Consider the following 230,686-nt stretch of genomic DNA (forward strand, 5'->3'; position numbering starts at 1 on the left):
AACGTGCACCCATCGAAGTCTTTTACAACCAATCAGGAATTGCTTCCCGACCAGTTCGCAAGAACCTCGCCGTCCACGTTTCTCTTTCTTCAATTCTTCACAATGTCAAAGAGCTGACCCAATGTCCGCGAGGACTAAAGCGTCGGTGAGAGTTTTCACTCCCTATAATTCCGTCAGGGAACAGCATTTCCTGTCCGGCGAACCGGCAGATCGTCTGCCCTTTGAGGATCGTTGTCAGTGGAAGCGCCGGAGGCACTTGCGTCGTCAACGAGCGGGGTTATAGGGGAGCCCTATCTGGGCGTCAACACCCCTCGTGAAAGAAAGATGACATTTCTTATGCGGGCTGCGCGGGCCTTGTGCATAAGTGAATCCAAGCCCCAGCATTTGCGGGACTTTTTGCACTTCGGCGTTCGTTCTGCATTGCATTGAGTTGTCATTGCAGCCGGTCCTAGCGCCGGTCCGGCCAGCATCTGTCAGCTCGCCGTTCAGTGCTCGGTCCGAACTGCAGGTCATGGGCAGCCAGGAGTGCACAGTGGGAGACGGCAAGACCGTCCCCCCTTATGAGGATCACCGCACCAGTGCGATGGTATCTGGATCGAAGAACTTGACACTCGAATGGCCCTCATCGTCGACCACGGTAGCAACGATCAGCTCACCCCATTCTTCCCCGCCGGTCACGTTGAAACCCTGGGCGGCGATGTCCTGCTGCACATAGGCCCCGGAGTGATCAAAGATGGTGTCGGTCGCGGCAAAGGCCGGGGCGCCGGCCGCAAGAGTGAAGACAGCCAGGGTGGCGACGATGGCGAACTTGTTCATGGAAGGATCTCCTTGGTTGAAAGAACAAGGGCACCATGCCTGGCCCCACATCGCCCCATAATGGCCGCGAGATGAACGCGCGGAAAAGTACCAAGGCGCAATCAATTCAGAAGGTTAAGTCGAAGATGGGGGCAGCATTGCCCAAGCTGGACCACGATGCTGCCTGCCTCTGCATTCTTGGGAGAATTTGGCGTCGGCTGTACTGAGCGGGAAAAATTCATGGCTTTGGGGGTTCGGCCCCCTTGCGACGTGCGCGAATTTGTTCCGAATACCGCCAGCAACAGGTCGATGGGAAGCAAGATGAACGTTCGCGCAGAAAAGGTTCGCAAGGAGTTCGACCGGTTTCCGGCGCTGCACGATGTGTCGCTGGATATCCATTCGGGCGAGTTGATCGCGCTGCTCGGTCCATCCGGATCGGGCAAGACCACCCTGTTGCGCCTGATCGCTGGCCTGGAACGGCCGACCAGTGGGCGCATCCTGTTCGGCGACGAGGACGCGTCGGACAAGAGCGTGCAGGAACGCAATATCGGCTTTGTGTTCCAGCACTACGCCTTGTTCCGGCATATGAACATTCTGGAGAACGTGTCTTTCGGCCTCAAGGTGCGGCCCCGGGCGAAGCGCCCCGCCGCTGCCGAAATCCGCCGCCGGGCGATGGAATTGCTCGATCTGGTGCAGCTATCCGGCCTTGAGAAGCGCTTTCCCAGCCAGCTTTCGGGCGGGCAGCGCCAGCGGGTGGCCCTGGCCCGCGCCCTGGCCATTGAGCCGCGCGTGCTGCTGCTCGATGAGCCTTTCGGCGCGCTCGACGCGCAGGTGCGGCGCGAATTGCGCAAATGGCTGCGCGAAATCCACGACCGGACCGGGCACACCACCGTGTTTGTAACGCATGACCAGGAAGAAGCTCTGGAACTGGCCGACAGGCTATGCGTGATGAGCCAGGGCCGGATCGAACAGGTGGGCACGCCTGATGCGGTTTACGACACGCCGGCCTCTCCCTTTGTCTTCGGCTTTATAGGGGAGTCGAGCCGGTTGCCTGTCACCGTTGAGAATGGCGGCGTCCAACTCGCGGGACAGAAGCTGGACCTTGCCGCGCCCGACGCCACAGGAGCAGGTCAATTGTTCTTCCGTCCTCACGATGTGGAGCTGGTAGAAGGAAATACGGCCCTGGGTGGCGCGGTCGTCGCCAGCCGCCGGGTTGGCGGGACGCGGCGGCTGGAAATCGAGCTATCGCACTCGTCGCACCGGGTCGAGATCGACCTGCCCTTCGATCACCCGGCCGCAGAGCGATCCCGGATCGGCTTTCGTCCCCGGCGCTGGCGATTGTATCCCGCCAGTTGAGTCCGAACGTAGTGTCCACCTTGAGCTGGACTTTTGGCTTCGCCTTCGGGCCCGGCGCTCGCCTCATGTGGAGACTTGAACCAATAGAATGGCCGCTGGACAAATTCACGCAGGGCCAGCACCGTGGCGAGGGCAATTAGCGCCCAATAGGCTGGCACCAGCAGCTGCCATTTCATCATGCCGATTTGTCCGCTGCGGGCCAAGCCCACCAGATTGGTCGCAATCGCCACCGCGCTGCCCAATACGAGTACCGCTATGCAAGCCAGAGCCCAAGCGTGCATCGCTGGTCCGCCCAACCGGCCGGCGAAGAACAGAATGGGCAACGTGACCAGGAAACCGGCGTGTAGCAGCGGGGTCAGCACCATGCCTGTCAGAACCAATTGCAGGCCGGCGGTGCCGCGCCAGCCCAGGTCGGCAAATAGTGCTGCTGGATAACGATGGTGCACAGCGTATGTCTGCATCCATCCCTTCATCCACCGGGTCCGCTGACCGAGCCATGGTGACAGGCGCACTGGCGCTGCCTCGTAAGTTCGCGCCGGGCTCGTGGCACAGCGCAGCTTTCGGCGGGCCAACCGAACCCCCAGATCCGCGTCCTCCGTAACATTGAACGCATCCCAACCGCCCAGATTGTGCAGTGTTTCAGTCCGAAAGTGGTTTGAGGTTCCGCCCAGCGGCATAACCAGGCCCCAGCGGGCCAAGGCCGGCAGCAGCACCGAGAAAAGCCCCGCATACTCACCGGAAAAAACTGCAGGCAGCCAGCCTTGCCGGCCGTTGTCGATAATCAGTTGCGCCTGAATGCACTCCAATCCCGGTTGGCGGCGGAACTGGTTAACGATGCGTCGAAGCTGATCAGGCTCTGGTCGGTCCTCGGCATCGTAGACAACGATGAACTCGCCGCGGCACAATGGCAGGGCAAAATCGAGGGCCTTAGGTTTGGTGCGAGGAAGCGCATCGGGTACGATGCGGAGGGAGTATCTTGGGTCGCGCAAATACGGTTGCAGTGCTCTGACGGTCTTGGGCGAGCGGCTTTCGACTACAAAGACAATGTCGAGTTTTTCCGCAGGGTAGTCGAGGCCATCCAATGTCCGGCAAAGCTGGGGCACCATATTGGCTTCATCCCTGAGCGGCACCAGTACGGAATAGACCGGCATGTCAGTATCTTCAATCCGGCGCATATATCTGCGATCGCGCCGCAGCGGCGTCACCAACGCCATCATTCGAAGCGCGGTCGGCAGCATAACCAGTACGAACCATGCCGGCGCCAAGATCTCAGGTCCGTAAAGGGGGGCGGTCGAGATCGCCAGGGTCGCTAGCACCAGAATTGCAGCGAACACATATCGGACCGGACCTGTCAGTTCCAGCTGTGCAGCTGCGCGAGGCCAATAGCGAGACATATTCTGCCGCGCCGCATCGATCAGGGCGGGACCTGCCCGGTCAACCAGAAAGCTCCTCAGCGCTTTCTCGGGCACTAGATAGATGTTACGGCACAGATCTGGACGCGCGGACCTCAGCCGCGCCAGGCGCAGCACGCCAAAGAAATCGGGCGCGGCAAACGCAACATCACGTCCGCCAACACGCGACCAGTACAAGCGCACTTCCCCCAACGCCTGAACTCGTCCAGGGTCAACGCTGGCGCTCTCCTGGCGCGGCACCGCGTCGACGAAGGCCAAACCGGCCCAGCCTGCGGCCCGAGCCATGGTTTCGGCTTCGGAGAGACCTTGATGAATGGCGTACCAACGAATGGGGTCGACTTCGGAAGCCAGTGCTCTGTCGAGCGAGATACGGGCCAACTCGGCCGATGCGTTGGGTCCAAGTATTGCCTGAACAAGTGCAATTGCCTGGGACATGCTGAGCGGTCCGGTCAGGCCAATTGCGGTCCATCGGGCCAGACAACCGGCGGTGGGCCATGCACCGGGGCGAGCGGCCTGCTTATCCCGGTGCGACGCCGTACATTCTGCAGAGCCTGTTCGGACACTTCGATCCAGGCCGCTACGATGGGTTTGCCGTCACTGATCGCCGGTGTCCCCAGCGGCGTGATGCGCCACCCCACCGCAGTGCCGTGCTCGAGCATTGAGATAGAGGACACGAAGGTAATGAAGCTGTAGCCCTGCAAGAGGGCATATTCCATTACTGCGCAGAAAAGGGCTGCAGACTCGGGCGCGCGCCGCCGCCCTTCGCGTCGATCGGGATGCACGTAAAAACGCGTCCAATCGGCCCCAAGCGAAGGGTGGGCGGGGAGTTTTCCTTGCACTAACCCGTTAAAGACAGTCTGCAGCAAGTTCGGTCGATTCAATGGCGTCAGGCGGGATCCACCCACCACCACGCCTGAATCGGAAATTAGCAAATGCGTTGCATCATCATTGTCGAAGTCATCCACATCGCGCGCATCCGCGCGACGCAGGGAGTTCCAGCCAGCCAATTCGACAAAAATTCTGTGGCGCAGACGAAAATTCTGCTCCAGCAATTCACGATCGTGCCGGTCCGCAGGACTGCGGATGATGTGCAATTTCATCGATCTGCCCCCAGCAACCGGCATTGACCGGCGTATTAGGCATGGACGCAAAGCGAAACGAAATTGGTAAAAATCACAGTGTTACGCAAAAATCTCCGAGCCAATAGGGACAGACCGACGGTCGCTTGTCAGTTCGACGGAGAATCCCTTGTAGCGATTAGACCCAAGTTAGAGCGTAATCAGCTTGTGCCGGATCGCTTCTACCACGGTGTGCAGGCGATTGCTGGTACCCATGCGCTTCTGAGCATTTTCACAATGCTGATTTATGGTGCGCGGGGTCAGCCCGGTGATTTCAGCGATTTCGGAGGCCGTCTTGCCCGCTGCCGCCCACTTAAGGATCTCCGCCTCACGTGGGGTAATAACACGACGCCCTGGTGGGCGGATGGCAGGACCAGTTAGATAGCGCAGCCGTCCGTGGGCATAGAGCGACAGCATGTGCAATTCCAGCCGCTGCTTTTCGTCGAGGTGCTGCGTCTCACCGACCAGGGAAACGACACCCTGCATGCCTCCCTCCATGTGCACGGGAACGCAGAATCCGTCGTCCATTCCGAAGTCGCGCGCTTCGTCCATCACCCGACGGGCCGGACCATCATTTTCTCGATCAAATGGGGCTTGCGACCAGTCGAATGGAAGCGTTGTAGAGTAACAGTGCCGCGCCACAGGATCGATGTGCACGTAGCCCTGTCTTGTGTAGCGTTCATACCATTCAGAGTCCCAGCCCGAAAGCAGCACAAAGGGCCGCACATCCATGCCTGGATCCGGAAGGCCTGAAACAATAAAACGCTCGAAGCCGCAACTTTCAAGGGCCCGAAGCATGACGTTCAGAACGGCGTTGGTTGTGGTCTGGTGCTGGATGTCCTCGATCGTGGACATCAAATCGGCATTCCCCCTTCAGCCGCTCGAATACCGGAACATTGGCCCTGTTCTTTTTGGAAGGCAAGTAGAATGCGGTTGGCATATCAGGGAAAATGCCAACCTGACAATGCCTTAACTTTCCGAATGGAAGTGGTGGGGATTGAACCGGTAGGCAGTCGAGCAGAATTCGCACACCACTTCGATTTCGCCATCCACGGCCATGTCCCGCCGCTCCTCGTCAGAGAAACTATTGGCCAGCATGTCTTCTATGCGATCGGCAGAACAGGTGCAGCGTTCCTCAAGCTCCTGAGGCGGAAATACCCGAACACCCGTCTCATGATAGAGGCGGAACAGCAGGCGCTCTGGCGACAGGTCCGGGTCGCACAATTCGAGATCACCAACCGTGCCCAAAAGGGCCTTGGCCTCGGACCAGCCGTCGGCCTCGACAAAATCGGGGTCGACCATGTCGGGGTTGTCAAAATCGCCATCGCCCGGCAGATCGGCCATGGCCGACAGACCGCTGGGCGGCAGATGCTGGATCAGCATGCCGCCAGCGCGCCAACGCGGACGATGGTCGCCCCGCGTCGACATCTGGGCCACGGCCAGCCGGACCTGGGTTGGGATCTGCTCGGACTGCATGAAGTAAGTGTGTGCCACCTCTTCAAGCGAGTTGCCATCAAGTGCCACGATACCCTGATAGCGCTCGGTGTGCTGGCCCTGATCGATGGTCATGGCCAGATGCCCCTTGCCCAGCAGGTCGGCAGGACTGGTCTTGCCGGCCTCGGCAGCCTTGAGCAAAGCGTCCTGGTCAAAGCGCGCATAGCCACGCATGCCATCGGGCGCATCAAAGTCGACCACGATAAGGTTGACCGGCCCATCGGTCTGGGTCTGCAGAATGAAGCGGCCTTCGAATTTCAGCGAAGAGCCGATCAGCGACGAGAGCACCACGGCCTCACCCAATAGCCGGGCGACCGGCAGGGGATAATCGTGGCGGCTGAGGATGGTATCGAGCGCGGCGCCAAGGCGCACCACGCGACCGCGGGTGTCGAGCTTGTCGAGGGTAAAGGGCACCACGGCGTCGTCACCGGTCTCGGGGCGATCAAGGCCCAGGCTGGAGAGCAGGTTGTCTGTCATGGTCGGTTCCGTGGTCATTATTCACTTGTCTTTCCAAAGGCTACGCCTTGAAGGCAAAACGCGCTACCCAACCACCGGCATGGCAGGAAGACGCCGGCGCGCGCCCTGCCCGCTCAAACAGACGCCCCCGCTTGCGCGGGGGTGAAAGCTTAGATGGTTCAGCATGGACGGACGAAAGCCCGTCTAGTTCGTTTCGACCCCGAAGGCCCAGCACAAAACGGCTTTCTGGGCATGGAGGCGGTTTTCGGCCTCGTCAAACACCACCGACTGGGGACCATCGATCACCTCGTCGGTCACCTCGTCGCCGCGATGGGCGGGCAGGCAGTGCATGAACAGGGCGTCCTTGTTCGCCAAGGCCATTAGATTGGTATTGACCTGGTAGGGTTTCAAGATGCGGCGGCGCTCGGCGGCATCGGTGTCGCCCATCGATACCCACGTGTCCGTGATGACCAGATCCGCCCCTTCGACGGCTTCGCGCGGGTCCTCCACCATGCGCACCGCAGATCCGGCCCGCTTGATGTCCTCCTTGAGGTCCTTTTCAGGGCTGTATTCCTCGGGCACCGAAATGGTCAGTTCGCAGCCAAACAGTTCGGCCGCGTTGACCCAGGAATGGAGTACGTTATTGCTGTCGCCCACCCAGGTCACCTTGGCGCCCTTGATATCGCCGCGATGCTCTTCAAAGGTCAGCAGGTCCGCCATGATCTGGCACGGATGCGCCCGGCGCGTCAGGCCATTGATGACCGGAACAGTGGCGGCCTCAGCCAGCTCAAGCAGATCGGCATGGCTGAGGATACGGATCATGATCGCATCGACATAGCGGCTCATCACCTGGGCGGTATCGGCCAGAGTTTCCTCGCGGGAGAGCTGCATTTCCTGGCCCGAAAGCATGATCGTCTGGCCACCGAGCTGGCGCATGCCGACATCGAAGCTGACCCGGGTGCGGGTGGACTGGCGTTCAAAAATCATGGCCAGCACCTTGTCCTTGAGGAGCTGGGGCCGATCGCCATCCTTGAGACGCGCCTTGAGCGCACCGGCCTGGTTGAGCATGCCGCGCAGCTCGGCATGGGAAAAATCGTCGATGGAGAGAAAATGTCTTGGGGTACCGGTCGAGTTCATGGGCCGGGGTCCTTTTGTGACGCTTGAATGGAATTGGACGAAAAGCGGTCCGAAGCGGGCGAAAGGCCCGGCGGCCAGGGGTCAGGAACCGCCTCGGCGTCGTCCGAAATGATAGAATATCAGCATGACGTTCAGCTCGCCGCCGCCGTGGACGCGGTTTCGGCCTCAATGGCGTCGAAAGCTGCGCCAATCCGGCCCATGGCGTCCTCAATATCGGCCTCGGTGACGATGAGCGGCGGCAAGAGACGCAGCACATTGTCGCCGGCGCCAATGGCCAGGAGCTGATGATCATCACGCAGGCGCGCTACGAAATCGCGGACCGGCGGGGCGATCTTGATGCCGGCGAGCAAGCCCTTGCCGCGCAACTCAAGCACGTAATCGGGATATTTCTGCGCGAGCTGCTGCAGATGCCAGGCCAGGCGCTGGCCCATCTGCGCAACGTGATCCATGAAACCGGGCGCCTGAATGCGATCAAGCACGGCGTTACCCATGGCGCAGCCCAGCGGATTGCCGCCATAGGTGGAGCCATGTGTGCCTGGGACCATGGAAGCCGAAGCCGCCTCGGTGGCAAGGCACGCGCCCAACGGGAAACCGCCTCCAATGGCCTTGGCCACAGCCACGATGTCAGGCGTGATACCAGCCCATTCGAAAGCGAAGAAGCGGCCGGTCCGGCCGAAACCGCACTGCACTTCATCAAGGATCAGCAGCAGGCCGTTGTCGTCACAGATCTGGCGCAAGCCCTGAAGGAACTCGCTGCTCATGGCGGTGACGCCGCCTTCTCCTTGCACCGGCTCGATCAGAATGGCGCAGGTCTGCGGGCCAACCAGCGCCTTGACGGCATCGAGATCGCCGGGGGCTGCATGTTTGAAGCCGGGCATTGGCGGGCCGAAGCCTTCGAGATAGCTGGGATTGCCTCCGGCAGCGATGGTGCCCAGGGTCCGGCCATGGAAGGAGCCGGTAAAGGCAATCACTTCATAACGGTCCGGCTCGCCCTTGGAATAGAAATAGTGCCGGGCCGTTTTGATGGCGCATTCGAGCGCCTCGGCGCCAGAATTGGTGAAAAAGACCTTGTCGGCAAATGTGCTGTCGACCAGCCTCTGACCCAGCCGCTCCTGCTCGGGAATGGTGAATACATTGGAGGTATGCCAGACCTTGTCGGCCGCGGTTTTGAGTGCGGCGACCAGATGCGGATCGCCATGACCAAGTGCATTGACGGCGATGCCGGAATGGAAGTCGAGAAACTCGCGTCCGTGCTGATCATACAGGCGCATGCCCTCGCCCCGCTCAAAGGCGAGATCGGACCGGGCATAGGTGCCGTAGAGCGCAGACATGATGAATTTCCCTTTTCGCTGAAGACCGGCTGGCGACAAGCGTGGCAAAGCTGCCACACAAACCAAAAACGCGCCCTCTCGGCCGCGCGTCTGGGCCCGAGAATTAGGCGAAACGGGGCCACAAAGTCAATCTGCAACCCGCCAAGTGCCTGATTTGACTCAAGGATCGTTAGGGCAATTTTAACCAATGAATAAACGGGGAAAATCGGGGCCGACTCTTGATCCTGATTCCGCCGATGGCGTAATCTCCATGGCGTTGGGGACACGATATCTCGTGTGGCGGACCCGCTCAACATACGAGCTGTAGAGTCGATATGGCAGCCAGTGCCACTCTGGCCGCACAATGAAGGATTCTGTTTTGACAATGGTTTCAGGAGCGCAACCGATGGGCTGGACGGACGAGCGCGTCGAACTTTTGAAAAAGCTTTGGATGGAAGGGCTCAGTGCCAGCCAGATTGCGGCTGAACTGGGCGAAGGGGTTACCCGCAATGCCGTGATCGGCAAGGTCCATCGTCTCAAGCTTTCGGCCCGGGCCAAGCCCACCAATACCGCACCGCGTTCGCGTCCGGCAGCACGCCCCTCGGCGCCGCGCCGACCCTCGACCAGTTCGTCGAGCACCAGCACGATGAGCTCCAAGCCGCGCGTGTCGATGTCCCGTCCGCAGGTCATGGGTGCTACGGCGCTGGCCGCCAGCCCGGAAATGGACACAGAGGTCTATGTGGCACCAGCCGCCGCGGAACTCTTCATTCCCGAGGACAAGCGCATCAATTTGTTGCAGTTGAGCGAGAGCACCTGCAAATGGCCGATCGGCGATCCGCTGACCAAGGATTTCTACTTTTGCGGTCAGCACAGCCTGGAGACGGGTCCTTATTGCGAGTTCCATTCGCGCCGGGCCTATCACCAGCTCGACAAGAAAAAGCGCTGAGGCGCTAACAGGCCTGCACAAGAAGGCGCCGCGGGGCGCCTCTTTTGTGTGCCACTGAAGACGGACATTGCCGGTTCACCGCTGAATTCTCACTGCCATAACCTAGCATCTGTCCACACCTGCGGGGACAAGAAGGGCCGAGCAGTTGGTATCAGGGCAGCAGAACCTCGACGCGCAGACCCTCGCCGGGCTTGGAGCGGATGCTCATCTGGCCGCGATGACGCTGGATGATGTGCTTGACGATGGCCAGGCCCAGTCCTGTACCCTTCTTTTTCCGGCTCGCTTCGGCATCGATGCGGTAGAAGCGCTCTGTCATGCGCGGCACGTGTTCAGGCTCAACGCCGGGACCATGGTCAGTGACGCTGACCATATGCTTAAGGCCTGAGCGGTCAATATCGATCAGCTCGACTTCGACCGTCTTGCCGTCGGCGCCATATTTGATCGCGTTGTCGATCAGGTTCTCGAACACTTCATAGAGCTGGCTGCGATCCCCGGATACGGTGACCGGCGCCTTGGGCATGGTCAGGATCACATCGATCTGGGCGGCCTTGGCCTGGGTCTGCAGGCCCTCGCGCACTTCGCGCAACAAGGCTGTCAGATCCACGGAACCGGTGGGGCGCACATGCTGATGCATTTCAATGCGCGAAAGGCTGAGGAGATCATCGATCAGCCGGCTCATGCGCTCGGCCTGGCTGCGCATGATGCCAAGAAATTTTTCACGCGCCGCCGCGTCGCGCGCAGCGGGGCCGAGCAGGGTGTCGATAAAGCCGACCAATGAGGCGAGCGGGGTGCGCATCTCGTGGCTGGCATTGGCGATGAAATCGGTACGCAGCGCGTCAACGCGCTTGAGTTCGGTCAGGCTCTGGAAAGTGACCAGCAATTGCCGGTTTTCATCGGCAAACCAATCCCGGTCCGGGCGGCGGATCGGCGCGACCACGACCCGGTCCCAGGTTTCCGAGGGCACAGTTTCATGCAGCTCGAAGCTGCGGGGCTCGCCGGTTCGCTGCGAGCCCTCGATGGCCGCAACCAGATCGGGATTGCGCATGACCAGCGTCATCACACGGCCCAGCTGCAGGCTGGGATATTGCCGGGCTGCTGCGCCATTGCGATGGAGGACCGCGCCACGGCCATCGAGCACCAGGCCGGGGTCGCCCAGGGCCTCAACAAAGGCGGGCAGCATGTCCTGCTCAATGACGGGCTGGACCGGCGCCGGAACCGGCACTTCCATGGTGCGCGTGACTGTGACAACCGGTTGGGGCAGCATGGCGACGAAACCGACAAGAACAAGATAGCCGATCAGAGCCAGATCGATGCGCAACCCGCCAAGGACCACAAACGCAATTACCAGACCCGCCGAACCGAGCAGCAACGGCACCTGTCCGGCAAGGCGCACCAACGCGTTGGCCGGCCTGCGTGTCAGATGTGTGGTTCTCAGATCGTCCATGTCGGGAGGTCGAATCAATGCAATGGGCCCGCCTCTTGCGCGGGAAGCGGGTTCATAGCACGGTCTATGTGACAACGGAGAGACAGCGTGACCGATCCCATCGACGGCTTTGATATCAACGACCCGGACCTGCCCAAATCCATCAAGAAGGCGGCGTTCGGATCGGGTGCCTATCCGCATGAGGATAAGCTCGACAAGGATGATTATGGCACGCAGTTCTACAAGCTGCAAAAGCAGTTGGTGCTGCATCAGGCGCATATGGCCAAGGCCGGCACGCGCACGATCATTGTCTTCGAAGGCCGGGACGCCGCTGGCAAGGGCGGCACGATCAAGCGGTTCCTGGAAAACCTCAATCCGCGCTACAACATCATCGCGGCCCTGCCCAAGCCCAATGACCGGGAGCGCACGCAATGGTATTTCCAGCGCTATGTCGACTGGCTGCCGGCGGCCGGGGAAATGGTGCTGTTCGACCGCTCCTGGTACAATCGGGCGGTGGTCGAACCGGTAATGGGGTTCTGTACGCCGGAGGAAACGACGCGCTTTCTCGAAGAGGCGCCGGACTTCGAAAAGCAGCTGACCCGGGACGGGATAAAGATCTTCAAGCTGTGGCTCTCCATTGGCCGGGAAATGCAGTTGAAGCGTTTCCATGACCGGGCGCATGACCCGCTCAAGACCTGGAAGCTCTCACCGGTCGATCTTAAGGCGCTGACGAAGTGGGAGGATTACTCGGTAGCCCGGGACAGGATGTTGCGCGAAACCGACAGCGCGCATGCGCCATGGACGGTGATCCGGGGCAATGACAAGAAGCGCCTACGCCTGAATGCCATCCGCACCGTGCTGCATGGGCTGGACTATGAGGGCAAGGACGAAAAGGAAATTGGCGAAATCGACCGCAAGCTGGTGCTGAGCGCCGAGGACTTTCTGGAGTTGAAGGGGGAATAGGAAGCCCTCACCCCCACCAAGCTCTGCTACGGCCCTGCCGGCCGAGCGGCGCTACCTCCCCCTTTTTAGGGGGAGGTGAGATCTTGGGGCGCAATCAGAACGCCCATTCGCCCTTGCGCATGACGGGCTCGGTCGTGCCGTCGGCGTGGACGCCGTCGATATCGACCTTATCGGAGCCGATCATCCAGTCGATGTGGATCAGCGACCTGTTGCCGCCCTGGGCGAAGATCTGGTCCGAGGTCAAATCCTTACCGCCTTCGAAGCAATCGGCATAGCACTGGCCCATGGCGATATGGCAGCTCGCGTTCTCGTCGTAGAGCGTGTTGTAGAACAGGATCCCGGAGGCCGAGATCGGCGATGAATGCGGCACCAAGGCCACTTCGCCAAGGCGCCGGGCGCCTTCATCGGTGTCGAGCACCTTGTTGAAGACGTTCTCGCCCTTGGTGGCCTTGAGCTCGACCATGCGGCCTTCTTCAAAGCGCGCCTGGATGTTCTCGATCAGCGTGCCATTGAGCGAGAGCGGCTTGGTGGCCGACACCGTGCCCTCGACCCGCAGCCGGTGCGGGGTGGTAAAGACTTCCTCGGTAGGAATATTGGGGTTGCAGGTGACCCCGTTCTTGGCTTCGGAGGCACCGCCCTTCCAGCGATGGCCATCGGCGAGACCGACGGTGAGGTCGGTGCCCGGACCGGTATATTTCAGCGCGGAGAACTTCTTGCCATTGAGCCAGGTCCAGCGGGCCTGAAGGTTAGCATTGTGCGCCTTCCAGGCGGCGATGGGATCATCCTGATCGACACGGGAGGCCTTGAAGATGGCGTCGGCCAATTTGGCAATGGCCACGTCCTCCGGGTCGTTGGGGAAGACCAGCTTGGCCCAGTTGGGCGTGGGGTAGGAAACGATGTTCCAGTTGATATCGAAGCCGGTGATCAGCTCCAGCGCCGGGCGATAGGCGGCGGAATTGGCGCGATTGGCGCGGGAGACCTTTTCGGGGTCTTCATTGGCCAGCATCATGGGGTTGTCGCCGGAGATGGCGAGGCGGGCCGCATTGTTCTTGTAGGCCTCGGCCATGCCGGCATAGAGCCAGCCGGCGGCGCGATCAAAGCTGGCATCCTTGGCATGGCGGAAGCGGTACAGGGTCGCTTCTTCGTCGGAATAAATGGTGGTCACCAGGCCCGCACCAGCCTTGTAGGCATGTTCGGTGATGCGACGCACCAAGGGTGCGGCCGTCATCGGGGCAGTGATGATCAGGTCCTGGCCTTCGGCCAGTTGCAGGCCGACCTTGATGGCCACTTCGCCGAGCTTGTCGAGCTTGACCGGATCGATGGGGGAAGTACTGGAATTACTCACAGGGCTGATGCCTTCTTGCTCTTGAATCGATTGGCGCGAGCCTATCGTTCCGCCGCGCGCCGCGCCACCCCGGGGACATCCCGGCGCAAAAAGACATGTCGAAGCCTCGCATGACGCGCGGCGCCTGCGATTGCTGCGGTCTGGGGCGAGCTTCGCCTCGGTGCCGGTCGTCCGGCGAAAATAGAAGGTGAGGAAAACCTCGCCCCAGACTCCGGAGGCTCGTCGACGGATTGAATGGCGGACTTGCGTCCTCGTCTCCGCCCATGTGGACTGCGTCGTCTTCGCCCTGCTGGCGACGTGGCAGTTGCCGAACCGGTGCAGCCGGAACGGCTCGACATGGAACCTGCGGAGTGAAACAGGTTCATTCAGTGGCCCGCCGGCGGAAGACGGGCGACCCCATCTCCATCCGGACCTCCGCACCGACCGTTCGTGGCGCCCGCGCAGCTTGTGCGGAGGTGGGGCCATTGTGCAGCAGGTTTCTTTGGCGGGCATAAGTCGCCCCTGTGACCTTGCTGCATCACCAAAGGCGTCGATCACATTTATGGCATTGGCAAGGGCGAACGGTTTGGCTACAAAACGTTCGCCGCTTCAATTTCGAACCTCAGGGAGGCGTTGCATGACAGCAGTGATGTACTCTCCCCTCGCGGGCAAGCGCCGAGCTTAGGTCCTTGTTCCCCGTGGTCCGCCCTTCCGGCCTGACCACTCGCGGTTTTTCCGTACTTCCCAGCAGTTGAGCCCGCCTTTAGGCGTCATTCGTCCAGGCCCAATCTGCGCTCTTTTTTCCCTTTTTTGAGGAACCGGACGCCGGAAAACGGCACCGGACACACCAAATGAGTCGCAAGAAGCTCGATTTCCGTGCCGACGCCTTTCGCAACGTGCTCGGCTTTACTTTCAAGCATTGGCAGGGTCAGCCCTGGCGCGTGGCTGTCATTGCCCTTCTGGTGCTGCTGGCCACCCTGGCCGAGGCCCTGAGCCCGCTTTTTGCCGGCCAGCTGGTCGACGCAATTGCCGGCGGAAACAATGACGCGCTGACAGCCGCGCTGACCGCCTTCATCACCATGTCGGTGCTGTATCTGGCTTCGGTGGTGCTGCGCCAGTTCGTGTTCCTCAACATCATCACGCTGACGCTCAAGATGATGGGGGAAATTGCTGCCAGCGCCTTTCACCGGGTACAGCGGTTTTCGACCGACTGGCACGCCAATGCCTTTGCCGGTTCGACCGTGCGCAAGATCACGCGCGGCATGTGGGCGCTCGACCTGCTGAACGATACCCTGCTGGTGGCGCTGCTGCCTTCGACCATCATGCTGGTCGGAGCAACGCTGATCCTGGGGTCTTATTGGCCCGTGATGGGCCTGTTGGTGGGCGTCGGCTCGGTGGTCTATATCGGGGTGACCGTGGCACTTTCGACCGGCTATGTGGCGCCAGCCGCCACGTTGGCCAATGCCTGGGACACCCGGATGGGTGGGGCACTGGCCGATGCGGTGAGCTGCAACAATGTGGTCAAGGCCTTTGGCGCCGAGACGCGCGAAGAACAGCGCCTGCATCAGGTGATCGGCAAATGGGACCATCGGACGCGCCGCACCTGGAAACGCGGCACGCTGGCCGGCGGTGTGCAAGGCGTCATGATGGCCAGCATGCAGACCGCCATTCTGGGGCTGGTGCTGTGGCTGTGGACGCAGGGCCAGGCAACGCCGGGCGACATCGCCTTCGTCCTGACCATGTTCTTCCTGCTTTCGGGTCATCTGCGCGATGTGGGCATGCATATCCGCAACCTGCAGCGCTCGGTGAACGATATGGAAGAACTGGTGGCGCTCTATGCCCATCCGCTGGGGATCGATGACAAGGCCGGGGCCACGCCGATTGCCATTGGCGAAGGCGGGATCAAGTTCGACCGCGTTACTTTCCAGTATGGCGCGCATCCGACCCCGCTTTATCGCGACTTCTCGGTCGAGATAAAGCCAGGCGAGCGGGTCGGGCTGGTGGGACATTCCGGCTCGGGCAAAACGACCTTCGTCAAGCTGATCCAGCGGCTCTATGACGTCAATGACGGGGCGATCACCATTGATGGCCAGAATATTGCCGAGGTGCAGCAAAGCTCGTTGCGCGGCCAGCTCGCCATTGTGCAGCAGGAGCCGATCCTGTTTCACCGGACGCTGGCGGAGAATATCTCCTATGGCCGGCCGGGCGCCAGTCGGAGCGAGATCATCGCGGCGGCCAAACAGGCCAATGCGCATGACTTCATCATGGGGTTGCCCAAGGCCTATGAAACTTTGGTGGGTGAGCGCGGCGTGAAACTGTCGGGTGGCGAGCGGCAGCGCGTTGCCATTGCCAGGGCGTTCCTGGCCGATGCACCGATCCTGATCCTGGACGAGGCGACCTCAAGTCTCGACAGCGAGAGCGAGGTGATGATCCAGCAGGCCATGGAACGGCTGATGGAAGGCCGCACCACGCTGGTGATTGCACACCGTCTGTCCACGGTTCGGGCGCTCGACAGGTTGCTCGTCTTCGACAAGGGCAAAATTGTCGAGGAGGGCAATCACGAACAGCTCATCCGGCTCAATGGCGGCATCTACCGCCGGCTGTTCGAGCGGCAGGCGCTGGAGCTAACCAAAGGTCTGGTCGCGTAGGCAAAAGAAGGGGCGCCACGGCGCCCCTTTCTCAATCCGGCGGGTTCTTGTCCTGCTCTTCGTAGCCGCGCCTGGTTTCCACCTCGGTGGTGATCTTTTCGGACAGGGTACGATCTCGATTGCGGCGCATGCCATAGGCCATGGCGCCACCAAGCACGATGACGCCAACAGTCAAGACAACGAGCCATAGGGCGGGTCCGGTGACGAAATCCATGAGGTCTCTCCTTTAGAAAGACCAACGCAAGGCATTCGGATGCGTTGCACCCTGCCGAGGGTTAGAAAACCCGGTCGCCCTGTTCGTCCATATAGGCCATTTCCTCGGCCGTGCTGTCCCGCCCCAGCGCCTTGTTGCGGAAAGGAAAGCGGCCAAAGCGGGCGATGGTCTCGCGGTGCTTGACCATGTAGCCGAGCGCATCTTCGTTGCCGAAGTTCTCGAACAGCCGAACGCCCTCGTCCTGCATGGCCAGAGATTCAGCGTGCATGAATGGCATGTAGATGAAATAGGCCCAATCATGCGGAAGCGCCATGTCATGACCACCGGAGATGGCTTCCTGCGCCAGGACAAGTGCCATCTTGTCCTGCGCGAACGCTTCGGCGCTGCCGCGATGCAGCTGGCGGGAGAACTGATCGAGCACCACGATCTCGGCGAGGCGCCCTTCGGGCGTTTCGCGCCAGGCCCAGGCCTCGCCCCGCGCGACCTGGGGATGGAGATCGGCGAAGCGATCCGCGAGGGCGGCGTCGAATTCCGGCTTGCCGCCGAACCAATCGTCCCGCCCGTGTTCGACGAACCAGAAATCGATGACGTCCTGATAAGATTGCATGCGGCGCTCCTGTGGTCTGTTGGATGACACATCACCCTGGCCTTGGATCGCAGGGGCAGCACCCCCGGGTCAAGTCCGGGGGCGCTTTGGCATTGCGCGCCCTCAGGATCAGGCCGCCAGTTCGAGCCGGATGCGATTGCCGGAGGGGTCGCGGGTTTCGACATCGTTGCCGATGACGTCGAGCGGTGCCCCTGCCCGCTCCAACCGCTCCTTGAGAGCCGCCAGGCTCTCGGCGTCGGGCAGCACAATGGTGAACCAGCGCAGGCCCGCGCTGCCGGCCGGGGGCAGGCCGGCATTGGGGCCGGACCAGACATTGAAGGCCAGGGTATGGGGCATGTAGTCGAGCCCCACATCGCCCATGCCGAAGGACTGGATCAAGAGGAACCCGGCAAAGCCGAGCACGTCGCGATAAAATTCCATTGCCACGTTGAGGTCATTCACGTGCACATGGACATGGCCGATGCGGGTACCCGCCGGCATGCGTGACGCCAAGACCGGGTTCTCACCGAGTTCGCCCAGCAGGCCATCGAGATCGATGGGATCGCGGCCCGAATGGGGTTTTCCCTCGGTGGTGACCGCATAGGTTTGCCCCTTGTCAGGATCGCCCAGGGTGCCGCGCCAGGGGGTTTCGAAGGTGATCTCGATGCCGTTGCCGTCCAGATCCCAAAGGTAGATGGCTTCGGAGACCAGATGGTCGGTCGGCGAAATGCGGACATTGCGCTGCAAGGCGCGCACCGCCACCTGTGCCAGATCAGCGCGCGTGGGCACGTGGATGGCGACGTGGTAAAGGCCGATGGTGCGCGGGGTCACCGGGCGGGTGGCGCCGGTTTCGAGCACGATCAGCACCTTGCCGCCGGCACCCATGGACAGGGCGTTGCCGTCTTCGGAGATGAGGTCGAGCCCAACGACATCCTGCCAGATGGTCAGCGCTTTTTGCCGCTCGGTGACAGCGATGTGGACCGGCCCGAGCGTCGTGCTGAGCGGCAGGATGGGTTTGGAGCGAACATTGGTCTGGATGGATGTGTCGATCATTTCGACCTCCTGAATACTCTGTGACCCCAGAGATAGCGCGCGGAGACGTTCCGACAAAGAGAACCACACCGAAGGCATTGTTCGTCAAACCGTGCCAATGGGCTGGTCTTGGCGGCAGGGCAGTCGCGTGGTCTAAGTCCGGTATTGCAAGGAGGCGAGGCGGCAGAGGCCATGCTGGAAAAAAGCTTCTTTGACCGGCCGGTGCTGGAAGTGGCGCGGGAGATCATCGGCGCGACACTGCTGTTCGACGGCGTTGGCGGGTCTGTTGTCGAGGTGGAAGCCTATGACGAGACGGACCCGGCCTCGCATAGTTTTCGCGGGCCGACGCTGCGCAATAGAGTGATGTTCGGGCCGCCGGGGCATGCCTATGTCTACAAGATCTACGGCATTCACTATTGCCTCAATTTCGTCTGCCGGCCGGGCAGCGCGATCCTGATCCGGGCGCTTGAGCCGGTTCGGGGTCTCGAAACCATGCGCGCGCGGCGCGGTGGGTTGGCGGACCGGCAATTGTGCTCGGGGCCGGGCAAGCTGGCCCAGGCGCTGGGGATCGATCTAAGACATGACGGGCTGGGGCTGGATGTACCGCCGTTTGGGTTAAGAGCCGCTGACGCGGCGCATCCCATTGCGACCGGTCCACGCATCGGGACCACCAAGGGCGCGGAGACGCCGTGGCGCTTTGTGCTGGCCGGTTCGCGCTATCTCAGCCGGCCCCTGCCCAAGGTGCAGCCCGATTTGTGATCGGCGCCGGGGCAACCGCTTCCCAACGGCCTCGTTTTGGGTGCAGGCCGGCGCGCGTCAACCGGACACGGCGATAAAGGGCCTTTGGTGCGGTTTTTCCGGTTTCCCGCATCAGTCAGTTCAAGCTGACACAGGCCTTTGTCCCGCCCGCGCCGGCCAGCGAACACAAACGCAGGAGGGGATCATGCCCCGCGGTGACAAGAGCGCCTATACCGACAAGCAAAAGCGCAAGGCCGAGCATATCGAAGAAAGCTACGAAGACCGCGGCGTCTCCCACGAGGAAGCCGAGCGGCGGGCCTGGGCGACTGTGAACAAGGACGATGGAGGCGGCAACAAGTCCGGCTCGGGCCGCGGCACGCATACTGACAATCCGGCCGCGCACAAGGGCGGCAAGAAAGGTGGCGAGGCGTCAGCCAACCGCCCAGCATCGGAGCGATCCGCATCGGCCAAGAAGGCCGCGGAAACCCGCAAGCGCCACCAAGAGCAGAACGCGCGTCACTAGGAGAACGATCATGGCCGGATCAACCGCCGAGACGATAAACCCGCCCCAGATGCAGGATCATCAGCCGGGGCGGGAAACCGAGATGCATCCCAAGCCCGAATACATGCCCAAGTTTCCCGGCAATGGGCGGCTAAAGGACAAGGTTGCCATCATCACCGGCGGCGACAGCGGCATCGGTCGGGCCTGTGCGGTGCTGTTCGCCCGCGAAGGCGCGGAAGTGGCGCTGGTCTATCTCGAGGAAACCGAGGACGCGACGATCACGGCGGAAGCGGTGAAGGCGGAGGGCAAGGAAGCCCTGCTGCTGCGCGGCGATGTGGGCAAAAAGGCCTTTTGCGAAACAGTCGTGAGGCAGGTCGTCGAGACGTTCGGCAAGCTCGATGTGCTGGTCAACAATGCTGCCGAGCAGCATATGGAGACCGCGCTTGAAGAGATCTCCGAGGAGCAGATGCGGCGGACCTTCGAAACGAATTTCTTCGGCTATATGTTCATGGCACAGGCCGCCCTGCCCCATCTCAAAGAAGGTTCGGCCATCGTCAACACCACCTCGATCACCGCCTATCGGGGCTCACCGAGCCTTATGGATTATGCCTCGACCAAAGGGGCCATCGTGGCCTTTACCCGATCGCTTTCGGGCAGCCTTGCCAAGAAGGGTATTCGGGTGAACGCCGTGGCGCCAGGACCGATCTGGACGCCTCTGATCCCGGCGAGCTTTCCGGCCGACAAGGTCGCCAGGTTCGGTGCCAATCAGCCGCTGGGCCGGCCGGGACAGCCCAATGAGGTGGCGACCAGCCATCTGTTCCTGGCCTCGGACGAGAGCTCGTACATGACCGGGCAGGTACTGCACCCCAATGGCGGGGAGATCATCGGGGGGTAGTTCTGAAATCCAGCGGCTCGCCGGTTGCCCTGCCCGCGACTGCGTGATTCAAGAGACGCGTGGAAGCCATTGAGTCTATCGACCTGTTCTCGCCCCAGCGCCATGAGCGGCCCAGCCCGCTTGCGGTGCTGCGCGATATATTCGGGCACAAGGCATTGCGCGGGCAGCAGGCCGATGTGATCGAACATGTGGCCGAGGGCGGCGACGCAGTCGTGCTGTTTCCGACCGGCGCCGGCAAGTCGATGTGCTACCAGATCCCGGCCATTTGCCGGCCCGGCGTCGGTATCGTTATTTCGCCGCTGATTGCCTTGATGCGCGACCAGGTGGAGGCGCTGAAGCAGGCCGGCGTGGCCGCAGCGGCGCTCAATTCCTCGTTGAGCCAGGAGGAGGCAAGCGAAGTTCGCCGGCAATTGCGGCGCGGCGAACTGGATCTGCTCTATGTGGCGCCCGAGCGGGTGGCGACGCCAGGTTTCGCCAATATGCTGGCCGATACGCAGATCGCGCTGTTCGCCATTGATGAGGCCCATTGCGTGAGCCAGTGGGGGCATGATTTCCGGCCCGAATATCGCGAACTGATCCACCTGGTGGAACTGTTTCCCGGGGTGCCGCGCATTGCGCTGACCGCCACCGCCGACCCCACAACGCGGGAAGACATTGTCGAGCGGCTGGGGCTGGAACAGGCCGAGGTGTTCACCACCAGTTTCGACCGGCCCAATATTTCCTATTCCATTGTCGAGCGGGAAAAGCCGCGCGAGCAGCTTTTGGACTTCCTGGCCGGGCACAAGGGTTCGAGCGGCATTGTCTATTGTCTGAGCCGCGCCAAGGTGGAGGACATTGCCGACTGGTTGAGCAATAAGGGCATCCGCGCCCTGCCCTATCACGCCGGGATGAGTGCCGATCTGCGATCGGCCAACCAGGATGCGTTCCTCAAGGACGAAGGGCTGTGCCTGGTGGCGACGGTGGCCTTCGGCATGGGGATCGACAAGCCCGATGTGCGTTATGTGGCACATATGGATCTGCCGGCCTCCATTGAAGCCTATTACCAGGAGACCGGCCGCGCCGGACGAGACGGGCAGCCCGCCGATGCCTGGATGAGCTATGGCATGGCCGATGTGGTGCAGCGCCGGCGCATGATCGATGAGGGCAATGCGCCCGACGAGGTCAAACGGGTCGAGCATGGCAAGCTCAATGCTTTACTCGGAGTCTGCGAGACTGCCTCGTGCCGGCGGCAGGCCATTCTGGCACATTTCGGAGAAACCTATCCGCAGGCTTGTGGCAATTGCGATACCTGCCGCTCACCGGTGGAGAGCTGGGACGGCACCGACGCGGCGATCAAGGCGATGGCTGCCATCTACCGCACCGGCATGCGCTTTGGCGCCGCCCATGTGATCGATGTACTGGTGGGCAAGGAGACCGAGAAGGTTACCCGTTTCGGTCATCAGCACCAGAAGGTCTTCGGGCAGGGCAAGGAGTTGGACGCGCGGGCCTGGCAATCGGTGTTGCGGCAATTAACGGCGATGGGGCTGATCGTGGTTGACCACGCCAATCATGGCGCGCTGACGCTGAGCGAAGCGGCACATTCGGTGTTCAAGCGCGAACGCAATGTGACCCTGCGCAAGGACCGGCCGAAAAAGTCGGTCGAAGTGCGCCGCTCGCTGGCACGGTCGGTGGATGTGCCCGAGCATGCCAAGCCGCTATTCGAAGCGTTGCGGGAGGCGCGTTTGCGGCTGGCCAAGGCACAGGGCGTGCCGCCCTATGTGATCTTCCATGACGCGACGCTGAAAGCCATGGCGCTGGCGCAACCCCAACACCCGCATGATCTGCTGAACCTGCCGGGCGTCGGACAGGGGAAGCTGGACAGGTATGGCGAGGAGTTTTTGGCTGTGGTGCGGGGATTTGAGGGGTAAGATTGTTTGGGCAACGCGCTTACCATCCGGGCGCAGCCCTCAAGGCCTTCTCTTCTCAGATTGCTCTACTGGAGCAACCTGCTCTTCGGGCTGGCTTTACGCCCCCTCATTCGGCGCTGCGCGCCACCTTCTCCCCGAGAGGGAGAAGAACAAGAGCGTACACGATGCTGTTTCCTCTCCCTCTCGGGGAGAGGTGGCCGAAGCGAAGCGTAGGTCGGTGAGGGGGATGAGTTGAGCGATACATTCACTGTGAAACGCCCCCGCCTGCCGGTCATCGACATCGCCCGCGGCGTCGCGATCATCGCGATGGTGTTTTACCATTTGTGCTGGGATCTGGCGTTCTACCGCTTCATACCCGTCGATGTCGGGTTCGACCCCGGCTGGGTGTTCTTTGCGCGCACGATCCTGTTTGCCTTCATGTTTCTGGTCGGTGTCGGCCTGGTGCTGGGGCACGGGGATGGCGTGCGTTGGCGCAGCTTCTGGCGACGCTGGTTGTTTGTGGTGGGCGGCGCAGCGTTGATCACCATCGGCACCTGGTTCGCCTTCCCCGACAGCTTTGTTTATTTCGGTGTGTTGCACGCCATTGCGCTGACCAGTGTTCTGGCCCTGCCCTTTCTGTTCACCCCGCTCTGGCTGACTGGGCTTGTCGCCACCGCAGTGATCGGGCTGCATTTTGGCTTTGCCGATCCGCTCTACAACCAGAAAGTGTTTTCCTGGATCGGGTTCTGGGTGGTGCCGCCGCCGACCAATGATCTGGTGCCGGTATTTCCCTGGTTCGGGGTGGTGCTTCTGGGTGTGCTGACCATGCGGCTGGTGCGGGGTAGCGCCGTTGAACTTTGGATGGCGGCGATCCAGCCGCGCCATGGGGCGGCGCGGGTGCTTGGCTGGATGGGGCGATGGAGCCTGGTGATTTATCTGGTGCACCAGCCGCTGCTGCTGGCGGTCATCATGCCGCTCTCCTTTGTCATGGGGACGCAGGAGGCCAGTCGGGACATGGAGTTTCTCAATTCCTGCCAGATGAGCTGCGAGGAGAGTGGCACGACAGCGGCGCTCTGCGCCATTTATTGCCAATGCGGGCTTGAAGGCGTGAAGCGGGATGATCTCTGGGAGCCGGTGTTCAGCGGACTGGTGTCGGCCGAGGATCAGGCCAAGCTCGATGCCAATAACCGGCAGTGCTCGGCGCTGATCTATCCGGAACTGGAGGCCGAGTAGCCGGCTCAGGGCAGCTCTTGGCCGAGAACACCCCTCCCCAACCTCCCCGTCAAGGGGAGGGTGTTGCACCACGTGCCTTGTGAGGCCGGCGGTTAGTCTTAGGTGCTCGATTCTCTGGCGTTGGCCCCGGCGACCATTTCGTCGGGAATGTCGTCGAAGCTGGCGTAGTTCATGTTGTAGAGCTTTGAATAGAGCCCGCCCAGTTCCATGAGCTGGTCGTGATTGCCCTCTTCGATCTTCTCGCCATTTTGCAGCACGATGATACGGTCGGCCCCGCGAATGGTGGCCAGGCGGTGGGCGATGACCATGCCGGTGCGGCCCTTGAGGAGAATTTCCAGCGCCTTCTGGATCTGCCGCTCGGTATAGCTGTCGATATTGGCAGTGGCCTCGTCGAGCACCAGGATCTTGGCGTCGGCAACTAGGGCGCGGGCGAAGCTGAGAAGCTGGCGCTGGCCGAGCGAAAGATTGGAACCGCGCTGCTCGAGCATGGTGTCATAGCCATTGGCGAAACGATCGATGAAATCGTGCGCGCCCACGGCCTTGGCAGCGGCAATGACGTCCTCGCGGGTGGCTGAGGCCTTGTTGTAGCGGATGTTCTCAAAGATGGTGCCGGTGAACAGGAACGGCTCCTGGAGGACCATGGCCACCTGTTCGCCCAGGCTCTCCTGCGTGACATCGCGCACATCGTGACCGCCGACGATGACCGCGCCGTCCTGGACTTCATAGAAGCGGTGAACCAACGCCATTGCCGATGTCTTGCCCGAACCGGTGGGGCCGATGACCGCGACGGTCTCGCCGGGATTGACCTTGAAGGAGACGTTCTTGAGCACCGGGCGCTTCGGATCGTAGCCGAAAACGACGTTCCTGAACTCGACCGAACCATCCATCTCGCCGGTCAGCACCTTGGCGTCCGGCTTGTCCTCGATCACCGTGGGCAGATCGAGCACTTCGGTGATGCGGCGGCCCGAGGTCATGGCGCGCTGCATGATGGAATATTGCATGGTGAGCGAACGGATCGGGTCGAAGAAGCGCTGCACATAAAACAGGAACGCCACGACGACGCCCACCTGCAGCGCGCCGTTGAGCACCATGGCGCCGCCGACCACGACAACCGTCGCCATGGAAATGCCGGTGAGCGTATCGACGATGGGCACCATGACCTGGGCGAATTTGGAGCCGGTGAGCTGGGTGCGCAGGTTCTGGTAGGCCTTGTCGTCATAGAGATCGAAATTGACCTTCTGGCGATCCAGGTTCTGCACCGTGCGCACGCCATTGATACCTTCGGCCATGGCGCCGGCGGTCAATGAATTGGTTTCGTGCGCGGCCCAGAAGGCGCGCTTGGCCGGGGGCAGCCAGAAGATGCGGATGATGAACAGCACCGGCATGGTGATGAGGGTCACCAGCCCGAGCCAGGGATCGAGGCTGAGCAGCACGGCGACGATGCCGAACAACAGGACCAGGTCGCCGACGGAAATGACCGAGGTTTCGAGAAATTCCTGCATGGCACTGACATCGCCCTGCAGACGGCTCATCAGACGGCCGACTTCGGTGCGGTCCATATAGCTGAGAGACACGCGCTGGAGCTGGGCGAACATGGCCCGGCGCATGTCGAACAGCACATGTTCGGCGACCTGCCCAACCTGGGTTTCCTGCACCCAGGAGGCGCCGAAATTGAACAGTACCGCGATGGCGAAGGCGCCCACGGCCCAGAGCAGATTGTTCGGATCGCCGCCGGCAACGAGCGCGGTGTCGATGGCATTGCCGATGATGAGCGGAATGGCCAATTGCGTGCCGGTGAAAATCAGCACGGCAGCGACGGCGAGGTAGATCTTGAGGCGGTAGGGCTTCACATAGGCCCAGATACGCCGGACCGTCTTGGGGTCATAGGCCTTGCCGAAAACCTCTTCCTCGATGCGGTGACTGCCCACCGAGGCGCGGGGCGGACGCTGGCCGGGGAAGGCGGCGACTTCGCTTTCGTCATCAACGACGCTCATTGGGCTGCCTCCAAATCGTCAGTTGGTCGCGTTTGCAGGTCATAAAGCGCGCGATAGCGGCCGCCTTGCGCGAGCAGCTCTTCATGAGTGCCGCGTTCGACGATCCTGCCGTCTTCGAGGAACAGGATCAGGTCGGCATGCATGAGCGAAGAGAGGCGATGGGCGATGATCATGGTGATCCGATCGCTGGCAAAGCGGCGAATGGCGCTTCGGATGCGATGCTCGGTTCCGGCATCGATGGCGGCGGTCGAGTCATCAAACACCATGACTGCGGGCTTGAGCACGAGGGACCGCGCAATGGAGAGACGCTGGCGCTGACCACCGGAGAGCGAGACGCCGCGTTCGCCCACCACGGTGTCGTAATCGGCCGGCAGGCCCATAATGTAATTGTGCAATTGAGCGCTTTCCGCGGCGCGCTCGATCTTGCGTTCCTTGGCCCAAGGATCGCCATAGGCGATGTTGTTTTCGATGGTGGTAGTGAACAGGAACGTGTCCTGCTGCACCACGGCAACGGAGCGTCTGAGGCTTTGCAGGGTGACGTCACGCACATCCTGGTCGTCGAGCGTAATGCGGCCGGCGGTGATGTCATAAAAGCGCGGAATGAGGTGGGCGAGCGTGGATTTGCCGCTGCCCGGGGCGCCGACGATACCAACAGTCTGGCCGGCCTTTGCCTCGAAGCTCACGCCATTGAGGGTCGGCACGGTGGAGCCGGGATAGGTAAAATGAACATCCTCGAAGCGCAGCACGCCATTGCTGATCTCGAGCGGGGTGGCGCCGGGCTTGTCTTCGATTTCAACCGGAGCATCGAGGAATGCATAGAAGCGCTCGCCGCAGGTGGAGGCGCGGGCATAGGAATTGACCATCAGGCCGAGCTGACGCACTGGCATCTGCAGGATGGTCATGAAGGTGAGAAAGCTGGCCAGCGTACCTACGGTCATCTCCTCGGCGATGACCTTGTTGCCGCCCACCCAGAGCACCAGGCCCATGGCGGCGAAGAAGGAAAAGGTCATCATCGAGGTGTTCTTGACGCGCACCCGGACGCGGCGATGCGCCAGCTCCAGCGCGTCCTTTGAGGCGGTGTCGAACTTGTTCAGCTCATGCTTCTGGCCCGAGAAGGCGCGCACGACACGGATGCCGCCGAGATTTTCTTCCATGACGCGGGTCAGCACGGAGAGCTTTTGTTGCAGGATCAGCCAGGTGGCGCGCAGGGTGAGTTGGGCTACTGAAGAGCGCCAGGCCACGAAGGGAACGAAGCTGAGGGCCAGAAAGCCGAGCAGCACGTCGGTCGAGAGCAGCATCCAGGCGCCCACACCGATCAGCACCACCAACAGGATGGTGCGGACCAGACCGGTGGAGAAGAACATGCGCAGCCCGTCCAGATCGAGCAGGCCGATGGTGATCAGATCGCCTGAATGCACCCGGTCGTGATAGGAATAGGACAGGCGCTGGACCTTGTCATAAAAGGCCAGACGCAGTTCGTAGCCCACATGGTGGCCGACGCTTTCAGCAAAATAGTTCTGCACCAAGGTAAACAGACCGCGCGCGACCGACGCGGCCAGCAGTGTCAATGCTGTCCAGAGCAGCGCTTCCTGGGCGCCTTCGCCGGCAACACTGAGCACGTTGTGCGCCTGGTCGATGGCCTGGCCGAGCAGGCGCGGAATGGTCAGTTGCAGGGTTGCTGCAATGATGGTTGCCCCAACCGCCAGGCTCGCCTGAAACGGGTGCCGGAGGGAAAACAGGGTAATGCGCGTCAATGGCGCCATGCCCTTGCCGGCATGGGCTGCAGCAACATGGTCCCGAGCATCGCCGCGCGAACGCTCGCGGCCAGCCTTGAGGGTTATCAAGGAAGTATCCAGACGTCAGTTAGGTGGGACCCGAAAGGGAGAGGCGGAGGTACCGTCGACCGGCAATCGGGCAAATCAAAAAACTCGCCTGCCTATAAAAAGCGCATTGCGTCTTCCATTCAAGGTGCAATTTGCGCAAAAAATGCAACGATGCAGCGAAAATGACATCGGCATGACCCCTTGCCCAGTCCGGGGCTGGCAAACAGACCTCCGTCGGGTGCATGAGCCAGGAAAAGGACGCATGCCCATGACACCCCTGATCTCGGCCATTTTGGTCGGTGTGGTTTTTCTGACCTCTACCCTATCTGGCATTTTTGGCATGGCTGGCGGCATGTTGCTGCTGGCAGGGCTGCTGACGATCTTGCCGGTGGCCACAGCGATCGCCCTGCAAGGCGCCATCCAGATCGTTGCCAATGGATCGCGGGCCTGGTTCTCGCGTCACTTCATCGACTGGCGCATCATGTCCACAATGGTGGCCGGAATTGTTGTGGCTGCTGTCTTGCTGTTCCTCGTGCGCTACCAGCCTGACCTGGCAACCGTATGCATCGCGGTGGGACTGATGCCGATCCTGGTGTGGTTGCCCAAAAGCTGGTTGCAACTCGATGCCAGTCGGCCTCTGCACGGGTTCTCCTGCGGCTTAATCAGTGGCGGATTGAACCTGGCGGTGGGCGTAGCCGGTCCCAGCATCGATATCTTCTTTATTCGCACCCAGATGGACCGGCGCAAGGTGATCGCCACCAAATCCTGCATGCAGGTGATTTCGCATGGTGCAAAGGTGGTCTTCTACAGCGCGACAACCGCAGCCATGGCCACCGGCGATTGGATCCTGGTGGCCATTGCCGCGCCCTTTGCCATTGCCGGGACCAATCTGGGCTATCGTATTCTGCAGCGTCTGTCCGATAACGGGTTCCGGCGCTGGACGCGCTGGATCGTCACTATGCTGGGCATATTCTATCTCATGCGTGGCATTTTGTTGCTCGCAGGTTCCTAATCGCTATGTTGCGTGCGGGAGACGACATGGCACCATTCGATAGTGTAACCGCACGCCTTATTCTACTTTTGGCCGAAACCGGTTCAATCGGCCGCGCGGCGGAACGGGAGGGCATCGCCTCCTCGGCAGTCAGCCGGCGGGTATCGGACCTCGAAGGACGGCTGGGCGTGGTCCTGTTCGACCGTTCGGCCCATGGCGTCAAGCTCACCAAGGCGGGCGAAGCCTATGCCGAGGGATGCCGCACCGTACTGCGATCCATCGCCGATCTCGATGCCATCATGGATGATTTCAGCTCCGGACAGCGGGGGAGCCTGAGGCTGGCCTGCACCAGTTCGGCGCTGACCGGGCGCCTGCCGGAGCTTTTGGCCAAGTTCGCAGCCAAATATCCCGGCATCGAGATTGCCATTTCCGAGATGGGCGCGGCCAAGGCGCTGCTCTCGCTCGATGAGGGCCAGGCCGACATCGCCATCGTCTCGGACAATTACGATTTCAAACGCTTCGAAATCCGGCCCTTTGAGGACGAACGGGTGTGGGTTCTGGTGCCGCCCGAGCATGAATTGGCCGCCAGCATCGAGCCGCGCAAATCGGTCAGTTTCGATACGGTCATTCCGCATTCCATCGTCGGCATCCATCATGCCGGTTCGCTCGACAGGCTGCTTGGCGAAGCGGCCGAAAAGCTGGGGCATCCGCTGAAAGAAGCGCTGCGCGTCGAGAGCTTTCCGGCGCTGGTGCGCATGGTGGAGGCCGGGTTCGGCATCGGCTTTCTGCGCTCGACCAGCCTGCATCTGCTGGCCGGCACGGATCTGGTCTGCGCGCCGCTTTCGGAGCCCTGGGCGATGCGCAAATTGCTGGTGGCGCGGCGCAAGTCGAGCCCGCTATCGGCCGCCATGAAGAGTTTCGTCTCGCTGGCCGCCGAGACCTATCTTCCCTCCGCGTGACAAAATTTCCTGATAAAAAATATCAGCTTTATTTTGACACCGTCCAGACTCGCCGATATTGAAGTGGACTAGCGCAGTCAAGTTTGCGCAGAGCGTTAACCATTTCAAATCGGAAGTACCGAGATGACCTTCAGCCGTACCGCCACCGCGCTTTTCGCCGGTCTCGTTGCCATCGCCACACCCGCACTGGCGCAGGAGTTCACCGTGACGCACGCCCAGGGCGAAACCACCCTGCCCGGCGTACCGCAGAAAGTCGTCAGCTTCGACTTTGCGGCCATCGAAACCCTTGAAGCGATCGGCGTTAATATTGCTGGCCTGCCCGGCTCGAACCTGCCAGCTCATCTCGAAAAATATGCCAGCGATGATTATGCCAAGGTCGGCTCGCTGTTCGAGCCTGACTACGAGGCGCTGGCTGCGCTGGAACCCGACCTGATCATTGTCGCGGGCCGCTCCTCCAGGGCTTATCCGGAACTTGCCAATCTGGCACCCACGGTCGATCTGTCCAACGAGTGGACGAACTTTTACGGCTCGATCAAGGCCAATGCCGAAATCATTGGCGAGATCTTTGACAAGGAAGCCGAGGTTGCGGCGCTGATCGCCGAGACCGAAGCCAAGGTCGAGGCCAGCCGGTCTGCAGCGGCAGATGCCGGCAAGGGTTTGGTGGTACTCACCAGCGGTGCCGAGGTGACCGCCTACGGCCCCGGTTCGCGGTTCGGATTTATCCATGAAACCCTCGGTGTCACCCCGGTCATCGAAGACGTCGAAGCTGCCACCCACGGCGATTCCATCTCCTTCGAGTTTATCCTCGAAACCAATCCCGACCTGTTGTTCGTGATCGATCGCGATGCCGCCACAGGCCAGGGCGCTGCCGCTGCCATTCTCGACAATGAGCTGGTGGCCGAAACCACCGCCTGGAAGAATGGCGATGTGGTCTATATCGATCCGGTCCGCGCCTACATCGTCAATGGCGGCCTTGTCTCGTTCGGCATCATGGCCGACCAGGTCACCGAAGCGCTGAACCAGTAAGCGACAACATTCTTTTCGCCCTCGCCCGTTCGGGCGGGGGCATGTTTGTATTTCAGGCATTTCGGCCCCATGCCCAAGCTGATATTCGGCGTTCTCGCCATTCTCGTCCTGGCCGTCATCAGCCTCTTCATCGGCGTGAGCGATGTGACGCCGATGAGCCTGTTTTCGTCATCGCCGGAAGACCGGCCGATGCAGGTGCTGCTGATCAGCCGCATCCCGCGCACCCTGGCGCTGATCCTGTCCGGCTCTGCCCTTGCTGTCGCCGGGTTGCTCATGCAGATGCTGGCGCGCAACCGCTTTGTCGAACCGGGAACTGCCGGGACGGTGGAAAGCGCCATCTTTGGCATTTTGCTCATCACCATCCTTTGGCCTGCCAGTCCGCTCCTCGCCAAAATGCTCGCCGCTACGGTGACGGCACTGATCGGAACCGCCCTGTTCATGCAGATCTTGCGCCGCATCCCCCTGCGCTCGACGCTGATGGTACCATTGGTCGGCATCATGCTGGGAGGCGTGATTGCCTCGGTCACGGACTTCTTTGCCTATCGCCTGGACCTGTTGCAGACCTTGGGCACCTGGCAACTTGGGGATTTCTCGGCCGTGCTGCGCGGCCGCTATGAATTGCTCTGGATCGGCGCGCTGCTGGTTGGCATCGCCTGGTATGCTGCCGACCGGTTCACCGTGGCCGGCCTGGGGCAGGATTTCACCACCAATCTGGGCCTGAACTACCGTCGCGTCCTCACGCTCGGGCTTTCCATCGTCGCCATGGTCACCGCGACCGTTGTGGTTTCAGTCGGCACCATTCCGTTTCTTGGGCTGATCGTGCCCAATCTGGTCGCCATGGCCGTGGGCGACAATGCGCGGCGGGCCATTCCCTGGATCGTGCTGCTTGGCGCCGGCTTCGTGCTGATTTGCGACATCATCGGCCGCGTGATCCGCTTTCCCTACGAGATTCCCATCGGCACGGTCTTTGGGGTCATCGGTTCGGCGCTGTTCCTTTATCTGCTGTTGCGGAGGCGCCCTGCCGATGCCTGAGCGATCCACTTCACCCGGCCTGTCGCCACGGCAGGTGCTGATCACTCTGGCCGCCTTGGCCGCAGTTTCGATAACCGCGTTCATGGTGATCGGCGCCAAGGGCAGCTGGGGCTTCGTCCTGCCGTTCCGGGGGACGAAAGTCTGGGGCATCGCCATGGTGGGCGGCGCCATTGCCGTAGCGACCGTGCTATTCCAGACCATAACAGCCAACCGCATCCTGACCCCGGCGATCATGGGCTACGATGCCCTGTTCCGGCTGGTCCGAACGGTGCAGATTTTCTTTTTGGGCGGTCTCTCATACGCCACGCTCAACGCCCAGCTGCAATTTGCCTTCGAAACCGTGCTCATGGTGGGGCTGTCCACCCTGCTGTTCCGCTGGCTGTTCAATCGTGCGGCCCGGGATCTCTATCTGCTGGTGCTGGTCGGCATCGTGTTTGGCGTGTTGTTCCGCTCCCTTGCCGGACTGATGCAGCGCCTGATCAATCCCAATGACTACGCCGTGTTGCAGGACGTCATGTTCGCTGGCTTCAACACCATCGACAAAAGCCTGCTAACGGTGTCAACGCTCGCCATCCTGGGCTCCGGGGTCTGGGTGTGGCGATTGCTTCCGGCGCTCGACGTGCTCAATCTGGGCCGGGACAATGCGATCAATCTCGGCGTGGCCTATCGCAGCGTGGTCTCCCAGGTCCTGATCATCATCGCCATACTGGTTTCTGTCTCCACGGCGCTGGTCGGGCCGGTGACCTTCTTCGGGCTGCTGGTTTCCAACCTTGCCTATATGCTCATCCGCAGTCACAAACATGCCCTGATCCTGCCCGCTGCGGTGCTGCTGGCCATCATCGCCCTGATTGGCGGCCAGGTGATCCTGGAGCGGGTATTCGGCTTTGACTCGGCGCTGGCCATCATCATCGAGTTCGTGGGCGGCGTCGTTTTCATCGCCATGCTGTTGAAAGGAAACCGCAAATGATCCGGACCCAGGCGGTCTCCCGCGCCTATGGCGACGCGCTGGTCGTTGACAATGTCACGCTCGACATTCCCGCCGGCGGCGTCACCTCGATCATCGGGCCCAATGGGGCGGGCAAGTCCACCTTGCTCTCCATGGTCAGCCGGCTGCTCGACATGAGCGCGGGGACAGTGACAGTGGATGGGCTCGATGTCACCAGGACACCAAGCGATGTTCTCGCCCGGCGCCTCTCGATCCTGCGGCAGGACAATCACGTTTCCGCCCGCATCACCGTGCGCGATCTGGTGGCCTTCGGCCGCTATCCCCATTCCAAGGGGCGATTGACAGCCCAGGATCGCCACCAGATCGATCAGGCCATTGCCTATCTCGATCTGGGGGCGCTGGCGAACAGGTTTCTCGACGAGCTTTCCGGCGGCCAGCGGCAACGGGCTTTTGTCGCCATGGTGCTGGCGCAGGACACCGATTATGTGCTGCTCGACGAACCGCTCAACAATCTCGACATGAAGCATGCCATGGGCATGATGAAGCTGATGCGGCAGGCTGCGTCCGAACTGGGCAAGACCGTAGTGCTGGTGCTGCACGACATCAATTTCGCCTCCTGGTATTCGGACTATATCGTCGCCATGAAGCATGGGAAGGTCGCCGCGCAGGGGGCCGGCCCGGAGATGATCCGGCCCGAGGTGCTTTCCGAGATCTACGAAATGGACATCAAGGTGCACGAAATCGGCGGGCAGTTGATTTCGGTTTATTACGGCTAGCTGGCTGCCATATCGGGGTAGGCTACGACACAGCCCCTGCCCTGGGCCTTGGCGGCGTAGCAGGCCGCGTCGGCCTCTCCCATGAAGCCCAATGGTGAAGCGGACCGAGCACCGATGATGGTCACGCCGGCGCTGGCGCCGATGGAATAATCGCGACCAGCCCAGGAAAAGGCCAATGCGCCGATGGCGCGCACGATCTTTTCGGCGACTGCCCGGCCGTGGGCGATGGGGCAGTCCTCAAGAATGATGGCAAATTCGTCGCCACCGATGCGGGCGGCCAGATCGTGACTGCGGCAAACACCTCTGATGTTCTGCGCCACCTGCTTGAGCAGAGCGTCCCCGGCGGCGTGGCCGGCCGTATCGTTGACTGGCTTGAAGCGATCCAGATCGAGATAGACCAAGCTATGCTGGCGCGGGCCATTGCGGGCGCTGACGATAGCCGCTGACAGGCCGCGCTCGAAGCTGGCCCGATTGGGCAGGCCGGTGAGGTCATCGTGAGACGCCGAATGGGCCAGTTGGCGTTGCAGGGCCCGGCTCTGGGTGACATCCTGAAACACCAATACGGCGCCGGAGAGGGCCCCCGCGGCATCAAAGACCGGGGAGGCAGTCGCGCGGATGTCGCGCCGGGGCCCGTCAAGCGCGCAGAGCACGCTGTCGTCATCAATGCGGATCTGGGTTGATTGTGCGAGGCAGGCCAGCACCGGACAGGGCAGTTTTTCTTCACCGTGTTCGCTGCGCAGATGGAAGATGTCCCTGACACTTTGGCCAACCGTCGTGGCAGCGTTGCTGCCGGTCAGCAGTTCGGCAGCCGGATTCATGAAGATGATGCGGCCGTCCAGATCGGTGGAGATCATGCCGTCGGCCACCGCCTCCAGCGTGATCCGCAGCCGTTCCTTTTCGGCGGCCAGTTCCTGTTCCATCTTCTTTATGCGGGTGATGTCGGTATCGGTGCCGATGGTTCGGGTGGGGTTGCCCTGGGCATCCCATTCCACCGGGCGGCCCCGGCTGAGGATCCAGATATAATCGCCGTCGCGTGTCCGCTCGCGATATTCCAAGGTGTCGAAATCGCTTTCGCCCCGGTCCTGCCGGTGCACATTGGCCACGATCCGGGGCCGATCGTCGGGATGAACGCGTTCGAGCCATTTTGCCTGATCGCCGTCCACCTCTTCATTGGCCGGAATGCCGCGCATCAGGCGCCACATGCGGGAGTAGAACATGGTGTCGGTGCGGATATCGTGGTCCCAGACCCCCTGGCGGGCGCTTTCCAGCGCGAAATTCCAGCGGCTTTCGGAGGCGGCCAGGGCCTCCTCGGCGCGCTTCTGCAATTCGATGCTGTTCATCTGCACCAGGATCAGCGGCGGCGTATCGCCTTCAGCCGGAAGGATTGTGGCCCCGACCATGGCCCAGACGGGGTAGCCATCGACGTGACGCAATTGGTGCTCACCACGGCTGACCGACACTTCGCCGCGCAGCAAGCGCTCGAAGTGGAGGCGCGTGATGGCATTGGTTTCATCCGAAACCAAATCAGCAAACTGGAATACATGGCCCGGCTCGGGCCGATGCCCCAACAACTCGCTGAAGGCGGGATTGGCATAGACCACCATGCCGTCAAGGGTTGAGACCAGCATGCCCAATGGCGCGGCGTCGAGCAGACGCATAAAAGTTTGCGCCGAATGCAGGGCATCGGCGGCAAACACGTCCTGGGATTTCGCACCTTGTGTCACCATACCGTCATATTCGACGCGCGGACCTTAACAACTGGCTTCGCTGGCGACACATTTCATGCCTTCGCCGAACTTATTCGAGCCGGGAGAGAATGAAATCCCGTTCCTCGGCCAGTCCCGCCCATTCGCCCGGGTGGTCGGCGTCGAAGATCAAGGTGTAGGGACCGGCATAGCCGGCTTCTTCGGCCACTTGCACACAAAGCCCATAATCGACCTCATCCATCTTGCCGCCGTCGAAGCCAGCCTTGGCGTGGCACAATTGGGCGCGCGGAAAGATGGACTTGAGACCTTCATATTTGTCGGGCCCGGTCCAGTTGCCGAAATCGGCCAGAAGGCCGACCTCGCCCTCCAGGCGATCAAGCAGTTCGTGTACCGCTTCCGGGGTCGAGAGCAGGTCGAACCAGTTTTCGGTGACGAGCCGCAGGGGCGAACCGGCATTGGCGGCCAGCAGCTCCTTGAAGCCGGCAACCGAGCGGGCCATGGTTTCGGGGGTCGGTTTCTGCTTGCCCGCGATGATACGGGCGTTTTGTGCGCCCAGCATATTGGCGACGTCGACCCAGCCAGCAATCCAGCGTGTGTCGCGTGCGCCATGTTCAGGATGCGTTATGTCGCCCGCATCAATCAGCAAGGTCTGCAGCGTCACACCCGAGACGTTGAGCTGGTCGCGCAATTCGCCCAGATAGACCGGATCACGACTGCGCAGGTGGAAGGAGACGATCTCGAGCCGATGATAGCCGTGATTGGCCAGGACCGAAGGCAGCCCCAGCAGCGATTCCTCGCCTTCCCCATAGGTTTCCTGCATCTCCCCGACGGCATCGGAGGTCAGATCATGCGGGAAGGTGGTGCCCAGCAAACGGTGCAACGACCAGGTGGAAACGGCAATGCGGTTGGTCGGGTCGGCCAATTGGAATCTCCTCTTTTTGCCGCAAGAGTTTCATGGCCTCTGCAGGTGCGCAAGCGGCAGAGCGTAGAGGTGCAGACCAGCAACGCTTTACATTTACAGTAATACAAATTATTGTAACTGTATTGAGGTTACAATGTCCAAATACGAACCTTTGAGGAAGTACCTCGCGCAGCGACAGGGAAACGCTCCAATGTCCTTTGCGGAGATAGAGGAGATTTTGGGTTTTTCGCTGCCAAGGTCGGCCTATTTATACCCGGCATGGTGGAGCAATAGCGGCGGCACGCATGTGCAGTCGGCTGCCTGGCAATCGGCTGGATTCGAAACGCGGCACGTCGATCTGGCGCGGCACACTGTTCAATTTGAGCCCTCGGAGAGGGCGGGGTTCGAAGAAATGACGCAGCCCAGTCTTTCAGACAGCGAAAATGCCTCAGAGACAAAGCATCCGCTCTTCGGCTGCATGAAGGGCACGAGCATTGTCATGCCCGGCGTGGACCTGACCGAGCCAGCAGACCCGGACTGGGGCAAGGTCTATGACGATGACTATGAGGACGCGAACTTTCCAGCCAAGGGTGCATAATCCGAGTGACCCCGTTGCTGCTTGATACGTGCGCCCTCATCTGGATTGCCGAGGATGCAGACCTGGCGCCAGAGGCGGTGGCTGCCATGAATGCGGCCTTCAAGGCCAATCAACCGGTCAGCGTGTCGCCAATATCGGCGTGGGAACGGGGCCTGCTAATCGCCAAAGGGCGAATGAACTCCCCGATCCCCCCGAAGGTCTGGTTTGACCGGGTCATGAGGGTTGGCTCTCTCAGGCTGGCGAACCTTTCACCGGACATTTTGGCTGATGCCTCATTTTTGCCAGGCGCCATTCACAAAGACCCTGCCGATCGCATCATCATTGCGACCGCGCGCGCCCTAGACCTGACCGTCGTGACGAGGGACGCGCATATCCTGCGCTATGCTGCACAGGGCCATGTTCGAGCTCTGGCCTGCTGATCAGTTCACCCTGCCCCGCGCCGCGACGTCCATGGTCTGAATCAATTGGTCATTGCGGATCAGGTGGACCTGGTCGAACAGATTGGTCACCGGGCAGCAGTGATTGGGGATGATGCGGACAAGATCGCCGATATTGGGTTTGCTGGCGCAGGCCGAAATGTCGAGCGTACCGTGCTCCTCGCTGAGGCCGACGATCCTGGCGTCGGGAAATTCAACGATATGCCCATGCCCGACAAGGCCCAACAGATCGCTTGTGAGCGCCTTGGAGCCAGCGTCGATGATGGCGCGGGTTTCGGTGGGGCGGGACACGACTGTTGCCAGAACGGTCAGGGCACAGTCTTCGAGGCTGGCAGCGCCGGCGGCGACCTGGGAGCGGTCCATGTAGATATAAGTGCCGGGGCGGTATTCGGTCGCGACATTGGCGGCTTCATCCATGTGCCAGATGTCCGGGGTGCCTCCGGTGGTGATGGCAGGGAGATCGACCCCCTGGTTGGAAAAGACATCGCGTGCGGCGGCGAGCCATTGCGCGGCTTCCCGGTATTTTCCGGCGGCGGGATAGGTCATCAGCCCGGCGAAGTCGAGCCCCGGCGCGGCGATGATCTGGCGGGCGAGGTCCAATGCTGCGGCGGGTGATTGCACGCCGCAGCGGCCCATGCCGGTGTCGCATTCGACAAAGACGCCGAGGCGGTGTTCGGCATTGGTGAAGGCCTGTTCCAGCCCCGCCACGCAAGCGGCGCTGTCGGCAACGGTGCGGATGGTGACGCGGTCATGCAGCGCCTGCAGGCGTTTGAGCTTGGCGGCGCCGATGATGTTGAAGGTCAGCAACAGGTCGGTGAGACCGGCATCGGCCATGACTTCGGCCTCGCCCAGTTTCTGAACGGTGATGCCCACTGCCCCCAGCTCGACCTGCTTTTTGGCGAAGAATGGCAGTTTGTGGGTTTTGATATGCGGACGCAAGGCAATGCCGGCCTTGTCGGCTGCGTCCTGCGCCTTTTTCAAATTGGACTCGGCCCGGTCAAGATCGATGAGCACAGCGGGAGTGTCGAGTTCAGAATAGTGGGTCATTGCGCCCTCAGGACTTCGTTTACAAAGCGCAGATTGCCGGCTGTGAGGCCAGCATCGACGGGGATGGTCACGCCGGTAATTCCCGAAGCGGCCTCGGATGCCAGGAACAGGGCGGCATTGGCGACCTCCTGTGGAGACACCATGCGGCCCAGGGGATAATGCGGCAGCACCTTATCGAGTAGCCCTGGATCGGCCTCCAGCCGGTGATCCCAGGCGGGCGTGCGAACGGAACCGGGCGCCACGACATTGGCCCGCACGCCCTCGCCGCCACGTTCGACGGCAATCGCCTTGGCATAGGCAATCAACCCGGCCTTGGCTGCAGAATAGGCAGGGTTGCCGAAATGCTGGATAGCATTGACCGAGGAGATGAACACCACATTGCCCGTGCCGCGCGCGGCCATGGCATGGGTGATCGGGTCGACCAGGGCATAGGCGCCATTGAGGTTGATGGCCATCTCGCTGGCCCAGACCTCGTCATCGAGATGACCAAGATGTTCGGCGCGGGTGAAGCCGGCATTGGCAATGACTGCGTCCACCACGCCATGGGCGGCGATGTCGTCTTGGACAGCGGCGCGCGTGGATTTCGCATCGGCCTGGTCGAAGAGGATGCTGCGCGCCAGCGGCAGACCTTCGAGCATCGAAGCTTCACGGTCGGCACCGATGACAGTGGCGCCGGCCGCATGGAAGGTTTCGACCAGGGTGCGACCAATGCCGCCACCGGCGCCGGTGATGAGAACGGTCTTGCCATCGAGACGGAAGGGACTGGTTGTCATTCGTCGTTCCTCTTGGGGGGTACCCCCACCTAGCCTCCCCCTGATAGGGGGAGGGACATATCGCGTTCGCGGCACAATCCGGTTCAGTTCTCCGGACTAACCCCTCCCTCTCGGAGGGTAGACCATCACGGCCCCTTATAGGCCACGCAGTCGATCTCGACCTTGCAGTCGACCATCATGGTGGACTGCACGCAGGCGCGGGCGGGGGGATGTTCGCCGAAATAGGACTTATAAACCGCGTTGAAGCTCCAGAAATCGCGCGGATCATCGAGCCAGACGCCACAGCGCACCACATGTTCGAGCCCGTAGCCAGCCTCTTCGAGAATGGCGATGACGTTCTTAATCGTCAGGTGGGTCTGTTCGATGATGCCGGTGCCGACAATCTCGCCGTCCTTCATAGGCACCTGGCCCGAGACATAGAGCCAGCCACCGGCCTCGACGGCGCGGGCGAAGGGCAGGTTCTGTCCACCGGCGCCGGATTTGTCTGCACCATAGCGTTTGATCGGCATGGGAATGTCCTTTCCGTGCATTTTTGAAACTCAGTTTCGCTTGATACCAGTTTTATAGCCATATTCAGCAGGAAGATGCGAGAGGCAGGACAAGAAATGTAAATTTCTTACGTGAATCGTTTCGCCGCATGGTGTAGCGTGGCTGCATAGCCTCTTCAGCATTGACGCCATCCTCATCTCACGAGCTTCCCTTGCGCCTTTTCACCGCAGCCCTGGCCACCGAGACCAATACGTTCTCCCCAATTGCCATCGACAAGCGCGCCTTCGAGGCATCGCTGCATGCCAAGCCGGGCCAGCACCCACCGACCCCGACGCTGTGTACTGCGCCGATCACGGTGGGCCGCGAAGTCTGCGCACGGGAAGGATGGACGCTGATCGAGGGCACGGCAAGCTGGGCGGACCCTGCCGGCCTTGTGGCCCAGGCGACCTATGAGGAATTGCGCGACGAAATCATCGGCCAGTTGCACGCCGCCATGCCAGTGGATGGCGTGGTACTGGGGCTGCATGGCGCCATGGTGGCCCAGGGCTATGACGACCCCGAGGGCGATCTGCTGGCGCGCATCCGAGCCATTGTGGGCCCCGATGTGCTGGTCTGCGCCGAGCTTGACCCGCATAGCCATCTGACCGCCAAGCGGGCAGAAGCGGCTGACTTCTTTGTCTATTTCAAGGAGTTCCCGCATACCGATTTCGTCGAGCGCGCGCGCGATCTCTGGGACATTGCGGTGCGGACGCTCAAAAAAGAAATCAAGCCGGTGATGAGCGTCTTCGATTGCCGGATGATCGACGTCTTCCCGACATCCAAACAGCCCATGCGTGGCTTTGTCGATTCTTTGCTGGCGCTGGAAAAGTCCGAACCGGGCCTGCTTTCGCTCTCGGTCGTGCATGGATTCATGGCAGGCGACGTGCCCGAAATGGGCACCAAGCTGGTGGCTGTTACCGACAGCCGGGCCGACATGGGCGCGGCATTGGCCGAAAAGCTCGGACGTGAGCTTTACGCCATGCGCGGCACGTTCATGGTCGCCCAGGTGGACGAAAAGACCGCCGTGGACACCGCACTGGCTGCGCCGCGTGGCCCAGTGGTGATTGCCGATGTGTGGGACAATCCGGGCGGCGGCACGGCGGGCGATGCAACGGTCATCCTGGCCGAGATGATTGCCCGCGGCGTTACCGATGTGGCTGTGGGCACGATCTGGGATCCGATTGCGGTGCAGATCTGTTTTGCGGCGGGGGAAGGCGCGGTCATTCCGCTGCGCTTCGGGGCCAAATCGGCGCCCTTCACCGGACAGCCGATCGATGCGCAGGTGAGCGTCCGGCGGCTGGTGCGCAATGCCGAAATGAAATTCGGTGACAGCTTTGCCCCGTTCGGTGATGCGGCTTGGGTGCATTTTGACGGGATCGATGTGATCCTCAACTCGACCCGGGCGCAGAGCTTTGATCCGAGCCTGTTTTCGGCGCTGGGCGTTGACCCAACATCGCGCAAAATCCTGCTGATCAAGTCGACCAACCACTTTTACGACTCGTTCTCCAGGATCGCCTCGGAAATCGTTTATTGCTCGGCCGGCAAGCCCTATCCCAATCGGCCTGCGGAGACGGACTACCGCAAAGCGCGCAAGGATATCTGGCCGATGGTGGACGATCCTTGGCTTTGAGCCGGGCCAGAGGCAAATTCGCTCCGGTGGAGCGAATCTAGGCGAAAAGGCCATGAGAGCTGTGCTCGAATAGCGGCGTTAGCAGATAACCCCACCCTAGCTCTGCTACGGACCTGACGGTCCGAGCGACGCTACCCTCCCCCAAGGGGAGGGAGGGTAGCGGGGTTCATGCTCCCCCCTCCAGCGCCTATGCGCGGTCTTCCTCCCCCGCGAGCGGGGGAAGAAGCAGTGCGGTGCGCCTACTCCGCAGACCAGTGGCCATACATGATCGGCATCAGGCCAACCATTGACTTGAAGCGCTCCCAGCTCTTGCGTTCGGGCAGGGTCCAGCCGGCTTCGGCAATGGCCGAGATGCGCGGGAAGACCAGCCGGTCGAAGATGGCGCGGTCGGCCATGCTCTCGGACCAGATGCAGCTCTGGACGCCGATGAGGTGTTTGAGGCCCTCCTCGGAGAAGCCCTCGCGGGCTTCGAACTCGTAGGTTTCCTGCGGGCCGGACCAGCCGGCCCAGCCGGCACCTGGTTCGGCCCAGCTCACGCCATTGGCCATGTCGAGATAATAGCGCTGGCCCGGCGAAACGACGATATCGTAGCCGCGTTCGGCCAGTTCGGCGTTAATCTCCACATTGCGCCAGCCGATGACATAAGACTTGTCCTTGGCCACCGCATCGCCATGGGCCGCCTCTTCCCAGCCGCCGGTGATGGCGCCCTTTCCGGCGATATATCTGTGCACGCGCTTGATGAACTCGGCCTGAATGATCGCGGTGGGCGAGCCTTCGATCTCATCGGCGCCATGGGCATTGCCGAGCTGGTTGAACTGGGCTTCGTGCTTCTTGCGCATTGCCGGACCCGCCATCTGCTCGATCATGTCGAGGGCCAGGGGCGAGCCGGACCAGGCGGCCAGCGGCACTTCGTCGGCCCCGAGATGGAAGACGCCGGCGGGGAACAGCTCAAGCACTTCATCGACGATGGTTTCAACGAAGCGATAAACCGGCTCATGGGCGGGATTGAGGCTGTTATTGGGGAAACCCTGCACCGACTGGTACTCGCCCTTTTCATTGGGGTCGCGCAGTTCGGGCAGCGCCTGCAGGGCGGCGTAGAAATGGCCCGGCATGTCGATCTCGGGGATGACATCCATGGCCAGGTCATCGGCCAGGGCGACAATCTCGCGCACAGTCTTTTTGGAGTAGTAGCCGCCGGTCGGCTGCGGACCCGAGCCAAGCAAAGGCGGCAGCGCCTTGCCGTGACCGCGCCAGGCGGCAATCTCGGTCAGTTGCGGATAGGCATCGATTTCAAGCCGCCAGGCTTCGTCCTCGGTCAGGTGCCAATGGAACTTGTTCATCTTGTTCCAGGCCATGAGGCGGATGAGGCGGCTGACTTCGGCGGCGGTATAGAACTGACGCGCCACATCGAGATGGCTGCCGCGGAAGGCAAAGCCGGGTTCATCGGCGATGGTGCCTTGGGTGGGGAAGCTGAAGGTGGCCGGATATTGTTTGGCACCACGCAGTATGTGGCCCAAGGTCACCAAGCCATAGAACATGCCCTGACGCGTGGTTGCGGACACCGTGGCGCTGTTGTCGGCAAAGGCGATTTCATAGGCCTCGGCACCGAGGCCGGGTTTTTCAACGATATGAACAGGCATGCCGGCTTCGGCGGCGGGGCGCACAATGGCTTCCACCGGGAACAATTCGGCGGTGAGGTCGGCAAAAGCCGCAGCGGCGCGGCTGGCCAGATCGCCAACGGGCTTCAGATCATAGCCCGGCGGCGCGATGCGATTGCCGGTGGCGGCAACGTGTTTGGGCCAGGGAATGATCGAGAACGGCGCCGGGGCCTTGGCCGGAACAGGGAATTTCATCGCGCCCTTGAGCAGCGGCGAATTGTGGCCCTTGCCCTGGGTCGGGGCGGTGGGGATGGCGACGACCTCGCCGCCCTCAAGCACCAGATAGGCCGAATTGGCGCCATCGCTCCAATGGCGCAGACCGTAGGACAGGCCCCGTGCCGTCGAGGTCCAGGTGGCGCCGGGCTCGAGCACATAGCCATCGGGCGGAGCGATCAGGGTGTGATTGGAGAGGCGCTTCAAAAGCTTGCCGTTCTCCAAAGTGGCATACGGGTCAATGCGGGCGGGGCCGGAAAAGCCGAGCTGGAAATTGCTGATCGGCGTATCGCCATTATTGGTCAGCTCGATGCCATAGCCCAGCGGTTCGCTGTCGGTGGCAGGCGTCCAGGTGGTAACGAGGGAAAAAGACATGGTGGGGTCCAGTATTGTGGAGTGGTGGTCGAGTTACCCCCACCTAGCCTCTCCCTGCAGGAGGGGGAGGGATTGATCGAGTGCTGGGCGGGATTGCCGGCGCCAACATCAAGACCGTCCCTCCCCCTGGACAGGGGGAGGCTAGGTGGGGGTGGCTTGCGTTGGTGCGCGCGGAAGCATCAATCCCCCAAAGGCTGGGCGTCGTCGCCGTCGCGGTTGACGACCAGCTGATGCTTGATGCGGCGCATGGAGGCGACGGCCGGTGGGCCCAACCTGGCCGCGATGGTCTGGGAGAGGATGTCGACAGTGGCGAGAAATGCGTAGCGGCCCGGGGTGGGACGCAGGATGTCCTGGTTTTCGCGCCAGTGCACGGGCAGCAGAATGTCTGCCTGCTCGGCCATGATCGAACCGGGCCGCGAGACGACGATGCGGGTCAGGCCATATTCGCCGGCGACCGAAAGCGCCTTGACCAGCGGGACATTGTTCCCCGAGAGCGAGTAGGCAATGACCACGGCGCCAAGAGGGGCGGAGGCGGCGCGCATCATCTGCACCTGATGATCGATAGAGGCGGCAACCTTGAGGCCGAGCCGGAACAGGCGGGCCTCGGTTTCCACCGCCATCATCGAGGAAGCGCCGCCCGAGCCGAAGCTGAGGATGAAACTGGATTTGACGATGGATTCGGCGGCCCGCTCGATGGCGTCGAAATCGAGCGTATCGAAAGTGTCGTAGATGGTGGACTGAATGCCGTTGACAATGCCCTGGGCGATCTCGTGAACACTCAGGGGACCCGATGCGGGGGCGAAATAGCGCTGACCGACGAAGCGGGACTGAGCCAGCCGTACCTTGAAATCGGCATAGCTGTCGCAGCCAAGCCGCCGGCAAAAGCGGGTGACGGTGGGCGGGGACACATCGGCCTCGGCCGCCAGATCGACAATGCTCATCTTGAGCACGCTGTCGACATCGGCCAGGACGATCTCGGTCAGGGCGCGTTCCGAGCGCGTGAAAGCGTCCTTCTCGGTCTGCAGCAGCCCCACTATGTCCAGCATCGTGCGTCCCCTCTTGCCGGCCGATACCGCCCTAGTAGATGGCCAGCCCCTTGGCGTCGAACAGATGGGCCTGCGCAATGTCGAACCCGACGTTCATAGGCTTGCCATCTTCAAGGTCTGGATTGCCCTCGAACAGGCCAATGAAGTTCTCGCCCCCCGGCAGGGTGGCATAACCAATCGTGTGGATGCCCAGATGCTCGACGATATTGGGGGTGGTTTCGATGACAAATTCACCACTGCCCAGGGTCAGGTGCTCGGGACGAATACCAAGGGTCACTTCCTGGCCGGCCACTTCGGTGCTGGAGCGGGGCAGCTCTATAGTGCCCAGCTTGCCCAGGTCGACGGTGACGGTGGTGCCATTGGCGGCACGCACGCGGCCATTGATGAAGTTCATCTTGGGCGAGCCGATGAAACCGGCAACGAACAGGTTGTCGGGCTTGTGGTAGAGCTCGAGCGGCGAGCCGATCTGGGCGATTTCGCCGGAGTTGAGCACCACGATCTTGTCGGCCATGGTCATGGCTTCAATCTGGTCGTGGGTCACATAGATCATGGTCGAGCCCAGGCGCTTGTGCAGCTCCATCAGCTCGATGCGCATTTCCGAACGCAAGGCTGCGTCCAGGTTCGACAACGGTTCGTCGAAGAGGAAGATCTTGGGCTGGCGCACAATGGCGCGGCCAATGGCGACGCGCTGGCGCTGGCCGCCAGAGAGCTGGCCGGGGCGGTGCTGCAAACGGCTTTCAAGCTGGAGCACCTTGGCAGCGGCCTGGACGCGATTGTCGACCTCGGCCTGCGGCAGCTTTTCCACGCGCAGCGGAAAGGCAATATTTTCGTAGACGGTCATATGCGGGTAGAGCGCATAGGACTGGAACACCATGGCGATGCCGCGCTGTACGGGCGGCAGATCGTTGACGATATTGCCGCCAATCTCGATCTCGCCTGCGCTGACATCTTCAAGACCGGCAATCATGCGCAGCAAGGTGGACTTGCCGCAGCCCGACGGGCCGACGAAAACCACGAACTCGCCTTCGCTCACATCGAGATCGATGCCCTTGATGATGCGGGCTTCGTTGAAGGACTTTTCGAGGCGCTTGAGGCTCAGTTGCGACATGGTTCGCGTCTCCGGACACGGGAATTTCTTGGATGGAGCGCCGCCACCAAAGGCGGCGGCGCCAGGTCAGTTGATGCCATTCGAGCTAGCTCTCATGGCCTTCTCGCCTCAGATCGATCCACCGGATCGATCTGCCCTTAGGGACGGCTTTGCCATTCGAGCATAGCTCTCATGGCCTTCTCGCCTCAGATCGATCCACCGGATCGATCTGCCCTTAGGACGGCTCGAAGTTACTTGTAGAGCTCGAGCTCGCCAGCGGCCTTGGTCAGGGCGTCAGCAGGCTCGGCAGCGCCGGTCACAACCGACTGCACCATTTCGATCATAGTGTTCTGCAGACCGATATAGTCGGTGAACAGCGGCTCGGGACCACCAAACTCGATACCGTCCAGGAACGGCTTCCAGTAGGGCTTTTCGGCAACCAGGTCCGAGGTCTGCGGCTCAAGCGGACGCAGCGGGGTCAGGCCCTGGGCCATTTCGGCAGCCCACTGACGCTCGGGAGCAGTGATGAACTTGGCCAGGCTGATGGCCTGCTCTTCAACACCGGTGCCCTTGAAGACGGCCAGCGAGTCGGTGATCAGCAGCGTACCGGGACCCTTGGCGTCCGGACCCAGCGGAAGCGGAGCAACACCCCAGTTCATGCCGGCTTCTTCCGCGCGGAGGGCCGCACCGACCGAGGCTTCGATCATGGCAACGCCACCATCAAGCCAGATGGCGCGGACTTCGTTCTGCTCGTAAGCGGTCGGGCCTTCTTCGGAATAGGGGATGATGTCATCCAGGGCGGTCAGGGCCGCCAGAACCTGCGGCGAGTCGGCAACGATGTTGCCATCGGCATCGATGATCAGGCCGTCATTGGTGTAAACCCAATGCAGGAACTGGTGCATGGTGTTGTCAAAGGTCTTGGCAACGGCACCATAGCCGGCAGCATCGGTGTTCTCGGTGATCTGCTTGGCGAAAGCGATCTTTTCTTCCCAGGTCTTGGGCGGCGTTTCAGGATCAAGACCGGCCTCTTCGAACAGATCCTTGTTCCAGAACAGGGCCTTGGTCGAGAAGGCAACCGGAACGCCCCACTGGGTGCCGTCGAAGGTGACGGTATCGGGCACGTAGTTGTAATAGGACGCCTTTTCCTCGTCCGTCATCGGCACGGGAACGATCAGGTCGTTGATGGCGAACTGCTTGAGCGTACGCGAGCCGACATAGGCCAGCGCGACCGGGGTGCCGGCAGCGGCGAGCGTGGTGACCTTGTCCTGGCACTGGCCCCAGCCCACGATCTCAGGGACGACCTTGAAACCGGGGTTTTCGGCTTCCCACTCGGCGAAGTAGTCGGCATAGCCAGCGGTCAGTTCGTCACCGCAGTTGATAAAGGCGATTTCCTGATCCTGGGCATAGGCCGCCGGGGCGGCACCGGCCAGAGCCAGCATGGACACGGTTACCAAACCGATTGTCTTTTTCACTTGGTAGTCTCCCTTGATTGCGGGCCCCTCGGCCCTCTCGGAGCCGTTCAACATTGGCTGTTGAACGATCTCCAAACCTTGATTGGTGCAGCACCGGCCCGGACCAGATCCGGATTGGCGCCGCGCCAGTTACTGCTTCACGGCACCGGCGGTGAGACCGGCGACGAGATAGCGCTGCAGGAACACGATGACGATCATGACCGGCAGGATTCCGACGAAGGACGCCGCCATCAGCTCGTTCCAGATCACTTCCTGCTTGCCGAAGAAGGCGAAGAGCCCGACCGGCAGCGGCATGAATTCTGTCTTGGAGTTGAAGGTCAGCGCGAAGATGAACTGCTGGGCGTAGGCACCGATGAAGGTCATGATGGCGACCACGACGACGCCCGGCATGGCCAGCGGCAGAATGACCCGGCGCAGGGTGTAGAGACGGCTGGCGCCATCGACCCAGGCGGCTTCGTCCAGCTCGCGCGGGATGCGCATCATATAGGTGCGCAACAGCCAGACGGAGGACGGAATGAGGAAGGCTGCGCCCGGCACGATCATGGCCCAGTAGGTATTGAGCAGGCCGAGGGTGCGCATCAGGCGGAACAGCGGGATCAGCAGCACCGCGCCCGAGAACATGTTGACCGCCAGGAACCCCGCCAGGAGCAGGCCAGCACCGGTGAAGTTGAAGCGGGCAAAGGCATAGGCGGCGGGCACCACGATGGCGACCACGATGGCCGTGACCACGGTGGAGATGAAGAAGGAATTGAAGATGTGCATGCCCAGGGCAGGCACGGATTCCCACATGGAGAAATAGGCCGCAAAGGAGCCGTTTTTGGGAATGAAGCTGTAGGGTGTCGAGAAGAGCTGGGCCAGTGGCTTCAATGACACCAGGAACCCTTCAATGAACGGGGCCAAAACGAAGAACAGGAACAGCGCGATGCCGGCATAGAGCCCAATCACTTCGAGCAGGCTATAGCGGTCGATCATCGGTCGGCTGGCCGACCAGAGGCCGCGACGGGCCTTGGCCTTGGGCTGAGGCTGGACGCTGGCCTTGGAATCGGCGGCCGCGACTTCGGTGGAACGGGCAACGTCGCTCATTTGGCTTCTCCCTGCTGGAGCTTGCGGACGGCGCGGAAGTAAACAATGCAGAAGGCGGTTACGAAGAGCGAGATGACCACGGCACGCGCCGCGCCCTCGCCATATCGGCGCGATCCCATGGCGGTCTTGTAGGTGTCGATGATCATCGTGGTGGTCGAGCCGGACGGACCGCCCTGGGTCAGGATCCAGATGATGTCGAAGGAATTGAAGGTGGCGATGAGCGAAAGCAGGCTCATGGTGATGATGGCGGGCACCATCAGCGGCACGGTGATGCGGCGGAAGCGATAGAAGCGGCCGGCGCCATCGGTCCAGGCGGCTTCATGCAGATCGCGCGGGATCGACTGCATGGCGGCCAGGAAATAGATGGTGACCATGGGGACACCAATCCACACGTCGGTGATGATCGTAGCCCAGAAGGCGGTCTCGCCATAAGCCAGCCAGGCGATCGGGCCATCGGTGATGCCGAAATTCTGCAAGAGCCCGGAAATCATGCCGAACTGGCCATTGTACATCCAGCCCCACATGAAGATGCCAATGGCCATGGGAACGATCCAGGGCGGCATGGTGAGAATGCGGAACACAATCTGACCTGGAATTGCTGCGTTGAGCAGCACGGCACCCAGCATGCCGATGACCATTTTCAGGCTGACCGAGAAGAAGGTCCAGATAAAGGTGCGGACAATGACTTCGGTGAAGTTGCCGGCGCCGAAAATGCGCTCGTAATTGGCCCAGCCAATGAAATCATACCCGGGGCGCAGCGAGGCGTTGGTAAAGCTGAGAATGATCGTATCGACCAGCGGGTAGGCCACGATGGTCAGGATATAGAGCAATGCCGGAGCCAGCAGGGCGAGGGCGAAGAGGGTGGCGCTTCTTGTGCTGGTCATCGGCTTTCTCCTCAGTTCCCTTTGCCCAGAGCAGCGTCGAAGCGCTGCCAGATGGGGGCCATGTCGACTACAGACTTGTTGCGCATCGCTTCATCCATGGACAGCGCCAGAAGCCCGGCTTCAAGCGCGTCGGTGACCGAGACAGGCAGGGGCACACCGTCGATCATATGCTTTAGGATATCCTCGGCCATCTGCTCGTCGGCACCGTAATGCTGGCTCAGTTCGGAGGTCTGGTAGGTCTTGTCCTCAAGCCGCTCGGAGGTGCGGCTGTCGGTGACCTTGAAGTAGTTACGAATGAAGTCGCCTTCCGCCATGCCCTTGGCACCGATCACCGCGAAACGGCGGAAATCGTCGGGCACGTTCATATTGGTGTGGAAGGTCAGAGCCGCGCCGTTTTCATACTGCACGATGGCGGTCTGGAAGTCGATGATGTCGCCATCACTATCGAACACCTTGTCCGAGCCCTGCCAACCCGACGGCTTGCGGTGATAGACGTTGAGATCGTTGACGCCGGCATCCTGGGGCGCATTTTCAGGCGTAAAGCTCTTGCGCCCGCCAAAGCTGGCCACATAGCGCGGACGGCAACCCATCACGCCGTTGTAAAGATCAAGGTCGTGGCAGCATTTCTCGAGCATGAAACTGCCCGAATATTGCTGGTAACGCCGCCAGTCGCGCATGAAAAAGGCGCCGTGATAGGGCGGAATGGTTTCAGATGCCTCAATGGAGGTGACATCGCCCAGCTTGCCCTCGGCCTGCGCCTTGCGCAGGTCGACATAGAGCGGTGCATAGCGCAGCACCAGGCCCACCATGACATTGTCCGAGCCGTACTGTCCGATCAATTCGGCCAGCGCCATGGTATCCTCAACCGAGGTCACCACCGGCTTTTCGGCAAACAGCTTCATGCCACGCTCAAGGCCGATGCGAATGTGCTCAAGATGCATATGATTGGGCGAGCCGACCATGAGCAGATCGAGATTGGCTTCGTCGATCAACTGCTCAAGGCTGTCATATTGCTGACCAACGGAGACACCATGCTCCTGGGTATAGGGCAGACCGGCCGGTGCCGGATCGACATAACCGACAATCTCGAAATCGCCCCGCGCAGCGGAAAACACCCGCGCCAGATAACCCAGACGATAGCCGAGACCGATAATGCCTACCCGCATACCTTGCCGTTCCCTGTTTTGTTCCATCCCCGACCTCTTGCGGATCGGTGTCGTTTGTGTAAACGATTTTCAAGACTAGGCGCCTTGCCAACACAATGTCAACACAGATTCGACGCCAATACAATACCAATTTAAGCCACCATGGAAGCTTGCGCAAATGCGCGCCGTTTTGCTGATTTTATGGGCATATTGGAGGAGTTTGGCAGGATACAGGGTGTGGACAAATGTCCTTTCTCGGCGCACCATGTCGCAATTGGTATCCATGTGGCCTCTTTCACGAGGCAACAAACACATGACACATGTGAAAATTTGAAACAGAATTGGTGAACGTGCCTCAGCGCGTCACCACGCAGGCAAGAGACGCGAAATGAGCCTATCGACCAATCCCTTCCCCAATGATGCAGACCGTTCGGCGATCTGGACCATGCTGGTGCCACGCGACATCAAGGCCTTCGTGGATGCCGACTGGTCGATGGTGGAGGACGATTTCATTGCTGATGACTTCATGGGCATAAATGGCAACAAAAACGACAATCCCGATGGCTGGACCATCAGCTATCCCACGCTGGCGCAATATCGCGACGAGTGGCTGCGCCAGGCCCATGAGGGCCAGCAGGTGGTTTATGCCGAGGACCAGGAAGCCGGTATTCACCGGGCGACCAGCCTGACCGAAATCGAAATCACCGGCGACCGGGCCATCGCCCACAAGAAATTCAACGGCGAAATCGCCCTGGCGGATGGCGGCAAGGATGTCCTGAACTGGCAGACCCTCTATTTCTGCCGCAAGGTGGACGGGCAATGGAAGCTGACCGGATTTGTGGGCTATTTGCCCTATCCGATGCCGAAACAGGGCTGATCAATCATCGATCGTCGCGCGGCGCGCGGCCCTGATAACGAAGGGCATGCGCAGGGCGGTAGCGACAAAGTCCCTCCGGGGACGGAAAAAGCAACGGCAGCGCCGAACACCCCAGGTCATTGAGGCCATTTGCATGTCTTTCCTCACGCCCCAGCGCCTTGTCATGCTGGTGTTCTTTCTCCAGCCCATCGCCTTTGGCTCGTGGCTGCCGCGTATTCCCGAGATCCAGTCGGCCATGGGGCTGGGTTCGGCGGCCCTGGCCATTGCACTGCTCGGCATGCCGGTGGGCACGCTCTTGACCCTGCCCTTTGCCGGGCCGCTGGTGGGCAGGATCGGCGCCCGCATGGCGATTCTGATCGGCTTTGTGTTCTATTCGATTGCCACCTGCCTGCCGGTGCTGGCGCCGGACCCGATCCTGCTGTTCATCGCGCTAATGCTGGCGGGTTCCTCCATCTCGTTTGTCGAGCTGGGGCTGAATGTCGAGGCCGATTTGGTGGAGAAATCCACCGGCAAGCTGATCATGAACACCTCGCATGGCTGCTGGTCGCTGGGCATCATGGTGGGCAGCCTGATCGGCTCGGGCTTTGTCGCCGCTAACGTTGCGCCGGGCATCGCGCTGCCCCTGCTGGCTTTTGCCGTACTTCCCGTCGCCTTGCTGGCCGGGTGGGCCCTGCCTGCTCTGAAGGACAGGACCGAAAACGAGACCGGCGAGCCGCAGCGCTCTGCCTGGTCCCTGCCCAGTCCGGCGCTAGTGGGGGTGTGCCTGTTCGTCTTCGGCATCACCATGACAGAAGGCGCAATGGCCGACTGGTCGGCCATATTCCTGCGCGATGCGCTCAATGCCGAGGGCGGGCTGGTGGGCCTGGGCTATTCGGTCTTCGCCTTCATGGTGGCTGCCGGCCGGTTTGGCGGCGACTTCCTCAAGCGACGGCTGGGCAGCGTCAATACGGCCCGGTTGTGTGGCACGCTGGCGGTGCTCGGCGCAGCACTGCTGTTTCTGGCGCCGAGCGTCGAGATCGCGCTGATCGGCTTTGGCACCATCGGCATTGGCGTGTCGGTCGGTTTCCCGCTGGCCGTTACGGCGGCTGCCGGCATTGGCGACCGCGCCGCCTCGGCCAATGTGGCCGTGTTGTCCTTTGTGGCACTGACCGGCTTTCTTATCGGCCCGCCGCTGATCGGCTTTGTGGCCGAGCACAGCGATATCCGGTTCGGCGTCGCCTGCGTCATCCCCATGCTGGTGGTGAGCCTGTTCCTCACCGGGCGACTGACGCCGCGCCCGGTCCGCACCAAACACAATCTCGAATCTGAAGTTCCTGGAGTTCTCTAGTGAAAATTGCCGTTGCCGGCCTGCACACTGAATGCAGCACCTATAACCCAGTCCTGGCGCGTGAGGCCGATTTTCGCGTGCTGCGCGGCCCTTCCATGCTCAAGGATCAATATTTCGATTTCCTGACGCATTTCCCGGCCGAGTTCATCACCATCCTGCACGCCCGAGCCATTGCCGGCGGACCGGTGGAACGGGCGCTCTATGATCGCTGGAAAGCTGAGATTCTCGATGGCCTGAAAGCCGCCATGCCGCTCGATGGGGTCTATCTCGCCATGCACGGCGCCATGCATGTCGAAGGCATGTTCGATGCCGAGGGCGACTTTATCAGCGCAGTGCGCGACGTTGTGGGGCCCGATGTGCTGATCGCGGCGTCTTATGATCTGCACGGCAATATCAGCCAACGCATCATCGACGGGCTGGACATGTTTTCGACCTATCGCACCGCGCCGCATATCGACGTGCAGGACACGATGCGCCGCGCCGTGACCATGCTGGTGCGAGCGCTCAAGACCGGCGTAAAGCCGGTAATTGCCTGGGCTCCGGTGCCGGTGCTGCTGCCGGGTGAACGCACCTCGACCCAGGACGAGCCGGCGCGCACGTTCTACACGCAGATCCACCAGGTCGAGGAGCCGAGCGGGATCTGGGATGCCTCCTTCCAGGTGGGCTATGTCTGGGCCGACGAGCCGCGCACCACCGCCTGCGCCGTGGTCACCGGCACCGACCGGTCGGCCATCGAACGGGCTGCGAACCATCTGGCGCAGAATTATTGGGATATCCGCGAGGGCTTTGTCTTCGGCATGGAGACCGGCTCCATTGAAGAATGCGTGGACCGGGCGGTGAGCAGCCCGACCCATCCGGTGGTGCTGGCCGAATCGGGAGACAATCCGACCGGCGGCGGCGTGGGCGACCGGGCCGAAGTGCTGGCGGCCCTGATGGCCAAGGACGCACAGGGCGTGATTTTTGCCGGCATTGCCGACAAGGCAGCGACCGACGCGGCCTATGCCGCGGGTGTGGGCGCCAGGCTGCCGCTCCATATCGGGGCGAGCCTTGATCCCTCAAGCACGCCGGTCGATACCGAAGCCGAGGTGGTGTTCCTGGCCCAGGCCGAGAGCGCCCATCTGCGCGAAGCGGTGGTTCGCATTGGCGGCATCGATCTTGTGCTGACCGCACGCCGCCGGCCGTTCCACAATATTGCGGACTTCACCCGGCTCGGGCTTGATCCGCACGGAGCCAACATCATCGCGGTGAAATCGGGCTATCTATCGCCAGAGCTGGGACCCATTGCCAATCCGGGCATCATGGCGCTCTCGCCGGGTGTGGTGGACCAGTTCGTCGAGCGCACCGAGCGGAAGCATACGCCGCGCCCGAGCTATCCGTTTGACCGGGATTTTGCGTTCATGCCGGAAGTGAAGTGGTCGAAGCGGGCTCGGTAAACTCTACACCTTGTCCCTCCCCATAAAGGGGAGGGAATGAGGGTGGGGTGACTTCTCCGCCACCACACCTTCCCCCTTCGCTCCCTTTCGTTTAATCACAAAACGAAAAGGAGTGCGCCACGATGACCCCATCAATGCGACAGGCGAAAATCGTCGAGCTGGCGCGCCAGCAGGGCGAGGTGAGTGTCGAGGAACTGGTTGCCGCGTTCGATGTGACGCCGCAGACGATCCGCAAGGATCTCAATGTCCTGTGCGACCGGGGTGCGCTGAAACGCACCCATGGCGGAGCGATGCACCCCTCCGGGGTCGAGAATGTCGAATATGAAGCGCGGCGGCAGATTGCGCCGGCAGAGAAGCGCGCCATCGGCAAGGCGGCTGCGGCGCTGATCCCCGACCACGCGTCGCTCTTCATCAATATCGGCACCACCACCGAAGCGGTCGGCCAGGCGCTGAGCGAGCATCGCGGACTGATGGTGATCACCAATAATATCAATGTGGCCAACCACCTGCGTGTCGTGCCCAGCACGGAAGTGGTGATTGCCGGCGGGGTGGTGCGGCCCAGCGATGGCGGCATTGTGGGCGAGGCGGCAGTGGATTTCATCCGCCAGTTCAAGGTGGATTTCGCCGTCATCGGCGTCTCCGCCATCGACCCGGACGGAGCGCTGCTGGATTTCGACTTTCGCGAGGTGAAAGTGGCCCAGGCGATCATCGCCAATGCGCGCCATGTGATCGTGGTGGCCGACCAGACCAAATTCACCCGCACCGCTCCGGTGCGGATCGGGCATCTGAGCCAGGCGCATAGTTTCATTACGGACATCTGCCGAGTGGACTCTATCCGCGAGGTCTGTGCAGATGCCGGCATCGCATTGATTGAAACAGGCGCTGCCTGACCTTTCCGGAATATACAGATCCATGAAGTCCATTGCTGAACTCGCCGCCGCCCTTATTTCTGCGCATGAGGGCGGCCCGCTGCTCGACCGCGTTCCAGAGCATTTGCTGCCCGCTGACCTCGACGCGGTCTATGCACTGCAGGACGAGGTGATTGCTCAAATCGGGCCAGTGGGTGGCTGGAAGGTGGCTGCGGGCCTTGGCGATCCGCCGCTCTGCTCGCCTATCCCGGCCAATCGTTTCCTGGGGACAGCGGACCTGATCGATGGCGAAAAGCGCCGCATCTTCCTGGCCGAAATCGAGGTGGCGGTGCAGTTGGGTGAAGACCTGCCGGGGGGAGCTCCGCCCGAGGCTGTTGAAGCAGCCATCGCCAGCCTGCATCCGGCGATCGAATTGATCGGCAATCCATTCGTTGATCGGGATGCGACCCCGCGCAATCTGCAGCTTGGCGACCTGCAATCGAACGGGGCGGTGATAGTCGGCAAGGCGATGGACCGCGCTCTGGTGGACGCGCTTGCGTCGCTGCCAGTCACCCTGGAACTCGATGGCAGGCCCGCGCATGCGGTCGGCAAAGGCGCCGGCTGGGATGATATTGTTGGCGCTATCGCCTGGCTGGCCGGTCATGCCGAGCAGCGGGGGTACGGTCTCAAGGCCGGACAGGTGATCATCACCGGCGCTCGCGCTTTGGCGCCGCTCAATGGCGCGAAGATGATCGAAGGCGTGCTAGGCGACTGGGGTCGCGTGACTTGCGGGGTTTGATCCGCAAGTCGCGCTGTCCACTCACCCCGTGAATCCATTCTGCGCGATCGAGGCCGGTTTCATCTCGATGGAAAAGCCGGGGCGCTCCGGCGGCATATAGGCCGCGCCCTTGATGACGCAGGGATCGAGGAAATGCTCGTGCAGGTGGTCGACATATTCGATCACCCTGCCCTGCTTCTTGCCCGAGACGGCCAGATAGTCGATCATGGAGAGGTGCTGGACATACTCGCAGAGGCCCACGCCACCGGCATGCGGCCAGACCGGCTTGCCGAACTTGGCGGCCATCAGCAGCACCGAGAGCACCTCATTGAGACCCCCGATGCGGCAGGCATCGATCTGGACGATGTCGATGGCGTCGCGGGTGATGAACTGCTTGAACAGGATCCGGTTCTGGCACATTTCGCCTGTGGCAACCTTCACCGGCCCGATGGCTTCGCGGATCTTGCGGTGGCCTTCCACATCGTCAGGACTGGTCGGCTCCTCGATGAAATAGGGCTCGAACCGCTTGAGTTGGTTCACCCATTCGATGGCCTGGTCGACTTCCCAGACCTGGTTGGCGTCGATCATCAGATAGCGGTCCGGGCCCATGATCTGGCGCACGATTTCAAGGCGCCGGATATCGTCATCGAGGTCGCGCCCGACCTTCATCTTGATATGGGTGAACCCGGCTTCGACCGCCTCGGTGGCCAGACGTGTCAGCTTCTCGTTCGAATAACCCAGCCATCCCGCCGAGGTTGTGTAGCAGGGATAGCCTTCATCGCGCAGCCGGTCGATGCGTTCGGCCTTGCCCGGTTCGGCGGCGCGGAAAATCTCCAGCGCTTCCTCGGGGGTGATGGCGTCGGTCAGATAGCGGAAGTCGATGATGGAGACGAGCTGTTCGGGGCTCATTTCGCTGACATAGAGCCAGACCGGCTTGTTGGCACGCTTGGCCAGCAGGTCCCAGACGGCGTTGACCACGGCACCCGTCGCCAGATGCATGGCGCCCTTGTCGGGGCCGATCCAGCGCAGCTGGCTGTCGCCGGTGACATGGCGCCAGAAGCGGCCGGGATCGGCCTCGATCCAGTCCAGTTCCAGACCGACGACACGGTCGGTCAGCGCGTTTATGGCCGCGACCACCACCTCGTTGCCGCGGCCGATCGTGAAGGTCAGCCCATGGCCTTCCAGATTGCCATCGGTTCCCAGCACCACATAGGCGGCGGAATAATCCGGGTCCGGGTTCATCGCATCGGACCCGTCGAGGGACTGGGACGTCGGGAAGCGAAGGTCGTGGGTGCTGAGGGAGGTGATCTTGGTCATGTGCAACTATCCATAAGGCCCCCTCACCCGGCCCTCCGGGCCGACCTCTCCCCCAAAGGGAGAGGTGGGGCATCGCGCCCTGTCTTGATATTACGGCTCCTGCGTCCCCTCTCCCTTGGGGGAGAGGGTCAGGGTGAGGGGGCCTTTCTCACCACTTCAATGCATCACGCCGTCCAGCCGCCATCGATGATGTGGACCTGTCCGGTGGTATAGGTGGCGCCGGCAAGATAGACGGCAAGGTCCGCAACCTCGTCGGGCCGGGCTATGCGGCCGATGGGCTGGCGGGCAATGAAGGCTTTTCTCGCGCCCTCAAAATCGCCGGTGGCCTCCCAGCGCTGATGCAGGCTGGGGCTGTCAACCGTGCCGGGACAGATGGCATTCACGCGTATGCCCTGAGTGGTGTAGTCAGCGGCAATGGACTTGGTGAGGCCCACAACGGCCGCCTTGGAGATGGTGTAGGCCGCACGGTTGGGCACGCCTTTGATCGAGGAGGCTACCGTTGCCATATTGATGATGGCGCCGTCGCGGCGTTCCAGCATTTGTGGCAGCACCGCCTGACAGGTGCGGATCTGCGCCTTGACGTTAAGATCGAGTGCAAAGTCGAGGTCTGCGTCGCTCATTTCGAGCACGGTGCCGTTATGCACTACACCAGCGCAATTGAAGAGTACGTCGATATGGCCGATCTCGGCCACCGCCTGTTTGACAGCATCGCCGGAAAGAACGTCGAGCACCCGTGTGGTCACATTGGGGATGGCATCGAGTTCGGAAAGCAGCGCCGCATTGATGTCGGTGGCGACCACCCTGGCGCCCGCCCGCGCAAAGGCTTCCGCGGAAGCCCGGCCGATGCCTTGCGCAGCGGCGGTGATAAGGACGGTTTTTCCGGAGAGGTCGGCCATTGCTCGGTCCAGTTTGATTTGTTGGCAGCCCTCTCCGCAAAAGGGGAGAAGGCGGCTGAGGGACCATTTCGGTGAGCCCTCAGCCGTTTCGTGCATCCCCTCTAACTTAAGCGGGGAAGATGACGGTCTCAGTCGTAGAGAACGGCCGCGATTTCGGGGTCGTCCATGTTGGTGGCGTCGTAGTAGTAGAAGCCAGTGTCGATCACCTTGGGCAGGTCTTCGCCATTAAGAGCAGCGACGGCTGCCTGGACTGTCTGATAGCCGATGCCAACCGGGTTCTGGGTGATGGCCCCAGCCATGACGCCGTTTTCGATCATCGACTTCTGGGCTGCACCGCTATCGAACCCGATGACAACGACATCGCTGCCCAGTTCCTGCTTGCCATTGGCGACGCCGATGGCCGAACCTTCATTGGAGCCGAAGATGCCATCAAGGTCGGGATTGGCGAGCAGGATCGACTTGGTGATCTCGGTCGACTGGAGCTGGTCACCACCGCCATACTGGATCGAGACGACCTCGATGTTCGGATAGGCTTCTTTCATGCGGTTGACGAAACCCTCGACACGGTCGATGCCGGTGCGGCTGGTCTGGTCGTGACCAACCACGGCCACCTTGCCTTCGCCGCCGATTTTCTCGGCCATGACGTCGGCAGCAAGTGCGGCAGCAGCGACGTTGTCGGTGGTTGCAGTGGCGAGCGGAATGTCGCTGTCGACACCCGAGTCAAAGGCGATGATCGGGATGCCGGCGTCGTTGGCCTGCTGCAAGAGCGGCAGGGCGGCCTGGCTGTCGAGGGCGGCAAAACCGATCGCATCAGGCTCGCGCGACAGGGCGGCGGCCAGCATGTCCATCTGACGGTCGACCTGGCTTTCGCTTTCCGGCCCCTCGAAGGTAACGGAGACGCCCAGATCTGCGGCAGCCTGGTCGGCCCCAGCCTTCACGGCCTGCCAGAACTGGTGCTGAAAGCCCTTCGAGATCAGGGCGATATCGACCTGATCCTGGGCCAGTGCGGGGCCGGAAGCGGCCAGCATGGCGACGGCGCTGATGGCACCAATAAGACTACGGCGGTTGAGCATTGAAATCCTCCCAAATGCTGCTGTGAAACTGCTGAAACTTGTTTTTCTAGGTTTTGGCGCACCGGCGGCGCGCGGCGGAGTTCGGCGCCTAAAGTTTGCGGCGCCGCAGTATGTCGGCATAGACGGCCAGGATGATGATGGTCCCGGTCACCACGGTCTGCCATTCCTGCGCCACCGAAAGAATGCGCAGGCCATTGGCCAGGACCGAGATGATGAGCGCCCCGATAAGCGTGCCCAGCACGGTGCCACGACCGCCCGAAAGCGAGGTGCCACCGATAACGACAGCGGCGATGGCTTCAAGCTCGTAACCCTGCCCCAGCGCGGGCTGGGCGGAGTTGAGACGGCTGGCAATCAGCACCCCACCCACGCCGACAATGGCGCCTGACAGGGCATACACGCCAATCTTCCAGCGATCGACATTGACACCGGAAAGCCGCACGGCCTCCTCGTTGGAGCCGAGCGCAAAAGTGTACCGGCCCAGCGCGGTTTTACCCAGAATAAAGGCGGTGAGCAGGGCCACAAGAAACAGGATCATCACGCCATTGGGCACCGGTACTGCCGGAATGATCTGTCCGACTACCGAGCCCAGGGCGATCTGGTTAAAGCCCGGCGTGTCGTTGAAATAGATCGGCCGGGTGCCCGAAATCACCAGCGAGAGTCCCTTGAGGATCAACATCATCCCCAGGGTTGCGATGAAGGGAGGCACCTTGAGCTTGGCGACGACCGTTCCCGAGATCAGTCCGCTCGCCGCACCGGCGAGGATGGCGCCGAGAATGCCGATCGGCATGGGCAAGCCCCAATAGGTGAGGAAGACGCCCGCGATCACGGCACAGAATGTCATCAGCGTTCCCACCGAGAGGTCGATCCCGCCGGTGATGATGACCAGGGTCACCGCGATGGCCAGAACGCCATTGACGGCGGTCGCCTGCAGAATGGCCAGAATGTTCTGGGTCTGCATGAAATTGGGAGACGCCAGCGAGAAGACGACGACCAAGGCGATAAGGCCGGAAAAGGCCAGCAGGCGATGGAAGGCGCCAGTCATGCGGATGCCGGATTTCTGGGCTGGGGCAGCGGTATCGGTCATGCAATCTTCCTTTCGGCATCCGGTCTCATGGCCGCTTCGCGCATGGTGGCAAGGCGCATGATTTCCTCCTGGCTGGCATCGCCCGGCAAAATGCCGGTCAGCCGGCCCTCGCACATCACGGCGATGCGGTGGCTGAGACGCAGAATCTCTGGCAACTCGGAGGATATGACGATGATGGCCTTGCCCTGGGCGGCAAGGTTGTTGAGCAATTTGTAGATCTCGGACTTGGCGCCGACATCGATGCCACGGGTTGGCTCATCGAAAATCAGAATGTCACAATCGCGCAGCAGCCATTTGGCGATGACCACCTTCTGCTGATTGCCGCCTGAGAGGAGCCTGGCTTCCTGCGTGTCACTGGGTGTCTTGATGGCAAGCTGGCGGATGTAATCGCGAGCGGATTTTTCCATCCCGGCCTCGTCGAGCACGCCGGCGGGATTGGTAAACCGCTCCAGACTGGCGAGGGCGATATTGTTGCGCACGTCCATGCCGGTGGCCAGGCCGAAGAGCTTTCGATCTTCAGACAGATAGCCGATACCCTTTGACACCGCGTCACGCGGCGCGGTGATGCCGACGCGCTCGCCATGCACCCAAATCTCTCCGCTTTCCTTGCGATCAGCGCCAAAAATGGCCCGGGCCACCTCGGTTCGCCCAGCCCCCATCAGCCCGGCAAAGCCAAGAATTTCGCCCTGACGCACGGAAAAGCTGACGTCGCGTATTTCACGGCCGCGGTTGAGCCCCTTGACCTCAAGTGCCACCGGCTGGCCGGAGGTGTCAGGAATGGCGTGCGCCTCAGTGTTGAGGGTACGTCCCACCATCATGGAAATGATGGTTTCAATAGGCGTTTCGGCGGCCGGAACAGTGCCGACATATTCGCCATCGCGCATGACCGTCACGCGGTCAGAGATGCGTTTAATCTCATCCATCTTGTGAGAGATGTAGACGATCCCGACGCCCTCGGCCTTGAGCCGGTTGATGATCGCAAAGAGTTCGGCAATTTCGGCATCGTTAAGTGCTGCGGTGGGCTCATCCATGATGAGAACCCGGCTGCGGTAGGACAGCGCCTTGGCAATTTCGACCATTTGCTGTTTGGCAATGGTCAGCGTCTCCACCAGCACGGTCGGCTCGAGATTGAGATTCATAGACTTGAAGATGGCAGCGGTATCGCGATTAAGCTGGCGCTCATCAAGGATACCGAAGCGGCGCGGTTCGCGGCCGATAAAGATGTTCTGCGCGGCGGTCAGATCGCGCATCAGGGCCAGTTCCTGGTGAATGATGGAGATCCCGGCGTCCTGCGCCTGGCGCGGCGAGGTGATCTCGACAGCCTTCCCATCAAGCAGAACTTCGCCTGCGTCCCGGTCATAGACACCGGACAACACCTTCATCAGCGTCGACTTGCCGGCTCCGTTCTCCCCCATCAGCGCGTGGACTTCGCCGGGCATCAACTCAAATTGTGCCTGGCTGAGCGCTCGAACGCCGGGAAAGGACTTGTCGATATTGCGCATTTGGACCAACGGCACGGCGCGTGCCGCAGCATCGACTGTCGCTCCCTCCATGGCTTAACCTCCCGCACCCGGCCCGGCTTTTGTGCCAGACTCTTGAGCCGATCCCGAGCTAATGGCAAGATTGCCAAGCTGTCAAGTGGTCAGACCAGTAGACATCCGGACCTAACCTCGCTATGAGTGGGCGAGGGGAAGGCTATGAAGCTCCAAGCTGTCTCGAATCGTAAACTCTACATCCAGATTGCCGATCAAATCCGCGACCAGATTGTCAGCGGCTCGATTGAAGCAGGGCGGCAATTGCCGTCAGAGCGCGACCTGGCGCTGAGCCTTGGTGTATCGCGGCCCACAGTCCGGGAAGCTCTGATTGCGCTTGAAGTGGCGGATCTGGTGGAGGTGCGAATTGGGGTTGGCGCTTTCGTCAAGCAACCGAAAGACGCGCGCGTTCCCTTGCCGGAATTGAGCGCGTCGCCGCTTGAGGTCACTGCGGTGCGCCGCCTCCTGGAACCCGAGGCCGCGGCCCAAGCCAGCCTTATCATATCACCCGAAGGCAAGGCGCGATTGGAAGAGACGTTGAGCCGGATGCGGGTGGAGACCGAGACCGGGCGCTGGTCGGTCGAGAGTGACCGCACGCTGCACATGACACTGGCCGACGCCTGCGGGAATGCCGTACTGCGCGAAATGCTCGAAGGCCTGTGGAAGGCGCGGGGCGACGAACTCGACACCCGGTTTCACCAGCACCTGGTCGAAACCGGCACCGTGCGTGGGCACATTCTGGTTGACCATGAGGCAATCGTTGCGGCAGTGGTCAGCGGCGACAGCGAAGGTGCGCGGTCTGCCATGGCGCGTCACCTGGACTTTGTTGTCGACGCCATGCTGGAGGCCTGGGAGTAAGCCATTGCCGCGCGCGCTGCGGACCACAGGCAAAAATTCCCGGTTTTGAACGGAATTTGGGTTCCAGGACTTCGCCTCCATGCACCGATTTCTATAGATTCTGGGCAAAACAGACTTTGGAGTTACCCATGCGCCTTTCCACCTTTGCCGCCGCCGCAGTGCTGGCCGTGACCCCGATTGCCGTGCAGGCTCAGGATGTCACCCCGCTGGTGAGCGCAGAATGGCTGAAAGCCCATGCCGATGATGACAATCTCGTCATCCTCGACATCCGCGCCGACATTGAAAACACCGATCTGGGCGAATTGCCCTATATCGCCAACGCTGTAGTTGCCCCCTACAACACCGCCGGGTGGCGCACCGAAATCGAAGGCGTGCCGGGCCAGATCCCGCCCGCGGAGCAGATCGCCGAACTGATCGGAAGCCTGGGCATCGATGGCGACGACCATGTGGTGATCGTGCCCTGGGGCACCGACAGTTCCGAATTCGGGGGCGCAACCCGCGTCTACTGGACCTTCAAATATCTCGGCCATGACGAGGTTTCCATCCTCGATGGCGGCTGGCGCCAATATGACGCCCAGGGCGGCGAGCGCGTGGCCGAGGCCGCTGTGCCCGAAGCCACCGAGTTCCCCTATGAGGTGCGCGAAGAGCTGCGGGCGACCACTGCGGATGTGGAAGCGGCACTGGCAGCGGGCACAAAATTGGTCGATGGCCGTCCCAACGCGCAGTTCCTTGGCGAAGCCAAGAGCCCGGTTGCTCGCGTGGCCGGCACCATCCCCGGGGCCGTGAACCTTGAAAACTCGGCTGTCTATAGCGCTGAATATGCCAGCTTTGCCCGGCCAGAGACCATTGCCGCCTTGGCCGAGGGCATTGGCCTGGGTGCCGATGAAGACAACATCGTGTTCTGCAACACCGGTCACTGGGCTTCGGTGGTGTGGTTTGCGCTGCATGAAGTTGGCGGCAACAAGAACACCGCCATGTATGATGGTTCGATGGCCGAGTGGACGGCCGATCCGGCCCGTCCGATCCAGTAATCACCGGAGACGAGCCCTGTCGCCTCGCCGACATGGCGGCGACCGAATGGATGGCCTGAGAATTGGATGTTGCGCCCGACCGGCGCAGCATCCAAAACGTCTTGACCGCACGAGTTTTTGCAAAGCACCATGAGCGACATTTCCGCATCCACGCCCAAATTTCTGCCTCCGGTCAGGTCTGACCGCTGGCCCCTTATTGTTGCCGCGACCGCGCTGGTTCTGGGTTTCTTGCTCATCACCAGCCTGGTTGATCTGCGTCAGGGCGCCTTGTTCCTGATCGGCGGCGCACTGGGCGCCGCCCTGTTCCATGGCAGCTTCGGCTTTACCGGCGGCTGGCGCCGCATGGTGGTGGAAAAGCGCGGCCGCTCGATGCGGGCGCAGATGCTGATGATCGGGGTTGCCGCCATCGCCATGATCCCGCTGGTTGCGGCCGGATCAATTGGCGGGCAGGCCATTGTCGGGGCTGCCGCGCCGGTGGGTATCTCGGTGCTGCTGGGTGCGGCCCTGTTCGGCCTGGGCATGCAATTGGGCGGTGGCTGCGGCTCAGGCACGCTGTTCACCGTCGGGGGCGGTTCAGCCCGCATGCTGGTGACGCTGGCGTTTTTCATCATCGGCGCGCTGATCGGCACCGCGCACCTGCCCTTCTGGCTCGAGCAGCCCGCGCTGGGCACGTTCAGCCTGGGGGCGGAGATCGGCATAGCCGGCGCGCTGGCCGTGACCATTGCCGCCCTGGCGCTGGTGGCCCTTGTTACCGCGCTGATCGAGCGACGCGCGCATGGCAATCTTGAAGCCGAGCCCCTACCGGCCCGACCGGGCTGGAGCTGGCTGTGGCTGGGGCCGTGGCCGCTGGTCGGCGCAGGGCTGGCGCTGGCGCTGCTCAATATTGCAACCCTGCTGACCGCGGGCCATCCCTGGTCAATCACCTATGGCTTTGGCCTGTGGGGCGCGAAAATCGCGCAAGGAATCGGTATCGATGTGGCGAGCTGGGAATTCTGGACCTGGCCGGCGCAGGCCCAGGCGCTGCAATCCTCGGTACTGGCCGATACCGTCTCGGTGATGGATTTCGGCCTGGTGCTGGGCGCGGCCATCGCCGCCTCGATTGCGGGCAAGTTCGCCCCAAAGGCCAAGCTGCCGCTGGGGTCGCTGCTGGCGGCCATTGTCGGCGGGCTGTTGATGGGCTACGGCGCACGCCTCTCCTTTGGCTGCAATATCGGCGCCCTGTTTTCAGGCATTGCCACGGGGAGCCTGCATGGCTGGCTGTGGTTCGCTGCGGCCTTTGCCGGCTCCTATGCCGGGGTCTGGGCACGCCCGCTGTTTGGTCTTGATGGATTGAGCCGCAAATGAGTTCGCGCAACACAGTTCTGTTTGGTGCCGCGCTCGCCGTGTCGACCGCGGCCATCGCCTATGACCATGTGACGAATCCGATTCCGCCGCGTCCGACAGCGGAAACCCGTGTCAGCGCAGGTGCATCACCCTGCTCTGCCGGGGCCGCCCCATGTGCGGCCGGCGCACCTTGTGCCGCGGGCGCGCCCAGCAAGGCAGCACCGCCGCCACCCCCGGCAGCCGCGCCCTGCGCAGCGGGGGCGCCGGCCAAGGCCGCGCCGCCACCGCCTCCGGCCATACCGCCAGCCACGACACAGAAGGCCCCTCCGCCCCCGCCACCAGCCACGCCGCCCGCTGCAACGGCGCCGCAATTGGCGCCGCCCCCGGCCCCGAAGCCGCTTCCGGACGGGGCAGAGGAAGCGCCGGACCTGGTGGTTTCTGATTGATGAGCGCCGCGCGGGAACAGGCCCACGCGGAAATCGCCTTTTGCGAGGCTGTCCTCGCCAAGGGCGGTCTTACCGTGCTGAGCGAAACCTTTGCCGGCATCACCGACATTGCCGCCTGGGAGCACTATCCTGCGGGCGATGTGTTCGATCCGGCCAGCAATGCGCAGTGGTTCTATCACTGTCATCCAGCCGAGGACGGTGCGACAGAGCATGGGCATTTCCATTGCTTCGTGCGCCCCGATGGACCGGCGGGCCCGATCCATCACCTCTGCGCGGTGGGCGTTGACGCCCAGGGGCGGCTGTTGCGGCTGTTCACCGTCAATCAATGGGTGGTTGGGGATGACTGGGCGGATGCGGAGACGACCATTCCCCTCCTCGCCCGCTTCGACATGCAGATGCCGCGCCCATCCTACCTCGTCAATCGCTGGCTGACGGCGGTGTTGGTGGCCCATGAGGACGAGATTGCCGCGCTTGTCCGCCAGCGCGATGCGGTGCTCGCGGGCCATCAGCCACCGGAGGGCATTGCAGCCCGTGATGACCGCGCGCTGGAAGTGACTTCCGAACTTCTAGTGGACCACTAAAGTGGCCTTGAGGGCGGCAACCTTGTCGGGGCTGGTGGCGCGGCGCTTCGGGCTGACGAAGCCAAGGCGCTGTGCGACATCGCTATCGGGCGGCACCGTCGCGGAGCAGGAGCCATGAACGGCCGCCAAAGGGACGCGGCCAAGAATATGCGGCGCGGTGGCCGCATTGACGCCTGCCCCGGCCATGATGGTGATGCGCCCGTCGGCGATATTATGGGCCAGCTCAAGATCGGCAATGCCCTCAAGCGCGCTGGGCGCGCGGCCCGAGGTCAAAATGGTATCGAAACCCAGGGCAATGGCCTGTTCGACCGCTTCGGCAATGTCCGGCACCAGGTCAATGGCGCGGTGCAGGGTCTTCTGCATTTCGCCGGCTTCATCCACCAGGCGCTCCAGTTTTTCGATATCGAGCCGCCCGTTGGGCAGGCTGGCGCCCAGCACCACGCCGGAGAGCCCGGCCTGACGCGCGGCCTCGATATCGCCCAGCATGGCTTCGAGGTCGCCGGCGGTGAAAACAAAATCGCCGGCGCGCGGGCGGATCATCGCGCGCACCGGCACCGGGGCCCTGCCCGCCAGCGCCATCAGGCCAGCATAGGGTGTCAGCCCCCCAAGTTCGAGCACCGAACAGAGTTCCACCCGGTCGGCACCGCCGACAATCGCGGCGGCCAGGCCTTCGGCAGTGTCAACGCAGACTTCGAGCAGAGTCATGCCACTCCCTCCGAGAATGCCAGGCTCGCCGCGCCGGTCAATCCAGCATCGACGGTCAATTGCGCGGGGACGACCAACGGGCGGTCAATCTTGCGCAGGATACGCCCGCGCACCGCCACATCCAACCGGGCAACCAGGCCATGTGCATTGCCCAGCCCGCCGCCAACCGGGATGATGTCGGGCCCGACGATATTGACGGTCAGCGCCAGGGGAAGGGAGACCAGCTCGACATAGAGATCAAGCGTCTGGGTGGCCTGCACGTCACCGCTTTGCCATTGCGTCACAATGTCCGTGCTTGGCAGATCGGCGCCATGCAGGTGCTTGTGCAGCTTCTCGATGCCGCGGGCGCCACCGACTGTATCGACGCAGCCCTCAAGGCCGCAGCCGCAGGGCAGATGCGGCATGTCGAAGGGCGGAACACTGACCCGAGTGGCCACCGCCGTGCCATGTCCCCATTCGCCGGACAGGCCGCCGCCGCCCCGGAACAGGCGACCAGCGGCGACAATGCCGCCGCCGACCCCAGTGCCCAGAATGGCGCCAAAGACGACGCGATGATCGCGCCCGGCGCCGGCAAAAGCCTCGGCCAGGGCAAAGCAATCGGCATCATTAGCGACCAGAACCTGACAGCCCAGCCGCGCACCAAGGTCGCCGGCCAGATTGCGACCATCGATGCAGGGGATATTGGCCACTGTGGTCAATCCGGATTCCGGATCGACGACGCCGGTGACGGAAATGGAGACCGGGCGGCCCGCAGGGGCACCGCCCTGTTCGATGAGGCCGGCAATCGCGGCGGCAAAGGCCTCGAAATCATCGCGCGGGGTCGGCACGCGACCCAACGGCACCAAAGCGTCGGGGCCAGTGGCAGTGGCCGCCTTGATGGTGGTGCCGCCAATATCGAAACAGGTAATCATGTGCCGGGGCCTTTTTGTCCGGCATTTAGTCTGGTTGCGCCCGCGCGATCAAGGTGCGGGCACAGGCAAAGAATCAGTTCAGCAGGCCTGCCGCGCGCGGCAGCCAGAGGACGGTTTCAGGCACATAGGTAATGAGTATCAGAACCCCGATCAGGATGGCGATAAGTGCCCAGATTTCGCGGATCATCTCGCCCAGCGGAATGCCGTTGAGCGCCTTGATGATATAGAGCAGGATGCCATAGGGGGGCGTGATCAGGCCGATCATCATGTTGAACACGACCACCACGCCGAAATGGTGCAGGTCGATGCCCAGTGCTGCCGCCGTGGGGATGAACAGCGGGGTGATCACCAGCATGATGGTTGAGACGTCGAGGAAACAGCCAAGCAGCAAATACAGGATGTTCACGAAGAGTAGAAACGTCCACTGGTTCATGTCGAAGCCCACGAGGAACTCGTAGAGCATTTGCGGCACGCGCTCGATCGCGATGGCGTAGTTGAAAATGAAGGCGCCACCCAGGACAAGCGTCACGACGGCGGTGGTCTTTACGGTCTCGCGCACGACCTTGTAGAAGTCCGCAAAGCCCATGGATCGGTAGGCAATGACTGCCAGGACCAGCGCGTAGAAGGCGGATACGGCGGCCGCTTCGGTCGGCGTGAAGGCGCCAGAATAGATGCCGCCGAGCAGGATCACCGGCATCATTAAAGGCGGCACAGCCCTTAGAATGATAACGGGATAGAGTCCCCAGGGAATTGTGTCTTCGACAGGAAATTTGCGTCTGATGGCGACGATCTGGACATAGATACAGAGCGCCAGCACCACGATCAGCGCCGGCACCACGCCAGCGAGGAACAGCACCCCGACCGAGGTCGAGGAGATCAGCGCATAAAACACCAAAGGAATGGAGGGCGGAAAGATCGGCCCGACAACAGCGGTCGCCGCGGTCAGAGCACCAGCAAAGCCACGCGGGTACCGATTCTTGTCGATCATCATGCCGGTGACCACCTTGCCGACGCCTGCAGCATCGGAAATGGCTGAGCCGCTCATACCCGAGAAGATCAGCGAGGTGACGACATTGACCTGGGCCAGACCGCCCGGCAGACGTCCGACCATGGCCAGAGAAAATTTGAGCAGGCGCTCGGTGATCTTGCCTGATTCCATGATGTTGGCGGCAAAGATGAAGAGCGGCACGGCCAGGGCGACAAAGTTGCCGAAGACGCCATTGAGCACGTTTTCAGCGGCCAGACCCACATCTCGGCCCGAGACCAAGAGGTAGAAAATCGAAGCCACAATCATCGAGATCGAGAAGGGCAGGCCCGATGCCGTGATGACGATCAGCAGGACAACAAGGATGGGAAGGGCGTAATCCGCCAGCATGACAAAACTCCTCGCGGACGGATCAGATGTGGTGGCGCCAGTTCCGGCCCATCAGGCCGAACAGACGGTGAAGGCCCTGCGCCGAAAAGGACACGAGAAACACCAGATAGCAGCCATAGATCCATTCCATGGGCAGGCGCATCACCGGCGAATTCTTGCGCGTCAGAAAGGCGAGATAATCCCAGGTGTGGGGGATCAACAGACCAAAGGCGATCAACAGCACCACCATGGCGAAGATGGCAAAGGCGCGCCGGCCATTGTCGGACAGCACGTCATAGAGCACGTCGAAAGAGACATGCTCCTTGATGCGCACCATGAAGGCCGCCGCCCAGAAGACCGCCCAGATAAAGGCGATCATGACGAATTCTTCGGTCCAGGCGAGCGGCCGGTTCATGACATAGCGCATGAAGACCTGGGCGATGAAACCACCAAAAGCAACCACGAAGAAAAGGACGCCGAGGAGATCGGCAAACTTTCGCAATGTGGAAAACAGGGACTTCAGGTTCGCATTCATTTCGTCGTCCAGGTCAGGCGTGGTTCAGGCGATCAGGGCGCCAGTTCGTTGATGCGGTCAACCCAGCCTTCGGGCCAGGAGGCGGCGCGATCGGAGGTGAGGTAGAAGTTCTGCACATGGGTGCGGAACGCCTCAACGTCAGGCGTGGTCACCGTCAGGCCCTCTTCCTCGAAGAAGGACACAAGGCGATCTTCGTTGGCAATGCGTTCGGCATTGTTCCAGTCGCAGGCGGCAACGGCGGCCTCGGTCATCTTGGCCTTCTCGTCGTCGGTGAGCTGTTCCCAGGTCTGATTGTTGACCGCCATGGGCAGGCCATCGACCAGGTGGCTGGTCAGCGTAATCTGCTCGGTGACCTCGTAGAACTTGGCCGCTTCAACGGTAGGCAGGGGATTGTCCTGCGCGTCGATCGTGCCGGTCTGCAGGCCCAGATAGACCTCGCCGAACGGAAGCGGGGTCGGATTGGCGCCCAGAGCCTCGCCAAGGAACAGCCAGCTATCGGAACCGGGCATGCGCAGCTTGACGCCGGCCAGATCCTCGGGGGTCTGGATGTCGCGTGCGGTGCGCAGGTTGAGCTGGCGCGTGCCGAGATAGCAGGCATCGAGAAGCTGAATGCCCATTTCGTCGGAAACGCGCTGCTTGAATTCTTCGCCGATATCGCTTTCCAGCACGGCCCGGTAGTGCTCGGGATTCTGGAACAGATAGCCGGCGGTGAACAGGCCGAATTCGGGGATGGCATCGGCAATCAGCTGGAAGGCGACATAGGCCATTTCGGCATTGCCGCGCTGCAGCGCATCGAGATCGGCGTTCTGACCGAACAGGGCGCCCGAATCGTAGAGCTGGATGTCGAAGCGGCCCGGCAGCAGCTCTTCGAGCTTGTATGCAAAAACCTGCATGGCCTGGGTATGCAGATCGGTCGGAACCGAAACGGTGGTGAATTTGAGTTCGATCTGGTCCTGAGCCAGAGCCGGCGTGGCCACAAGGGCGGTGGCCAGCGCAGTCGCAGTCATGGCGACCAGGGCGGTGTGCTTAAGGGTCATTACGATCCTCCCTCTCGAGCGATGATGATGACGGTTCGCTTCCTCCCCTCCGGCGTCCTTTTGCCGGTGAAAGCGTCCGCTTGTTTTGACGGGCGGACTTTGCAACAGGAAACGACTGATGTAAACAGTGATGTGACAACTGATTGTATCAGTGTATGGACAAGCCCATTGCGGAGGACCTTTACCGTGGCGAACTCAGACCTTTCCGGCATCATTTGCGCGTCGGTGACCCCGGTGACCGCGCAATATGGAATCGACGCCGGGCGCCTCGCCATGCATTGCGCGCGCCTGCTGGAGAACGGTTGCAGCTTCGTCTCGACCTTTGGCACGACGGGAGAAGGCGCCTCATTCTCGACCAATGAGAAAATCGCCGCCCTTCGCGCCCTGCGTGATGCCGGGGCCGACATGAGCAAGCAAATTCCCTCGGTGATGACCCCAAGCAGCGATGAGGCCGGACGCCTGATCGCCGAGATCGCGGCGCTGGGTTGCCGCGGCGCGCTTGTGCTGCCGCCCTTCTATTATGGCAGTGCGACCGAGGGAGGCATTGTCGCCTTTTTTGATGCCGCACTTGCCAAGGCTGGCAATCCCGACCTCGACATATTGCTCTACAATATTCCGCAATTCTCTCGCATCACGTTCACGCCAACCCTTGTCGCCAAGCTGGTCGACCGATTTGGGCAGCAGATCGTGGGCGTCAAGGATTCCACCGGCAGGCTGGAAAGCGGGATTGAGCTGGCACAAGGCTTCCCGCAGCTTTCCGTGTTCACCGGCGACGATCGCGTATTGCCGCATTTGCTCGCAAAGGGCGGGGCCGGAATGATCGGCGGCATGCCGAACCTGTTTGCCTCGGATCTGCGCCGGCTCTACGAGGCGCCTGACGCCGCGAGCTCAGAGGCTTTGAAGGCCAATGCTGCGACCCGCATTGAAGCGGTGGATGGCAATGGGGCGCTGCTTGCGCTCAAGGCCACGCTGGCGGCACTTTATGGTGACGCCGAATGGGCGCGCGCCATGCCGCCGCTTGTAGCCATTTCGTCAGAACGGGCAGAGCTCGTATTCAAGGCAATTGAGGGCACCGGCTTTGCGGTGCGCCCCGCCGCCTGATAGAGCCAGTGCCAGGGAGGGGAGCCATGGCAAGACACAGCAATGCGGCAACCATCGGGGCCGGACCGGCCTCGGTCAAGAAGACGGCTTATGAGCGGTTCCAGCAGGAACTGCTCGCCGGTCGTCTGCGCCCCGGCCAGGTGGTGTCACAGCGCGATCTGGTGCAGACGCTGGGGCTCTCCATCGGCGCCCTGCGCGAGCTCCTGCCGCGGCTCGAAGCCGAGGGCCTGCTCAATGTAATGCCGCAGCGGGGCATCCAGATCACCACCATCGATCTGCCGATGATCCGCGACGCCTATCAGATGCGCATGGCCTTCGAGCGCGAGGCGGCCCTGTTCGCCGTGGACCGGATGCCCGATGCCTTGGTCGAGGAGCAAAAGCGGCTGCATCTGGAAAGTCTGGAACGGCTCAAGACCGACCGCACCCCGGCCTTTTTCGAGGAGAGCCAGGATGTCGACAGCCGCTTTCATGAGTTGCTGGTGGACTTCACGCAGAACGAGCTGCTGATCCAGGCCTATGATCTCAATTCCATCCGGGTGCGCCTGATCAAGCTGGACCGGATTACCCTCTCGGCCACCACCCTGCCCGCGGCCTTTGGCGATCACCTGGCTATTATCGATGCCATTCTTGAGCGTGATCGCTGGAAAGCGGCCGCGGCCATGGAAACCCATATCCGCAATGCACGCGAGCGCGCCCTGGCAATCTAGCCGCGCGCCGCACTTCAGTACCTGATCGAGACCGTGACCAAACTGCGTCCCATCGCGCTCCGCTGCGAGCATCATGCTGCCCCCATGGGCCTCAATCGCCCGGCACCCCGGTTCGACTGGGCATTGGAGGGAGGTGGCCACAATCGCTGCCAGAGCGCCTTTCGATTGGTGGTTGGGGCGGGCGAGACAGTGCTGTGGGATAGCGGCAAGGTTCGGTCCTCCCGGACCCGGCAGATCGAATATGCCGGCGACGTGCTGGCGTCGGACATGCAGTGCGCCTGGACCGTCATGGTCTGGAATGAGGAGGATGCCGCATCGGACTGGGCGGACGCGCAGCATTTCCGCACCGGGCTGATGCAGCCGGAGGACTGGCAGGCGCAGTGGATCGCCCGCTATTTCGTGCTTCCGGCAGGGCGAGAAGCGCCCGCCGATAACACCTATGACAATCGCTGGCAGGCGCGGCCGGCCGATCATCTGCGGCGGGATTTTGCGACCGCGGAAAGACCGGTGCGCGCCACCGCCTATGTCTCTGCACTGGGTCTTTATGAACTCTATCTCAACGGTGAGCGGGTCGACGATGCGGTGATGGCGCCGGGCTGGACCGACTATCACCAGCGGGTGGAATATCAATCCTACGACGTGACCGATATGGTGGTGGCTGGCGCCAACACCATTGGCGCCCTTGTCGGCGAGGGGTGGTATTCGGGCCGTGTCGGGCACAACCAACGTCGCGCTGGCAATCATTATGGCGGCCGGCCTGCCCTACTTTGCCAGCTTCATCTAGAGTACGCCGATGGACGGATCGAAACCATCGTTTCCGACAAGCAGTGGACCACCAGCCAGGGACCGGTCTGCTACAGCGATTTCCTGATGGGCGAGCAATATGATGCACGCCTTGAGATGCCGGGCTGGACCGAGCCAGGATTTGATGCCTCGCGCTGGCAGCCGGTGGAGGTGTTCGCCCCCGATCCGCGCCCGCCGCATCTCGAAGCGAGCCGCGCACCGCAGGTGCGCGAGACCGTGCGATTTGAGGGGCGCTATCTGCGACAGGCTAAGACCGGCGGACACATCTATGATTTCGGGCAGAATATTGCCGGCTATGTCGCGCTGGAGCTGAGCGGAAAGGCCGGTGACCGGTTCACCCTGCGCCATGGCGAAGTCCTTGATGGCGAGGGCGAACTATATGTCGCCAATCTGCGCCATGCCGTAGCGACCGATCACTACATCGCCAAGGGGGAAGGCCGCGAGCATTTCAAGCCGCGTTTCACCTTCCATGGTTTCCGCTATGCCGAACTGACCCTGCCAGATGGTTCGTCTCCTGATGATGTGACCCTGACCGGCATTGCCATACATAATGACCTGCCTCGCACCGCGTCGATGCGCACCGGCTTGGATATGGTCAACCAGCTGCTGTCCAATATCGAGTGGAGTCAGCGCGACAATTTCATCTCGGTGCCTACCGACTGTCCGCAGCGCGACGAACGCTATGGATGGAGCGCGGACGCGCAGGTGTTCTGGAAGACGGCCGGCTATGTGATGGATGTCTCGGCTTTTCTCGAAAAGTGGTTCGAGGACATTGCCGAGGCGCAACTGCCCGATGGCGCCTTCACCGACGTGGCGCCTTCCAAGCCGCTCAACCCCTATAGGATTACCGCGCAACCGGGCGCGCCTGGCTGGGGCGACGCGCCGGTCATTCTCGCCTGGCAGCATTGGCTGCGCTATGGCGACAGGGCGCTGGTGGAAAAGCACTATGACCGCCTGGTCGCCTGGCTGAAACACATTGCCGATGCCAATCCGGACCATTTGCGCATCAATGCCGTCTACAACAATTATGGCGACTGGCTGAGTGTCGGCCCCGCCTCGGACCGCACCATGGTGGCAACGGCCTATTGGGTGCTGGTGGCCGACCTGATGGCAAAACTCTCCGGCGTAGCCGGGCGTGCCGATATGGTCGCGCATTACAAGGCGCAGGCCAAAGCCGTGCGCGCTGCGTTCATTGCGGCCTTTGTCGATGATGATGGCCGTATCACGGGCGATACGCAGACCGCGTATCTGCTGGCGCTCGATTTTGCGATCCTGCCCGCAGACCTGCACAGGAAAGCCGCCGCGCATTTGCTGCGCAAACTCGATGAAGCCGAAGGGCACTTGCAGACCGGGTTCCTGGGGGTGAAGCATCTTTGCCCAGTGCTGAGCGATATCGGGTCGCCGCAACGCGCCTATGACCTGCTTCTGAACGAGACCTATCCCAGTTGGGGCTTTTCCATTGCCCAGGGCGCCACCACGATCTGGGAGCGCTGGGATGGCTGGACGCGAGAAAACGGCTTTCAGAGCGCCAATATGAATTCGTTCAACCACTATGCCTATGGCGCGGTGGGTGAATGGCTCTATGCCCGCGTGGCCGGGATCGACTGGGATGAGGATGCCCCTGGCTTTTCTTCCATCCGCATGCGCCCGCTATTCGACAAGCGGCTGGGCTGGATAGAGGCGCATTACGATGCCCCCACCGGCCGGATCGAAAGCGCCTGGCGGATCGCTGGGGAGATCGTCACCTGGGACATCCGCATTCCGCCCAATTGCGCCGCGCGGATCGAATTGCCCCGAGCACCGCTCTCAATCCATGCGGGCGAGGCTGCCCTGCCCTTGACCGGCGCGACAACCACGCTCGGCTCGGGCCGCTATACACTGACAATCCCAATTTAGATCGAGAGTTTCATGACCGAAGCGAAGCGTCCGCTGCTGCACATGATCGGCAACGCCCATCTGGACCCCGTCTGGCTCTGGCGCTGGCAGGAGGGATGCGCTGAAGCCATCGGCACCTGCTGGGCAGCGATCGACCGCCTGCGCGAGGGTGAGGGGTTTATCTTCACCAAGGGCGAAGCGCATATCTATCGATGGATCGAAGAGCTGGAGCCGGCGCTTTTTGCCGAGATCAAGCGCTATGTCGATGAAGGCCGTTGGATCATCGTCAATGGCTGGTGGATCCAGCCCGATTGCAATGTTCCCAATGGGGAAAGCGTGATCCGACAGGCGCTCTATGGCAAAGCGTACTTCTTGGAGAAATTCGGGATCGAGCCGACGACCGGCTACAATGTCGACAGTTTCGGGCATCCCGGCACCTTTCCGATGCTGCTGCGTCATACCGGCTTTGCCAGCTACACCTTCATGCGGCCCGGCCCGCATGAAATGGACCTGCCCGGCGAACTGTTCACCTGGCAGTCACCGGATGGGTCTTCGCTGCCGGCCTTCCGCATCCAGGACGCCTACAACACCTCCAAGCGCTCGACGCCGCTATCGCCCAAGATCGATCAGCACTATGGCCATATGGACAAGCACGGACATGCGTTCATGTGCTTTTATGGCGTCGGCAATCACGGCGGAGCGCCGACCATCGACAATATCGAGGAGATCGAAAAGCGGATCGGGCGCGGGGAGGCCCTTGCCTACTCCGATCCTGAACGGTTCTTCCACGAAGTTGATACAAGCGGTTTGCCGGTGGTGGAAAGCGCCCTGCAATTCCACGCCATTGGCTGCTATTCGGTAGCTTCGTCTCTCAAAGCGCTCAATCGCAAAGCGGAAAGCCTACTGGAACAGGCAGAGGCGGCTTCAGCACTGGCCCACAGGGCCACGGGCATTTCCTATCCGGCCGAGCAGTTTGCGTCGCTCTGGCAGATCGTGCTGTTCAACCAGTTCCACGACACGCTGGGCGGCACCAGCATCGAGTCGGCCTGTCTGGACAGCGAACGCGAACTGGCGGGCGTCATTGCCGGTGCCGAAGCGCTGCTGAACGCTGCGGTGCGTCGTCTTGATGGCACCATTGCCCCGCCAATCGAACCGACCGACGCCACCTTCGTCGTGATGAATTTTGCGGGGACACCGTCGAACGGGCTGGTCGAGGCCGAGCCCTGGGTCGACAAGGACACGGAAACTCCCCGCTTGCTGCTCGATGAGGCGGGCATTTCCATTCCGTTCCAATATGTCGATCCGGCCGGCAAGACGACCGGCCTGCAGCGCCTCGCTTTTCCGCTCACTGTGCCGGCCTATGGATATCGCGTGCTGCGATTTGCGGCTGCCGATAAGGGCGTAAGCGCCCCCGGGGTCAGTTTCGGACAGCCCCACGCCGGGCCGCTGAAATTTGAAACCGATGGCTATCTGCTCGAACTGTGCCGCGAGACCGGCGCCATCACGCGGTTGGTCAATCTTAGCAATGGCGTTGAGCTCTTTTCTGGTCGCGGTCACCGCGGGGTGATTGTCGACGACCCAAGCGACACCTGGACCCATGGCACGGACCGCTTCGGTTTCGAGGGGCGGGACATGACCTTGGAAGGCGTGAAGCTGGTGGAGAGCGGCCTTGTGCGGACCACCATAGAAGTGACCGCCAGCCACGGCGCGTCCCGTCTCGTCACCACCATAATATTGCCGATGGACGGATCGTTACCCGTCGAACTACGGGTGGCGCTGGACTGGCGCGAACAGCGGAAACTGTTGCGCCTCGCCTATCCGCTGGGTGGGAAGGAATTCGAGTATGAGGTGGCAGGCGGCTGGGATAGCACCCCTGGCACGGGCCGCGAAGTGCCCGGACAGCGTTGGGTGCGTGTCAGCGCCGCAGCGCACGATGTCGCTTTGGTCAACGACGCCAAATATTCCTATGCGGCGCTGGACGGCACCCTCTACCTGACGGCTGTTCGTTCCCCGATCTTCGCCCATCACGACCCGATCCCGGCAGAGGATGGTGCGCGCTATCGCTATATGGACCAGGGAGAGCAAATGTTCTCGATCCTGCTGCAGGCCGCGCCGAAGCTCGACCGGCAAGAGGCTGCCACATTGGCAGAGCGCCTCAACAAGCCGCTGGTGACCACCCCGCATGTGAGCCGCGGCGGAACTGGCGATCATGCTGGACAATGGCAGCCTGTCGCAAGCGAAGGCGGCATGGTCACCGCGCTCAAGGGCGCAGAGGATGGAAATGCGCTGATTGCACGGGTTTTGGACTTGTCGGGCGATGGGGCAACTGTGGCGCTCGGCGCTGAGGCGGCGCGTGTGGCTCCACGCGGCATTGCCACCCTTCGACTGAGCGAGGACCAACTGGTTCAATGCGATGGAATGGAGCGGCCGGTCTAGGCCATTGCGGATGTTGCTGGAGCACCAGCTTCTGCGCCCCAAATCTTTCATGGGAGTGGGCTGGGGCGCAGGACCAAAACGCCGGATTTCACCGTCTATCCCAGGCTTCTAGGCACGTTCGAGGCCGATGGCGATGCCCTGCCCCACACCGATGCACATGGTTGCCAGCCCCCGCCGCTTGCCGGAAAGGCTGAGTTCGAGCGCCGCCGTGCCGGTGATGCGGGCGCCGCTCATGCCGAGCGGATGCCCGAGGGCTATGGCGCCGCCATTGGGGTTCACGCGGGGATCGTCCTCGGCAATGCCCAGATCGCGCAAGACGGCGATGCCCTGGCTGGCAAAGGCCTCGTTGAGTTCGATCACATCGAAATCGGCCTGGGTTAGTCCCAGGCGCGCGAACAGTTTCTTGCTGGCGGGCGCCGGGCCCATGCCCATGATGCGCGGCGGTACGCCGGCGGTGGCGCCGCCCAGAATGCGGGCAATGGGCGTCAGGCCATGCTTTTTTGCGGCCGCTTCCGAAGCGATGATCAGCGCAGCCGCGCCGTCATTGACGCCCGAAGCATTGCCGGCGGTGACGGTGCCATTGGGGAACAGCGCCTTGAGCTTGGCCAGGGTCCCGACAGTGGTGCCGGCGCGCGGATGCTCGTCGGTATCGACCACGACCGGGTCGCCCTTGCGCTGCGGGATGGTGACAGGAGTAATTTCCTGCGCCAGCCGTCCGGTCTGCTGTGCGGCCACGGCGCGCTCCTGGCTGCGAACCGCAAATTCGTCCTGTGCCTCGCGGCTGACGCCGAATTCCTGCGCCACATTCTCGCCGGTCTCGGGCATGGAATCTGTGCCATGCAGCTTGTCCATCAGCGGGTTGACGAAGCGCCAGCCAATGGTGGTGTCGTAGATTTCGGCATTGCGCGAAAATGCGGTAGTCGCCTTGGGCATGACGAAGGGAGCCCGGCTCATGGACTCGGTGCCGCCGGCGATGATGAGGTCCGCTTCACCCGACTTGATCGCGCGCGCCGCGGTGATCACCGCATCCATGCCCGAGCCGCAGAGCCGGTTGATGGTGGTACCGGTGACGCCGACCGGCAGGCCCGCCAGCAGCGCACTCATGCGGGCGACATTGCGGTTTTCTTCGCCAGCGCCATTGGCATTGCCGAAGATGACGTCGTCGACGGCTTCCCAGTCCACCGATGCGTGCTCGGCCATCAGCGCCTTGAGGGGGATGGCGCCGAGGTCATCGGGACGAACAGCGGAGAGTGAACCGCCAAAGCGGCCGATGGGGGTGCGCTTATAGGCGCAAATAAAAGCTTCGGTCATCTCACAGCTCCGGGGCGACGAGGTCGCCGATCTGGTCGGGCAGCACCAGTTCGGCGCCGGTCACGGCCTGCAGTTCCGCAACGCTCATCGTGGGCAGCTTTTCGCGCAGCACGAAGCGTTCATCTTCAATGTCCAGGACCGCCAGGCTGGTATAGACGCGGGTGACGCAACCCACCCCGGTCAGCGGCAGGGCGCAGCGCTTGACCAGCTTGGGCCGTCCATCCTTGGTGACATGGTCCGTGATGACGGCCACGCGCTTGGCGCCATGCACCAGATCCATCGCCCCGCCCACCGCCGGCACACCCTTGGGGCCGGTCGACCAGTTGGCGAGGTCGCCATTTTCGGCCACTTCATAGGTCCCCAGGATCGCCACATCGAGATGCCCGCCGCGCACCATGCCGAAGCTGTCGGCGTGATGGAAGAAGGCGGCGCCGGGCCGAAGCGTGATCGCTTTCTTGCCGGCATTGATGAGGTCCCAGTCCTCCTCGCCGGGCGCGGGGGCTTCACCGAAATTGAGCACGCCATTTTCGGTATGGAAGATGGCCTGCTTGCCGGGCGGCTGGAACTTGGCGACCATTTCGGGGAAGCCGATGCCTAGGTTCACATAGGCACCGTCCTCGATGTCCTGCGCGGCGCGCCAGGCGATCTGGGCGTTGGAAAGCTTGCTGGTCATGCGTAGGCCACTCCCTCGCGCATCAGCGCTTCTTCCTGTTTCGGATCGCTGACCTGAACAATGGCATCGACAAAAATACCGGGGGTCACGACATGCTCGGGATCGATGTCACCGGGCTGGACGATCTTGGTCGCCTGCACGATGGTTTTGGCGGCAGCGGCGGCCATCAGTGGCGAGAAATTGCGGGCCGCCTTGCGGTAAGTCAGATTGCCCAGTGTATCGGCCAGTTCGGCCTTGAGGATGGCGACGTCGGCTTTGAGCCAGCGTTCCTGCACATAGTGCTTACCATCGAACTCGGCCACCGGCTTGCCCTTGGCCACATCGGTGCCATAGCTGGCCGGCGTGTAAAAGGCCGGAATACCAGCGCCGGCGGCGCGGATGCGCTCGGCCAAGGTGCCCTGCGGCACCAGTTCGAGTCCGATTTCGCCGGCGAGATATTTCTCTGTGAACGCGCGCGGATCGGCGGAACGGGGGAATGAGCAGATCATCTTTCCCACCATGCCCGCGTCGATCATGGCGGCAATACCGATGCGGCCATTGCCGGCATTGTTGTTGACGATCGTGAGGTTCTTAGGGCTGCCGTTGGCCTTGAAGCGGTCGATCAGCGCATGAATCAACTCGATCGGCGCGCCGGAACCGCCGAAGCCGCCCACCATAACCACCATGCCATCCTCAATACCGGCAATCGCCGCTTCGAGGTCCGGGACTGTCTTGTCCATAGATCAACCATCCTTTCCGGTCTGGGGCGCAAGCCTGTTTTGACAGCATGGGCGTCACAACGGAAATGAAATGCGCGACACGATTTATAGTCCAGGAGTTATCGCTTGACGATAAATTGCCGCGGATCTGCCAGAAACACGCTGTTTCGATAACCTGAACGATCAGGCGAGGCGCAGTTGCTGCAGCAGATTTTCGGCCAGCCGCAGACTTGCACCGGTATTGACCAGCATGGGAGGAAGGGTCAGCCATTCCAGCGTCCAGGCGGTACCGGAACGTTCGTTCTCATGCAGTTGGGCCTGCGCCAGCGTGCCGGACAGACCGGCATTGAAGCGACCCAAAGCGACCAGCACCTCGGCATTGACCGGGTTGGATTTGTGCGCCATGGCCGAGGAGCCACCGCCGCCCTCCAGCCGCACTGCGGCGATTTCGTTCTGCGCCAGCAGCGTCACATCGACACCCAGCTTGCCAAGGGCACCGGTGATCTGTGTGAGCAGGCCACCCAAGGCGATGATCGGGTCGCGTGTTGCCTGCCAGGGTGTAGCGAGTCCCAGGTCGAGGCGTTTCGCCATTCTGGCCGCGATGGCATTGCCATGCTCACCAAAGCTGGCCCTGTCGCCCACCGGGCCGCCGAGCTGAATGACCAGCAGGCTCCGCCGCAGGCTGGCGATGACCTGCAATTGGCGCTTGAGGGGTTCGGACCAACTGGCCAGCTTGGCGCCCCAGGTGGTGGGCAGCGCCACCTGCATGCGGGTGTGTGCCATCAACTCACGCGACCCATGCGCTTTGCCCAACGCGTCAAGCTGGTCGAGCAATCCGGTCAAGCGCGCTTCATAGACGTCGAAGATACGCGCCAGTTGCAGCATCAAGGCGGTGTCGACGACATCCTGGCTGGTGGCACCCTTGTGCAAGGCAGCCCGATGAGGCTCGGGCAATTGCGCTTTCAATTGCTTCACCAGAGCGGGAACGACTACGCCGTCCTGCGCCATTCCGGCTTCAAGACCGGGCCAATCCGGCTCGTACCCCTCAATCGCCTGGCCAATTGCGGTGGCGGCCGCTTCTCCGATCCAGCCGGTCTCAGCGCTTGCCTCGGCCAGGGCGCGCTCGAACGCCAGCATGGCGTCAAGCTGGGCAGCGTCGGAGAGCAGGGCTTCGACTTCAGGATCGCCAGCAAGCGTGGAGAGAAGGGTCATCGCTTTTCCGTTGTTGTGGAGCGCCAACACCCCTCACATATCGAAGAACACGGTTTCCTTGTCGCCCTGCAAGTGAATGTCGAGGGTGTAGGTGGCGCCGTCGCGTTTGGCGATCAGGGTTTCGCGGCGGCGCTTGTCCATGATCTAGTTCAGCACGAAATCGGTCTCATTGGCTTCGGCCTCGTCCTCGAAATAGAGCCGGGTCTGCAGGCCAATATTGATGCCGCGCGCCACGATCCAGAGAGCGATATGGGGCGCCATCAGCTTGCCATCGGGACCGGGAACGCGGCCAGGCTTGATGGTTTCGAACGTGGCAACACCCGCTTCACTCAGCGGCTGGCGGCCCCAGCCGGTAAAGGCCGGCGCGGCATTGGAATTGGGGGCGGTGGGCCCAACGAAATTGCCGCTGGCATCGGCTTGCCAGATCTCCACCACGCCATCGAACAGCGGCACGCCGACGCCATCGAAGACGCGGACCGCCAAATTGATGCGCTCGCCCTCGACAGCGCCATTGATCATGGTCTTGCCGAGGTCCTGAGGAATGACCCCGGTGATGTCGCAGAAATTCGGCGTCATGCCGATATGGACATAAGGGCCGGCAGTCTGGGACGGGGTTTCTTTCAGGGTCGGGGTGGGGTGCAGCATGTCAGTTCCCCTCCAGCTTGTTTTCAAACATGGTCGAACGGCGGCCGCGCAACACGATATCGAAACGATAGCACAGGGCATCCATGGGCGTGGTGTTGAGGCGGTCGAGCCGGGCGGTCAACTGGTCGATCGCCGCCTTATCGTTGATGGTGGCAACGATCGGGCATTGCCAGATCATCGGGTCGCCCTCGAAATACATCTGGGTGATCAGGCGCTGGGCGAAGGCATGGCCGAAGACCGAGAAGTGGATATGGGCGGGGCGCCAGTCATTGCCGGTATTGGGCCAGGGATAGGCGCCGGGCTTGATGGTGCGGAAGTGATAAAAGCCGTTGTCGTCGGTGATCGAGCGGCCGAAACCGCCGAAATTGGGATCGAGCGCGGCAATGTAGCCTTCCTTTTTGTGGCGGTAGCGGCCACCGGCATTGGCCTGCCAATATTCGACCAGCGTATTGGGCACGGGCCGCGCATTTTCGTCGAGCACCTGGCCATAAACGACCATGCGCTGGCCGATGGCGTCGGTGCCGTCCTGGCTGAAATTGCGGATCAGGTCGTTGTCGAGCGCGCCAAGCTTTTCGTGACCGAAGGTCGGGCCGGTCATTTCCGATTGGGTGGGGCCAAGCGAGAGCAGGCTGTGTCTTGGGGCGCGGAACGTCGTCGACTTGTAGCCCGGTGTATCGGCCTTGGGGTGCCAGTCGCGATCGCGCTGGAACAGCTGGCCGTCAGCCCCGGGTAGAATGATGCCGCTCATGGGGCCGTCTCCTCACGTTTTGCCAATTCGTGCTTGGCGATCTTGTAGGCACTATTGGCGGCAGGCACGCCCGCATAGACGGCAACGTGCAACAGCAATTCCTTGATATCATCCTCGGTGGCGCCGGTATTGACCGTGGCGCGCACATGCATGGCGAATTCTTCCTCATGGCCCAGCCCGGCCAGCAGGGCCAGGGTCACGATGGAGCGTTCGCGCTTGGAAAGGCCCGGACGCGACCAGACCGAGCCCCAGGCCCCCTCGGTGATAAAGGTCTGAAAGGCGTCATCGAGTTCTGTGGTCTTTGCGGCGGCCTTGTCGACATGACCGTCGCCCAGAACTGCGCGGCGGGTCGCCATGCCGCGATCGAACAATGACGTATCAGCCATGGTCGGCCTCCTTGAGAAAGTCCTGGATCAGATCAGCCAGGCGGGCCGGCTGCTCGATGGATGGAATATGGCCGATCCCGTCGAGCACTTCGAAACGCGAACCGGGTATGGCCGTGCAGTTGCGCACCAGTTCGACCGGGGCCGCCAGATCGGCGTCGCCCGCCACGATCAGCGTTGGCGCCCGGATCTGCGCAATGTCTGCGCCCAGATCGGTGTCGCGCAGCGTGGCGCAGGTATTGGCGTAGCCAAGGGGATTGGTGCGCAGGAAGAGATTTCGCCAGCCGGCCAGCTCATCGGGGCGGTGCCGGCGAAAATCGGGGCTGAACCAGCGCTCCATGACCGGATCGGCCATGGATTCCAGGCCCTTGGAGCGGGCCGTCTCAATACGGGCCGCCCACATGGCCGCATCGCCCATGCGCGGGGCTGTGCAGCACAGGACGAGTGCCGCAACGCGGTGCGGCGCGCGCAGCGCCAGGCCCTGCGCGATCAGCCCGCCAATGGATACGCCGATCACCGTACCTTCATCGAGGCGCAGCTCGTCGAGCAGGCCTTCAAGATCATTGAGGTGATCGTCCAGGGTATAATCACCTTCGGGCGCGTCGCTCAGGCCATGGCCGCGCTTGTCGTAGGAGAGACAACGAAAGCGATCGGAAAATGTGGCGATCAGGGCATCCCAGATGCGCGCATCGGTGCCCAGCGAATTGACAAAGACCAGCGGCGGGGCACCCTCGGGGCCCGTCAGGCGGTAATGCAGCAAAGTGCCGCTGATACGGACAAATGGCATGGCTTCCTCTTGCCCTTGATTTAAGGGACAGCCAGCGCCGGTGTAAAATGATATGTCCGACCTATACGATAACTCCGAGATTATTGAATTTGCGCTTGTTGCGCAATTTTTGCTATCAAATTGGTATATGGCATAACCGGAAACGCAATGTCACCGCGCATTATCGATCCTCGTATTCGCCTTCGGCACATCGCCTGCTTCCTTGAGGTGGCGCGGTTGCGCTCCATGGCCGGGGCCGCCGAGGCGCTCAATATCAGCCAGCCTGCTGCCACCAAGACGATTCAGGAGCTCGAAGCCCTGTTGGGCGGGCAATTGTTCGATCGCAGCCGGCGCCGATTATCCCTGACAGCCTTTGGCGAAGTGTTTTTCCGCTATGCCTCGACCAGCATCGCGGCCTTGCGCCAGGGGATCGATGCGGCGCGGGGGACGCATGACACGGCCATGGTGCGGGTTGGCGCCCTGCCCACAGTATCGGCGCGCATGCTGCCCGATGCCGTGCGCGCCTTTACCGAGGACAATGGCGGGGTGAAAACTCGCATCATTACCGGCCCCAATGGTTATTTGCTCTCGCTATTGCGCACCGGCGATGTCGATCTGGTGATCGGCCGCATGGCCGAACCCAATGCCATGGTGGGCCTCAGCTTCGAGCATCTTTATTCGGAGCGCGTGGTGCTGGCAGTGCGGCCCGGACACCCAGTGCTCGACGAACCCGAGTTCAATCTCAGGCTGATTGAGCACTACCAGACACTGATGCCCACACCGGATTCGGTGATCCGCCCGGTGGTGGAGCGCATCCTGCTGGCCCATGGTGTGACGCAATTGCGCGATGAGATCGAGACCGTGTCCAATGCCTTTGGCCGCTCTTATGTCCGCCAGACCGAGGCCATCTGGATCATTTCCGAGGGGGTGGTGGCCGACGATGTCGCCGAGGGCCGGCTGGCGCTGCTGCCAGTGGATACCAGCGAAACACTGGGACCGGTGGGCTTTACCACCCGCACCGACACCCCGACATCGCTGTCTACAGCGAGCCTCATGCAGTCCGTGCGGGCCGTTGCCGAACGCTTGCGGAAAGACGGCAATTGAGGCGTCTCGGCATGCGCCCTAGTGCCGCCGCATCTGCTCGCGCAGGGCCGCTGGCGGGAGGCCGAACATGCGGGTGATGAAACGGGAAAAATAGGCTGGATCGTCATAGCCTAGGTCGGCCCCGATCTGCTTGATGGTCAAGTTTGAAAACAGCAATTGCCGCCGCGCTTCGAGCGCGACGCGCTGTTCGATGACATCAAGGGCGGAGCGGCCAAGTCGCTGCCGGCAGAGGCGATTGAGATGGGTGTGGCTGATGCCCACCGCGTCCGCGTAATCGGCCACGCGGCGCGACAGGCGGAATTGCTGTTCGACGAGATCGCGAAACCGCGCCACCAGATGAGCGGCCCGGCCAGTGTCTTGCGGCGGCGTGGCCGCGACATCGGCGCGCCGCAACGCGACCAGCAAGAGCATGAGATGGGCGCGCATGGCCAAGTCATGGCCGGCTCCCGGCCGGTCTGCCTCGGCGGTCAAACGGCCCAGCGCCATGGCGACCTCCTGGCAATTGCGATGGATCACCATGGCCTGCGGGCGCGGCAGGCCCAGCCCGACAATGTCGCGCTCCATCAGCGTGACCACCATGCCTCGCACATCGGTGCTGAAGGCATAGCCATGCACGGTTCCCGCGGTCACCACCGCAATGCTCTCGGGCAGCAACAGATGATCGTCGCCATCCAGCGTCATCTCAGCTTGCCCCGCGGTGAGATAGAGCACCTGGAAGAACTGGTCGTGCCGGTGTGGGGCGATGCGATAATCGTGCAGGCGGCTGCGGGCCTGGATGGTTTCCCAGTGCAACCAGTCCTGCCGCGCCTCCCCATCGGTTTCACCGTATAGCGCATAGGTCGGGATCGAGTTCATGTTCAGATAGTGCAAGAGATTGCGTGGTCTGTCCATTCACGGCGACCCGCTGCACGCGCATCATGGTGGCAAAAAGTGGAGGAGCGAATGCGCACTCAAGTCGCCATTATCGGCGCGGGCCCGGCCGGCCTCATGCTAGGCCGCCTGCTGGACCTTGCCGGCATCGACAATGTCATCATTGAACGCAAGAGTGCCGACTATGTGCTCGGGCGCATCCGCGCCGGTGTTCTGGAGCAAGGCTCTGTCGATCTGATGGAGCGGGCGCAGGTGGCTGGCAGGCTCAGAGCGGAGGGCCTCATCCATCACGGCACCGACCTCTCGTTTGACGGCGACCGGCTGCGGATCGACTTTACGGGGCTGGTTGGCAAGCACGTCACCGTTTACGGGCAGACCGAGGTCACGCGCGACCTGATGGAGGCCCGGCAGGGCAACACCATCTATGAGGCGGGCAATGTCGCGATCCATGATTTCGACGGCAACCCCGCTGTCAGCTGGGAGCGGGACGGGGTCACCCATCGGCTCGATTGCGACTATATTGCCGGATGCGATGGCTATCACGGTGTCAGCCGGGCCAGCGTGCCGCAAGAAGCGCTGACCACTTTTGAGCGCACTTACCCCTTTGGCTGGCTGGGCATTCTGGTCGACAAACCGCCTGTCGCGCATGAGCTGATCTATGCGCATCACGAACGCGGATTTGCGTTGTGCTCCCAGCGTTCGAACACACGCAGCCGCTATTATGTGCAGGTGCCGACTGACGAAAAGGTCGAGAACTGGAGTGATGACCGGTTCTGGGACGAGTTGCGTCTTCGTCTCAATCCGGAAACGGCAGAGGCCCTGCAGACGGGGCCGTCAATCGAGAAATCCATTGCCCCGCTGCGGAGTTTCGTGGCCGAGCCGCTGCGCTTCGGCAAGCTGTTCCTGGCTGGGGATGCGGCCCATATCGTGCCGCCGACCGGGGCCAAGGGGCTCAATCTGGCAATGAGCGATGTGGCCATTCTGGCCGATGCCATGATCGAGCTTTATGCCGAAAAGTCTGCGGCAGGAATCGACAATTATTCGCAGCGGGCGCTAGCGCGCATCTGGAAGGCAGAACGCTTCAGCTGGTGGATGACGAGCCTGTTGCACACTTTTCCCGAAACCGGCCGGTTCGGGCGCCGTATCCAGCGGGCCGAGTTCGACTATCTCAGCGGTTCACATGCGGCCCAGCAGGTGCTGGCGGAAAATTATGTCGGACTGCCAGCCTAGCGGACACGTGCCGGTCTGCTGAGCGAGGAAAGGGGACAAAAAATGGCCCGGTCGATTTCCCGACCGGGCCATTTTTCTTGCTTGAAAAGGCCGATTACATCTCGGCGGCGACGGCGGCGCGGGCCGCATCGAGCAGAGACTGACCGTCGATCCCCTGGCCGTCCATGTCGGCAAGCCAGCGATCCACAACCGGCCCGGCCGCTTCGATCCAGCGGGCGGTTTCGGCTTCGTCGAGCTGAACGACATTATTGCCGGCATTGACGGCAATCGAGAGGCCGGTGGCGTCGCCATTATCCATGACGCGGCCGAACATGCGCGAGGTCTCGAGGCCGGAATTGGCGTCGATCACGGCCTTCAGATCGTCGGGCAGGTTGTTGTAGCTGTCCATGTTCATCACGAAGCCGAAGGTCTGGGTGTAAAGACCGTACTGGCTAGTGAAGCCGGTGTGGTTCTGCACCAGCTCGGCGACGCGCAGGGACGGCGTCACTTCCCAGGGAATGGTGGTGGCGTCGATCACGCCCTTGGACAGGGCCTCGGTCACCTGCGGCACCGGCATGCCGATCGGCTCAGCGCCGAGTTCAGCCAACATGTCGGAAATGATGCGCGAACCGCCACGCACCTTCATGCCATTGAGATCTTCCAGGCTCGTGACCGGCTCCTTGGAGTGGAACAGACCCGGGCCGTGGGTGTGCAGGGCGATGACATGCACGCCGGCGAATTCGTCAGCCGAGTTTTCCTGCACATAGTTGTAGAAGGCCGCCGAGCCCACTTCACCGTTGGGGATCATGAAGGGCAGCTCGAACACTTCCGACTTGGGGAAGCGGCCGGGCGTGTAGCCGAGCACGGTCCAGATGATGTCGACAACGCCGTCCTTGGCCTGGTCGAACAGCTCCGGGGGAGCGCCACCGAGCTGCATGGCCGGGTAGAGCTCGAACTTGATGCGGCCGTCCGATTCATCGGAAACCTTGGCGGCCCAGGGCTCGATGGCCTGTGCCGGAATGGTTGCCTGGGCAGGCAGCATCTGGTGAATGCGCAGGGTGACTTCCTGGGCAAAGGCAGTGGTGGACATGGCGAGCGCAGCCAGCGCCCCCATTACCAGGCTCTTGGTCTTCATCGGGTATCCCTCCCTCGTCATGGCCATGTTTGGCCGGTTGAGTGTCCCAGCCTGGCTCCAGCGGAACCAGGCCGGAACAGGTTCTTACCTAGTAGAGCATCCAGACCAGCCACAAAGTAACGGGCGGGAAGGCTACCAGGATTGCGGTGCGGACCATGTCGCTGGCCACGAAGGGCAACACGCCGCGATAGGTGTCGGACAGGCGCGTTCCGGGCGCCATGGAATTGATGATGAACAGGTTCATGCCCACTGGTGGGGTAATCAGGCCGACTTCCACCACGATCAGCACGATGATGCCGAACCAGATGCCGAATTCATCGGGCGTCAGGCCGAAATCGAGCACGGACATCATCGGGAAGATGATCGGCACGGTCAGCAGAATCATGGAGAGCGAGTCCATTACGCACCCCATGACCAGATAGAAGATCAGCACCAGGATCATCACGATCCAGGGATTGAACCCCTGTTCGCCAACCCAGGCCGCCAGGACCTGGGGCACCTGGGACAGCGCCAGGAAACTGTTGAGGGCCGCGGCGCCGAGCACGATGAGGAAAATCATGGCGGTGGCGCTGGCCGTGGCCAGGCACGCCTGCACGATCGATTTGCGATCCAGGCTGCGAGCCGCCAGGGCGATCAGGAAGGTGCCAGCGGCGCCCACGGCCGCAGCCTCGGTCGGTGTGAAGATGCCGGCATAGATGCCGCCGATCACCGCCACGAACACCGCCAGGACCGGCCAGGTCTTGGCCAGTTCGCGGAACCGCCGGCCATAGGGCAGCCTTTCGCGCACGCCGCCGGATCCGGGCACCATGCGGACATAGAGCATGATGACGATGATGTAGCCGATGGCGGCCAGTATCCCCGGCACGAAGGCGCCCATGAAGAGCTTGGCGATGTTCTGCTCGGTCAGTACCGCGAAGATCACCAGGATGATCGAGGGCGGAATGAGAATGCCCAGCGTGCCGCCTGCAGCAACCGTGCCGGTCGAAAGTGCGCCCGAATAGCCGTATTTCTTGAGTTCGGGCAGGGCCACCTGCCCCATGGTGGCGGCCGTGGCCAGGGAGGAGCCACAAATGGCGCCGAAGCCGGCGCTGGCCCCGATTGCCGCCATGGCCACGCCGCCCCGCTTATGACCAAGCCAGGCCGCAGCCGCATTGAACAGGCCGGAGGACAGGCCGCCCAGCGTGGCGAACTGGCCCATGAGCAGGAATAGCGGTACGACGGAGAGCGAATAGGAGGCGTAGGTGGAATAGGTCAGATTCTTGAACTGGGCCGAGACAGGGTTGAAGCTGCCGGTGATCAACCAGCTGCCGAACACACCAACGCCCAGCATGGCCAGGCCAATGGGCACGCGCAGAAAGATCAGGACAAGAACGAGCGGCAGGCCGAGAAAGCCAAGCATCAAGGGGGTCATACTTCGGCTCCCGCCTGCTTGGGTTCGGCTTCACCCTTAATGGCATAGCTGAGCGAGCGGCCCAGCACATAGACAGCTACTACCGCCATCACGACGGCGCCGACAAAGGCCATCGCATAGGCCCAGCTCAGCGGGAAGCGCAGCAATAGCGTGGTCTCGCGATAGGCGAACTTGTCCATCATGCCAAAGTAGAGGCGCCAGGCGATGAACCAGGACGCCGCCAGCATCATGATGTCGGTGATCACCAGGATCCAGCTATTGACGCGCAGGCCGAAGCTGTCGGTGACCAGCGCAACCAAAGCGTGGCTGCGCGTGAGATGGGCCCAGGGCATGAAAGCAAAGATCGCAAAGCCCATGCCGATGGAGACCAGCTCATAGTCGCCGGTGATTGGCTTAAGACCGACAAACAGAAGGGCGCGGCCGATGATGCTGACCACAATCATGCCGACCATGGCCAGCAAGACCAAGCCGCCGGCGATCGCCATCAACCGCGCCATTCCCACTATGAATCGCCCCAACAGGGACTCGTCTCTAAACACGCAGGTCTCCCCCCTTGTATCATACCGGTTTTAGGACTTCGAGCGCGGTCAAGTAAAATGACAAATGCCAGCCATCTCATAACAGCCAGATTATACATTTTTGCGATTATAGCGATCAAACACCGAAGCTTTCCGTATGTTCGATAACCGAATGGCATGGAACTGTCCGCACGATCCGTTTCGTTCGGCTGAGTTTTCCCATGCATTCACGCGCTATGCCCGCATGTCTGCTTGCCTTCCTGAACCGCCTCGCTACGGTCGCATAACCATGCGTCGAAACAAGACCAATCCACCTGCGCCCACCGAGGGCGACACCGCGTTGCGAACGGATGCGACAACCTCACTTGTCGGTTACCGGCTGCGCCGCGCCCAGCTCAGCGTGTTCCAGAAATTTCTTGCCGTCTTCGATGAACTGAAATTGCGGCCGGCGGAATTTTCGGTGCTGGTGCTGATCGACGATAACCCGGGCCGCAAGCAAACGGAAATTGCCGAGGTCCTGGGTATCAAGCGGGCCAATTTCGTGACGCTGGTGCACGGGCTGGAAGAGCGCGGCCTGGTGGAACGCGTTCCATCGCTGGAGGACAAGCGCGCCAATGCGCTGCATCTAACAGCAGAAGGAAAGGCGTTCCTGACCCAGGCCCAGGCCCGGCATGCCCAGCTCGAAGAGGAAACCGTGGCCCAGCTCGGCGGGCCGGCTGCGCGGGCGCAATTGCTGGCGCTGCTGGATCGCCTGATCTGACCCGCAGCGCGCTCAGCCAAAGTTGGGTGGCCGCTTCTCCAGAAATGCCTTCAGACCCTCCTCGGCATCCGGCCCGGTCTGGCTGAGGGCCGCCGTCAGACTTTCAGCATATAGGCCTGCCTCGGGCGGCATCGAGCCGATCTGCGCGATGGCCTGGATGATGAAGCCATTGATGGTCCGGGAATTCCTGGCGATGCGCCCGGCCAGTTCAACCGCTTTTTCCACCGCCTGTCCTTCGGGCACCAGATGATGAGCCAAGCCCAGCCGCTCGCCCTCGACACCGGAATAGGTGCGGCCAGTCAGCATCATTTCGGTCAGCCGATCCGTGCCGATCAGGCGGGAGATGCGCACCGAACCGCCACCGCCCACGAAGATTCCGCGCAGGCCTTCGGGCATCTGGAACCGCACGGTCTCCTCAGCCACACGCACATGGCAAGCGGCCGCAAACTCGAGACCGCCCCCCATTACTGCGCCGCTCATGGCCGCAACGACGGGCACCGGAGAATGGGCGATGCGGGCCATGACGCGATGCCAGTTGCGCGAATGGGCCATGACATCGAGCGGCTGTCTGGCGACATGCTGGGAGAGGTCGAGCCCGGACGAGAAATGTCCACCGGTGCCGGAAATCACAATTGCCCGGGTCTGTTCGGGCACATCGGCAAAAAAGGCATCGAGCGCGGCGACGAGATCGTCGTTGAGCGCGTTGCGCTTTTCCGGCCGGTTGAGCATGAGGTGGCTGATATTGCCCTGCTGTTCGAGGATCAGCACCTGGTCCTTGGTCATCGATGTGTCCTTCACGGTACTCATTTGGTCTGGCTCAGCAGGTCACGAACCTGATCCGGCAGGGGCGCGGAGCGGATGGCACCATCCTCGGCACGCACCACCCAGACGCGCTTCTCACGGGCTTCGATGGCCAGTTCGCCATCCTTGAACAGGCTGTGTTTCACCCCGAAGCTGGAGCGGCCCAAATCGGTGATCTCGCTTCTGATCTCGATCACGTCGCCGAAGCTGGAGGGGCGTATGAAGCGCGCGCCGGTATCAACCATGGGGATGCCGGCAATGCCGAAATGATCGAGCCAGTTGCGCTTGTGCATGGCAAAGGCCGCCGAGAGCATGGCCGCGGTGGCATTGTCGAAAAAGCGGAAGTAATTGGGGTAATAGACAATGCCGGCCGGGTCGCAATCGCCGAACTGAATTTCTACCCTGGTGTTGTTGGAAAACATGGCGGATCCTATTTGGCCTGCATGCGCAGGGCGCCGTCGAGCCGCACCACTTCGCCATTGAGATAGTCATTGCCCACCATGGCCATGACCAGATCGGCAAACTCGCGTGGCTTGCCCAGGCGCGGCGGATTGGGGATAGCCGCGGCCAAACCGTCCTGCGTTTCTTGCGGCAGGCCTTCGAGAAGCGGCGTCAGGAACAGACCCGGCGCGATGGCCAGCACGCGAATGCCGAAACGGGCAAACTCGCGCGCCGCCGGCAGGGTCAGCGAGACGATGCCGCCCTTGGACGCGGCATAGGCCGCCTGACCGATTTGCCCTTCATAGGCGGCTACCGAGGCGGTGGAAATGACCACGCCGCGCTGACCATTCTCGTCCGGCTCGGCCAGCGACATGGCATGGGCGCAAAGCCGCATCATATTGAAGCTGCCGATCAGATTGACATTGATGACGCGGGAAAACGCATCGAGCGGCATCGGACCCTCGCGGCCGACAATCCGGGCCGCGGTACCGATGCCCGCGCAATTGACCAGCACGGTAGGCGTGCCGAGTGCAGCAACGGCTGCATCGACCGCTGTTTCGGCGCTGGCGGCGTCGGCAACGTCCACCGCAAAGAACTGCCCACCCAATTCATCGGCGATGACCCGGCCCTTGTCCGCGTCACGATCGAAAATGCCGACGGAGGCACCAGCCGCGGCCAGCGCACGCGCGGTGGCGGCCCCGAGTCCCGATGCGCCGCCAGTGACGAAGGCTTTTCTGCCCGCAATATCCATTACGCCGCCTCCGGGTTCTCGATAAGCAGCGCAATGCCCTGCCCGCCGCCAATACAGGCCGAAGCGATGCCATAGCGGGTGCCCGAACGCCTGAGTTCATTGGCGAGGGTCAATCCAAGGCGAATGCCGGTGACGCCGAGCGGATGGCCGATGGCAATGGCGCCGCCATTGACGTTGAGCTTGTCTTCGTCGAGCCCGAGTTCATCGACACAGGCCAGGATCTGGGCGCCGAAGGCTTCGTTGATTTCCACCCGGTCGATCTGGTCGAGTGTCATGCCCGCCACTTCGAGAACGGCGCGAATGGCCGGGGCGGGGCCGATGCCCATGATCTGGGGCGGCACGCCCACTGCAGCGCTGGCGAGAATGCGGGCGAGAGGGGTATGCCCATTGGCTTTTGCATAGGCACCCGAGGCCACCAGCACGGCCCCTGCCCCATCGACAATGGCAGAGGAATTGCCACCGGTCTGCACGCCGCCAAAGGCGGGGCGGAGCCTGGACAGCACCTCGTAGGGCGAGGGGCGGATGTGGCTATCGGTATCGACGCTTTCCACTCCACGCGGCAGCTGGATGCCGCGCTTGTCGAGGGTCTCGATCTCGAAGACTTCGTTGGTCACCGCCACGATTTCTTCGGCCAGAATGCCGGCGTCACGTGCGGCGATGGCGCGGTTGAAACTGCGCTCGGCAAAGCGGTCCACCCGTTCTCGGGGAATATTGTACTGCTTGGCAAGATTCTCGGCTGTGTCGCCCATATTGACGCAACCGGCGGGGTCATAGAGCGCCTCCCAGAGGAAGTCTTTGAACTCTACCTGTCCCATGGCAAAACCATTGCGGTGCGTATAGGCGGCGATGGGATTGCGGCTCATGCTTTCGCAGCCCGCGGCCAGCGCCAGGTCGACCCGACCCAGAGAGACCGAATCCGCGGCCTGGGCGATGACCTCGATTCCCGTGCCGCAGATGCGCTGCACCAGATGGGCCGGCGCCTCGACGGGGGCACCGGCATAAAGCCCGATATGGCGGGGGGTGACATAGGCATCAAAGGAGGCCTGGGCCATCGAGCCGGCGATGGTGTGGCCGATATCACCTGGTTTCACGCCGGTCTTTTCAATGGCCGCCCGCGCGGCCTTGATGCCCAGATCAATCGGAGAAATCGCGCTGAGGGCGCCGCGATAGTCGACAAATGGGGTGCGGGCGCCACCGAGCAGGTAAGCGTTGTCGAAGGTGAGGCGGAGGCCTTTGCTCATATCTCAGGCGCCTTTCCGGGAAAAAACGAAAATATCGGGACCAGGGGTGTCGGCATATAGGCTTTCAACCAGCGCGGCACGATGGGTGCGCACCGCCCGCTGATTGATCGACCCCTTGTCGGTCACCTCGCCCTTGTCGATGTCGGGCGCATCTGCCATCAGCAAGGCACGCGCGACATGGTTGGAACTGCCGGTGGAGCGTTGAGCCAAGGCAGCCAGGCTATCGGCAAACTTCTCGCGCACTGCTGGATGGGCAAGAATGGCAGGCGCGCTGGTCTCGGCGGGCAGGCCCGCATGGCGGGCGCAAGCGGCAAGATCGGGAAAGATCATGGCGCCGATGAAATTGCGATCGAGCCCGGTGATCACTACGTCGCGGATCAGCGGTGCGCAGGCCGCAATCACCGCACCGCGCACAGCCGCGAAATTGACCCAGGTGCCGGTCGATAGCTTGAAATCCTCGGTGACACGCCCATCGAACACAAAGCCCTTGGCGAGGTCTTCGGGATCGGCAAAGCGCACGGCGTCGCCAATCTTGTAGAAACCTTCTTCATCAAAAGCTTCGGCGGTCTTTTCCTCGTCGCGCCAATAGCCGGGCGTGACGTTGGGGCCCTTGAGACGCAGTTCGGTCTTGTCGCCGTTGGGCACGAGCTTGATGGTCATGCCAGCAGCGGGCAGGCCAATATGGCCGGCTTGCTCGACGGGCCAGGTGGTGGTGAAGGCAAAGGGCGCCGTTTCGGTCGAACCATAGCCGGTGATGATCAGCACCCGCTCGCCGGTCTCAGCGCGGGCGGCGCGGTCCAGCCCGTCAAAGACGTGCTGGCTGAGGCCTGCGCCGGCATACTGCAGCAGCTTCAGCCGCGCGAAGAGGTTGCGGCGCGCTTCTGGATGCTCGTCAAATGCGGCGACCAGGAATTCATAGGCCTTGGGCACATTGGTGAACAGGGTCGGCTGAACAGTCTTCAAATTTTCCAGCGTGCGGCCGAAACGCGCCGGGGTGGGCTGACCATCATCGATATAGAAGGTGCCGCCATTATAGATGGCGATGCCGGTATTGTGGCTGCCGCCGGCAACATGGTTCCAGGGCATCCAGTCAAGCAAGACCGGCGGCTCATCCTGAACAAAAGCCAGCGCCTGGCGGATCATCTGCTGGTTGCAGGCCATCATCTGATTGGTGGTGATGACGCCCTTTGGCAGGCCGGTCGAGCCCGAGGTGAACAGCACCTTGGCAATCGTCTCGGGCGTAATGGCGTCATGCGCCTGCTGCACGGCCGGGGTGACCGCGGTTTGCAGCAGATCGGCAAAGATGCTGACCGCGCGATTGGCGATGGGATTCGAGCGCACGATCAGCGGCACATCGGCACCGAAGACCGCATCAATGGCAGGAGCGAATTTCGCACCATCGCTCGCGTAGATCATGCCGGGGGTAAGAAGGCCGGCAATGTGGCGCAGCTTGCCGAAATCGGTGGAGATCAGCGAGTAGGCCGGCGAGATGGGCGCATAGGGAATGCCGACCCAGATGGCGGCCATGCCGAGCAGGAAATGCTCGATTTCATTACCCGAGAGGATCATAAGGGGACGTTCGGGCGAGAGTCCCGCATCGAGCAGCGCCTGTGCAATCGGTGGGATACTCTCCAGCACTTGGGCAAAGCTCAGCTTGCGCCAACCCTCGCCGTCGCGGTCGGCGATCAGGGTGGCATCGGGCGTGCGGGCACCCCAGTCTTCCAGCGCGTCCACAATCGCGCGCGGATAGGGACCCAGCTCTTCGACCGAGCTGATAATGCTTGTGCCGTCGGCGCGACGCTCTTCACGCGCTGCCATATTGCCCAGCCGCACGGGGCGGATCGGGGTTGTCCTAAGGTCCATGAGTATCCTCCTCACGAATATTGTTATGACACATAACTAATATACGTGCAAGGGCGAGTATGCCGCGCTCACCCCACTGCCCGCCCATGCAACGGCAGAGCTGCTATCTCGGTGACCTTGCGCAGGCGTTCCAGCCCCTCGTCGAACGCTTCTGGATCAATACGGAGGTCGGCCCGAATATGAAGATGCCTGCAAACTCTTGCCGCCGCGGGTCAGGACCGACACGGCCATGGCCGAGATGCCGTCCGTTCAGCCAGATCAAAGGCATAGCCGCCCTGGCGCACGACATCGAGCTCGGTCTCAAGGTTTCGCCCGCAGCTGATGGTGTGTTCTGTGACGCCGTCAAGCCGGACCGTTTCGAGATAACGGGCCCGCTCGCGCGGACCAAGATGGGCCGGCAAGAGACTGCCATGGACCCTGCAATAGGCCTCAAGCCGGCCCCCGACACGAATATCGACCGAGAGGGAGCGGGGCGGCGTGGCACGGGCGATGCTCACCACCAAGCCCGCCTGACAGATCGTGGCTATGCTCGCCTCGCGCGTCTCTATCGTGAAGACATCGAGTGCCGTCCTCCCTGCACCACGCACCATGGTGAGCAATTTTCTGACCATGGTGGACCAGCAGATGCGCTCGCACTGGACGGTTGCTCACTATGCCCGGTATCTCGGCCTCAGCGTCGACCGGTTGACCAGCGCCGTGCAGCGCGCAACCGGACAAATGCCGTTGGCCCTCATCCACGCAAGGATAATTGCCGAGGCGCGGCAGATGATCGAAAACTCGGGGCTGCAGATCGCGGAAATCTCTGCCCATCTCGGCTTTGACGACCCGGCCTATTTCTCGCGCTTCTTCAAGCGGCTGGGCGGCAAGTCACCCCGGCAGTACCGGCAGGAGGCGGCGATGGGCCAGGTGCGCGACGATGGCTCCTATGCCGCCTGGCCCTAGGCTTGCCGCGCCCGGCTACTGCTCGTGGAAGGCACGTGCCATGGAGTCAGTGACCGGCTTGATCAGGTAATCGAGGAAGGTCCGCTCGCGCGTCCGCACCAGCACTTCGGCCGGCATGCCCGGTGTGGGGGAGAAGCCGGGAATGCGTCCGATCTGGTCAGGTGAAATGGTGATGCGCGCCAGATAGACGTCCCGCTGAGTGCCCTCGACACCGGCGATCGTATCGGCGGAAATGTATTGCACCTCGCCTTCGAGCACTGGCGTGGTGCGCTGATTGAGAGCCGTCAGCCGGATATTGGCTGCCTGCCCCTCTTTGACCTCGTCAATCTGCATGCGCGGAATCTGGACCTCGACAATTAGCGGGACGCCCGCCGGAAGGATCTCGAAAATCGGCAGGCCACTTTCCACCACGCCGCCGGTGGTATGGTAGTACATGCGGACGATGGTGCCCGCGACCGGGGAAGAAATCGTTGTCCGGTTGAGGACGTTCTGCGCCTGCAGGGTCTGTTCGCGCAGCGCTTCGAGCTCGGCTTCCACCGTCTGCATTTCATCGAGCGCGGCCTGGCGCACAGCGTCACGCGCCTGGACCATCTCACCGGTGTATTTTTCGATCTGGGTTTGGGTTTCCTGAACTTCAGACTCGAGGCGGGAGATATCGCCCTCCGCATCGAGAATGGCGCGCTCCGCAACGCGCACGCGGGACTGGGCGACCACGCCCTTGTCAAACAGCTCACGCATGGCCGCGCGATCCTCGCGCAACAGGGCCAATTGGCTTTGCATGGATTCGATCTGAGCCTGGCGGCCCGAAATGCGGAAGCGCAATGCGGCCAGGTTCTGCTCGATCAACTGCAACTCGTTGCTGAGCTTTTCACGCCCCGCCTTGAAATTGGTGCGCTGGCTTTCAACCACCGCAGCAATGTCGGGATTGCCCATATGGTCCTTCACTGAATCTGGGGGCACATACTCATCCAGTTCCAGGGCTTCGGCATTGAGCCGGGCGCGAATGGCCTCAAGTCGAATGACACGCAATTGCAATTGCTTGGTTGTCGCGTTTGCCGACGTCTCGTCGAGCAACAGCAAGCTTTGCCCGGCGATCACCTTGTCGCCTTCGCGCACCAGCAGGTCCTTGATGATGCCGCCTTCGAGGTGCTGGACGATCTTGTTTTCGCCGGTCGCCACAAAACTGCCTTGGGCGATGACAGCAGCCGAGAGCGGCGCGGTCGCCGACCACGTCCCAAAGCCCCCGAAGGCCAGAGCCACCAGCAGCGCCCCTATCCAGACGGGTGTGCGGATGGAGCGAGGTACACCACTATACCATTCCAGGTTCTGCAATTCGCCAACGGCCGACATGGTCTAGTTCTCCCCCCGGGGCCTGGTCGCGTTGATGGCCGTGGGATTGTTCCCCGATTTCCCGGTCAAAGCCGCCATGACCTCGGACCGCGTGCCGAACATGGAGACCGAGCCGTTGTTGAGCACCAAAATCTTGTCCACCACGTTGAGAAGGGCCGGACGCTGCGTGATGGTCACGACGGTAATCTTCTGCTTGCGGGCATGTTCGAGCGCCTTGGCGAGCGCCGCCTCGCCCTGCGAGTCCAGATTGGAGTTCGGTTCGTCCAGGACCACCAGCTTGGGATTGCCGAAGAAAGCACGCGCCAGGGCGATGCGCTGCTTCTGGCCACCCGACAATGGCGCGCCATCCGCCGCGACAAATGTCTCGTAACCTTGCGAAAGACCTGCAATCAACTCATGTACATCAGCCAGGACAGCGGCATCGAAGATATCCCTGTCGCTGACATCTTCACGCATGCGGGCGATATTGGCCTTGATGGTGCCGGGGAAAAGCTGCACGTCCTGCGGCAAATAACCGATATTCTCGCCGAACTGGCGCTGGTCCCAGTTGCGCAGATCCATCAGGTCGAGCCGCACAGAGCCTGAAGTCGGCAGGATGGAGCCCACCAGCATCTTGCCCAGCGTCGTCTTGCCGGATCCCGAATTGCCGATCACGGCCAGGGATTCTCCGGGCATGAGGGAAAACGTTATGCCGTTGAGCAGAACCTTCTTGTTGGGTGGCGGCACGAATAGCAAGCGCTCAACATCGAGCCGCCCTTTGGGCTCGGGCAGCAGCAGGCGCTCAAAATTGAACGGACTGGAATGGAGCAGGCCTTTGATGCGGCCGAAGGACGCGCGGAACTGAGAAAAGCCGTTCCAACCTTCAATGGTGCCTTCAATGGGGGTGAGGGCGCGCGCGGCAATGATGGAGCCGGCAATGACCATGCCACCGGTAATTTCGCCCTGGATGGCCAAAAAGGCACCCCAGCCGAGCATGGCCACCTGGGTGAGCAAACGCACCCCCTTGGAAATACTCGACATGATGATGTTGCGATCCTGGGCGCGCACCTGGGCCCGCAGCGACGCGGCCGTGTCGCGGCCCCAGATGCGCACGACTTCGGGAATCATCGCCAGCGCGTTGATGATCTGGGAATTGCGCGACATGGAATCGAGGTGCAGGGCGGCTCGGCTCAGCAGATTGTTGGCATCGGTAAAAGGTTGCGCGGTCATGCGCTGGTTGATCATGGCGATGATCAGCAGGCAGATCGAGGCACCCACCACAATCAGTCCAAGCTGAGGATGGATCAGAAACACCGCCAGCACGAAGAGCGGCGCCATCGGCGCATCAAGGAAGGACAGCAGGGTTCCTGAAACGATGAAGCTGCGCAATTGCTGGAGATCGCCCAGGACCTGATAGTCGCGTCCATTGCTGTGCAGAGAGGCGCGCGCCGCAGCGCTGAGAATGGGAGACCCCAATTGCACTGCGATCTCGACGGCAGTGCGCATGAGGATAAAGCGGCGGACGGCGTCAAGAATGGCTTGCAACACCACGGCGCCGACCACCGCGGCGGTCAGCATGACCAGCGTGTCCGTCGAGCGGCTGGTCAGCACGCGATCCGAGATCTGGAACAGGTAGATCGGGATCGCCAGCACCAGAATATTGATGAAGACCGTAAACCCCATGACGATGCCCAGATTGGTCCGCACCGCAGCCATGCCGTTGGCCAGACTCTGGGTGAAATTGGGCTGGGCGGCGCGTTTATGAAAGCCCGCGCCGCCGCCGCCCCTGCCCCCTCCATTGCCCGAGCCGTTCGAGCCCTTGCCACCGCCATCGCCAGAGGAGGTCTTGCTGGTCGATTTGAGTGGCCCGCGGTCACCCTCCACGATGGGTGGAATGCGGGTTTCAGGCTTGTCTGGTTCCGGGGTTCGGAAGTCGCGTTGTGGCCATTCCGCGCGGGCTTCGTCTGCCTGTGCGGGTTGAGGTTCATCCGTTTTCGGCGGCGGCGCGGATTCTTCAAGGTTGGGCGCAGTTTGCCGCGCTTGCGGGGCGGGCTTGCTGGCAGGCTCCGCCTGTTCCTCAGCCTGCGCTGCCGCCTGTGCGGGCGCCGGCGTCACATTGTCGTCCTGGGCTGGACGATCCGTGTTCTCGGTGGGCGCGGTCTGGCTCTCGGAAGGCCGTGGACGCAAGACTGACCGCGGCGGCGGGGCGCCATTGGAGCCCTTGGCGGAGGGCGATTCCACCGCGCGTTGTGCCTTGTTGTCCGCACCGGTCTGGGAGGGCGATGCATAGCCCCGAGCCAGCTCGTCCAACTCGGCAGCCGCCAGGTGGATATCGTCCATGATCTGATCCATCCGATCGGACCGGGCCCGGTTGGCGTGGCGCAATTGACGGCCCAGCGCCTGTTGGTCGGTGCGGCTCAGGTGCTCAAATGTCATGTGCTCTATCCGGAAACTGAATTACGCGAGAACGGATTGCATGAGGTCGACCGGGGCCGCGTCATGAGTCGTGTCGCCAAGGGCGGAATAGTCGGGGTTGTCGGCGAGCGTTTCGGTGTGATCGAGGAAGGCAACGACTTCGCTCACCAGAGCGTTGTCATCCTCCCCGTCGCCCTGAGCTTCGAGGATATTGGCCTGGATCAGGATGGAGTCGGAGTAGTGGTTGCCGCCCACTTCGATGCTGTCACCAAAGGTGTCGAAGTCTTTTATGGCAGCTATATTGACCAGGGCATTGGAGCCGGTATCGATGTTCCACTCGGTGACGGGCTGCCCATCGAGGAAGGCCTTTTTCTGCAAGGCGACAAAGTCGCTGTCTCCGAGAATATTGGTTTGCTCGATATAGCGCAGATCATAGAGGCTACCCGAAATGTAGAGCACGCGCGGAATCGCGATGCCCTCAAAATCCTCGGCAGAATAGAAGCTGGCCGGCATGGATTTATTGCCACCGGCAAGGCCGTCCATCGCGTCCTTGTAGTGATCGGAAATCCCGGACTTTACCTCGGTGGCTCCGACATTGTGGATGACGGCCTGGTTCCAGAGCAGGTTGCCGCTGGTGTTGAGCTCTCCGGACGCAGGATAGTCCCCATCCTCACCAGCACCGAGCATGGTGACAGTGTCATTGTCGTAGAGGATATTGTTCTGCACGATGACATTGGCATCAAACACATTGCCACCGACCAGAATGAGATCGAACAGCAATCCGATATTGGCGAAGTTCACCCCGTTGAAACCAATGTTCTCGCCACTGGTGACAACGGCATCGCTGCCTGAGGCAGTAAGCACGCCCATATCCGCGTCGGACATGAAGGTGAGCTGCTTCATCCATTCGAGGAAGATGACGTCGCCCGAAACGCAGGTGACCTGCCAGGTCTGCGGCATGACACCCGGATTGGCCTCGGCATTGTCGCCGGCGGTATCGAACGTTTCCTGCACGAAGCTGGCGACATTGACCGCGTTGGTTCCCCCGCCTGCCTTGGCGGACAGCGGCAGGTCATCGTTAACATAGTCGATATCACTGAAGGCGTTTGTCTGGATGATGGCATCGAGTTGGTGGAAATTCCCGCCGACGACGAAGTGCGTCCCGACCAGGCCGCCATTGAGTACGGTGGCTTCGTTGAGCAAGAAGTTGCCGCCACTGTTATAGGTAACGGAGCCTTGCGAGTTGTCGCTCTCGATCTGGATGTGCGCCTCGTGCTCGCCCGTGACTTCGATGGAGTGGGACTCGGGCGCATCCTCGATCTCATCCTGCAGATGCTTTGGCAGCGCATCGGCCAGTTCGGGTACTTCCTCTTCGATCTTGCCGTTGACATAGGTCCCGGTCAAAGACTCGACTTGTTCGAACTGGGTGCCAGGATTGGATTGGTGGGCTTTGGCGGTCGCGCCCACCACGTCCATGACCAAGGGCACATCGTCATAGCGCGAAATGCCTGGGCCGTTGCCGATGGGGCCGAGCACATCATTGCTTGCGGCCTGCAGGCCAAGCAGTCCGGTGTCGGCGCCTGAGCGGAAAGTCAGTGGCTCGTCCAGTGTGCCCATGATGAAAACATCATCATCGGAAAGGTGAATGGTCTGGGAGATCACCGCGATGACCGAGCCAGGCTCGATGCCGATTAGCGGGATCACAAGGTCCCCCGGACCCGCAGGCCATTGCGACAGCGGCGAGTCCAGTTCGGACGCAGTGAAATCGGGGGTATTGGCGAGCCCGATATTGGTCGGGCCAAACATGACCTCGCCGCGGATCAGGAACTCGGGAGGGGCATAGAACACGCCGGGAACGTAATTGCCCAGGGCATACACCTGGAGCATATCGACGGCAACCTGCTGCATTTCCGGAGCTTCGGGCGCGGCTTCTGCCTCATGCTCGGCCAGGGCCATTTCCAGCCGGACCTTCATGTCCTCGGCAGCGATCTGGAAGTAGCCGAGAAAGTGGGCAACAATTTCTGAAAATGGATCACTTGGAAAAAACACGGGACACCTCCTACTCGCCAATTCGTTTCCCGGCGGACTGGCGGAAGTAAGATGATCTGCGCGGTGGGGGCGCTACCGCGCAGATCCTTGGCAAGCGTTGGGGGCGCTCGCTTTATGCGTCGTCGTTGCCGGCGTCGTTGTACATGTGGTTGTTGCCACCCACCACGGTTGCATCGACAGCGTTCTGCTGCAGATTGGCACCGAGCACGACTTCCATGTTGAAGGCGCTGCCGTACACATATGCGCTGGCGTCCGCACCGGCGCTGGTCGAGGCATCGTCACCGCCGCTTGAACTCTGGGCGTTGCCAGAAGCGTCAGCGTGAGCGCCGAATGCCTGGGCGTTGAACGAGCCGTTGGCATTGTTCTGAACGTTGCTCAAGGTGTCGTTGTCGACGATGTCGGCCACCTGGCTGATTGCAAAGCCAGTGTCACCTCCGCCACCCGAGAAGGCGCCATTGAAGACGTTCTCGAAGTTAACGTCATCGCCCGGATCGAATTCGAGCGAGCCGCTATTGATGAACAGATTGTCCAACGTGGCGGTGCCGATATCGAGATCGGCGAAGTCATCATCGGAATTGTGCGAACCATCATCATCCGAGCTGTTGAAGGCGTCGGCGATGGCGACGTCGATGTCGGCATCGAGGTGAGTGGACGCATCATTGTTGGAATTGTTCGTTGAATTATTCGAATTGTCGTTATTCGAATCATTCATGGACTTGTTATTTCCAACGTCCGTGTTGTTTCCCACATCTGTGTTATTTCCGACGTCTTGATTGCTCGTCGAATTATCGTTGTGGGAATTGTTGGTCGACTTGTTGTTGGCAACGTCATCAACATCGACGTCCAGGTTCAGGTCGTTGTCCTGGGAGTTGTCGTTGTTGGAGTCGTTCATCGAGTTGTTATTTTGCGAGTCGGCCATAGCAAAATGCGACGACTGATCGCGGTTGTCGTTGTTGGAATCCTTGGTCGAGCTGTCATTGTTAGAGTTGTTCGTCGACTTGTTGTTCGCAACATCATCAACATCAACAGCCAGATCGTTGTCCTGAGAGTTGTCGTTGTTCGAGTTGTTCATCGACTTGTTGTTTCCGACATCCTGATTGTCGGTCGAGTTGTCGTTATTGGAATTGTTTGTCGACTTGTTGTTCGCAACATCGTCAATGTCAGCATCGAGATGGATTGAATTGTCGTCGTTCGAGCTGTTGTCATCATTCGAACTATTGTCGTCGTTCGAGCTGTTGTCATTGTTCGAATTATTTGTCGACTTGTTGTTCCCGTTGTCCTGCAACGTGGCATTCAAGTCATTGTCTTGGGAATTGTCATTGTTGGAGTTATTTTGTGACTTGTTATTCCCATTGTCCTGGATGGTGGCGTTCAGATCGTTGTCCTGAGAATTGTCATTCTGTTGGGAGTTGTCGGTGAACGCGCCGTTGTTTTGGAAGTTGTCAGCCATTGGTACTCTCCTCGGTGATGGCTATGGCTGAGCGACCAAGACCTCCTGTCATCTCTATTGGAGGCATTTCGGTTGCTCATTTACTTGAAGGGCATACGCGGGAGACACGGATTGTTGGCGCTGTACGCATTATCTGATCAGCACCTTGGCACCCAGAACCCCATTACCCAGCGCAACGCACGAAATTGTGTGCTGCGAAACCAAGTATTGACTACTGGAAAGCAAAGTATAGGCGCCACTTCAGGCTAAGCCGAAGGACCCAATGCTAATCTTATGGATTTAGAACATATGTCAGGTGCGCCAGGGAGCTAGATCGTTTTCAATCCCCTGTACGGGGGAGAAAATGCGCCGGACCTCAATCGAAAGGTTGATTTGCGCCGACCCGAAAGGGCTAGAGATCAATCTCTTGAATTAATCTCGCCAGGGAACGAATCACGCCAGAGTCACGCCCCTGGTGTTAACGTTTTGTCAACCTTGGACGCGATGGTGCCAGACACAACCGTGGACGCCAGTTCACAGTAATCGCAAGGTGAGGGAGTGGTAAATTGCGTGAAAACCTCTATGACGGCCTGCGTAGACCGCGTCAGACCGAAGATCGGTCAACAAAATCCGACACACTTCGGCTCGTGTTTGTTGCACCACAACAAGCCATATACCAATGCCTTAGCAGTGCATTACAGGATCATTTTCGCGATACGGAAGTTTTTCTAGTCGACCGGATCGACGACAAAGGCGAGCCAGATCATGATGTCGGGCTGGTGCTGCTTGGCGCTGGTGCCCGCCTGATCGGTTTAGATGTCGTCGAGCAATGCAGGCGGCGCTTCCCCGATGCGGCCATTGCGATCGCCATCGATAATGGGCTGCCAGTCGTGGACCCGCAATTGACGGAACGGCGGCTTATCCAGGGCATTCTGCCCACAACCCTGCCGCTCGATGTGTGGTTTGCGCTGATGCGGCTGGTCATGGCGGGCGGAGAATATCTGCCGCAGGACGAGGGTGCGAGATACAATCATCTCGAGCCTGTCCATCGGAGCTCGCCGGGCGCGCTGCCGCTAGCGTCGGCGAATCCGGCTCCGGTCAACCGGCAAAGACCGGCAGTCGAGATTCCGGTGCAGCAGAGCCAGCAGGCCAACGGCGACGCGGAAAACGGGCTGGACACATTGACAGCGCGGGAGCGGGAGATTCTCTCCCTGGTTTCGGAGGGGTACCAGAACAAGCTGATTGCCGATCGGATGGCCTTGTCGGAGCATACTGTCAAAGCCCATGTGCACAATCTGATCGCCAAGCTTCGGGTGACCAACCGGACCCAGGCGGCCGCCTATCTGCACGAGCACAGGCTCGACAAGAACGCCCTCAGCTCTGGACATGGTGACCACCGCCGGGCCACCGCCCTGGGGTGAACGCCATGCCCAGCCTGGATAAGGTGCTCCAGCAGGTCGGCCAGCTGAACTATGTGTGGACCAATACGGAAAGCCTGTTCATCTATCTGATCGCCCATCTGGCCGGAACGTCCAAGGACGCTGCGGTCATCATTTTCCTGACGCTGAATACCACGCGGGCGCGGCTGGACCTGCTCGACAGGCTGGCCAAGCTACCGGCAACCCCACCAGAGACCAGGGCGGCGGTGCTGGATCTGACCGAGCGCCTCAAGAAAGAGGCCAAAGTCAGGAACAAATATAATCATTGCATCTACTCATTCGACTCCAATGGCGAATTGAGCGGCACGCAATTGATGCGCATTGTCGAGTTTGACGATGCACTGAAATACGGAAAGGCCGAAGCACTGGACGATACTGAGTTTGAAAGGGTTCAGGCCGCCATCCGAGCCATCACATCGGTCAATCGGGATTTGTGGGCGTTCTTTGCTGCCAGCGGCATCAAGCCGTGAGTTAGCCAACGACCTGCAAGGATTGCGCTTGGTGATGAGATCCGGACAGGATCAAAGTAAATTATACGTTGTAATACATAGTTGGGGTAAGATCGGCAGTCCGCGTACGGAGCATGACTGCGCAAAAAAGGGTTGGAGGGCGCAGATGAGTACTCAAGCGCCGCATCACACGACTGTAAGGCTGCTTGGTCCGTGTTGTCTGCTCGTAGGCAACAATCTGGCCCAGGGTGTCCCTGCGAGTTTTTTCCGGATCGCGGCGTATTTGATCCTCTCCCCGCCTGAACAGGTTCAAGCACGCGGTAGGCTGGCCGCCCTGTTCTGGCCGAATGCAGATGACGGCAAGGCCGCCGCCAATCTGCGTCAGGCGGTGGCCCGCATCCGGCATGTTCAGGAGGAAAACGGCTTTACCTTGATTCAAGCCAACAACTCGACGCTGCACCTGGCCCCTAGCGATGACGTGTATTGCGACCTGATCGAGCTGTCCCGGCACATCGAGGGTGACGTTGTGCTGAACCCGCTCCAACTTTCACGCATCTACGGTGGGGAGTTGCTCGCCAACCAGGATTCCGGCGGTCAGGAATTTGAAGACTGGCTGTCCTCAAAACGCAATGAACTGCTGCTGCATGCTGTCGACGGGATCGCCTTGGGGATGCGCCCGGGCACGCGCTTCAGCCAGGCCGAGCGCAGCATTTGTGCGCGCCGACTGCTCGAACTCGATCCCTATCGGGAAGATGCGGTTTGCGTCCTAATGGAAGAGGCGGCCGAGCGCCGGCATTATGCCCGTGTCAAAGAGCTCTACACCTCCATGCGCAGCGTGTTGTCCAATGAACTGGGCGTTGAACCGAGCCCGGAGACGCGGGCCCTTTACACCAATTTGATGGAAATGGTGCGCTGAGCGCGCCCTTTCTGCCTTATGCAAAGGCGGTCAGGATGGCGCTGTGCATGGGCTTGGCCTGCCATTCGCGATCATAGGGCAGGCCGCGATTGGACGCGCTGCGCTGGGTGCGCAACCAGGAATGGCTATCGCTCAACCCCCAGGTACTGACACCCAGAACATTGTTGAACTGCAAGACAATGTCGAGATAGCGACGGGTTTCGTCGGCCACCAGCGCGTCGCGCCGTTCGATGGAAAGGCCAGTATTGGCCTCAGCGACATCGAGCTCGGTGATCGCCACCTTGAGCCCCATGCCACGAATATCGCGCATCATGCCATAAATGCCATCGGCATAGACATTGCCCTTGCGCAGATCCAGATGGGCCTGCAGGCCGACCGTGTCGACCGGTGCGCCGCGTGAGCGCAGACGCTCGAGCAGGCGGAGCAGCGAGAGGCGGCGCTGGCCTTCATAGCCGCTATTATATTCGAGCCCGTATTCATTGATGACCATGCGCGCGCGCGGCGCACGGGCCTTGGCCGCTTCCAGGGCACGTTCGATATAGGCCTCCCCAAAGGCCTTGTAGAACTGGTTCTGTCGCAAGCCATTTCCGCCATGATTGGGTTCGATCGGTTCGTTGACCACGTCCCATTCGCGCACCTGATTGCCATAGCGGCCAATGATCTTGGAAAAGTGATCATCGATCACCGCCCAGTCGCGGTTGGACGCAAGAGCCGAAGCGGCCCAGCGGGGCAGGCTCTTGTGCCAGAGCAGTGTATGCCCGCGCATGGCCAGGCCATTGCGGGAGGCAAAGCTGGCGAGCTGGTCCATCTCGCCATAATTGTAATTCCGGCTGGGTGCGATGGAGTCCCATTTCATGGCCCATTCCGGCGTGATGATGGAGCAGTCGCGCACCACACTGGAACGGAACCGGCTGTCGCTCAGGGTCGCGCTCTGAATGGCGGCACCGAAATAAAGGCCGCGCGAGGAAGCGGCCGAACGCAGTGCGCGCACCGGCGGCGGCGTCGCCGGGCGAGGCTGGCGGGCCTGCGCCTGGTCCGGCGTCGCGGTGACCGATCCGGTCTGGGTGGTGTCGACACGGGCGCAGCCAATCAACTGCCCTACAGACAGCGCAGCGGCTGCCCCAATAATTAAATCTCGACGCTTCACTGCTGCCTCCCCGAATCGTCCACCGACCAACCCTGCCAATAGAAAAATGAAGCAAGGACCGGAGCGCGGCAATTAGACAGAACTATCTAGATCGTTGTATTAATGGCACCATTTTAAATCAATAGCTAGACTATCCCCTAACAGAGTCATTCGGTGCGGGAGACGTTCTGCATACAGCTTTGTGGTACGGCAACTTTGTTAGTGGTGAGTCAAGATGTGCAAGATATCACAAGTAGTAAATGCGAAAGTTTTGGGCATCTCTACCGCCCTGACATTGATAGCGGCATTGCCCGCCATGGCCGATTCGCTGGTCATTATTTCTATCGCCGGGGAGGCCTATGATGGCCCGCCAAGCTTTGATCTTTTGATTGATGACAACGTGGTGGGCAGCGGCACGCTGCGCATGGCGATCAAGACCGAGGCCGACGGGCGCCTGTTCACGAAACCGCGCCCCAGCTCGTTTCTGGAACAATTTTCCTTCACGGTCCCGGATGACCTGCTGACACCGGATGCTGAAATCAGCCTGGTGCTGACCAATGACAAGTTCACCCGCATGGATGGCGCCGGTGAGGATGGGGTGCTCGACCGCAACCTGTTTATCGACTTCGTGCGAGTCAACGACATCGAGGTAACCTCGGCTGATATGGTACTGATTTATGACGGCGATGTCGTAGAATATAGCTATCAGGCGGGATTGCTGCCGATCTATGAAGCCGGGTTTCGCGCGGTGGCGCGTCCGCCAGAGGGTGGCTGGCTGACCGGTGCCGTTGCCAAGGTCGGCATGCTCGATATTCCCATGCCCTTGCCGCGACCGAAGGATCTGACGCTCAGCGCCGGCCTGGTGCAACAATGAGCCCGCAGCATAAAGCGACAAGGCTGGTGCGTCAGACGCGCACCGGCCGTCGGACAGACATGCCCAAATCCATCTGCGTGACAGGTGGAGCGGGGTTCCTCGGCTCGCATCTGTGTGCCCGCCTGATTGGCGAGGGGCACCGGGTGACCTGCATCGACAATTTTCACACGGGCCGTCCGGCCAATGTCGCGGCCCTGGCACGCAGCAACCGGTTCGAGCTGGTGGAACATGACGTCATGGACGCCCTGCCTGAGCACTTGCCCGCCTTTGACGAAATCTACAATCTCGCCTGCCCGGCTTCGCCGGTGCATTATCAGAGCGATCCGGTCCGCACCGCGCTGATCTGTGCGGAAGGCGCCGCCAATGTGCTCTACCGCGCCCAGCGGGACGGTGCCCGGGTCATGCAGGCCTCGACCTCGGAAATCTATGGCGACCCCGAGATTCACCCGCAGCGCGAGGACTATTGCGGCAATGTCAACACGGTAGGACCTCGCTCCTGCTATGACGAAGGCAAGCGCTTTGCCGAGACGCTGTTCACCGATTTCGCCCGCCAGAGCGGCGTGGTGGTCAAGATCGTGCGCATCTTCAATACCTATGGCCCGCGAATGCAGCCCGATGACGGCCGGGTGGTCTCCAACTTCATTCTGCAGGCTTTGCGCGGCGAGGACATCACGATCTATGGCGAGGGCCAACAAACCCGCTCGTTCTGCTATGTCGATGATCTGATCGAGGGTTTTGTGCGCCTGATGGCGTCCGGGCCGGAGGTCGATGGTCCGGTCAATATCGGCAATCCCACCGAAATCACCGTGGGCGAGTTGGCACAAATCATCATCGAGATGACAGGCGCGTCCTCAAAAATCGTCCACCGCCCCCTGCCGGTTGACGATCCGCGCCGCCGGCGCCCCGACATCACCCGCGCCAGCACGCTGCTTGGCTGGGCGCCACGCGTGCCCCTGGCCGAAGGGCTGGACAAAACCATCCGCTACTTTGCCAGCCTCAACCAGACGCTGGCGCCGGCCCAGCGCCATGAGCCGGTCTTCGCCGCGGCGGCCCGGAGCGAGCCCATCGTACGATTCTAGTTTGCGTAGCAGAGCGAGTAAGAACCATGCGCCTCATGATTATCGGTTCGGGATATGTCGGTCTTGTTTCGGGCGCATGCCTGGCGGAACTTGGACACCACGTGATGTGCGTGGACAATGATACAAGCAAGGTCGAGCGGCTGCAGGCTGGCCAGATTCCCATCTACGAGCCGCAACTCTCCGAGATGATCACCCGAAATGTAGCGCGGGGGCGCTTGGGTTTTAGCAGCCAGCTGCCGAGACTGGGCAAGGAAATACACGCGGTGATGATCGCGGTGGGCACGCCGCCCCAGACCAATGGCAGCGCCAATCTCGATGCCATCTTCGCTGTGGCCAAGGAAATTGCCGCCAAGGCGATCCATCCGCAAATGGTAATCATCAAGTCCACGGTGCCGGTCGGCACCGGCGACAGCGTGCAGGCGCTGATGCACAAGGCACGACCCGAAATGCATTTCTCGGTGATCTCCAATCCCGAGTTCCTGCGCGAAGGCTCGGCCATTGATGACTTCATGGCACCGGACAGGATCGTTGTGGGCGCCGGGGACGAAACGGCCCGCAATACGCTGCGAGCGCTGTATGCGCCGCTGGAGCAGACCGGAACACAAGTGGTCTGCATGGGCCGGCGGGAGGCGGAATTGGTCAAATGCGCTGCCAATGCGTTCCTGGCCACCAAGATCGCATTTATCAATGAAATGGCGGACCTATGCGAAGCGGTTGGCGCCGATGTCGAGCAGGTCGCCCATGGCGTCGGGCTGGACGAGCGCATCGGCGAAGCTTTTCTGCAGGCCGGCCCCGGCTATGGCGGGTCGTGCTTCCCCAAGGACACGACCGCGCTACAGGCGATTGCCCAGGAATATGGCATCAATCTGCGGCTAGTCGAAACCGTCATCGCATCCAATGACGCCCGCAAGCGCGGCATGGGTCGCCGCGTCTCGAGAGCGCTGCCGGGCGGTTTGTCGGGGCGGGTCGTGGCGGTGTTGGGCCTGACGTTCAAACCCAATACCGACGACATGCGCGATTCCCCGTCCCTGGCCCTGATCGACGCCGTGCAGCGGGCCGGTGCGAAGGTGCAAGTGTTTGATCCACAAGGGATGAATCGGGCCCGGTTGCATCTGCATGATGTCCACTTCGCGGACAATGCCTATCTCTGTGCCGAAGGGGCGGATTGCATTGTGCTGGCGACGCATTGGCCCGAATTTGCCACGCTCGACGCCGAGCGGCTGGGGCGGGGGGTCCGCAACAAGGTCTTGGTGGACCTGCGCAATTTCCTTGATCCACAAGCCTTTCTCAATGCCGGTTTTGCGGTCCACGCCATAGGGCGGCCGCCGCAGCATCCCCGGCGGCACAACGTGCTCGCGGTGCACCAGGACAGTGCCCGGAACCACTCCAGGAGGGGCTACATGAACGGGGCAACGCAGCGTTCCGCCCTGCAAGATGGGATGAGCGGCTAGACGCAGTGTCGCGAGAGGTCAGGCCATGGAAACCAACGAGACAATGAGCCTATTGCTTGTCGGTGCCTTCTGCGCGGTCCAGATCGCCTACGCCCTCTCGCAATCGCTCGATCTCTATTTCTTCACCCGCCCGGTCAACTGGGTGGATCCCAATACGGCGCGCGACAAGCCAGCGGACGAATACCCTTACATCGTTCTGTTCTATCCGGTGCTGCGCGAACTTGAATCCACCATGCGCACGACCTTTCTGAGCCTGGCCCAGCTCGAATATCCCAAGGACAAGTTCAGCGTCGTGGCCATTCCCAATGCGGACGACGCCTTCACCGTGCGCTCGCTGCGTCGGCTGCAGAAGGAGTTTCCGTTCCTCCAGATCATTGAGGTGCCGGCCACGTCACACAAATCGTGGCTGGTGGTGTGGAAGGCCTGGGACCGCTGCAAGAAGGCCTATTGGTGGCATGAGGGCAAGTTCGCGCAGAACCGCAATCTGCCCCCGAAAAAAACCAGGCAATTGATCTATGCCTTCTATCAGATTGCCGAACGCGTCATGGACACCCAGGACTTCCTGGTCAATTACATCGACGCGGACAGTTGTCCGCCCAGCGACCATTTCCTGGCTGCGGCCGCCGGCATGGGGCAATATGATGTGCTGCAGGCCCAGAATATTGCCGGCAATCTCAATGCGAGCTGGGCGGCAAGTTGGCACGCCTTTGACCACATGGCCTGGGACGGTTCGAAATATCCGCATCTCTCGGCCAATGGAAAGCACCCTTATTGGGTGCTGGGCAAAGGGCTGTTTTTCCGCGCCTCGGACCTGATCGCGCTGGGCGGCTTCCACCCCTGGCTGACGATCGAGGATCCGGAGGTGGGCATGCGCTTCTGGACCAATGGCAAGCGGCTGGGGGTGATCGAGAACCCCTTGATTGAGGAAGTACCGCTGACTTTCGCGCATGGTATTACCCAGCGCAAACGCTGGGTGGCAGGATTCTTCCAGAGCCTGACCCACCCGCTCAAGGCCATGGGCATGCCCTGGCCGGCCCGTTTCAAGGCCTGGCTGAACTTTCTGCCATGCCTGTCGCTCTCGCTGAACTCCATCGGCCTTCCACTGGGAATCTGGGCCACCTGGTCGGCCTGGACTGGCCAGAACATCTTGCCTGATTGGGCCATCGTACTGTCCCTGGCCAATCTGGTGGTCTTCACTCTGTCGATGAGCGCGCTTTATGTGCGGACCTGGCGCCGCGCGGCGCTGGTGCTGCCCGCGCGCAAGGACCGCATCCGCTATCTGTTGCGAGTCAATCCGGTCTTTATCCTGGCGTGGTGGCTGGTCTGGCTCATCCCGCTCTGGATCGGTTTCCGCATGTTTCTGCGCAATGAGGGGCTGGTGTGGGAACGCACCGAAAAGACCGATGCCAATCACGATCTGGTCCGCGTCGCCCGGACCAAGAAGTCGAGCGCAACGGCACGCTCCACTGCCCAATCCAAATTGCCCACCGCCATTCGAGCGGGGGCGGAAAAAACCTCATGAGACGCGACGCGCGTAAGGAGTAACACAATGACGAAAGGACACGTTCTGGTCACTGGGGGTGCCGGCTTTATCGGCTCGCATCTGGTGGACTTGTTACTGGCCCGCGGGTTTGAGGTCACCGTTCTCGATTGCCTGCTGGAACAGGTGCATGGCGATGCCGACCGCGATGCCGAAGGCTGGCCGGTCTATCTCAATCCCGCCGCCCGCCGCATCAAGGGCAATATTCTCGATGACGGCGTGTTCGAGAGCGCCCTGTCCGGCATTACCCATCTGGCCCATCTCGCCGCCTCTGTCGGGGTCGGGCAGAGCATGACCAATATTGTCGATTATACCCGCAACAACACCATGGCCGCGGCCATCATGCTCGAAGTGCTGTCGCGCACCGAGCACACGGTCAGGCGCATGGCGGTTGCCTCGTCCATGTCGATCTATGGCGAGGGCCAGTATGTCGAGGCGGAGAGCGGCCGCCCGGTCATGCCGGAAATGCGCGACCACGAACAACTACAGGCCCATCACTGGGAGCTGAACAAGAACGGCGCGAACCTGTCGCCCGTGCCCACCGATGAAAACAAGCTGCTCCAGCCCGCCTCGATCTATGCCGTCAACAAGCGTGATCATGAGGAGATGTTCCTCTCGGTCGGCCGGGCCCTCAAGATTCCCACCGTGGCGCTCAGGCTGTTCAATGCCTATGGCTCGCGCCAGGCGCTGAGCAATCCCTATACCGGGGTAGCGGCCATCTTCATCTCACGCCTGCTCAACGACCAGCCGCCCATCATCTTCGAGGATGGCGAGCAGAAGCGCGATTTTGTGCATGTGCTCGACGTGGCCAATGCCTTTGCCACCGTGCTCGAAAGCGACCTGGCGGTGTGGGAAGCGTGCAATGTGGGCAGCGGGCAGGCGCGGACCGTCAACGAGATCGCGACCACACTGGCGCGGCTGTTGCGCAAGAATATCGCGCCCACCATTCTCAATCAGTACCGGGTGGGGGATATCCGCCATTGCTTCGCCGATATCAGCAAGCTCGAAAAGCTGTTCGGCATCCGGCCGACGCAGGAGTTTGAGACGGGAATGGCGCAGTTGATCGAATGGGTGCAGACGGTGAACCGCCCGCAAGACCGCTCCCAGCAATCGCTGGCGGAGCTGACCCGGAGCAGGCTGGTCGTCTGACTGGGTCAGCCCAGCCGCGGCCCTTCGGCCAGCAGTGTCCGCCAATCTGCGCCGTCACGGCTTGTCTGCAGTCGGGCGGCCGCCAGGGCGCTATCGATGATCGGCTGGGAAACCGCTACACCGGGCAATTGCGCGGTCAGCGCTTCGAAAATAGCCGGGTGGAGCGTCAGCACGCCGCCGATGACGGCAATGGGCAGGTTCCCGGCCCGGGCCCGCATGGCTTGGGCAAGCAAGGCCAGTTCAACCCCAGCCTGACGCAGGATTTCGAGCGCCGTCCCATCGCTCATCTCGGCCGCCCTGGCGACAGCGATCGCCAGGGCGCCGATGCGGCCCCGGTCGCCGGCATAGACATATTGGCGGACATCGTGCCAATCCGACCCGCCCACCAGGGCGAAGATCTGATCGGCCAGGACTTGCAGTCCGGCAAAGGAACCGGTGTGGTCGAGGGTGCGATAGAGCCGGTCGAGCGCCTGGAGCGCAATCCAGCTTCCCGAGCCGGCATCGTCGATGAGAATGCCCCTGCCCCCGACCCTTACGACATCGCCGGTCGCGCCGACGTGAATGCCGATGGAGCCGGTGCCGGCGGACACCAGATGTCCGGCGCCGGGCTGGAAATGGGCCGCGTAGGCGAGAATGATGTCGTCCATCAGAAGGATGGCATCGCGCGGAAGGCCGAGCGCCTGTTGGGCGAGGCCGGCAATCTCATCGGCGGCGGCAGCGCCGAAGCCGGTCAGGCCGCCGGACAGGGCGACCGGTTTGAGACCATGTTCGGCAATCGCGGCGGCTAGTTGGGTGAACACCGCGGCAAGCCGGGTGTGTTCGGCAGGGTTGAACACATGGGCAGTGGCGCCGCCGACCTGGCCGCGCGCCAGCACCGCGCCCGCCGGATCGCAGGCCACCCAGCGGCTGGCCGTGCCGCCCACGTCAAGCCCAAGATGAACCTGGCTCACCGGGGCACGCCCTGTTTGACGAACATGGCGGTGATTTCGCGCGGATTGGTAATCATGGTGCCCACAACAACGGCATGCGCGCCCGCATTGAAGGCCTGGGCGACAAGCTCGGGGCGATTGTAGCGCCCTTCGGCCACCACCGGAACATCAAGCCGGGCGGCCAGGGCATCGAGCAGGGCCAGATCCGGCTCTTCCGGCTTGGGCTGGGTATCTTCAGTATAGCCCGAAAGGGTGGTGGCGACGTAGTCGGCGCCCCAATCGGCAGCCTTCAGCCCCTCTTCCAGCGTGGAAATATCGGCAAACACCTCGGCGCCGATCTCTTCCTGAATGCGCCGGATGAGAATACTGGGGTGTTCGCCATGGCGCGGGCGCTCGGTGCAATCGAGCGCAACAATCCCGGCGCCTGACGCAGAAATTGCGGCGGCGGCCTCGAAACTGGGAGTGATATAGACCGGGTGCTTGTCGGAAAACACCTTGTGAATGCCGATGACCGGCAGGCCCGCTGCCTGCACCGCCGCGACATCGGCGGGGCCATTGGCGCGAATGCCCGCGGCGCCGCCATCGCGCGCCGCCAGCGCCATGGCGCCCATGAAGTGGGGACCATGCAATGGGTTATCGGCCCGCGCCTGGCAGGAGACGACAAGGCCCCTGGGCAGCTTCATTTGACGGCACCGGAGGTCATGCCGGCGATGAACTGCCGCGAGAGGACAATATAGATCAGGATGATCGGCGCAGCAGACAGGGTCAGGCCGGAGAACAGCACACCCCAATCGGTGGTATATTCGCCCATAAACGTCGTCAGGCCCTGCGGCAGGGTTTTCAGATCATCGTTCTGGATGAAGACCAGCGGGAAAAAGAAGTCGTTCCAGATCGGCACGACGTTCTGGATGCCGGCAATGACCATGGCGGGCCGCACCAAAGGCAGCATGATCGACCACATAATACGCGCTTCGGAGGCGCCATCCATGCGCGCGGCGTCCTCAAGTTCATTGGGCAGGGTGCGGATGAAGCCGGTCATGATGAAGACCGTCGTGGGCAGGCCCATGGCGGTATAGACGAAGATCAGCGAGAGCTGATTGTTGAGGATGGAGAGGTCGCGCATCAGCATGAAGAGCGGGATGATGGCGAGTTTGAGCGGCAGGGTCAGCCCGGCCAAGAAGAACATCAGGATGAAGTTCGAGCCGGTGAAGGCATAGCGGCCAATGGCATAGGCCGCCATGGTGCCCAGGGTCAGGATCAGGACCATTGAGGCGCCGGTGACCACGAAGGAATTGAGCAGGTAGCGCAGGAAATTGGTCTGGGTCCAGATTTTCACGAAGTTGCCCACTTGCGTGAAATCGGGAATGCCGAAAGGCGAGGCGAATATCTGCGGCGTGGTCTTGAAGGCCGAAAACACCATGATGACGATGGGCGCCAGCATAATGATGGTGTTGGCGATCAGGATGATCTGCAACAGCCCGTCGCGGCCCAGCGTTCCCAGAATGCCCCTGCGGTCCTGATAGGCCATGGCAGTGGTGGTCGCGGTGCTCATATCTGGATCTCCCTGGCGCGCAGGCGCACGGTGATGACCGTGGCGATGGCGGCGATGAAGAGGAAAATCAGCACGGCCAAGGCCGAACCGAGGCCGAAATCCTGCTGGCCGGCAGACACATTGCCAAAGGCCGTGCGGTAGAAATAGAGCCCCAGCACATCGGTCGAGCCAAAGGGTGACCCATCCAGCCCGCCCATGATGTAGGGCAGCTCAAACCAGTTGAAGGCACCCACGAAGAGCAGGGTGAACACGATGGTGGCGCTGGGCGCGACGAGCGGCCAGACGATCTGGGTGATCTTGACCCATTCGCTTTCGGTCTCCATGCGCACGGCATCGAGAATCTCGCCCGGAATGCGCTGCATGCCGGCGAGGAACACCAGGGTCGGGAAGCCCACCATATGCCAGGCCTGGGCGGCAATGATGCTCCAGAGCGCGGTGCCGCTCTGGCCCAGCCACGGCTGCGCCAGCCCATCAAGCCCCAGACCGCGCAGGCTGATGTTCACCACCCCGAATAGCGGGTGATAGAACAGCTTGAACAGATAGGCGACGATGATGGTGGAGAGCACCACGGGCAGGAACACTGCAATGCGGTGGAAACGGGCGCCGGGCAATTCGCGCCAGAGCGCATAGGCCAGGATGAAACCCAGCCCGTTCTGCAGAACCATCAGCGCGAAAAAGACAATGATGTTGTTCTTGAAGGCGTTGAGCGTCCAGCTCCGATAGGGCTCGACAAACAGCACTGTGTGGAAGTTCTCAAGGCCCACGAAATCGAGGCGCTTGAGGCCCTGCCAGTCAAAGAAGGCATAGGCGAAGGCCGAAATGATCGGATAGACGATGAACAGCGCCACAAAGGCCAGCGGCGGCACGATGAGGAAGGTGATCCAGAGGCCACGGCCTGTCATCCGAAGTTTGGGCATTTGGGCTCGCTTTGAATTTCTGTGAGGGTACACCCCCACCCAGCCTCCCCCCGCAGAAGGGGGAGGAGCCGCATCGAGTATTTGAGTGATCTCCTCACACCCACCAGCCGGTCCCTCCCCCTGTCAGGGGGAGGTCAGGTGGGGGTGCGAGGAGATACAGGCGAAGGGAGGCCGCCTTAGTTCTGGAAGGGCTCGTACCAGGCAGCAAGGCCGGTGGTGAGCACTTCGCCAATGGCTTCGGGCGTGGTTTCGCCGGCGAACAGCTTCTGCATCTCGCCCTGGATCAGCACCGAGCCGGAGGGCTCGCCATAGCGGAAGTGGGCCAGCATCAGATAGGGGATCGAGGACTGGTTCAGCTCAGCCACTTCGCCCAGCAGCGGGTTGTCGAAAGTGACGCCCGGCACGGTCGAGATGTTGTTGAGCGTATTGGCGAAAGCCTGGCCGAATTCCTGGCTGGCCAGGTAGTTGACGAAGGTAATCGCGGCGTCCTTGTTCGGGGTGGCGGCGTTCACCGCATAGCCACCGTCGAAATAGACCGCCACCAGCTTTTCGTCCTCGGCAGTCTCGCCGGGCGCGGCGAACATGCCCAGCTCGATGTCGGGGTTCTGGTTCTTGAAGTTGGACAGCTCATAGGAGCCGCCGATGAACATGCCCGCCATACCCGAGGCGAAGAGCTGCTGGGCGGACGGATAGTCGAGACCGATAAAGCCATCGGGGAAATAGTCGGCGGCAATCGCGGCGACTTCGCCGAGAGCCGAGGTGAAGCGCTCATCGGTGAAATCGGTCTCACCGGCGATCAGGTCTTCGTAGAAATCCTTGCCCATCAACGAGGAGCCGAGACCGAAGGTGACGGTTTCGTTCTGCCAGGCGGTTGCCGTGCCATTGGCGAAGGGAATGACGCCAGCATCCTTGAGCGACTGGCCCAGGGCTTCCAGGTCAGCCCAGCTCTGCGGCTCTTCGAGGCCATTGGCGTCGAAAATCGCCTTGTTGTAGATGACGAACTGGGTCTGGCTGGCGAAGGGCACGGCATAGATCTGGCCGTCCGAGCGCATGCTTTCGGCCGCCAGCGACGCGGCGGAGAAATCGGCCAGGGCCGGCACGGTTTCGGTGCTCAGAGGTTCTAGATAACCGGCCGAAGCGACGTTTTCGAGGCCGCCATAAGCGCGCACCATGGCCAGGTCCGGACCGGTGCCACCGGCCAGGGCGGTGGACAGGATGGTGTTGTAATTGGTGGCTTCGAAGGTTTCGAACTTCACGGTGATGCCCGGATTGGCCGCCTCGAACGTCTCGATGAACTGTTCATAGGCCGCGCGGTCTTCCTGGCGCCAGCTCCACAGGGTCAGATCCTGGGCCAGCGTAGGGGCGGCGACGAGCACGGCTCCCAGGGCCGCGCCGATGCGTATCAGATTGGTCTTCATGGAGTTCCCTCTCCTTGCGAGTTCTCTTTGGTGGTCTTGTCCCGGCGCCCGGTTCAGGGCGACAGCCGCCGGCCATCCTCGGCGGAAAAGAAATGCGCGGCGCCCGGCGCGACCGTCACGGTCACCGTTTCGTCCGGCGCAAATAGATCGTTGGGGGTGGTGCGGGCCGAGAGCAGCGTGCCGTCGGCCAGCCGGGCATAGACATAAGCATTGTCGCCCAGATATTCGGTATAGACGACCTGGGCGGCAAAGCCCTCGGCCGCGCCGCGGGTCAGATGCACCGCATCGGGCCGCAAGCCCAGCTTGAGCGCCTTTGCATCCGGCACGGCGCCGACAGCCACGGCTCCCCCATTGGCGACACCAAGGCGGTCCCCGTCGCGGGTCACATCGACCAGCGTCATGCGCGGCGAGCCGATGAAGCTGGCAACGAATGTGTTGGCCGGCGTCTCATAGAGCTCGCGCGGCGAGCCGACCTGTTCGATGCGGCCATTGTTCATCACCACGATCTTGTCGGCCAGGGTCATGGCTTCGACCTGATCATGGGTCACGTAGATCATGGTGCCGCCGATCTCGCGATGCAGGCGGGCGATTTCGAGGCGGACTTCGGAGCGCAGGGCCGCGTCGAGATTGGACAGCGGCTCATCGAGCAGGAATACATCGGGCTTGCGCACCAAGGCCCGGCCGATGGCAACGCGCTGGCGCTGGCCACCCGAGAGTTCGCGCGGTCGGCGCTTGAGCAGTTCGCCCAGCCGCAGCATGCGCGCGGCGTCGGCAATGCGTTGTTCGACCTCGGCCTTGTCGAGCCCCATCAGGCGGGCCCCGAAGGCCATGTTTTCATAGACATCCATATGCGGGTAAAGCGCATAAGACTGGAACACCATGGCGATGCCGCGGCGCGAGGGCGCCACATCGTTCATGCGGCTACCATTGAGCACGAATTCGCCATCGGTGATCGGGTCGAGTCCGGCGATCAGGCGCAGCAGGGTCGACTTGCCGCAGCCCGAGGGGCCGACAAAGACGACGAATTCGCGGTCGCCGATTTCCAGATCGATGCCATGCAAGACTTCAGTCTCGCGAAAGCGCTTCTTGATGCCGCGAAGCGATAGCTGAGCCAATTGCTCTCTCCGTCCATCCTGCCCGTGGCAGGTCCCCTGGGCAGGTCACCCTCATGCCTGCATGTTGGAATAGTAAATTCCAGCAATTGATGGTGTCAAGAATATTAAATTACTTCTCGCGCGCAGCGAGATGAGCGGCAGCCGCCTGGGTCGAGGCGCCAATTGTGCAGCGGCTAGCGGGCCTTGAGCACCGTCACGGCGGTTTCGGAATTGTGGATAAAGTCGTGCGCGTCCGGTTGCATGCGGATCATCAGAATGAACAGCATGTCCATCAGCATCAATTGCGCATCGCGCGAGGTGATGGCCGAGGAGCGCACCCGCTCCTCATCGGCGACGGTAAAGAGGTGAATATCGGCCAGCTCGAGCAAGGGGTTGGGCTGCAATCCGGTCATCGAAATCACCGTGGCGCCACGCTGCCGGGCAATCTCGGCAATACGCAGGGTTTCCACGCTGCGACCGGAATGGGACAGGGCAAAGAGCACATCAGCCGCGTTGAGCGCCGAGGCATTGGAGATCTGGATATGGCTGTCGCTGTCGATCAGCGCCATGCGGCCCAGCTTGAGCAGCTTATAGGAGAAGTCCTTGGCCACCAGCGAGGAGGCCCCAACGCCCGCGAGCTGGATTTTCCGGGCATTGACCAGGGATTGCAGCGCCAGATCAATGGTCTGCTCATTATTGGCGGCCAGGGTTTCGCGCATCGAGAGCAGCTTGGAGCCGATCAGCTTTTGCAGGATGGTGACGTAGCTGTCGCTGGCATCGATCGAACCATGAATGACCCCGCCGGGGGCATGCCATTCGAGCGCCTTGGCCTTGTTCACAGCCAGCTTGAGTTGCTGGTAGCCGGCATAGCCCAGCTTCTGGCTGAACTTGACGACGCTGGACTGGCTGCGCCCGGTTGCTTCTGCCAGGGCGGCCGATGACAGGGTCAGCATCTGCTCGGGATGATCGATGATGAACTGGGCGATCTGGCGATCGGCCTGGGTCATGGTGTCCAGCTTGGCGCTAAGGACCTTGAGTATCGACATTTGCGTTCCCGTGCCGCCGGCCCAGCCGCCTCGTCTTTCGAGGACTAAAGCCGACCTCCCTCAAATTGCAACCTGCTTGTGTCCCTGTGCACCGCATGTCTTGCCAGAGACATATCCCCAGGACATCATCAATTTGGAATACAATATTCCATGTCTCGTTGACACCCGGAATATTCACTTCTAGCATCGCTGCGGAATTTGAGCATAGGCACAATGGCAAAAACGACCCTGATGGCTGAGCTGGAACAGCTCGTTTCCGAAGCCCGCAACCCGAACACGCTACAGATCGACCTGATGTCGTCGGGCGAGATCGTGGCGGCGATGAATGCCGAGGATGCAAAGGTCGCCGAGGCTGTGCGCCAGGTGCTTCCGCAGGTTGCTGCCACTGTCGACTGCATTGTCGAAGCGTTCAAGGCCGGTGGTCGATTGATCTATATGGGTGCCGGCACTAGCGGACGGCTGGGCGTGCTGGACGCCTCGGAGTGTCCGCCAACCTTCGGCGTGCCCGAAGGCATGGTGGTGGGGCTGATTGCCGGGGGCGACCGCGCCCTGCGCCATCCGATCGAGGGCGCCGAAGATTCCCGCGAAGAGGGCCGCAACGACCTCCAGCGGGTTGATGTTTCGGCCAGGGACGTGGTGGTGGGCATCGCGGTCAGCGGCCGGACGCCCTATGTCATTGGGGGGCTCGACTATGCCAAGAGCGTTGGCGCCGTGACCGCAGCATTGTCCTGCAATCCGGATTCCGCCATCGCCAGTATGGCCGATATTGCCATTTCGCCGCTGGTCGGCCCCGAAGCGCTGACCGGCTCGACCCGCCTCAAATCGGGCACGGCGCAGAAACTGGTGCTCAACATGCTCACCACCGCCAGCATGATCCGCATCGGCAAGTCCTATGAAAACCTTATGGTGGATCTTTCCGTCAGCAATGAAAAGCTGGCGGCTCGCGCCACCCGCATTCTGATCGAGGTGGCCGATTGCACGGCCGAAGAGGCCGAGGCGTTTCTGCTGGCCAGCAAGAACAATGTGAAGCTGGCGATCCTGATGGCGTTGACCGGCATGAGTGCGGCGGAAGGAGCGCTTGCCCTTGAAGAGGCCGGTGGTTTCCTGCGCCGCGCCGCTGCCCAGCCCCAGCCGCGTGCAGCCGGATAAATGAGCGGCAAGGTGGCCCTGCTTGTTGATCTGACTACGATAGCCGAAAAGCCGCAGAACTGCAGGCGCACGCCTGGGCATACGCTGAACACTGCCGCCCGGAGGCTCAATCCGTCCTGCCGAAGGCCGATGGCAGCGCGGTCGTGGACCGCCAATGCTCAACGGCCCCTGGCCGCCTGAGCCGACCATGACCATACATCTCAGCGCCGCCATCGAGCGCTTTCCGATTGCCGGGAATTTCACCATTGCGCGTGGCAGCAAGAGCGAGGCCGTGGTGGTGACGGTCCGGCTGGAACAGGACGGACATGTCGGGCACGGCGAATGCGTGCCCTATGCCCGCTATGGCGAAACCCCTCAGAGCACGCTGGCCGCTATTGAAACACTGGCACCCGCATTTGCGGCAGGTATGAGCCGGTCCGAGTTGCAGCAGGTGCTGCCGCCGGGCGCCGCACGCAATGCGCTGGACTGTGCCCTGTGGGATCTGGAAGCGAAACGCGCCGGTGCGTCGGTGGCGGTGCTGGCCGGAACGACACTGCCGCAGCATATCGAAACGACCTTCACCATCAGCCTCGGGACGCCCGACGGCATGGCCGAAGCCGCCGCAAAAGCTGCGCATCTGCCGCTGCTCAAGATCAAGCTGGGCGCCCCGGGGGACGCCGAGCGCCTTGGGGCTGTGCGAGCGGCGGCGCCAGGCACGCGCCTTGTTGTCGATGCCAATGAAGGCTGGCACCCCGACGACCTGCCGGTGCTGCTCGACATCTGTGCTCATTGCCGGGTCGAACTGGTGGAGCAACCGCTGCCTGCTAATGCAGACCAGGCTCTGACAGAGATTGATCACCCGGTCCCGATCTGTGCCGATGAAAGCGGGCATGCCCTTGCCGGGCTTGAAGCGCTGGTTGGGCGCTATGACGCGATCAATATCAAGCTCGACAAGACAGGTGGGTTGACCGAGGCCCTGGCGGTGGCCGCCCGCGCCGAGGCGCTGGGCCTGTCGATCATGGTTGGCTGCATGGTCAGCACTTCGCTTTCCATGCTGCCGGCGCGGCTGCTGGCGGCACGGGCACGCTGGATCGACCTTGATGGTCCGCTCCTGCTGGAGCAGGACCGGCCGGACGGACTGGCCTATGAGGGCGGAATGATTTCCGGTGCAGCCTCACCGCTCTGGGGCGGCTGAGCGTCAGGCGCGGATCACTTCGGATGCGTCACATCCCGCGTCCGCTTGAGCGCATCCACGGTCTGTTCATAGCGCTGGCTGGCAACGCCTAGAAACAGGCAATCGACAATGGCCAGTTGGGCAATACGGCTGACCATGGCTCCGGCGCGCAGCCGACTTTCGCGGGCCCGGGCCACCAGGCATTCGTCGGCTGCGCCGGCCAGGGGCGAATCCGGCGCGCCGGTGAGGGCCACGGTCAGGGCCCCCGCATCGCGGGCGATTTCGAGAAAGCGGACCGTATCGGCGGTGGCGCCGGAATGGGAAAAGCCCAGGGCGACAGTTCCCGCCGGCGACAACAAGGCCGCGGTCCAAGCCTCGTGCGGATCTGCCAGCAGGAAGGCATTGCGGCCAATGCGGAACAGCTTGTGGTGCAGGTCCTGGGCGACGAACTGGCTGGCCCCGATGCCAAAAAGCAGGATGCGCTCGGCCTGGTCGACCGCTGCCACGACGCGTTCGAGCACGCCATAATCGAGGCCCGAGACGGTTTCGTCGATGGCCAGGATTTCCAGCGACGCCACTTTCGAGGCCATTTCCTGCAGGGTGTCGGACTGGGCGATCTCGGCCCCCAGCATCAGATCGGTGCCGAACTGGGCGGCTTCCTTGCCCAGCTCGGTGGCCAGGCTCATGCGCAATTGCGCATAGCCCGACAGGCCCAGCGTGCGACAGAAGCGGACCACCGAGGCGACCGAGGTGCCGCAGCTTTCGGCCAGTTCGGAAATGGTCTGGTCGAGCACGATGCGGGGCTGGTCGCGGATCACCGTTGCCACGCGCTGCATGGCCGGCGTGAACTTGTCCACAGACGCTTCGATCGTCGACTGGATACCCAATTCCATTCCCCTTCGGCCCGCCCTCCTTGGTCCGGGGCGGCCACGCGGCGCGACCCTAGCCGAACCTTGCTGCTCCGCCCATTGAAACAAAAGTTCAGTACTTTCATCAAGCGTGAAAATTATTGACAGCCCGGACCGGGACTTCATAGGTTTGTCAAAGAGGTTGGTGCGACTGGCCCGGCCCTCGCGTTCGCTTGGCCAGGCACCTGACGACCTTGGCACGGCTCCCAGAAGCGGGGCCGGCTCAACAGTGAGGGAATATCGATGAACCAGTTTTCACCCAAGACGCTACTGGCCGGCCTCGCCGTTGCCACGGCTCTGACTTCGGTTTCGGCCGCGCTGCCGGCACAGGCCGCCGAATTGCGCATGGCCTGGTCGCAGGATGCCACCGGCCTTGATCCGCACAAGCAGACAGCCTTTTCTTCGCTCCGCCTGCTCGAATTGATCTATGAGCCGCTGGTGCGGCTGGATGCCGATCTCAATGTTGTGCCGGCCATCGCCTCGAGCTGGGAGTTTGCCGAGGACGCAAGGACGCTGACCTTCACCATCGATTCCAATGCGAAGTTCTCCGACGGCGCTGCCGTGACCTCGGCGGACGTCAAGGCCTCGTTCGAGCGCCTGCTCGATGAAGCCACGTCCGCAGCGGCCCGCTCGAATTTTCTCTCGATCGAAAGCATCGACACGCCGGACGATGCCACGGTCGTCTTCAACCTCTCGATTCCCGATGTGCCGATCCTGGTCGCCATGGCCACGATCAACGCGGCGGTCATGCCGGCTGCCGAGATCGAAGCGGGCACCGTGGGCACCGAGGCGATTGGCTCGGGCCCCTTCGTGCTGGAAAGCTGGGAGCCCAATGCGCGTGAAGTGCTGAGCGCCAATGAGAACTGGGGCGGCGGCGAACTCGCCATTGACGGCATCACCATCTCGGTGCTGCCCGACGAAATGGCGATCCTGGCCTCGCTGCGCGCCGGGCAGACCGATTTCGCGCTGCTCAACGACCCGCTGGTCGCAACGCTCGTGCCGATGGAAGCCGGTCTCGAACTGAACCGTGTCGGTGTGCTGAACTACAATGTGCTCCAGCTCAACCCCTCGCGCCCGCCGATGGACAATCTTCTGGTCCGCCAGGCCATGAGCTGCGCCATCGACCGTCAGGAGATCATCGACGCGGCGCTGGCTGGTGAGGGCAAGGTGACCGGGCCGCTCACCATGCCGGCTTTCGCGCAGGATCCGGCCAACCTGTTCTGCTATGAGCAGGATCTGGATCGAGCCAAAGAACTGATGGCTGAATCGGGCGTGGACGGCTTCTCGGCTACGGTCATTGCTGCCACCGGCGAACCGCCGGTCGCTGCATCCGAAGCACAGGTGCTGCAGGCCCAGCTCGCCGAGATCGGTATCGATCTCGAAATCGAGATGATGGAACTCAATGTCTATGTCGATGCCTGGCTGGCCGGGGATTTCGACATGGCGGTGGCCCAGAATGGCGGCCGTCCTGACCCCTATCCGATGTACAACCGCTACTTCACCAAAGAAGGCAATCTGGCCCACGTCTCCAACTTCCCGGATGACGAGCTGGACAGCCTGATGAAGCAGGGACAGGCGGAAACCGATCCGGCCAAGCGGGTGGAAATCTTCCAGGCTTTTGAAAGCCGACTGGCCGAGCAGTCGCCCTGGCTGTGGCTCTCAACCGGCTATAGCTACACCGCCCAGCGCGAAAGTGTTTCGGGCTTTACGCCTTCGCCGACCGGCACGCTGTTCGGCCTGGTCAATGTTTCGGTAGAGTAGTCAAGCCAAACGGGCCGGCCTTCGGGCCGGTCCAACCCGGATTCTGTCCCATGAGTTATGTGGTTCAGCGCCTGCTGACCTTCCCGCTGATCCTTCTCGGGGTTTCCATTCTGGTCTTTGTCGCCATCCGGCTGGTGCCGGGCGATGCCATCACCGCCATGCTGGGCACCGAGGCCGGCCTTTTGACGCCGGTTCAGCGCGAGACGCTGGCGGCCTATTTCGGCATCGACCAACCCATCTGGGCGCAATATCTGCGCTGGCTGACCGGCCTGTTCCAGGGGGATCTGGGCATTTCCTCGATCTATGGCAAGCCGGTGCTGACCGTGATCCTCGAGCGCTTCCCGCTCACCCTGCAACTTTCGCTGATGTCGATGGTGATTGCGCTCAGCGTCGGGGTGCCGCTGGGCGTGCTGGCCGCTTCGCGCAATGAGCGTCCCAGCGATCTCGTCGTGCGGGTTCTGGCCATGCTGGGCCAGTCGACACCCAATTTCGTTGTCGGCATTCTCATCATTTACGTGCTCTCGGTGTTCTTCGGCTTCGTGCCGGCCATGGGCACCTTCACGCCGCTGTTCACCGATCCGCTGGCCAGCATCGCCCAGCTGATCTTCCCGGCCATTACACTCGGCTTTGCCTTTGCTGCCTCGGTAACCCGGATTTCGCGTTCAGCCATGCTCGATGTGCTGAGCGATGATTATGTGCGCACCGCCCGCTCCAAGGGTGCCTCGCCGATGAGCGTGATCTGGCACCATGCCCTGCCCAATGCGCTTATTCCCGTGGTGACGCTATCGGGCGTCGAGTTTGGCTATCTGCTGGGTGGCGCCGTCATCGTTGAGCAGATTTTCGCCCTGCCCGGTCTGGGCCGGCTGGTGCTCGATGCCATCACCCAGCGCGACTATGCGCTGGTGCAGGGCACGGTGCTGTTCATTGCCTTCAACTTCCTGGTGGTCAATCTGCTCGTCGATCTCGCCTATGTCGCCCTCGACCCGCGCATCCGGATCGGGAGGCGCTGATGGGCAAAATGATGTCATCGCTGTTCCGTCACCCGTCTGGACGCATTGGCCTGGTTATCATCGGGCTCTATCTGCTCGCCGCCATTCTGGGCACGCTGGGCCTGACCCCGCATGATCCACTCAAGCTCTTCGCCATCGACCGGCTGAAAGCGCCCAGCCAAACCTATTGGTTCGGCACGGATCTGCTGGGCCGCGATGCCTTCAGCCGCCTTATGGTGGGCATTCGCCAATCCATGCTGATCGCCTTTGCCTCGGTGGCCATTGCTACGATTGCCGGCACAATCATCGGCCTGCTCTCGGCGTGGTGGGGCGGCATCTGGGACGGCATCTTCATGCGCGTCATGGACGTGTTGCTGGCCTTCCCGGCGATCCTGCTGGCGCTGTTGATCATCGCCATTGTGGGCCCCGGCACGATGACCAGCGTGGCCGCCATTGCCATCGTCTATACGCCGATCTTCGCCCGCGTGGTGCGCGGCCCGGCGTTGTCACTCAAGCAGCGCGACTTTGTCGATGCGGCGCGCACTTTCGGCAGCTCGCAAGGCTATGTGCTGACCCGGCATTTGCTGCTCAACCTGGTGGCGCCGCTTGTCGTGCAGGTCACGCTGGCCCTAGCCTGGGCGCTGTTGACGGAAGCGGGGCTATCCTTCCTCGGCCTGGGCACCCAGCCGCCAACCCCCTCGCTTGGCCTGATGCTGGCGGAAAGCCGCAATCTGATGACCCACGCTCCATGGCTGATGATCTTTCCGGCCGTCACCATCATGCTGGGCATTCTCGGCTTCAACCTGACCGGCGACGCCTTGCGCGACATTCTCGATCCGCGCACCCAGAGGAGGGAAGCATGACCGGTTTGCTTTCAGTCCGAGACCTGCGCGTCGGTTTCGGCCAGAACCCCAAGGCCAATGAAGTGGTCAAGGGGGTCAGCTTCGACCTTGGTCCCGGCGAGACGCTGGGCATTGTGGGGGAATCGGGCTCGGGCAAGTCGGTCTCGGCCCTTTCGATCAATCGGCTGGTTGATTTCGGCGGTGGCCGGATCACCCATGGTTCGATCCAACTCACCCGATCGGACGGTACAGTGCTCGATGTCGCCAAGGCCGATGAAAAAACGCTGTTGGGCATTCGCGGACGCGACGTCGGCATGATCTTTCAGGAGCCGATGACCTCGCTCAATCCCGTGCACACGGTCGGCGCGCAAATCGAAGAGGCGTTCCGTCTCTCCAAGGGCCTCACCGGCGCGCAGGCGCACAAGGCAACTTTGGACGTATTGGGGCGCGTGCGCATTCCCGACGCCCAGTCCCGCCTCGGCTATTATCCGCACCAACTCTCCGGCGGCATGCGGCAGCGCATCATGATCGCCATGGCCCTCGCCGCCAGCCCACGCGTGCTGATCGCGGACGAGCCGACCACGGCGCTCGACGTGACGGTGCAGGCCCAGATCATGGCCCTGCTGGCCGAATTGCGCGAAGAGACCGGCATGGCGATGATCTTCATCACCCATGATATTGGCCTGGTCGCCGGTATCGCCGACCGCATCATGGTGATGCAGAACGGGGTAGCGGTCGAGCAGGGGGAAACCGATGGTGTGCTGGACAATCCCCAGCACGATTATACCAGGCACCTGTTGCGCGCCGTGCCGCATTTTACCTCGGGCAAGGCGGTGCGGGACGATGGCCGGCGGGCGGAACAGCAGGAACCGATCGTCAAGGTCGACAATCTCGTGGTGCGCTTTCCGGTGGGCAAGGCGTGGTTCAAGCCCAAGGGCGCGATCCATGCCGTGGATGGCGTGAGCTTTGACCTGGTGCCCGGCGAGACGCTGGCCATTGTGGGGGAAAGCGGTTGCGGCAAGTCCACCACGGCACGCGCGCTGCTGGGCCTTAACAGCAAAACCCGTGGCGAAATTGTCACCGAAGCCGGGCGCAGCGTCCGTCCGGTGCAGATGGTTTTCCAGGACCCGTTCGCTTCGCTCAATCCGCGTCTGAATGTGGAGGCATTGCTGGCCGAACCAGCCATTGCCAATGGGCAGCGGCGCGATGACGCGCTGCGCGAGCGCATGACATTCCTGCTCGACCGCGTTGGACTGCCGCAAGATGCCCTCACCCGCTACCCGCACCAGTTTTCGGGCGGACAAAGGCAGCGTCTGTGCATCGCCCGCGCGCTGATGCTCAATCCCGACGTGGTGGTGCTGGACGAGGCGGTGTCGGCGCTCGATGTCTCGGTACAGGCCAAGGTGCTCGAACTGCTGGTCGATCTGCAGCAGGAATTCGGCCTGGCTTATCTGTTCATCTCGCATGACATGGCGGTGGTCGAACGCATAGCCCACCGCATCGCGGTGATGTTTGCCGGTCAGATTGTCGAATTGGGCGAGGCGCGTGCGGTGCTGTCCGATCCGCAGCACAGCTATACCAAGCGCCTGATCGCGGCCGTCCCGGCTATCGAGCGTCGCAAGCAACGCTTCGCCGTTGACATGACGCAGGTGCCCTCCCTGGTGCGCCCGCCCGGCTTTGAACCATCGCCCGCGCAATGGCGCGAGGCCGGAGACGATCACCGCGTTCGCGTTGAGGACACGCCATGACACATATAGAGACCCAGCTGGACCGCGCCTTCGCCCCTCTGGCGGCCGCCATTGAAGCCGGCCGCATTCCGGGCGGCGTGCTGGCTGTGGTCGACCGGAGCGGGGACCGCGCAGTCCGGGCCATGGGCCAGGCGCAGACCGTGCCAACCAGCCGCCCGATGACCCAAGACACCTGGTTCGATCTGGCGTCGCTGACCAAGGTGCTGTTCACCACCGAACGCATTCTGGCGCTGGCCGAGAACGGGCGCATCGACCTCGACGCGCCGCTGACGAGCGTGCTGCCCGATTTCCGGCACTACAATCTCGACAATTGGGAGCGCAGGGTCACCTTCCGGCAGTGTCTGGGGCATCAGACCCCCTTCCCGGCCGTGTTTCCGCTTTACACCTATGGGCGCGATCCGGATTTGCTGCGCACCTTTCTCCTGCAGCATGAGTTTGCTGCGGGTCCCTCGGTCTATTCGGACATCAATTTCATCCTGCTCGGCCTGGCGTTGGAGCGGCTGGAAGGCAAATGGATCCGCGAGCAGGACCCCGGCAAGGGCTTTGCGTGGTCGGCCGATCCGGACAAGGCCGCCGCCACCGAGGATTGCTACTGGCGCCATCGCGTGCTGGTGGGTGAGGTGCATGACGACAATTGCTCGGCCCTGCAAGGCGCTGGTCACGCCGGACTTTTCGGGACGGTCTCTAACGTGCTCGACTTCGCCGCCGAAAAATTGGCCGCAGCCGGGCCTGACGCTTTGATCCGCACCCCGCTTTCAGGGCGCCGCACCCATGGCTGGGAGCGTCCTTATGAGGGCTGGTCAGGCGGCGAGCACTGTTCGCCCCAGACCATCGGCCATACCGGGTTCACCGGCACGGGCCTGTGGATCGACTTTGACCGGGGCCATGCCTGGACGCTGCTGACCAATCGCGTCCACCCCACCCGCCATTTCGACAGCGGCATCATTGCACTGCGCCGCACGGTAGGAGACTGCATCAATGCCACATGATAATTCGTCAGAGCCGATCTGGTCGGTGGGGCTGATGACGGGCACGGTACTCGATGGCAATATCGATGTGGCGTTGCTGCGCACCGATGGCGATACCATTGAGCGCTTTGGCGCCTATACGCTGGCGCCCTATCCGCAATCGATCCGCGATACGCTGGAAGACACCCTCAATCAGGCGCGCGCCTGGAATTTCGAAGGGCCGGAACCAGCGATCTTTGCCGCAGCAGAAGAAGCGCTGACCCGCGCCCAGTCCGCCGCCGTGCTTGATCTGGTCGAGCAGGCGGGTCTTACGCCCGCAGAGATCGGCATGATCGGCTTTCACGGCCAATCGGTGTTGCATCGCGCACCGCAGCCGGGCCGGATCGGTGCCACCCGCCAGCTTGGCAATGGCGCGCTGATGCGCGAGCTGACCGGCATCAGGACCGCCTATGACTTCCGCTCCGCCGATGTCCGCGCCGGTGGCCAAGGCGCGCCGCTCGCCGCGCTTTATCATCGCGCGCTGCTGCGCCTGCTCGATGCCCGCGATGGCAAGACCGCCGTGCTCAACCTGGGCGGCGTGGCCAATATCACCTATTGGGATGGCGCCGACCAGTTGATCGCCTTCGACACCGGCCCCGCCAACGCACCGATCAACGACTTCGTCAAAAGCCTGGGCCTTGGCGACATGGACCACAATGGCGAAATCGCCTTGCGCGGCAGGGTGGACGAAGAGCGCCTCGCGCGTCTGCTGACACATCCTTACCTCTCCGCTCCCTATCCAAAATCGCTCGATCGCTTCGATTTCCTCGCCACCATGGCCGAAGGGTTGAATGCCGAAGACGGCGCGGCAACGCTGACCGCCTTTACCACCGGAGCGGTGGGCAAGGCGCTCGACCTCTTGCCGCAGCGCCCGGAACGACTGATCGTCTGCGGTGGCGGCCGGCACAATCCGGCCATCATGGCGATGCTGGAAACGCGCGCCAATGTCGAAGCCATTCCCGCCGAGGCGGTGGGCTGGCGAGGCGATGCGGTCGAGGCGGAATGCTTTGCGCTCCTTGCCGTGCGGGTGCTGCGCGGACTGCCGATCAGTTTTCCCACCACGACCGGCGCCCCCCACGCCCTGACCGGTGGCCTGCTGGCAGCCTGAGCGTGATTCTGGCGCTTGAAATCACCGACACCCCGCGGGCTGAGGACCTTGAGGTCCTGGGCGCATCCCTTGCTGCGTTCAACCAGAGCGATGTCGGGCCGTCCGAGCGACAGGCTTTGGCGGTCTTTGTGCGCGATGTCGAAGGTGACGTCGTGGCGGGCCTGTCTGGCTATACCGCCTGGGGCTGGCTTTATGTGCAATGGCTCTGGGTGGCTGAAGAACAGCGCGGCCGCAAGCTGGCTGGACGCATGCTGGAGCTGGCCGAGGCCGAAGCCAGGGGCCGGGGCTGTCACGGCGCCTATATCGACACCTTCAATCCCCATGCGCTGAAGACCTATCAGCGCGCTGGCTACGCGGTCTTTGGCACCCTGCCGGACTTTCCCCGGGGCCGAACTCGCAGCTTTCTGTCCAAGCTCCTGTAGGCAGAGCATTTTTCCACGACTGTTGCCCGGACCGAATTGATCGGGACCGGTTTGGAACTGTGTCCGCATTGAGGCGTTGCACGGTGAATGACGTCAGTGGAGGGAAGCATGACCGACCATACATCATCGCGCCATGACCGCCGAGGGATCGGGTTCTGGTGGACCATGTTTGTAGGGTTAGTTCTGCTGGTCTTTGGCCTGCCCATTGCGGCAGGCGGATTATATCTGATTACCCTTGGCGGTTCCTGGTACTATCTGCCCGCGGGAATCGGACTGCTCTTGACCGCGTGGTTCCTGTTCCGCCGCGACATGACGGCGCTGTGGATCTACCTGCTGACCTGGCTAGGCACCTTGATCTGGGCCTTGTGGGAAGCGGGCCTTGATGGCTGGGCGCAAGTGCCGCGCCTGCTGGCACCCACCATTGTTCTCATTCTCGTCTTGACCACACTTCCCGTGCTACGCGGCTCGGTGCGGCGCTTTGGCACCTCCGCCATGGCGGCCATGGTGACCTTTGCCGGTGCGGTCGGCGCGATTGGCGTGGCCAATCAAGGCGTCGAAAGCACCATTGCCCAGGAAGTCGAAGAGCCCGTTGCCCAGCCGGACGCTCCCGAGGCCCCTGCGGTGACAGAGCCAACTGAACTGCCCGCCATCACACCGGCCGAGGAGCCGGCGCCGGTTGCTCCTGCGGACACAGATGGAGCAGCGGAAGGCGCACCACTTGAGGCTGGCGAAGAAGCGCTGGCCGATACCGAGGCCTCCCAGCCTGAGGAAACCGGCCCCACCTATGTAGCGCTGGAAACCGGGGTCGATTGGCCGGCCTATGGCGGCACACATCGGGCGATGCGCTATTCGCCGCTCGACCAGATCACGCCAGACAATGTCGGCCAGCTTGAAAAGATCTGGGAATTCCGTACCGGCGACATGCCGGAAGGCGACGAACCGTTCGGCAATCAGAACACGCCGGTCAAGGTGGGTGACAGGCTCTATCTGTGCTCGGCGACCAATCATATCAGCGCCCTTGATGCTGCCACCGGCGCCGAATTCTGGACCTATGACCCGAACGTTTCGACCGACAATGTGGGCTATAACGCGTCTTGCCGGGGCCTGGTCTATTTCGAGGACCCGACCGCCGAGCGCGACGAGATCTGCGCCACCCGCACGGTGAACCTCACCCATGATGCACGCATGATCGCGCTCGACACCGAGACCGGTCAGCCCTGCCCCGATTTCGGCAATGCCGGCATCGTCAATCTCATGGAAGGCATTGGCGATACCGCGCCGGGCTTTTACGCCCCGACCTCCCCGCCGACCCTGGTGCGCGACGTGCTGGTGGTGGGCAGCCAGGTCAGCGACAACCAGCAGCGCACCGCCCCTTCGGGTGTGATCCGTGGCTACAACGCCGTCACCGGCGAACTGGAATGGGCCTGGGACATGAACCGTCCGGGCGAAAACGGCCTGCCGCCGGAAGGCGAGATCTATTCGCCCGGCACGCCCAATATGTGGACCATCGCCTCGGGCGATGACGAATTGGGGCTGGTCTATCTGCCCATGGGCAATTCGGCCGTCGATTATTGGGGCGGCACCCGGTCCGAGCAGGAAAACACCTATTCCACTGCCATCGTGGCGCTGGATGTGGAGACCGGCGAGGTCGCCTGGCACTATCAAACGGTGCATTACGACATCTGGGACTACGATCTGGGCGGCCAGGGCACCTTGGTAGATTTCCCCACCGATGAGGGCCCCGTCCCGGCCATCATCATGCCCTCCAAGCAGGCGCAGTTCTATATCCTCAACCGCGAGACCGGCGAGCCGCTGGTCAATATCGAGGAGCGTCCCGCGCCGCAGGGTGGCGTCGAGCCCGATCGCCTTTCGCCCACCCAGCCCTATGTCACGGACTTCCCGAATCTACTCAAGCCCGAGATTACCGAGGCCGATATGTGGGGCGCCACACCGCTCGATCAGCTCTGGTGCCGCATCCAGTACCGGCAGGCCGAATATGACGGTGTCTATACCCCGCCAACGGTCGATAAACCCTGGATCCAGTTCCCTGGCTATAATGGCGGGTCGGACTGGGGCGGCATCGCCGTCGATCCGGAAAAGGGCATTCTGATCGCCAACTACAACAACATGCCCAACTACAACCAGCTCATCCCGCGCGAACAGGTCGATGAAATGGGGATCTATTCCATCGACGACCCCAATTATGAGCCGTCCGCGGGTTCGGGCTCACATGGCTCGATCAGCCCGCAGGCCGAATCGCCCTATGGCATTCGCGTCAATGCCGGCTGGCGGGTGCCCTTCACCGGGCTGCTGTGCAAGGAGCCGCCCTATGGCGGGATCGCGGCGATCGATCTCAACACCCGCGAAATGCTGTGGGATCGCCCCTTCGGCACCGCCCGCAAGAACGGTCCCTTCGGCATTCCGTCCATGCTGCCGGTCGATATCGGCACGCCCAACAATGGTGGCGGCTTCATCACCGCCTCGGGCCTGTTCTTCATCGGCGCAGCCACCGACGATCTGTTCCGCGCCATCGACATCGAAACCGGCGAGCGGGTCTGGGAGGTGGAACTTCCGGCCGGTGGCCAGGCAACCCCGATGACCTATGAGTCCCAGGGGCGGCAGATCGTGGTCATCAATGCCGGCGGCCATGACTTCATGGAAACACCGATAGGCGACTATTTCATTGCCTATGCCCTGCCGGGCGGCGGGACAGCCGAGGGTGCAGGCGACGTGCAGCCCTAAGTCTGAAAACGCCCCGGCACGGCCTCGCTCGCCAGAGGCTGCCGTGCCGGGACACCCTCCAACATCCGGAATGGAAATGGACCCAGCGTCAGCCTTTTCCTTCGACATGAGCTATTGCGGATCGCCACCGACCCTGGAAACACTCTGGGGTCGGTGGAATGTCGAGCCCGGCCTGCTCAGTGTCCTCGTTCTCTCGGCCCTGGCCGGATTTGTCCTGTTGCGACAGGCAGAGCCCAGGCGCCAGCTTGCCTTTGCCGGCGCGTGGCTGCTGGCGGTGATCCTCTTCGTCTCGCCCATCTGCGCGCTCAGCGTGGCGCTGTTCTCCGTGCGCGTCGGCCACCATGTGGCGCTGACCATGGTATTGGCGCCGCTGCTTGCGCTGGCCCTCCCCGCGCGATGGGGCATGCGCGCCAGCCTGCTGCCGCCGCTGGTGCTCTCGACCCTGGCGCTCTGGCTCTGGCACGCGCCCGATTTCTATACAGCCGCATTTACCCATCCGGCGATCTACTGGCTCATGCAATTGAGCCTGATTGGCAGTTTCACCTGGCTGTGGCTGGGCCTGCTGCGCAGCCATGCCGCGATGGCCGCAGGCATTTCGGCCTTGTCCAGCGCCATTCAGATGGGACTTCTCGGCGCGCTGCTGGTGTTTGCACCCAGCCCGCTCTATGTGCCGCATCTGGGCACTACAATGGGTTTTGGCCTGTTGCCGCTGGCGGACCAGCAATTGGCCGGGCTGATCATGTGGGTCCCGGCAAATCTGCCGCTGCTGGCGCTGGTGCTGTGGCGGCTGGTGCTTGCCTTGCGGGCAGAGCAGGCGGTGTCTGAATGAGCCTTGCCCTGTTCGTCACCTGGCTCAAATTCATCCATGTCGCGACCATTGCAGGCTGGTCTGCGGGGCTGATCGCCCTGCCCTTTCTTTATCGCCAGCGCCGGGGGCTGGAGGGACAGGCGCTGCACCGGCTGCATGCCTTTACCCGCTTTCTCTATGTGGCACTGGTGTCGCCAACCGCTTTTGCCGCCATTGCCTCGGGCACGGCGCTGATCCTGTTGCAGGGTACTTATGAAAACTGGTTTTCAGCCAAGCTGGTGGGTGTTTCGGTGCTAACCGGCGTGCATATTTTTTCCGGGCTGATGATCCTGCGACTCTTCGAGCCGGGTGGGGTCTACCCGCTTGGGCGCTTCATGCTCATTCAGGCGCTGACCTTTTCGGCCATCGCCGCCATTCTGGTGCTGGTACTGGGCAAACCCGACATCGAGTGGCCGGCGGTGCTGGCTGGCCTGTTCGCACCCGGAGCGCTTTCAGAGATGTTCGAGCAGCTTATTGGCGAGGCGAAATTATGAGGCCGACGCCATGATCGAACACCAGCTTACCGCCATGCCAGCCGGCGAAACCCGCCGCCATGGTCGCCAAAACCGAGAGCATCAACCCGCTAGGCAGGACCATCTCTGGCAGATAGATGCGCAAGCCGGCATTGGCGCCGACAATGGCCAGCATCACCATGGCCGCAATGGCATGGTTCCAGCTCGCCACGCGCACACGAATGCCGGGCACGGCCAGCAGTTCGAGCGTGCCGACAATGGCCGCGAGCAGGCCAAAACCAAAGGCCGCGCCGGCGGCCCATTTGCCGACCTCAAGCCAGAACGGATCGGCGTTCCACCAATAGAAGATATCGACGCCCAATGTGGCGACGACAAAGGCGATTGGAAAATGCACCAGCATGGCGTGGATGGGATGTCCTGCCACGGCAATGGCCGAGCCAATGTCCTTGCCCGCGACTGCGCGAATAGCCGGATTGGGATGATCGGCACGGGCTTCGGGCGGCGTCTCCTCGTCGCGGATTTCGGCCTCTGCGTTCTCGCGCGGAATATCGGTCATCGGCTTTTCCCCTTGTTCAAGCCCGTTGCACTCTGTGCAACGCCGCTGCTGCTGACCGGTTGCACGGGTGCACTGTCCACGCTCGACCCCGCCGGCCCGCGCGCGGCCAATCTGGCGACGTTGTGGTGGGTGATGCTCTACGGCTCGGCCCTCCTGTTCGCGCTGGTGATGGCGCTGTTCGCCATGGCCTATCTGCGCCCCGCATGGGTGACGCGCATCACGCCTGCGCAATGGATCGTGGGTGGCGGGCTGGTCCTGCCCATCCCGATCCTGATCCTGCTCACCGGCACGGCACTGGTGCTGGGCGAGCAATTGCTGCCCAGGGGCGATGCCCCCCTGCGCTTCGGTGCCCATGCCGAACGCTGGCACTGGACCTTCACCTATCCGGACGGACGCGAGATGAGCGACGAGGTGCTGCACATTCCCGCCGGTCGGCCCATCGATGTCGCGGTGACCTCGCAGGACGTTATCCATGCATTCTGGGTGCCCAGGCTGGGGGGCAAGATCGACGCCATTCCGGGTCACGAAAATCTCATCCGCCTCGAGGCCGACGAACCCGGCACCTATTGGGGGCAATGCGCCGAATATTGCGGACCGGGGCATGACGGCATGTGGTTCCGTATCGAGGCGCATGCAAGCGACGATTTCGCGGGCCTGATGGGGGGTGGGCAATGAGCGAGCAGCCTTCTGCCATCGGATTGCACAAACAACTCGACGCCATCTGGCGCACACCACCGGGGCTGGCGGGATTGTCCAGCGTCAACCACACCATCTTGGGCAAGCGCTTCATGATGCTGGCCTTGCTGTTCTTTGCCATTGGCGGCCTGCTGTCCATGCTGATCCGGGCGCAATTGGCGACGCCCAACAGCGCCTTTCTCGGTCCGGAAATCTACAACCAGGTCTTCACCATGCATGGCACGGTGATGATGTTCCTGTTTGCCATTCCCATGTTCGAGGGCTTCGCCATCTACATGCTGCCCAAGCTCTTGGGCGCGCGCGACCTCGCCTTTCCCCGCCTCACCGCCTATGGCTTCTGGTGTTATCTGTTCGGCGGCTCGATCCTGATCGTCGCCATGCTGATGGGCGTGGCACCCAATGGCGGCTGGTTCATGTACACCCCGCTTTCTTCGAAACCCTATACGCCGGGCATCAATGCCGATGTCTGGCTGCTGGGCATCACCTTTGTCGAAATCTCGGCGGTGACGGCAGCAGTCGAAATCTTCGTGACCATTCTCAAAATGCGGGCGCCGGGCATGGCGCTGACCCGCATGCCACTGTTTGCCTGGTACATGCTGGTGACCGCTGGCATGATGATCATCGGCTTTCCGCCGCTGATCCTGGGGTCGATCCTGCTCGAGATGGAGCGCGCCTTCGACCTGCCGTTCTTTGATCCGACGCGGGGTGGCGATCCGCTGCTCTGGCAGCACCTGTTCTGGCTGTTTGGCCATCCGGAAGTCTATATCATCTTCCTGCCCGCCGCCGGGGCGCTCTCCACCATCATTCCGGTCTTTGCGCAGCGTCCAATCCTGGGCTATCGCGCCATCATCGCGGCCATTGTCGCCATGGCCTTTCTCAGCTTCGGCCTCTGGGTGCACCACATGTTCACCGTGGGCATTCCGCATTTGGCGCTGGCGTTCTTTTCCGCTGCAAGCGCCCTGGTGGCGATCCCGACGGCGGTGCAGATCTTTGCCTGGATCGGCACGCTGGCCTCCGGCAGGCCGCGCTGGGACATACCCATGCTCTATGTGGCGGGCTTTTTTGTCGTCTTTGTCATCGGCGGGCTGACCGGGGTGATGCTGGCCATGGTGCCGTTCAACACCCAGGCCCATGACAGCTATTTCGTGGTTGCGCATCTGCATTATGTGCTGGTGGGTGGCTTCGTCTTTCCCATGCTGGCGGCGATCTATTACTGGCTGCCTCATATTTCGGGGCGCCAAAGTCTCTACCGTCTCTCGATCCCGGCCTTCTGGCTGATCCTGATCGGCTTCAACCTCACCTTCTTCCTGATGCACCTGACCGGGCTGATGGGCATGCCGCGCCGCATTTCCACCTACCCTTCCAACTGGGGCTGGGACTGGCTCAACCTGCTCTCCTCGGTCGGCGGGTTCATCCTTACCATGGGCTTTGCGCTTGTACTGGCCGACATGGTGCTGCAATTCCGCTTTGGCGCCCGCTTCCGCCGCGATCCCTGGCAGGCCGGGACGCTGGAATGGGCCACGGCGACTCCGCCACCGAGCTATAACCTTGCGGCGATTCCGCATATCGAGACCCGCGCCGACCAACTGCAGCCAGCGCGCATCGGTCCCGCTCTGGCGAGCGGAAACGGCTATCTCGGCTTTGCCCGCAATGGCGAACAGGAAACCCTGGCGGTCGACATGATGAGTGGCGAAGCCGAGCAGTTGATCGTCCTGCCGCGCCGCTCCTACCTGCCGCTCTGGACGGCCCTTGCGACGGCCAGCTTTTTCCTCGCGCTGTTGTTCAAGCTCTATTGGCTGGCCCCGCTGGGGGCACTGGCGACGCTCGTGCTGTTCCTGTTCTGGCCCATTAGCCTGGGATCAAAGTCGGACCGCGGACCGATTGATATCGGGCGCGATCTCGCCGTTCCGCCCGATGTGGAAGCGCTGAACAATGTGACCGTGCTGGCCAATCGCACGGCGCTGGTGATGAATGGCACGCTGTTCGCCTCGCTCCTGTTTGGTGGGCTGTTCCTGCTGGTGGTGGCACCGAACTGGCAGGGCTCAAACGCACCGAACCTGCCGCTCTGGACCGGAGCGCTTGCCATGGTCGCAAGCCTTTCGGCAGCGGGCGCAGCCGCCATGGCTGCTCGCCGGCCCGGCTCAGTCCTGCCGCTTCGCGCCGGCCTGGTTGCAGCCATTGCGCTGCAAAGCCTTGCCCTGATCCTTCTGGCGCTGAGCATGGGCACGCTCGGGGACCCGACCGGGCATGCGCGACAGGCCATGCCCTTTGTGACGCTCGGCTATGCCGCGCTGCATTGCGGCCTTGGCGTCATCATGGCCGCGCATGCACTCTGGCGGCACGCGCAGGGATATGTGTCCGCGCGCCGGCGCACCGAGCTGGTGCTGGCCCGGTTGTGGAATGGCTATGCCGGCGGGGTGGTGGTCCTGGCGCTGGGCCTTGGCGCGCTTCTGGGTCTCGATGGAGTGGCGCCATGAGTTCCATCATAGAGATGCCCCTGGTCCGGCTGGTAGCAGGCTTTGTCATCTGGTCGATCGGCTTTGTCGTACTCTACGCCGCCCAGGCGCTAGGTTGCGCCTATGGCTGGGGCGACTGGCACCGGCCGGCACTCATAGCGGTCTATGCAGCCGTCCTTGTTCCTCTGACATGGATGTCGCTCCCCGGCCGAAACGAGGGGCGATCTGGCGCGCTGTTCGCCGCTGCCCTATGGGCTAACCGGTCGGCATTGCTGGCCGCCCTGCTGGTTTTCATGCCGGTCACCTTCGCCAGCCTGTGCAGTTGACTGCCTCCGGCGCCGACTGGACGCTTGAAAAGCGCATAACGGCGTTCCTTGATAACCAGGAGGGTTGATCGAACAGCGATCGTCGGGCCCATGGATCGAACCAAGAGCGAGAACAACAGCACGGCGATGGCCAATGTCAAACCGAACGCCCGGAAGAGCAGTCTGGTTTGTCCTTCAAGAAAAGAAAGTGGCACGCAGACAGCAGCCCAGGTGAGCGTCGTGACGATCACGGCGAAGAACACGTCCTGGGTGCCCCGGACCGCCTTGCGCAGCGCCAGTTGCGCGTTGGCGTTCGCCAGCTGGGCAGCTGTCAGAGCGGTGGTTGCAACAAGGCTGCTACTGGCCAGACTCGTCGTGCACTCGAGCGTCCCGGCCGTGTCCGCCGCCCCACCTCCTTACCTACGAAAGATAACGCCACCAAGCCATCCTATGGCGAGCGCAAGAAGAACGCTGACAACTCCATAGATCAGTGGCGATCTGGTAGACGCCTGTGCCAGGAATCGCTCGAACCCCACTTTGCGAACAGAAAATCCATCGGTTTTGCGAGCGACCACCTCGCCGTCGCGAAAGATATAAGTTTGCGCAACGTAAGGGCCTGGGCTTGCATGGCTGGGGATGTCCAGCCGAGCTTTGTAGAGCGAATCGGAAAGAAACAGGACTGCGTTTTCACGCAGGCCATATCTTCCTTCTTCTCTCATCAGCCGGATGAGTTCACCACCATAACGGCGAGCGGCCTTGGTCCCGCCATCCGCTGGGACCAGATAGGCCTCGGGACGCAGATAGAGTTCGAGAAGGCGGTCCTGTGCGGCGATCTGCTCGAGCGGGCGGCTGGACAGGATTTGCAGAAAGCTCGGGACAGATGAGAAGGAAAACGCTTCGGTGTTGCTCCAAATTCCAAAGAAGCGAGCCTTTTCCCAGACCGTCACTGTCTCCAGCGGTCCCGTGACAACGACAGCGACTTCGTAGGGCGACGGGCCTCCAACTCTACCTTCGATATTGCCAAAGAGCGTCAAAGTCTCTCCTTCAAAGCTCGATGAGATTTCGACGGAGGGGTGAGAAATTGCCGCGACGACCTGCTCGGCGCGAACAGTGGTGGCCAGCATGAGGAACGGAAGCAGGGCCAGGAACGACTTCATGACCATGTCAGTGAGAACAAACTTGCGGGCGGGATCACAAGCGATACCCCGAAGCGTATTGCAACTGCCAGGATCAGCAGCGCAAGGAGACCGCGCAATTGCTCCCCGCGCAGCCGTTGACCGGCAGATGCGCCAAACTGCGCCCCTATCGTACCCCCGACCATTAGGCTTAGAGCCAGCATGATATCGACGCTCTGGCTTTGAACCGCGTGCAGGATAGTGGTGACGCCCATCATGGCAACCACCTGTGCCAGCGACGTGCCGATAACGACCGAGCCGGGCACGCGGAGCAGGTAGACCAGTGCCGGCACCATGATGAAACCGCCGCCTATTCCAAGCAATGCGCCCACGAAGCCGATGAACAGGCCGATGACGAGCACTGGAATGACGCTGATGTAGAGACGGCTCTTGCGAAATCGGACCCGCCATGGAAGCCCATGGATCCAATTGTGCTGGCTGGGCTGTCGCTTGCGAAGAATAACGCCCTGGCGCTGCTTGAGGAGCGATTGGACAGATTCGGTGAGCATCAGCGTACCCACCGTTCCAAGCAGCACAAGAAACCCTAGCGCGATGAACAGGTCGAGCTGGCCGGTTTTACTCAAATGGCCGAACACGGCCACGCCAATCATCGCCCCAACGATGCTCGTAGCTACCAGATAGGCGGCCAGATGCAGATCAACCCCGCCGCGCCTATAATGGGTGAGGGCGCCCGAGGTGGAGGCGGCCACGACCTGCCCTGTCACCGAGGCCACGGCAACCGACGTTGGGACTCCAGAAAAGATCAGCAAGGGGGTAAGCAGGAATCCCCCGCCCACGCCGAACAAGCCAGACAGAAAACCGACCGCACCGCCCATCCCAGCCAGGAAAAAGATGTTGGCTGAGAGCTCGGCGATGGGCAGATAGATGTTCATGTCAAGGTTAGGACTAAGGCTGCAGCTCGAGCCGCGTTGAGCGGGAAATCGAAGCCGCCTCGATTATGGATACGGCGTCAGTCGCCAGGGTCCACCGGTAAGTGCCAGGCGCTACTATCCAGGCATGGCGCTCGACATCGAAGTAGCTGAAGGCTCGCGCATCGAGGTCCAACTGGATGCGCCGGCACGCGCCGGGCTCGAGCATGACCTTGCAAAACGCCTTCAACTCGGCCTTGGGGCGCGCAACCGGGGCGTTCTCCGCCCCGACATAGAGCTGCAGCACTGTGGAGCCTTTGCGTACGCCGGTATTGGTAACGTCCAAGCCAACTGTGACGATGCCCTCTGACTCAAAGCGCTCAGTATTTACCGAGACGCTGCCGTAGCTGAACTCAGTGTAGCTCAGGCCAAAACCGAATGGAAAGAGCGGTTTGATGCCGTGGCGATCGTAATGCCGGTGGCCGGTGAAAACGCCTTCGCGATACTCCACCCGTCCGTCGAGGCCCGGATACACGATCGGATCCTGACTGAAGGCCGGGTTATCCGACCACCGCACCGGAAAGGTCTGGGGCAGCCGCCCGCCGGGCTCGGCCTTGCCCAAAAGCACGTCGGCGATGGCGTTGCCTGCTTCCTGACCGGGATACCACGCCTGGATGACCCCTGCGACCTCGTTGATCCATGGCATCTCAACCGGCCCCCCCGTCTGGAGGACAACGACAACATTGGGATTGGCCCGGGCAACCGCGTTGACGAGATCATTCTGCCTGCCAGGCAATGCGATATCGGGCAGGTCGCTGCCCTCGGTGTCCCACTCGCCATTCCGGCCAATGAAAACCAGCGCCACATCCGCGCTGGCTGCCACTTCTGCGGCTTGAGCTATTTGAGCGTCGCCCAGGGGCAGACCGATACCCATACGGAAGGCAGACACACCCAGGACGGAATGGTCCTTGGTGGCGAATTCAATGGTAATTTCGGCCGGCTGGCCGGCTTCAAGCAGCACTTCTCCCACGACTTCGTCGCAGCCTTCTTCAAAAAAAGTGCGGCCCTTGGTCCAATTGGTCCAGGCATCGGCGATTAGTTTGCCGTTGACATAGACGCGCGCCAGACCGGCGGAGGCAATCCCCGCAAGGTGGGTCCCGGAATGCTCGGGAACAAAGGTGCCGGTCAACCGCGCAGCAAAGTGGTTTGCAGCGACTTTCCCGCCTGCCACCGATCCAAGCCAGAAGGTTTCGGCGGCCTCCAGCGTCTCGCTGTATTCGACAGGGCCGCTGAGCTCGCGATTGGCAAAAAATTCTACCTTGAGCTCGGTTTCAAGGAGCGGTTGGAAACGACTATTGCTGCAACCCGGCGCATAGGTCAGGGACTCCTCGCCCAGAGCATCGACAAGCCCCTGCCAGGGGCTGACGCGATAATGCGGGTTGAGCTGTGAGGAGCCGCCCCCCATGATCTGAGCCACTTTGGCGTTGGGCCCGATGACGGCAATGCGTTTTCCGGGTGCGATGGGCAAAGCGCCATTGTTCTTGAGCAGCACTGTCCCTTCCGCACCGGCGCGGCGAATCAAGGCGCGATGCTCTGGCCGGTCTTCCGCGCGCTCCTCGAAAGCGCGTTGATCATCGAGTGCGCCAGTCCATTCCATGATAGATAGGATGGCACGAACGCGGGCGCGAATGGTGTCGCGCGATACTTCGCCTTCTTCGACTGCGACAATGAGCTTCTCGCCGCGATCGCGGGTCGGGCCAGGCATCTCGAGATCAAGGCCGGCATTGACCGTGGGCGCGGTGGAGTGGGAGCCGAACCAGTCCGACATGACGAGGCCCTCAAAGCCCCATTCGCACCGCAGCACATCGGTAATCAGCCAATTATGCTCGGAGGCATAGGTACCGTTGACCTTGTTGTAGGCTGTCATAACCCCCTTGGTCCCAGCCTTTTTCACCGCCCATTCGAAGGGGATGAGATAGACTTCGCGCAACGATCGCTCATCGATTACCGAACTCATCGTGGTGCGCTCGACTTCGGACTCGTTGCCGGCAAAATGCTTGATGGTTGCGGAAATGCCGTTTTCCTGCAGGCCCTTGATATATCCGACTGCCAGTTCGGCGGTGAGCATCGGGTCTTCCGAATAACACTCGAAATTTCGGCCATTGGTGACAGAGCGCTGAATATTGACGGTCGGCGCCAGGAGCATATGCGCATTTTTGGACTTGGTGTCTTCGGCCAGCGCTGCACCGACCTCATAAAGAAGATCCACATTCCAGCTGGCCCCCAGGCTGATGCCAACCGGAAAGGCCGTCGCCTTGACCCCGCCGAGCAGGCCCCCGCCACCGCGAGCTCCGTTGGGCCCGTCCGATACGCGCAGCTTTCCGATGCCAAGGCGCTCAATTGCCGGCAACGACCAGAAGTCTTCACCCGAAAGGAGAGAGACCTGCTCTTCAAGAGTCATGGCGTCAAGCAGGTCGTCCAGGGTTCTCGTTGCAGTCATATCTCTATCCAGTCTTGTTCACTCGGCCTGGGCTAGCGTCATCAGGCGGTCGAAATTGCTCAGCATTTCCACTGAGATTGCAGGGTTCATGACACTCAACTGCCATGCATTGAGGTGGCCCACATAGTTCAGCGTGGAGGCGTCGAGGTCGAAGCCAAAGGCATCAGTGAAGGCCCGCTTTGCGGCAGGCTCCTTGAGAAGATGCCGGAGAGGCACGCCGACTGACGGGCCATAGTCCGTAGCTCTGTCGTGGCGAGCACCCTGCACGTGACTGTCCTGAACCCGCTCCCACTGCTTGTCGATAAGCAGGTGCTCATTTCCGATCGGACCTTCTGCCGGAAGGCCAAGGCGCTGGAACTGGCTCGCCGGAGCGTGGTTGGCGCGCATGGCCGTAACCAGTTTTTCAGCCATCATGCGCTCGAGCGCAGCATCGTTGAGCGGGGTCGTCTGGTCCGGATCGGTGGCGAGGTCGAAGAGAAGTGTGCCGAAGGCCGCGGGATTACCCATCGCCCGTCCGGGCAAGCGCAGCACCGGCGCCCCCTTAGTGAAGGGCAACGGCGGATGGAGCGAAGCCTGCGCCAGTTCGGCCGGTGCAAAGCGCCAAGCCATATGGGTCGGCATCAGCGTATATTGCTCAAGAGGTTGGTTGGCGCCCTCGCAGCAGCGCATATACACATAGTGCCCATCCGTCACCGATACATGGCCACCATACACACCGAAGAGTCCAACATCGCGCACCGGCGTGTCGCTTGCGACCGTGTCACGCAAGGGACGACCCTGCATGTCGGGCGTGAGCGGCAGGCCGAAATAATCGAGCAGCGTCGGGCCAAAATCGACTGTCTGCACCAGGCTCTGTCGTCGCTCCCCGCTTTTGCCGGCCCTCGGATCCCACACGAAAAGGGGTGTGTGGATGTTTTCCTCATACCAGGGCTGGACGTTTTTGCCCCACCAATTGCGCTCGCCAAGCAGGAAACCATGGTCGGTGCACACGATGAGCATGGTGTCGGCCCAGAGATCATGCTCGTCCATGGCATCGAGCACGCGCCCAAGCGAATCGTCGCACATGCTCAGAAGCGCCGCATATTCCATGCGGGCATGTTCCACCGCCTCTTCGTTCTCCACCACCACGCGGTAGTCTGGCCAGTCAAAATGCGGGCCGTTGAACTGGTGCGGGAAGCGCGCCTTGTGCTCGTCATAGCTGAAGAAGGGCTCGTGTGGATCGAAGGTCTCGATCTGCAGCATCCAGTTTTTTGCTTTTGCATTGGTGGCGATGAATTCGACACCCGCATCGAAGGTCAGGGTCTGCGGGTGCTTGTCGACACTTTGGAGATGCTTTCGATTGATCCAGTCCTGGCGCCACAAGGTGCCTTGGCGCCAGCTTAGTGTTTGGGGGATGTCCGGGTCCGCAACCTCGCCTTTCCAAGGATCGCCTTCCTGGCCGCGGAAGAATTCGAAGGTTGAAAAGCGGTTGTGATAGGTGGCCCCGCCATCCTCCCAGTAGTGCACATGGTCGGTGACGAGATGGGTATGAACCCCGCCGTTGCGGAGCATCTCGGGCACAGAATCGTCGAACGGCTCCAACGGCCCCCAGGAGCGGTGAAGAAAATTGTAGCGACCCGTATGCATTTCGCGGCGTGCCGGCATGCAGGGCATCGAGCCGCCATAGCAGGTGTCGAAAGTGACGGTCTTTTGTTCGAGACGCTTAAAATTCGCCAGCTCGGTCCAGGCGCCTCCATAGGCAGGAAGATACTTCCGGTTGAGGCTGTCGAACATTACAACAATGGCTTTCACGAAAAACTCCGATTGACTCAAGCAGCTGGGGCTAGGTGCCGGAAGACTGTCCGGAAGCCGAGATTGCCGGTGGAGGAATTGGGTGTGTTGGCGCTGCGGGCGGCGACACGATAGCGGCGGCAATAGGAATGGTGGCAGAGATAAGAGCCGCCACGCACCACCCGCGCCTGGCCCGTTTCCGGCCCCTGAGGATCGCTTGCTTGAGAGGTTCGATAATAGGACGGGTCAAACCAGTCGGCGCACCATTCCCAGACATTGCCGACCATTTGGTAAAGGCCGTAAGCGTTGGGCTCGTAGGTCCGAACAGGTGCCGTTGCGAGCCAGCCATCGGCGGCGCTGTTGTATTGAGGGAACGTGCCCTGCCATACATTGGCGTGGTGTTGACCGTCCTGTTCGAGCTCGTCACCCCAAGGGAAACGTCGCCCTGCCAGTCCGCCACGTGCAGCAAATTCCCATTCTGCCTCGGTGGGCAGGGCACGCCCGCTCCATCCGCAATAGGCCAGGGCGTCACTATGGCTAAGATGCACGGCCGGGTGGTCCGCCATATCGGTCAGGTCTGACTGGGGTCCGAAAGGGTGCCGCCAGCAGGCGCCGCGCACGATCAGCCACCAAGCTGAACCTGCCGTACCAATCACGTCCGACGTTCCAGCCAGGACGGCCGGTGCGAAAACCGAACTATTGCCAAACCTTTCAGCCTCCGTCACATAACCAGTCTCCGCGACAAAGGTCGCGAATTGCTCGTTGGTCACGCAGGTTCGGTCGATCCGGAAGGGACTGAGTTCTACCTCATGCACGGGGCCCTCACCATCGCCCGGCAGACCCTCATCGAAACTGTCGCCCATTGCAAAATGGCCTCCCGGCAACAGCACGTCGTCATGTTGCACCCTGCCGGTTAGAGCCGGGTGAGGTGCCGCCGGTACATTGTCCGCACCGCGTCTGGGAGCGCAGCAAGTTGAGGCGTCAAATGTCACTGCGAAGCCTCTTGCCGCAGATTGGCGACCCAGGAATATGAGCGATACGGCTCCTTGAGCACGGGGCGCATCACCGTGTCGTAAAACTGGGCGAGGGACTCCTCGCGGCTTACCGAGCTTTGATCGTAGAGCCATTGTACGCGCAGGCCGTCTGCCAGCCCCACCAGCCAGCGCACCAGCGTTTCCACCGTAACGCCAGGCGGCAGCGATTTGACATCCACCATTGGCGCAACGTGATCGATGGTAACCTTCACCACCGTCTCATATCTCTCCTCGAACCACTCATGGGCCGGGTGGGTATCCGGAATGCTCTCGGCGGCGAGCACGGTCATCAGCTGCACGAGCGCTGGCGTGCGGTCATTGTTGCGCAGCGTGTGAAGAAACACTGTCAACCCATCGAAGCCCTTGGCCCGTTCTGCTTCGGTCTCAATTTCGTTGCGGGCTTCGCGCTCAAGCAGCACCGCCAACAAAAGGGCCGCTTTGGACGGGAAATGATGCAGCATGCCAGCCTGAGTCATGCCAACATCCTTGGCAATGTCAGCAATACTGGCCGAGTTGAAGCCACCCTGGGAGAACATCCGCGTCGCCGACTGTAAAATGGCCTTCCGGGCTGCCTCTCCCCGCGGGCTTCGACGGGTTGCCTTGCCATTAGTTTGTTCGCTCATGCTACTCCCCAGACCGACCACCGCAGCTCCATATCAGCCCCTTGCAAGGCTGGCTTCGCCAGCAAAATGACAGGCTGCTTTCTGCCCGCTGGCCGTCGCGGCAAGTTCCGGGGACTGTCTATTGCAGATTTCGCGGTCGGAACGGAAGGCCGGACCAATGGGACAGCGCGTCCGGAAGCGGCACCCCGAAGGCGGCCGTGCCGGACTGGGCATGTCCCCGGTCAAGATCACGCGATGCTCGGTCGACTGGTCGGGCTTGGGTTCCGGGGTCGAACTGAGCAGGGCAACGGTATAGGGATGCTGAGGATTGCCATAGACCTCTTCAGCCGTGCCGACCTCAACGATCCGCCCCAGATACATCACCGCCACGCGGTCGCTAATGTGCCGCACCACGGAAAGGTCGTGGGCGATAAAGAGATAGCCCAGACCAAGTTCGTCGCGCAGTTCCTCAAGCAGACTGATGATCTGCGCCTGGATCGATACGTCCAGCGCCGATACCGGTTCGTCGCAAATCAGGATCTTCGGGTTCGCCGCCAGCGCTCGGGCGATGCCGACACGCTGGCGCTGGCCGCCCGACAATTCGTAGGGATAGCGGGACACATAATCCTCGCTGAGCCCGACGCGGATGAGCAATGCGACCACGCGGTTGTCCGCTTCAGCGCCGGTCACGCCCACCACTTCCAGCGCCTCAAGGATCGACTGACCGATGGTGCGACGCGGATTGAGTGAAGCGAACGGGTCCTGAAAGACATATTGAATGGTCTTGGCCACAAGATTTCGGGCGGCCAGATCCATTGAGGTCACGTCTGTTCCCGAAACCTCGATACGGCCTTCGCTGACATCATTAATGCCCATGATAGTGCGGGAGAGGGTAGATTTTCCGCACCCGGATTCCCCGACGAGGCCAAGCGTCTCGCCGGGAAAGACCTCGAGCGAAATTCCATCCACGGCATAGACCGGTGGTGTCTTGCTGAATAGACCGCCGCTACTGGCCACGTTGGTGCGGACATTGTCGAGGCGTAGCGTGGGCGCCGCGCCGCTGGCTTGGCGCCGGTGACGCCCGAATTCATCGGTTGGCCTCGGCTCGACATTGCCGCCGGCCGCGGCTACCCAGCAGGCCGACTCGCGCCGATCTCCCATGGAAGACAGCGGCGGCGTGTCGTTAAAGCACTTGTCGATCGCATGACTGCAGCGCGGGTGGAAGGCGCAGCCCGAGGGCAGGCGAAGGGGCACCGGGGGCGATCCGGGAATGGCGATCAGGGCTTCATCACCTTTGGCGTCCAACCGCGGCACGGCCTTGAGCAAGGCTGCCGTATAGGGATGGCGTGGACTGGCAAATACGTCGCGGACCGGGCCCTTCTCCACGACTCGCCCGCCATACATAACGACCAGATCATCGCAGAGCTCAGCCACGACGCCCATGTCATGGGTGATCATGATGATCGAAATACCTAGCTCGAGGCGCAATTGAGCCAGCAGCCGCAGGATTTGTGCCTGGATGGTGACGTCGAGGGCGGTGGTTGGCTCATCAGCGATCAGCAATGTTGGATTGTTGGCCAGTGCGATGGCAATGACCACGCGTTGACGCATGCCGCCCGAGAATTCGTGAGGAAACTGGTCGATGGTCCGTTCCACGTCAGGAATCCCGACCTGCGCCAGCAGCGCTTTTGCCCTTTTCCGGGCCTCTTTAGCGCTCGTCCCGTGAACCAGGAGGGCTTCTGCAATCTGATCGCCCACTCGCATAACGGGGTTGAGCGCGGCTTGAGGGTCTTGGAAGACCATGGCGATCTTCTTGCCGCGAATGGCCTGCATTTCTCGCTCGGGAATGGCCAACAAGTCTTCGCCGTCGAGCAGGACTTGACCTTCCCGGACCTGACCGGGCGATCTCAGCATGCGCATGACCGATCGCGCGGTGACAGACTTGCCTGAGCCGGACTCCCCGACGATCCCCAGCACGCGCCCGGGATAGAGGTCGAAGCTGACATCGGTCACCGCTCTGACCGAAACATTGCCCATGTCGAAAGTGGTGGACAGGTGCTCCACCCTTAGCAGTGGCTGTGTAGCCGGGGCCTGACGTGTCTCGATCATTTGCGGTTGACCGTGCTGTTGAGTGCATCGGCAAGCAGGCTGAATGCCAGCGCCAGAAGCACCAGAATGAGGGTAGGTCCCAGAATGTAGAATGGGGCCATGGTGATGTAACGCATGCCCACATTGAGCAGGATGCCGAGGGAGGGTTCGGGGGGCTGCAGGCCGAGGCCCACGATGCTGAGCGCAGCTTCTGTGAACACGGCAGCAACGACAAAAACGGCGCCCTGTACGATAATGGGGTCGATGGCATTGGGCAGAATGTGCCGCACCATTATCTTCCAATTGCTGACGCCCAGGGTGCGAGCTGCCACCACATATTCGCGATGCTGCTGGCTAAGGAAGGTTGCCCGCGCCAGGCGCCCGAAGCCTGGCAGGCCGCCGATGACTATGGCAACAAGCAAGGCAGTCCATCCTGCGCCAACGACCAACACAACACATATGGCCAAGATCAAACCGGGAAAGCCGACAATGATGTCGAGCGCCCGCTGCACCAGGCTCCCCAGACGCGGCGACAGCGCTCCGGAAAGTCCAAGAAACGTGCCGATAATCATGCTGAGCGGCACGGCCGTTGCTGCTAGGGCCAGATCGGTGCGCAGTCCATAGATGCTACGCACGAAAATGTCGCGCCCTAGTTCGTCTGTGCCGAAGGGGTGCGCCCAGGATGCCGGAAGCAGCGAGTCGCGCGTTTGCATGTCATAGCCGCCTGGAAAGAGCACAGGCGCCAGAAGTGCGAGGGCGGTGAGCAGGATGACCAGGCCAAGGCCGATCTGCCCTTTGGGCATGACAAAGGCCTGCAGGTACCGCGACAGCACGGGGTTGAGGCGTGCTTTCTGACGATTGGGAGGTGCGGTGTCGGTCATAGGTCAGCTCTCAAGCCTGATGCGCGGGTCAAGCGCGGCCAGAATGATTTCGGAGAACAGCTGGATGAAGACAGCCAGGATCACGGCGCCCAGGATCAGGACCTGCAGCACCATGTAGTCGCGTGATTGGACGGAATAGACCGCAAGGCTGCCAAGTCCATTGCGGGCGAAGATCGCCTCGATGACGATAGCCCCCGCCAGGAGATCTCCCGCACGTAAGCCCAGGGCCACCACGGCAGTCCCCAGAGAATTGCGCAGCACATGACGCCAGGTGATACGGCCGGGCGAAACGCCCTTGGCCTTGGCGAGATCGACATAGTCCTCGCCACGTGCCGAGTTCATGGCGGTCTGCAGCAGCCGCGCGACGATGGCTGCTTGCGGCAGCGCTAGCGCCAGCGCCGGCAAGATCAGGAATTGGAGCGCCAGCCAGGGATTTTCAAAAAAGCCCACTTCACCACTTATGGGCAGAATGGGGAAGAAAATACCGAGAAACAGGATCAGCAGGAGGCCGGTGAGAAACGGTGGGGTCGCAAGGAAAAGGGTCGTCATGATGTCGAGCACGACGCGCGCCCATTTCGAGCGCGGCGAGCCGGCAAGGACGCCAAGAACAAGGCCGATGGCAATCATCAGCAGCATGGCCAGGAATGCCAGTTCCAAAGTGCTTTCGAGCCGGCTGCCGATGACGGTTGTCACCGGACGGCGCATAATGAAGGATTGTCCGAAATCACCCCGGAACATTCCGAACATCCAGTCAAGGTATTGCTGGATCAGGGGCTTGGAAAGCCCCATCTGCTCACGCACTGCCGCCAATTGTTCGGGTGTCGCATCCGATCCCGCGATGGCCAGCGCCGGATCGCCCGGCGCCAGCCTTGGGAGAATGAAGGCGATGGCGGAACTGATTAGCGCCACCACCGCCACCGACGGCAGTTTCCTCAAAAGGAAACTGATCATGGATTACTCCTCGTATGCACCGGCCAGAATAAGGCCACCGCGAACGGACGTTTCAACGCCTTCGAGACCTGCGGCTACGACGATCTGGCCAGGAGCTTGCACCAAGACCGTGCTATAGGCTTCATCCAGCATATATTCCGTCAGAGCCGTTGTAGCCTCGCCCAGCGCCTCGGGCGTGGTCGCGGCCAACATGGCCTCGCGCAACGCGACATAATCGTCATTCCAGAAGCCGGACGGGTTGCCCTCGCGAAGGGAAGGAAGCGAGCTCAGAAGTGTGGGCGAACTGAAGCCGATTTGGCCATGGAGCAGAAGGAATGCGGCACCCAGATCGCCGGCAACCTGACGTTTGTCAAAATCGGCCACATCGAGCACGACGGCCTCGGGTATCAGGCCGACTTCGCGCAGATTATTCTGCACGATCTCGAATATGCTGCGCTGGGAAGGAATGGCCGGCACAACGATCGGAATGGTGGCGCCTTCAGCTCCGGCCTCGGCGATAAGCCCCTTGGCCTTTTCCGGATCGTAACTGTAGTGGCTCGCCAGTTCATCAGTGTAGCCGGGGGCCGAAGGCGACCAGAAGAGGTCGGTCACCGTGCCAGTGCCCAGGAAAACCTGGTCGTTTATGCGCTCTCGATCGACCGCATAGGCGATGGCCTGACGCACCAGCTTGTTGTCGAGCGGCGCAATGCCGACATTGACGCCAAGCGGATACATGGTGCCGCCCGTCTCGACCACTTCGAACTGCGGGTTGCGGGTGAATTCGAGCGTGTCGCGGGGCGTGAGGCCTGTGGCTATCTGCGTACGGGTGCTGCGCAGAGCGGCAATGGTCGCGGTTGGGTCGGGAATAATGGCGACCTCGATTTCGTCGAACCACGCCGTGTCCTCCACCCGGTAGTCTTCGTAGCGCTTAAGGGTGATTGAGGCGCCCGGAGACCATTCGGCAAAGGTATATGGTCCCGTGCCGATCACCTGCGAGCCGTCCTCGCGCTGGTCGTAGGTGTCCCTGTCGACAATGTACGTCTCTTCAAAAAAGTCGAAGACGTTGCTCAGCGGCCGCTTGAAAACGATGTTCAACGTGTGATCGTCCACCACGTCCATGCTTTCGAATTCGCGGGCGATAAAGCCGACTTGGGATGTGCTTTCGGGAAGGGCCGCTGTCTCAAAAGAGAACTTGACGTCCTCGGCTGTCATCGGACGTCCGGAATGGAACGTGACGTCGGAACGCAGCGCGATGGTCATCGAAAGTCCGTCTTCCGCCAAGGTCCAAGATTCCGCCAGGACCGGTTGTGGCTGAAAAGTTGCCGGATCGATACGCGTCAGAGTTTCGAACACATTGCGGATCCAGGGCGTGTTGCCTGCGCGCAGAGCCAGCAAGGCGACAGGCTGGGCATCGGCAACCTGCGAAATGGTCAGAATGCCGCCATGCTCCTGAGCCTGGGCAAGTGTGGTTCCTGACAGTAGCGTCGCGGCAATTGCCATTGAAGCCAAGGATGCACGGAATGATCCGCCTGTGCGGAGCACGTTGAACTTCATGATTGATCTCCTCCATGGCACCTTGTCCTCCACGACAGGGTGCCGAGCAGATACGATAACAAACAAACCGAGCGCTCGCTAGGTTTAATTTTTCCGACAGCGTTTCCTTGTTGTTGTCCTTATCGTACGCACCCTGGTTAAACCACTCAACTTAACCGGCGAGCCTCGCTTTCCAGGTCAGTTTCGGGTCTCCCCCTGGCCAACAGGGATGGTCGATTTCACTCACTTCTGCTTGGTCTACAGTGACACTCCACCTGTGCCATTATCGACTTTCTGTAGCTTGCTGGCCCGACCAGGGGTGTGCTGAACCTAGTCAGGAGCAAGGGTTTGGCAGTGGGCCAGACCTTGCTGGAAAGCAGGAACGACCACTCCATGAGCTTCATCGGCCAGGAGCGCACCGGCAAATGGGCCCTCGAATTTTACCACGCCCCACATGGCTGCTTCTGCCAAGCCACAACCCAGAGTGGCCGGACTGTTGCCGACCCCATTCTTGCCGCTAGCCAGGTTCTGATGAATGGCTGGAAGGGGGCCGTTATCGAACTGTCCGGTTCTGGCAGAGATTGATACCTGGCGGACTTAGATGCGTGGGGTTGAGTTCAGCTAGGGAAGGCGTTGTTGCCTGGATGCTCAGGCTTGGCCCATGCACGAACCCGCTCCGCGGGAGGGGTGCGCGGCTGGTTCAGCGTGATCGTTTAGGTCTTTGAGCGGCTGAGGTCGCAGTCGGACCATGGAGTTTCTTTCAACGAGAGGAATTCCCCATGGTTACGTCACCGACCGCCGCTCCCGTCACGCCACTCCGCCAGCGCATGCAACAGGACATGCTGATGCGCGGCCTTGGTGTCCACACCCAGCACGATTATGTGCATCACGTCCGGCGCTTTGCCGCCTTCTTAGGGCAGAGCCCTGATGTGGCCACGGCAGACGATCTCCGTCGCTACCAGCTTTTTCAGCATGAGAGCGGCGTCAGGCGGCTGCGGCGGCGCTCAATTCAAACCTGTCGGTCAGAATGTCGCCGGTGAGGCAGTGCCGCGCCGACACCAGTTCCGCTGCCGCGTCAACAAAGCCCGGCGGCCCGGCGATGTAAATCTGCCCTGACAGCAAGCCGCAATCGAGCTGTCTGATGGCCTCGGCCAAAGGCGATGCCGATACGTTCCGCGCGACTGCCCCGGTCGCGAAAGCCTGATAGGTGAAGCGGGTCTCTGCCTTGGCCGCTTGCGTGAAGAGGCCATTGAGATAGAAGCTTTCGGGCTGGCGCGCAAAGGAGAGGAGATGGACACGGCGGCCGTCGTTCGACTTCAGAATCGACTGGACGGGGGCATGGCCGGTTGAGGCGGCAATCGCCAGGATTGGGCCCGTCGCGTTGTCAGCGCCAACGGCATTACCGAAGGCTCCAGAAATTCGCACAACATCGCTCAACTCAAGTTCCTCCGCCAAGAGCCCGGAGGCGCGCCCACCGGCAATGGCACGAATGTGGAACTCCAGATGGGAAGCCCCCTGCCCGCTGGCTACCGAGTAACTGCGGGTAATGCCGGGGGCCAGTTCAATCTGGAAGAACTGGCCGGGTGAAAAGGCGATGGGTTCATCGGGTCGCAGAACCAAGCGATAGATGTCGGGCGCCATGGCGTACAGCGCAACGATCCGGGCCTGCGCACCCGCCACGACTTGATCATCAGCCCAGGCGACGGCCACGTTCGTCAGTGGAACAGCACGACAGGCCAGGATATTTCCGGCTGCCCTTTCCGAAGCATCGAGCGCGAAGGGCGAATGGTGCAGCATCATCACCTCGCCCGAGAGGAGTTGGGACTTGCATGCGCCGCACCGACCCGACCGACAGCTATGGGGAAACGGCACACTCGCCTCGAGTGCGGCCTCGAGCACAGTTTGCCCTTCGGTCATTTCGATGCGTGATTGGCACTGGGGAAGACGGAGAGTGGTCATCGTCCGCTCCCGAACAGGCCGGGCCAATCCTGACGCAACCGAGCGCGCTGTGTGTCATGGGTACCGTAATAGACCTTGGTCCCGACCACAGTGATGGGTGCGACCCGCACACCGGTTCGTGCCTTGGCCTGCTCGGCCACGCCAGGGCGGGCAAGGTCGTGTTCCTCGAAGGGGATGCCAAGCTGATCGAACCACGCCTTGAGTTGCCGGCAGTCCGGGCAAGTCGGGGTCGTGTAAATTTCGATGGTTGTGGAAGATGACGTCTGCATTTTGCACCTCTTGGGATGGTGCTGTCTGTCATCGGCCTTCCAACGCTGGGCAGGTCAATGCCCTATCGTCGTACAAGGAGGATTGGCGGAGACATCGTCTCCGCCAACGGGATCAAGCCGCTAAATTGTGAGCAAGCTGCGAGGCCAGGGTAGCTACGTGATGGCCCTGGAAGCGAGCTCCGACCAGTTCGGCGGCGGTTGGCATCCGTTCGCCATCGCTGCCGACGATCGCTCCGGCGCCTTAAGGGCTGCCCCCCTTGACTGCCTCCAGCCCGGCCTGTCCCTCAAAGGTGTAGGGGAGGCCAACAACGATCATACCGAGATGGAACAGGGTCGGCATCGCCGTCAGAATTGTGGTCTCCTGACCACCGTGCTGGGTGCCCGAGGTGGTGAAAATTGCGCCGACTTTTCCAACGAGCGCATTGCGAGACCAAAGTCCGCCAGCCCGTTCCAGAAATGCACGCATTGGGGCGGCCATGGAGCCGAAACGGGTTGGCGTGCCGATGATGATGGCGTCGTAGTCCGCAAGCTCATCGATATGGGCAAGTGGTGCAGACTGATTGATCGGGGTACCGTCATTTTCGGAGATCTGCATGGGCACGAGATCAGGGACCCGACGGATAGAAACAGTCGCACCGGCCTGGCTTGCCCCTTCGGCGACCCCATGCGCCATGGATTCTATGTGGCCCCCAGGCTGAGTAGTAGAGAACGAGTACGCGAGTCATTTTGTGTATTCCTTTGGCGTGGATCGACCGAAGTCGGTAAGCCCGACGTCCTTGAGCAGGCTCGGACTAGTGGGCGGATTCCTGTTTTTGCGGCCACGGAGCCAGCTGCAGAACCGAGCTAGAAGCCGCACGCGCTCTGGAGGCGGCTCGAGGTAAAAAGTGAAATCTTCGAACATGATGATCTGCCGGGGCGTGGCGAGCCGAAGCCCCCACGCCTGGGGTTTAGCCCACCGGCACCTCCCGCTGGGCGGCGCTGCCGCGGATGAGGAGGAGTGTTGCCAGCGCAGCCACGGCTGCGACGACACCTGCTCCCTGGAACGCCGCCTGGAAGCCCTGGAGCATTTCTGCCGGACCGGCGCCGCCATGGCCGAAGCCGGCAGTGGAGATCACCACCATGACCGCAAGACCAATAGCCGAACCAATCTGGTAGGTGGTGTTGATGAGGCCGGAAGCCAGTCCTGTTTCCTCTGGCTTGGCGCCTGCCATGCCCGACATGGTTGCCGGGATATAAGCCAGGGCCATACCCAGGGCCGCCAGAAGGGAAGCCGGGAGGACATTGATCACGAAGGATCCATCCAGCGGCAGGCCGGCGAAGAGGACGAGGGATGCTCCCATCAGCAACAGGCCGAGGATGAGATTGGTCTTGGGTCCGAACCGGCCAATCAGCTTGCCGGAGAAGCCCACCATAACGATCATGATCAGAATCGTCATCGGCAGGAGCGCGAGTCCACTGGCGAGGGCCGACAGACCAAGAATCTGCTGCAGATAGAGATTGAGGAAGAACCACAGAGGGATCCAGGCCGCGCCCAGAAGGGCCATGACCAGATTGCCGGCGGCCAGGTTGGGCGCCTTGAAGATGCCCAGGGGCAGCAGCGGTTCGCGGCGGACGCGCTGGGCGATCAGGAAGACCACGAAGAGCGCCAGGGAAATGCCGAGCAGCGACAGGATCAGCGGCGAGCCAAGGCCTGCCGTCTCGACGGTGACAATCGCATAGACCAGCGACACCAGCGCACCGGTCACGGTGATGGCGCCGAACCAGTCGACCTTGCCCCGTGCCCGTTCGGACTTGCGCAGAATAGCCGGGATGGCGGCCAGCACGATCAGGCCGAGCGGCACATTGATGAGGAAGGTCCACTGCCAGGCCATCCACTCGGTGATCACGCCGCCGAGGAAAACACCGGCCGAACCGCCGGCTGCTGCTGCTGCACCCCAGAAGCCGAAGGCCTTGCCCAACTCGGCACCATTATGTCCGAAGAGGCGCATGACGATGGTGAGGGCCGATGGCGCAATCAGCGCGGCACCGATTCCTTGCAGGGCGCGACCGGCAAGCAGGATTTCCTGGCTTGTGGCGAGGCCGGCCAGCAGAGAGGCGGCGGTCAGGATGACGAAGCCGGTCGTGAAAATGCGGCGCGCGCCGAACAGGTCGCTCAACCGACCGCCGAGCAGCAACAGGCCGCCAAAGGCGATGACATAGGCGTTGAAAATCCAGCTCAGACCGCTGGCGGAAAAGCCGAGATCGGCCTGGATTGCGGGCAGTGCCACGCCGATGATGGAAGTATCGAGGATGACGATGAATTGGGCGGCACACAGCAATGCCAGTGCGGCCCATCTCTTCGGATCCGGTGTGAACTTTTGCATTGGAGTTCCCCAGAAAAGGTTTCTCGCCGATTGCGATTAACCCCGGTGTCCGGCTTCCAACGCTGGTAGAGTCAAGAGGGGAGAAGAGATATATTGCAAACAAAAAAGGCGGTGAAAGTTCACCGCCCTAAATGATCAGTGGGTACGCGGGTCTATTTCACCCGCAATACCAAATCGAGGCTTTCTCCGGATCAGTACTTTTGGCGCAGGAGAAACAGCGAACTCTTCGATGATAGGGCAGTCCGGCCTGTCATCGCCGTAGCAATTTTCCGCCAGATGCTCAAGTGTTCGACTCATTGCCTCAAGCGCCAGCGCCTTTTCTTTCAACTTGGCGACATGCTCCAGCGCGATAGCCTTGACATCGGCACTGGCACGGCTGCGGTCCCGCCAGAGCGCCAGAAGGTCTCGCATCTGTTCCACGGAAAAACCGAGGTCCCGGGCGCGATTGATGAAGCGAAGCGCATGGATGTCGTGATCGGTATAGACGCGATACCCGGCATCTGACCGGTGTGCAGGAGTGATCAGACCGATGGTCTCATAGTAGCGGATCATCTTGGTCGAGATACCCGTAGCCTTTGCAGCGTGTCCGATGTTCATTTTGCGTACTCCAGCTCAAGTGGCGCACCAGAGGCACCTGCTTCGGAGCCGGCCGGCGCTCCAAAGGAGCGCAGGCGGAGGGCATTGGCGAGCACGAAGACGCTCGACAAGGCCATGGCACCGGCGGCAAGCGCGGGGGAGAGCAGCGTTCCGGTGAACGGGAAGGCCGCTCCGGCAGCAACCGGCACCAGTGTAGCATTATAGGCGAAGGCCCAGAACAGATTCTGCTTGATGTTGCGGATGGTCGCCCGGCTGATCGCGAGGGCCGTCGAAACGCCGCGCAGGTCACCCGACATCAGGACCACATCCGCGCTTTCGATGGCGATGTCGGTGCCGGTACCAACAGCAAGACCGACATCGGCCTCGGCCAGTGCCGGCGCGTCATTGATGCCATCACCCACGAAGGCCAGCTTGCGACCATTGGCCCTGAGACGCTTGATGGCTTCAACCTTGCCCTCGGGCAGCACCTCGGCAACCACTTCGTCGATCCCCAGCTGGCGGGCAATTGCCTGAGCGGTGCGGGCATTGTCGCCGGTGATCATCGCTACCTTCAGACCCTGCTCATGGAGAGCAGCAATTGCGCTGCGGCTGGTTGGCTTGATCGGGTCGGCTACGGCAATGATCGCAGCAAGCGTGCCGTCGATGGCGGCATAGAGCGGGCTCTTGCCTTCATCACCCAACTGGCGGGCATTACCGGCGAAGTGATCGACAGCAATGCCGGCATTGGCCAGGGCGCGATCCGCGCCGACGAGGACCTTTCGGCCTTCAACAATGCCGGAAATCCCGTAGCCCGGCGTGGCCTCAAACCCCTGGGGCGCTGTCAGAGCCAATCCATCCTTTTCCGCAGCGGCAACGATGGCTTCAGCAATCGGGTGCTCCGAGAGGGTTTCAAGGCTCGCCACGTGACGCAGGATTTCGGTGCGATCAAAGCCCCCGGTCACGATCAAGTCGGTCAGTTCCGGGCGGCCCTTGGTGAGAGTGCCGGTCTTGTCGAGGGCAACAACATCGACATCACGCAGGGTCTGCAGGGCCTCTCCCTTACGGAACAGGATGCCCAGTTCAGCGGCGCGGCCGGTGCCGACCATGATAGAGGTCGGGGTTGCCAGGCCCATGGCACACGGGCAAGCGATGATCAGCACGGCAACGGCATTGACCAGGGCGAAGGTGAGCTGCGGCGACGGGCCAAAGACAAACCAGACGGCAAAGGTGGCCAGAGCGATGGCAATGACGACCGGGACAAAGACCCCGGTGACACGATCGACCAGCGCCTGGATGGGCAGCTTGGAGCCCTGGGCGGCCTCGACCATGCGGATGATCTGCGCCAGAAGCGTGTCCTCGCCGACCTTGATGGCTTCGAATTCGAAGGAGCCGGTCTTGTTGATCGTGCCGCCAACGACTTCGTCACCCTCCACCTTGCGGACGGGAATAGGCTCGCCGGTGATCATGGCTTCGTCAACATAGGACTCGCCGGACCGGACCACGCCATCGACCGGAACCTTGTCGCCGGGGCGGATCTGGATGCGGTCCCCGGCGCGGACGGCGTCGAGCGGCAATTCAATCACGGCCCCATCGCGTACAACGCGCGCGGTCTTGGCCTGCAAGCCGACGAGGCGCTGGATGGCCTGGCTGGTGCGGCCCTTGGCGCGGGCTTCAAGGAGACGCCCGAGAAGGATCAGCGTCACGATGACCGCTGCCGCTTCATAATAGACATTGGCGGTGCCGGCAGGGAGCAGGCCGCCAAAGAAGGTGGAGACGACGGAGAAGCCCCAGGCGGCCGACGTGCCCAAGACGACGAGCGAGTTCATGTCCGGGGTGCCGCGCAGCAAGGCCGGAATACCCTTCTGGAAGAAGCGCAGGCCAGGCCCAAACAGGACGACGGTGGCCAGGATGAACTGCAGATAGTGATTGGTCTGCATGCCGATGGTGTTCATGATGAACATGTGCACCGCCGGAATGAAGTGCGAGCCCATTTCCATCACGAAGAGCGGGGCGGTCAACACGGCCGAGAAGCCAAAGGCCCAGCTGAGCTTGCGGGCCTCTGCCGCCTTGCGGTCGGCGGCGGGGACCGGCTCGGCACCGGCTTCAGACGCGACCTGACGGACGTCATAGCCAGCCTCCTTGACGGTCGCTTCAAGAACGGCGCGCGTGACCAGACCACCCGTTGCCCTGATGGTGGCCTTTTCAGTGGCGAGATTGACACTAGCACTGACGACGCCGGGCACGGCGGACAGAGCCCGCTCGATGCGTCCGACGCAAGAAGCGCAGGTCATGCCTTCGATTTCGAGTTCAAAGCCTTCGACGCTGGTTTCATAACCGGCCGAGTTGATGGCGGCGATGATAGCACCGGGTTGTACCGATCCATCGGTTTCGACGCTCGCCCGCTCCGTGGCCAGGTTGACAATGGCCCTGATCGTACCAGGAACGGCCGCAATCGCCTTCTCGACGCGCAGTACGCAGGACGCGCAGGTCATGCCTTCAATCAGGAACTCGAAACTGGATCCGGAAGAGATGGTGTCCGTAGACATTTTGCAGTCCTTTCATTTCGACTGCCATTCCATCTGCGCCTTCCAACGTTGGTAAGGTCAAGCACTTTCTTGAGAGAAATGGTGAGGTGAAAATCTGCAAATTGGGCCTTGACCCTCCCACCGTGGGAAGAACCATTTCCAGCGTGTCTCAACCAAAAAGGACACGACATGTATAATTTCACCGTCTCCGACATGACCTGTGGCCATTGCGCCTCGACCATTGAGAAGGCCGTCAAAAACACCGATCCGGCTTGCGAAATCAAGATCGACGTCGCTGCTCGCACGGTTCAGGTGGAAACGGCCTGCTCCGCGCAGGACATCGCTGACGCCATCAAGCTGGCGGGCTATACCGGCACGCTGGCTGCCTGATTACCCCAGATCAATGCCAGCCGGGCAAAGCGGTCCTAAGGATCGCTTTGTCCGGCTTGCCATCACGCGGACAGAATGACCGCGCATAAATTGACCGATTTCTATGGATCGAAAGGCTGCTCATGCTGATCACCCGACGTGCTTTCGCCATCGGCGCCCTGAGCCTCGCGGGCGCGACCTTGCTGCGGCCGGCGCTGGCGCAAGACGCAAGCCCGGCAATCTCGATCAAGAAAGATCCCTGGTGTGGTTGTTGCACCGGTTGGGCGCGCCACCTTGAGCAAGCCGGATTTGTGGTGGACATAGAGGAGATCGAAGAGATGGAGGCCGTTAAGGACAATCTTGGGGTCCCAGCCGAGCTTCGTTCATGCCACACGGCGACAATTGACGGATATGTGATTGAAGGTCATGTGCCCGCCGAGGCCATCGTCGCCTTGCTTGATCAACGACCGCAGGTCAGAGGTTTGGCAGTTGCGGGAATGCCTATCGGTTCACCGGGCATGGAAGGCCCCGCAGGCAGCGAGCCCGACCAGTACGCCGTTGTTGCATTCGACGGTTCGAGCGACTTTGTATTCATGCGGTTCGCCGGTCACCAACGGGTTTAACCACTTGACCCAGGCAGATAGCGGGGCCAGATCAAACCAAGTCGGTCACCGAGCACATATGAAACGGATAGTTCAAGCACTGCTGACCTTGTTGATGGCGCTGACGCTCAACGCCTCGATGGTCCTTGCTTCGACGACACATGCCGCAACGCATCACACTGAGACGACCACTGCCGAACCCTGCGACCATCACGGTCACAGCCTTGAGATGTCAGGCGATGCGAATGAGCCGATTGGCGACGACTGCCCGCAACAGCTTTGTCCCTCTTGTACCGGCTTGCAGCTATCTGTTGTCGCCGCGCAGGACCATGCATCACATCACCTCGTTGCGCCATTCAGGGTGACCCATTGGTCTCCGTCCTGGCACCCGCCGCTGTTTCGGCCCCCCATCCATATCTGAAGCCCCGTTGATGGCCTGTGGGCCGATCCCTCTTTCAGATATTGGAGTTTTACATGAGCAAGCAGCTATCTCGTCGCGCCTTCCTCGGCGCATCCCTTGCCGTTGCCGGCAGTGTGGCCCTGCCACGCTTCGCCCTGGCACAGCAGCCAACTGCCCGCACCCTGTTTGCCGAGCGTCGCGTCATCGATGTTCTGGGCAAACCGGCAAACGTCTTCGGCATTCGCGCCCAGGACGGAAGGCAAGGCCTGTTCCTCCCTGCCGGCGAACGTTTTCTTGTCGACCTCGAAAACCAGATCGGCACCGAGACCATCATCCACTGGCACGGCCAGGTGCCCGATCCGGCCCAGGACGGTGTATCCGACACGGGCTATGTCCCCCCGCTAGCTGCGGGTGAAACACGATCGTTCGACTTCCCGGCACGGAGCGGGACGCATTGGATGCATTCGCACCACGGTCTACAGGAGCAGTCTCTCCTCGCCGCGCCGCTCGTCGTCTATACCGCTGAGGATGAGGCGGCGGACCTGCAGGATGAAACAGTCCTCCTGCACGATTTTTCGTTCCGTAGCCCCGAAGAGATTCTTGCGGAGCTGACAGGCGGCGATATAGGCGGCCACGGCATGCACGGAAGTGACAACATGGCCATGGGTGGCGGCATGATGATGGGCGGCATGGACCATGGAATGATGTCCATGGATCTCAATGACGTTGCATACGACGCCTTCCTTGCCAATGATAGAACGCTTGACGACCCGCAGGTCATCCGCACGGAGCCAAATGGCAGTGTCAGGTTGCGCCTGATCAATGGCGCAACCTCAAGTGCTTTCTGGATCAATCTCGGTGATGCCCAAGCCACCGTTCTGGCTGTGGACGGCAACGACGTCGAGCCGATCACCGGCAGTCGCTTCCCGATGGCGGCTGCCCAGCGGCTGGACCTGCTGATCGACATGAAGGGCAAGTCCGTGGTTCCGGTGTTAGCTCAGGTCGAGGGCCTTACGGACCGCACAGGTGTCATCCTCGCGGTCAATGGGGCCGTGATCCCGAAGGTGTCGAGATACGCGGAGCAAGCCGAGGGGCCGGTCGATCTGTCCCTGGAAGAAAGACTGATCTCGCGCCATCCACTTTCGTCCAGGGCAGCCGACCGGACGATCCAGACCATGATCATGGGGTCAATGGCGCCCTATGCCTGGAACCTGGATAATGCCCCTTGGCCCAACCGCCGCCCTCTAACAGTGGCCGAGGGCGAGAGGGTGACTCTCGAGATCATGAACCATTCGATGATGGCCCACCCCATGCACCTGCATGGACACCATTTTCAGGTCACGTCCCTCAACGGCCGGCCCTTGGACGGCGCCGTGCGCGACACCGTCCTCGTCCCGCCCATGGCCACAGTCGGCATCAGCTTCGACGCCGACAATCCGGGGCGTTGGCTATTCCACTGCCACAACCTCTATCACATGGCCACGGGCATGATGACTGAGTTACTGTACAGCTAAGTTGCTCAAAGGGTCCCGCCGCTACCGCCTTTTTGGAGATGCAGCGGGGCCCGTACCGACAACTGGACGGAAACTGCACTTCCTTCCCAGCCACGGAACTCCCTTCTGCTACGCTCGGCACGCATCAGGTAGTGAAGCCTGCCGAGCGGGCGTCGAGGAACCGAAACAGCGGCTGCTTGCACCCACGCCACGTCGAGGTCACATTGCTGGTATCAAAGCGAAGCATTGGGAAGAGATTCGCGTTTGAAGCTGCTCAGAAACATATTCAACATGCTAGCCGTGGTCATGGTGCTGCTCTCCGGCGCCCTTCCATTGCACGCGTCTGAGCCCTTGATGCAAACAACATCTATGGAGCAACTGGATCACGACCACGCATTGGTGCCGGCGGAATCCCATTCGCACAACCTCGCCGATCAGATTGTTCACTGCGGTGCACCCATTCTTGGCGCCGAACCCTTCCGCCTAAGCTGCTCACTGCCGACATCATCGGTCGTCTACTTCGAGCATGACGGATCATCCCCGTTTGCCGTCACAGACGAGAACCTCCGTCCACCCAGGGCCTGAGCATTCGTTCGCTGCCGTTTTGCGGCTTTTGCCAACCGGGATACACGACATGATGAACAAGACGACCTATCGCGGGCCTGCGGCCTGCGCGGTGCTACTGGCAGGTGCCATGGCAGCGACTGGCCACAGTGGCGCCACCGGTATCGTGGGCGAGCGAATGATGGGCATGATGATGCTCAGCGAGCAGATCAAGCTCCTCGCGCCGATCGCCGAGCGTCCGAAATCCGGAGATGTGCAGAAGCTCATCACTGCAGCCGAAATGATCAGCATGCATGCCGGTTCGGCCATGACCGATCTCTTCCCGGAAGGAAGTCTTGATGCACCATCCGAGGCTCGGGCTGAGATTTGGCAAAATTGGGGGAAGTTCGTCGCCTACGCCGACAGGCTGGGAGAACTCGGCGAGGAGCTGGAAGAGTCTGCCAAAGCGCTGGCGTTGGAGCCAAAGCCCGAGGCGGGCGAGAAGCCTTCGACCTCAATTGCTGAAGTCAGCGAATGGGAGCGCATGGATTTCGCCTGGTTGATGGGACTGTCTGCAGCGCCGGCCTTTATCGCCGAGCCGGTCACCACAAGGGAGATCGGTGGCGCCTCTGACATGCCACAGGTGCGAACGGTCAGGGCGGTTTATTCGGACGTGTCGGCAACCTGCGCCGCGTGCCACTCTACCTTCCGGCGGTGAACCATGAACCGTCTTGTTCTGCTCCCATTACTGGCGATTTTTGCCGCGGTCATCGGCACCATTGTCCTCGAAAACTGGCCTTTGCCTGCAGCGGCCCAGGTGACGGAGCTGCAGGGCGACGCCAAGCGCGGCGCCTATCTCGCGAGGCTGTCTGGCTGCGTGACCTGTCATACGGCTCCTGCCGCCCCCCCGCTGTCTGGCGGCGCTGCCATCGCGTCCAACTTCGGCTCATTCAGAGCACCTAACATCACTCCCGATCCCGTGGCCGGAATAGGCGCATGGACGTTCGAGCAATTTGTGCGTGCCGTTCGTCAGGGCGTCTCCCCCAGGGGAGAAACGTACTACCCAGCCTTTCCCTTTGAATTTTACGCGACGTTGACCGACCAGGATATGGCGGACCTATGGGCGGCAGTGCAAGCAACTCCGTCCGTTGATAGGCCGAGCGAGGGGCATGATCTTCGCTTTCCGTTCAATGTCCGCGCTGCCGTTAAAGTCTGGCGCTCGCTGTTCGAGCGGACCGCCGACTACGAAGTGGACGCTTCAAGGACGTCGGAATGGAATCGCGGCAAGTATCTCGTGGAGGGCCCGGCGCATTGCGCCGCCTGCCACACGCCGCGAAATCTTTTGGGCGGATTGTCGAGCAAGGAGTTGGCTGGCGACCCTAACATGCAGGGAGGTGGTGCATCGCCTGCTATCACCGCTGGCGCGCTGACAGCAGGTGGCTACACCCGCGAAAGCCTGGTACAGGCCCTCCGCACCGGAGTGACACCGAATGGCGATGTGTTCGGCGGTTCGATGGCGGAAGTGGTGCACGGCAGCACGAAGTTTCTGCTCGAGCAGCACTTGGTGGACATGGCGACATTTCTGCTCGACCTCGGCAAGAAATGACCGCGGATCCATGAAAACTGCAAAAATCCAAAAAGGTGACACAAGCTCGCGAACCGTGTCCCGCAAATACCGGATGCGAAACCTGAGGTGAGGTGTAAGTCTTTCGGTTGCGATAATTGTCGCACTTGTGACCAGCTTGTCTATGGATCACGGTGCAATGGCGTCCGGGGGCGACACCTCTCCATTATATTGCGGAAGTTCTGGGCCACTGCGGGGAGACTGACGACTCCATCGCAGGCGGCGGGATAGAGCATTGCGTCTCCGTCCTGCTGTCAGCGTCCCCGGTGGACGTGCCTTCCACCGTCTCGCCTGAGGTGCAAGAAATGCGTTCCAGCCCCGCGCAGAGGTGGATGGGCGAACGCATCGATCGCCCCCCAAGGTTCCTCGAAACCCGATTGCCTGAAACTCAAACAAGTCCATTCGAGGAAAACAAAATGAAATTCATCCATACAGCTCTGGTTGCCGCCGCTCTCTTCAGTGTATCCGCTTCGTCGGTCCTGGCTCAGGACGCAATGGCCGGGCACGATATGTCCGCCATGGACGGCGATAGCGCCCTGGCGCCCGAGCTGCCCGAGATCTGCAACTCGTCCCAAGGGATGGCAGGAGACATGGCGATGGCATGCACCACGAGATGGATCAGGCCCATATGGACTTAATGGCCGGCATGAACGAGACAAACAACCAGATGATGGCCTCGATGATGGTTGAGGACATTGACGTCGCGTTCGTCTGTTCGATGATCCCGCATCATCAGGGCGCGATCAACATGGCGAAGGCCGAGCTCGCGCACGGCGACAATCAGTGGGCCAAGGACATGGCTGACGGCAGTCGTCGCCCTGGTCTTTGCTTCGCTGCTCGCCACGCCGGTCGTGGCTGCGGCAGCGCATTCGCATGTCATTGGGGCCGTTGTCGAAGCCGTGGAATCGCACGGCCACGTCCATGGTGATGTCGGCGCGGATATCCACGACGCCACCGATCATGCCCATGATGTGCCCCATCATCCGAGTGTCCAGACTGTCGTCTTGGTCCACCTCTCGCCGGATTGGCCCGGCGGCATGGTCTTGAGCATAAAGAGCTCCATCCGGTTCGGTACCGAAAGACCACCCAAAACCTTGCTGTGACCCGCCAGAGGCAAGCCCCTCGTAGCCGGCCGGCGCGTCCCTTCACTGCAGCCCGTTGCGGATCACGTAAACAATCCCGCTCACCACCCGCCGGTCATCGACCCGCGGAACCACGTGCGAAAGTGGAAAGAACGGCGAAATCTGCGCCATCTGGCGCTCGCTCAGCAGGAACAAATCGCCCATCACGGCCTCCTTCTCAGAGACCGAGAACCACATCTCAATCGGAACCACTAGGTCCTGAGCCTAGTGTATGCCGTCAACGAGGAAGCCGCGAACGTCGAGGCACCGACGGAAGTGCGGTCTGACGTCCAGGGATTTGGCCGTCAGACCGTGCCTCCAAGCGAACCTTCGAGCTTGGCCAGTTCCTGACCGCCAGCCATCAAATCCTGCAATTGTTCGGAGGTGATTTCACCGCGCTTGGCCGTACCCAGGGTCTTACCCCGATTGAGGACCGTGAACCGATCCCCCACAGCCATGGCGTGACGTACGTTGTGGCTGATGAAGACCACACCCACGCCCTGCTTGCGCACCTTGTCGATGGTGGCCAGAACGTTGGAGGTCTGCCGCACGCCTAGGGCGGAGGTGGGTTCGTCCAGAATGAGGATTTTGGCACCGAAATGCACTGCCCGCGCAATGGCGACCGTTTGGCGCTCGCCACCAGAAAGAGTACCCACAGCCTGATCCGGCGCGCGCAGATTGATCCCCATTTCCCGCATTTCGGTCATGGCAATCTCATTCATGCGATCCATGTCCAGCCGCTTGAACGGCCCCACGCCTTTGGTCGGCTCACGCCCCATGAAGAAGTTCCGGGTTACGCTCATCAGCGGGATCATTGCGAGATCCTGGAACACCGTGGCGATGCCTGCCTCCATGGCGTCACGCGGTGTTGAGAACGACATCTGTTTGCCTTCAAACAGGATCTGGCCGCTTGTGGGCTTGTGCACCCCGGACATGGTCTTGATGAAAGTGGACTTGCCCGCGCCATTGTCGCCGAGCAGACAATGGCATTCGCCAGGCTTTACGTCGAAGCTGACCCCGGCCAAAGCAATGATATTGCCGAAATGCTTTTCGATGTTCTGCATTTCGATGATCGGGGCAACGTCGGGCGCTTCGCCATGATGGAACTTGGAGTCTGCGGTCATGATCAGCGCTCCCCGGTGACGCGTTTGCGGATCGCGTTGTTAAAGAGAACGGCGACGAGCAGCATGCCGCCCAGGAAGACCTGGAACCAGTCCTGGTCGAAATCGGTATAGGTCAACCCGATCACGACCATGCCGAAGATGACAGCGCCGAAGAAAGCGCCGATGGCAGAACCATAGCCGCCGGTGAGCAGACAGCCGCCGATCACTGCCGCAATAATGGCCTCGAACTCCTTCATGAAGCCGCGGCGGGCATCGGTCGAGCCTGCGTCCATTACGGTGATGATGGCGACCAAAGCAGCGCAGCACGCCGTGACCATGAACAGCGAAATCTTCACCTTTCGCACCGGCACGCCCGCATTGCTCGCAGCATTGGCGTCCCCACCGGCGGCAAATATCCAGTTGCCAACTGGAGTTCTGAGCAGGACCCATGTCGCCAAAAGGGCGATCAGCACGAACCAGACGATCTCGATCGGCAATCCCGGCACTTTGGGCGCGCCATTGTTGAAGGTTTCAATGATTCCGGCATCGGCAAGTACCTTGAAAAGTGCGCCAAATGCATCCCCTGAGAAGAATGGCGCGAGCCAGTCCCCTTCCACGGCTTCGCGCACACCGCGAAGTTGGGTGGAGCCACCGGTGGCGATCTTGAGGCCCACCAGCGACAGTCCTCGCAAAACGAACAGGAATGCCAGGGTCACGATGAAGGATGGCAGTCCGGAGCGGATCACGATGATGCCGTTGATCGATCCGACCATGGCTGAGAGCAGGAAGGTCGCCGGAATGGCGATAATAAGCGGCAGGCCAAGCGTGACGGTGGCCGCGGCAAAGAACAGGCCGGCGAAGGCGACCATCGATCCGATCGAGAGATCGAATTCACCCCCGATCATCAGCAGCGAGGCCCCGATGGCAAGTATGCCGAGCTGGGCGGCGGGCGTCATGAAGTTGACGATCCCGGAGAAGGTGAACATCGCCGGATCGGCGGTTAGCAGGAAGAAGACCGTGACCAGGATGAATCCGGCAACGGCGCCGAGTTCGGGCCTCTTGAGGATACGGGCGCCCAGGCCCTCGGCCTTCATGCGCTCGTCTCTTACAGCCTGTGCAGCATCTTCTGACATATGGTCCTCCCTGGAGATCTGGCGATGCTTGTGGGCCGTGACGCGGTGTGCAGCACGGCCCCGGTTTCACAACGTCATGGCAGCGGTTAGCGGATGCCCTGAGCGGATAGCTCGACCACCTGGCCCGCCTTGTCGGCGGTGATCAGGTTCGGACCGGACGGCACGTCGCCGCCGGGCACGAGACCGTACTTGGCGTGCAGCGCCAAGAAGGTCACCGGCAGGTAGCCCTGGAGGAATTGCTGCTGATCGATGGCGAACGCGGCATCGCCGTCAGCGACGGACTGCAGGAAGTTGGCGGACAGATCGAAGGTACCGATGAGCACATCGCCCGTGCGACCAACGGCAGCAACCGCAGCTACCGCGGGCTCACCCACCAGGCTGGCGCCAAGACCCATCACCGTATCGATATCCGGGTTGGACTCGAGGGCTGCGCGAATTTTGGCCTCGACCTCGGCCGGATCGTTGTTGGTGGGAACCACTTCAACGGTGCCGCCGAAACCTTCGATGAAACCTTCGCAGCGCAGATCGAGAGCGACGTTGCCGACTTCCTGGTTGACGCAGATGGCGGTTGTGCCACCCATCTCGGCCAGCTTCTCACCAGCCGCCTTGCCAGCAGTGAATTCGTCCTGGCCGACGTGGAGCAATGCTCCGAGTTCCTTGGCAACGTCCGAACCAGAGTTCATTGAGATGACCGGGATGCCGGCCGCAACAGCGCGTTGGATGGAGGGGCCAAGAGCGTCGGCATCCGGGATGGACACAACGAGCCCGTCGGGCTCCTGGTTCACGGCGGCGTCGATCAACTGGCTCATCTGCACCATGTCGAAGGTCTCAGGGGATCGGAAGTCGACATTGGCGCCGGTGTCGGCCGCAGCGGCCTCCACGCCGTTCTTCACCACTGACCAAAACGGATCGTTGGCCTGGCCATGGGCAACGACGATGATTTCCTGCGCCGCAGCCGGAGAAGAGAATCCGACAGCCGCAGCAATGGCGACCGCCTTGAGCAATTTAGACATGTTACCTCCCATATGTGTTTTGTGGACTATTCCACTGCGCTCGCCTCCTCAGCGGGCGCCCTCCCGACCATTTCGCTCCTACGAAATGGAATATTTATTCTATTAATCCTCTGGATGGCTTTAGTCAACGCTGCTTTGCATCGCCTTGATCGCAACCGCCAGCGTAGTGGTCAGAGTGATCGAGGCGGTGAGCGAACGAAACCCTGCAACCTCGTCCTCACGCGCAATCAGCATTTCAGTGGCAAATTCGTTAAGAGGGCAATTGTCCGAGTCGGTAAGTCCATAGACCTTGATGCCCCGATCCGCTGACTCTCTGGCCAGCCTGATGGTTTCGGGGGAGAAGGGAGCGAAAGACACAGCAAACACAACGTCTCCCTCGAAGATGGTGCCGGACGCATTCAGCATGCCAGAGGCGTAGTGCAGCGAAGACGGCACTTCGAGCTTGTCGAGCAAATAGGCCATGCTCGACACCACGGCATAAGCACGGCGAAGGCCGATCAGATGAATGACGCGGGCCTGTGCCATGCCCCGAGCGATCCTGTCCAGACCTTCATTGGTAACTGAGTTGGCCAGCGAGAGAAGCGACTTATGACCGGCCTCGGCGAACTCGGCGAGCAATTGTCCAGTACCAACATCTGCCTGGAACCGCAGATTGCCGAGACGATCCTGATAGTCCGGGCGGAAATCGGTAACCTGCGCCTTGAACAGGCCCTGCATTTCCGAATAGCCAGAAAAACCCAATGCCTGGCAGAACCGCATATAGGCCGAGGGAGCCACGCCTGACGCCCGCGCCATCTCCGACACTGTAGAGACCGGAATGAGATGCAGATGGCGACGGGTAAACAATGCGCATTGCTTCAAACGCTTGGGCAGAATATCAGCGCCTGCATCGAGCCGCTCAAGCACCTCGGTGACTGTCTGGGGGACCAGAGCTGAAGATTGCGGGGCGGTCATCTCGTTCCTCTCTTGACAGCCAGCCTACAACCGAACATTGGATTTTGGAACAAAAATTCTGAAAGGGAGGCGGTCATGGCAATGGGGTTGGGCCTCATAGGCACCGGTTTCATGGGTAAGGCCCATGCCCTGGCGTACCGCCAGGCCGGGGCCGTATTCGGCGATTTGCCAGAGGTGCGGCTAGCCCTAATCTGTGACACCCCCGCCGACAAGGCCACGGAGATGGCTCGGCAGTTCGGTTTTTCGGGAGCAAGAGACAACTGGCGCGAACTCGCGACCGCTCCCGAGGTCGACATCGTCTCGATCACCGCGCCCAACGGGCTGCACTGCGAAATGGCACTGGCGGCGATTGCAGCTGGCAAGCATGTGCATTGCGAAAAGCCCATGGCCCTGACCCTGAGCGATGCGCAAGCGATGCAGACGGCGGCTGAACAGGCCGGCGTGCGTACAATGGTGGGGTACAACTACATCCACAACCCCGCGGTGCAGCACGCCCGCCGTCTGATCGAAGCGGGCGAGATCGGCCGGCCGGTGCACTTCCGCGGGTGGGTCGACGAAGACTATCAGGCTGACCCTGAGCTGGCTTGGACCTGGCGCGCCAAGCGTGCGGATGCCGGACTTGGGGCGCTTGGCGATCTCGGATGCCATCTGGTCTCAATGTCCCATGTTCTGATGGGTCCAATCGACAGCCTGGTCGCAGACACGCAGATCATTCATCCCACCCGCCCCCTCGCCTCTGGTTCCGGCCGCGCGGCGGTGGAGAACGAGGATGCGGCCTCCGCCCTGGTTCATTACGCCAATGGGGCGCAGGGGACGCTATGTACGTCCCGTTCCGCCTGGGGGCGCAAGAACCGCCTCGACTGGGAAGTTCATGGCACCAAGGGCATGATCACCTTCTCCCAGGAGCGGATGAACGAATTGCGGCTCTACCGCAATCAGGGCGCTCCAGGTTTGCAGGGCTTTTCGACCATTCTGACGGGTCCCGCACACGAGCCCTATGGCGCGTTCTGCCCGGCACCCGGCCATCAACTGGGCTTTGGCGACCTCAAGACCATCGAAGTCGCCCGGTTCCTGCGCAGCATTGCGGCAAATGAGCCCTGCTTTCCAAACTTCACTGACGCGCTCACCTTCGAGCGTGTCATACACGCAATTGACCTGTCGGCACGTGAAGGCCGTCGCGTCCATCTCAATGAGGAACTCGATACATGAAAACCGCCCTTTTTGGCGCCGGGCGCATCGGCCGTGTGCATGCTGCCTCTATCAAGACAGACCCGCGCTCGGAGTTGGTCGCGGTAACTGACGTGGTCAGCGAAGCTGCCGCCGCCTTGGCCCGCGAGCACGGCGTTGAGGCGCGCGCTCCCGAGGACATCCTGGCCGACAAGAACATCGACGCCATTCTCATCGCCTCCTCCACCAACACCCATGCCGAACTGATCGAAAAGGGTGCGGCGGCTGGCAAGGCGATCTTCTGCGAAAAACCGATTGATCTGTCGCTGAGCCGTGCACTCGAGCTGTCGAAACGCATCGCCGGACATGCCCGACCCATGATGATGGGTTTCAACCGCCGCTTTGATCCAAACTTTGCCGCCGTCAAGGCAGCCTTTACCGCCGGAGAAGTCGGCAAAGGAGAAATGCTGGCCGTTACGTCCTATGATCCGGCACCGCCGCCGGTGAGCTATATCAAGGTGTCGGGCGGACTGTATCGCGACATGATGATCCACGACTTCGACATGTGTTCCTTCATGTTCGGCATGCCAAAAACCGTCACCGCCCACGGTTCGTGTCTGGTAGATCCCGAAATCGGTGCCGCCGGCGACATCGATACCGCTGTCGTCGTGCTGAGCTATGCCGACGGCCGCATCGCCACCATCCGCAATTCCCGCCGTGCACCCTATGGCTATGACCAGCGGGTCGAGCTGGTTGGCTCGGAGGGTACACTGGCTGCCGAAAACGAGATCGAGAACACGGTTGTAAAATCTACATCTGCGGGTGTGGTGTCGGCCAAGCCGGTCTATTTCTTCCTCGAGCGCTACATGCGGGCCTATTCGATTGAATGGTCGGCCTTTGTCGATGCGGTTGTCGAGGGCAAGCCGGTTCCCGCCACCATCCAGGATGGCGTCAACGCATTGGCACTGGCCGAGGCCGCAAATCTGTCATTTGGCGAAAAGCGCACGGTCGACCTGGCCGAAGTGCTGCCGGGAGTCTGACCATGGCCTTCACCCTTGCCGCCTGTGCGGAAATGCTGTGGCGCGACAAGCCGATCGAATGGCGCTGCGCGCGCCTCCACGAAATGGGGTTTCAGGTCGGTCTCTGGAACTGGCCCGCCCACGACATCGACAAACTCATCGCTTCCGGCGCACGCTTTTCGATCATGAATGGCTACCTGGAAGGGCGGCTTGCCGATGACACTGGTGCCGACATGTTGCTGGCCTCGGCGCGGGAAGCGGCTTTGGTAGGGAAGCGCCTGGGTGTTGCCAGGCTCAACCTGCATGGCACCGGACTTGGCGATGGAGGCCGTCCCAGTATTGCCGAAGTGGCTACACCGCTTAAGTGGGTCAAGGCGCTGGACACTCTCAACCGCATCTGCGACCTGGCTGAAGAGCTCGACGTAGTCTTCACACTCGAAAACCTGAACCTGCCCGTTGATCATGCGGGGGTGCCCTTCGCCCGCGCCGAGGAGACGCTTGCTCTGGTCTCGGCCGTCAATCGGCCACGCTTGCGGCTCAACCTGGATCTCTATCATGCCCAAATCGGCGAGGGTAACTTAATCGAACTGTGCCAGGCATGCCTGCCCTGGATCGGCGAAATTCAGGTGGCCGACGTTCCCGGCCGCTGCGAGCCGGGCACCGGGGAGATCAATTATTGCGGTGTCGCCCGGGCACTCAGGGCCATGGGATATGATGGCCCGGTGGGCATGGAAGCCTTTGCGTCGGCCGATCCCGAAAACGCCCTCGAGGCCTTCAGGCAGGCCTTCACTGTTTAGCGCCACCTGGATTGGGATCTGAAAGGTCGGTCAGCGGACGCCACCCGCATTACGTCGATCAGCCGCAAACGCGAGCTTGCCCGGCATGGACAGCGCAGCCGCTACGGCAGACTATCTTCTCCCCTCTACAATTCTCACGGCGAGGCTCAAGCGGTCAGGCAGCGGAATGTGGGCTGCGGACTGAGTAGGGAGATTAGAAAACCGCCACACGGGAGCTGAGTACAGAATTCGGTCTCGCACAACCACGCCTTTGGCTAGCTTAATACATCCATGGGCAAGAGATCGAGGAACTGCGCGATTGACGCGGTTCCTGAAATTTGAACTCTACTGGCAACGACGATTTCCCAACACAATTCTGGACCGGAGATAGCGCAGCTTCTGAGCGTTTTCTGCCTGCTACGTGCCACAGATTGCGGGACCAGGGCGACGCCAAGTCTTTGTTCCACCAGATTGAGTAGCGTCCCGAGATCGCTCACTTCAAAGATCACTCGTCGGTCTACCAGTTCTTCGGTGAAGGCCCGGTCGATGAGACCCCGGGTACCAAGACCTTTCTCAAAATCGACGAATGGCACGGTGGAAAGTTGTCGCAGTGTCACGGCGTCGCCCGACAAAAAACTCGCTTCCGGCGAACACACCAACACCAGTTCTTCGCAGGCGACCAGCCTCGTTTCGATGCCCCTTTGCGCTTCGAACGCGGGCAAAAATGCAAGGTCCAGATCGCCACGCTCCAATTTGTCCAGTAAGTGCGCGGCGCCAGCCTGCACCAGGCTGATCTCAACCTGAGGATACTGCGCATGGAACCTAGCCAGGACCTGAGGCAGTTGCAGGAAGGCTGGCAAGCTTTGCACCGAGCCAATCGTCAGCCGACCCGCCTGTCCCAGTTCCACGGCCCGCACGGCATCGCGCGCTTCTGCTACCGTCGCCAGCACCTTTTCCGCTTTGGACAACAAGGTATGCCCGGCGGCTGTCAGCCTGACCTTTCGGGTCGTGCGGACAAAAAGCTGCGCCGAGAGCTCCTCCTCCAAGGCTTGTATAGACGTAGAAAGAGCGGACTGGGCCACATTGAGCTTTCTGGCCGCGCGGGTGAAGTGCTCCATTCGTGCGGCAGCGACAAAGTAGTGAAGTTGGCGCAGCTCCATGACCCTTTCATCTCCAATCCAGAATAATCAAATCGCAATAATCTATTTGAGTGATGAACCAAAGCTGCCCAAAGTGCAACACAACTCGTCGGGCGGTTGCCCTGAGGCGACGCGCCGGCTGCATCATGACATCGAGGAGATTGATATGCGCACCATCAGGCTTGGTCATACGGGGCTGGAAGTCAGCCGCATCTGTTTTGGCTGCATGTCCTTTGGCAAGGTCACCGAGGAGCGCCCCTGGGTCCTGGGTCTCGATGAGGCGCGCCCCATGTTTCAGGCGGCCTGGGACGCCGGCATCAACTTCTTTGACACCGCCAATGTCTATGCGCAGGGGACGAGCGAAGAGATCACCGGAGCGCTTATCAAAGAACTGGCGCCGCGCGAGCAGATCGTGCTGGCCACCAAGGTGTTCGGCCGCATGCGGCCCGGCCCGAACGGTCAGGGCCTGTCCCGCAAGGCGATCCTGGGCGAAATCGACAATAGTCTTCGTCGTCTGGGCACCGATTATGTCGACCTCTACCAGATTCACCGCTTCGACCCGTTCACGCCCGTAGAGGAGACGATGGAAGCCCTGCACGATGTCGTTCGTGCCGGCAAGGCCCGCTATATTGGCGCGTCCTCGATGTGGGCATGGCAGTTCGCCAAATTGCAGCAGGCGGCCCAGAGCAATGGATGGACGCGTTTTGTGTCCATGCAGGACCAAATCAACCTGACCTATCGCGAAGAAGAGCGGGAAATGGTTCCCCTGTGTATTGATCAGGGCATTGCCCTCTTGCCCTGGAGCCCGCTCGGCGGCGGCAAGTTGACCCGCCCCTGGGGCACACAGACCAAACGCGCCAGCACGGACCGCTACAACAAGACCATGTATGAGCAGACCGAGGGCAACGCTCAGGCGGTCGTCGAGGCCGTGGAGGCCGTAGCCAAGGCGCGCGGCGTATCCATGGCCCAGATCGCAATGTCCTGGGTCCTGCACAAAAAGGGCGTGACGGCGCCGATCGTCGGCATCAGCAAGCTCTCGCATCTGCAGGACGCCGTCGCGGCCGAGGAACTGACCTTGAGTGGCGATGAAATCGCTCGGCTTGAAGCGCCCTATCGTCCGATTGCTGTGACCGGCTTTTAGGCCCTGGGGAGAAATGACTATGACTTCACTTCTCGTTCCGGACCTCGCCGGCAAGAGCGTTCTGATCACTGGCGCTTCCACCGGAATTGGTGCAGCCCTGGCCGTGGCCTTTGCCAATCAGGGTGCTAGTGTCGGCCTGCACTACAATTCCAGCGCTGACGCGGCGCGCAAACTGGCATCCGAGATCGAAGGGGCAGGCGGCAAGGTGGCCCTGATCAAGGCCGACGCGACCCGATCAGAAGAGATGGACCGGGCCGTCGAGGAAACTGCGGCAGCCTTCGGCCGTCTAGACGGTCTCGTGAATAATGCCGGCGGCATGGTTGCCAGGCTGTCTTACGCAGCGATGACAGATGAGCACTATGACGCGGTCATGGATCTCAACGCGCGCTCGGTCCTTGCGGCCAGCCGTGCCGCGATCCCGCATCTGTAGGCGGCAGGGGGTGGATTTATCATCAACACCACCTCCATTGCCGCACGCAATGGGGCCAGCAATGGAGCCGGTATCTACGGTTCGTCAAAGGCCTTTATTGCCAATGTCACCCGCGGCATGGCCAAGGAACTGATCCCCTTCGGCATCCGCGTCAATGCTGTGGCGCCAGGGGTGATCACCACGCCATTTCACGAACGTTATTCAACCGCCGAACAGATGCAGGCCGCCCTCAGCACCATTCCGCAGGGTCGCCATGGCACGCCAGAGGATTGCGTAGGCGTCTATTTGTTCCTGGCCTCGAACATGCTCTCGCCCTACATCATCGGGCAGGAGATCGAGGTCAATGGCGGCCAACTCATGCCTTGAGGAGACGTAACATGGGCAAACGCATCATCTTCACCGGCGGCAGTGGCAAGGCCGGGCGCCATGCCGTCGCTTATCTCGTGGCGCAAGGCCATACTGTTCTAAATCTCGATCTGAAGCCGCTCGATATCGAGGGCGTCAATACGCTGATCACAGACCTGACAGATAGCGGCCAGGTTTTTAATGCGCTCTCCATGCATTTTGACTTTACCGGTTTCAAAACCGGCAAGGGCCCTGCTCCCGTGGATGCCGTGGTGCATTTCGCCGCCATTCCGCGTGTGCTGATCCATCCTGACAACGAGACTTTCAAGGCTAACGTCACCTCGACCTACAACGTCATCGAGGCGGCAACCAAGCTGGGGATCGGCAAGATCATCATTGCCTCGAGCGAGACCACCTATGGCGTGTGTTTCGCCGAGGGCGACAAGGACTATAAGCAGTTCCCCCTGGAAGAGGATTATGACATCGACCCGATGGACAGTTATGGCCTGTCCAAGTTGGTCAATGAAAAGACCGGCCGAGCCTTTGCCATGCGCACGGGAGCAGACATCTACGCTTTGCGCATCGGCAATGTCATCGAGCCCGAAGACTATGCCCGTTTCCCCTCGTTTCTAGCCGACCCTCCATCGCGTAAACGAAATGCCTGGAGCTATATCGATGCGCGCGATCTTGGCCAGATTGTCGACCTCTGCATCGCCAAGGATGGCCTTGGCTTCCAGGTGTTCAACGCGGTCAATGATGAAATTACAGCGAACGAACCGAGCGAGTCGTTTCTCGCCAAATGGGCACCGAACACGCCCATTGCACGGCCTATGGATGCGTTCGAAGGTCCCATTTCAAACCGCAAGATCAAGAAGGTCCTGGGGTTCAAGGAAAACCACAACTGGCGCCAATATGTCCCCGGCGCCGAGCGACAAAATCAGTAAGGCCCGTCCATGAAAAACTACAAAGTCCCCAAGAGCAATATCGAGGTGTCCAGCGTCGTGCTGGGTTTGATGCGCATTGCCAAGATGGACAATGCGGAAATCCGCGACCTGTACAATACTGCCCGCGAAGTCGGTATCACCGTCTTTGACCACGCCGACATCTATGGCGGCGACCGGCATCGGTGTGAAGAGCGCTTCGGCGAGGCCGTGACGCTCTCGGCGAGCGAGCGCGAAGCGGTCGTCATACAGAGCAAGGTCGGTATCCGGCGCGGCTGGTTCGATTTTTCCCGCGACCACATTCTCAAGACCGTCGACGAATCCTTGGCGGCCCTGAAGACTGACTATCTCGACGTCCTGCTGCTGCATCGCCCAGACGCACTGGTCGAGCCCGAGGAGGTCGCCGAGGCATTCGATCTGCTTGAAGCAGCCGGGAAGGTCCGCCAATTTGGCGTTTCCAATCACACGCCGGGCCAGATTGAATTGCTCAAAACCGCTGTCAAGCAACCGCTTCGATACAATCAGGTCCAGTTGAGCATTACCCATGCCAACCTGATCGCGCAGGGCGTAGCCGCCAATATGGATGGTAGCGCTCAGTCGATTTCGCGCGATGTGGGGCTGATAGACTACTCCCGCCTAAACGGCATGATGCTCCAGGCCTGGTCGCCCTTCCAAAAGGGCTTTTTTGACGGTGTTTTCGTAGGCGATCGCGAAAGCCATCCCGAGCTCAATGACGAGCTGGATCGGCTCGCCAAAGTTTATGGCGTCACCCCCACCGGCATCGCCGTGGCCTGGATCACCCGTCACCCGGCCAATATTCAGGTTGTCCTCGGAACGACAAGACCGCAGCGTGTGCGAGAATGCGCGGCCGGCTCGGACGTCAAGCTGACGCGGGAGGAATGGTACACCCTATTCCGCGCTGCCGGCCATATTGTGCCCTGAGAGTGCATCCGGGCGCGGTAAACTACATGGCAGACTAGGACTTGTTTCGCACGCGGGACCATGTTCCTGACGATCTCAGGTTCAAGGCACTCACGACTACAACGGCAATGACGTTTTCCAGCCGTCGCTTGGCATTTGATTTCGTCAAACAGAGGGGTCGAGAGAATATCGGCGAATGGATCGAGACAGCGGCTGGACCGGCGGGGCGCTGAACGCCGGCTTTCTGGCAATGGCTAGGGCCGTGCGAGCGGCCGCAATGGTGAAGGGTTTCGGGCGCTGTTTGGCGTACGAAAGCCACCCATGCAGGAACCCGCGGTCCGCATGCACTGGGCTATGGGGTTTTCTGATTTGGCGTGACCGAAGTCCTGCTGCGCACGGCGGCATATGGCGTGGCGCACCTGCCTGTTGAACGTCGTCCGGGCAGCCTTTGAGCCTCAGCGGCGACGGTGTTGCTGAGATTGGCGTGCATGATGGGGGTCGCCGTGGCGCCTGGCACGAACCATCCCGTCGGCCTGCGATGTGGCGCGGCCGTTTGAACGAGCGGATCATGCCGGGTCATGGACGGTCTCCCGGGTTGGAGGTTTCGCGGTCGGTGGGGCGCGCGGCTGGCACCATGCCGCGAAGGTCTCGATGATGACCATGGTGCCGCCGCAGCAGGGATAAGGCGGGCACGGGTCTGGGGCGGTCTCGGCGGCCGGCGGTTCGTCCGACGCCGGTGGCCGCGCCCACTTCCATTTCCTTCAGCCGTTCGGCAGCCAAGCCATTCATCTCGCGCAGAACATCGGCGTTGGGGGGCTTCTCTACCAGCGTGCGCAGGTTCATCACCGAGTCGGTCTTCGGTGGTCCTTCAGGTGCGGGGTTGGGGTAACCAACCAGACCTTACCGGAATTCCGTCGATGACCACCCGTCCGCTACACCTCAAGCTGGGACACGCCCCTCAGTTGCGGAAAAAGCCGATCTATTTCACTTATCGGAGTGGGCCGCGCCATAGATTTCGTATGCCGTGAGAAATGCGGAGCCGATATTCTTTGCCGCAAAAATGCGGTAGACAAAACCCAGAACGCCGGGTGCCTTAACGTCTGTAATTTTGACATGGCAGACTGTGCCTCGCGATGCCTCCACAAAACGGTGCAGGTGATGGGACTGCCCTGTCACGAGCTTTCCGGCTTGGTATGTTTCATCAAACTCGACACTAATCTCTGCGTCACCACGCGTGACAACCACATTGGTGCGCGCCATTCGACCTTCGTTGGTCTCAATGTCAACGGAGCCATCCTGCTGTCCAATCAGGCGGGCACTGGACACCCCGGCCATAAGACCCGTCGTTTCAGCGAAGAACTGTCCGGGATCACTCAGGCCCGCATCGATCACCGAGAGAGGAAAGCGTCCATTCCTGGACCCTTCAAACCAAGGCTTTTTGGACATGATTCTCTCCTCGTTCTGAGCGCAACTGAGTGATTGAGAGATCCGACAGTGCCCAGCGATCGAGGCTACCTCAATACAAGGGGATGTCACACAGGAACTATGCTGGCATTTGGCAGACAGAAAGGGACAGGATCGCGTCCCTTCGCGTGTTGCAAGTGAGGCAAGGGGCCTCAATGCATAACCGACTTGGGCGGGTTGGTCAGCGTGCGGGGACTGCCGGCAGGCTGACGAGGGGATCATCGCTCAATGGGGCGACAGATTCCAGCGACACATATCTGGCGTTGCACAGCCCACTCATCGTTCTGCTCGAGCAGGATGGCGCCGACGAGGCGGATGATGGCGTCCTCGTTGGGGAAGATGCCCACCACCTCGGTCCGACGCTTCACCTCGCCATTGACCCGTTCCATCGGGTTGTTTGAGAGCAGCTGGGCCCGATGCTCCTTGTGGAAGCTCATATGGGCTAGGGCATCGTGGCCGGTCTCGACCATGATGGTGGCGAGCTTGGGTATGCATAGCCACTCACCGGATGGAGTCTGGTCTGTTACCCTATGACCCGCCCGACGTGCTGGAAGGACTATTCGAAAGCATGGACTCCAAAGCCAAACATTGACCCTGTGGAGCGGTGCGTGAAGGTTTGCATCCGCTAAAGGCGACGCAATGCAGTTGTCCGAACGACCGCGAAGGGGCGCAAGACCGTCGGCCCCGATTTCGCTAGCGGAGATTGCGCCAACAACCGGCAAAACGTCTTGCTCACTGCCAACATCGAGCAATGCCGAAGCCGCGGCGCTTGACCACGACCAAACCGCCCGAACCATACTGTCTGCTATGCTCAACGGATAGGCGGTGCCAGTCTGCCCGGCCGGGGACAATCCATTCGGCGCCCCAAAGCACACCCTCACCTGCGTGACCTTGCGCTTGATTAGGCCTTGCGCATGGCGCCAGTTCACAGCGGCCAGAAAAACAGGATTGAGGGAACCCCGACGGCGATGATGATAGCCTCCAGCGGCAGACCCATCCGCCAATAGTCTCCAAAGCGATATCCGCCCGGCCCCATGATGATGGTATTGTTCTTGTGCCCGATGGGGGTCAGGAAGGCACACGATGCCGCCACGGCCACTGCCATCAGGAAAGGGTCGGGCGAGACCTCCAGGGTCTGGGCGATGGACAGGCCGACAGGGGCGGCAATCAGCGCGGTGGCCACGTTGTTTAGGAAGTCGGAGAGGGTCATCGTGACCATCATGAGCAATGTCAGAATGGCCCAGGTCGGCAATGTACCTGTGAGCGAAACTATGCCGTTTGCAATCAGCTCGGTTCCACCGGAGGTTTCGAGGGCCAGCCCGAGCGGGATCAGCGAGGCCAGCAGGACAATGATCGGCCATTCCACCGATTCATAGACTTCGCGCGGGCCAATGATGTTGAACAAGGCGTAGATACTGACGACCATGGCCAGGGCAACAGCCAGTGAAAACAGGCCCATCACCGAGCCCGCCACAGCAGCGGCAAACACGGCAATGGCGAACAGCGCCTTGCTGCGTTGAATGACGGAGTGACTCCTTTCCGCGATGGGAAGCACACCCAGCCAGTCGATCGCGTCGTTCACGCGGTTTTCCGGCCCAAGCAGCAGCACGACGTCGCCTGGCTGAATCGGCAGTTTCCGCACGCGCTGGCGGAAACGGCGACCCTGCCGGGCGACGCCGAGAAGCGCCACACCACGCCGGTTTCGCAGGCCCAGGCCAAGAGCGGTGCGGCCGACCATCCGCGCATTGTCTGGAACTATCGCTTCAATCAGGGTGAGGGACTTTCCTCGGAGCCCGACATGATCTTCGGTGCCCAGGGTCTCCAGATTTGCCGCCCCGATGAATGCCTCGATGGACTTCGGATCACCCTCAAGGATCAGCATGTCGGCGGCGCGCAACTCGGTGCTCGCGGAAAAGCCGGGGAGCCGGCGCCCGTTCCGCACGATCCCCAGCAGGGTGATGTCGTGCTCTTCGGCCAATGGCAGGAGATCGTCCGGGGTTTTGCCGAGGCTCTTGGACTCCTCCCCCACCACCGCTTCGGCCACGAACAATCCCTTGTCCTGCTCATGGCCTGCAACGGCGGCTCCAGCGGCAGGCAACAGGCGCCAGCCGATCAGGGTGACAAAGGCAATACCCACCAAGGCGCAAGTCAGGCCGACCGGCGTGTAGTCGAACATGGAATAGGGTGTGCCCAGCGTGCGCTCGCGAAATTGGGAAACGACAATATTGGGCGGCGTTCCGATGAGAGTGATCATGCCACCCAAAATTGTGGCGAAGGACAAGGGCATCAGCGAGCGCGCGACAGAGCGCTTGCCCTTCTTGGCAGCCTCGATATCGAGCGACATGAGCATGACCAGGGCCGCCACATTGTTGATGATCGCCGAGAGGGCCGCCCCGACGATCGACATGATGCCAATGTGGCTGGACAGAGCTCGATCAGACGAAATTACCAGCCTGGCGATCAGCTCAACAGCGCCGGCATTGGCGAGGGCCCGCGATACGATAAGGACCAATGCGATGATGACGACAGCTTCCTGCCCGAAGCCGGCAAACGCCTGATCTGGCGGCACGACGCCGGCGACAACGGCGATGAGCAAGGCCGCGAAAGCCACGAGATCATATCGAACCCGCCCCCAGACCAGGAACGCGAAGACCAGGCCCATGAGAACAAAGAGAAATATCTGGTCATAGGTCACGTGTTTCGATTGCTCCAGTCCGGTTGATGGCAAATCGCTCAGGGACTGCCGATGCTATACTGTCGGGGCGCTGGGGCAAGGGGATGGCGCAGTGCCAAGGTTGCATCCAGGCGCGCGCCTTGGCGCCTCATGCCGCCCTCAAGACAGTTGGACAAAAGCCCGCAGCAGGTCCGAACGGCTGAGCAGGCCCACGAGGCGGCCGTCCTCGACCACTGGAAAGCGTCGGTAAGGTGTGGCCAGAAAACGCTCCGCAGCCGAGACGATGTCGAGCCCTGCATCCAAGGTCTCGGGCGCTCGGGTCATATACTGGTCCACGGTGCCGCTCCATTCCTTGTAGTAGGCCGCATTTAGTGCCGCCTTGAAGCAATCTTTCTTGGTAAGCATGCCGACAAGCTCGTCGGCCTCCTCCACCACAGGTGCTCCTGACAGTTTGCGATCAAGCAGCAGCCTGACAGCGTGAAGGATTTCCATGCCGGGCGGCACGGTGAGGACGTCGGTGACCATGAAGTCGGCAATGGTGCGGTGTTCAGTCATGGGCATTCTCCCCTCCATGCCGATGCGGACAAGCCTCGCACTCAAGCTTGCCGATGCAGGACAGGCCCCCGCAGGACCCCTTGATCGGCGCCCGGCCCGCCATGACCCCGAGTGCCATGGCAGAGACGGCGAGCCCAAAAACCACTAATGCGGACAGAAACACAGCCATCGACGCCTCCTAGACTTCAACCGCGGAAGAGAAGTCACCCGTAAAGACCGAATGCAGCCTGTCGTCTTCGCGTACGAGAAACAAGGCATCAAGCCCCCGTTGCTCGGCCAGCGCCACGCCATTCTCGACACCGGCGGCAGCGATTGCAGTTGCCCAACCGTCGGCCAGCGCCGGGTCGCGCCCGAGAACGGATACCGAAGCCAGTCTCGTATCCGCCGCCCGTCCGCTCGCCGGATCGACGATGTGTCCGAAGGATCTGCCGGCATGCGCGTAGCTCTGGACACTGTTGCCGGACGTTGCCACCGTCCGGTCGTCCAGCCGAAGGATATGCGCAACCCCGCTGCCGCCCGGCATTTCAACGCCCACCTGCCAGCCGCGCCCCTCCGGGTGCTGGCCACGGGCGATGACCTCGCCGCCGAGATCGAGCAGATAGTCGGTGACGCCTGACTGCGCCAGCGCTGCCGCCATACGACCGAGGGCCTCGCCCTTGGCGATGCCGCACAGGTCCACGGTCAACCCGCCCCGACGCTTGCGGGCCGCGCCCGGTTGAGCGGCAAGCTCCTCGAAGGACCCAGTGACCCCGCTGATCGGGCCGAAGCCCTGCCGCGCCACGGCCGGCCCCACTGTCGGGTCGAAGACGCCGCCACAAGCTTGTGCCAGCGTCAGACTTTGCCCGACAAGCGTGCTGAATGCGTCTGGCACCACTTGCCAGTCCGTGCCGTCATGGCGGTTGAATTGCGACAATACGCTGTCTGCCCGGTAGGGAGAAAAGAGCTGTTCGACCGCGGCGATGATGTGGGAAAAGCTTATGCTGACTGCGTCATGATCGATCCCCTGAGGCACGCTCAGCCGCCAATATGAGCCGAAGGCCCCGCCGCCAAGAGTGGTAAGCTGACGCGCCAGCGCCGGCACGGCGCCGGTCACAAGGGTTGCGGCGGAGAGGGCCATGAAATTGCGTCTTGTCAGCATGATCATATCCCGAAATCGTCGTTGAAGATGGCGTGCGGCTCTACCCCGCAGCTGTCGAGCATCCCCAGCACCGCCTGGATCATCAGCGGGGGGCCACAGAGGTAGAATTCGCAGGCCTCGGGCGCCGGGTGGTCCTCCAGATAGTCACGCAGCACGACTTCGTGGATGAAGCCTGTCGCACCGCGCCAATCATCCTCAGGCTGCGGCTCGGAGAGCGCCAGCGCCCATCGGAAATTGTCATGTGTCCGCGCCAGCGCATCGAACTCGTCCTTGTAGAACACATCGATGCCGCTGCGCGCGCCATACCAGAAGGTGATCTTCCGTTTCGTGCCTGCGGCGAGCTGTTCATGGACCATTGCCCGCAATGGAGCCATGCCGACGCCGCCACCGATGAACACCATCTCGCGGTCCGTATCCTGCACGTGGAAGTCGCCGAACGGACCGGACACGGCCACGCTGTCTCCTGGCTGCAGGCCGAAGAGGTACGACGAGACAATGCCGGGCGGCACCCCTTCATCCGCCCCGGCCGGCGGCACTGCCAGGCGGATATTGAGAACGATCTGCCCCTTGTCCTCCGGACGGCTCGCAAGAGAATAGGCCCGGTGCACCGGTTCCCGGCTGACCGATTTCAGTCGCCGCCATCCTAGCGTCTTCCAGTGAGATGCGTAGCCGGGCTCGACCTTGAGCGATGCGAAATCGAGCGCGTAGGGCGGCGCCTCGATCTGGACATATGACCCCGCCCGAAACGCGAAGGTCACTGCCTCGGGCACGTCGAGAACCAGCTCCCGGATCAGTGGCGCCAGCATCCGGGCAGAGCGCACCTGCGACGTCCAGCTCTCGGCGGCGAGAATGTCGTCCGCTACGCCCAAGGACATTGGGCCGCGCACCATCACCTGGCAAGCAAGCCTCTGGCCTTGCTTGAGATCGCTCCGCGTCAGTCGCGCAAGTTCGGTAGGCAGGGGCGCGCCGGCGCCGTCGATGACCCTGACGCGGCACAGCCCACATGTTCCGGCGCCGGCACAGGCTGACGGCACCGGGATGCCGGCGCCGTTGAGAATGCTAAGGAGCTTCTGCCCGGTGTGACCGGTGATTTCTGTGCCGCCATTGATGGTGATTGGTACAGGCCCAGATGGCGAAATAATCGACCGCACGCCGATCACCATTCCTGACAGGGCCAGGATCAGAACAATGATCAGAACCGTGCCGAGGGCTATCTCGATCATAGTTGCACACCTGAAAAGGCGGTGAAGCCCATCGACATCAGCCCGGTGACGATAAACGCCATGCCCAGCCCCCGCAGACCGGCAGGAATGTCGGCATAGTTCAGCCGCTCGCGAATCGCAGCCAGCCCCATGATGGCAAGCGCCCAGCCGATACCCCCGCCGAGGCCAAAAACGACGCTCTCGGCAAAATCATAGTCGCGCTGGGCCATGAAGAGGCTGCCCCCGAGAATGGCGCAATTCACGGTGATCAGCGGCAGAAAGATGCCAAGCGCGCGATAGAGCGCCGGCACGAAGCGATCTAGAACCATCTCCAGGACCTGCACCACCGCCGCGATCACCCCGATAAAGGCGATGAGGCTGAGAAAGGTGAGATCGACGCCGCCAAGTCCGAGCCAGTCCCAGGCATTGGGCGCGAGCAGGCGCGAGAGGATCAGATAGTTCAGCGGCACGGTAATCGTCTGCACCACGATGACCGCAATGCCGAGCCCCACCGCAGTATCGAGCCGCTTGGATACTGCCAGGAAGGTACAAACCCCCAGGAAGAAACTCAGGATCAGATTGTCGGCAAAGATCGAGCGAACGAAGAGATCGATCACGGCGCTCTCCTGTTCGGCTCGATGGAAATCTCATAGTCGACGGGTTCGATCTGGGCAGGGCGGACCGACCGGATGGCCCAGATCAGAAGTCCGAGCAGGAAGAAGGCGCTGGGCGCCAGCAGCATCAGATTGAGCGGGGTGAACCAGCCGCCATCATGGATGGTTGGAAACACCGTTTGTCCGAACAGTGTCCCGGCACCGAACAGTTCACGCACAAAACCGATGAGCAGCAGCACCAGCCCATAGCCGAGCCCATTGCCAAGCGCATCAAGAGCGGAAAGTCCCACCGGATTGCGCATGGCGAAGGCCTCGGCCCGCCCAAGCACAAGACAATTGGTGACGATCAGGCCCACAAAGATCGAAAGGCGCTGGCTGATGTCGAATGCGAAGGCCTGGATCACCTGGTCGGCAACGATCACCAGCGAAGCGATGATGGTGATCTGCAGGATGAGGCGGATGGAGGTGGGGATATGGTGCCTGATCGCGCTGATGATCATGCTGGAGGCAACAAGCACCACGATCAGTGCCAGCGACATCACCAATGCCGTCGTCATCGAGGTTGTGACCGCCAGCGCCGAGCAGATGCCTAGAATCTGCAGGGTGACCGGATTGTTGTCGATCAAGGGAGTGTAAAGATGCTGGAGCCGCTTCATTGCAATCCCGCCCCTTGCCGAAGATTGGCCAGCACATCATCGAAGCCGTAGTCGCCGAGCCAGAAATGGATGGCGGCGGTGATGGCGTTGCCGGTGCGAGTCGCCCCGGTGATGCCATCCACCTCGAACGCGCTGGTCGCCCGGCCCCTGACGACCGACAGCCTGATCTCGCCATCGTCGCCGGCGAGTTCCTTGCCCGGCCACAAAGCCTGCCATGCTGGCTCCTCGATACGTGCGCCCAGGCCCGGGGTCTCTCCCTGTTCGATGATCGAAAGCCCGGCCACGGTGTTGAGATCGCCCTCAAGGGCCAAATGCGCCCGGATGGTTGACTGGTAGCCAACCGCCGAGATCGGCAGGATCACCAGGCGCAGTTCACCGTCCTCGCGCAATATGTGGATAGGGGCCAGGTCCGCTATGCGCCCGAGACCGGCTATGTCCGCCTCGCCGGGTATGATCGAGGACGTTTCGGGGACTTCCGCCGCCGCTGCGATATCAAAGGTGGCCGGGTCGATATCGGTCGGCTCACCGGTCTCAAGGTCGACAACGACCGTTTCGAGGCTGTCCGCGCCATATTGGGCGACAATGTCGGCGAGGCCGGGCATGCTCTCGAGCATTGCGGCCAACCGCGCTTCCCGTTCGGCCGCGAGATTGGCATCCCGCATCGGCGCCAGCAGCACGGCAGCGCTCGAAACGAGCAACGCGCAGATGCCCGACACGATGAACGCCATGGCGATCGTCTTTGTCCGGCTCTCATTGGGCAGGGCCAGGAGTCGCGCCCACCAGATCAGGGGATTGAGATCAGGCATGGCCGCCCCTCCATTTTCGCGTCGCCACCGCGACTGCGGCCGCATCGAACAGTGGCGCAAAGAGCGAGGCAAGCAGTGTGGCGAACACCACCGCCTGCGGCGCATCTATGCCTGCATCCGCCCAGCCGAAGATCGCAACCAGTGCGCCGGCCAGCGCGCCATATGCCCAGCGTCCCATTCTGGTGGATGCCGAAGCGACCGGGTCGCCGATCAGGAAGACCAGTCCAAAGACAAGGCTGCCCTCAAGAAACGGCGCCGCAGGGTCTTGGCCGAGCGCAAACGTAGCCAGCACCAACCCCATGGTCGCTGCCACAGCGATGCGCCAAGAAAGCACGCCCATCACCAGCAGAAGAAGCGCGCCGAAGCCCGCCGCAATCGCAACCAGCGGACCGGTGCCGGTGTGCAGTACTTCGGGGAAGGCGAAATAGAGGAAGGCCAGGGTGACCACGCCGGCATTGACGACATTGCGCCCCCAGCCGCCGAATATCTGTTCACCTATGACGGTGCCGAAACTGGCTGCAAGCACGATCTGCCACATCTCGGTGGTACCCGACGCCAGTACGGCAACAGCAAAGGCGGTGACCAGCGCGATGGGGGACAGCGGCTGGGCCCGTGTGAACAGGAACACGCCTTGCCAAAAGCTGATCACCGCAAGCGCCACACCGAAGCGCTGCATGGTGGCAAATCCGAGATCCAGGCTCGCGGCCACTACCACCGGAAGCATCGCCGAGACGATGATCCAGGAAACGGTATCCCTGTGCCAGACCCCGCGCATCACGCCGCCTCGAGCATGTCGAGCACCGCTCGCAGCCGCGCTCCGAAATCGGTTTCCCCGCCCGTCGCGTAGGTCGCGAGGGCCAGGTCGTCTTCCCCCAACTGCAGGCAACCCAGTTGTGCTGCCCGGTCCGCATCGCCAATGCTGAGCGCGCGCAACAGTGGAACGGCCGGCATGTCTGGTCCCAGGGCCCTGTCGACCGCTGCAGTTGGCACAAAGGCCGCCGGTGCCGAGGCGCGGCCCAGCGCCGCGATAAGCCAGTTGCGGGCGCGCGGTTCGACGCGGGCCACCACGCTCGCCTGCAGGTGATAGCGCGAGAGAAACTGCGCTTCGCGCCCGTCGAGTATGGCGCCAGAAAGAATGCGTTTGGGTCCAGGCGTCAGTTGCGGGCGGGAAAGGGCGTGAAGGTCTGCTCCTATCGGCACCCGCAATAGAAGCGGCTGTTGCGTGCCAGGTCCGGCAAGGCTGATGCTGCGCGAAAAATCGGCGGTGCCACGCGCGAGCAGCTGTCCGAGCGCTGCCACGTCCTGATAATTGATATGCCACACAGGTGCGCTGGACGTCGCCGGATGCAGCCTAGCGATGTGGGTGCCGGGAAGTCCGGCGGGATGGAATCCGGTGAATCGCACCACCGAGACACGGTCCTGCGGCTCCACCAGATCGACGCCGTCACCCTGGCAAACATAGACTTGGCCTTGCGTCAGAAGGCGGAGCGCACTTACGCCGCGAGCGAAGCTGTCTTCCAGCCCGCCCAGGACCACCGCAGGATCAGGCGCATGAGGACGCGTGTCGATCGCAGTGACGAACACTGCCGCTGGCTCGGCATCGGGTGCCGGTATCCGGTCGAACGGCCTGCTGCGCAGGGCCGGCCAAAGCCCGGCCTTCTGCATCAGCGCCCGCAAGCCTGCCGGGGTACCGGCCGCCGCCAGGTCAGATCGCACCGCATCCTCCCCCTCTGGTATAATGGTCAAGAGGGACAGTCGCCGCTGGGGGCCGATTTCGATCTTTTCGATCCGTCCGGATGAGGGGGAAGTGACCACGATGTCGGGCCGCTTCCGGTCCCGAAACAGGGGCGTGCCAGAGGCGACTGCCTGCCCTGCTTCCACCAGTATTTCGGGGCGGATGCCGGCATAGTCGGCGCCCGCAAGCCCTATTCTGGGGACGCGCGTCGGGACAAATTCCCCGTCCGGCAATGCCCCTGCAACAGGCAGCGGAAGCCCGTGACGAATGACTATATTCATCCTCGCCTCATTTGCTTTCCGCCAAGAGCATAGGCCAAAAATTTCACCAGCACATTGTTCTAGATCAATACTCGCTTGGTCCTTTTGCTGATAAGTTGCGTGACAACTTGGGCGGAGAGGAGAACGCGATGTTCAGGCTGACTAGGTTCGCTTCCGTTGCGGGCATGCTGCTGGCAGCATGCGGGGCCGCTTTTGCCCAGCAATCGCCAGCCACTCTGGAGATTATTGAACTGTGGCGGCAATCGGGGCATGCCGATTCCTCATCTGCATCGTTCACGCACTGGCAAGGCGAGAGCGAGGTTCCTGCCAATTGTGCCACCTGCCATTCCGGAGAGGGCTTCCGCAGTTTTTACGGAATTGACGGTTCAGCCAAAGGCGAAGTCTCGCACCCGATCGTCCCTGGCGGCGTCATCGACTGCGCGACCTGCCACGAAGCCGGTGTGTCAGATATCGACAGCGTTCGCTTCCCGTCTGGCCTGACGGTCAGTCCGCCCGATGGCACAGCTACCTGCATGTCCTGTCATCAGGGTCGTCAGTCCGGCATCGACGTGGCTTCGGCAACCCAGGAACTGCCGGACCACGACGTCAATTCCGAGTTGCGCTTCATCAACCCGCACTATGCAGTGGCCGCAGCGACGCTGTACGGCAGTGAGGTCAAAGGCGGTTATGAATATCCTGGGCGCACCTATGCGGGGCGCTTCGCCCATGTGCCGTCTTTTGCCACCTGCGTAGATTGTCACGACCCCCATAGCACGCGGGTCCAAGTCGAGCCCTGCACCGGCTGCCACGAAGTCGCCGAACTCGCAGCCATCCGCACCTCAGGTGCCGACTTCGACGGCGATGGCAATATCACCACCGGCATTCATGCCGAAATCGCAGCGCTAAACGCACAGCTGCAGGACACAATTACTCACTATGCGGCCAACGTCGCCGGAATACCGATCGTTTATGCTGATCGCTTCCCTTACTACTTCGTCGGGGGCGCAGAGACGACGCCGGCCAACCGCTACGCGGCCTGGACACCGGCGCTGCTGCGGGCTGCTTACAACTATCAGTTCGTTGCCAAGGACCGTGGCGCATATGCCCACAATCCCCATTATGCCGTGCAGCTGCTTCACGACAGCATTACCGACCTTGCCAAGGCAAGCGGCATGAATGCAAACTTGGGTGAGCGTCCGTAGGCGTGTAACGGGGAAGGCGCGTTCTTCGGTCTTCAAGCCATGTTCACGGCCCAGTCGTTCAGAACGGCCAGCAGGTCGAGCTGACCGTCTACGCCAAGTTGCCGCATTCTCCTACAAGCCGGAGGACAGAATCTGATGGAGATATGGTTTCTGCTCCTCGGAGGGCTCGTTCTGCTGATCGTGGGCGGCGAGCTTCTGGTCCGTGGCGCCGTGCAGGTTGCGACCCGTCTGGGTGTGTCGCCGCTCGTGATCGGATTGACTCTGGTCGCCTTTGGTACTTCGGCTCCGGAACTCGTCACCTCGCTGCAAGCAGCGCTCGCAAATGCGCCTGGCATCGCCTATGGCAACATCGTCGGTTCAAATATCGCGAATGCGCTGCTCATTGCTGGTGTTGCGGCCATAATAAGCCCAATGATGATCGCTTCAACGGCATTGAAACGTGACGGCATCGTGATGCTTGCTGTCGTAACGGCCTTTGTAGCATTCGCATTCTTCATGCCGCTTGGCCGGGGCATTGGCATCGTCTTTGTCGGTGCGCTTGTCGCCTATGTTTACCTTGCCTTCCGGCAGGAGCGATCGTCAGCTCCACAGGGCCATGGGGCCATTTACGACAAGAGTCTCGCGCTACAACAAACGGATGTCGGCCTTGCGCCGTCGGAAAGGCTGGGAGGCTCGGTTGTCGTGTCGGGCCTGATCGCACTGGGAGGCCTTGTCCTTGTCATTCTCGGCGGACGCTTTCTCGTTGATGGGGCGGTTTCCCTGGCGCGCGGGTTCGCTATTTCGGAAACTGTGATTGGGTTGACCATTGTCGCGGTCGGCACATCCATGCCCGAATTGGTAACCTCGGTCCTAGCCGGGATACGCAAGCAGGGCGATGTCGCGTTCGGAAACATCGTGGGCTCGAACATCTACAACATCCTGGGCATCGGTGGTGCTACGGCCCTTGTCGCGCCCGGCGAAGTCCCCGCTGAGATTGTCGGTTTCGACAATTTTGTCATGCTCGGCGTTACCCTATTGCTCGTAATCTTCGCGTGGACAGGATTGCGAATTGGCCGCCGGGAGGGAGCGGTTCTCCTCGCCGGTTATGCTGCCTATATCTATTTCATCTTGCCTTAGGCCTCTGGCTCCGACGCACCGGTATCGGTAGTCAAGAAGCGGCGACCAGATAGATCCAAGCCGGCGTTTGATCGTGTTCCCTTGGGCAAGGGATGCCTTCGGAGGGCAGCGCTCTATCCAGCTGAGCTACGGGTGCAGGCCGGAATCGGGCGGTGAGCCCGACAGAACGGCGGCAAACCAGTCGATGACCTGCCGATAAGCAGCCGGGCAAATGCAGGCTCCGGCAACTTCGCGCTGCACGGTGGATTCTGCCCGTTGACTTATTAGGTCAATCGTCCTAATTGGAGAGCCAAGGGCCGTTCTGGCGAGGTAAGGAACGCGATGCGCGGGGCAGAGACACGGACGGAAATTGTTGGTGCGGCGGATCGGCTGTTTTACCAGGGCGGTTTCGCACACACTTCTTTTGCTGATATCGCCGCGGCAGTGCAGATCGCCCGGGGCAATTTCTATTATCATTTCAAGAGCAAGGACGAGATCCTCGAGGCCGTGATCGCGCGGCGCCTCGAGCGCACCACGGCCTTATTGGCGCAATGGGACGAGGCCAATCCGACGCCGCGCAGCCGGCTGTCTGCCTTTGTGCGGCTGCTCGCGGTCAATGGCGACAAGATCATGGCCTATGGCTGCCCGGTCGGTTCGCTCGCCACCGAATTGAGCAAGCTGATGCATGAGGCGCGCGGGCCTGCCGTGGCACTGTTCGATCTGTTTCGCGACTGGCTGGCCGAGCAGTTCCGGGCGCTGGGCTGCTCCGAGCCCGAGGCGCAGGCGCTGCATTTGCTGATGCGCAGCCAGGGCATAGCGGTGCTGGCCAATGCCTATCGCGACCCCGCCTTTGTCGCCCGCGAAATGGCGGCGATGGAAGACTGGATCGATGCGGCCATCACGCCGCAGCGTCCTGCCATCCCCTGACAGGAGGAAAGCTCATGTTTGTTGTTCTGCTCAGACCGGCGGCGCAGAAGGCGCGGGCGCCCGATTATCTCGAGGGCCACAAGGCCTGGCTCGAGCAGGGCCTTTCAGAGGGGGTATTCCTGCTCTGGGGCAGCCTCAGGCCCGATGGTGGCGGAGCGGTCCTGGCGCGCGGGCTCGACCGGACGGCCTTGGTCGAACGAATTGCCACAGACCCCTTTGTCAGCGGCGGCGTGGTGACGCCCGAGATCATCGAGATCGCCCCGGCGCGCGCCGCGGCCGAGCTGGATTTCTTGCTGGGGGATGCATGAGCCTTTTTCACGCAGAAGACGGATTGCCGCGCTGCCGCTGGTGCGGCGGGGCGCCCGAATTTGTGCCCTATCACGACAATGAATGGGGCTTTCCGGTCAGCGATGACACGCGCCTGTTCGAAAAGCTCAGCCTTGAAGGGTTTCAGTCCGGGCTGAGCTGGCGCACGATTTTGAACAAGCGCGACGCGTTCCGCGCCGGCTTTGACGGTTTCGATATCGACACGGTCGCCCGGTTCGACGAAACCGATATCGACCGGCTGCTGGCCGACAAGGGCATTGTGCGTCACAGGGGCAAGATCGAGGCGGTCATCAACAATGCCGCCCGCGCCCAGGAACTAATCGCCGAAGCCGGTTCCATCGCCGCCTTCGTCTGGCGCTACGAAGCCAGAACTCCCGCGCCGCCGCAAAGCCAGACCACCTCGCCGGAATCGATCGCGCTGTCCAAGGCGCTCAAGAAACGCGGCTGGAAATTTGTCGGCCCCACCACGGTCTTTGCCTTCATGCAGGCCATGGGCCTGATCAACGACCACGCCGAGGGCTGCGTCAGCCGGGACAAGGCAGCGAAATTGCGCGAGGGGTTTGTTGTGCCCCTTCCGGGCTGACCGGCTGCCCGGATGACGCAGCGCCTTGACCCGGATTCCGCATTTCGCGCAGCTTTGCTCGCCCTTCACCCCAAGATTTACTTCGCTGGGCTCGCGTAGGTGATAAGACTGGCAGGAGCAAGGCTATCTGCGCCTTGGACACCCAACAGGCCTTGGCATGCTGCCCGAGATAGCGAGTCCATGAATGATCGAGACCACAAGCGCTGCCACAATTGTTGAGGACACGCGATTTGCGTCCATCGTCGAGCATTGTGAAGATGCCATCATAAGCCTGTCGCTTGAGGGCGTGGTGACCAGTTGGAACATCGGGGCGTTCAAGCTGTTCGGCTACGAACGCGACGAGATGCTCGGTCGATCCATCACGCGTATCATCGAGACCTCCCGTCATTCTGAAGAGGACGAAATCCTCAGCAAGATCAGTCGTGGAGAAATTGTCAGTCACTTTGAAACGCGCCGCATCCGCAAGGACGGCACGGCCCTGGACATCTCGCTGACCGTCTCACCGATCAAGGATGAAAACGGCCGGGTGATCGGGGCGTCCAAGATCGCGCGCGATATCACGCAGCGCAAGCTTCGGGATGCCGCCTGGCAAAAATTGATAGAGTGCTCGCGACTTGTCGGACGCGAATTTCTCGACGCCGTGGTGGAAGCCCTGGCTCATGCCCTCAATGTGCGGTGGGTGATGCTGTCGGATATAGATCCTTCAAACGCCAAGCGGGCGCGCATCGTTTCGGGTTGGAGCGATGGGCGGAGGATGGAGCCATTCGAATACGACCTGGGCGGATCGCCTTGTGCGAATGTGCTTGACGGTAGGATGTGTTTTTACCGCGAAAAGGTCGCAGACCTGTTTCCCGATGACGCATTGCTGCACGAGATGGGGGCGGACAGCTATCTTGGCGTTCCGTTGCGCGGGGCCGGAGGGGTCTCGCTGGGATTGCTGGCCATCCTCAACAATAGGCCCATCGATCTGTCCCTGCAGCCAGAGGAAACGCTTGAGCTGTTCGCGGGTCGGGCCGCGGCGGAACTGCAGCGGATCATTGCAACATCGACGAATGAAAGGCTGGGGCGCCTCGTAGAGGACGCTGCGAGTGAGACCTATCTGTTCGATGCAACCTCGCTCAAGTTCATTCTGGTCAATCGCGGCGGCAGAGACAATCTCGGCTATTCAATGGAAGAGCTGAGAGAGCTCACGCCTTTGGACATCAAGCCCTTGCTTGATGCCGCGGCTTTCGATGCCATCATTGATCCATTGCGCTCTGGCGAAAAATCCGTGCAGCACTTTGAGACCGTCCATCGGCGCAAGGATGGCACCGAATACAACGTGCTGGTAGCCTTGCAACTGCTCCGGGATAACGATCATCCGGTTTTTTTCGCCGCCATTGACGACACGACTGAGCGCGACGCCGCATTGCGCGACCTCAAACAGGCCTCGCAACGTCTCGATACGGTGCTGAGCAACACCACCATGGCGGTCTTTCTCATGGATGATCGCCAGGAGTGCGTCTACATGAACGCGGCGGCCGAGGAGTTGACGGGCTTTACGTTTGAGGAAACGCGCGGGCGCCCGCTGCACGATGTGATCCATCATACCTATCCCGACGGTCGGCCATTTCCCTTGCATGAATGCGCAATCGATCGCGCGTTCCCGCAGGATTTCCAGGTTCGTGGCGAGGAAACTTTTGTCCACAAGGATGGCAGTTTCTATCCCGTGGCATTTACCGCGAGCCCCATACACAATGAACATGGAGAGCCCACGGGTACAGTGATCGAGGTCCGCAATATCGCTGCGGATATCGAGGCCCGGGCAGCAATGGCGGACTTCAACACCGCTCTTCAGCAGCGTGTTGAGGAGGTGGTGTCGGAGCGCGAGCTGATCGAGCAACAACTCCATCAGGCGCAGAAGCTGGAGTCCATCGGCAAGCTGACGGGCGGCATCGCCCATGACTTCAACAACCTGCTGCAGGTGATAGGGGGCAATCTGCAACTGCTCTCGCGCGACGTTGCCGGCAACATCCGGGCTGAACAGCGGGTGCAAAATGCGATTGCCGGCGTGGCGCGCGGCGGGCGACTGGCGTCCCAATTGCTGGCATTCGGCCGCAAACAGCCCCTGGCGCCCACCGTCATCAACATGGGACGGTTGATACGCGGGATGGACGATCTGCTCCGACGCGCCCTGGGCGAGGGGATCGAGATCGAAACCGTCGTTTCGGGCGGGCTGTGGAACACCTACGTCGACAGCACTCAACTGGAAAATGCGATATTGAACCTTGCCATCAATGCGCGCGATGCCATGGACGGCCACGGGAAGCTGACGATTGAAACTGGCAACGCCTCACTCGATGACCGCTATGCGCGTCAGCATCCGGACGTAGAACCGGGCCAATATGTCATGCTTGCGGTGACCGACACCGGGAGCGGCATTCCCGCCGACGCACTCGACAAGATTTTCGAACCGTTCTTCACGACGAAACCCGTGGGCCAAGGCACCGGACTTGGCCTGAGCATGGTCTATGGCCTGACCAAGCAGTCCAGGGGACACATCAAGGTCTATAGTGAGGTGGGCGAAGGCACGACCTTCCGCATCTACCTTCCCCGGACCAAGCAGGAAGAATCGGCCCAGTCAGTTCATGACACCGGGCCGGTCCGCGGCGGCACCGAGACTATCCTTGTCGTCGAAGATGACGAGGACGTCCGCCTCACGGTGGTCGAACTGCTGTCCGAACTGGGTTATCGCGTGCTGCGCGCCAAGGACGGTGCGGGCGGATTGGCAATTGTGGAAAGCGGCGTGCCGATTGATCTGTTGTTTACCGACGTGGTGATGCCCGGGCCGGTGCAAAGCCGCGATCTCGCGCGACGCGCGCAGGAACGTCTTCCCGGTCTGGCCGTGCTTTTCACGTCTGGCTACACCGAAAACTCGATTGTCCATGGGGGACGGCTGGACGAGGGGGTTGAGCTTCTGAGCAAGCCCTACACGCGCGATGACCTGGCGTTCAGATTGAGAAAGTGTCTTGATGCACGCGGGAACCAGGGCGAGGCCAGGCCAAAACAACAAGCCGCTGAAAAGAAAGTTGCGGCGGCGCTGAATGTCCTTCTGGTCGAGGACGAGATGCTTGTGCGCATGTCCACCACCGACATCCTAGGGGAGCTTGGTCACACGACTTACGAGGCCACCACCGCCCAGGAGGCATTGGCACTGCTGGAGAAGCATCCCATTGACGTCCTGATAACCGATGTCGGGCTGCCTGGCGTCTCAGGGATATCTTTGGCATCGCAGGTCCGCGCACAATGGCCATCAGTCAGGATCGTCATTGCTTCGGGGTACTGCAAAGCACACCATGAGGATCTCGAGGGTTTGGGCGATGACGTTGGCTGGCTGACCAAGCCATATGTTGCCGCCGACCTGGAACGCGTCCTCCGGCCGCCCGAAAAGCGATAGAGTTCCACCACGCCATTCAGGGGGTTGAGGCTGACGCTGGGTTTGCGGTGGGAAAACCGCTATGAGGCAGAGAGACCTGATTTCCGGCGTTTTAGGAAAGCCCCCCACTTAACCTCCCCTCAAAAAGGGGAGGGACACATTGTGTTCGTTGCGAACAGAGCGATGAATTCGATGCGCTCCTCCCCCGATCAGGCTTCGAGCCGTCCCGAAAGGCCAGACGCGCCAGTGGCGCAAATGGCCGGGTGGAGTATCCAAACAAAAATCCCCGCCGGAGCGGGGATCGATGTTGCTGGTAGCATCGGTACCTCGGCCTCGTCGGCCACCTCGCCCTTAAGGGACTTGGAGCCGTCCGCAGACATCTCGCGCCTGTGGCGCGATTTGCCTTGCGGGACAGTAGCCACCCGCCATTCGAGCATAGCTCTCATGGCCTGCTTGCCTCGGAAGGCTCCACCGGAGCCTTCCGTCTTTCTTCGAAAGACCGGCTACGCAGCCTTAACGACCTCAACCAGCTCGACGTCGAACACCAGGTCCTTGCCGGCGAGCGGGTGGTTGGCGTCCACGGTCACGCTCTGCTCGTCCACGCCGACCACAGTGATGGGCAGCATGCCGCCATCGGCGGTGCGGGCCTGGAGCTGGGTGCCCACTTCCAGTTCGATGCCGGAGGGCACTTTTTCGCGGTCGAGCTGCTGGATGGCGTCATCGCGGCGCGGACCATAGGCCTCGGCGACCGGGATGGTCACGGTGCTCTTGGCGCCGGCTTCCATGCCGGCAACGTGCTGCTCGAGCCCCTTGATGACTTGGCCTTCGCCGAGCTTGAACTCCAGCGGCGCCTTGCCTTCGGAGCTGTCGAACTGGGTGCCATCGGTCAGGCGGCCGGAATAGTGAATGCGTACGGTATCGCCGGGTGCGGCAGTTGTCATGGGACGAGCCTTTCGGAAATTTTGTCTCGCCCTCCACACTTTGGGGAGAGCTCTCGGGGTCAGTCGCGCAAAGGGCCACTCGGCCAATCGGCGGCGGAGCGGCAGGTCAGGCGGCACCAAATGGACCGCAAAAAACGCGCGACGGCGAACCCCAAGTGTAGGGCCTCAGGCTCAGATGTAAACCCAGGCGCGCAAAGCCCCGGCTGGCGGGGCATAGCGACGCCCCCCCTTGCCCGCCAGTCGTATTTCCGCCATCAAGCCGCCGTGTTTGCCGCGTAGCGGGCAGAGCGAGGGAATAATCTGGCGCAAAGAGGTATGCCCATGACGTCGCGGCCGCTCCCCATTGCAGGTTCCCTGGCCATGGCGCTGGTGCTGGCCGGCTGTTCCATGTCCGGCATCAAGCCGTTGCCCGGCAACAAGTCCGCCACCACCGCGATTGCTTCCTTTGCCCCCGTCGCCGCCACCCCCGACGGACATGTGCCCAAGGCTGCCGCAGTGCCCCCGGCCCCCAGCGCCATGCTGCTCGGCTATGCCGGGTCCGAGCGCGGCACGCTCGACGGGCTGATCGCCCATTACGCCGCCCAGTATGATGTGCCAGAACATCTGGTGCGGCGGGTCATTGTGCGCGAGAGCAACTACAATCCGGCAGCCCGCAACGGCCCCTATTACGGGTTGATGCAGATTTCCCATGCTACGGCGCGCGGCATGGGGTATCGCGGCGAGCCCGCGGGCCTGCTCGATGCGGAAACAAATCTGCGCTATGCCGTGCGTTATCTCGCTGGCGCCTACATGACTGCCGGGCACAATGGCGACCGGGCGGTGCAGTTCTATGCCCGGGGCTATTATTACGACGCCAAGCGTCTGGGATTGCTCGAGAAAAGCGGGCTGCGCTAGGGCGCCTCAGTCCTGCTTTGGATACCCCCACCCCCCCGCTAGGGGGTGGGACACATTGTGTGTGCCTCACGATCATTGCAGACCCGATGCGCTCCTCCCCCGATCAGGGGCTTCGAGCCGTGCGGGCGGGCCAGACGCGCCAGTGGCGCGGCTGAAGGCGAGAAGGCCATGAGCGCTATGCGCGAATGGCTGACCGGATGGGGGTATTCAGCAAGAAATCTGCGACATTCAGCCCGCCGCCGGAGCCAGCACTTCGGCCAGGCGGCCGCTCAGCTCGTCCTCGCGGAACGGCTTCTTGAGCTGGACGAAGTCGTGCCCGGCGGCGTCGGGCACCTCGTCATAGCCGGTGGCCAGCAAGATGGGCAGGCCGGGGCGCAATTGGCGCGCGGCATGGGCCAGTTCGATCCCGGTCATGCCGGGCATGGCATAGTCGGTGATGATGGCCGCAATATCGCTGCGCGTTTCCATCAGCGCCAGCGCCTGCGGGCCGGAAAAGGCCTCAAGCGCGACATGGCCCAGGTCGGTCAGCACGTCGACCGTATTCAATGTAATCAAGGCATCGTCGTCCACCACCAGAATGGTGGCGCCGGAGCCCTTGGCCGGGCTGGTTTGCACGAAACATCCTTTCGGCCCCACAATGGCCGGCTCCAAAGGCAGACAACCTGCCTTTCAGGTTCCATCACGTCTATTTTATGAAAGTGGCGAAGGTTGGTCCATGGGGAATTGTACCGGTCAGGACTGCTGACAGATCTGGTCAGAAATGGGTGCCATCCTGACGCGCGAGGCGATAGACTCGCCACTGATCTGATGAGGGAATCGCTGTCATGCATCTGCTGCTCGTCGATGGCTCGGGCTATATTTTCCGCGCCTTCCACGCCCTGCCCCCGCTCAACCGCAAGTCCGATGGACTGCCGGTCGGCTGTGTGCAGGGGTTCTGCAACATGCTGTTCAAGCTCACCCAGGATATGGATGGCGATGACGCGCCCACCCACATGGCCGTTATCTTCGACGCCAAGGGCAAGACCTTCCGCGACGATATCTATCCCCTCTACAAGGCCCAGCGCCCGCCCGCGCCCGAAGAGCTGATCCCGCAATTTCCGCTGACGCGCTCGGCTACGCGCGCCTTTTCCATTCCTTCCATCGAAATGGAGGGCTGGGAGGCCGATGACATCATGGCCACCTATGCCTGCATGGCGCGCAAGGCCGGGTTCAAGGTCACCATCGCTTCCTCGGACAAGGATCTGATGCAGCTCGTCGAGCCGGATGGCTCGATCCGCCTGCTCGACACCATTCCCCGCCCCGGCCAGCCGCCTTTGCGCTGGATCGGGCCCGATGAGGTGTTCACCAAGTTCGGCGTCACGCCCGACAAAGTGATCGACGTGCAGGCTTTGTGCGGCGACAGCGTCGACAATGTGCCGGGCGTGCCCGGCATCGGGGTGAAAACCGCCGCCCAGCTCATCACCGAATATGGGGATCTGGAAACCCTGCTGTCGCGCGCCGAGGAGATCAAGCAGCCGGCCCGGCGGCAGAAGCTGGTCGACAATGCCGAGCTGGCGCGGATCTCCAAGCGGCTGGTTACGCTGGAGCAGCAGGTGCCGGTTGAAATCGACCTGGACGGGTTGATCCGCCAGCCGATGAGACCCTCGGCGCTGTTTCCGTTCCTCAAGGCGATGGAGTTCAACACCATCACCAAGCGCCTCGCTACCCTGCTCGAGGCCAATCCCGATGATTTCGAGCCTGATGCGACGCTGGCCGCCAACACGGACACGCCCGTCCCCGGCGCGCCGCAAAGGTCCACCTCGCTCTCGGTGGCCAAGGCCAAGCTTGCTGCCAATATGGTGCCCGGTTCGGGCCCGGCCCGCCACGCCGCCGAGGAGCATGCGCGCGTCAAGGCGATCCCGGTCAACTATGACAGTTACGAGACCGTCACCACGCCCGAGGCGCTTGAAGCCTGGGTGAAAAAGATCATCGACAAGGGCCTGGTCGCGGTCGACACCGAAACCACCGGGCTCGATCCGCAACAGGCGGATCTGGTCGGCATCTGCCTTTCCACCGAGTTCGGCGAGGGCTGCTATATCCCGGTCGGCCATCGCAAGAGCGGCGACATGTTCGAGGGCGGCGAGGGGCTTGTCGAGGGCCAGCTGCCCATCCGCGAGGTGCTCGACACCCTCAGGCCCGTGCTGCAGGACAAGGCCATCCTCAAGATCGGCCAGAACGTCAAATATGACATGGAAGTGCTGACCCGCTACGGCATCACCCTGGCGCCGATCGACGACACCATGCTCATTTCCTATGCGCTGGATGGTCCGCGCTATAATGGCATGGATGTGCTGGCCGAGCATTGGCTGAACCACAAGACCATCACCTATTCCGAGCTGGCCGGCACCGGCAAGAACCAGAAGACCTTTGACCAGCTCGAAATTGCCGAAGCAGCCCGCTATGCCGCCGAGGATGCCGACATCACGCTTCGCCTCTGGCATGTGCTGAAACCGCGCCTGTCGGCGGAAAACGTCACCACGCTCTACGAAACCATCGAGCGCCCGCTGGCCCCGGTACTGGCCCGCATGGAAGCGCGCGGCATTACTGTCGACCGGCAGATCCTGGCGCGGCTTTCGGGCGATTTCGCCCAGCGTGCCGCTGCCTTCGAGGCGGAAGCCCATGAACTGGCCGGCCAGAGCTTCAATCTCGGCTCGCCCAAGCAGCTGGGGGAAATCCTCTTTGACAAGATGGGGATCGAGGGCGGCACCAAGACCAAGACCGGCGCCTGGGCCACCGGCGCCGATGTGCTCGAGGGCCTCGCCGCCAAGGGCATTCCGCTGGCCCGCACCATTGTCGACTGGCGCCAGCTCACCAAATTGAAGGGCACCTATACCGATGCCCTGCCCAATTACATCAATCCGCGCACCGGGCGGGTGCACACCTCCTATAGCCAGGCCTCCGTGCTCACCGGGCGGCTGAGCTCAAACGATCCGAATTTGCAGAACATTCCGGTGCGCACCGAGGATGGCCGCAAGATCCGCACCGCCTTTGTCGCGCCCGAGGGCAAGACGCTGATCTCGGCCGACTACAGCCAGATCGAATTACGCGTGCTGGCCCATATCGCCGATATCCAGGCGCTCAAGGACGCCTTCGAGGAGGGGCTGGACATTCACGCCATGACGGCGAGCGAGATGTTCAACGTGCCGGTGGAGGGCATGCCCAGTGATGTGCGCCGCCGCGCCAAGGCGATCAATTTCGGCATCATCTACGGCATTTCCGCCTTTGGCCTGGCCAACCAGCTCGGCATCGAGCGCGGCGTCGCCGGGGAGTACATCAAGACCTATTTCGAGCGCTTCCCAGGCATCAAGGACTATATGGACGCCCAGAAGGCGCGGGTGAAAGCCGATGGGCATGTGATGACCATTTTCGGCCGCAAGATCCAGTTCCCCAACGCCAATTCGGGCAATCCGAGCGAACGCAGCTTTGTCGAACGTGCCTCGATCAACGCCCCCATCCAGGGCTCAGCCGCCGACATCATCCGCCGCGCCATGATCCGCATGGAGCCGGAACTGAAAAAAGCGGGCGTCGAAGCCGACATGCTGCTGCAGGTGCATGACGAGTTGATCTTCGAAGTGCCCGAGGGGACTGAGGATCAGGCCATTCCGGTGATCAAGAAGGTGATGGAAGGCGCGGCGGAGCCTGCGGTGCGGCTGACGGTGCCGATCCAGGTGGACGCGCATGCGGCGAAGAATTGGGATGAGGCTCACTAGCCAGCGTGCCACCGGCAAAATCGCTCCAGTGGAGCGATTTTAGCTGGCTAGGCCCGGAGAGCTATGCTCCGCAGGGCTAGGTGTTGTTTGGTGCCTACTTGTCAAACAGCGATGGTGCGCTTGGATCAGTGTGCTCGCTAGTATCTTTTGCAGCTTCGTCGGCCGCAGCCTTTTCGGCGGCAAGTATCGCTCTGGCCTCCTCACGTGCTGCTAGATACAGCATGACTTGATCGTTTAGTTCGCCTTCCGGTAGGAGGTCGTAGTCCCCTCTAGACCAAACCTCTGACTCTCGAATGCCAGAAGCATTCTTGGGAAAGAAGAGAAACTCCGCTGGGGAGTCCATATAGTCAGTCAGCGACAGAAACGCATCTTCGCACACAGTGGCCAACAAGCGGCGCTGAGATAGGTTCAACTGGACTTGACTCCATCCGCACACAAAAAGTGGCACAAAGCGTTCGTGTTCGCGAATCACGGATAACGGCGCTACTGGAACCAAGATCTCCCTAGATACCCTGAACCACTGCTTCTCAAAGCCCACCGAGGCAAACTTGGGGTACTTGCGATCCCTGTCATATTCAAAGAAGGCGTCGACCAGCCCCCTGTTCTGATCCCTTCCTGCGGGCGCGCCAGAGCGTTGAGTGATCGCAACCGCCGTTTCGTAGTCTATGCCCAGAGCCAAACGGTCCCGTATGGCAGACGATCCTGTTTGGTAGGTGAATCGAGGCATGCCGCGCACGAATGACAGAATTGATCTTGTCGTTTCCGGTTGTGTGCTTCGCACGAAGCGCACCCAGTTGTGACTTGAAGGAGGACGATCCAACTTCGTAAGTGCTTTACTCAAGTCTACTGGCATCAGTGTCTCCAGCCTTCTCTAAGCCACGCCAATATAGATTCGTTTGAGATACGCATTGATGCGTTAGTCACAGTCTCATGATTCCAAGCTCGATCCCAAGGGCCACCCTCAACATGAGATTCAGCCCGCATAGCACTTGCCGACAACGCAGAGTATTTGCGCACCAATGGCCGCAGCATAGCGATCATTTCAGGTGGCAACTCGGCGACAACCACTTCTACTTCGCCTGTTCGCGGACTTATCGCGGTTGCGCGACCCGAGACTGGCCTTTCGCCATATGCTTTGAATTGGGAATAGAGTTCACGAAAAACTGGTCCATGTTCCCACGCCTCGATCTTTGCAGTAACAAGTGGTCGCTCTGTTAGGGCGAGTACATCAACATGCAAAAAGTAGACGAGCTTGTTGATTTGCATGTTGGAGAGGGCGCGCCCCTCTTCCGCTGCCAAATCAAGCGCCAGATTAGCAATAGCTCGTACATCGTAGGCCACAATCCAACCTATCCGTTTTCGATTTGTTCCGCAATGGTTGACCTGTTGGGAGCCGACAAATCCACAGGTGAAACTCGAGTAGGTATTGAGTGCACCCCCACCCGACCTCCCCTGATAGGGGGAGGGGTAGATTGAGTGCTTTGCGCGTTTGGCGTCCTGGCCGGCGTAAGGTCCCTGTTTGAAGGACCTTGGATGTTTCGGGGCTTTCACTGATACGGCTGCATCCCCGATGCGCTCCTCCCCCTATCAGGGGGAGGCTGGGTGGGGGTATCCGCTAAGACTCTTTGTCCGGCTTACCCAAGACCTCCATCAATATAGCAAACACCCCCTCGCCCCGCTGCATGACATCCGCATTGGTGAAGCGCAGCACGCGGTAGCCGCGCCCGGCCAAATACGCCGTCCGCTGCGCGTCGTGCGCTATACCGGCATCGGAATAATGCGTGTCGCCATCGATCTCGACGACGAGCTTTCGGCTCTTGCAAACAAAGTCCGCTACATATGGACCGATGGGCGCCTGCCGCCGCCAATGCAGGCCGCCCGCATCGCGCCAGGCCCGGATCAGCGCCCAGAAGCGGCGTTCGGGCAGGGTCTGTTCCTGCTGCAGCTTACGGGCAAAGGTAACGGGATCGGCCATGGGTCTCCTTGGCAAGCTTAACATCGTGGTTGTGGAAGAGCTCCCCCACCCGGCCTCCACCTAAAGAAAGGGGGGGGTGAAAGGGGGCCTTGCAGCTATTGGGACTTTCCACAGGGTCTGGAGCGTTCACCAATGTCACGCCAACCCGATGCGTCCCTCTCCCTATCAGGGCTTCGAGCCGTCCCGCAGGGCAAATCTCTCCGGCGGGGAGATTTGAGGCAAGAAGGCCATGAGAGCTGCGCTCGAATGGAAGTTGGGTGGGGGTACCCCCCTTCAAAAAAACGCACCAACTCAAAAGTAATCCCCGCCCCTCCATCATTCCCCATAATCGCCCCATCACTCCCGCGGCGGACGGACTGCAGCGAACTTTTGCGGGGGGAGCCGGTTGGGTGCTGGGTCGCTCCAGGACCTGCCTGCGGGTCGGTCACCTTGCGACGAGCGATCAAAAGGGACCACGATGCGCAGGAGAAACCCGGCGTTCCGAGGCGGCGACGTCTCTATTCCTTAGTTTTACTGAGACGCACGCGCCTCGGAACACGTCCAATGCAAAACCGGAGGCCGCAGGGTCGACCGGCGCTTCGACATGCCAGAGTTTCAGCCCCTCACGGCACCACCCCATAGGCAGTCCGCATCTGGGCGATTTCCTCGCGGGCCGTGGCGAACGGACGCCAGTCATCGGCCTCGGCAATCGGGGCCCAGATGGCTTCCACCTCGTCGATCAGCATGGTGCGTGGTGTGCGGCGAGCAAAGTAGGGGTGATCGAGATTTACGTCGTCGGCCGGGCCATAGGCCTCCATCAAATCGGCGACGGGTCGGAAGGCCTCGCTGGCATAGTGGTCGGCGGCGGGGCTTCGGGCCGCCCGCGCGCTGCTCAGGGCGCCGCCGCGCCAATCGAAAAAGAACTGCTCATAGGGCGCCTTGCTGGCCGAAAGAAAGCCGAACAGGGCAGTGACAAAGGCGCCATCCTGTTCCACGTCGCGCGGTTCAAGGCCCAGCCGGCGCAGGATCTGGCGCGGCAACTGCTCCCGGAACACCGGCCAGACCGTGTTGAGCGCCGGCTCCAGCGCCGCGATGGAGGAGAGCGGCAGGAGGCATTCGGCCAGCCGAGTCAGGTTCCAGGCCAGGGTGTCGGGCTGGCGGCCAAAGGCATAAAGCCCGGTCTCGTCGAAATAGGCGGCGGTGAAGTCCGGATCATAGGCCGGCAGGAAGCGCCAGGGGCCATAGTCAAAACTCTCGCCGGTGATGTTGATATTGTCGGTGTTGAGCACGCCATGCACAAAGCCGGCGGCGGTCCATTGCGCGCCAAGCCGGGCCACCTCGGCCACCACCGCTTCGAGCAGGGCGACGGCTTTATCCCCGGCCCCGGCCAGGGCGGGATAATAGTGGGCGATGCAGTAGTCGACGAGGCGGTTTAGGTTTTCGGTATCTTCGAGATAGGCCAGGCGCTGGAAGGTGCCGATGCGGATATGGCTATGGCTGAGGCGCGTCAGCACCGCCGAGCGGGTGGGCGAGGGTTCGTCGCCGCGCCAGAGCTGTTCGCCGGTTTCCACCAGCGCGAAGCTTTTGGAGGTATAAACGCCCAGCGCCTCGAGCATTTCGCTGGCCAGCACCTCGCGCACCCCACCCTTGAGCGTCAAGCGACCGTCCCCGCCACGCGACCAGGGGGTCTTGCCCGACCCCTTGGTGCCGAAATCGAGCAGGCGCCGGTCGACCGGGTCGATGCATTGGGCGAAGAGGAACCCGCGCCCGTCGCCGAGTTCCGGATTATAGGATCGGAACTGGTGGCCGTGATAGCGCAGCGCCAGCGGTTCGGGAAACGAGCCCGGCAGCGGATCGAAGCGGCCGAAATGGCGGAGCCAGCCGGCCTCGTCCAGACCCCCCAGGCCAATGCGGTCGGCCCAGCGCTGGTCGCGGTGGCGCAACAGGGTCTGCGGAAAATCGGCCGGCGCGACGGGGTCGAAAAAGGCGTCGCCCAGCTCCTGGTGAGCTTGGGAGGGGGTGAATCTGGTCATGTCTGGCCAACGTTATCAGAGCGCATTTGTTTCGTCGCCAATGCAACCCGGCCCTGCGCCGGCCCGGCTGGCGATTTGGCGCAAATCGGCCTATAGACAGGCAAATGAACACTGCATCTCTCGCCACCCCCGCCGTCATCCGCCTGGCCCCGTTCGAGGCCGCCATTTTCGACATGGATGGCACCCTGCTCGATACCGAAGCGGTGTTCCGCGACATTGTTTTCGATGTCTGCACCGAGCTGGGGTTTGAAATGACCCATGATGTGCACAGCGCCATGGTGGGGTCGAGCCATGAACGCACCAACCAGCTTTTGATCGAAGCCTATGGGGTGGCGTTTCCCTATGCGATGTTCGACGAGAAGTGCCGCGTCACCATGCGCGAGCGCAGCCATGCCGGCGTGCCGGTCAAGCCCGGCGCCAAGGCGTTCATCTCCGAACTGCGTGCGCGTGGCATCCCCACGGCCGTTGCCACCTCCTCACGCAATCCGCATGCCGAACATCACCTGAGCGCCGCGGGTCTGCTCGACCTGTTCGAGACCGTGGTGACGCGCGACGATGTGGTCAATCCCAAGCCCCATCCGGAACCCTACCTGATGGCTGCCGAACGGCTGGGCGTCGATCCAACCCGATGCCTGGCGCTGGAAGACAGCCATTCGGGGGTGCATGCCGCCCATGCCGCGGGCATGCAGACGGTGATGGTGCCCGATCTGGTCGGCCCCAATGAGGCCATCCACGCCCTGGGCATTTCCATCATGGAAAGCCTCGTGCATGTGCATATGGCTGCCTTCGAGCGCGACTGAGCGGCAACACTTCTGAACAAAAATTAACCATCCGCGTAAATCGATAAAGCTTTATCCAATCGGGTAAGGCCGCGTTCAGCACGCCAAAAACTACGAAAAAACAGGGGTTTCCCTGGGTTCACGGGGGCGTTAACTCTGCCTTAAGTCGCTAACGGTTATGGTTAACCAGCCGTAAATTTCGACTTCCATCCCGTGGCCAGCTTGTCTAGTGTGCCGCCCGGGAAGTGCAGGGACCTTTGATGGTCCTGGATTCTAGAAGGCCTGCCGGAAGACCGGACAGGCCCAAGGGTAAGGACCGGGCATGCAGTTTGGCTGGCAACAGAAAATAGCGCGTGCCGTTTCGCCCATGTTGGCGATTGGTGCTGCTGCACTGGTTCTGTTCGTCACCCTCTCGCCTGCCCATGCCGAGACCGATATTTTCCCCCGGGTCATGCCTGAAGAGATCAGCGCCCTGCGTGAACAGGCTGCGCTGGGCGCAACGGCCACGCCGCTGGAGCCGGGCCAGCAGAAGCTGACACCGGCCCTGCTCGCCAATTACATCGAACGCCAGCAGCAATTGCGTTCGGTCGAGGTGACGCTGGGCGGCCCCCAGCCCGCTCTGACCGATGATCTGTTGATGAGCTATATCAGCCGTGGCTCACTGGCCGGCAGCAACACCGCGCTCTCGGCCATTGCCAGCTTTACCGCGCCCGTGCAGCGTTCCGCGCCTTCGGTGTCTGCCGATCTGCTCTCGGACTATATCTCGAATGGCTATCAGCCAACCGCCAAGCGCGTCGAATATGCCAATAAGGAGCGTGAGTGTCTGGCCCAGGCCATCTATCACGAAGCCCGCGGGGAAACTGCGACCGGCCAGAGAGCTGTGGCCAATGTGATCGTCAATCGCGCCCGCTCATCGAAATTCCCTGGCTCGCTCTGCGGGGTCATCTATCAAAATGCCGACAAGGGCCGTTATCGCTGCCAGTTCACCTTTGCCTGTGACGGCCGCGACGACACGCCGGGCGAACGCCGCGCCTGGGCGCGCTCGATGGACCTGGCCAACAAGATCTATGCCGAATTCGCCCTGGGCGAGGAGATCGGCGTCGTGCCCGGCTCAACGCTCTATTATCACACCACGGCAGTCCATCCGTCCTGGGCCAATACCTTCGCCCGCGTTGCCGTGGTCGACAGCCACATCTTCTACGCCCCCTGATCGGACCGCATCGGGCCTGGCATGAAAAAGGGCGCCAGCGGCGCCCTTCCTGTTTTGGAGTCGCCTATTCGGCGGCCATTTGCAGGCTTGGCCCAGCAGCCGCATTGGCCTCTGGCCCGAACTTCTCGAAGTTCCTGCGGAACAGCGACACCAGCTTTGCCGCCTGGGCGTCATAGGCATCGCCATCGGCCCAGCACTGGCGCGGATCCAGCAGGCGCTCTTCCACGCCCGGCACGCTCATCGGCACCTCGAAGCCGAACAGCGGGTCGAACCGCATATCGACGTTGTCGAGCTCGCCGTCCAATGCCGCGCTCAGCAGGCGTCGAGTGGAAGCAATGTCGATGCGCTTGCCCACCCCATAGGCGCCGCCGATCCAGCCGGTATTGAGCAGCCAGGCCTGCGCCCCGCTCTTGCGAAGCCGTTCGGCCAGCATCTGGCCATAGACCGTGGGATGAAGCGGCATGAAGGGGGCACCGAAACAGGCCGAGAAAGTCGCCTGCGGTTCGGTGACGCCGCGTTCGGTACCAGCGACCTTGGCGGTATAGCCCGACAGGAAGTGATAAACCGCCTGATCGGGCGAGAGCCGCGCCAATGGCGGCAGGACGCCGAAGGCATCGGCGGTCAGGAACACCACGGTTTTCGGCGTGCCGCCCACGCTGCCCCGGGCGATCGAGGGCAGTACATCAATGGGATAGGCCGCGCGGGTGTTTTCGGTCAGTGAGACATCTTCGAACAGGGGTGCGTTGGCATCGTCGAGCACCACATTTTCCAGAACGGTGCCGAAGCGGCGCGTCGCGGCAAAGATTTCCGGCTCGGCCTTGGCCGAGAGATTGACCGTCTTGGCGTAGCATCCGCCTTCGAGATTGAAGACACCATTGTCGCTCCAGCCATGCTCGTCGTCGCCGATCAGCGGGCGCTTTGAGTCGTTGGACAGGGTGGTCTTGCCGGTGCCCGACAGGCCGAAGAAAAGCGCCGCCTCGCCCTCAGGTCCGAGATTGGCCGAGCAATGCATGGGCAGGACGCCCTGCCCGGGGGCGTGAAAATTGAACAGCGAGAACACGCTCTTCTTGATCTCGCCGGCATAACGGGTGCCCGCGATCAGGACGATATTGCGGCTCATGTCGAGCGCGATCACCGTTTCGCTGCGGCAACCATGGCGCGCCGGGTCGGCCTGGAACAGGGGCGCGTGAATGATGGTCACGGGGACGGCATCTTCTGACCGGGCGATATTCTCGCCGGGCCGGATCAGCAGATTGCGGATGAACAGCGCATGCCAGGCGCTGGGGGTCAGAACGGTTACGTCATATTGGTGCGCGGGATCAGCTCCGGCCAGCAGGTCCTGGCGGCAGAGGGCCTGCCCGGCCAGATGCGCTGTGATATCGCCCAGCAGCACATCGAACTGGTCCGGGCCGATGGCGCCCGAATTGTCCCACCAGACGCGATCCTGGGTCAGGTGATCGCGCACGATGAACTTGTCCTTGGGCGAGCGCCCGGTAAAGGCGCCGGTTTCCACCACCAGGGCGCCGTCCCTGGTCAGGCGCGCCCCGCCCTGCCCAATGGCTGCGGCAACCAGTGCCGGGGCTATGGCGTTATCGCTTAGCGCACTTGCCGCTGCGGCAAGGCGGTTCCGCAGATGGTTGTGATCGAAGCCGGGCATAATGTCTTACTCTCCACGCGGCCGCCCGATGCGTCTGGCGGCGTCTGGAGAGCAAAATAGGGGGGTGGTGCGGCGGCCAACATCCCGAAATCGGTCGTACGACGGAAGTTGGATGATGCCGAATCATGCAGCCAAGACTGGCGCAATGCAGGCGCGCGCCTTATTTAATACGTAATTGTCGCCTGCAAAGTCGCTCAACCGGCCCATCCAGGATTGTATGGAGCTGCACACAGAGCCTGCGTCACGAGAAGAAAGGCAGCTTATGCCAAAGATCGCCCTGGTGGACGATGACCGCAATATCCTCACCTCCGTGTCCCTGACCCTGGAAGCGGAGGGGTATCAGGTCGCCACCTATACCGACGGCGCCTCGGGCCTTGAGGGATTGACCACCGACAAGCCCGACCTTGCCATTCTCGATATCAAGATGCCGCGCATGGACGGCATGGAACTGCTGCGCCGCCTGCGGCAGAAATCCGATGTGCCGGTGATCTTTCTCACCTCCAAGGATGAGGAAATCGACGAGCTGTTCGGCCTCAAGATGGGTGCCGACGACTTCATCACCAAGCCATTCAGCCAGCGGCTGCTGGTCGAGCGCGTCAAGGCCATCCTGCGCCGGTCGGCCCCGCGCGATCCTTCTGCAGCCGGCGCGAGCGGCGCCGAGGCCTCGCCCAGCAAGGCCCTGATCGAGCGCGGCGCGCTGGTGATGGACGAAGAACGCCATACCTGCACCTGGAAAGGCCAGCGCGTGACCCTGACGGTCACCGAATTCCTGATCCTGCAGGCGCTGGCGCTGCGGCCGGGCGTCGTCAAGTCGCGCAATGCGCTGATGGATGCCGCCTATGACGATCAGGTCTATGTCGATGACCGGACCATTGACAGCCACATCAAGCGCCTGCGCAAGAAGTTCAAGGCGACCGATGACGACTTCGAGATGATCGAAACGCTCTATGGCGTCGGTTATCGCTTCAAGGAGCAGTAAGGACCTTCGTGGCCACGCTCGATCCGCATGCTGGCGAAACGGGGTCCCATCGGGGCTCCGCTTCGGACGAGAACGCTGGGCGTTCCGGCCGGCGGAAATGGCGCGTTCTGCTCCTGCCGCTGTTCAAGCTGATGGACGCGGTGCGCCGCTTTGTCGACTTCACCATATTCTCCAGCCTCACCCGGCGCATTGTCGTGCTCAACATGGCCGGGCTTCTGGTGCTGGTGGTGGGCATTTTGTATCTCAACCAGTGGCGCGCCGGGCTGATCGATGCGCGGGTGCAATCGCTCCGGGTGCAGGGCGAGATCATTTCTGCCGCCATCGCCGCCTCGGCCACGGTCGATAGCGACATCATCTCGATCGACCCCGATCGACTGCTCGATGCGCAGGCGGGCAATATCTCGCCTTTCTCCTATTTCGATCCGACCCTGGAATTTCCGATCAATCCCGAGCGGGTCGCGCCGCTGCTCCGCAATCTGATCACCCCTACCCGCACCCGCGCCCGCATCTATGACGGGCAGGGTCTGCTCATTCTGGACAGCGAAAACATCTATGCGCGCGGCGAGGTGCTGCGGCAGGCCATCGACACCTCCGGGGCCGGCAGTTTTTTCCTTGCGGACTGGTGGAATGCGCTGATTTCCTGGTCGCCGGGCGGTAATTACCCGACCTATCAGGAATACCAGGCCGACGAAGGCACCCGCTATCCCGAGGTTGCTTCGGCCCTCAAAGGTGCCCCGGCCGATTTCGTGCGGGTCGATGCCCAGAACCAGCTCGTGGTTTCGGTGGCCGTACCGGTGCAGCGCCTGAGGGCCATTGTCGGTGCCATTCTGCTCTCCACCGAGCCGGGGGACATCGACTCGGTCGTCGCCCAGGAACGCAGCAGCATTCTGCGCATTGCCGGCATTGCGGCCGGTGTGCAGATCGTGCTGTCGCTCTTGATGGCGGGCACCATAGCCGGGCCGATGCGCCGCCTGTCGGCTGCCGCCGAACGGGTGCAGACGGCTGGCGATGCCCGCGCCGAAATTCCCGACCTGACCGACCGGCCCGACGAAATCGGCCACCTCTCCGACGCGCTGCGGCGCATGACCGATGCGCTTTACAACCGCATCGAGGCCATTGAACGCTTTGCCGCCGATGTCGCCCATGAGCTCAAGAACCCGCTGACCTCGCTGCGTTCGGCGGTCGAGACCCTGCCGTTGGCCAAAAAGCCGGAGGACCGTGAGCGGCTGACCAATATCATCCAGCATGACGTGCGGCGCCTCGACCGCCTGATCACCGACATTTCCAGCGCCAGCCGGCTCGACGCCGAACTGGCGCGGGAAAGCGTGGAACGGGTCGATGTCGAGAAGCTTGCTGAAGCCATGGTGTCGATCCAGAAGGACGTCGCCGCAGGCCGCAATGTCGATGTGGTGCTGGGCAAGCGCGCCGGCCGCGGCACGACCTTGGTCAATGGCCACGAAACCAGGCTCGCGCAGGTCTTTGCCAATCTGGTGGACAATGCGGTGTCCTTTTCTCCACCCGGCGGCTCGGTGACGGTGGCCATTTCCACCGAGGGCGAGACCATCAGGGTCAGTGTGACCGATGAGGGACCGGGCATTACCGGTGATGTCACCCGGATCTTCCAGCGGTTCTATACCGACCGGCCCGAAACCGAGAGTTTCGGCAATCATTCGGGCCTGGGTCTTTCCATCTCCAAGCAGATCATCGAGGCGCACAAGGGCAGCATCCGGGCCGAAAACCGCACCGATCGCTCCGGCGCGATTTTTACAATTGTGCTGCCGCGGGCCCGCAAATAGACTCTGTGATATGAACAAGCCAGTTAACGTGCATGGGACGGGTCTCGTCCTGGGGGAATTGGGCGTTTTGCTGCGAGGGCCGTCCGGCGCGGGCAAATCGGTGCTGTCTATGGCGCTGCTCGACCGCTGGGAGGGGCGCGGGCAACCCGCTTTCCTGGTGGCCGACGACCGTGTCGATATCGCCGATGAAGGCAGTCGCCTGGTCATGCTGGCGCCACCGCAATTGGCCGGTCTTATTGAATTGCGCGGCCGCGGCATTGTTTCGCGCCCGCACCGCGAATGGGCGCAGTTGCACCTAGTGGTTGATCTGGTGCCCGAGCTGACGCGCATGGTCGAGGAAGAAGATCTCCAGACCGAAATGTTCGGCCACACCCTGCCGCGCGCCCCGGTGCCCCAGGCTAGCGTGGTGGGTCTGGGCCATCAGATCCTGCTGGTGGCCGAAGCGGCCGCACAAGCTGTTCAACAAGCCTCCCCGTGACAAATTATCCCTTGCAACCATTTGGGATGGGGACAAGACTGTGCCCCGTTTGCGGGGTGGCACCAGGCATCCCGGTAAATGGGGGGCTCAAGAGCTGTCGCGGTGATTTTCTGCGGCGGCCGTTTGGGGAAAGTGCATGATTGGATTGGTTCTGGTGACCCACGGCGCGCTGGCCGATGAGTTCAAGCTGGCGATGGAGCATGTGGTCGGTCCACAGGAATATGTGGAAACCATCGCCATTGGCCCCGAGGACAATGCCGAAAGCCGACGCGACGACATTCTGGCCGCGCTTGGCCGGGCCGATACCGGCGATGGCGTCATCATCCTCACTGACATGTTCGGCGGCACCCCGTCCAACCTCGCCATCTCGGTGATGCAGAACCACAAGGTGGAAGTGATTGCCGGGGTCAACCTGCCCATGCTGGTCAAGCTCGGTCGCATTCGCGGCGAGATGACCATGGAAGAAGCCGTTGCCATGGCCCAGGAAGCGGGAAAGAAATATATTACTGTCGCCAATACCATCCTGGGTAGCTGATCTGATGGATGCCGACAGGGCCGTCGCCCAGCAATTGACCATCGTCAATACCAAGGGGCTGCACGCGCGCGCCTCGGCGCGCTTCGTGCGCACCGCCGAATGCTTTGACGCTACCATTGCCGTGGTCAAGGATGGCACCTCGGTCGCCGGCAACTCTATCATGGGCCTGATGATGCTTGGTGCCGGTCCCGGATCGACCATTCTGGTCCAGGCCAGTGGCAAGCAGGCCCGTGAAGCCCTCGAAGCCATTGTCGAATTGGTCAATAACGGCTTTGACGAAGATGTGGACGGGTTGGAGGTGTGAGCGAGCGGATCGCGCTTGTTGACGCTGATCCCGAATGGAGCTCCCTTTTCCTGCGTGAACGCGAGCGGATCTTGGCCTGCTTCCAGCAAGCCCCAGAGCTCATCGAGCACATGGGCTCGACTGCTGTGCCTGGGCTGGCCGCCAAACCGATCATCGACATCATTGCGCTGGTCGAGAATCTGGACGCCGGTCGGATGGCCGTCCCGGCACTTGTGAGCGCTGGTTATGTGCATCGCGACGATTTTCCCATGCCAGACCGCATCTTTCTGATGAAACTTGATCCGGTCTCTGGCGCGCGCACCCATCAACTGCACATACACGCCAATGAGGTCGAGGTGGCCCGACATCTGTTGTTCCGCGACAGACTGCGCCGCGACCCGGAATGCCGCGCGGCGTACTCCGCGCTGAAGCAAGATCTGGCGGTCCGGTTTGCCGAGGACCGGCAGGCCTATTCCCAGCACAAAACGGCCTTTATTGATGCTGTGGTTGCCCAAGACGGCGGACCGGCACGGGCGCAGAGCTGGAACCCCTGACTTTTTTCTGCCGCTTGTTTAGGTAGAATAACCGTACGCACTTGGGGGAGGCCGGTTTGTTGCGACGATTGATCGCCGGTATTGGCGGCCTGGCGCTGGCCACCACGCTCAGCCAATTCCCCGAATATGCCCAGCAATATACCCAGCGCCTGGGCGGCGCGGTGGACGAATTGCGGGTCATTGCCGAGGAATTCGACCGCGCCGCGGCCGAAGGCGGGCTGGACCGGCAGGCGGCGCTGCAGCGCTTTAATGCCTCCAATGACGACTTCTTGGCAGGGCGCGGCAATTCGATGTCGGCGACCTTTCAGCGCTATGACATGCTCAGCGCAACGCTGGCGCAGATCGAAGGCGCCGGGCCGGTGGAGCGATTACAATCGCTCCCGGCCTATCTCGACAGCGACATCGGCCGCCGCACGCTCGAAAACTACAAGCCCGCCATGCCCGTCACCATGGAGGGTATTCTCTATGCCGGCAGCGGGTTCATCCTGGGCTATCTCGTGCTCTCGGCCCTGGTCCGCCTGATCGGCATGCCGTTTCGGCGGCGCGGCCGGGGGCGGATCCGGGTGACGCGGACCTGACCGTACCCCCTTCGGGCCTGGCCGCTAGGAGATATAAACAAATCTTTATATCCGTCATTGATCGGTAACACCCCCTCCCGTATAGGAAAGGCAAGACATTGATCCATTCTGGAGCCGACCCATGACCAAGAGCCCGACCGACTACGCGGTCCGAGACATTTCCCTGGCCGATTACGGCCGCAAGGAAATCAGCATCGCCGAAATCGAAATGCCGGGCCTGATGGCCATTCGCGAGGAATATGCCGCCACCCAGCCCCTCAAGGGCGCGCGCATTGCCGGCTCGCTGCACATGACCATCCAGACCGCCGTCCTGATCGAAACGCTGGTCGCGCTGGGCGCCGATGTGCGCTGGGTCTCGTGCAATATCTTCTCGACCCAGGATCACGCTGCTGCTGCCATCGCCGCCGCCGGCATTCCCGTCTTTGCCCATAAGGGCGAGAGCCTGGAAGAATACTGGGCCTTTACCGACCGCATGATGGAATGGGGCGATGGCGGCACGCCGAACCTCATCCTCGACGATGGCGGCGACGCCACCATGCTGGTGCTGACCGGCGCCAAGGCCGAAACGGATCCGTCCATTCTCGACAAGCCCGGCAATGAGGAAGAAGAGATTTTCTTCGCCACCATCAGGAAGCGACTGGCCACGCACCCCAATTTCTATTCGACCATCCGCGACAATATCCGGGGCGTCTCGGAAGAGACCACCACGGGCGTAATGCGGCTCTATCAGCTCCATGCCAAGGGTGAGCTGCCCTTCCCGGCCATCAACGTCAATGACTCGGTGACCAAGTCGAAATTCGACAACAAATACGGAACCCGAGAATCGCTGGTCGACGCGATCCGCCGCGGCACCGACGTGATGCTGGCGGGCAAGGTTGCCATCGTCTGTGGCTATGGCGATGTCGGCAAGGGCTCGGCTGAAAGCCTGCGTGGCGCCGGTGCCCGCGTGCTGGTCACCGAAGTCGATCCGATCTGCGCCCTGCAGGCCGCCATGGAAGGCTTTGAGGTTGTCACCCTCGAGGAAGCCGCCCCGCGCGCCGATATCGTGGTGACCGCCACCGGCAATCGCGACGTGCTGATGGTCGATGACATGCGCAAGCTCAAGGACATGGCGATCGTCTGCAATATCGGCCATTTCGACAACGAGATCGACGTGCTGGGCCTCCGGAATTTCAAGTGGACCAACGTCAAGCCGCAGGTCGACATGATCGAGCAGCCCAATGGCAACCGCCTGATCCTGCTCTCCGAAGGGCGCCTGGTGAATTTGGGCAATGCCACCGGCCACCCGAGCTTTGTCATGTCCGCCTCATTCTCGAACCAGACCCTGGCCCAGATCGAGCTTTGGACCAATGGGGACAAGATCGAGAAGAAGGTGCATGTGCTGCCCAAGCATCTCGATGAGAAGGTGGCCGAGCTGCATCTGGCCAAGCTTGGCGCCAAGCTCACCAAGCTTACCAAGACCCAGGCCGATTATATCGGCGTGCCGGTCGAGGGGCCGTTCAAGTCAGGCGAATACCGCTACTAGGCGTCGCGAGCCCGCCAAGCGAATCGCGCCACCGGCGCGGTTGTGCGATGCAGCCCGAACGCTGGGCGTCAATGACAGCAAGTGTTCACCATTGACTGAAAAAAGCCCGGGCATTGTCCCGGGTTTTTACTTTTCTGAAAGGTTTCTGTTTCGTTCACGGGTCAAGCGCTTTCCTTGCGCTTTGCCCGCAACGCACAGCCATCAAGACTCTTTTGCACGATTCCACGGCCCGGTATGGTCTTAGTGATTCGGGTTGCGGGGGGACACGCAAACCGGTTTTGGGGGCAGCTTGAGCCGGCTTCGGCTTTGCGTCAGCGGCCTGTTTAGAGTTGAAGCGTACCGGCTGTTCTGGCCGGGTTGGCATCGCAATCAAAGCGAAAGAGGGCTGGTATGACGCCGGATCATTTCCGGAAACAATTGGGATTCGCAGGCCTGTGTGCCGCGCCCCTCACCCTGGTCACGGCTGTTCCCGCCCTGGCGCAGGGTCTTGTTCCGGCAAGTCTGGGCGGTATCGCCCCTTTTGCGGTTGCCATCGGCGCGGGCGGCTTCGCCCTGTTGTCCATGGTCTTGGTCCGCACCCTGCTTACCGATAGCCGCGCTGCGCGCCGCCGCGCCGCCGAACAGATTGCCGATCTGCGCGCGCTGGTCGATGAATATGAGAACCTGATCGCCGGCACCCGCGAGTTGACCGTGCTCTGGCAAGGGCATGAGCCGCCGCGCGTGCTGGGCCAGACTGGCGCCGTGCTGCCATCGGGGCGGCAGCCGCAAAGCGTGCTCAATTTCCACTCCTGGCTGGGGCCGGCCGAAACCAACCGGCTGACCAGCCTGGTCGAAGATCTGCGCCTGCATGGCCATGCCTTTGTCACCAGCCTTGATACCCGCGATGGTCGCCTGATCCGCGCCAATGGCTGGGTGATGGGTGGGGCCGTAGCCTTGCGGCTGCGCCCGGCCTTCAGTCAACCCGACGAGCATGCCGCTCTGACTGCCGAGGCGCAGGGTGGCGACCGCGAAAGCGCCCGCGCCATTCTTGCCCTTCTGTCCAAGCCGGCCTTTCTGCGCGATGCGGCTGATCGTCTGGTCTATGCCAACCCCGCCTATCTCAGGCTGGCGGCCGATCTGGGGCGGAGCTCCTCGGATGCGACCCCGCCCGAATTGCTCGACGCCACCCAATTGGCGCTGCATCTCAAAGCCTGCCATGCCGATGCGACGCCGGTGAATCTGCCGCTTGATTTTGGCAAGCATGGCCAGTTCGAATTGGTCGATTTCCCCGTGCCCGGCGGCCGGGCCGGATATTTGCGGCCTAACGATAAAACCAGCGCACTACCCGCGCCAGGTGATCAGAATGCGAGCCATATCGGCGGCATTATCGATGCGTTGGGCACGCCGATCGCCATCTTCAATGCCAAGCGCGAGTTGACCCAGTTCAACGCCGCCTATGCCAATCTGTGGAACCTGGATCAAAAGTTCCTGACGCTTGGCCTGGACGAGCGCGCCATTCTGGACAAATTGCGCACCGAGGGCATGCTGCCCAGCCAGGTCGACTACCACACCTGGCGCGCCAAGCACCTGGAAAGCTACGCGCGCAAGGAGCCGCACGAGGCCGACCCCTGGCACCTGCCCGATGGGCGCACCATCAAGGTGATTTCGGCGCCCGCGGGCCCCGAAGGCGGTGTCATCTATGTGTTCGAGGACCTGACCGAGCGGCTCGAGCTGGAAAGCACCAACAAGGCGTTCACCAATGTGCTGCGCGAAACCATCATGGCGCTCAACGAGGCCGTGGCGGTGTTCGGCACCAATGGCCGGCTGACCCTGTCCAATCCGCAGCTTTCCAAGCTCTGGAAGCTGCCCATGAACGAACTGGGCAACAATCCCCATATCGACCGGCTGGCCGAAGCCAGCGGCCGGGCGATGCCCGAGGACGGCGCCTCGATCTGGCGCGACCTCAAGCGCACCACCATCGACCTCAACCCCACCCGCACCGACCGGCAAGGGCGGATCAACCGGTCCGACGGGCGGCTGATCGACTATGCCATTACCCGTCTGCCCAATGGGCAGACCATGATGACCTTCCTCGATGTCACCGAAAGCGCGGGCTATTCCAAGGTTCTCAAGGAGCGCAATGACGCGCTGGTGGCAGCCGACCGGCTCAAGGACGCCTTTGTCGAGAACGTGTCCTATGAACTGCGCTCGCCCCTGACCAATATCATCGGCTTTGCCGACCTGCTGGCCGGGACCGAAGGCGGGAGCCTCAATGAACGCCAGCGCGAATATATCGACTATATCCGCGCCTCCTCGGTGACGCTGGGCGTCTTGATCGACAACATCCTCGATCTCGCCTCGGTCGATGCCGGCATTGCCGAACTCAACCCCGAACCGCTCGATGTGGCTGCCCTGGTCGACAAGGCCCGTGCCGGGATGAGCGCCAGCTTTCCCGAGGTCTCAGGTGAAGCGCCGCGTGTGGTGGTCGACATCGCGCCGGACCTGCCCGTGTTCATCGCCGACGGCACGCGGCTGGTGCAGGTGCTCTACAATCTGCTCTCTAACGCGGCCCGCTTCTCGCCACCAGGCGGAGAAATCCGCCTTTCCGTCAGCCAGCGGGGCGATCGTATGCTGTTCGTGATCGAGGACGAAGGCCCCGGCCTGACCGACGAAATGAAATCGGCCATTCTGACCCGGCTCGACAATCCGGCCTCGGGCGGCCGGCAGCGCGGTGCGGGGCTGGGCCTGTCCATTGTGCGCACCTTCGTCAACCTGCATGGTGGCACCATCTCGGCCGAACGCCGCGAGCCCAAAGGCAGCCGCATCATCGTCAACCTGCCGCTCGACAGCGCCCTTGCGGGCGTGGCGGAGTAAGCTTGCCTGCAACCCGCATCGTTGACTCAGTCACGATTTCGGTTCACCCCCACCCTTGGTCCCTTCCCCCAAGGGAGAGGGAGACGATGAACACTGAAGCCGCACATTGTGCCTCTCTCCCCTTGATGGGCTTCGATCCGTCCCGAAGGGCGGAACTCTCCGGTGGAGAGTTTTGAGGTGAGAAGAAATGAGGGTGGGGTGACAGCGGGCCGGATGACCACGATGTTTTTGCCGATTGAAACCTTCCTCCCCGATGATGCTGCAACAGCCCGGTTTGGAGCCCAGCTTGCCACAGGCCTGAAGCCCGGGGATATCGTCAGCCTCGAGGGCGATCTGGGAGCCGGCAAGACAGCCATGGCAAGGGCCATTTTGCGGGCGCTGGCTGACGATCCGGCGCTTGAAGTGCCATCGCCGACCTTTGCCATCATCCAGCCCTATGACACGCCCATCGGGCCGGTGTTGCATGCCGATCTCTACCGGCTGGCCGATGCCTCGGAGGCCGACGAGCTGGGCCTGCTCGATGACCCCGAGGCCATCGTTCTGGTCGAATGGGCCGAGCGCGCGCCGCAGGTGGCCGAGGCGGTGAGCCTCGTCGTGCATCTGGACATTCCCCCCAGCGGCGAGGGACGAATTGTGCGGCTGACCGCAAGCGATCAGTTCACATAGCTGACCTGGATCCCGTGCTGTGGATCACGCAGCACCTGAATGCGCCGATGCTCGGTGCCACCCGGCACGCGCCGCGGATCGCCCCGGCTCACCCGCTCCAGACGCCGCCGGTCTGGCCCGAAATAATGTGGTGAATCGATATAGAGCACTTCGTGCCCCAACTGGTCGGTCAATGTCTTGCTGACCTGTTCGATCGGATCGCTGAGAAACACCACATCGTCAAAACCCATCTCCACCTGCGGCACCATCTTGTGCCGCGGCCCCTGGGGAATGACACAGATGATCGGCGCATATTTGCGACGCGGCTCGTCGGTCGAGCGCAGGCCGCGCAACAGGCGCTGCTTGAGATGATCGATAACGCCATTGTGGATCAGGAAGAATGGCAGCGCCTTTTCAGGCAAGGCGTTAAGCTTGGTATGCTCGAGCACATGGCCGAAGCCCAGCGTACCGGCCAGAGCGGCCATATGGTCGTAATGGCGCCCGTCCGGGGCGAATATCAGTGCGGCGCAGTCGGCCAGAGTAATGGTATCAATAGAAGGCATGGTCTGCTTCCTTGACGCAATTCAGCTTCTCACAACAGTGCGCTCAGAAATATAACGAAATATAACCGAAATGAATATTTATGACGATGCCGTTTTGCTGTGCCTCCGTAGGAGTGCATAAGCCTGGCAACCCCGCTCAGGCGTCCAGCAGCGCCACGGTCCGTGCATCCTCATGACCATTGTTGAAGGCGCTGAGCGCGGCGCGGAACAGGCGTTGTTCGGGTTGCGCGCGGGCAAACAGGGTCATCGAGGAGATGAACTTCTTGTCATCGGGCGCGCCGAAAATCGTGTTGAGGTCGCGTGGCGCCACGCCCTCGGGGGCATGGAGAAGGACGGCCTCGGTGCATTCGACCAGCCGCGCGCCCAGGATCGGATGTTGGGCATAGGCAGCGGCCTCGTCAGTGCCGTGGAGGGCATAGCGCCGGGCCATGTCGCTTGATCCCAGTCCGGCCATCTGGGGGAAGATGAACCACATCCAGTGTGTACGCTTCCGGCCCGCCCGCAATTCGTGCAGCGCTTCAGGATAGATCTGGTCTTGCGCCGCCAGGAATTTCGCGATCATGGCCCCATGTGTCTCACTCATAATTGCCGCCTCCTATCGTCCAGTGCCAGTGCAGTCTAAGCCCAATATTGCGCGGGCCAAACAGCGGCCGATTTTTGGGGCCCGCCCAGCCCGGCGCCCGTCGACACAGCAATCTTGCTCAAATGGTTGCCGGGGCGTCCTGTCCCCGCTGGCGTCGCGCCGGGGATGATGAGAGATGCCAATTTATGCGCTTAATGGCGTTTGGCCCAGAATCGACGAACAGGCTGGCTGGATCGCACCAACTGCGGTCCTGGTGGGCGATCGGCACCGATATGGGCATCTGGTTCGGCGTGGCGGCGCGGGGCGATATCGAGCCGATCACTATTGGCTCCCGCTCCAATGTGCAGGAGAATTGTGTCTTGCACACCGAAAGCGGCTTCCCCGTCACCATCGGCGCGATCATCGGGAAGAACTGCCTGATCGGGGCTAAAGTGCTAGTGATCGAGGGCAAGTTGACCCCCGACAATTCATTGGTCATGGGCGCCCCGGCCAAGGTGGTGCGCGAAATCGATGACGATGGCGTGGCCGCCCTGTCCGCCTCTGCCGAGCGCTATGTAAATAACGCCAAGCGTTTTGCTGCGGGTATCAAGCCGGTCTCCGGCCATGATCCGGCTTTCGAACCGGCATAGGGATCAGAACTCACCCGATCTCGTAGGGCACCACGCTGCGTCTATCGGTCGGCACAGAAATGCCCGCCGCCATGGGCGGCACTGAGCGTTGCGGGCAATTGCGGCGCTCGCAGATGCGGCAGGAGACACCGATGGGATCGAACGGGGCTCTGGCCAGGTCCAGATCGTCGGCATAGACCAGTTTGCCTGCATGGGTGATTTCGCAGCCCAGCGCATAGGCATAGCGCCGGGTGACGCCGCGATAGCCGCCAAGACGTTTTTCGTGGCTCCAGGCCAGACAGAGATATTGCTTGCCGTCCGGGGTTTCGGCCAATTGCCTGATGATCTGTCCATGCGCCTCAAAGGCGCGATGCACATTCCACAACGGGCAGGCGCCGCCGAAGCGGGCAAATTGCAGGGCGGTGGCCGAATGGCGCTTGGTAATGGTGCCCGCCGCATCGACCCGGGCAAAAAAGAACGGCACGCCGCGCTCGCGCGCCCTTTGCATGGTCGAAAGGCGATGCGCCACCTGTTCGAGGCTCGCCCCGAAGACGCGCGCCAGCTCCTCGATGTCGAAGCGGAAATCGGCTGCTGCGTCGAGAAAGGCACGATAGGGCATCTGCACCGCCCCGGCGAAATAATTGCTGAGGCCCATGCGAGCAATGGGCCGTGCCTCCGGGGCCTGAAAATTGGCTGCATCCAGCAGACTTTCGAGCAGGCTGGCCTGTTCCAGCCCGCACAGCACCGTGGCGATCTGGAAGAACTGGCTGGAGGGTTCGAGATGGGCATTGACCCAGAGCTCACGGCTGTTGCGGTCAAACTCGGTCATGCGGTCACCATGGGCCGGGGCGGCCAGCACGACACGCATATTATGCATCTCGGCGCAGTGCAGGATCAACCGGCGCAGCCGGTCCGGGCCAATCTCGCCCAAGGACTCGGCCAGGCTTTCGCCGGCGCGGTCGAGCGCGTCGATGTAATTATCGGCGTAATGGAAGAAGTCGCGCACTTCCTCATAGGCGGTCTGCACATTGGATTGCGGATCGCGCGCCAGCGCCGCATCCATTCCGGCCAGCGTCTCATTGGTCTTGCGATAGGCACCATAAAGCGCCAGCACGGCGCGCGCCATGTCCGGCGCACTGGTGGCGACAGACTTGAGTTCCTGCAGATTGGGCACGGCGTCGCCAAACACCGGATCGGCCAGCGCTTCGCGCAGATCGACCACCAGGCGATCCGAAGCGTCCGAGGTCAGGCTGGACAGATCGAGATTGAAGCTTTCCGCCAGCGCTACCATCACCGAGGCAGTCAGCGGCCGCTGGTTGGATTCGAGTTGGTTGACATAGGATGCCGAGATGTCGAGCCGCGTCGCCAGCTCGGCCTGGGTCAGGCGATGCTTGGCGCGCAGGGCCCGCAACCGGGCGCCGGCAAAGACCTTTTTCGGGGCCAATCTTCACAACTCCACAACATTGCAAACCTTGCTTTGTGTGATTGTAGCAGGCTTGCCTTTTCCTGTCTTGGGCTCGACCCATTCTGCCTATATGGTCCGGCACAAAATTGCCGAACGGAGAGCAGCCATGAAAATCCACGACGTGCGCACCTACAAGTCCGCCGAGCCCCTGCCGCGCGAGGACCAGCTCGCCTGGAAGCTGGCCGCTGTCGCCACTGATCCGGTGCCGGTCGAGGATGATGTCGTGGAAATGATCGGCAACCGCATCATCGACAATGCTGCCGTTGCCGCCGCCTCCATCGCACGTGGACCGATCCGCTCGGCCCGTGCGCAGGCGCTGGGTCACAAGTCGGAACGCGGCGCCCCCATCTTCGGCCTGGCCGACGACACCCTGGTGTCGCCCGAATGGGCCGCCTGGGCCAATGGCGTGGCGGTGCGCGAACTGGATTTCCACGATACCTTCCTGGCCGCCGACTACAGCCATCCGGGCGACAATATCCCGCCCATCCTGGCCGTTGCCCAGACCAAGGGGCTGGATGGCGCGGCACTGGTACGGGGGCTTGCCGCCGGCTATGAGATCCAGGTCGATCTGGTCAAGGGCATCTGCCTACACGAACACAAGATTGACCATATCGCCCATCTTGGCCCCTCGGCCGCCGGTGGCATTGGTGCCCTGCTCGGCCTCTCCACCGAGATCACCTATCAAGCAATCCAGCAGGCATTGCACACCACGACCACCACGCGCCAGTCCCGCAAGGGCGAGATCTCGACCTGGAAGGCCTACGCGCCCGCCTTTGCCGGCAAGATGGCCATCGAGGCGGTCGACCGCGCGATGCGTGGCGAGGGCGCGCCCTCCCCGGCCTATGAGGGCGAAGACGGCTTCATTGCTTACCTGCTTTCTGGCCCCAAGGCGCTCTACCATGTGCCGCTGCCGGAACAGGGTGAGCCCAAGCGCGCGATCCTGGACACCTATACCAAGGAATATTCGGCTGAGTATCAGAGCCAGGCGCTGATCGACCTGGCTCGCCGTATGGGCCCGAAAATCGGCGACCTGACCAAAATCAAGTCGATCCTGATCAAGACCAGCCATCACACCCATTATGTGATCGGCACCGGCGCCAATGACCCGCAGAAGATGGACCCCAAGGCGAGCCGCGAAACGCTCGATCACTCCATCATGTATATCTTTGCCGTGGCGCTCGAAGATGGCGGCTGGCACCATGTGAAGAGCTATGCTCCCGAGCGCGCCCAGCGCCCGGAAACCGTTGCGCTCTGGCACAAGATCACCACCGAGGAAGACCCGATCTGGACCCAGCGCTACCACGCCAAGGGCGAGGACATGGCCTATGGCGGCCAGGTGATCGTCACCATGGAAGACGGCTCGGTCATCACCGACGAACTGGGCGTGGCCGATGCGCACCCCAATGGCGCCCGCCCCTTCAGGCGTGCCAATTACATCGAGAAGTTCCGCACCCTGTGCGAAGGCATTGTCTCAAGGGAAGAGCAGGACCGGTTCCTTGATCTGGTCGAACGCCTGCCCACCCTCAGTGCCGCCGAGGTCAAGGCCCTCAATTTCGTGGTTTCCCCGGACCAGCTTGGACCGGAAGCCCCCGCGGGGATTTTCTAAAGGAGGCGGAAATGACCGAAGCACCAGGCTTCAAACCCAAGAAATCCGTTGCCCTCTCGGGCGTCACGGCCGGCAATACGGCGCTCTGCACCGTGGGACGTACCGGCAATGACCTGCATTATCGCGGCTATGACATTCTCGACCTGGCCGAAACCAGCGAGTTCGAAGAGGTCGCGCACCTGCTGGTGCATGGCAACCTGCCGACGCAGGCACAACTGACCGCCTATAAGGCGCGGCTGAAATCCATGCGCGGCCTGCCCCGGGCGGTCCGCGCCGCGCTCGAGGCCCTGCCCGCGGCCGCCCATCCGATGGATGTGATGCGCACTGGCGTGTCCGTGCTCGGCTGCACCCTGCCCGAAAGTCACGACCACAATGCCGCCGATGCGCGCGCCATTGCCGACCGGCTGATGGCCTCGCTCGGGTCCATGCTGCTCTATTGGTATCATTTTGCCCATAATGGCCGCCGCATCGAAGTCGAAACCGACGATGACAGCATTGGCGGGCATTTCCTGACGCTGCTGCATGGCCAGACGCCGGAGGCGGACTGGGTGCGCGCCATGCACACCTCGCTCATCCTTTATGCCGAGCATGAGTTCAACGCCTCCACCTTTGCCGCCCGCGTCATTGCCGGCACCGGGTCGGACATGTATTCGGCCATTGCCGGGGCCATCGGCGCCCTGCGCGGTCCCAAGCATGGCGGCGCCAATGAGGTCGCCTTCCAGATCCAGGAGCGCTACGCCTCTCCCGACGAGGCGGAGGCCGATATCCGCGAGCGTGTCGCCAACAAGGAAGTCATCATCGGCTTCGGCCACCCGGTCTATACCGTTTCCGATCCGCGCAATGTGGTCATCAAGCGCGTGGCCAGGAGCCTTGCCGACAAGGCAGGGGCGGGGCGCCAATATGCAATTGCCGAGCGCATCGAAAGCGTGATGATGGACGCCAAGAAGATGTTCCCGAACCTGGATTGGTTCAGTGCCGTCTCCTACAATCTGATGGGCGTGCCCACTGCCATGTTCACCCCGCTCTTTGTCATCGCCCGCACCGCGGGCTGGTCGGCGCATGTGATCGAACAGCGCCAGGATGGCAAGATCATCCGCCCATCAGCCAATTACACCGGGCCCGAAGACCTCGACTTCGTGCCATTGAAGGATCGCAAGGAGGCTTAAGGCCCATGCCCTATCTCGTTTCCGCTGACCTGCCCGCGACCAGCGCCGGCAGCCGTTTTCGCGCCTTGCTAAACCGCCCGCAGATCCTGCAATTGCCCGGCGCCCATAATGGCCATGCCGCCATTCAGGCGAAAAATGCCGGCTTTGAGGGCCTGTATCTCTCCGGGGCCGCCATGACCGCCTCGATGGGCCTGCCCGATCTGGGCGTCATCACCGTGGATGAAGTGGCCTTTTTCATCCGCCAGATCGCCCGCGCCTCGGGGCTTCCCCTGCTGGTGGATGGCGATACCGGCTATGGCGAGGCGCTCAATGTCATGCACATGGTGCGCACCTTCGAAGAGGCAGGCGCCGGCGCGGTGCATCTGGAAGACCAGTTGCTGCCCAAGAAATGCGGGCATCTCAACGACAAGAAGCTGGCCGATGCCCATGACATGGCTGCCAAGGTCGCCGCCGCCGCCAGGGCCCGCCGCGACCTGGTCATCATTGCCCGCACCGATGCAGCAGCGAGCGAAGGGATTGATGGCGCCGTGGCCCGCGCCAAACTCTATATCGAGGCTGGCGCCGATGCGATCTTCCCCGAAGCCTTGACCAGCATCGACATGTTCCGCGATTTCGCCAAGGCGATGCCGGGCGTCAAGCTCCTGGCCAACATGACCGAATTCGGCCGCACGCCCTACCAGACGGCTGCCGAGTTCGAAGCCCTGGGCTACTCCATGGTGATCTGGCCGGTCTCCTCTCTGCGCGTGGCCAACAAGGCGCAGGAAAAGCTCTATGCGGCTATCAAGCGCGACGGCGGCACCAAGGCCATGCTCGAAGAGATGCAGACCCGCCAGGAACTCTATGACGTGATCGGCCTGCACGATTATGAGGCGCTCGACGCCTCGATCATCAAAACCATCGTGCCCTGATCCGCCCGCGTTTGCTCTTGGTTTACCACGCCAGCAACTCGCCGGCGCGGTAAGCACCTCGTCAAGCATCCCCCGTCTAAGGTCCGCTTCTGACACAGAAAGTGTCACAGGGATTCAGGCGGCGGAATGAACGAGGAACGACAAGCCAAGCATCGCGGCGATTGGCGCCGCACCATGGCCGTTCCGGTGCTGCTTGCGCTTGTCGCCATGCTGGTGGCAGCCGTTCTGGTCGACCGGCAGAACCAGCAGATTGCCGAAAGCAATCTGCGTGCCAACGCGCTCAACCAGATCTCGGTGATCCGCGCCAAGCTCGAAGGTCACGTGGCGGGCAATATCCAGCTCGTCAAGGGGCTGGTCGCGGTCATATCAACCGAGCCTGACATGGATCAGGCGCGCTACGCTGCGCTGGTAGACAATATTTTCGAGGAAGGCAGCCAGTTGCGCTCCGTCGCCGCCGCGCCGAACCTGATTATCTCCATGACCTATCCGCTGGCCGGCAATGAAGCCGCGCTCGGGCTCAACTACCGGCATGTGCCAGCACAATGGCCGGCCGTAAGAGAGGTTCTGGAAACCGCCAAGCTCAACATTGCCGGGCCAGTCGACTTGGTGCAGGGCGGCCAGGGTTTTGTCGGCCGCTTCCCGGTGTTTACCGGTCCGGAGGACAATCGGCAGTTCTGGGGCCTGGTCTCCGCCGTTGTGGATGTGCAAAAGCTCTATGCCGATAGTGGCCTGCTCGATCCCGAACTGGGGCTCGACATCTCTATTACTGGCCATGACGGCACCGGACGCGCCGGCAAGCGCTTTTTCGGGCCGGACCTTAGCGAGGCCGACCCGGTCACCGCTACCGTCGTGCTGCCTTCAGGCAGCTGGGCAATCGCGGCCGCGCCCAAACAGGGCTGGGGCGCTGATCCGGTCTCCACCTGGTCGCTCCGCGGCTTGATCCTTGCCGCAGGGGCCCTGATCCTGTTCCCGATCGTGGTGACCGGCCGCATGATCCGCGAACGCCATGAGCATATTCACGAACTGGGCGTGCGAGAGAGCGAGCTGGCGCGCCTGACCCGGCGGCTCAACCTGGCCCTTGCCGCCTCCAAGGTCGGTGTCTGGGAGCTGGACTTGTCCACCAACAGCGAGGACTGGGACGAGCGCAACAACGAGATTTTTGGCCTGCCTGCCGACGGCGCCCCCCGTAGCCATGACCACTGGAAACAGGCCGTGCACCCGGACGACCGCGAGCGCGCCCAAGCCGACTTCCGTGCACAGATCGCCTCGGGCTATTACGAGACCGATTATCGCGTGCTGCTGCCCGATGGCACACTACGCTATGTGCGCTCGGCGGGGGCACTGCACCACGAGCCGGGCCAGCCGGACAAGGTCATCGGTGTCAATTGGGACGTCACTCAGGATGTCAGGCTCAATGACGATCTTCGACGTGCCAAGCAACAGGCCGAGACGCGCAGCAACGATCTGGAAGCGGCCCGCATTCGCATCGAACACAATGCCCTGCATGACAGTCTGACCGGTCTGCCCAACCGGCGCTATCTCGACGACGTCCTCAAAAAGCACGCGGCCGACGGTTTTCATGGCTGCGGGTCAATCGCCTTGCTTCATATTGACCTGGATCGCTTCAAGCAGATCAACGACACGCTCGGCCATGCGGCAGGCGACGCCATGCTGATCCATGCCAGCAAGGTGTTGCGTTCCAATTGCCGTGAGACCGATTTCGTCGCCCGCATCGGCGGGGACGAATTCGTCATCGTTTCAAGCGCCGGTCCAAGCGATGCGCATCTGCACCTGATGGCCGATCGCATCGTGCGCGAAATGCGCCGCCCCGCCCAGCATGACGGACATGAAGTGCGTTTCGGGGTCAGTATTGGGGTGGCCGTGTCCCGATCGGCGCATATCAAGGTCGAGCAATTGCTGGTGAACGCGGACATTGCTCTTTATCGCGCCAAGGCGCTGGGCCGGAACCGCCATGAATTCTTCACGGAGGCACTGCAGGCCGAGGTGGTTCACACCAAGCGCCTGGCCGACGAGATCCTCAATGGCTTGGATAACGACGCCTTCTTCGCCTTCTATCAGCCCCAGTTCGACGCTCAGACGCTGGAGCTGATTGGGGTGGAGGCGCTGGCCCGCTGGCAGCATGTCGATGGGACAATCAAGACGCCCGACCATTTCATGGATGTGGCCGAAGAACTCAATGTCGTCGCCCAGATCGACAAGCTGATCCTGGATAAGGCGCTGGCCGATCTGGCCCGCTGGGATGCGAAGGGCTTCAACGTGCCGCGCGTCTCGGTCAATGTTTCGCTCCGGCGCCTGCATGACGAAGGGCTGGTGGAAAGTCTGCGCGCCCTGCCGCTGCAGCCGGGGCGCCTCGCCTTTGAACTGGTCGAGTCGATCTATCTTGATGAAAGCGACGGAGTGGTCGCCTGGAATATCGACCAGATCAAGGAATTGGGCATTGATGTCGAGATCGACGATTTCGGCACCGGCTATGCCTCAATCGTTTCCCTGCAGAAACTGCATCCGCGCCGCCTCAAAATCGACCGGCAATTGATCAATCCAATCCTGCATGAACCGGCCCAGCGCCAGCTTGTAGCCTCTATTGTCGATATCGGAAAATCCATGGATATCGAGATCGTCGCCGAGGGCGTGGAAACCATGGAACACGCCGAAATCCTGCGCGGCCTGGGCTGCGAAGTGCTGCAAGGCTACGCCCTGGCCCGGCCGATGAGCCGCGGCGCCTTGGAGAATTTCCTGCTTGAGAGGCGCCATAAGCTGGTGGGTTGACGCGCCCGCCCTTCATTGGCCCTCATCCTCAGGCACCTTGCACAGCAAGGCCTCGAAGGACGAGGGCGGCCATCGCTGAGCTCAATCAATTTGTTATCCCCGCTTCCAAAACCTCCACCATAATCCTCCCATCTCTCCCGCTATGGGCGGACTGCAGCGAACAGTTGCGGGAGGAACCGGTGAGACTGGATTCGCTCCAGGGCTCGCCTGCCGGTCGGGTCACCTTGCGACGAGCGATCAATAGGGGCCACGACGGCAGGAGAAACCCGCTTCGATCTGTCCCG

General features: G+C 61.7%; 204 protein-coding genes and 9 pseudogenes. 99 read left to right on the top strand and 114 right to left on the bottom strand.

What is annotated here, in order from left to right; translation table 11 throughout:
* Positions 1–567 precede the first annotated feature (567 nt).
* Positions 568–816, bottom strand: a complete 249-nt coding sequence (locus GO014_RS13325; RefSeq protein WP_157290851.1) for a hypothetical protein — start codon at positions 814–816, stop codon at positions 568–570.
* A 300-nt stretch (positions 817–1,116) separates the two neighbouring features.
* Here GO014_RS13325 and GO014_RS13330 point away from each other — a divergent pair, with 300 nt between their 5' ends.
* Positions 1,117–2,151, top strand: coding sequence for a sulfate/molybdate ABC transporter ATP-binding protein (locus GO014_RS13330; protein ID WP_157290852.1), 1,035 nt, complete (start codon positions 1,117–1,119; stop codon positions 2,149–2,151).
* On the opposite strand, the gene GO014_RS13335 is transcribed toward GO014_RS13330, so the two are convergent.
* The 6 genes from GO014_RS13335 to GO014_RS13360 form a co-directional block, all read right to left on the bottom strand.
* A complete protein-coding gene (locus GO014_RS13335; RefSeq protein WP_157290853.1) occupies positions 2,082–3,998 on the bottom strand; it encodes a glycosyltransferase family 2 protein in 1,917 nt (638 codons plus the stop codon). The genes GO014_RS13330 and GO014_RS13335 overlap by 70 nt on opposite strands.
* A gap of 14 nt (positions 3,999–4,012) precedes the next feature.
* Positions 4,013–4,663, bottom strand: a complete 651-nt coding sequence (locus GO014_RS13340) for an acyl-homoserine-lactone synthase (protein WP_157290854.1) — start codon at positions 4,661–4,663, stop codon at positions 4,013–4,015.
* A gap of 168 nt (positions 4,664–4,831) precedes the next feature.
* Positions 4,832–5,536 carry a helix-turn-helix transcriptional regulator gene (locus GO014_RS13345; RefSeq protein WP_157290855.1) on the bottom strand — a complete coding sequence of 235 codons (705 nt, stop codon included), beginning with the start codon at positions 5,534–5,536 and terminating at the stop codon, positions 4,832–4,834.
* Between the two features lie 114 nt (positions 5,537–5,650).
* Positions 5,651–6,670 (bottom strand): Hsp33 family molecular chaperone, encoded by a 1,020-nt coding sequence (locus GO014_RS13350; RefSeq protein WP_425482082.1) that lies wholly within the window; start codon positions 6,668–6,670, stop codon positions 5,651–5,653.
* A 165-nt stretch (positions 6,671–6,835) separates the two neighbouring features.
* Positions 6,836–7,768, bottom strand: a complete 933-nt coding sequence (argF, locus tag GO014_RS13355; protein ID WP_116590863.1) for an ornithine carbamoyltransferase — start codon at positions 7,766–7,768, stop codon at positions 6,836–6,838.
* A 131-nt stretch (positions 7,769–7,899) separates the two neighbouring features.
* Positions 7,900–9,099, bottom strand: coding sequence for an aspartate aminotransferase family protein (locus tag GO014_RS13360; protein ID WP_157290857.1), 1,200 nt, complete (start codon positions 9,097–9,099; stop codon positions 7,900–7,902).
* A 385-nt stretch (positions 9,100–9,484) separates the two neighbouring features.
* On the opposite strand from GO014_RS13360, the gene GO014_RS13365 reads away from it, so the two are divergent.
* The gene (locus tag GO014_RS13365) at positions 9,485–10,024 is read left to right on the top strand and encodes a GcrA family cell cycle regulator (protein WP_157290858.1); all 540 of its coding nucleotides are present in this window, start codon (positions 9,485–9,487) and stop codon (positions 10,022–10,024) included.
* A gap of 151 nt (positions 10,025–10,175) precedes the next feature.
* Here the strand turns inward: GO014_RS13365 and GO014_RS13370 are convergent, their stop codons facing one another.
* Positions 10,176–11,468, bottom strand: a complete 1,293-nt coding sequence (locus GO014_RS13370) for a sensor histidine kinase (protein WP_179952975.1) — start codon at positions 11,466–11,468, stop codon at positions 10,176–10,178.
* 87 nt (positions 11,469–11,555) lie between these two features.
* Between GO014_RS13370 and ppk2 the strand changes: the two genes are divergently transcribed.
* Positions 11,556–12,410 carry a polyphosphate kinase 2 gene (ppk2, locus tag GO014_RS13375; protein WP_343030954.1) on the top strand — a complete coding sequence of 285 codons (855 nt, stop codon included), beginning with the start codon at positions 11,556–11,558 and terminating at the stop codon, positions 12,408–12,410.
* Between the two features lie 94 nt (positions 12,411–12,504).
* Here the strand turns inward: ppk2 and GO014_RS13380 are convergent, their stop codons facing one another.
* Positions 12,505–13,755 (bottom strand): aminopeptidase, encoded by a 1,251-nt coding sequence (locus GO014_RS13380; protein WP_425482083.1) that lies wholly within the window; start codon positions 13,753–13,755, stop codon positions 12,505–12,507.
* Positions 13,756–14,585: 830 nt separating this feature from the next.
* Here GO014_RS13380 and GO014_RS13385 point away from each other — a divergent pair.
* Positions 14,586–16,382, top strand: a complete 1,797-nt coding sequence (locus tag GO014_RS13385; protein WP_157290860.1) for an ABC transporter ATP-binding protein — start codon at positions 14,586–14,588, stop codon at positions 16,380–16,382.
* Between the two features lie 31 nt (positions 16,383–16,413).
* On the opposite strand, the gene GO014_RS13390 is transcribed toward GO014_RS13385, so the two are convergent.
* The 3 genes from GO014_RS13390 to GO014_RS13400 all read right to left on the bottom strand — a co-directional run bounded on the left by GO014_RS13390 (position 16,414) and on the right by GO014_RS13400 (position 18,235).
* Complete coding sequence (locus tag GO014_RS13390) at positions 16,414–16,596, bottom strand: hypothetical protein (protein WP_157290861.1); 183 nt, start codon at positions 16,594–16,596, stop codon at positions 16,414–16,416.
* A gap of 61 nt (positions 16,597–16,657) precedes the next feature.
* Positions 16,658–17,203 (bottom strand): DUF924 family protein, encoded by a 546-nt coding sequence (locus tag GO014_RS13395; protein ID WP_157290862.1) that lies wholly within the window; start codon positions 17,201–17,203, stop codon positions 16,658–16,660.
* 108 nt (positions 17,204–17,311) lie between these two features.
* On the bottom strand, positions 17,312–18,235 hold the full coding sequence (locus GO014_RS13400) for a VOC family protein (protein ID WP_157290863.1): 924 nt from the start codon (positions 18,233–18,235) through the stop codon (positions 17,312–17,314).
* A gap of 171 nt (positions 18,236–18,406) precedes the next feature.
* Here GO014_RS13400 and GO014_RS13405 point away from each other — a divergent pair, with 171 nt between their 5' ends.
* From GO014_RS13405 to GO014_RS13425, 5 genes are all read left to right on the top strand, one after another.
* On the top strand, positions 18,407–18,973 hold the full coding sequence (locus GO014_RS13405) for a DNA-3-methyladenine glycosylase (protein ID WP_157290864.1): 567 nt from the start codon (positions 18,407–18,409) through the stop codon (positions 18,971–18,973).
* A 184-nt stretch (positions 18,974–19,157) separates the two neighbouring features.
* The gene (locus tag GO014_RS13410) at positions 19,158–19,475 is read left to right on the top strand and encodes a plasmid stabilization protein (protein WP_116590874.1); all 318 of its coding nucleotides are present in this window, start codon (positions 19,158–19,160) and stop codon (positions 19,473–19,475) included.
* Positions 19,476–19,485: 10 nt separating this feature from the next.
* Entirely contained in the window at positions 19,486–20,349 is an 864-nt protein-coding gene (locus GO014_RS13415) for an SDR family oxidoreductase (RefSeq protein WP_157290865.1), read from the top strand.
* Positions 20,350–20,408: 59 nt separating this feature from the next.
* Entirely contained in the window at positions 20,409–22,256 is a 1,848-nt protein-coding gene (gene recQ, locus GO014_RS13420; RefSeq protein WP_343030955.1) for a DNA helicase RecQ, read from the top strand.
* A 231-nt stretch (positions 22,257–22,487) separates the two neighbouring features.
* A complete protein-coding gene (locus GO014_RS13425) occupies positions 22,488–23,468 on the top strand; it encodes an acetyltransferase domain-containing protein (protein ID WP_157290866.1) in 981 nt (326 codons plus the stop codon).
* Positions 23,469–23,566: 98 nt separating this feature from the next.
* Here the strand turns inward: GO014_RS13425 and GO014_RS13430 are convergent, their stop codons facing one another.
* Positions 23,567–25,462 carry an ABC transporter ATP-binding protein gene (locus GO014_RS13430; protein ID WP_116590878.1) on the bottom strand — a complete coding sequence of 632 codons (1,896 nt, stop codon included), beginning with the start codon at positions 25,460–25,462 and terminating at the stop codon, positions 23,567–23,569.
* Positions 25,459–27,225 (bottom strand): ABC transporter ATP-binding protein, encoded by a 1,767-nt coding sequence (locus GO014_RS13435; RefSeq protein WP_157291031.1) that lies wholly within the window; start codon positions 27,223–27,225, stop codon positions 25,459–25,461. The genes GO014_RS13430 and GO014_RS13435 overlap by 4 nt, the downstream gene beginning before the upstream one ends.
* A 322-nt stretch (positions 27,226–27,547) precedes the next feature.
* Between GO014_RS13435 and GO014_RS13440 the strand changes: the two genes are divergently transcribed.
* The 6 genes from GO014_RS13440 to GO014_RS13465 all read left to right on the top strand — a co-directional run bounded on the left by GO014_RS13440 (position 27,548) and on the right by GO014_RS13465 (position 33,015).
* Positions 27,548–28,297, top strand: a complete 750-nt coding sequence (locus GO014_RS13440) for a sulfite exporter TauE/SafE family protein (RefSeq protein WP_246204628.1) — start codon at positions 27,548–27,550, stop codon at positions 28,295–28,297.
* A gap of 26 nt (positions 28,298–28,323) precedes the next feature.
* Positions 28,324–29,235: a LysR family transcriptional regulator gene (locus GO014_RS13445; RefSeq protein WP_165836970.1), complete on the top strand. Its 912-nt coding sequence runs from the start codon at positions 28,324–28,326 to the stop codon at positions 29,233–29,235.
* A 123-nt stretch (positions 29,236–29,358) separates the two neighbouring features.
* The gene (locus tag GO014_RS13450; protein ID WP_157290868.1) at positions 29,359–30,261 is read left to right on the top strand and encodes a siderophore ABC transporter substrate-binding protein; all 903 of its coding nucleotides are present in this window, start codon (positions 29,359–29,361) and stop codon (positions 30,259–30,261) included.
* Positions 30,262–30,330: 69 nt separating this feature from the next.
* Complete coding sequence (locus tag GO014_RS13455; protein WP_157290869.1) at positions 30,331–31,293, top strand: ABC transporter permease; 963 nt, start codon at positions 30,331–30,333, stop codon at positions 31,291–31,293.
* Positions 31,286–32,260: an iron chelate uptake ABC transporter family permease subunit gene (locus tag GO014_RS13460; protein ID WP_157290870.1), complete on the top strand. Its 975-nt coding sequence runs from the start codon at positions 31,286–31,288 to the stop codon at positions 32,258–32,260. The genes GO014_RS13455 and GO014_RS13460 overlap by 8 nt, the downstream gene beginning before the upstream one ends.
* Complete coding sequence (locus GO014_RS13465; RefSeq protein ID WP_157290871.1) at positions 32,257–33,015, top strand: iron ABC transporter ATP-binding protein; 759 nt, start codon at positions 32,257–32,259, stop codon at positions 33,013–33,015. Before GO014_RS13460 ends, GO014_RS13465 begins: the two co-directional genes overlap by 4 nt.
* Here the strand turns inward: GO014_RS13465 and GO014_RS13470 are convergent.
* On the bottom strand, positions 33,012–34,742 hold the full coding sequence (locus tag GO014_RS13470; protein WP_157290872.1) for a diguanylate cyclase domain-containing protein: 1,731 nt from the start codon (positions 34,740–34,742) through the stop codon (positions 33,012–33,014). The two genes, GO014_RS13465 and GO014_RS13470, sit on opposite strands and share 4 nt — an antisense overlap.
* Positions 34,743–34,812: 70 nt before the next feature.
* Positions 34,813–35,643, bottom strand: coding sequence for a sugar phosphate isomerase/epimerase family protein (locus GO014_RS13475; RefSeq protein ID WP_157290873.1), 831 nt, complete (start codon positions 35,641–35,643; stop codon positions 34,813–34,815).
* A gap of 133 nt (positions 35,644–35,776) precedes the next feature.
* Here GO014_RS13475 and GO014_RS18965 point away from each other — a divergent pair, with 133 nt between their 5' ends.
* Entirely contained in the window at positions 35,777–36,220 is a 444-nt protein-coding gene (locus GO014_RS18965) for a DUF7662 domain-containing protein (RefSeq protein WP_179952977.1), read from the top strand.
* Positions 36,221–36,225: 5 nt separating this feature from the next.
* Complete coding sequence (locus tag GO014_RS13485) at positions 36,226–36,639, top strand: type II toxin-antitoxin system VapC family toxin (RefSeq protein ID WP_343030958.1); 414 nt, start codon at positions 36,226–36,228, stop codon at positions 36,637–36,639.
* On the opposite strand, the gene GO014_RS13490 is transcribed toward GO014_RS13485, so the two are convergent.
* From GO014_RS13490 to GO014_RS13500, 3 genes are all read right to left on the bottom strand, one after another.
* Positions 36,640–37,704 (bottom strand): D-TA family PLP-dependent enzyme, encoded by a 1,065-nt coding sequence (locus tag GO014_RS13490; RefSeq protein WP_157290874.1) that lies wholly within the window; start codon positions 37,702–37,704, stop codon positions 36,640–36,642.
* Entirely contained in the window at positions 37,701–38,477 is a 777-nt protein-coding gene (locus tag GO014_RS13495) for an SDR family oxidoreductase (RefSeq protein ID WP_157290875.1), read from the bottom strand. The genes GO014_RS13490 and GO014_RS13495 overlap by 4 nt, the downstream gene beginning before the upstream one ends.
* Before the next feature lie 125 nt (positions 38,478–38,602).
* Positions 38,603–38,986, bottom strand: a complete 384-nt coding sequence (locus GO014_RS13500) for a RidA family protein (RefSeq protein ID WP_116588079.1) — start codon at positions 38,984–38,986, stop codon at positions 38,603–38,605.
* A gap of 191 nt (positions 38,987–39,177) precedes the next feature.
* Here GO014_RS13500 and GO014_RS13505 point away from each other — a divergent pair, with 191 nt between their 5' ends.
* Positions 39,178–40,635, top strand: coding sequence for a M81 family metallopeptidase (locus GO014_RS13505; protein WP_157290876.1), 1,458 nt, complete (start codon positions 39,178–39,180; stop codon positions 40,633–40,635).
* A gap of 239 nt (positions 40,636–40,874) precedes the next feature.
* Here the strand turns inward: GO014_RS13505 and GO014_RS13510 are convergent, their stop codons facing one another.
* From GO014_RS13510 to GO014_RS13540, 7 genes are all read right to left on the bottom strand, one after another.
* Positions 40,875–42,881: a beta-N-acetylhexosaminidase gene (locus GO014_RS13510; protein ID WP_157290877.1), complete on the bottom strand. Its 2,007-nt coding sequence runs from the start codon at positions 42,879–42,881 to the stop codon at positions 40,875–40,877.
* A 179-nt stretch (positions 42,882–43,060) separates the two neighbouring features.
* Positions 43,061–43,927 carry a MurR/RpiR family transcriptional regulator gene (locus tag GO014_RS13515; protein WP_157290878.1) on the bottom strand — a complete coding sequence of 289 codons (867 nt, stop codon included), beginning with the start codon at positions 43,925–43,927 and terminating at the stop codon, positions 43,061–43,063.
* Positions 43,928–43,958: 31 nt separating this feature from the next.
* A complete protein-coding gene (locus GO014_RS13520) occupies positions 43,959–45,035 on the bottom strand; it encodes an ABC transporter ATP-binding protein (RefSeq protein ID WP_157290879.1) in 1,077 nt (358 codons plus the stop codon).
* 230 nt (positions 45,036–45,265) lie between these two features.
* Positions 45,266–46,453, bottom strand: coding sequence for an extracellular solute-binding protein (locus GO014_RS13525; RefSeq protein ID WP_157291033.1), 1,188 nt, complete (start codon positions 46,451–46,453; stop codon positions 45,266–45,268).
* A 162-nt stretch (positions 46,454–46,615) separates the two neighbouring features.
* On the bottom strand, positions 46,616–47,458 hold the full coding sequence (locus GO014_RS13530) for a carbohydrate ABC transporter permease (protein ID WP_157291034.1): 843 nt from the start codon (positions 47,456–47,458) through the stop codon (positions 46,616–46,618).
* A gap of 107 nt (positions 47,459–47,565) precedes the next feature.
* On the bottom strand, positions 47,566–48,453 hold the full coding sequence (locus tag GO014_RS13535) for a carbohydrate ABC transporter permease (protein WP_116588074.1): 888 nt from the start codon (positions 48,451–48,453) through the stop codon (positions 47,566–47,568).
* An 11-nt stretch (positions 48,454–48,464) separates the two neighbouring features.
* Positions 48,465–49,619, bottom strand: a complete 1,155-nt coding sequence (locus GO014_RS13540) for a Gfo/Idh/MocA family protein (RefSeq protein ID WP_157290880.1) — start codon at positions 49,617–49,619, stop codon at positions 48,465–48,467.
* 367 nt (positions 49,620–49,986) lie between these two features.
* Here GO014_RS13540 and GO014_RS13545 point away from each other — a divergent pair, with 367 nt between their 5' ends.
* From GO014_RS13545 to GO014_RS13565, 5 genes are all read left to right on the top strand, one after another.
* A complete protein-coding gene (locus GO014_RS13545) occupies positions 49,987–50,475 on the top strand; it encodes a hypothetical protein (RefSeq protein ID WP_116588072.1) in 489 nt (162 codons plus the stop codon).
* Positions 50,476–50,608: 133 nt separating this feature from the next.
* Positions 50,609–51,802, top strand: a complete 1,194-nt coding sequence (locus GO014_RS13550; protein WP_246204629.1) for an MFS transporter — start codon at positions 50,609–50,611, stop codon at positions 51,800–51,802.
* Positions 51,802–53,235: a M81 family metallopeptidase gene (locus tag GO014_RS13555; RefSeq protein WP_343030959.1), complete on the top strand. Its 1,434-nt coding sequence runs from the start codon at positions 51,802–51,804 to the stop codon at positions 53,233–53,235. The genes GO014_RS13550 and GO014_RS13555 overlap by 1 nt, the downstream gene beginning before the upstream one ends.
* A gap of 122 nt (positions 53,236–53,357) precedes the next feature.
* Entirely contained in the window at positions 53,358–54,125 is a 768-nt protein-coding gene (locus tag GO014_RS13560; protein WP_116588070.1) for a DeoR/GlpR family DNA-binding transcription regulator, read from the top strand.
* Positions 54,126–54,147: 22 nt separating this feature from the next.
* Positions 54,148–54,882: a 2-oxopent-4-enoate hydratase gene (locus GO014_RS13565; protein ID WP_157290881.1), complete on the top strand. Its 735-nt coding sequence runs from the start codon at positions 54,148–54,150 to the stop codon at positions 54,880–54,882.
* Positions 54,883–54,903: 21 nt separating this feature from the next.
* Here GO014_RS13565 and GO014_RS13570 read toward each other — a convergent pair whose 3' ends face one another.
* From GO014_RS13570 to GO014_RS13590, 5 genes are all read right to left on the bottom strand, one after another.
* Positions 54,904–56,178: an L-fuconate dehydratase gene (locus GO014_RS13570; protein WP_157290882.1), complete on the bottom strand. Its 1,275-nt coding sequence runs from the start codon at positions 56,176–56,178 to the stop codon at positions 54,904–54,906.
* Between the two features lie 164 nt (positions 56,179–56,342).
* Entirely contained in the window at positions 56,343–57,074 is a 732-nt protein-coding gene (locus GO014_RS13575; protein WP_157290883.1) for an SDR family oxidoreductase, read from the bottom strand.
* Between the two features lie 128 nt (positions 57,075–57,202).
* Positions 57,203–58,147, bottom strand: a complete 945-nt coding sequence (locus tag GO014_RS13580) for an ABC transporter substrate-binding protein (protein ID WP_116588066.1) — start codon at positions 58,145–58,147, stop codon at positions 57,203–57,205.
* Positions 58,148–58,235: 88 nt separating this feature from the next.
* The gene (locus GO014_RS13585; protein ID WP_157290884.1) at positions 58,236–59,231 is read right to left on the bottom strand and encodes an ABC transporter permease; all 996 of its coding nucleotides are present in this window, start codon (positions 59,229–59,231) and stop codon (positions 58,236–58,238) included.
* On the bottom strand, positions 59,228–60,784 hold the full coding sequence (locus tag GO014_RS13590; RefSeq protein WP_210252452.1) for a sugar ABC transporter ATP-binding protein: 1,557 nt from the start codon (positions 60,782–60,784) through the stop codon (positions 59,228–59,230). The genes GO014_RS13585 and GO014_RS13590 overlap by 4 nt, the downstream gene beginning before the upstream one ends.
* A gap of 144 nt (positions 60,785–60,928) precedes the next feature.
* Between GO014_RS13590 and GO014_RS13595 the strand changes: the two genes are divergently transcribed.
* The 4 genes from GO014_RS13595 to GO014_RS13610 all read left to right on the top strand — a co-directional run bounded on the left by GO014_RS13595 (position 60,929) and on the right by GO014_RS13610 (position 65,002).
* Positions 60,929–61,621, top strand: a complete 693-nt coding sequence (locus GO014_RS13595; RefSeq protein ID WP_157290885.1) for a FadR/GntR family transcriptional regulator — start codon at positions 60,929–60,931, stop codon at positions 61,619–61,621.
* Positions 61,622–61,749: 128 nt separating this feature from the next.
* On the top strand, positions 61,750–62,652 hold the full coding sequence (locus GO014_RS13600) for a sulfurtransferase (protein ID WP_157290886.1): 903 nt from the start codon (positions 61,750–61,752) through the stop codon (positions 62,650–62,652).
* A 129-nt stretch (positions 62,653–62,781) separates the two neighbouring features.
* Positions 62,782–63,996 (top strand): YeeE/YedE family protein, encoded by a 1,215-nt coding sequence (locus tag GO014_RS13605; RefSeq protein WP_157290887.1) that lies wholly within the window; start codon positions 62,782–62,784, stop codon positions 63,994–63,996.
* Between the two features lie 424 nt (positions 63,997–64,420).
* Positions 64,421–65,002, top strand: a complete 582-nt coding sequence (locus GO014_RS13610; protein WP_157290888.1) for a DUF6969 family protein — start codon at positions 64,421–64,423, stop codon at positions 65,000–65,002.
* Here the strand turns inward: GO014_RS13610 and GO014_RS13615 are convergent.
* From GO014_RS13615 to GO014_RS13635, 5 genes are all read right to left on the bottom strand, one after another.
* Positions 64,988–65,707, bottom strand: coding sequence for a copper homeostasis protein CutC (locus GO014_RS13615; protein ID WP_157290889.1), 720 nt, complete (start codon positions 65,705–65,707; stop codon positions 64,988–64,990). The genes GO014_RS13610 and GO014_RS13615 overlap by 15 nt on opposite strands.
* A complete protein-coding gene (locus GO014_RS13620) occupies positions 65,704–66,618 on the bottom strand; it encodes an ROK family protein (RefSeq protein WP_157290890.1) in 915 nt (304 codons plus the stop codon). Before GO014_RS13620 ends, GO014_RS13615 begins: the two co-directional genes overlap by 4 nt.
* A gap of 73 nt (positions 66,619–66,691) precedes the next feature.
* Complete coding sequence (locus GO014_RS13625) at positions 66,692–67,993, bottom strand: TRAP transporter large permease (protein ID WP_157290891.1); 1,302 nt, start codon at positions 67,991–67,993, stop codon at positions 66,692–66,694.
* A 22-nt stretch (positions 67,994–68,015) separates the two neighbouring features.
* Entirely contained in the window at positions 68,016–68,507 is a 492-nt protein-coding gene (locus GO014_RS13630) for a TRAP transporter small permease (RefSeq protein ID WP_116589569.1), read from the bottom strand.
* A gap of 32 nt (positions 68,508–68,539) precedes the next feature.
* Complete coding sequence (locus tag GO014_RS13635; RefSeq protein ID WP_157290892.1) at positions 68,540–69,544, bottom strand: sialic acid TRAP transporter substrate-binding protein SiaP; 1,005 nt, start codon at positions 69,542–69,544, stop codon at positions 68,540–68,542.
* A gap of 186 nt (positions 69,545–69,730) precedes the next feature.
* On the opposite strand from GO014_RS13635, the gene GO014_RS13640 reads away from it, so the two are divergent.
* Genes GO014_RS13640 through GO014_RS13655 form a run of 4 tightly spaced genes read left to right on the top strand, consistent with a single transcriptional unit; the run spans position 69,731 to position 76,467 of the window.
* A complete protein-coding gene (locus GO014_RS13640; RefSeq protein WP_157290893.1) occupies positions 69,731–70,645 on the top strand; it encodes a dihydrodipicolinate synthase family protein in 915 nt (304 codons plus the stop codon).
* A 26-nt stretch (positions 70,646–70,671) separates the two neighbouring features.
* Positions 70,672–71,352, top strand: coding sequence for a GntR family transcriptional regulator (locus GO014_RS13645; protein WP_157290894.1), 681 nt, complete (start codon positions 70,672–70,674; stop codon positions 71,350–71,352).
* 33 nt (positions 71,353–71,385) lie between these two features.
* Positions 71,386–74,052, top strand: coding sequence for a family 78 glycoside hydrolase catalytic domain (locus GO014_RS13650; protein WP_157290895.1), 2,667 nt, complete (start codon positions 71,386–71,388; stop codon positions 74,050–74,052).
* 12 nt (positions 74,053–74,064) lie between these two features.
* Complete coding sequence (locus GO014_RS13655) at positions 74,065–76,467, top strand: glycoside hydrolase family 38 N-terminal domain-containing protein (RefSeq protein ID WP_157290896.1); 2,403 nt, start codon at positions 74,065–74,067, stop codon at positions 76,465–76,467.
* Between the two features lie 108 nt (positions 76,468–76,575).
* On the opposite strand, the gene pcaF is transcribed toward GO014_RS13655, so the two are convergent.
* From pcaF to pcaD, 8 genes and pseudogenes are all read right to left on the bottom strand, one after another.
* Entirely contained in the window at positions 76,576–77,778 is a 1,203-nt protein-coding gene (gene pcaF / locus GO014_RS13660) for a 3-oxoadipyl-CoA thiolase (protein WP_157290897.1), read from the bottom strand.
* A gap of 1 nt (position 77,779) precedes the next feature.
* Entirely contained in the window at positions 77,780–78,451 is a 672-nt protein-coding gene (locus tag GO014_RS13665; protein WP_157290898.1) for a 3-oxoacid CoA-transferase subunit B, read from the bottom strand.
* Positions 78,448–79,170, bottom strand: a complete 723-nt coding sequence (locus tag GO014_RS13670; RefSeq protein WP_157290899.1) for a 3-oxoacid CoA-transferase subunit A — start codon at positions 79,168–79,170, stop codon at positions 78,448–78,450. The genes GO014_RS13665 and GO014_RS13670 overlap by 4 nt, the downstream gene beginning before the upstream one ends.
* A 162-nt stretch (positions 79,171–79,332) precedes the next feature.
* Complete coding sequence (locus GO014_RS13675) at positions 79,333–80,361, bottom strand: 3-carboxy-cis,cis-muconate cycloisomerase (protein ID WP_157290900.1); 1,029 nt, start codon at positions 80,359–80,361, stop codon at positions 79,333–79,335.
* A gap of 33 nt (positions 80,362–80,394) precedes the next feature.
* Positions 80,395–81,006 (bottom strand): annotated as a pseudogene (gene pcaG, locus GO014_RS13680) (protocatechuate 3,4-dioxygenase subunit alpha).
* Between the two features lies 1 nt (position 81,007).
* Entirely contained in the window at positions 81,008–81,754 is a 747-nt protein-coding gene (gene pcaH / locus GO014_RS13685) for a protocatechuate 3,4-dioxygenase subunit beta (RefSeq protein WP_157290901.1), read from the bottom strand.
* Complete coding sequence (pcaC, locus tag GO014_RS13690; protein ID WP_116588051.1) at positions 81,751–82,140, bottom strand: 4-carboxymuconolactone decarboxylase; 390 nt, start codon at positions 82,138–82,140, stop codon at positions 81,751–81,753. Before pcaC ends, pcaH begins: the two co-directional genes overlap by 4 nt.
* Positions 82,133–82,924 (bottom strand): 3-oxoadipate enol-lactonase, encoded by a 792-nt coding sequence (gene pcaD / locus GO014_RS13695; protein ID WP_157290902.1) that lies wholly within the window; start codon positions 82,922–82,924, stop codon positions 82,133–82,135. The genes pcaC and pcaD overlap by 8 nt, the downstream gene beginning before the upstream one ends.
* Before the next feature lie 159 nt (positions 82,925–83,083).
* On the opposite strand from pcaD, the gene pcaQ reads away from it, so the two are divergent.
* Positions 83,084–84,007: a pca operon transcription factor PcaQ gene (pcaQ, locus tag GO014_RS13700; protein WP_165836774.1), complete on the top strand. Its 924-nt coding sequence runs from the start codon at positions 83,084–83,086 to the stop codon at positions 84,005–84,007.
* 18 nt (positions 84,008–84,025) lie between these two features.
* On the opposite strand, the gene GO014_RS13705 is transcribed toward pcaQ, so the two are convergent.
* Complete coding sequence (locus GO014_RS13705; RefSeq protein WP_246204632.1) at positions 84,026–84,898, bottom strand: helix-turn-helix domain-containing protein; 873 nt, start codon at positions 84,896–84,898, stop codon at positions 84,026–84,028.
* Positions 84,899–84,949: 51 nt separating this feature from the next.
* On the opposite strand from GO014_RS13705, the gene pobA reads away from it, so the two are divergent.
* Positions 84,950–86,107, top strand: coding sequence for a 4-hydroxybenzoate 3-monooxygenase (pobA, locus tag GO014_RS13710; protein ID WP_157290903.1), 1,158 nt, complete (start codon positions 84,950–84,952; stop codon positions 86,105–86,107).
* Between the two features lie 94 nt (positions 86,108–86,201).
* Here pobA and GO014_RS13715 read toward each other — a convergent pair whose 3' ends face one another.
* The 3 genes from GO014_RS13715 to GO014_RS13725 all read right to left on the bottom strand — a co-directional run bounded on the left by GO014_RS13715 (position 86,202) and on the right by GO014_RS13725 (position 89,171).
* Positions 86,202–87,221 carry a TRAP transporter substrate-binding protein gene (locus tag GO014_RS13715; protein WP_157290904.1) on the bottom strand — a complete coding sequence of 340 codons (1,020 nt, stop codon included), beginning with the start codon at positions 87,219–87,221 and terminating at the stop codon, positions 86,202–86,204.
* 88 nt (positions 87,222–87,309) lie between these two features.
* Positions 87,310–88,632, bottom strand: coding sequence for a TRAP transporter large permease (locus GO014_RS13720; RefSeq protein ID WP_157290905.1), 1,323 nt, complete (start codon positions 88,630–88,632; stop codon positions 87,310–87,312).
* On the bottom strand, positions 88,629–89,171 hold the full coding sequence (locus GO014_RS13725; protein ID WP_343030962.1) for a TRAP transporter small permease: 543 nt from the start codon (positions 89,169–89,171) through the stop codon (positions 88,629–88,631). The genes GO014_RS13720 and GO014_RS13725 overlap by 4 nt, the downstream gene beginning before the upstream one ends.
* 268 nt (positions 89,172–89,439) lie before the next feature.
* Here GO014_RS13725 and GO014_RS13730 point away from each other — a divergent pair, with 268 nt between their 5' ends.
* Positions 89,440–89,910, top strand: a complete 471-nt coding sequence (locus GO014_RS13730) for a MarR family winged helix-turn-helix transcriptional regulator (RefSeq protein WP_157290906.1) — start codon at positions 89,440–89,442, stop codon at positions 89,908–89,910.
* 12 nt (positions 89,911–89,922) lie between these two features.
* Here GO014_RS13730 and GO014_RS13735 read toward each other — a convergent pair whose 3' ends face one another.
* From GO014_RS13735 to GO014_RS13760, 6 genes are all read right to left on the bottom strand, one after another.
* Complete coding sequence (locus GO014_RS13735) at positions 89,923–90,693, bottom strand: crotonase/enoyl-CoA hydratase family protein (protein WP_157290907.1); 771 nt, start codon at positions 90,691–90,693, stop codon at positions 89,923–89,925.
* 20 nt (positions 90,694–90,713) lie between these two features.
* Entirely contained in the window at positions 90,714–91,133 is a 420-nt protein-coding gene (locus GO014_RS13740) for an acyl-CoA thioesterase (RefSeq protein ID WP_157290908.1), read from the bottom strand.
* 8 nt (positions 91,134–91,141) lie between these two features.
* Entirely contained in the window at positions 91,142–91,903 is a 762-nt protein-coding gene (locus tag GO014_RS13745) for an SDR family NAD(P)-dependent oxidoreductase (RefSeq protein WP_157290909.1), read from the bottom strand.
* Positions 91,903–93,144, bottom strand: coding sequence for a thiolase family protein (locus GO014_RS13750; RefSeq protein WP_157290910.1), 1,242 nt, complete (start codon positions 93,142–93,144; stop codon positions 91,903–91,905). The genes GO014_RS13745 and GO014_RS13750 overlap by 1 nt, the downstream gene beginning before the upstream one ends.
* A 3-nt stretch (positions 93,145–93,147) precedes the next feature.
* Positions 93,148–95,007 carry a feruloyl-CoA synthase gene (locus GO014_RS13755; RefSeq protein ID WP_157290911.1) on the bottom strand — a complete coding sequence of 620 codons (1,860 nt, stop codon included), beginning with the start codon at positions 95,005–95,007 and terminating at the stop codon, positions 93,148–93,150.
* Between the two features lie 212 nt (positions 95,008–95,219).
* Positions 95,220–95,597 (bottom strand): IclR family transcriptional regulator domain-containing protein, encoded by a 378-nt coding sequence (locus GO014_RS13760; protein WP_210252453.1) that lies wholly within the window; start codon positions 95,595–95,597, stop codon positions 95,220–95,222.
* On the opposite strand from GO014_RS13760, the gene GO014_RS13765 reads away from it, so the two are divergent.
* Positions 95,596–95,949, top strand: a complete 354-nt coding sequence (locus GO014_RS13765; RefSeq protein ID WP_210252454.1) for a helix-turn-helix domain-containing protein — start codon at positions 95,596–95,598, stop codon at positions 95,947–95,949. The genes GO014_RS13760 and GO014_RS13765 overlap by 2 nt on opposite strands.
* A 15-nt stretch (positions 95,950–95,964) precedes the next feature.
* Here GO014_RS13765 and GO014_RS13770 read toward each other — a convergent pair whose 3' ends face one another.
* From GO014_RS13770 to GO014_RS13785, 4 genes are all read right to left on the bottom strand, one after another.
* Entirely contained in the window at positions 95,965–97,299 is a 1,335-nt protein-coding gene (locus tag GO014_RS13770; protein WP_157290913.1) for an HlyD family type I secretion periplasmic adaptor subunit, read from the bottom strand.
* Between the two features lie 3 nt (positions 97,300–97,302).
* Positions 97,303–99,714 (bottom strand): type I secretion system permease/ATPase, encoded by a 2,412-nt coding sequence (locus GO014_RS13775; RefSeq protein ID WP_246204633.1) that lies wholly within the window; start codon positions 99,712–99,714, stop codon positions 97,303–97,305.
* Between the two features lie 21 nt (positions 99,715–99,735).
* Positions 99,736–101,742 (bottom strand): hypothetical protein, encoded by a 2,007-nt coding sequence (locus tag GO014_RS13780; protein ID WP_157290914.1) that lies wholly within the window; start codon positions 101,740–101,742, stop codon positions 99,736–99,738.
* A gap of 112 nt (positions 101,743–101,854) precedes the next feature.
* Positions 101,855–103,192: a hypothetical protein gene (locus tag GO014_RS13785; RefSeq protein WP_157290915.1), complete on the bottom strand. Its 1,338-nt coding sequence runs from the start codon at positions 103,190–103,192 to the stop codon at positions 101,855–101,857.
* 545 nt (positions 103,193–103,737) lie between these two features.
* Between GO014_RS13785 and GO014_RS13790 the strand changes: the two genes are divergently transcribed.
* From GO014_RS13790 to GO014_RS13800, 3 genes are all read left to right on the top strand, one after another.
* Complete coding sequence (locus tag GO014_RS13790) at positions 103,738–104,592, top strand: response regulator transcription factor (protein WP_157290916.1); 855 nt, start codon at positions 103,738–103,740, stop codon at positions 104,590–104,592.
* Positions 104,593–104,597: 5 nt separating this feature from the next.
* The gene (locus tag GO014_RS13795; protein WP_157290917.1) at positions 104,598–105,080 is read left to right on the top strand and encodes a hypothetical protein; all 483 of its coding nucleotides are present in this window, start codon (positions 104,598–104,600) and stop codon (positions 105,078–105,080) included.
* Between the two features lie 262 nt (positions 105,081–105,342).
* Positions 105,343–105,975, top strand: a complete 633-nt coding sequence (locus GO014_RS13800; RefSeq protein ID WP_179952978.1) for an AfsR/SARP family transcriptional regulator — start codon at positions 105,343–105,345, stop codon at positions 105,973–105,975.
* Between the two features lie 16 nt (positions 105,976–105,991).
* On the opposite strand, the gene GO014_RS13805 is transcribed toward GO014_RS13800, so the two are convergent.
* Positions 105,992–107,122, bottom strand: coding sequence for an endo-1,4-beta-xylanase (locus GO014_RS13805; RefSeq protein ID WP_157290919.1), 1,131 nt, complete (start codon positions 107,120–107,122; stop codon positions 105,992–105,994).
* 295 nt (positions 107,123–107,417) lie between these two features.
* On the opposite strand from GO014_RS13805, the gene GO014_RS13810 reads away from it, so the two are divergent.
* The 5 genes from GO014_RS13810 to GO014_RS13830 are packed head-to-tail and all read left to right on the top strand — an operon-like array spanning position 107,418 to position 113,194.
* The gene (locus tag GO014_RS13810; protein ID WP_157290920.1) at positions 107,418–107,975 is read left to right on the top strand and encodes a carbohydrate-binding domain-containing protein; all 558 of its coding nucleotides are present in this window, start codon (positions 107,418–107,420) and stop codon (positions 107,973–107,975) included.
* A 59-nt stretch (positions 107,976–108,034) separates the two neighbouring features.
* The gene (locus tag GO014_RS13815; RefSeq protein ID WP_210252459.1) at positions 108,035–109,054 is read left to right on the top strand and encodes a UDP-glucuronic acid decarboxylase family protein; all 1,020 of its coding nucleotides are present in this window, start codon (positions 108,035–108,037) and stop codon (positions 109,052–109,054) included.
* A gap of 26 nt (positions 109,055–109,080) precedes the next feature.
* Positions 109,081–110,505, top strand: coding sequence for a UDP-glucose dehydrogenase family protein (locus GO014_RS13820; RefSeq protein WP_157290922.1), 1,425 nt, complete (start codon positions 109,081–109,083; stop codon positions 110,503–110,505).
* A gap of 25 nt (positions 110,506–110,530) precedes the next feature.
* Positions 110,531–112,027, top strand: a complete 1,497-nt coding sequence (locus GO014_RS13825; RefSeq protein ID WP_157290923.1) for a glycosyltransferase family 2 protein — start codon at positions 110,531–110,533, stop codon at positions 112,025–112,027.
* Between the two features lie 27 nt (positions 112,028–112,054).
* The gene (locus GO014_RS13830; RefSeq protein WP_157290924.1) at positions 112,055–113,194 is read left to right on the top strand and encodes an NAD-dependent epimerase/dehydratase family protein; all 1,140 of its coding nucleotides are present in this window, start codon (positions 112,055–112,057) and stop codon (positions 113,192–113,194) included.
* A gap of 5 nt (positions 113,195–113,199) precedes the next feature.
* Here the strand turns inward: GO014_RS13830 and GO014_RS13835 are convergent, their stop codons facing one another.
* The 7 genes from GO014_RS13835 to GO014_RS13865 form a co-directional block, all read right to left on the bottom strand.
* The gene (locus GO014_RS13835) at positions 113,200–114,144 is read right to left on the bottom strand and encodes a BadF/BadG/BcrA/BcrD ATPase family protein (protein WP_157290925.1); all 945 of its coding nucleotides are present in this window, start codon (positions 114,142–114,144) and stop codon (positions 113,200–113,202) included.
* Positions 114,141–114,806, bottom strand: a complete 666-nt coding sequence (locus GO014_RS13840; protein ID WP_157290926.1) for an N-acetylmannosamine-6-phosphate 2-epimerase — start codon at positions 114,804–114,806, stop codon at positions 114,141–114,143. Before GO014_RS13840 ends, GO014_RS13835 begins: the two co-directional genes overlap by 4 nt.
* Complete coding sequence (locus GO014_RS13845; RefSeq protein WP_246204634.1) at positions 114,803–115,675, bottom strand: carbohydrate ABC transporter permease; 873 nt, start codon at positions 115,673–115,675, stop codon at positions 114,803–114,805. Before GO014_RS13845 ends, GO014_RS13840 begins: the two co-directional genes overlap by 4 nt.
* Complete coding sequence (locus GO014_RS13850) at positions 115,672–116,592, bottom strand: carbohydrate ABC transporter permease (protein WP_104892293.1); 921 nt, start codon at positions 116,590–116,592, stop codon at positions 115,672–115,674. The genes GO014_RS13845 and GO014_RS13850 overlap by 4 nt, the downstream gene beginning before the upstream one ends.
* A 176-nt stretch (positions 116,593–116,768) precedes the next feature.
* On the bottom strand, positions 116,769–118,010 hold the full coding sequence (locus GO014_RS13855) for an extracellular solute-binding protein (protein ID WP_157290927.1): 1,242 nt from the start codon (positions 118,008–118,010) through the stop codon (positions 116,769–116,771).
* 53 nt (positions 118,011–118,063) lie between these two features.
* Positions 118,064–119,125, bottom strand: a complete 1,062-nt coding sequence (locus tag GO014_RS13860; RefSeq protein ID WP_157290928.1) for an ABC transporter ATP-binding protein — start codon at positions 119,123–119,125, stop codon at positions 118,064–118,066.
* Between the two features lie 173 nt (positions 119,126–119,298).
* Positions 119,299–120,150 carry a MurR/RpiR family transcriptional regulator gene (locus tag GO014_RS13865; RefSeq protein WP_116588013.1) on the bottom strand — a complete coding sequence of 284 codons (852 nt, stop codon included), beginning with the start codon at positions 120,148–120,150 and terminating at the stop codon, positions 119,299–119,301.
* 213 nt (positions 120,151–120,363) lie between these two features.
* Between GO014_RS13865 and murQ the strand changes: the two genes are divergently transcribed.
* Positions 120,364–121,299: an N-acetylmuramic acid 6-phosphate etherase gene (murQ, locus tag GO014_RS13870; protein WP_157290929.1), complete on the top strand. Its 936-nt coding sequence runs from the start codon at positions 120,364–120,366 to the stop codon at positions 121,297–121,299.
* Positions 121,300–121,486: 187 nt separating this feature from the next.
* Positions 121,487–122,473: an N-acetyl-D-Glu racemase DgcA gene (gene dgcA / locus GO014_RS13875; protein WP_157290930.1), complete on the top strand. Its 987-nt coding sequence runs from the start codon at positions 121,487–121,489 to the stop codon at positions 122,471–122,473.
* A 14-nt stretch (positions 122,474–122,487) separates the two neighbouring features.
* Here dgcA and GO014_RS13880 read toward each other — a convergent pair whose 3' ends face one another.
* The gene (locus GO014_RS13880; protein WP_104894784.1) at positions 122,488–123,339 is read right to left on the bottom strand and encodes a MurR/RpiR family transcriptional regulator; all 852 of its coding nucleotides are present in this window, start codon (positions 123,337–123,339) and stop codon (positions 122,488–122,490) included.
* A 264-nt stretch (positions 123,340–123,603) separates the two neighbouring features.
* Between GO014_RS13880 and GO014_RS13885 the strand changes: the two genes are divergently transcribed.
* The 10 genes from GO014_RS13885 to GO014_RS13930 all read left to right on the top strand — a co-directional run bounded on the left by GO014_RS13885 (position 123,604) and on the right by GO014_RS13930 (position 135,320).
* A complete protein-coding gene (locus GO014_RS13885; RefSeq protein ID WP_157290931.1) occupies positions 123,604–125,121 on the top strand; it encodes an ABC transporter substrate-binding protein in 1,518 nt (505 codons plus the stop codon).
* A 50-nt stretch (positions 125,122–125,171) separates the two neighbouring features.
* Positions 125,172–126,131, top strand: a complete 960-nt coding sequence (locus GO014_RS13890; protein WP_157290932.1) for an ABC transporter permease — start codon at positions 125,172–125,174, stop codon at positions 126,129–126,131.
* The gene (locus tag GO014_RS13895; RefSeq protein WP_157290933.1) at positions 126,131–126,973 is read left to right on the top strand and encodes an ABC transporter permease; all 843 of its coding nucleotides are present in this window, start codon (positions 126,131–126,133) and stop codon (positions 126,971–126,973) included. The genes GO014_RS13890 and GO014_RS13895 overlap by 1 nt, the downstream gene beginning before the upstream one ends.
* Positions 126,970–128,700: an ABC transporter ATP-binding protein gene (locus GO014_RS13900; RefSeq protein WP_157290934.1), complete on the top strand. Its 1,731-nt coding sequence runs from the start codon at positions 126,970–126,972 to the stop codon at positions 128,698–128,700. The genes GO014_RS13895 and GO014_RS13900 overlap by 4 nt, the downstream gene beginning before the upstream one ends.
* A complete protein-coding gene (locus tag GO014_RS13905) occupies positions 128,697–129,689 on the top strand; it encodes a serine hydrolase domain-containing protein (protein WP_157290935.1) in 993 nt (330 codons plus the stop codon). The genes GO014_RS13900 and GO014_RS13905 overlap by 4 nt, the downstream gene beginning before the upstream one ends.
* Positions 129,679–130,815, top strand: a complete 1,137-nt coding sequence (locus tag GO014_RS13910) for an anhydro-N-acetylmuramic acid kinase (protein WP_157290936.1) — start codon at positions 129,679–129,681, stop codon at positions 130,813–130,815. Before GO014_RS13905 ends, GO014_RS13910 begins: the two co-directional genes overlap by 11 nt.
* Before the next feature lie 2 nt (positions 130,816–130,817).
* Positions 130,818–131,237, top strand: coding sequence for a GNAT family N-acetyltransferase (locus tag GO014_RS13915; RefSeq protein ID WP_425482085.1), 420 nt, complete (start codon positions 130,818–130,820; stop codon positions 131,235–131,237).
* 108 nt (positions 131,238–131,345) lie between these two features.
* Positions 131,346–133,979 (top strand): outer membrane protein assembly factor BamB family protein, encoded by a 2,634-nt coding sequence (locus GO014_RS13920; protein WP_246204635.1) that lies wholly within the window; start codon positions 131,346–131,348, stop codon positions 133,977–133,979.
* Between the two features lie 76 nt (positions 133,980–134,055).
* Positions 134,056–134,808 (top strand): cytochrome c oxidase assembly protein, encoded by a 753-nt coding sequence (locus tag GO014_RS13925; protein WP_157290938.1) that lies wholly within the window; start codon positions 134,056–134,058, stop codon positions 134,806–134,808.
* Positions 134,805–135,320, top strand: a complete 516-nt coding sequence (locus tag GO014_RS13930; RefSeq protein ID WP_157290939.1) for a CopD family protein — start codon at positions 134,805–134,807, stop codon at positions 135,318–135,320. The genes GO014_RS13925 and GO014_RS13930 overlap by 4 nt, the downstream gene beginning before the upstream one ends.
* Here the strand turns inward: GO014_RS13930 and GO014_RS13935 are convergent.
* Entirely contained in the window at positions 135,298–135,855 is a 558-nt protein-coding gene (locus GO014_RS13935) for a DUF2231 domain-containing protein (protein ID WP_116588001.1), read from the bottom strand. The two genes, GO014_RS13930 and GO014_RS13935, sit on opposite strands and share 23 nt — an antisense overlap.
* 12 nt (positions 135,856–135,867) lie before the next feature.
* Here GO014_RS13935 and coxB point away from each other — a divergent pair, with 12 nt between their 5' ends.
* Genes coxB through GO014_RS19195 form a run of 3 tightly spaced genes read left to right on the top strand, consistent with a single transcriptional unit; the run spans position 135,868 to position 139,333 of the window.
* A complete protein-coding gene (gene coxB, locus GO014_RS13940) occupies positions 135,868–136,530 on the top strand; it encodes a cytochrome c oxidase subunit II (RefSeq protein ID WP_246204637.1) in 663 nt (220 codons plus the stop codon).
* Positions 136,527–139,028, top strand: coding sequence for a cytochrome c oxidase subunit I (gene ctaD, locus GO014_RS13945; RefSeq protein WP_157290941.1), 2,502 nt, complete (start codon positions 136,527–136,529; stop codon positions 139,026–139,028). Before coxB ends, ctaD begins: the two co-directional genes overlap by 4 nt.
* On the top strand, positions 139,025–139,333 hold the full coding sequence (locus tag GO014_RS19195; RefSeq protein WP_246204638.1) for a hypothetical protein: 309 nt from the start codon (positions 139,025–139,027) through the stop codon (positions 139,331–139,333). Before ctaD ends, GO014_RS19195 begins: the two co-directional genes overlap by 4 nt.
* A gap of 53 nt (positions 139,334–139,386) precedes the next feature.
* Here the strand turns inward: GO014_RS19195 and GO014_RS19200 are convergent.
* From GO014_RS19200 to GO014_RS14000, 11 genes and pseudogenes are all read right to left on the bottom strand, one after another.
* A pseudogene (locus GO014_RS19200) lies at positions 139,387–139,680 on the bottom strand (efflux RND transporter permease subunit); the annotation flags it as partial.
* Between the two features lie 48 nt (positions 139,681–139,728).
* A complete protein-coding gene (locus GO014_RS13955; protein ID WP_157290942.1) occupies positions 139,729–140,469 on the bottom strand; it encodes a TIGR02186 family protein in 741 nt (246 codons plus the stop codon).
* The gene (locus GO014_RS13960; protein WP_157290943.1) at positions 140,466–141,380 is read right to left on the bottom strand and encodes a sulfite exporter TauE/SafE family protein; all 915 of its coding nucleotides are present in this window, start codon (positions 141,378–141,380) and stop codon (positions 140,466–140,468) included. The genes GO014_RS13955 and GO014_RS13960 overlap by 4 nt, the downstream gene beginning before the upstream one ends.
* A 13-nt stretch (positions 141,381–141,393) precedes the next feature.
* Positions 141,394–143,856, bottom strand: a complete 2,463-nt coding sequence (locus GO014_RS13965; protein WP_157290944.1) for a beta-glucosidase — start codon at positions 143,854–143,856, stop codon at positions 141,394–141,396.
* Positions 143,857–143,874: 18 nt separating this feature from the next.
* Positions 143,875–145,647 (bottom strand): sulfatase, encoded by a 1,773-nt coding sequence (locus GO014_RS13970; protein WP_343030966.1) that lies wholly within the window; start codon positions 145,645–145,647, stop codon positions 143,875–143,877.
* A 17-nt stretch (positions 145,648–145,664) separates the two neighbouring features.
* Positions 145,665–146,618: a formylglycine-generating enzyme family protein gene (locus GO014_RS13975; RefSeq protein ID WP_343030968.1), complete on the bottom strand. Its 954-nt coding sequence runs from the start codon at positions 146,616–146,618 to the stop codon at positions 145,665–145,667.
* Positions 146,615–147,283, bottom strand: coding sequence for a TetR/AcrR family transcriptional regulator (locus GO014_RS19205; RefSeq protein WP_157290946.1), 669 nt, complete (start codon positions 147,281–147,283; stop codon positions 146,615–146,617). The genes GO014_RS13975 and GO014_RS19205 overlap by 4 nt, the downstream gene beginning before the upstream one ends.
* A 33-nt stretch (positions 147,284–147,316) precedes the next feature.
* Entirely contained in the window at positions 147,317–149,371 is a 2,055-nt protein-coding gene (locus GO014_RS13985; RefSeq protein WP_157290947.1) for an ABC transporter ATP-binding protein, read from the bottom strand.
* Complete coding sequence (locus GO014_RS13990) at positions 149,368–150,231, bottom strand: ABC transporter permease (protein ID WP_116587866.1); 864 nt, start codon at positions 150,229–150,231, stop codon at positions 149,368–149,370. The genes GO014_RS13985 and GO014_RS13990 overlap by 4 nt, the downstream gene beginning before the upstream one ends.
* A 3-nt stretch (positions 150,232–150,234) precedes the next feature.
* Entirely contained in the window at positions 150,235–151,182 is a 948-nt protein-coding gene (locus GO014_RS13995) for an ABC transporter permease (protein WP_116587865.1), read from the bottom strand.
* Between the two features lie 3 nt (positions 151,183–151,185).
* Positions 151,186–152,715: an ABC transporter substrate-binding protein gene (locus GO014_RS14000; RefSeq protein ID WP_157290948.1), complete on the bottom strand. Its 1,530-nt coding sequence runs from the start codon at positions 152,713–152,715 to the stop codon at positions 151,186–151,188.
* A 327-nt stretch (positions 152,716–153,042) separates the two neighbouring features.
* Here GO014_RS14000 and GO014_RS14005 point away from each other — a divergent pair, with 327 nt between their 5' ends.
* Together GO014_RS14005 and GO014_RS19210 are read left to right on the top strand one after the other, a co-directional pair.
* Complete coding sequence (locus GO014_RS14005) at positions 153,043–153,279, top strand: hypothetical protein (RefSeq protein WP_157290949.1); 237 nt, start codon at positions 153,043–153,045, stop codon at positions 153,277–153,279.
* Positions 153,280–153,521: 242 nt separating this feature from the next.
* The gene (locus GO014_RS19210; RefSeq protein WP_157291046.1) at positions 153,522–153,734 is read left to right on the top strand and encodes a phage integrase N-terminal SAM-like domain-containing protein; all 213 of its coding nucleotides are present in this window, start codon (positions 153,522–153,524) and stop codon (positions 153,732–153,734) included.
* Here the strand turns inward: GO014_RS19210 and GO014_RS19215 are convergent.
* From GO014_RS19215 to GO014_RS14040, 6 genes and pseudogenes are all read right to left on the bottom strand, one after another.
* Positions 153,679–154,653, bottom strand: a complete 975-nt coding sequence (locus GO014_RS19215; protein ID WP_157290950.1) for a 2Fe-2S iron-sulfur cluster-binding protein — start codon at positions 154,651–154,653, stop codon at positions 153,679–153,681. The two genes, GO014_RS19210 and GO014_RS19215, sit on opposite strands and share 56 nt — an antisense overlap.
* Positions 154,650–154,922, bottom strand: coding sequence for a glutaredoxin family protein (locus GO014_RS14020; protein WP_157290951.1), 273 nt, complete (start codon positions 154,920–154,922; stop codon positions 154,650–154,652). Before GO014_RS14020 ends, GO014_RS19215 begins: the two co-directional genes overlap by 4 nt.
* A gap of 112 nt (positions 154,923–155,034) precedes the next feature.
* Positions 155,035–155,647 (bottom strand): annotated as a pseudogene (gene wrbA / locus GO014_RS14025) (NAD(P)H:quinone oxidoreductase).
* 222 nt (positions 155,648–155,869) lie between these two features.
* Positions 155,870–157,285, bottom strand: coding sequence for an MFS transporter (locus GO014_RS14030; protein ID WP_157290952.1), 1,416 nt, complete (start codon positions 157,283–157,285; stop codon positions 155,870–155,872).
* A gap of 135 nt (positions 157,286–157,420) precedes the next feature.
* On the bottom strand, positions 157,421–157,882 hold the full coding sequence (gene cueR / locus GO014_RS14035) for a Cu(I)-responsive transcriptional regulator (RefSeq protein ID WP_157290953.1): 462 nt from the start codon (positions 157,880–157,882) through the stop codon (positions 157,421–157,423).
* The gene (locus tag GO014_RS14040; protein WP_157290954.1) at positions 157,879–160,407 is read right to left on the bottom strand and encodes a heavy metal translocating P-type ATPase; all 2,529 of its coding nucleotides are present in this window, start codon (positions 160,405–160,407) and stop codon (positions 157,879–157,881) included. The genes cueR and GO014_RS14040 overlap by 4 nt, the downstream gene beginning before the upstream one ends.
* Positions 160,408–160,575: 168 nt before the next feature.
* Here GO014_RS14040 and GO014_RS14045 point away from each other — a divergent pair, with 168 nt between their 5' ends.
* From GO014_RS14045 to GO014_RS14075, 7 genes are all read left to right on the top strand, one after another.
* Positions 160,576–160,776, top strand: a complete 201-nt coding sequence (locus GO014_RS14045; protein WP_157290955.1) for a heavy-metal-associated domain-containing protein — start codon at positions 160,576–160,578, stop codon at positions 160,774–160,776.
* 122 nt (positions 160,777–160,898) lie between these two features.
* On the top strand, positions 160,899–161,378 hold the full coding sequence (locus GO014_RS14050; protein ID WP_157290956.1) for a DUF411 domain-containing protein: 480 nt from the start codon (positions 160,899–160,901) through the stop codon (positions 161,376–161,378).
* A 453-nt stretch (positions 161,379–161,831) separates the two neighbouring features.
* Positions 161,832–163,271 carry a multicopper oxidase family protein gene (locus GO014_RS14055; RefSeq protein WP_157290957.1) on the top strand — a complete coding sequence of 480 codons (1,440 nt, stop codon included), beginning with the start codon at positions 161,832–161,834 and terminating at the stop codon, positions 163,269–163,271.
* A 243-nt stretch (positions 163,272–163,514) separates the two neighbouring features.
* Positions 163,515–163,835, top strand: a complete 321-nt coding sequence (locus GO014_RS14060) for a hypothetical protein (RefSeq protein ID WP_157290958.1) — start codon at positions 163,515–163,517, stop codon at positions 163,833–163,835.
* 49 nt (positions 163,836–163,884) lie between these two features.
* Positions 163,885–164,511: a cytochrome c gene (locus GO014_RS14065; RefSeq protein ID WP_157290959.1), complete on the top strand. Its 627-nt coding sequence runs from the start codon at positions 163,885–163,887 to the stop codon at positions 164,509–164,511.
* A gap of 3 nt (positions 164,512–164,514) precedes the next feature.
* A complete protein-coding gene (locus GO014_RS14070) occupies positions 164,515–165,399 on the top strand; it encodes a c-type cytochrome (RefSeq protein WP_157290960.1) in 885 nt (294 codons plus the stop codon).
* Between the two features lie 619 nt (positions 165,400–166,018).
* Positions 166,019–166,345: a DUF305 domain-containing protein gene (locus GO014_RS14075; protein WP_157290961.1), complete on the top strand. Its 327-nt coding sequence runs from the start codon at positions 166,019–166,021 to the stop codon at positions 166,343–166,345.
* Positions 166,346–166,565: 220 nt separating this feature from the next.
* Here GO014_RS14075 and GO014_RS14080 read toward each other — a convergent pair.
* The 5 genes and pseudogenes from GO014_RS14080 to GO014_RS14100 all read right to left on the bottom strand — a co-directional run.
* Positions 166,566–166,703, bottom strand: a pseudogene (locus tag GO014_RS14080) (transposase); the annotation flags it as partial.
* A 140-nt stretch (positions 166,704–166,843) separates the two neighbouring features.
* Positions 166,844–167,602 (bottom strand): ATP-binding cassette domain-containing protein, encoded by a 759-nt coding sequence (locus tag GO014_RS14085; protein WP_211198463.1) that lies wholly within the window; start codon positions 167,600–167,602, stop codon positions 166,844–166,846.
* A gap of 62 nt (positions 167,603–167,664) precedes the next feature.
* On the bottom strand, positions 167,665–168,774 hold the full coding sequence (locus GO014_RS14090) for an ABC transporter permease (RefSeq protein WP_116589496.1): 1,110 nt from the start codon (positions 168,772–168,774) through the stop codon (positions 167,665–167,667).
* 86 nt (positions 168,775–168,860) lie between these two features.
* On the bottom strand, positions 168,861–169,787 hold the full coding sequence (locus GO014_RS14095; protein WP_157290963.1) for a sugar ABC transporter substrate-binding protein: 927 nt from the start codon (positions 169,785–169,787) through the stop codon (positions 168,861–168,863).
* A gap of 120 nt (positions 169,788–169,907) precedes the next feature.
* The gene (locus GO014_RS14100) at positions 169,908–170,741 is read right to left on the bottom strand and encodes a MurR/RpiR family transcriptional regulator (RefSeq protein ID WP_157290964.1); all 834 of its coding nucleotides are present in this window, start codon (positions 170,739–170,741) and stop codon (positions 169,908–169,910) included.
* 75 nt (positions 170,742–170,816) lie between these two features.
* On the opposite strand from GO014_RS14100, the gene GO014_RS14105 reads away from it, so the two are divergent.
* From GO014_RS14105 to GO014_RS14115, 3 genes are read left to right on the top strand one after another with little or no spacing between them, the layout of a single operon-like run.
* Entirely contained in the window at positions 170,817–171,950 is a 1,134-nt protein-coding gene (locus GO014_RS14105) for a Gfo/Idh/MocA family protein (RefSeq protein WP_157290965.1), read from the top strand.
* Complete coding sequence (iolG, locus tag GO014_RS14110) at positions 171,947–172,948, top strand: inositol 2-dehydrogenase (protein ID WP_157290966.1); 1,002 nt, start codon at positions 171,947–171,949, stop codon at positions 172,946–172,948. The genes GO014_RS14105 and iolG overlap by 4 nt, the downstream gene beginning before the upstream one ends.
* A gap of 2 nt (positions 172,949–172,950) precedes the next feature.
* Positions 172,951–173,724, top strand: a complete 774-nt coding sequence (locus GO014_RS14115) for a TIM barrel protein (protein WP_179952979.1) — start codon at positions 172,951–172,953, stop codon at positions 173,722–173,724.
* 254 nt (positions 173,725–173,978) lie between these two features.
* On the opposite strand, the gene GO014_RS14120 is transcribed toward GO014_RS14115, so the two are convergent.
* Positions 173,979–174,863: a LysR family transcriptional regulator gene (locus GO014_RS14120; RefSeq protein ID WP_157290967.1), complete on the bottom strand. Its 885-nt coding sequence runs from the start codon at positions 174,861–174,863 to the stop codon at positions 173,979–173,981.
* A 145-nt stretch (positions 174,864–175,008) separates the two neighbouring features.
* Here GO014_RS14120 and GO014_RS14125 point away from each other — a divergent pair, with 145 nt between their 5' ends.
* From GO014_RS14125 to GO014_RS14140, 4 genes and pseudogenes are all read left to right on the top strand, one after another.
* Positions 175,009–175,983, top strand: a complete 975-nt coding sequence (locus GO014_RS14125) for an aldo/keto reductase (protein ID WP_157290968.1) — start codon at positions 175,009–175,011, stop codon at positions 175,981–175,983.
* Between the two features lie 13 nt (positions 175,984–175,996).
* Positions 175,997–176,779: pseudogene (locus GO014_RS14130) on the top strand (SDR family NAD(P)-dependent oxidoreductase).
* An 11-nt stretch (positions 176,780–176,790) separates the two neighbouring features.
* On the top strand, positions 176,791–177,702 hold the full coding sequence (locus GO014_RS14135; RefSeq protein ID WP_157290969.1) for an NAD-dependent epimerase/dehydratase family protein: 912 nt from the start codon (positions 176,791–176,793) through the stop codon (positions 177,700–177,702).
* 9 nt (positions 177,703–177,711) lie between these two features.
* The gene (locus GO014_RS14140; RefSeq protein ID WP_157290970.1) at positions 177,712–178,641 is read left to right on the top strand and encodes an aldo/keto reductase; all 930 of its coding nucleotides are present in this window, start codon (positions 177,712–177,714) and stop codon (positions 178,639–178,641) included.
* A gap of 545 nt (positions 178,642–179,186) precedes the next feature.
* On the opposite strand, the pseudogene GO014_RS19655 reads toward GO014_RS14140, so the two are convergent.
* The 13 genes and pseudogenes from GO014_RS19655 to GO014_RS14205 form a co-directional block, all read right to left on the bottom strand.
* Positions 179,187–179,357, bottom strand: a pseudogene (locus GO014_RS19655) (IS91 family transposase); the annotation flags it as partial.
* 247 nt (positions 179,358–179,604) lie between these two features.
* Positions 179,605–180,066: a hypothetical protein gene (locus tag GO014_RS14150; protein ID WP_157290972.1), complete on the bottom strand. Its 462-nt coding sequence runs from the start codon at positions 180,064–180,066 to the stop codon at positions 179,605–179,607.
* 199 nt (positions 180,067–180,265) lie between these two features.
* Positions 180,266–180,575 (bottom strand): annotated as a pseudogene (locus tag GO014_RS14155) (transposase); the annotation flags it as partial.
* Positions 180,576–181,009: 434 nt separating this feature from the next.
* Positions 181,010–182,779, bottom strand: coding sequence for an SLC13 family permease (locus tag GO014_RS14160; protein ID WP_116589863.1), 1,770 nt, complete (start codon positions 182,777–182,779; stop codon positions 181,010–181,012).
* 138 nt (positions 182,780–182,917) lie between these two features.
* Positions 182,918–183,313 carry a CBS domain-containing protein gene (locus tag GO014_RS14165; RefSeq protein WP_157290973.1) on the bottom strand — a complete coding sequence of 132 codons (396 nt, stop codon included), beginning with the start codon at positions 183,311–183,313 and terminating at the stop codon, positions 182,918–182,920.
* Positions 183,306–183,482 (bottom strand): (Na+)-NQR maturation NqrM, encoded by a 177-nt coding sequence (gene nqrM, locus GO014_RS14170; RefSeq protein ID WP_157290974.1) that lies wholly within the window; start codon positions 183,480–183,482, stop codon positions 183,306–183,308. Before nqrM ends, GO014_RS14165 begins: the two co-directional genes overlap by 8 nt.
* Before the next feature lie 9 nt (positions 183,483–183,491).
* Positions 183,492–184,451 (bottom strand): FAD:protein FMN transferase, encoded by a 960-nt coding sequence (locus GO014_RS14175; RefSeq protein ID WP_157290975.1) that lies wholly within the window; start codon positions 184,449–184,451, stop codon positions 183,492–183,494.
* A 2-nt stretch (positions 184,452–184,453) separates the two neighbouring features.
* Positions 184,454–185,674, bottom strand: a complete 1,221-nt coding sequence (nqrF, locus tag GO014_RS14180; RefSeq protein ID WP_157290976.1) for an NADH:ubiquinone reductase (Na(+)-transporting) subunit F — start codon at positions 185,672–185,674, stop codon at positions 184,454–184,456.
* The gene (gene nqrE / locus GO014_RS14185; RefSeq protein WP_116589868.1) at positions 185,671–186,270 is read right to left on the bottom strand and encodes an NADH:ubiquinone reductase (Na(+)-transporting) subunit E; all 600 of its coding nucleotides are present in this window, start codon (positions 186,268–186,270) and stop codon (positions 185,671–185,673) included. The genes nqrF and nqrE overlap by 4 nt, the downstream gene beginning before the upstream one ends.
* A complete protein-coding gene (locus GO014_RS14190) occupies positions 186,267–186,929 on the bottom strand; it encodes an NADH:ubiquinone reductase (Na(+)-transporting) subunit D (RefSeq protein WP_425482086.1) in 663 nt (220 codons plus the stop codon). The genes nqrE and GO014_RS14190 overlap by 4 nt, the downstream gene beginning before the upstream one ends.
* The gene (gene nqrC / locus GO014_RS14195; RefSeq protein ID WP_157290978.1) at positions 186,920–187,729 is read right to left on the bottom strand and encodes an NADH:ubiquinone reductase (Na(+)-transporting) subunit C; all 810 of its coding nucleotides are present in this window, start codon (positions 187,727–187,729) and stop codon (positions 186,920–186,922) included. Before nqrC ends, GO014_RS14190 begins: the two co-directional genes overlap by 10 nt.
* Positions 187,722–188,504, bottom strand: a complete 783-nt coding sequence (locus GO014_RS14200) for an RnfABCDGE type electron transport complex subunit D (protein ID WP_157290979.1) — start codon at positions 188,502–188,504, stop codon at positions 187,722–187,724. The genes nqrC and GO014_RS14200 overlap by 8 nt, the downstream gene beginning before the upstream one ends.
* Entirely contained in the window at positions 188,504–189,745 is a 1,242-nt protein-coding gene (locus tag GO014_RS14205; protein ID WP_157290980.1) for a Na(+)-translocating NADH-quinone reductase subunit A, read from the bottom strand. Before GO014_RS14205 ends, GO014_RS14200 begins: the two co-directional genes overlap by 1 nt.
* Before the next feature lie 128 nt (positions 189,746–189,873).
* Between GO014_RS14205 and GO014_RS14210 the strand changes: the two genes are divergently transcribed.
* The 6 genes from GO014_RS14210 (at position 189,874) to GO014_RS14235 (ending at position 197,294) form a co-directional block, all read left to right on the top strand.
* Positions 189,874–190,926 (top strand): cytochrome c3 family protein, encoded by a 1,053-nt coding sequence (locus GO014_RS14210; RefSeq protein WP_157290981.1) that lies wholly within the window; start codon positions 189,874–189,876, stop codon positions 190,924–190,926.
* A 135-nt stretch (positions 190,927–191,061) separates the two neighbouring features.
* The gene (locus tag GO014_RS14215) at positions 191,062–192,042 is read left to right on the top strand and encodes a calcium/sodium antiporter (RefSeq protein ID WP_157290982.1); all 981 of its coding nucleotides are present in this window, start codon (positions 191,062–191,064) and stop codon (positions 192,040–192,042) included.
* A 321-nt stretch (positions 192,043–192,363) separates the two neighbouring features.
* Entirely contained in the window at positions 192,364–192,948 is a 585-nt protein-coding gene (locus tag GO014_RS14220) for a TetR/AcrR family transcriptional regulator (protein WP_157290983.1), read from the top strand.
* Between the two features lie 14 nt (positions 192,949–192,962).
* Positions 192,963–193,256 (top strand): YciI family protein, encoded by a 294-nt coding sequence (locus tag GO014_RS14225; protein ID WP_157290984.1) that lies wholly within the window; start codon positions 192,963–192,965, stop codon positions 193,254–193,256.
* A complete protein-coding gene (locus tag GO014_RS14230) occupies positions 193,253–193,858 on the top strand; it encodes a DNA-3-methyladenine glycosylase I (RefSeq protein WP_157290985.1) in 606 nt (201 codons plus the stop codon). Before GO014_RS14225 ends, GO014_RS14230 begins: the two co-directional genes overlap by 4 nt.
* A 184-nt stretch (positions 193,859–194,042) precedes the next feature.
* Positions 194,043–197,294: a PAS domain S-box protein gene (locus GO014_RS14235; RefSeq protein ID WP_157290986.1), complete on the top strand. Its 3,252-nt coding sequence runs from the start codon at positions 194,043–194,045 to the stop codon at positions 197,292–197,294.
* A 482-nt stretch (positions 197,295–197,776) separates the two neighbouring features.
* On the opposite strand, the gene GO014_RS14240 is transcribed toward GO014_RS14235, so the two are convergent.
* Positions 197,777–198,214, bottom strand: a complete 438-nt coding sequence (locus GO014_RS14240) for an FKBP-type peptidyl-prolyl cis-trans isomerase (RefSeq protein WP_116587984.1) — start codon at positions 198,212–198,214, stop codon at positions 197,777–197,779.
* A 453-nt stretch (positions 198,215–198,667) separates the two neighbouring features.
* Between GO014_RS14240 and GO014_RS19220 the strand changes: the two are divergent.
* A pseudogene (locus GO014_RS19220) lies at positions 198,668–199,108 on the top strand (transglycosylase SLT domain-containing protein); the annotation flags it as partial.
* A gap of 228 nt (positions 199,109–199,336) precedes the next feature.
* Here GO014_RS19220 and GO014_RS14250 read toward each other — a convergent pair.
* Positions 199,337–199,723: a response regulator gene (locus GO014_RS14250; RefSeq protein WP_157290987.1), complete on the bottom strand. Its 387-nt coding sequence runs from the start codon at positions 199,721–199,723 to the stop codon at positions 199,337–199,339.
* A gap of 209 nt (positions 199,724–199,932) precedes the next feature.
* Here GO014_RS14250 and polA point away from each other — a divergent pair, with 209 nt between their 5' ends.
* Positions 199,933–202,857: a DNA polymerase I gene (gene polA / locus GO014_RS14255; protein ID WP_157290988.1), complete on the top strand. Its 2,925-nt coding sequence runs from the start codon at positions 199,933–199,935 to the stop codon at positions 202,855–202,857.
* A gap of 94 nt (positions 202,858–202,951) precedes the next feature.
* Here the strand turns inward: polA and GO014_RS14260 are convergent, their stop codons facing one another.
* The 4 genes from GO014_RS14260 to GO014_RS14275 all read right to left on the bottom strand — a co-directional run bounded on the left by GO014_RS14260 (position 202,952) and on the right by GO014_RS14275 (position 206,844).
* Positions 202,952–203,710: a hypothetical protein gene (locus GO014_RS14260; protein ID WP_157290989.1), complete on the bottom strand. Its 759-nt coding sequence runs from the start codon at positions 203,708–203,710 to the stop codon at positions 202,952–202,954.
* Positions 203,710–204,198: a Panacea domain-containing protein gene (locus GO014_RS14265; RefSeq protein ID WP_343030970.1), complete on the bottom strand. Its 489-nt coding sequence runs from the start codon at positions 204,196–204,198 to the stop codon at positions 203,710–203,712. Before GO014_RS14265 ends, GO014_RS14260 begins: the two co-directional genes overlap by 1 nt.
* Before the next feature lie 274 nt (positions 204,199–204,472).
* Positions 204,473–204,832, bottom strand: a complete 360-nt coding sequence (locus GO014_RS14270; RefSeq protein WP_157290990.1) for an endonuclease domain-containing protein — start codon at positions 204,830–204,832, stop codon at positions 204,473–204,475.
* Positions 204,833–205,434: 602 nt separating this feature from the next.
* On the bottom strand, positions 205,435–206,844 hold the full coding sequence (locus tag GO014_RS14275; RefSeq protein ID WP_157290991.1) for a protein adenylyltransferase SelO: 1,410 nt from the start codon (positions 206,842–206,844) through the stop codon (positions 205,435–205,437).
* A gap of 104 nt (positions 206,845–206,948) precedes the next feature.
* Here GO014_RS14275 and GO014_RS14280 point away from each other — a divergent pair, with 104 nt between their 5' ends.
* Together GO014_RS14280 and GO014_RS14285 are read left to right on the top strand one after the other, a co-directional pair.
* Positions 206,949–207,644, top strand: coding sequence for an HAD family hydrolase (locus tag GO014_RS14280; RefSeq protein ID WP_157290992.1), 696 nt, complete (start codon positions 206,949–206,951; stop codon positions 207,642–207,644).
* A 301-nt stretch (positions 207,645–207,945) separates the two neighbouring features.
* Entirely contained in the window at positions 207,946–208,833 is an 888-nt protein-coding gene (locus GO014_RS14285) for a cell wall hydrolase (RefSeq protein ID WP_157290993.1), read from the top strand.
* A gap of 64 nt (positions 208,834–208,897) precedes the next feature.
* Here the strand turns inward: GO014_RS14285 and pckA are convergent, their stop codons facing one another.
* Positions 208,898–210,490: a phosphoenolpyruvate carboxykinase (ATP) gene (pckA, locus tag GO014_RS14290; protein ID WP_157290994.1), complete on the bottom strand. Its 1,593-nt coding sequence runs from the start codon at positions 210,488–210,490 to the stop codon at positions 208,898–208,900.
* A 262-nt stretch (positions 210,491–210,752) separates the two neighbouring features.
* On the opposite strand from pckA, the gene GO014_RS14295 reads away from it, so the two are divergent.
* The 10 genes from GO014_RS14295 (at position 210,753) to tsaE (ending at position 220,737) form a co-directional block, all read left to right on the top strand.
* Positions 210,753–211,469 carry a response regulator transcription factor gene (locus tag GO014_RS14295; RefSeq protein ID WP_157290995.1) on the top strand — a complete coding sequence of 239 codons (717 nt, stop codon included), beginning with the start codon at positions 210,753–210,755 and terminating at the stop codon, positions 211,467–211,469.
* 8 nt (positions 211,470–211,477) lie between these two features.
* Complete coding sequence (locus GO014_RS14300) at positions 211,478–213,265, top strand: stimulus-sensing domain-containing protein (protein WP_343030971.1); 1,788 nt, start codon at positions 211,478–211,480, stop codon at positions 213,263–213,265.
* 10 nt (positions 213,266–213,275) lie between these two features.
* The gene (locus GO014_RS14305) at positions 213,276–213,743 is read left to right on the top strand and encodes an HPr kinase/phosphorylase (protein ID WP_157290996.1); all 468 of its coding nucleotides are present in this window, start codon (positions 213,276–213,278) and stop codon (positions 213,741–213,743) included.
* Between the two features lie 136 nt (positions 213,744–213,879).
* Entirely contained in the window at positions 213,880–214,278 is a 399-nt protein-coding gene (locus GO014_RS14310; protein WP_116587971.1) for a PTS sugar transporter subunit IIA, read from the top strand.
* Between the two features lie 4 nt (positions 214,279–214,282).
* Positions 214,283–214,582 carry an HPr family phosphocarrier protein gene (locus tag GO014_RS14315; RefSeq protein ID WP_116587972.1) on the top strand — a complete coding sequence of 100 codons (300 nt, stop codon included), beginning with the start codon at positions 214,283–214,285 and terminating at the stop codon, positions 214,580–214,582.
* On the top strand, positions 214,579–215,115 hold the full coding sequence (locus GO014_RS14320) for a GrpB family protein (RefSeq protein WP_157290997.1): 537 nt from the start codon (positions 214,579–214,581) through the stop codon (positions 215,113–215,115). Before GO014_RS14315 ends, GO014_RS14320 begins: the two co-directional genes overlap by 4 nt.
* A 59-nt stretch (positions 215,116–215,174) precedes the next feature.
* Positions 215,175–215,693 carry a DUF2937 family protein gene (locus tag GO014_RS14325; RefSeq protein WP_157290998.1) on the top strand — a complete coding sequence of 173 codons (519 nt, stop codon included), beginning with the start codon at positions 215,175–215,177 and terminating at the stop codon, positions 215,691–215,693.
* A 121-nt stretch (positions 215,694–215,814) separates the two neighbouring features.
* Complete coding sequence (gene ahcY / locus GO014_RS14330; protein ID WP_157290999.1) at positions 215,815–217,218, top strand: adenosylhomocysteinase; 1,404 nt, start codon at positions 215,815–215,817, stop codon at positions 217,216–217,218.
* A gap of 390 nt (positions 217,219–217,608) precedes the next feature.
* Positions 217,609–220,071 carry a sensor histidine kinase gene (locus tag GO014_RS14335; RefSeq protein ID WP_157291000.1) on the top strand — a complete coding sequence of 821 codons (2,463 nt, stop codon included), beginning with the start codon at positions 217,609–217,611 and terminating at the stop codon, positions 220,069–220,071.
* A gap of 222 nt (positions 220,072–220,293) precedes the next feature.
* Positions 220,294–220,737: a tRNA (adenosine(37)-N6)-threonylcarbamoyltransferase complex ATPase subunit type 1 TsaE gene (gene tsaE / locus GO014_RS14340; RefSeq protein WP_179952980.1), complete on the top strand. Its 444-nt coding sequence runs from the start codon at positions 220,294–220,296 to the stop codon at positions 220,735–220,737.
* Here tsaE and GO014_RS14345 read toward each other — a convergent pair.
* Positions 220,725–221,279 carry a hypothetical protein gene (locus GO014_RS14345; RefSeq protein ID WP_157291002.1) on the bottom strand — a complete coding sequence of 185 codons (555 nt, stop codon included), beginning with the start codon at positions 221,277–221,279 and terminating at the stop codon, positions 220,725–220,727. The two genes, tsaE and GO014_RS14345, sit on opposite strands and share 13 nt — an antisense overlap.
* 136 nt (positions 221,280–221,415) lie before the next feature.
* Entirely contained in the window at positions 221,416–221,862 is a 447-nt protein-coding gene (locus tag GO014_RS14350) for a DUF1810 domain-containing protein (RefSeq protein ID WP_157291003.1), read from the bottom strand.
* Between the two features lie 175 nt (positions 221,863–222,037).
* On the opposite strand from GO014_RS14350, the pseudogene GO014_RS14355 reads away from it, so the two are divergent.
* A pseudogene (locus GO014_RS14355) lies at positions 222,038–222,491 on the top strand (gamma carbonic anhydrase family protein).
* A 10-nt stretch (positions 222,492–222,501) separates the two neighbouring features.
* On the opposite strand, the gene GO014_RS14360 reads toward GO014_RS14355, so the two are convergent.
* A complete protein-coding gene (locus GO014_RS14360) occupies positions 222,502–223,914 on the bottom strand; it encodes a helix-turn-helix domain-containing protein (protein WP_157291004.1) in 1,413 nt (470 codons plus the stop codon).
* A gap of 127 nt (positions 223,915–224,041) precedes the next feature.
* Here GO014_RS14360 and GO014_RS14365 point away from each other — a divergent pair, with 127 nt between their 5' ends.
* The 4 genes from GO014_RS14365 (at position 224,042) to GO014_RS14380 (ending at position 230,402) form a co-directional block, all read left to right on the top strand.
* Positions 224,042–225,541 carry an MmgE/PrpD family protein gene (locus tag GO014_RS14365; protein WP_157291005.1) on the top strand — a complete coding sequence of 500 codons (1,500 nt, stop codon included), beginning with the start codon at positions 224,042–224,044 and terminating at the stop codon, positions 225,539–225,541.
* A gap of 11 nt (positions 225,542–225,552) precedes the next feature.
* Positions 225,553–226,707, top strand: a complete 1,155-nt coding sequence (gene prpC / locus GO014_RS14370; RefSeq protein WP_157291006.1) for a bifunctional 2-methylcitrate synthase/citrate synthase — start codon at positions 225,553–225,555, stop codon at positions 226,705–226,707.
* Between the two features lie 5 nt (positions 226,708–226,712).
* Positions 226,713–227,615: a methylisocitrate lyase gene (gene prpB / locus GO014_RS14375; protein ID WP_157291007.1), complete on the top strand. Its 903-nt coding sequence runs from the start codon at positions 226,713–226,715 to the stop codon at positions 227,613–227,615.
* Between the two features lie 126 nt (positions 227,616–227,741).
* Positions 227,742–230,402: a bifunctional diguanylate cyclase/phosphodiesterase gene (locus tag GO014_RS14380; RefSeq protein ID WP_246204640.1), complete on the top strand. Its 2,661-nt coding sequence runs from the start codon at positions 227,742–227,744 to the stop codon at positions 230,400–230,402.
* Positions 230,403–230,686 lie beyond the last annotated feature (284 nt).

Source organism: Devosia marina, assembly GCF_009758415.1.
Taxonomy (GTDB): domain Bacteria; phylum Pseudomonadota; class Alphaproteobacteria; order Rhizobiales; family Devosiaceae; genus Devosia; species Devosia marina.

What these genes read in the sequence shown, in the direction of transcription:
- GO014_RS14175 (WP_157290975.1), bottom strand. Translation starts at nt 184,451, where the DNA reads ATGCTGACAAGACGCAATTTCATGGCCCTCTCCGCCGCAACCCTTGTG.
- GO014_RS13935 (WP_116588001.1), bottom strand. Translation starts at nt 135,855, where the DNA reads ATGACCGATATTCCGCGCGAGAACGCAGAGGCCGAAATCCGCGACGAG.
- GO014_RS13560 (WP_116588070.1), top strand. Translation starts at nt 53,358, where the DNA reads ATGACCCCATCAATGCGACAGGCGAAAATCGTCGAGCTGGCGCGCCAG.
- GO014_RS13370 (WP_179952975.1), bottom strand. Translation starts at nt 11,468, where the DNA reads ATGGACGATCTGAGAACCACACATCTGACACGCAGGCCGGCCAACGCG.
- GO014_RS13985 (WP_157290947.1), bottom strand. Translation starts at nt 149,371, where the DNA reads ATGATCGAGACACGTCAGGCCCCGGCTACACAGCCACTGCTAAGGGTG.
- GO014_RS14205 (WP_157290980.1), bottom strand. Translation starts at nt 189,745, where the DNA reads ATGAATATAGTCATTCGTCACGGGCTTCCGCTGCCTGTTGCAGGGGCA.
- GO014_RS13740 (WP_157290908.1), bottom strand. Translation starts at nt 91,133, where the DNA reads ATGTTTTCCAACAACACCAGGGTAGAAATTCAGTTCGGCGATTGCGAC.
- GO014_RS13775 (WP_246204633.1), bottom strand. Translation starts at nt 99,714, where the DNA reads ATGACATTTGAGCACCTGAGCCGCACCGACCAACAGGCGCTGGGCCGT.
- prpB (WP_157291007.1), top strand. Translation starts at nt 226,713, where the DNA reads ATGCCCTATCTCGTTTCCGCTGACCTGCCCGCGACCAGCGCCGGCAGC.
- GO014_RS14075 (WP_157290961.1), top strand. Translation starts at nt 166,019, where the DNA reads ATGCACCACGAGATGGATCAGGCCCATATGGACTTAATGGCCGGCATG.
- nqrM (WP_157290974.1), bottom strand. Translation starts at nt 183,482, where the DNA reads ATGGCTGTGTTTCTGTCCGCATTAGTGGTTTTTGGGCTCGCCGTCTCT.
- nqrC (WP_157290978.1), bottom strand. Translation starts at nt 187,729, where the DNA reads ATGCCTGATCTCAATCCCCTGATCTGGTGGGCGCGACTCCTGGCCCTG.
- ctaD (WP_157290941.1), top strand. Translation starts at nt 136,527, where the DNA reads ATGAGCGAGCAGCCTTCTGCCATCGGATTGCACAAACAACTCGACGCC.
- GO014_RS13630 (WP_116589569.1), bottom strand. Translation starts at nt 68,507, where the DNA reads ATGAATGCGAACCTGAAGTCCCTGTTTTCCACATTGCGAAAGTTTGCC.
- GO014_RS13930 (WP_157290939.1), top strand. Translation starts at nt 134,805, where the DNA reads ATGAGCCTTGCCCTGTTCGTCACCTGGCTCAAATTCATCCATGTCGCG.
- GO014_RS13540 (WP_157290880.1), bottom strand. Translation starts at nt 49,619, where the DNA reads ATGCGGGTAGGCATTATCGGTCTCGGCTATCGTCTGGGTTATCTGGCG.
- GO014_RS13645 (WP_157290894.1), top strand. Translation starts at nt 70,672, where the DNA reads ATGGCAAGACACAGCAATGCGGCAACCATCGGGGCCGGACCGGCCTCG.
- pcaH (WP_157290901.1), bottom strand. Translation starts at nt 81,754, where the DNA reads ATGAGCGGCATCATTCTACCCGGGGCTGACGGCCAGCTGTTCCAGCGC.
- GO014_RS13515 (WP_157290878.1), bottom strand. Translation starts at nt 43,927, where the DNA reads ATGCTGGACATAGTGGGGCTGCTGCAGACCGAGAAGGACGCTTTCACG.
- GO014_RS13895 (WP_157290933.1), top strand. Translation starts at nt 126,131, where the DNA reads ATGGGCAAAATGATGTCATCGCTGTTCCGTCACCCGTCTGGACGCATT.
- dgcA (WP_157290930.1), top strand. Translation starts at nt 121,487, where the DNA reads ATGACCATACATCTCAGCGCCGCCATCGAGCGCTTTCCGATTGCCGGG.
- GO014_RS14105 (WP_157290965.1), top strand. Translation starts at nt 170,817, where the DNA reads ATGGCAATGGGGTTGGGCCTCATAGGCACCGGTTTCATGGGTAAGGCC.
- GO014_RS14225 (WP_157290984.1), top strand. Translation starts at nt 192,963, where the DNA reads ATGTTTGTTGTTCTGCTCAGACCGGCGGCGCAGAAGGCGCGGGCGCCC.
- GO014_RS13770 (WP_157290913.1), bottom strand. Translation starts at nt 97,299, where the DNA reads ATGTCGGCCGTTGGCGAATTGCAGAACCTGGAATGGTATAGTGGTGTA.
- GO014_RS13470 (WP_157290872.1), bottom strand. Translation starts at nt 34,742, where the DNA reads ATGGTGACACAAGGTGCGAAATCCCAGGACGTGTTTGCCGCCGATGCC.
- GO014_RS13360 (WP_157290857.1), bottom strand. Translation starts at nt 9,099, where the DNA reads ATGTCTGCGCTCTACGGCACCTATGCCCGGTCCGATCTCGCCTTTGAG.
- GO014_RS13445 (WP_165836970.1), top strand. Translation starts at nt 28,324, where the DNA reads ATGGCACCATTCGATAGTGTAACCGCACGCCTTATTCTACTTTTGGCC.
- GO014_RS13825 (WP_157290923.1), top strand. Translation starts at nt 110,531, where the DNA reads ATGGAAACCAACGAGACAATGAGCCTATTGCTTGTCGGTGCCTTCTGC.
- pcaC (WP_116588051.1), bottom strand. Translation starts at nt 82,140, where the DNA reads ATGGCTGATACGTCATTGTTCGATCGCGGCATGGCGACCCGCCGCGCA.
- GO014_RS14270 (WP_157290990.1), bottom strand. Translation starts at nt 204,832, where the DNA reads ATGGCCGATCCCGTTACCTTTGCCCGTAAGCTGCAGCAGGAACAGACC.
- GO014_RS14070 (WP_157290960.1), top strand. Translation starts at nt 164,515, where the DNA reads ATGAACCGTCTTGTTCTGCTCCCATTACTGGCGATTTTTGCCGCGGTC.
- GO014_RS13760 (WP_210252453.1), bottom strand. Translation starts at nt 95,597, where the DNA reads ATGGTGCGTGGTGCAGGGAGGACGGCACTCGATGTCTTCACGATAGAG.
- GO014_RS13890 (WP_157290932.1), top strand. Translation starts at nt 125,172, where the DNA reads ATGAGTTATGTGGTTCAGCGCCTGCTGACCTTCCCGCTGATCCTTCTC.
- GO014_RS14240 (WP_116587984.1), bottom strand. Translation starts at nt 198,214, where the DNA reads ATGACAACTGCCGCACCCGGCGATACCGTACGCATTCACTATTCCGGC.
- GO014_RS13910 (WP_157290936.1), top strand. Translation starts at nt 129,679, where the DNA reads ATGCCACATGATAATTCGTCAGAGCCGATCTGGTCGGTGGGGCTGATG.
- GO014_RS14365 (WP_157291005.1), top strand. Translation starts at nt 224,042, where the DNA reads ATGAAAATCCACGACGTGCGCACCTACAAGTCCGCCGAGCCCCTGCCG.
- GO014_RS14020 (WP_157290951.1), bottom strand. Translation starts at nt 154,922, where the DNA reads ATGCAGACGTCATCTTCCACAACCATCGAAATTTACACGACCCCGACT.
- GO014_RS13520 (WP_157290879.1), bottom strand. Translation starts at nt 45,035, where the DNA reads ATGTCGCAACTGAGCCTCAAGCGCCTCGAAAAGTCCTTCAACGAAGCC.
- GO014_RS14140 (WP_157290970.1), top strand. Translation starts at nt 177,712, where the DNA reads ATGAAAAACTACAAAGTCCCCAAGAGCAATATCGAGGTGTCCAGCGTC.
- GO014_RS13590 (WP_210252452.1), bottom strand. Translation starts at nt 60,784, where the DNA reads ATGGAGGGAGCGACAGTCGATGCTGCGGCACGCGCCGTGCCGTTGGTC.
- GO014_RS13840 (WP_157290926.1), bottom strand. Translation starts at nt 114,806, where the DNA reads ATGAAGCTGCCCAGGGGCCTTGTCGTCTCCTGCCAGGCGCGGGCCGAT.
- GO014_RS14380 (WP_246204640.1), top strand. Translation starts at nt 227,742, where the DNA reads ATGAACGAGGAACGACAAGCCAAGCATCGCGGCGATTGGCGCCGCACC.
- GO014_RS14115 (WP_179952979.1), top strand. Translation starts at nt 172,951, where the DNA reads ATGGCCTTCACCCTTGCCGCCTGTGCGGAAATGCTGTGGCGCGACAAG.
- GO014_RS13535 (WP_116588074.1), bottom strand. Translation starts at nt 48,453, where the DNA reads ATGACCAGCACAAGAAGCGCCACCCTCTTCGCCCTCGCCCTGCTGGCT.
- GO014_RS13960 (WP_157290943.1), bottom strand. Translation starts at nt 141,380, where the DNA reads ATGAACATCTATCTGCCCATCGCCGAGCTCTCAGCCAACATCTTTTTC.
- GO014_RS19205 (WP_157290946.1), bottom strand. Translation starts at nt 147,283, where the DNA reads ATGAGCGAACAAACTAATGGCAAGGCAACCCGTCGAAGCCCGCGGGGA.
- GO014_RS13415 (WP_157290865.1), top strand. Translation starts at nt 19,486, where the DNA reads ATGGCCGGATCAACCGCCGAGACGATAAACCCGCCCCAGATGCAGGAT.
- GO014_RS14120 (WP_157290967.1), bottom strand. Translation starts at nt 174,863, where the DNA reads ATGGAGCTGCGCCAACTTCACTACTTTGTCGCTGCCGCACGAATGGAG.
- GO014_RS14305 (WP_157290996.1), top strand. Translation starts at nt 213,276, where the DNA reads ATGAACAAGCCAGTTAACGTGCATGGGACGGGTCTCGTCCTGGGGGAA.
- cueR (WP_157290953.1), bottom strand. Translation starts at nt 157,882, where the DNA reads ATGAACATCGGACACGCTGCAAAGGCTACGGGTATCTCGACCAAGATG.
- GO014_RS14040 (WP_157290954.1), bottom strand. Translation starts at nt 160,407, where the DNA reads ATGTCTACGGACACCATCTCTTCCGGATCCAGTTTCGAGTTCCTGATT.
- GO014_RS13720 (WP_157290905.1), bottom strand. Translation starts at nt 88,632, where the DNA reads ATGACCCCCTTGATGCTTGGCTTTCTCGGCCTGCCGCTCGTTCTTGTC.
- GO014_RS13705 (WP_246204632.1), bottom strand. Translation starts at nt 84,898, where the DNA reads ATGGACAGACCACGCAATCTCTTGCACTATCTGAACATGAACTCGATC.
- GO014_RS19215 (WP_157290950.1), bottom strand. Translation starts at nt 154,653, where the DNA reads ATGACCACTCTCCGTCTTCCCCAGTGCCAATCACGCATCGAAATGACC.
- GO014_RS13820 (WP_157290922.1), top strand. Translation starts at nt 109,081, where the DNA reads ATGCGCCTCATGATTATCGGTTCGGGATATGTCGGTCTTGTTTCGGGC.
- GO014_RS13610 (WP_157290888.1), top strand. Translation starts at nt 64,421, where the DNA reads ATGAGCGCCGCGCGGGAACAGGCCCACGCGGAAATCGCCTTTTGCGAG.
- GO014_RS14090 (WP_116589496.1), bottom strand. Translation starts at nt 168,774, where the DNA reads ATGTCAGAAGATGCTGCACAGGCTGTAAGAGACGAGCGCATGAAGGCC.
- GO014_RS13845 (WP_246204634.1), bottom strand. Translation starts at nt 115,675, where the DNA reads ATGAGCACCGCGACCACCACTGCCATGGCCTATCAGGACCGCAGGGGC.
- GO014_RS13965 (WP_157290944.1), bottom strand. Translation starts at nt 143,856, where the DNA reads ATGACTGCAACGAGAACCCTGGACGACCTGCTTGACGCCATGACTCTT.
- GO014_RS13440 (WP_246204628.1), top strand. Translation starts at nt 27,548, where the DNA reads ATGCCCATGACACCCCTGATCTCGGCCATTTTGGTCGGTGTGGTTTTT.
- GO014_RS13435 (WP_157291031.1), bottom strand. Translation starts at nt 27,225, where the DNA reads ATGGCGCCATTGACGCGCATTACCCTGTTTTCCCTCCGGCACCCGTTT.
- GO014_RS14285 (WP_157290993.1), top strand. Translation starts at nt 207,946, where the DNA reads ATGCAGTTTGGCTGGCAACAGAAAATAGCGCGTGCCGTTTCGCCCATG.
- GO014_RS13750 (WP_157290910.1), bottom strand. Translation starts at nt 93,144, where the DNA reads ATGAGCAAAGGCCTCCGCCTCACCTTCGACAACGCTTACCTGCTCGGT.
- GO014_RS13345 (WP_157290855.1), bottom strand. Translation starts at nt 5,536, where the DNA reads ATGTCCACGATCGAGGACATCCAGCACCAGACCACAACCAACGCCGTT.
- GO014_RS13765 (WP_210252454.1), top strand. Translation starts at nt 95,596, where the DNA reads ATGGTGAGCAATTTTCTGACCATGGTGGACCAGCAGATGCGCTCGCAC.
- GO014_RS14260 (WP_157290989.1), bottom strand. Translation starts at nt 203,710, where the DNA reads ATGCCAGTAGACTTGAGTAAAGCACTTACGAAGTTGGATCGTCCTCCT.
- GO014_RS14055 (WP_157290957.1), top strand. Translation starts at nt 161,832, where the DNA reads ATGAGCAAGCAGCTATCTCGTCGCGCCTTCCTCGGCGCATCCCTTGCC.
- GO014_RS13925 (WP_157290938.1), top strand. Translation starts at nt 134,056, where the DNA reads ATGGACCCAGCGTCAGCCTTTTCCTTCGACATGAGCTATTGCGGATCG.
- GO014_RS13365 (WP_157290858.1), top strand. Translation starts at nt 9,485, where the DNA reads ATGGGCTGGACGGACGAGCGCGTCGAACTTTTGAAAAAGCTTTGGATG.
- GO014_RS19195 (WP_246204638.1), top strand. Translation starts at nt 139,025, where the DNA reads ATGAGTTCCATCATAGAGATGCCCCTGGTCCGGCTGGTAGCAGGCTTT.
- GO014_RS13795 (WP_157290917.1), top strand. Translation starts at nt 104,598, where the DNA reads ATGCCCAGCCTGGATAAGGTGCTCCAGCAGGTCGGCCAGCTGAACTAT.
- GO014_RS13745 (WP_157290909.1), bottom strand. Translation starts at nt 91,903, where the DNA reads ATGGATATTGCGGGCAGAAAAGCCTTCGTCACTGGCGGCGCATCGGGA.
- murQ (WP_157290929.1), top strand. Translation starts at nt 120,364, where the DNA reads ATGGCAAAAACGACCCTGATGGCTGAGCTGGAACAGCTCGTTTCCGAA.
- GO014_RS13600 (WP_157290886.1), top strand. Translation starts at nt 61,750, where the DNA reads ATGCGCCTTTCCACCTTTGCCGCCGCCGCAGTGCTGGCCGTGACCCCG.
- GO014_RS13335 (WP_157290853.1), bottom strand. Translation starts at nt 3,998, where the DNA reads ATGTCCCAGGCAATTGCACTTGTTCAGGCAATACTTGGACCCAACGCA.
- GO014_RS14310 (WP_116587971.1), top strand. Translation starts at nt 213,880, where the DNA reads ATGATTGGATTGGTTCTGGTGACCCACGGCGCGCTGGCCGATGAGTTC.
- GO014_RS14275 (WP_157290991.1), bottom strand. Translation starts at nt 206,844, where the DNA reads ATGACCAGATTCACCCCCTCCCAAGCTCACCAGGAGCTGGGCGACGCC.
- GO014_RS13815 (WP_210252459.1), top strand. Translation starts at nt 108,035, where the DNA reads ATGCCCAAATCCATCTGCGTGACAGGTGGAGCGGGGTTCCTCGGCTCG.
- GO014_RS13785 (WP_157290915.1), bottom strand. Translation starts at nt 103,192, where the DNA reads ATGGCTGACAACTTCCAAAACAACGGCGCGTTCACCGACAACTCCCAA.
- GO014_RS13955 (WP_157290942.1), bottom strand. Translation starts at nt 140,469, where the DNA reads ATGAAGTCGTTCCTGGCCCTGCTTCCGTTCCTCATGCTGGCCACCACT.
- GO014_RS14050 (WP_157290956.1), top strand. Translation starts at nt 160,899, where the DNA reads ATGCTGATCACCCGACGTGCTTTCGCCATCGGCGCCCTGAGCCTCGCG.
- GO014_RS13670 (WP_157290899.1), bottom strand. Translation starts at nt 79,170, where the DNA reads ATGGACAAGACAGTCCCGGACCTCGAAGCGGCGATTGCCGGTATTGAG.
- GO014_RS13850 (WP_104892293.1), bottom strand. Translation starts at nt 116,592, where the DNA reads ATGCCCAAACTTCGGATGACAGGCCGTGGCCTCTGGATCACCTTCCTC.
- GO014_RS14095 (WP_157290963.1), bottom strand. Translation starts at nt 169,787, where the DNA reads ATGTCTAAATTGCTCAAGGCGGTCGCCATTGCTGCGGCTGTCGGATTC.
- GO014_RS14235 (WP_157290986.1), top strand. Translation starts at nt 194,043, where the DNA reads ATGATCGAGACCACAAGCGCTGCCACAATTGTTGAGGACACGCGATTT.
- GO014_RS13730 (WP_157290906.1), top strand. Translation starts at nt 89,440, where the DNA reads ATGCGTCGAAACAAGACCAATCCACCTGCGCCCACCGAGGGCGACACC.
- GO014_RS13830 (WP_157290924.1), top strand. Translation starts at nt 112,055, where the DNA reads ATGACGAAAGGACACGTTCTGGTCACTGGGGGTGCCGGCTTTATCGGC.
- GO014_RS14045 (WP_157290955.1), top strand. Translation starts at nt 160,576, where the DNA reads ATGTATAATTTCACCGTCTCCGACATGACCTGTGGCCATTGCGCCTCG.
- argF (WP_116590863.1), bottom strand. Translation starts at nt 7,768, where the DNA reads ATGAACTCGACCGGTACCCCAAGACATTTTCTCTCCATCGACGATTTT.
- GO014_RS13615 (WP_157290889.1), bottom strand. Translation starts at nt 65,707, where the DNA reads ATGACTCTGCTCGAAGTCTGCGTTGACACTGCCGAAGGCCTGGCCGCC.
- GO014_RS13430 (WP_116590878.1), bottom strand. Translation starts at nt 25,462, where the DNA reads ATGAGCGTCGTTGATGACGAAAGCGAAGTCGCCGCCTTCCCCGGCCAG.
- GO014_RS14125 (WP_157290968.1), top strand. Translation starts at nt 175,009, where the DNA reads ATGCGCACCATCAGGCTTGGTCATACGGGGCTGGAAGTCAGCCGCATC.
- GO014_RS13755 (WP_157290911.1), bottom strand. Translation starts at nt 95,007, where the DNA reads ATGGACCTTAGGACAACCCCGATCCGCCCCGTGCGGCTGGGCAATATG.
- pcaD (WP_157290902.1), bottom strand. Translation starts at nt 82,924, where the DNA reads ATGCCATTTGTCCGTATCAGCGGCACTTTGCTGCATTACCGCCTGACG.
- pcaF (WP_157290897.1), bottom strand. Translation starts at nt 77,778, where the DNA reads ATGACCGAAGCTTTTATTTGCGCCTATAAGCGCACCCCCATCGGCCGC.
- GO014_RS13665 (WP_157290898.1), bottom strand. Translation starts at nt 78,451, where the DNA reads ATGACCAGCAAGCTTTCCAACGCCCAGATCGCCTGGCGCGCCGCGCAG.
- GO014_RS13490 (WP_157290874.1), bottom strand. Translation starts at nt 37,704, where the DNA reads ATGACCCACTATTCTGAACTCGACACTCCCGCTGTGCTCATCGATCTT.
- GO014_RS13810 (WP_157290920.1), top strand. Translation starts at nt 107,418, where the DNA reads ATGGCCGATTCGCTGGTCATTATTTCTATCGCCGGGGAGGCCTATGAT.
- GO014_RS14345 (WP_157291002.1), bottom strand. Translation starts at nt 221,279, where the DNA reads ATGCCTTCTATTGATACCATTACTCTGGCCGACTGCGCCGCACTGATA.
- GO014_RS13905 (WP_157290935.1), top strand. Translation starts at nt 128,697, where the DNA reads ATGACACATATAGAGACCCAGCTGGACCGCGCCTTCGCCCCTCTGGCG.
- GO014_RS13580 (WP_116588066.1), bottom strand. Translation starts at nt 58,147, where the DNA reads ATGCTCAACCGCCGTAGTCTTATTGGTGCCATCAGCGCCGTCGCCATG.
- GO014_RS14350 (WP_157291003.1), bottom strand. Translation starts at nt 221,862, where the DNA reads ATGAGTGAGACACATGGGGCCATGATCGCGAAATTCCTGGCGGCGCAA.
- GO014_RS14220 (WP_157290983.1), top strand. Translation starts at nt 192,364, where the DNA reads ATGCGCGGGGCAGAGACACGGACGGAAATTGTTGGTGCGGCGGATCGG.
- ahcY (WP_157290999.1), top strand. Translation starts at nt 215,815, where the DNA reads ATGACCAAGAGCCCGACCGACTACGCGGTCCGAGACATTTCCCTGGCC.
- GO014_RS13405 (WP_157290864.1), top strand. Translation starts at nt 18,407, where the DNA reads ATGCTGGAAAAAAGCTTCTTTGACCGGCCGGTGCTGGAAGTGGCGCGG.
- GO014_RS14315 (WP_116587972.1), top strand. Translation starts at nt 214,283, where the DNA reads ATGGATGCCGACAGGGCCGTCGCCCAGCAATTGACCATCGTCAATACC.
- GO014_RS14100 (WP_157290964.1), bottom strand. Translation starts at nt 170,741, where the DNA reads ATGACCGCCCCGCAATCTTCAGCTCTGGTCCCCCAGACAGTCACCGAG.
- prpC (WP_157291006.1), top strand. Translation starts at nt 225,553, where the DNA reads ATGACCGAAGCACCAGGCTTCAAACCCAAGAAATCCGTTGCCCTCTCG.
- GO014_RS13855 (WP_157290927.1), bottom strand. Translation starts at nt 118,010, where the DNA reads ATGAAGACCAATCTGATACGCATCGGCGCGGCCCTGGGAGCCGTGCTC.
- GO014_RS13620 (WP_157290890.1), bottom strand. Translation starts at nt 66,618, where the DNA reads ATGATTACCTGTTTCGATATTGGCGGCACCACCATCAAGGCGGCCACT.
- GO014_RS14335 (WP_157291000.1), top strand. Translation starts at nt 217,609, where the DNA reads ATGACGCCGGATCATTTCCGGAAACAATTGGGATTCGCAGGCCTGTGT.
- GO014_RS13325 (WP_157290851.1), bottom strand. Translation starts at nt 816, where the DNA reads ATGAACAAGTTCGCCATCGTCGCCACCCTGGCTGTCTTCACTCTTGCG.
- GO014_RS13575 (WP_157290883.1), bottom strand. Translation starts at nt 57,074, where the DNA reads ATGGCCGACCTCTCCGGAAAAACCGTCCTTATCACCGCCGCTGCGCAA.
- GO014_RS13495 (WP_157290875.1), bottom strand. Translation starts at nt 38,477, where the DNA reads ATGACAACCAGTCCCTTCCGTCTCGATGGCAAGACCGTTCTCATCACC.
- GO014_RS13545 (WP_116588072.1), top strand. Translation starts at nt 49,987, where the DNA reads ATGAGCCTATCGACCAATCCCTTCCCCAATGATGCAGACCGTTCGGCG.
- GO014_RS13395 (WP_157290862.1), bottom strand. Translation starts at nt 17,203, where the DNA reads ATGCAATCTTATCAGGACGTCATCGATTTCTGGTTCGTCGAACACGGG.
- GO014_RS13455 (WP_157290869.1), top strand. Translation starts at nt 30,331, where the DNA reads ATGCCCAAGCTGATATTCGGCGTTCTCGCCATTCTCGTCCTGGCCGTC.
- GO014_RS14165 (WP_157290973.1), bottom strand. Translation starts at nt 183,313, where the DNA reads ATGACTGAACACCGCACCATTGCCGACTTCATGGTCACCGACGTCCTC.
- GO014_RS13885 (WP_157290931.1), top strand. Translation starts at nt 123,604, where the DNA reads ATGAACCAGTTTTCACCCAAGACGCTACTGGCCGGCCTCGCCGTTGCC.
- GO014_RS13920 (WP_246204635.1), top strand. Translation starts at nt 131,346, where the DNA reads ATGACCGACCATACATCATCGCGCCATGACCGCCGAGGGATCGGGTTC.
- pckA (WP_157290994.1), bottom strand. Translation starts at nt 210,490, where the DNA reads ATGCCCGGCTTCGATCACAACCATCTGCGGAACCGCCTTGCCGCAGCG.
- GO014_RS13410 (WP_116590874.1), top strand. Translation starts at nt 19,158, where the DNA reads ATGCCCCGCGGTGACAAGAGCGCCTATACCGACAAGCAAAAGCGCAAG.
- GO014_RS13500 (WP_116588079.1), bottom strand. Translation starts at nt 38,986, where the DNA reads ATGCCGATCAAACGCTATGGTGCAGACAAATCCGGCGCCGGTGGACAG.
- GO014_RS13675 (WP_157290900.1), bottom strand. Translation starts at nt 80,361, where the DNA reads ATGACCCTTCTCTCCACGCTTGCTGGCGATCCTGAAGTCGAAGCCCTG.
- GO014_RS14030 (WP_157290952.1), bottom strand. Translation starts at nt 157,285, where the DNA reads ATGCAAAAGTTCACACCGGATCCGAAGAGATGGGCCGCACTGGCATTG.
- GO014_RS13605 (WP_157290887.1), top strand. Translation starts at nt 62,782, where the DNA reads ATGAGCGACATTTCCGCATCCACGCCCAAATTTCTGCCTCCGGTCAGG.
- GO014_RS13655 (WP_157290896.1), top strand. Translation starts at nt 74,065, where the DNA reads ATGACCGAAGCGAAGCGTCCGCTGCTGCACATGATCGGCAACGCCCAT.
- GO014_RS14135 (WP_157290969.1), top strand. Translation starts at nt 176,791, where the DNA reads ATGGGCAAACGCATCATCTTCACCGGCGGCAGTGGCAAGGCCGGGCGC.
- GO014_RS14215 (WP_157290982.1), top strand. Translation starts at nt 191,062, where the DNA reads ATGGAGATATGGTTTCTGCTCCTCGGAGGGCTCGTTCTGCTGATCGTG.
- GO014_RS13385 (WP_157290860.1), top strand. Translation starts at nt 14,586, where the DNA reads ATGAGTCGCAAGAAGCTCGATTTCCGTGCCGACGCCTTTCGCAACGTG.
- GO014_RS14200 (WP_157290979.1), bottom strand. Translation starts at nt 188,504, where the DNA reads ATGCGCGGGGTCTGGCACAGGGATACCGTTTCCTGGATCATCGTCTCG.
- GO014_RS13525 (WP_157291033.1), bottom strand. Translation starts at nt 46,453, where the DNA reads ATGCTGGCTCTGGCCGGTGCCGCCCCGGCGGCCTATGCCCAGGATCAG.
- GO014_RS13990 (WP_116587866.1), bottom strand. Translation starts at nt 150,231, where the DNA reads ATGACCGACACCGCACCTCCCAATCGTCAGAAAGCACGCCTCAACCCC.
- polA (WP_157290988.1), top strand. Translation starts at nt 199,933, where the DNA reads ATGCATCTGCTGCTCGTCGATGGCTCGGGCTATATTTTCCGCGCCTTC.
- pobA (WP_157290903.1), top strand. Translation starts at nt 84,950, where the DNA reads ATGCGCACTCAAGTCGCCATTATCGGCGCGGGCCCGGCCGGCCTCATG.
- GO014_RS14295 (WP_157290995.1), top strand. Translation starts at nt 210,753, where the DNA reads ATGCCAAAGATCGCCCTGGTGGACGATGACCGCAATATCCTCACCTCC.
- nqrF (WP_157290976.1), bottom strand. Translation starts at nt 185,674, where the DNA reads ATGATCGAGATAGCCCTCGGCACGGTTCTGATCATTGTTCTGATCCTG.
- GO014_RS13570 (WP_157290882.1), bottom strand. Translation starts at nt 56,178, where the DNA reads ATGACCAAGATCACCTCCCTCAGCACCCACGACCTTCGCTTCCCGACG.
- GO014_RS13400 (WP_157290863.1), bottom strand. Translation starts at nt 18,235, where the DNA reads ATGATCGACACATCCATCCAGACCAATGTTCGCTCCAAACCCATCCTG.
- GO014_RS19210 (WP_157291046.1), top strand. Translation starts at nt 153,522, where the DNA reads ATGCAACAGGACATGCTGATGCGCGGCCTTGGTGTCCACACCCAGCAC.
- GO014_RS13465 (WP_157290871.1), top strand. Translation starts at nt 32,257, where the DNA reads ATGATCCGGACCCAGGCGGTCTCCCGCGCCTATGGCGACGCGCTGGTC.
- GO014_RS13510 (WP_157290877.1), bottom strand. Translation starts at nt 42,881, where the DNA reads ATGTCTTTTTCCCTCGTTACCACCTGGACGCCTGCCACCGACAGCGAA.
- GO014_RS14210 (WP_157290981.1), top strand. Translation starts at nt 189,874, where the DNA reads ATGTTCAGGCTGACTAGGTTCGCTTCCGTTGCGGGCATGCTGCTGGCA.
- GO014_RS13715 (WP_157290904.1), bottom strand. Translation starts at nt 87,221, where the DNA reads ATGAAGACCAAGAGCCTGGTAATGGGGGCGCTGGCTGCGCTCGCCATG.
- GO014_RS13390 (WP_157290861.1), bottom strand. Translation starts at nt 16,596, where the DNA reads ATGGATTTCGTCACCGGACCCGCCCTATGGCTCGTTGTCTTGACTGTT.
- GO014_RS13530 (WP_157291034.1), bottom strand. Translation starts at nt 47,458, where the DNA reads ATGATCGACCGCTATAGCCTGCTCGAAGTGATTGGGCTCTATGCCGGC.
- GO014_RS13635 (WP_157290892.1), bottom strand. Translation starts at nt 69,544, where the DNA reads ATGACCCTTAAGCACACCGCCCTGGTCGCCATGACTGCGACTGCGCTG.
- GO014_RS13735 (WP_157290907.1), bottom strand. Translation starts at nt 90,693, where the DNA reads ATGACCAAGGACCAGGTGCTGATCCTCGAACAGCAGGGCAATATCAGC.
- GO014_RS14085 (WP_211198463.1), bottom strand. Translation starts at nt 167,602, where the DNA reads ATGCAGAACATCGAAAAGCATTTCGGCAATATCATTGCTTTGGCCGGG.
- GO014_RS13330 (WP_157290852.1), top strand. Translation starts at nt 1,117, where the DNA reads ATGAACGTTCGCGCAGAAAAGGTTCGCAAGGAGTTCGACCGGTTTCCG.
- GO014_RS14000 (WP_157290948.1), bottom strand. Translation starts at nt 152,715, where the DNA reads ATGAAGTTCAACGTGCTCCGCACAGGCGGATCATTCCGTGCATCCTTG.
- GO014_RS14150 (WP_157290972.1), bottom strand. Translation starts at nt 180,066, where the DNA reads ATGTCCAAAAAGCCTTGGTTTGAAGGGTCCAGGAATGGACGCTTTCCT.
- GO014_RS13585 (WP_157290884.1), bottom strand. Translation starts at nt 59,231, where the DNA reads ATGACCGATACCGCTGCCCCAGCCCAGAAATCCGGCATCCGCATGACT.
- GO014_RS13995 (WP_116587865.1), bottom strand. Translation starts at nt 151,182, where the DNA reads ATGATCAGTTTCCTTTTGAGGAAACTGCCGTCGGTGGCGGTGGTGGCG.
- GO014_RS13460 (WP_157290870.1), top strand. Translation starts at nt 31,286, where the DNA reads ATGCCTGAGCGATCCACTTCACCCGGCCTGTCGCCACGGCAGGTGCTG.
- GO014_RS13865 (WP_116588013.1), bottom strand. Translation starts at nt 120,150, where the DNA reads ATGTCGATACTCAAGGTCCTTAGCGCCAAGCTGGACACCATGACCCAG.
- GO014_RS13450 (WP_157290868.1), top strand. Translation starts at nt 29,359, where the DNA reads ATGACCTTCAGCCGTACCGCCACCGCGCTTTTCGCCGGTCTCGTTGCC.
- GO014_RS18965 (WP_179952977.1), top strand. Translation starts at nt 35,777, where the DNA reads ATGTCCAAATACGAACCTTTGAGGAAGTACCTCGCGCAGCGACAGGGA.
- GO014_RS13900 (WP_157290934.1), top strand. Translation starts at nt 126,970, where the DNA reads ATGACCGGTTTGCTTTCAGTCCGAGACCTGCGCGTCGGTTTCGGCCAG.
- GO014_RS14280 (WP_157290992.1), top strand. Translation starts at nt 206,949, where the DNA reads ATGAACACTGCATCTCTCGCCACCCCCGCCGTCATCCGCCTGGCCCCG.
- GO014_RS13550 (WP_246204629.1), top strand. Translation starts at nt 50,609, where the DNA reads ATGTCTTTCCTCACGCCCCAGCGCCTTGTCATGCTGGTGTTCTTTCTC.
- tsaE (WP_179952980.1), top strand. Translation starts at nt 220,294, where the DNA reads ATGTTTTTGCCGATTGAAACCTTCCTCCCCGATGATGCTGCAACAGCC.
- GO014_RS14065 (WP_157290959.1), top strand. Translation starts at nt 163,885, where the DNA reads ATGATGAACAAGACGACCTATCGCGGGCCTGCGGCCTGCGCGGTGCTA.
- GO014_RS13340 (WP_157290854.1), bottom strand. Translation starts at nt 4,663, where the DNA reads ATGAAATTGCACATCATCCGCAGTCCTGCGGACCGGCACGATCGTGAA.
- GO014_RS13625 (WP_157290891.1), bottom strand. Translation starts at nt 67,993, where the DNA reads ATGCTGGCGGATTACGCCCTTCCCATCCTTGTTGTCCTGCTGATCGTC.
- GO014_RS13565 (WP_157290881.1), top strand. Translation starts at nt 54,148, where the DNA reads ATGAAGTCCATTGCTGAACTCGCCGCCGCCCTTATTTCTGCGCATGAG.
- GO014_RS13595 (WP_157290885.1), top strand. Translation starts at nt 60,929, where the DNA reads ATGAAGCTCCAAGCTGTCTCGAATCGTAAACTCTACATCCAGATTGCC.
- GO014_RS14230 (WP_157290985.1), top strand. Translation starts at nt 193,253, where the DNA reads ATGAGCCTTTTTCACGCAGAAGACGGATTGCCGCGCTGCCGCTGGTGC.
- GO014_RS13350 (WP_425482082.1), bottom strand. Translation starts at nt 6,670, where the DNA reads ATGACCACGGAACCGACCATGACAGACAACCTGCTCTCCAGCCTGGGC.
- iolG (WP_157290966.1), top strand. Translation starts at nt 171,947, where the DNA reads ATGAAAACCGCCCTTTTTGGCGCCGGGCGCATCGGCCGTGTGCATGCT.